This is a genomic window from Psychrobacillus sp. NEAU-3TGS, from assembly GCF_029955155.1.
Lineage (GTDB): Bacteria > Bacillota > Bacilli > Bacillales_A > Planococcaceae > Psychrobacillus.
On sequence record NZ_JAPNOZ010000010.1, the window covers coordinates 341,661 to 572,346 of the forward strand.

At 36.8% G+C, this 230,686-nt stretch carries 201 protein-coding genes and 4 pseudogenes (1 of these 205 running past the window's edge); 30 read left to right on the top strand and 175 right to left on the bottom strand.

Annotated features, from left to right (window positions below):
• Positions 1-458: 458 nt before the first annotated feature.
• From OR571_RS10280 to OR571_RS10290, 3 genes are read right to left on the bottom strand one after another with little or no spacing between them, the layout of a single operon-like run.
• Positions 459-1,535, bottom strand: a complete 1,077-nt coding sequence (locus tag OR571_RS10280; RefSeq protein ID WP_282242703.1) for a PepSY domain-containing protein — start codon at positions 1,533-1,535, stop codon at positions 459-461.
• A gap of 58 nt (positions 1,536-1,593) precedes the next feature.
• Positions 1,594-2,937 carry a sensor histidine kinase gene (locus tag OR571_RS10285; protein ID WP_282242704.1) on the bottom strand — a complete coding sequence of 448 codons (1,344 nt, stop codon included), beginning with the start codon at positions 2,935-2,937 and terminating at the stop codon, positions 1,594-1,596.
• Positions 2,927-3,637, bottom strand: a complete 711-nt coding sequence (locus OR571_RS10290; protein ID WP_282242705.1) for a response regulator transcription factor — start codon at positions 3,635-3,637, stop codon at positions 2,927-2,929. Before OR571_RS10290 ends, OR571_RS10285 begins: the two co-directional genes overlap by 11 nt.
• A 368-nt stretch (positions 3,638-4,005) precedes the next feature.
• On the opposite strand from OR571_RS10290, the gene OR571_RS10295 reads away from it, so the two are divergent.
• Entirely contained in the window at positions 4,006-4,596 is a 591-nt protein-coding gene (locus OR571_RS10295; protein WP_282242706.1) for a transposase, read from the top strand.
• 19 nt (positions 4,597-4,615) lie between these two features.
• Here OR571_RS10295 and OR571_RS10300 read toward each other — a convergent pair whose 3' ends face one another.
• The 3 genes from OR571_RS10300 to OR571_RS10310 all read right to left on the bottom strand — a co-directional run bounded on the left by OR571_RS10300 (position 4,616) and on the right by OR571_RS10310 (position 7,227).
• Positions 4,616-5,413: a gamma-glutamyl-gamma-aminobutyrate hydrolase family protein gene (locus OR571_RS10300; RefSeq protein WP_282242707.1), complete on the bottom strand. Its 798-nt coding sequence runs from the start codon at positions 5,411-5,413 to the stop codon at positions 4,616-4,618.
• A 90-nt stretch (positions 5,414-5,503) separates the two neighbouring features.
• Positions 5,504-6,577 carry a branched-chain amino acid aminotransferase gene (locus tag OR571_RS10305; protein WP_282242708.1) on the bottom strand — a complete coding sequence of 358 codons (1,074 nt, stop codon included), beginning with the start codon at positions 6,575-6,577 and terminating at the stop codon, positions 5,504-5,506.
• 152 nt (positions 6,578-6,729) lie between these two features.
• A complete protein-coding gene (locus tag OR571_RS10310) occupies positions 6,730-7,227 on the bottom strand; it encodes a GNAT family N-acetyltransferase (protein WP_282242709.1) in 498 nt (165 codons plus the stop codon).
• A gap of 204 nt (positions 7,228-7,431) precedes the next feature.
• Between OR571_RS10310 and OR571_RS10315 the strand changes: the two genes are divergently transcribed.
• Both OR571_RS10315 and OR571_RS10320 read left to right on the top strand, forming a co-directional pair.
• Positions 7,432-9,063 carry a hypothetical protein gene (locus OR571_RS10315; RefSeq protein ID WP_282242710.1) on the top strand — a complete coding sequence of 544 codons (1,632 nt, stop codon included), beginning with the start codon at positions 7,432-7,434 and terminating at the stop codon, positions 9,061-9,063.
• Between the two features lie 29 nt (positions 9,064-9,092).
• On the top strand, positions 9,093-10,442 hold the full coding sequence (locus OR571_RS10320) for an S-layer homology domain-containing protein (RefSeq protein WP_282242711.1): 1,350 nt from the start codon (positions 9,093-9,095) through the stop codon (positions 10,440-10,442).
• A gap of 146 nt (positions 10,443-10,588) precedes the next feature.
• Here the strand turns inward: OR571_RS10320 and OR571_RS10325 are convergent, their stop codons facing one another.
• Both OR571_RS10325 and OR571_RS10330 read right to left on the bottom strand, forming a co-directional pair.
• Complete coding sequence (locus OR571_RS10325; RefSeq protein WP_282242712.1) at positions 10,589-11,932, bottom strand: GntP family permease; 1,344 nt, start codon at positions 11,930-11,932, stop codon at positions 10,589-10,591.
• A 15-nt stretch (positions 11,933-11,947) separates the two neighbouring features.
• Complete coding sequence (locus tag OR571_RS10330; protein ID WP_282242713.1) at positions 11,948-13,072, bottom strand: glycerate kinase; 1,125 nt, start codon at positions 13,070-13,072, stop codon at positions 11,948-11,950.
• A 127-nt stretch (positions 13,073-13,199) separates the two neighbouring features.
• Between OR571_RS10330 and OR571_RS10335 the strand changes: the two genes are divergently transcribed.
• Positions 13,200-14,291 (top strand): CdaR family transcriptional regulator, encoded by a 1,092-nt coding sequence (locus OR571_RS10335; protein ID WP_282242714.1) that lies wholly within the window; start codon positions 13,200-13,202, stop codon positions 14,289-14,291.
• Positions 14,292-14,342: 51 nt separating this feature from the next.
• Here the strand turns inward: OR571_RS10335 and OR571_RS10340 are convergent, their stop codons facing one another.
• The gene (locus OR571_RS10340) at positions 14,343-14,828 is read right to left on the bottom strand and encodes a C40 family peptidase (RefSeq protein WP_282242715.1); all 486 of its coding nucleotides are present in this window, start codon (positions 14,826-14,828) and stop codon (positions 14,343-14,345) included.
• Positions 14,829-15,116: 288 nt separating this feature from the next.
• Between OR571_RS10340 and OR571_RS10345 the strand changes: the two genes are divergently transcribed.
• Entirely contained in the window at positions 15,117-16,817 is a 1,701-nt protein-coding gene (locus tag OR571_RS10345) for a methyl-accepting chemotaxis protein (protein WP_282242716.1), read from the top strand.
• A gap of 669 nt (positions 16,818-17,486) precedes the next feature.
• Here the strand turns inward: OR571_RS10345 and gdhA are convergent.
• Positions 17,487-18,863: an NADP-specific glutamate dehydrogenase gene (gene gdhA / locus OR571_RS10350; RefSeq protein WP_282242717.1), complete on the bottom strand. Its 1,377-nt coding sequence runs from the start codon at positions 18,861-18,863 to the stop codon at positions 17,487-17,489.
• A gap of 356 nt (positions 18,864-19,219) precedes the next feature.
• Between gdhA and OR571_RS10355 the strand changes: the two genes are divergently transcribed.
• Both OR571_RS10355 and OR571_RS10360 read left to right on the top strand, forming a co-directional pair.
• Positions 19,220-20,629: a YfcC family protein gene (locus OR571_RS10355; RefSeq protein WP_282242718.1), complete on the top strand. Its 1,410-nt coding sequence runs from the start codon at positions 19,220-19,222 to the stop codon at positions 20,627-20,629.
• A 55-nt stretch (positions 20,630-20,684) separates the two neighbouring features.
• A complete protein-coding gene (locus tag OR571_RS10360) occupies positions 20,685-21,854 on the top strand; it encodes a M20 metallopeptidase family protein (RefSeq protein WP_282242719.1) in 1,170 nt (389 codons plus the stop codon).
• 616 nt (positions 21,855-22,470) lie between these two features.
• Here OR571_RS10360 and OR571_RS10365 read toward each other — a convergent pair.
• The 4 genes from OR571_RS10365 to OR571_RS10380 form a co-directional block, all read right to left on the bottom strand.
• Complete coding sequence (locus OR571_RS10365) at positions 22,471-24,069, bottom strand: M20/M25/M40 family metallo-hydrolase (protein ID WP_282242720.1); 1,599 nt, start codon at positions 24,067-24,069, stop codon at positions 22,471-22,473.
• Positions 24,070-24,161: 92 nt separating this feature from the next.
• Complete coding sequence (locus OR571_RS10370) at positions 24,162-25,556, bottom strand: amino acid permease (protein WP_282242721.1); 1,395 nt, start codon at positions 25,554-25,556, stop codon at positions 24,162-24,164.
• Between the two features lie 84 nt (positions 25,557-25,640).
• Positions 25,641-26,408: a dimethylarginine dimethylaminohydrolase family protein gene (locus OR571_RS10375; RefSeq protein WP_142539535.1), complete on the bottom strand. Its 768-nt coding sequence runs from the start codon at positions 26,406-26,408 to the stop codon at positions 25,641-25,643.
• 13 nt (positions 26,409-26,421) lie between these two features.
• Positions 26,422-27,294: a dimethylarginine dimethylaminohydrolase family protein gene (locus OR571_RS10380; RefSeq protein WP_282242722.1), complete on the bottom strand. Its 873-nt coding sequence runs from the start codon at positions 27,292-27,294 to the stop codon at positions 26,422-26,424.
• Between the two features lie 149 nt (positions 27,295-27,443).
• On the opposite strand from OR571_RS10380, the gene OR571_RS10385 reads away from it, so the two are divergent.
• Positions 27,444-28,181 (top strand): IclR family transcriptional regulator, encoded by a 738-nt coding sequence (locus OR571_RS10385; RefSeq protein WP_282242723.1) that lies wholly within the window; start codon positions 27,444-27,446, stop codon positions 28,179-28,181.
• 903 nt (positions 28,182-29,084) lie between these two features.
• Here the strand turns inward: OR571_RS10385 and OR571_RS10390 are convergent.
• From OR571_RS10390 to ytxJ, 25 genes and pseudogenes are all read right to left on the bottom strand, one after another.
• Entirely contained in the window at positions 29,085-29,522 is a 438-nt protein-coding gene (locus OR571_RS10390; protein WP_282242724.1) for a HEAT repeat domain-containing protein, read from the bottom strand.
• A 312-nt stretch (positions 29,523-29,834) separates the two neighbouring features.
• Positions 29,835-30,629 (bottom strand): hypothetical protein, encoded by a 795-nt coding sequence (locus OR571_RS10395; protein WP_282242725.1) that lies wholly within the window; start codon positions 30,627-30,629, stop codon positions 29,835-29,837.
• A 1-nt stretch (position 30,630) separates the two neighbouring features.
• Positions 30,631-31,257, bottom strand: coding sequence for a hypothetical protein (locus OR571_RS10400; protein ID WP_282242726.1), 627 nt, complete (start codon positions 31,255-31,257; stop codon positions 30,631-30,633).
• Positions 31,258-31,391: 134 nt separating this feature from the next.
• Positions 31,392-32,843 carry a ribonuclease YeeF family protein gene (locus tag OR571_RS10405; RefSeq protein ID WP_282242727.1) on the bottom strand — a complete coding sequence of 484 codons (1,452 nt, stop codon included), beginning with the start codon at positions 32,841-32,843 and terminating at the stop codon, positions 31,392-31,394.
• 64 nt (positions 32,844-32,907) lie between these two features.
• Positions 32,908-33,354, bottom strand: coding sequence for a DUF5085 family protein (locus OR571_RS10410; RefSeq protein WP_282242728.1), 447 nt, complete (start codon positions 33,352-33,354; stop codon positions 32,908-32,910).
• Positions 33,351-33,809, bottom strand: a complete 459-nt coding sequence (locus OR571_RS10415; RefSeq protein ID WP_282242729.1) for a DUF5085 family protein — start codon at positions 33,807-33,809, stop codon at positions 33,351-33,353. The genes OR571_RS10410 and OR571_RS10415 overlap by 4 nt, the downstream gene beginning before the upstream one ends.
• Before the next feature lie 147 nt (positions 33,810-33,956).
• Entirely contained in the window at positions 33,957-34,721 is a 765-nt protein-coding gene (locus tag OR571_RS10420) for a hypothetical protein (RefSeq protein ID WP_282242730.1), read from the bottom strand.
• A 23-nt stretch (positions 34,722-34,744) separates the two neighbouring features.
• Positions 34,745-36,316 (bottom strand): ribonuclease YeeF family protein, encoded by a 1,572-nt coding sequence (locus OR571_RS10425; RefSeq protein ID WP_282242731.1) that lies wholly within the window; start codon positions 36,314-36,316, stop codon positions 34,745-34,747.
• On the bottom strand, positions 36,313-36,615 hold the full coding sequence (locus tag OR571_RS10430; RefSeq protein ID WP_282242732.1) for a YwqI/YxiC family protein: 303 nt from the start codon (positions 36,613-36,615) through the stop codon (positions 36,313-36,315). Before OR571_RS10430 ends, OR571_RS10425 begins: the two co-directional genes overlap by 4 nt.
• An 18-nt stretch (positions 36,616-36,633) precedes the next feature.
• Positions 36,634-36,969 carry a YwqH-like family protein gene (locus OR571_RS10435; protein ID WP_282242733.1) on the bottom strand — a complete coding sequence of 112 codons (336 nt, stop codon included), beginning with the start codon at positions 36,967-36,969 and terminating at the stop codon, positions 36,634-36,636.
• Positions 36,945-37,520, bottom strand: a complete 576-nt coding sequence (locus OR571_RS10440) for a type VII secretion EssA family protein (protein ID WP_282242734.1) — start codon at positions 37,518-37,520, stop codon at positions 36,945-36,947. The genes OR571_RS10435 and OR571_RS10440 overlap by 25 nt, the downstream gene beginning before the upstream one ends.
• On the bottom strand, positions 37,510-40,353 hold the full coding sequence (gene esaA / locus OR571_RS10445) for a type VII secretion protein EsaA (protein ID WP_282242735.1): 2,844 nt from the start codon (positions 40,351-40,353) through the stop codon (positions 37,510-37,512). The genes OR571_RS10440 and esaA overlap by 11 nt, the downstream gene beginning before the upstream one ends.
• Complete coding sequence (essC, locus tag OR571_RS10450) at positions 40,350-44,828, bottom strand: type VII secretion protein EssC (protein ID WP_282242736.1); 4,479 nt, start codon at positions 44,826-44,828, stop codon at positions 40,350-40,352. Before essC ends, esaA begins: the two co-directional genes overlap by 4 nt.
• A gap of 39 nt (positions 44,829-44,867) precedes the next feature.
• Positions 44,868-46,058 carry a type VII secretion protein EssB gene (gene essB, locus OR571_RS10455; protein ID WP_282242737.1) on the bottom strand — a complete coding sequence of 397 codons (1,191 nt, stop codon included), beginning with the start codon at positions 46,056-46,058 and terminating at the stop codon, positions 44,868-44,870.
• Positions 46,059-46,071: 13 nt separating this feature from the next.
• A pseudogene (gene yukD / locus OR571_RS10460) lies at positions 46,072-46,310 on the bottom strand (ESX secretion system protein YukD).
• A 79-nt stretch (positions 46,311-46,389) separates the two neighbouring features.
• Entirely contained in the window at positions 46,390-46,683 is a 294-nt protein-coding gene (locus OR571_RS10465) for a WXG100 family type VII secretion target (protein ID WP_093265042.1), read from the bottom strand.
• An 809-nt stretch (positions 46,684-47,492) separates the two neighbouring features.
• Positions 47,493-48,335: a 3-hydroxyacyl-CoA dehydrogenase NAD-binding domain-containing protein gene (locus OR571_RS10470; protein WP_282242738.1), complete on the bottom strand. Its 843-nt coding sequence runs from the start codon at positions 48,333-48,335 to the stop codon at positions 47,493-47,495.
• 136 nt (positions 48,336-48,471) lie between these two features.
• Positions 48,472-49,653, bottom strand: coding sequence for an acetyl-CoA C-acetyltransferase (locus OR571_RS10475; protein ID WP_282242739.1), 1,182 nt, complete (start codon positions 49,651-49,653; stop codon positions 48,472-48,474).
• 12 nt (positions 49,654-49,665) lie between these two features.
• Entirely contained in the window at positions 49,666-51,162 is a 1,497-nt protein-coding gene (locus OR571_RS10480) for a class I adenylate-forming enzyme family protein (RefSeq protein WP_282242740.1), read from the bottom strand.
• Positions 51,163-51,196: 34 nt separating this feature from the next.
• On the bottom strand, positions 51,197-51,514 hold the full coding sequence (locus tag OR571_RS10485) for a TetR-type transcription factor C-terminal domain-containing protein (RefSeq protein ID WP_282242741.1): 318 nt from the start codon (positions 51,512-51,514) through the stop codon (positions 51,197-51,199).
• Entirely contained in the window at positions 51,511-51,780 is a 270-nt protein-coding gene (locus tag OR571_RS10490) for a TetR/AcrR family transcriptional regulator (protein WP_282242742.1), read from the bottom strand. The genes OR571_RS10485 and OR571_RS10490 overlap by 4 nt, the downstream gene beginning before the upstream one ends.
• A gap of 17 nt (positions 51,781-51,797) precedes the next feature.
• A complete protein-coding gene (locus OR571_RS10495) occupies positions 51,798-52,946 on the bottom strand; it encodes an acyl-CoA dehydrogenase family protein (protein WP_282243146.1) in 1,149 nt (382 codons plus the stop codon).
• 251 nt (positions 52,947-53,197) lie between these two features.
• A complete protein-coding gene (locus OR571_RS10500; protein ID WP_282242743.1) occupies positions 53,198-54,889 on the bottom strand; it encodes a mechanosensitive ion channel in 1,692 nt (563 codons plus the stop codon).
• 1,002 nt (positions 54,890-55,891) lie between these two features.
• Positions 55,892-56,707 (bottom strand): STAS domain-containing protein, encoded by an 816-nt coding sequence (locus OR571_RS10505; protein WP_282242744.1) that lies wholly within the window; start codon positions 56,705-56,707, stop codon positions 55,892-55,894.
• Positions 56,708-56,723: 16 nt separating this feature from the next.
• The gene (gene ytxJ, locus OR571_RS10510; protein WP_282242745.1) at positions 56,724-57,056 is read right to left on the bottom strand and encodes a bacillithiol system redox-active protein YtxJ; all 333 of its coding nucleotides are present in this window, start codon (positions 57,054-57,056) and stop codon (positions 56,724-56,726) included.
• 190 nt (positions 57,057-57,246) lie between these two features.
• On the opposite strand from ytxJ, the gene OR571_RS10515 reads away from it, so the two are divergent.
• A complete protein-coding gene (locus tag OR571_RS10515) occupies positions 57,247-57,741 on the top strand; it encodes a YusW family protein (protein WP_282242746.1) in 495 nt (164 codons plus the stop codon).
• A gap of 167 nt (positions 57,742-57,908) precedes the next feature.
• Here the strand turns inward: OR571_RS10515 and OR571_RS10520 are convergent, their stop codons facing one another.
• Positions 57,909-58,373 (bottom strand): divergent PAP2 family protein, encoded by a 465-nt coding sequence (locus OR571_RS10520; RefSeq protein WP_282242747.1) that lies wholly within the window; start codon positions 58,371-58,373, stop codon positions 57,909-57,911.
• A 156-nt stretch (positions 58,374-58,529) separates the two neighbouring features.
• Here OR571_RS10520 and OR571_RS10525 point away from each other — a divergent pair, with 156 nt between their 5' ends.
• The gene (locus tag OR571_RS10525; RefSeq protein ID WP_282242748.1) at positions 58,530-58,862 is read left to right on the top strand and encodes a DUF5658 family protein; all 333 of its coding nucleotides are present in this window, start codon (positions 58,530-58,532) and stop codon (positions 58,860-58,862) included.
• A 33-nt stretch (positions 58,863-58,895) separates the two neighbouring features.
• Here OR571_RS10525 and OR571_RS10530 read toward each other — a convergent pair whose 3' ends face one another.
• The 17 genes from OR571_RS10530 to OR571_RS10610 form a co-directional block, all read right to left on the bottom strand.
• Positions 58,896-59,891, bottom strand: a complete 996-nt coding sequence (locus tag OR571_RS10530; RefSeq protein WP_481900380.1) for a M23 family metallopeptidase — start codon at positions 59,889-59,891, stop codon at positions 58,896-58,898.
• 557 nt (positions 59,892-60,448) lie between these two features.
• Positions 60,449-61,150, bottom strand: coding sequence for a gamma-glutamyl-gamma-aminobutyrate hydrolase family protein (locus OR571_RS10535; protein ID WP_282242749.1), 702 nt, complete (start codon positions 61,148-61,150; stop codon positions 60,449-60,451).
• Between the two features lie 24 nt (positions 61,151-61,174).
• Entirely contained in the window at positions 61,175-62,356 is a 1,182-nt protein-coding gene (locus tag OR571_RS10540; protein WP_282242750.1) for a CaiB/BaiF CoA transferase family protein, read from the bottom strand.
• Positions 62,357-62,375: 19 nt separating this feature from the next.
• Entirely contained in the window at positions 62,376-63,797 is a 1,422-nt protein-coding gene (locus tag OR571_RS10545; RefSeq protein ID WP_282242751.1) for an SLC13 family permease, read from the bottom strand.
• Positions 63,798-63,817: 20 nt separating this feature from the next.
• On the bottom strand, positions 63,818-64,510 hold the full coding sequence (locus OR571_RS10550; RefSeq protein WP_282242752.1) for a class I SAM-dependent methyltransferase: 693 nt from the start codon (positions 64,508-64,510) through the stop codon (positions 63,818-63,820).
• An 11-nt stretch (positions 64,511-64,521) separates the two neighbouring features.
• Positions 64,522-65,688, bottom strand: coding sequence for a mandelate racemase/muconate lactonizing enzyme family protein (locus tag OR571_RS10555; protein ID WP_282242753.1), 1,167 nt, complete (start codon positions 65,686-65,688; stop codon positions 64,522-64,524).
• 53 nt (positions 65,689-65,741) lie between these two features.
• Positions 65,742-66,614 (bottom strand): HpcH/HpaI aldolase/citrate lyase family protein, encoded by an 873-nt coding sequence (locus OR571_RS10560; protein WP_282242754.1) that lies wholly within the window; start codon positions 66,612-66,614, stop codon positions 65,742-65,744.
• Positions 66,615-66,653: 39 nt separating this feature from the next.
• Positions 66,654-67,745, bottom strand: coding sequence for a tartrate dehydrogenase (locus OR571_RS10565; RefSeq protein WP_282242755.1), 1,092 nt, complete (start codon positions 67,743-67,745; stop codon positions 66,654-66,656).
• Positions 67,746-67,778: 33 nt separating this feature from the next.
• Positions 67,779-68,444 (bottom strand): GntR family transcriptional regulator, encoded by a 666-nt coding sequence (locus OR571_RS10570; RefSeq protein ID WP_282242756.1) that lies wholly within the window; start codon positions 68,442-68,444, stop codon positions 67,779-67,781.
• 10 nt (positions 68,445-68,454) lie between these two features.
• Positions 68,455-69,363, bottom strand: coding sequence for an NAD(P)-dependent oxidoreductase (locus OR571_RS10575; RefSeq protein WP_282242757.1), 909 nt, complete (start codon positions 69,361-69,363; stop codon positions 68,455-68,457).
• A gap of 19 nt (positions 69,364-69,382) precedes the next feature.
• Positions 69,383-69,931: a Fe-S-containing hydro-lyase gene (locus tag OR571_RS10580; protein ID WP_282242758.1), complete on the bottom strand. Its 549-nt coding sequence runs from the start codon at positions 69,929-69,931 to the stop codon at positions 69,383-69,385.
• A 12-nt stretch (positions 69,932-69,943) separates the two neighbouring features.
• Complete coding sequence (locus tag OR571_RS10585; protein WP_282242759.1) at positions 69,944-70,789, bottom strand: fumarate hydratase; 846 nt, start codon at positions 70,787-70,789, stop codon at positions 69,944-69,946.
• Between the two features lie 188 nt (positions 70,790-70,977).
• Positions 70,978-71,499 (bottom strand): PaaI family thioesterase, encoded by a 522-nt coding sequence (locus tag OR571_RS10590; RefSeq protein WP_282242760.1) that lies wholly within the window; start codon positions 71,497-71,499, stop codon positions 70,978-70,980.
• 32 nt (positions 71,500-71,531) lie between these two features.
• A complete protein-coding gene (locus OR571_RS10595) occupies positions 71,532-72,872 on the bottom strand; it encodes an MmgE/PrpD family protein (protein ID WP_282242761.1) in 1,341 nt (446 codons plus the stop codon).
• Positions 72,873-73,216: 344 nt separating this feature from the next.
• Positions 73,217-73,603, bottom strand: a complete 387-nt coding sequence (pcaC, locus tag OR571_RS10600; protein ID WP_282242762.1) for a 4-carboxymuconolactone decarboxylase — start codon at positions 73,601-73,603, stop codon at positions 73,217-73,219.
• A 20-nt stretch (positions 73,604-73,623) separates the two neighbouring features.
• Positions 73,624-74,967 carry an MmgE/PrpD family protein gene (locus tag OR571_RS10605; protein ID WP_282242763.1) on the bottom strand — a complete coding sequence of 448 codons (1,344 nt, stop codon included), beginning with the start codon at positions 74,965-74,967 and terminating at the stop codon, positions 73,624-73,626.
• Positions 74,968-75,015: 48 nt separating this feature from the next.
• The gene (locus OR571_RS10610) at positions 75,016-76,044 is read right to left on the bottom strand and encodes a DctP family TRAP transporter solute-binding subunit (protein WP_282242764.1); all 1,029 of its coding nucleotides are present in this window, start codon (positions 76,042-76,044) and stop codon (positions 75,016-75,018) included.
• A 337-nt stretch (positions 76,045-76,381) separates the two neighbouring features.
• On the opposite strand from OR571_RS10610, the gene OR571_RS10615 reads away from it, so the two are divergent.
• Positions 76,382-76,879, top strand: coding sequence for a TRAP transporter small permease (locus OR571_RS10615; protein WP_282242765.1), 498 nt, complete (start codon positions 76,382-76,384; stop codon positions 76,877-76,879).
• A complete protein-coding gene (locus OR571_RS10620) occupies positions 76,867-78,132 on the top strand; it encodes a TRAP transporter large permease (RefSeq protein WP_282242766.1) in 1,266 nt (421 codons plus the stop codon). The genes OR571_RS10615 and OR571_RS10620 overlap by 13 nt, the downstream gene beginning before the upstream one ends.
• 173 nt (positions 78,133-78,305) lie before the next feature.
• Here the strand turns inward: OR571_RS10620 and OR571_RS10625 are convergent, their stop codons facing one another.
• Complete coding sequence (locus OR571_RS10625) at positions 78,306-80,018, bottom strand: GMC family oxidoreductase (protein WP_282242767.1); 1,713 nt, start codon at positions 80,016-80,018, stop codon at positions 78,306-78,308.
• Positions 80,019-80,039: 21 nt separating this feature from the next.
• Positions 80,040-80,789: a gluconate 2-dehydrogenase subunit 3 family protein gene (locus OR571_RS10630; protein WP_282242768.1), complete on the bottom strand. Its 750-nt coding sequence runs from the start codon at positions 80,787-80,789 to the stop codon at positions 80,040-80,042.
• 359 nt (positions 80,790-81,148) lie between these two features.
• Here OR571_RS10630 and OR571_RS10635 point away from each other — a divergent pair.
• Positions 81,149-81,957: pseudogene (locus OR571_RS10635) on the top strand (alpha/beta fold hydrolase).
• A gap of 87 nt (positions 81,958-82,044) precedes the next feature.
• Here OR571_RS10635 and OR571_RS10640 read toward each other — a convergent pair.
• From OR571_RS10640 to OR571_RS10660, 5 genes are all read right to left on the bottom strand, one after another.
• A complete protein-coding gene (locus tag OR571_RS10640; RefSeq protein WP_282242769.1) occupies positions 82,045-82,929 on the bottom strand; it encodes an NAD-dependent epimerase/dehydratase family protein in 885 nt (294 codons plus the stop codon).
• Between the two features lie 53 nt (positions 82,930-82,982).
• Entirely contained in the window at positions 82,983-83,450 is a 468-nt protein-coding gene (locus OR571_RS10645; protein WP_282242770.1) for a nucleoside deaminase, read from the bottom strand.
• 194 nt (positions 83,451-83,644) lie between these two features.
• A complete protein-coding gene (locus OR571_RS10650) occupies positions 83,645-88,243 on the bottom strand; it encodes an endonuclease (protein ID WP_282242771.1) in 4,599 nt (1,532 codons plus the stop codon).
• Positions 88,244-88,293: 50 nt separating this feature from the next.
• The gene (locus tag OR571_RS10655; RefSeq protein ID WP_282242772.1) at positions 88,294-91,005 is read right to left on the bottom strand and encodes a 5'-nucleotidase C-terminal domain-containing protein; all 2,712 of its coding nucleotides are present in this window, start codon (positions 91,003-91,005) and stop codon (positions 88,294-88,296) included.
• A 245-nt stretch (positions 91,006-91,250) separates the two neighbouring features.
• Complete coding sequence (locus OR571_RS10660) at positions 91,251-91,730, bottom strand: metal-dependent hydrolase (protein ID WP_282242773.1); 480 nt, start codon at positions 91,728-91,730, stop codon at positions 91,251-91,253.
• Between the two features lie 178 nt (positions 91,731-91,908).
• On the opposite strand from OR571_RS10660, the gene OR571_RS10665 reads away from it, so the two are divergent.
• Positions 91,909-92,316: a hypothetical protein gene (locus OR571_RS10665; RefSeq protein ID WP_282242774.1), complete on the top strand. Its 408-nt coding sequence runs from the start codon at positions 91,909-91,911 to the stop codon at positions 92,314-92,316.
• Positions 92,317-92,350: 34 nt separating this feature from the next.
• Here OR571_RS10665 and OR571_RS10670 read toward each other — a convergent pair whose 3' ends face one another.
• The 3 genes from OR571_RS10670 to OR571_RS10680 form a co-directional block, all read right to left on the bottom strand.
• Positions 92,351-93,379, bottom strand: coding sequence for an SGNH/GDSL hydrolase family protein (locus OR571_RS10670; RefSeq protein ID WP_282242775.1), 1,029 nt, complete (start codon positions 93,377-93,379; stop codon positions 92,351-92,353).
• Between the two features lie 217 nt (positions 93,380-93,596).
• The gene (locus OR571_RS10675) at positions 93,597-94,259 is read right to left on the bottom strand and encodes a ribonuclease H family protein (protein WP_282242776.1); all 663 of its coding nucleotides are present in this window, start codon (positions 94,257-94,259) and stop codon (positions 93,597-93,599) included.
• Positions 94,260-95,467: 1,208 nt separating this feature from the next.
• Positions 95,468-96,343: a helix-turn-helix domain-containing protein gene (locus tag OR571_RS10680; protein ID WP_282243148.1), complete on the bottom strand. Its 876-nt coding sequence runs from the start codon at positions 96,341-96,343 to the stop codon at positions 95,468-95,470.
• A gap of 44 nt (positions 96,344-96,387) precedes the next feature.
• Here OR571_RS10680 and OR571_RS10685 point away from each other — a divergent pair, with 44 nt between their 5' ends.
• Positions 96,388-96,513, top strand: coding sequence for a hypothetical protein (locus OR571_RS10685; protein ID WP_282242777.1), 126 nt, complete (start codon positions 96,388-96,390; stop codon positions 96,511-96,513).
• 329 nt (positions 96,514-96,842) lie between these two features.
• A complete protein-coding gene (locus tag OR571_RS10690) occupies positions 96,843-97,622 on the top strand; it encodes a putative bifunctional diguanylate cyclase/phosphodiesterase (protein WP_282242778.1) in 780 nt (259 codons plus the stop codon).
• Positions 97,623-97,698: 76 nt separating this feature from the next.
• Here the strand turns inward: OR571_RS10690 and OR571_RS10695 are convergent.
• Together OR571_RS10695 and tcuA are read right to left on the bottom strand one after the other, a co-directional pair.
• A pseudogene (locus OR571_RS10695) lies at positions 97,699-98,719 on the bottom strand (tripartite tricarboxylate transporter substrate binding protein).
• Between the two features lie 128 nt (positions 98,720-98,847).
• Complete coding sequence (gene tcuA / locus OR571_RS10700) at positions 98,848-100,356, bottom strand: FAD-dependent tricarballylate dehydrogenase TcuA (protein WP_282242779.1); 1,509 nt, start codon at positions 100,354-100,356, stop codon at positions 98,848-98,850.
• A 165-nt stretch (positions 100,357-100,521) separates the two neighbouring features.
• On the opposite strand from tcuA, the gene OR571_RS10705 reads away from it, so the two are divergent.
• The gene (locus OR571_RS10705; RefSeq protein ID WP_282242780.1) at positions 100,522-101,373 is read left to right on the top strand and encodes a LysR family transcriptional regulator; all 852 of its coding nucleotides are present in this window, start codon (positions 100,522-100,524) and stop codon (positions 101,371-101,373) included.
• A 72-nt stretch (positions 101,374-101,445) separates the two neighbouring features.
• Here the strand turns inward: OR571_RS10705 and OR571_RS10710 are convergent, their stop codons facing one another.
• The 10 genes from OR571_RS10710 to OR571_RS10755 all read right to left on the bottom strand — a co-directional run bounded on the left by OR571_RS10710 (position 101,446) and on the right by OR571_RS10755 (position 111,175).
• Positions 101,446-102,297, bottom strand: coding sequence for an STAS domain-containing protein (locus OR571_RS10710; RefSeq protein WP_282242781.1), 852 nt, complete (start codon positions 102,295-102,297; stop codon positions 101,446-101,448).
• A gap of 205 nt (positions 102,298-102,502) precedes the next feature.
• On the bottom strand, positions 102,503-103,669 hold the full coding sequence (locus OR571_RS10715) for an acyl-CoA dehydrogenase family protein (RefSeq protein WP_282242782.1): 1,167 nt from the start codon (positions 103,667-103,669) through the stop codon (positions 102,503-102,505).
• Positions 103,670-103,738: 69 nt separating this feature from the next.
• On the bottom strand, positions 103,739-104,668 hold the full coding sequence (locus OR571_RS10720; RefSeq protein ID WP_282242783.1) for a hydroxymethylglutaryl-CoA lyase: 930 nt from the start codon (positions 104,666-104,668) through the stop codon (positions 103,739-103,741).
• A 54-nt stretch (positions 104,669-104,722) separates the two neighbouring features.
• A complete protein-coding gene (locus tag OR571_RS10725) occupies positions 104,723-105,046 on the bottom strand; it encodes a CoA transferase (RefSeq protein ID WP_282242784.1) in 324 nt (107 codons plus the stop codon).
• 50 nt (positions 105,047-105,096) lie between these two features.
• Positions 105,097-105,876, bottom strand: coding sequence for a CaiB/BaiF CoA transferase family protein (locus OR571_RS10730; RefSeq protein ID WP_282242785.1), 780 nt, complete (start codon positions 105,874-105,876; stop codon positions 105,097-105,099).
• Between the two features lie 50 nt (positions 105,877-105,926).
• The gene (locus OR571_RS10735) at positions 105,927-106,721 is read right to left on the bottom strand and encodes an enoyl-CoA hydratase/isomerase family protein (RefSeq protein WP_282242786.1); all 795 of its coding nucleotides are present in this window, start codon (positions 106,719-106,721) and stop codon (positions 105,927-105,929) included.
• A 31-nt stretch (positions 106,722-106,752) separates the two neighbouring features.
• Entirely contained in the window at positions 106,753-108,051 is a 1,299-nt protein-coding gene (locus tag OR571_RS10740; protein ID WP_282242787.1) for a TRAP transporter large permease, read from the bottom strand.
• On the bottom strand, positions 108,044-108,562 hold the full coding sequence (locus OR571_RS10745; RefSeq protein ID WP_282242788.1) for a TRAP transporter small permease subunit: 519 nt from the start codon (positions 108,560-108,562) through the stop codon (positions 108,044-108,046). The genes OR571_RS10740 and OR571_RS10745 overlap by 8 nt, the downstream gene beginning before the upstream one ends.
• A gap of 84 nt (positions 108,563-108,646) precedes the next feature.
• Complete coding sequence (locus OR571_RS10750) at positions 108,647-109,684, bottom strand: TRAP transporter substrate-binding protein (protein ID WP_282242789.1); 1,038 nt, start codon at positions 109,682-109,684, stop codon at positions 108,647-108,649.
• A 54-nt stretch (positions 109,685-109,738) separates the two neighbouring features.
• Positions 109,739-111,175 (bottom strand): MmgE/PrpD family protein, encoded by a 1,437-nt coding sequence (locus tag OR571_RS10755; protein WP_282242790.1) that lies wholly within the window; start codon positions 111,173-111,175, stop codon positions 109,739-109,741.
• Positions 111,176-111,319: 144 nt separating this feature from the next.
• On the opposite strand from OR571_RS10755, the gene OR571_RS10760 reads away from it, so the two are divergent.
• Positions 111,320-112,207 carry a LysR family transcriptional regulator gene (locus OR571_RS10760; protein WP_282242791.1) on the top strand — a complete coding sequence of 296 codons (888 nt, stop codon included), beginning with the start codon at positions 111,320-111,322 and terminating at the stop codon, positions 112,205-112,207.
• 93 nt (positions 112,208-112,300) lie between these two features.
• Here the strand turns inward: OR571_RS10760 and OR571_RS10765 are convergent, their stop codons facing one another.
• From OR571_RS10765 to OR571_RS10815, 11 genes are all read right to left on the bottom strand, one after another.
• Positions 112,301-113,437, bottom strand: coding sequence for an ABC transporter ATP-binding protein (locus OR571_RS10765; protein ID WP_282242792.1), 1,137 nt, complete (start codon positions 113,435-113,437; stop codon positions 112,301-112,303).
• Positions 113,438-113,453: 16 nt separating this feature from the next.
• Positions 113,454-114,311: a carbohydrate ABC transporter permease gene (locus OR571_RS10770; protein ID WP_282242793.1), complete on the bottom strand. Its 858-nt coding sequence runs from the start codon at positions 114,309-114,311 to the stop codon at positions 113,454-113,456.
• Positions 114,308-115,219, bottom strand: a complete 912-nt coding sequence (locus tag OR571_RS10775) for a carbohydrate ABC transporter permease (RefSeq protein ID WP_282242794.1) — start codon at positions 115,217-115,219, stop codon at positions 114,308-114,310. The genes OR571_RS10770 and OR571_RS10775 overlap by 4 nt, the downstream gene beginning before the upstream one ends.
• A 57-nt stretch (positions 115,220-115,276) precedes the next feature.
• The gene (locus OR571_RS10780; RefSeq protein ID WP_282242795.1) at positions 115,277-115,579 is read right to left on the bottom strand and encodes a type 2 periplasmic-binding domain-containing protein; all 303 of its coding nucleotides are present in this window, start codon (positions 115,577-115,579) and stop codon (positions 115,277-115,279) included.
• A 72-nt stretch (positions 115,580-115,651) separates the two neighbouring features.
• Positions 115,652-116,596, bottom strand: coding sequence for an extracellular solute-binding protein (locus tag OR571_RS10785; RefSeq protein WP_282242796.1), 945 nt, complete (start codon positions 116,594-116,596; stop codon positions 115,652-115,654).
• Positions 116,597-116,837: 241 nt separating this feature from the next.
• Entirely contained in the window at positions 116,838-117,275 is a 438-nt protein-coding gene (locus OR571_RS10790; RefSeq protein WP_282242797.1) for a VanZ family protein, read from the bottom strand.
• 46 nt (positions 117,276-117,321) lie between these two features.
• On the bottom strand, positions 117,322-117,768 hold the full coding sequence (locus OR571_RS10795; protein ID WP_282242798.1) for a VanZ family protein: 447 nt from the start codon (positions 117,766-117,768) through the stop codon (positions 117,322-117,324).
• A gap of 215 nt (positions 117,769-117,983) precedes the next feature.
• The gene (locus OR571_RS10800; protein ID WP_282242799.1) at positions 117,984-119,306 is read right to left on the bottom strand and encodes an ABC transporter permease; all 1,323 of its coding nucleotides are present in this window, start codon (positions 119,304-119,306) and stop codon (positions 117,984-117,986) included.
• Positions 119,303-119,962, bottom strand: coding sequence for an ABC transporter ATP-binding protein (locus OR571_RS10805; protein ID WP_282242800.1), 660 nt, complete (start codon positions 119,960-119,962; stop codon positions 119,303-119,305). The genes OR571_RS10800 and OR571_RS10805 overlap by 4 nt, the downstream gene beginning before the upstream one ends.
• 185 nt (positions 119,963-120,147) lie before the next feature.
• Complete coding sequence (locus tag OR571_RS10810) at positions 120,148-121,287, bottom strand: hypothetical protein (RefSeq protein WP_282242801.1); 1,140 nt, start codon at positions 121,285-121,287, stop codon at positions 120,148-120,150.
• Positions 121,288-121,730: 443 nt separating this feature from the next.
• A complete protein-coding gene (locus OR571_RS10815; RefSeq protein ID WP_282242802.1) occupies positions 121,731-122,396 on the bottom strand; it encodes a CAP domain-containing protein in 666 nt (221 codons plus the stop codon).
• A gap of 513 nt (positions 122,397-122,909) precedes the next feature.
• Between OR571_RS10815 and OR571_RS10820 the strand changes: the two genes are divergently transcribed.
• Genes OR571_RS10820 through OR571_RS10830 form a run of 3 tightly spaced genes read left to right on the top strand, consistent with a single transcriptional unit; the run spans position 122,910 to position 127,182 of the window.
• Positions 122,910-125,135, top strand: coding sequence for an EAL domain-containing protein (locus OR571_RS10820; protein WP_282242803.1), 2,226 nt, complete (start codon positions 122,910-122,912; stop codon positions 125,133-125,135).
• 21 nt (positions 125,136-125,156) lie between these two features.
• Entirely contained in the window at positions 125,157-126,791 is a 1,635-nt protein-coding gene (locus OR571_RS10825; RefSeq protein WP_282242804.1) for a thiamine pyrophosphate-binding protein, read from the top strand.
• 1 nt (position 126,792) lies between these two features.
• Positions 126,793-127,182, top strand: coding sequence for a carboxymuconolactone decarboxylase family protein (locus OR571_RS10830; protein ID WP_282242805.1), 390 nt, complete (start codon positions 126,793-126,795; stop codon positions 127,180-127,182).
• A 73-nt stretch (positions 127,183-127,255) separates the two neighbouring features.
• Here the strand turns inward: OR571_RS10830 and OR571_RS10835 are convergent, their stop codons facing one another.
• The 9 genes and pseudogenes from OR571_RS10835 to OR571_RS10880 form a co-directional block, all read right to left on the bottom strand.
• Positions 127,256-127,405 (bottom strand): YwzD family small protein, encoded by a 150-nt coding sequence (locus tag OR571_RS10835; protein WP_282242806.1) that lies wholly within the window; start codon positions 127,403-127,405, stop codon positions 127,256-127,258.
• A 594-nt stretch (positions 127,406-127,999) separates the two neighbouring features.
• Positions 128,000-128,731 carry an acetoacetate decarboxylase family protein gene (locus OR571_RS10840; protein ID WP_282242807.1) on the bottom strand — a complete coding sequence of 244 codons (732 nt, stop codon included), beginning with the start codon at positions 128,729-128,731 and terminating at the stop codon, positions 128,000-128,002.
• Between the two features lie 13 nt (positions 128,732-128,744).
• Positions 128,745-130,163, bottom strand: coding sequence for a sodium/proline symporter (locus OR571_RS10845; RefSeq protein WP_282242808.1), 1,419 nt, complete (start codon positions 130,161-130,163; stop codon positions 128,745-128,747).
• Between the two features lie 132 nt (positions 130,164-130,295).
• A pseudogene (locus OR571_RS22945) lies at positions 130,296-131,140 on the bottom strand (acetoacetate decarboxylase family protein).
• The gene (locus OR571_RS10860) at positions 131,133-132,554 is read right to left on the bottom strand and encodes a sigma-54 interaction domain-containing protein (RefSeq protein WP_282242811.1); all 1,422 of its coding nucleotides are present in this window, start codon (positions 132,552-132,554) and stop codon (positions 131,133-131,135) included. The pseudogene OR571_RS22945 and the gene OR571_RS10860 overlap by 8 nt, the downstream one beginning before the upstream one ends.
• A gap of 209 nt (positions 132,555-132,763) precedes the next feature.
• Entirely contained in the window at positions 132,764-135,190 is a 2,427-nt protein-coding gene (locus OR571_RS10865; RefSeq protein ID WP_282242812.1) for a putative bifunctional diguanylate cyclase/phosphodiesterase, read from the bottom strand.
• A gap of 643 nt (positions 135,191-135,833) precedes the next feature.
• Positions 135,834-137,345 carry a CoA-acylating methylmalonate-semialdehyde dehydrogenase gene (locus tag OR571_RS10870; protein ID WP_282242813.1) on the bottom strand — a complete coding sequence of 504 codons (1,512 nt, stop codon included), beginning with the start codon at positions 137,343-137,345 and terminating at the stop codon, positions 135,834-135,836.
• Entirely contained in the window at positions 137,342-138,235 is an 894-nt protein-coding gene (locus OR571_RS10875; RefSeq protein ID WP_282242814.1) for an NAD(P)-dependent oxidoreductase, read from the bottom strand. Before OR571_RS10875 ends, OR571_RS10870 begins: the two co-directional genes overlap by 4 nt.
• A gap of 17 nt (positions 138,236-138,252) precedes the next feature.
• Positions 138,253-139,563: a GntP family permease gene (locus OR571_RS10880; RefSeq protein ID WP_282242815.1), complete on the bottom strand. Its 1,311-nt coding sequence runs from the start codon at positions 139,561-139,563 to the stop codon at positions 138,253-138,255.
• A gap of 212 nt (positions 139,564-139,775) precedes the next feature.
• Here OR571_RS10880 and OR571_RS10885 point away from each other — a divergent pair, with 212 nt between their 5' ends.
• Complete coding sequence (locus tag OR571_RS10885; protein ID WP_282242816.1) at positions 139,776-140,393, top strand: TetR/AcrR family transcriptional regulator; 618 nt, start codon at positions 139,776-139,778, stop codon at positions 140,391-140,393.
• 163 nt (positions 140,394-140,556) lie between these two features.
• Here OR571_RS10885 and OR571_RS10890 read toward each other — a convergent pair whose 3' ends face one another.
• The 25 genes from OR571_RS10890 to nikB all read right to left on the bottom strand — a co-directional run bounded on the left by OR571_RS10890 (position 140,557) and on the right by nikB (position 165,729).
• Positions 140,557-141,402: a M55 family metallopeptidase gene (locus OR571_RS10890; RefSeq protein WP_282242817.1), complete on the bottom strand. Its 846-nt coding sequence runs from the start codon at positions 141,400-141,402 to the stop codon at positions 140,557-140,559.
• A 72-nt stretch (positions 141,403-141,474) separates the two neighbouring features.
• Positions 141,475-142,653 carry a M24 family metallopeptidase gene (locus OR571_RS10895; protein ID WP_282242818.1) on the bottom strand — a complete coding sequence of 393 codons (1,179 nt, stop codon included), beginning with the start codon at positions 142,651-142,653 and terminating at the stop codon, positions 141,475-141,477.
• The gene (locus OR571_RS10900; RefSeq protein WP_282242819.1) at positions 142,634-143,641 is read right to left on the bottom strand and encodes an ABC transporter ATP-binding protein; all 1,008 of its coding nucleotides are present in this window, start codon (positions 143,639-143,641) and stop codon (positions 142,634-142,636) included. The genes OR571_RS10895 and OR571_RS10900 overlap by 20 nt, the downstream gene beginning before the upstream one ends.
• Positions 143,613-144,629, bottom strand: coding sequence for an ABC transporter ATP-binding protein (locus tag OR571_RS10905; protein WP_142539670.1), 1,017 nt, complete (start codon positions 144,627-144,629; stop codon positions 143,613-143,615). The genes OR571_RS10900 and OR571_RS10905 overlap by 29 nt, the downstream gene beginning before the upstream one ends.
• 15 nt (positions 144,630-144,644) lie before the next feature.
• On the bottom strand, positions 144,645-145,547 hold the full coding sequence (locus OR571_RS10910) for an ABC transporter permease (protein ID WP_282242820.1): 903 nt from the start codon (positions 145,545-145,547) through the stop codon (positions 144,645-144,647).
• A gap of 8 nt (positions 145,548-145,555) precedes the next feature.
• Positions 145,556-146,398 (bottom strand): ABC transporter permease, encoded by an 843-nt coding sequence (locus tag OR571_RS10915; protein ID WP_282242821.1) that lies wholly within the window; start codon positions 146,396-146,398, stop codon positions 145,556-145,558.
• 171 nt (positions 146,399-146,569) lie between these two features.
• A complete protein-coding gene (locus OR571_RS10920) occupies positions 146,570-148,120 on the bottom strand; it encodes an ABC transporter substrate-binding protein (RefSeq protein ID WP_282242822.1) in 1,551 nt (516 codons plus the stop codon).
• Between the two features lie 14 nt (positions 148,121-148,134).
• Positions 148,135-148,569 (bottom strand): MarR family winged helix-turn-helix transcriptional regulator, encoded by a 435-nt coding sequence (locus OR571_RS10925; protein ID WP_282242823.1) that lies wholly within the window; start codon positions 148,567-148,569, stop codon positions 148,135-148,137.
• Between the two features lie 354 nt (positions 148,570-148,923).
• The gene (locus tag OR571_RS10930; RefSeq protein ID WP_282242824.1) at positions 148,924-149,646 is read right to left on the bottom strand and encodes a sulfite exporter TauE/SafE family protein; all 723 of its coding nucleotides are present in this window, start codon (positions 149,644-149,646) and stop codon (positions 148,924-148,926) included.
• A 99-nt stretch (positions 149,647-149,745) separates the two neighbouring features.
• Positions 149,746-150,423 (bottom strand): FadR/GntR family transcriptional regulator, encoded by a 678-nt coding sequence (locus tag OR571_RS10935; RefSeq protein ID WP_282242825.1) that lies wholly within the window; start codon positions 150,421-150,423, stop codon positions 149,746-149,748.
• Between the two features lie 152 nt (positions 150,424-150,575).
• Positions 150,576-151,883 carry a TRAP transporter large permease gene (locus tag OR571_RS10940; protein ID WP_282242826.1) on the bottom strand — a complete coding sequence of 436 codons (1,308 nt, stop codon included), beginning with the start codon at positions 151,881-151,883 and terminating at the stop codon, positions 150,576-150,578.
• Positions 151,880-152,374, bottom strand: a complete 495-nt coding sequence (locus OR571_RS10945; protein ID WP_282242827.1) for a TRAP transporter small permease — start codon at positions 152,372-152,374, stop codon at positions 151,880-151,882. Before OR571_RS10945 ends, OR571_RS10940 begins: the two co-directional genes overlap by 4 nt.
• A 17-nt stretch (positions 152,375-152,391) precedes the next feature.
• Complete coding sequence (locus OR571_RS10950) at positions 152,392-153,402, bottom strand: TRAP transporter substrate-binding protein (protein ID WP_282242828.1); 1,011 nt, start codon at positions 153,400-153,402, stop codon at positions 152,392-152,394.
• Between the two features lie 155 nt (positions 153,403-153,557).
• Complete coding sequence (locus OR571_RS10955) at positions 153,558-154,529, bottom strand: aminopeptidase (protein WP_282242829.1); 972 nt, start codon at positions 154,527-154,529, stop codon at positions 153,558-153,560.
• A gap of 43 nt (positions 154,530-154,572) precedes the next feature.
• Entirely contained in the window at positions 154,573-155,025 is a 453-nt protein-coding gene (locus OR571_RS10960; protein ID WP_282242830.1) for a RidA family protein, read from the bottom strand.
• Positions 155,026-155,054: 29 nt separating this feature from the next.
• Positions 155,055-156,515, bottom strand: a complete 1,461-nt coding sequence (gucD, locus tag OR571_RS10965) for an alpha-ketoglutaric semialdehyde dehydrogenase GucD (protein ID WP_282242831.1) — start codon at positions 156,513-156,515, stop codon at positions 155,055-155,057.
• 16 nt (positions 156,516-156,531) lie between these two features.
• Positions 156,532-157,461 carry a 5-dehydro-4-deoxyglucarate dehydratase gene (gene kdgD, locus OR571_RS10970; protein WP_282242832.1) on the bottom strand — a complete coding sequence of 310 codons (930 nt, stop codon included), beginning with the start codon at positions 157,459-157,461 and terminating at the stop codon, positions 156,532-156,534.
• A gap of 350 nt (positions 157,462-157,811) precedes the next feature.
• Positions 157,812-158,717, bottom strand: coding sequence for an aminopeptidase (locus OR571_RS10975; protein WP_282242833.1), 906 nt, complete (start codon positions 158,715-158,717; stop codon positions 157,812-157,814).
• A gap of 19 nt (positions 158,718-158,736) precedes the next feature.
• A complete protein-coding gene (locus OR571_RS10980; RefSeq protein WP_282242834.1) occupies positions 158,737-159,498 on the bottom strand; it encodes an IclR family transcriptional regulator in 762 nt (253 codons plus the stop codon).
• An 84-nt stretch (positions 159,499-159,582) separates the two neighbouring features.
• Positions 159,583-160,857 (bottom strand): M20 family metallopeptidase, encoded by a 1,275-nt coding sequence (locus OR571_RS10985; RefSeq protein ID WP_282242835.1) that lies wholly within the window; start codon positions 160,855-160,857, stop codon positions 159,583-159,585.
• Positions 160,857-161,807 (bottom strand): DUF1177 domain-containing protein, encoded by a 951-nt coding sequence (locus OR571_RS10990; protein WP_282242836.1) that lies wholly within the window; start codon positions 161,805-161,807, stop codon positions 160,857-160,859. The genes OR571_RS10985 and OR571_RS10990 overlap by 1 nt, the downstream gene beginning before the upstream one ends.
• 19 nt (positions 161,808-161,826) lie before the next feature.
• Positions 161,827-162,798: an ABC transporter ATP-binding protein gene (locus tag OR571_RS10995; protein ID WP_282242837.1), complete on the bottom strand. Its 972-nt coding sequence runs from the start codon at positions 162,796-162,798 to the stop codon at positions 161,827-161,829.
• Positions 162,791-163,804: an ABC transporter ATP-binding protein gene (locus OR571_RS11000; protein ID WP_282242838.1), complete on the bottom strand. Its 1,014-nt coding sequence runs from the start codon at positions 163,802-163,804 to the stop codon at positions 162,791-162,793. Before OR571_RS11000 ends, OR571_RS10995 begins: the two co-directional genes overlap by 8 nt.
• A gap of 66 nt (positions 163,805-163,870) precedes the next feature.
• Positions 163,871-164,764, bottom strand: a complete 894-nt coding sequence (locus tag OR571_RS11005; RefSeq protein WP_282242839.1) for an ABC transporter permease — start codon at positions 164,762-164,764, stop codon at positions 163,871-163,873.
• Positions 164,761-165,729 carry a nickel ABC transporter permease gene (gene nikB, locus OR571_RS11010; RefSeq protein WP_282242840.1) on the bottom strand — a complete coding sequence of 323 codons (969 nt, stop codon included), beginning with the start codon at positions 165,727-165,729 and terminating at the stop codon, positions 164,761-164,763. Before nikB ends, OR571_RS11005 begins: the two co-directional genes overlap by 4 nt.
• A 220-nt stretch (positions 165,730-165,949) precedes the next feature.
• Here nikB and OR571_RS11015 point away from each other — a divergent pair, with 220 nt between their 5' ends.
• The 5 genes from OR571_RS11015 (at position 165,950) to OR571_RS11035 (ending at position 170,877) form a co-directional block, all read left to right on the top strand.
• Positions 165,950-167,560: an ABC transporter substrate-binding protein gene (locus tag OR571_RS11015; RefSeq protein WP_282242841.1), complete on the top strand. Its 1,611-nt coding sequence runs from the start codon at positions 165,950-165,952 to the stop codon at positions 167,558-167,560.
• Between the two features lie 83 nt (positions 167,561-167,643).
• Positions 167,644-168,744 carry an amidohydrolase family protein gene (locus OR571_RS11020; protein ID WP_282242842.1) on the top strand — a complete coding sequence of 367 codons (1,101 nt, stop codon included), beginning with the start codon at positions 167,644-167,646 and terminating at the stop codon, positions 168,742-168,744.
• Positions 168,741-169,892 carry an amidohydrolase family protein gene (locus OR571_RS11025; protein ID WP_282242843.1) on the top strand — a complete coding sequence of 384 codons (1,152 nt, stop codon included), beginning with the start codon at positions 168,741-168,743 and terminating at the stop codon, positions 169,890-169,892. Before OR571_RS11020 ends, OR571_RS11025 begins: the two co-directional genes overlap by 4 nt.
• A 7-nt stretch (positions 169,893-169,899) precedes the next feature.
• Positions 169,900-170,568, top strand: a complete 669-nt coding sequence (locus OR571_RS11030) for an AroM family protein (RefSeq protein WP_282242844.1) — start codon at positions 169,900-169,902, stop codon at positions 170,566-170,568.
• Positions 170,569-170,604: 36 nt separating this feature from the next.
• A complete protein-coding gene (locus tag OR571_RS11035; RefSeq protein WP_282242845.1) occupies positions 170,605-170,877 on the top strand; it encodes a helix-turn-helix domain-containing protein in 273 nt (90 codons plus the stop codon).
• Between the two features lie 1,097 nt (positions 170,878-171,974).
• Here OR571_RS11035 and OR571_RS11040 read toward each other — a convergent pair.
• The 8 genes from OR571_RS11040 to OR571_RS11075 form a co-directional block, all read right to left on the bottom strand.
• Positions 171,975-172,364: an SMI1/KNR4 family protein gene (locus tag OR571_RS11040; RefSeq protein WP_282242846.1), complete on the bottom strand. Its 390-nt coding sequence runs from the start codon at positions 172,362-172,364 to the stop codon at positions 171,975-171,977.
• Positions 172,364-172,900, bottom strand: a complete 537-nt coding sequence (locus OR571_RS11045) for an HNH/ENDO VII family nuclease (protein ID WP_282242847.1) — start codon at positions 172,898-172,900, stop codon at positions 172,364-172,366. The genes OR571_RS11040 and OR571_RS11045 overlap by 1 nt, the downstream gene beginning before the upstream one ends.
• Positions 172,897-173,202, bottom strand: a complete 306-nt coding sequence (locus tag OR571_RS11050; RefSeq protein ID WP_282242848.1) for a hypothetical protein — start codon at positions 173,200-173,202, stop codon at positions 172,897-172,899. Before OR571_RS11050 ends, OR571_RS11045 begins: the two co-directional genes overlap by 4 nt.
• Complete coding sequence (locus OR571_RS11055; RefSeq protein WP_282242849.1) at positions 173,172-176,162, bottom strand: ATP-binding protein; 2,991 nt, start codon at positions 176,160-176,162, stop codon at positions 173,172-173,174. Before OR571_RS11055 ends, OR571_RS11050 begins: the two co-directional genes overlap by 31 nt.
• Positions 176,163-176,188: 26 nt before the next feature.
• Positions 176,189-176,716 carry a hypothetical protein gene (locus tag OR571_RS11060; protein ID WP_282242850.1) on the bottom strand — a complete coding sequence of 176 codons (528 nt, stop codon included), beginning with the start codon at positions 176,714-176,716 and terminating at the stop codon, positions 176,189-176,191.
• Positions 176,713-179,010, bottom strand: a complete 2,298-nt coding sequence (locus OR571_RS11065; protein WP_282242851.1) for a dynamin family protein — start codon at positions 179,008-179,010, stop codon at positions 176,713-176,715. The genes OR571_RS11060 and OR571_RS11065 overlap by 4 nt, the downstream gene beginning before the upstream one ends.
• Positions 179,011-179,040: 30 nt before the next feature.
• Complete coding sequence (locus OR571_RS11070; RefSeq protein WP_282242852.1) at positions 179,041-180,021, bottom strand: dynamin family protein; 981 nt, start codon at positions 180,019-180,021, stop codon at positions 179,041-179,043.
• Between the two features lie 207 nt (positions 180,022-180,228).
• The gene (locus OR571_RS11075; RefSeq protein ID WP_282242853.1) at positions 180,229-181,203 is read right to left on the bottom strand and encodes a helix-turn-helix transcriptional regulator; all 975 of its coding nucleotides are present in this window, start codon (positions 181,201-181,203) and stop codon (positions 180,229-180,231) included.
• Positions 181,204-181,546: 343 nt separating this feature from the next.
• Here OR571_RS11075 and OR571_RS11080 point away from each other — a divergent pair, with 343 nt between their 5' ends.
• Both OR571_RS11080 and OR571_RS11085 read left to right on the top strand, forming a co-directional pair.
• Positions 181,547-181,825: a hypothetical protein gene (locus OR571_RS11080; protein ID WP_282242854.1), complete on the top strand. Its 279-nt coding sequence runs from the start codon at positions 181,547-181,549 to the stop codon at positions 181,823-181,825.
• Between the two features lie 161 nt (positions 181,826-181,986).
• Complete coding sequence (locus tag OR571_RS11085; protein WP_282242855.1) at positions 181,987-183,300, top strand: hypothetical protein; 1,314 nt, start codon at positions 181,987-181,989, stop codon at positions 183,298-183,300.
• A 185-nt stretch (positions 183,301-183,485) separates the two neighbouring features.
• Here OR571_RS11085 and OR571_RS11090 read toward each other — a convergent pair whose 3' ends face one another.
• The 19 genes from OR571_RS11090 to OR571_RS11180 all read right to left on the bottom strand — a co-directional run bounded on the left by OR571_RS11090 (position 183,486) and on the right by OR571_RS11180 (position 206,436).
• Entirely contained in the window at positions 183,486-183,947 is a 462-nt protein-coding gene (locus tag OR571_RS11090; protein ID WP_282242856.1) for a hypothetical protein, read from the bottom strand.
• A gap of 798 nt (positions 183,948-184,745) precedes the next feature.
• Positions 184,746-186,281: an APC family permease gene (locus tag OR571_RS11095; protein ID WP_282242857.1), complete on the bottom strand. Its 1,536-nt coding sequence runs from the start codon at positions 186,279-186,281 to the stop codon at positions 184,746-184,748.
• Positions 186,282-186,380: 99 nt separating this feature from the next.
• Positions 186,381-187,835, bottom strand: coding sequence for an NAD-dependent succinate-semialdehyde dehydrogenase (locus OR571_RS11100; protein ID WP_282242858.1), 1,455 nt, complete (start codon positions 187,833-187,835; stop codon positions 186,381-186,383).
• A 57-nt stretch (positions 187,836-187,892) separates the two neighbouring features.
• A complete protein-coding gene (locus tag OR571_RS11105) occupies positions 187,893-189,251 on the bottom strand; it encodes a glutamine synthetase family protein (RefSeq protein WP_282242859.1) in 1,359 nt (452 codons plus the stop codon).
• 23 nt (positions 189,252-189,274) lie between these two features.
• Positions 189,275-190,036: an SDR family NAD(P)-dependent oxidoreductase gene (locus OR571_RS11110; protein ID WP_282242860.1), complete on the bottom strand. Its 762-nt coding sequence runs from the start codon at positions 190,034-190,036 to the stop codon at positions 189,275-189,277.
• An 880-nt stretch (positions 190,037-190,916) separates the two neighbouring features.
• The gene (locus OR571_RS11115) at positions 190,917-191,867 is read right to left on the bottom strand and encodes an acetylxylan esterase (protein ID WP_282242861.1); all 951 of its coding nucleotides are present in this window, start codon (positions 191,865-191,867) and stop codon (positions 190,917-190,919) included.
• A gap of 80 nt (positions 191,868-191,947) precedes the next feature.
• Positions 191,948-193,003, bottom strand: a complete 1,056-nt coding sequence (locus tag OR571_RS11120) for an SGNH/GDSL hydrolase family protein (protein ID WP_282242862.1) — start codon at positions 193,001-193,003, stop codon at positions 191,948-191,950.
• Between the two features lie 195 nt (positions 193,004-193,198).
• On the bottom strand, positions 193,199-194,929 hold the full coding sequence (locus OR571_RS11125) for a beta-N-acetylhexosaminidase (RefSeq protein ID WP_282242863.1): 1,731 nt from the start codon (positions 194,927-194,929) through the stop codon (positions 193,199-193,201).
• Position 194,930: 1 nt separating this feature from the next.
• The gene (locus OR571_RS11130) at positions 194,931-195,644 is read right to left on the bottom strand and encodes an alpha/beta hydrolase (RefSeq protein ID WP_282242864.1); all 714 of its coding nucleotides are present in this window, start codon (positions 195,642-195,644) and stop codon (positions 194,931-194,933) included.
• A gap of 16 nt (positions 195,645-195,660) precedes the next feature.
• Complete coding sequence (locus OR571_RS11135) at positions 195,661-196,542, bottom strand: ROK family protein (protein WP_282242865.1); 882 nt, start codon at positions 196,540-196,542, stop codon at positions 195,661-195,663.
• 20 nt (positions 196,543-196,562) lie between these two features.
• Positions 196,563-197,255: an N-acetylmannosamine-6-phosphate 2-epimerase gene (locus OR571_RS11140; RefSeq protein ID WP_282242866.1), complete on the bottom strand. Its 693-nt coding sequence runs from the start codon at positions 197,253-197,255 to the stop codon at positions 196,563-196,565.
• 41 nt (positions 197,256-197,296) lie between these two features.
• Complete coding sequence (locus OR571_RS11145) at positions 197,297-198,445, bottom strand: alpha amylase family protein (protein ID WP_282242867.1); 1,149 nt, start codon at positions 198,443-198,445, stop codon at positions 197,297-197,299.
• A gap of 35 nt (positions 198,446-198,480) precedes the next feature.
• On the bottom strand, positions 198,481-200,058 hold the full coding sequence (locus OR571_RS11150; protein ID WP_282242869.1) for an FAD-dependent oxidoreductase: 1,578 nt from the start codon (positions 200,056-200,058) through the stop codon (positions 198,481-198,483).
• A 40-nt stretch (positions 200,059-200,098) separates the two neighbouring features.
• Positions 200,099-201,646, bottom strand: a complete 1,548-nt coding sequence (locus OR571_RS11155) for a DUF4127 family protein (RefSeq protein WP_282242870.1) — start codon at positions 201,644-201,646, stop codon at positions 200,099-200,101.
• 36 nt (positions 201,647-201,682) lie between these two features.
• Positions 201,683-202,516: a carbohydrate ABC transporter permease gene (locus tag OR571_RS11160; protein ID WP_282242871.1), complete on the bottom strand. Its 834-nt coding sequence runs from the start codon at positions 202,514-202,516 to the stop codon at positions 201,683-201,685.
• A 16-nt stretch (positions 202,517-202,532) separates the two neighbouring features.
• Positions 202,533-203,432, bottom strand: coding sequence for a carbohydrate ABC transporter permease (locus OR571_RS11165; RefSeq protein WP_282242872.1), 900 nt, complete (start codon positions 203,430-203,432; stop codon positions 202,533-202,535).
• A 59-nt stretch (positions 203,433-203,491) separates the two neighbouring features.
• Positions 203,492-204,769, bottom strand: coding sequence for an ABC transporter substrate-binding protein (locus tag OR571_RS11170; RefSeq protein WP_282242874.1), 1,278 nt, complete (start codon positions 204,767-204,769; stop codon positions 203,492-203,494).
• A 118-nt stretch (positions 204,770-204,887) separates the two neighbouring features.
• A complete protein-coding gene (locus OR571_RS11175; protein ID WP_282242876.1) occupies positions 204,888-205,550 on the bottom strand; it encodes a DUF624 domain-containing protein in 663 nt (220 codons plus the stop codon).
• A gap of 28 nt (positions 205,551-205,578) precedes the next feature.
• Positions 205,579-206,436, bottom strand: a complete 858-nt coding sequence (locus OR571_RS11180; protein WP_282242878.1) for a MurR/RpiR family transcriptional regulator — start codon at positions 206,434-206,436, stop codon at positions 205,579-205,581.
• A gap of 356 nt (positions 206,437-206,792) precedes the next feature.
• On the opposite strand from OR571_RS11180, the gene OR571_RS11185 reads away from it, so the two are divergent.
• Positions 206,793-207,863 carry a hypothetical protein gene (locus OR571_RS11185; protein WP_282242879.1) on the top strand — a complete coding sequence of 357 codons (1,071 nt, stop codon included), beginning with the start codon at positions 206,793-206,795 and terminating at the stop codon, positions 207,861-207,863.
• Between the two features lie 120 nt (positions 207,864-207,983).
• Here OR571_RS11185 and OR571_RS11190 read toward each other — a convergent pair whose 3' ends face one another.
• The 24 genes from OR571_RS11190 to OR571_RS11305 all read right to left on the bottom strand — a co-directional run.
• A complete protein-coding gene (locus OR571_RS11190; protein WP_282242880.1) occupies positions 207,984-210,863 on the bottom strand; it encodes a family 10 glycosylhydrolase in 2,880 nt (959 codons plus the stop codon).
• Between the two features lie 397 nt (positions 210,864-211,260).
• The gene (locus OR571_RS11195) at positions 211,261-211,674 is read right to left on the bottom strand and encodes a DegT/DnrJ/EryC1/StrS family aminotransferase (protein ID WP_481900386.1); all 414 of its coding nucleotides are present in this window, start codon (positions 211,672-211,674) and stop codon (positions 211,261-211,263) included.
• A 402-nt stretch (positions 211,675-212,076) separates the two neighbouring features.
• Positions 212,077-213,372: an O-antigen ligase family protein gene (locus OR571_RS11200; RefSeq protein ID WP_282242882.1), complete on the bottom strand. Its 1,296-nt coding sequence runs from the start codon at positions 213,370-213,372 to the stop codon at positions 212,077-212,079.
• A 252-nt stretch (positions 213,373-213,624) separates the two neighbouring features.
• Positions 213,625-214,971, bottom strand: coding sequence for a polysaccharide deacetylase family protein (locus OR571_RS11205; protein ID WP_282242883.1), 1,347 nt, complete (start codon positions 214,969-214,971; stop codon positions 213,625-213,627).
• On the bottom strand, positions 214,968-215,504 hold the full coding sequence (locus tag OR571_RS11210; protein WP_282242884.1) for a GNAT family N-acetyltransferase: 537 nt from the start codon (positions 215,502-215,504) through the stop codon (positions 214,968-214,970). Before OR571_RS11210 ends, OR571_RS11205 begins: the two co-directional genes overlap by 4 nt.
• 101 nt (positions 215,505-215,605) lie before the next feature.
• The gene (locus tag OR571_RS11215) at positions 215,606-215,920 is read right to left on the bottom strand and encodes a hypothetical protein (RefSeq protein WP_282242885.1); all 315 of its coding nucleotides are present in this window, start codon (positions 215,918-215,920) and stop codon (positions 215,606-215,608) included.
• A complete protein-coding gene (locus OR571_RS11220; RefSeq protein WP_282242886.1) occupies positions 215,913-216,488 on the bottom strand; it encodes a hypothetical protein in 576 nt (191 codons plus the stop codon). Before OR571_RS11220 ends, OR571_RS11215 begins: the two co-directional genes overlap by 8 nt.
• A 25-nt stretch (positions 216,489-216,513) precedes the next feature.
• Positions 216,514-217,275 carry a hypothetical protein gene (locus OR571_RS11225; RefSeq protein ID WP_282242888.1) on the bottom strand — a complete coding sequence of 254 codons (762 nt, stop codon included), beginning with the start codon at positions 217,273-217,275 and terminating at the stop codon, positions 216,514-216,516.
• On the bottom strand, positions 217,257-217,736 hold the full coding sequence (locus OR571_RS11230; protein ID WP_282242890.1) for an asparagine synthase-related protein: 480 nt from the start codon (positions 217,734-217,736) through the stop codon (positions 217,257-217,259). The genes OR571_RS11225 and OR571_RS11230 overlap by 19 nt, the downstream gene beginning before the upstream one ends.
• On the bottom strand, positions 217,730-218,071 hold the full coding sequence (locus tag OR571_RS11235; RefSeq protein WP_282242892.1) for a hypothetical protein: 342 nt from the start codon (positions 218,069-218,071) through the stop codon (positions 217,730-217,732). The genes OR571_RS11230 and OR571_RS11235 overlap by 7 nt, the downstream gene beginning before the upstream one ends.
• A gap of 16 nt (positions 218,072-218,087) precedes the next feature.
• Positions 218,088-218,561: an MATE family efflux transporter gene (locus OR571_RS11240; RefSeq protein WP_282242893.1), complete on the bottom strand. Its 474-nt coding sequence runs from the start codon at positions 218,559-218,561 to the stop codon at positions 218,088-218,090.
• A 22-nt stretch (positions 218,562-218,583) separates the two neighbouring features.
• Positions 218,584-219,456 (bottom strand): lipopolysaccharide biosynthesis protein, encoded by an 873-nt coding sequence (locus OR571_RS11245; RefSeq protein ID WP_282242894.1) that lies wholly within the window; start codon positions 219,454-219,456, stop codon positions 218,584-218,586.
• Between the two features lie 181 nt (positions 219,457-219,637).
• Positions 219,638-220,747 carry a glycosyltransferase gene (locus OR571_RS11250; protein ID WP_282242895.1) on the bottom strand — a complete coding sequence of 370 codons (1,110 nt, stop codon included), beginning with the start codon at positions 220,745-220,747 and terminating at the stop codon, positions 219,638-219,640.
• Positions 220,748-220,951: 204 nt separating this feature from the next.
• Positions 220,952-222,160 carry a glycosyltransferase family 4 protein gene (locus OR571_RS11255; protein WP_282242896.1) on the bottom strand — a complete coding sequence of 403 codons (1,209 nt, stop codon included), beginning with the start codon at positions 222,158-222,160 and terminating at the stop codon, positions 220,952-220,954.
• 27 nt (positions 222,161-222,187) lie between these two features.
• Positions 222,188-222,811, bottom strand: coding sequence for an acetyltransferase (locus OR571_RS11260; protein WP_282242897.1), 624 nt, complete (start codon positions 222,809-222,811; stop codon positions 222,188-222,190).
• Positions 222,808-223,452 carry a sugar transferase gene (locus OR571_RS11265; RefSeq protein ID WP_282242898.1) on the bottom strand — a complete coding sequence of 215 codons (645 nt, stop codon included), beginning with the start codon at positions 223,450-223,452 and terminating at the stop codon, positions 222,808-222,810. The genes OR571_RS11260 and OR571_RS11265 overlap by 4 nt, the downstream gene beginning before the upstream one ends.
• A gap of 6 nt (positions 223,453-223,458) precedes the next feature.
• Positions 223,459-224,568, bottom strand: coding sequence for a DegT/DnrJ/EryC1/StrS family aminotransferase (locus OR571_RS11270; RefSeq protein ID WP_282242899.1), 1,110 nt, complete (start codon positions 224,566-224,568; stop codon positions 223,459-223,461).
• A gap of 112 nt (positions 224,569-224,680) precedes the next feature.
• Positions 224,681-225,559 (bottom strand): UTP--glucose-1-phosphate uridylyltransferase GalU, encoded by an 879-nt coding sequence (gene galU, locus OR571_RS11275; protein WP_282242900.1) that lies wholly within the window; start codon positions 225,557-225,559, stop codon positions 224,681-224,683.
• A gap of 103 nt (positions 225,560-225,662) precedes the next feature.
• A complete protein-coding gene (locus tag OR571_RS11280; RefSeq protein WP_282242901.1) occupies positions 225,663-226,217 on the bottom strand; it encodes a glucose-6-phosphate isomerase in 555 nt (184 codons plus the stop codon).
• A 139-nt stretch (positions 226,218-226,356) separates the two neighbouring features.
• Entirely contained in the window at positions 226,357-226,527 is a 171-nt protein-coding gene (locus tag OR571_RS11285; protein WP_282242902.1) for a hypothetical protein, read from the bottom strand.
• 412 nt (positions 226,528-226,939) lie between these two features.
• Entirely contained in the window at positions 226,940-228,775 is a 1,836-nt protein-coding gene (locus tag OR571_RS11290; RefSeq protein WP_282242903.1) for a polysaccharide biosynthesis protein, read from the bottom strand.
• Between the two features lie 220 nt (positions 228,776-228,995).
• Positions 228,996-229,763 carry a tyrosine-protein phosphatase gene (locus OR571_RS11295; protein WP_282242904.1) on the bottom strand — a complete coding sequence of 256 codons (768 nt, stop codon included), beginning with the start codon at positions 229,761-229,763 and terminating at the stop codon, positions 228,996-228,998.
• Positions 229,764-229,940: 177 nt separating this feature from the next.
• The gene (locus OR571_RS11300) at positions 229,941-230,660 is read right to left on the bottom strand and encodes a CpsD/CapB family tyrosine-protein kinase (protein WP_282242905.1); all 720 of its coding nucleotides are present in this window, start codon (positions 230,658-230,660) and stop codon (positions 229,941-229,943) included.
• Positions 230,661-230,664: 4 nt separating this feature from the next.
• Positions 230,665-230,686, bottom strand: partial view of a YveK family protein gene (locus OR571_RS11305; RefSeq protein WP_282242906.1) — the 3' end only. Its footprint extends 704 nt past the window's final position; only the last 22 of its 726 coding nucleotides appear in the window; its start codon lies beyond the right edge, outside the window — the gene reads right to left on this strand; its stop codon occupies positions 230,665-230,667.

The window sequence follows — 230,686 nt, forward strand, 5'->3', positions numbered from 1 at the left end:
TGAAGTCGTGCCCGCGGAAAGCGTCCACCCTGTAGCGGAAATTCTAGTGGACACATCATTCAACTCACTACGTCGCAGTTTACCTATATGACGTATAAAATAAATACATGCCATTCCTTATGCTACTTGAAAAAAAGTTATCCCCATGTCTAAATCTTCTATAGGTTCCTAACCAATAAAAAAACACCTCTTTCTACGGGGAATGGTAGAAGAGGTGTTTTGCTCCTTGTTATCGCTCAAGGATTATATTTAAATCGCCGTAAACTTTGTGACTTCGTTTTTCGCTTCGTTTTATCGCTTTGTTGCTGACTTGAAAATTCCCCTATTATGCTTAGTTGGTTGAGCTTGCTTCCTTCAAACTCGCTCATCAACTTTAAATAATATTCATTTGTTACTTTCATATTAAACGAAGTAAATGAGAATACTCATAGAGTTTTATTAGAAATTGATGAGAATTTTCACTCCCAAGTAATAGAAAGTATTTTACCTGAAATTGCATGCACTTGAATCGTTGCTTTTGTTTTTCTTTCTTTAGCACTTTCTTTGTCACTCTCAGGGAAAGTTGCTTTCATCACAATTAAATAGTAGCCACCTTCATTCGTTTTTACAAACGAGCTACTTTCAACTGTTCCCTTTTGTTGCTGCTGCGCCTTTTTAATCGCCTGTTCTTCCGAAATTAATACAGTTGTAACAGTATCTGTTTTTCCTTCTGCTTCTGGCTTTTTAGACTCTGACTGTATTGTATTTGTTGGAGGAGTTTGTACTTGTCCTTGTGTTTGTGCTTGTGTTTCCTCCGACGTTGGTTCTTCTACCTTAGCAGATTCCGTCTTTTTTGGCGGCACAGGTTTTATTGAATCTACAATTTCTTCCGTTTTAGCACTCTCTTCTTTTGGCGTTTCAGCTTTTGTTTCTTCTTGTTTACTCGTTTCTACTTTCAACGAATCCTTGCTAATTTCTTTATTAGGCTTTTCTTCTACCTTTTCTTCGATTTTAGAAGTTGCAGATATGATAGGTTTAGCCGTATTATTTTCACTTGTTTTTGGAGTTTCTGCTATATCCACCGGCTTATTAGTAGTCGTCTTTTTCTCACTAATAATAATCTTGAGGGGTTCCTTAGCTTGTCCTGTTTCTGTTTTTCTTACTACTTGCTCTTCCATCTTTTTTTCTTGGTTTGGTTGTCCTTCCCTTTGAGAAGACTTCTCTGGGATCGATTCACTTGATCCTTCCGCAACTTCACTTTCTGTTTCAATGATGTATTTATCCGATTGTTTAAGTGAATTAACTTCACCTGTGAGTGCATCCATTTCTACTGAATATACAATTCCATTTTTAGCAATGAGTGCGTGGTAAACAGCTTCATTTTTCTCCACAATAGCTACATCTGCATCATATGTCTGCTCAAGTTGGGCGCGGACTTCATTTTCCGATATCGACTGTTGATTGGTCCGAGTAATGCTTAATACAAAAACAATCAAACAACCGGCTACAATCAATGTAATAATCGATAGAAATCTTTTTAGTTTGAAAAATTTCATTCACGCTTTCCCCTCCTCAATCTATCATAAAATACAAACATTAAAAATCGATGAGAATTTAAGATTTTGGGATAAAAATATGGATGATCGTACCAACTCCAACTGTGCTTTCAATCTTCAACTCTGCCGAAAGACGCATTGCAATATCTTTAGCTATAGCCATTCCAAGGCCAGTACCGCCTGTCTTACGATTTCGCGCTTCATCTACTCTATAAAAACGGTCAAATATATGTGGTAGATCTTTTTCAGGGATGCCGTTTCCATAATCTAAAATAGAAATTGTTATACCTTTTTCATTTTCTAAAATGGTCGCTATAATTTCTTTTTCACTATATTTCCTTGCATTATCTAAAATGATGAAGAGCAATTGTCTTAATTGCTCTAGATCTGTATTAGCATAAATAGGTCCTTGCCCTTTTAATATAAATTGGCGATTATATGCTGTACGCATTGATTGTAACGTTGTTTCTACTAAGCGAAATACATCTATTTTTTCGAAATGGCGCATGCTTTGTTCATTACTTTTTGCTAGCAGTAACATTTGTTCGATCATTTCTTTCATTCTGGCCGTTTCATTCACAATTGCCTGTACTGACTCTTCTGCTACTGCGGTATTACTAAAGCCATGTCTTGCCAACAATTTGGCATAGCTTTCAATGACCGTAAGAGGTGTTTTTAATTCGTGAGAGGCGTCAGATACAAATTGTTCCTGCTTTTTATAGTTCTGCTCTAGTCTCTCCATCATTTCGTTAAACGCAATGCCCATTTGTGCCATTTCATCTTTACCATTAGGAGGAACAACAATCTTTTCATAGGTTCCTGATAATCTACTTTGGGACATAGTGTTTATAAGCTTTTTGATAGGTCTCGTGATTATTTTTCCTAATGTTACACTTGAAACAGTCATGAGTAGGATGCCGACTATCATCACACTTAGTAGAATGAGACGAAGAAAGTCTAAATTCTTTTCTACATCTCCTAAAATTTTCATCACTTGAACTTCTGTTACTTCCCCATCTACCCAAATGACCGGTTTACTTATAGTTAAAATAGGTGTTCCTTGAAAAGCACCGATGGAATACCTTTCCCCTACATTGAACCTTGGATAATAGTCATCTACACCATCAATTGTTTGCACGAACAACTTCAATTCCTCATCATTATCAATAACCCGAATACCACCATTCGGAGGAATGTATGTACGCAAAATAGTTGCGGCATCTGCTTCTTTACTTATTTTACTTAAAGCAGCGATCAGCTCGTCCACTTCATTATTCAGCTGCTTATACTCTGTATCGAACGCCATTCTTTCAAATAATATGTAAATACCAATATTCATCATACTTAAAATAACTAATGTTAAAACGGTGGAAAAGAGATGTATCTTTGTTTTAAGATTCATCGCTTTTCTTCTCCTTCAGCACGTATCCGACACCTCGTACTGTTTGAATAAGAGAGGATTTTCCGTTCTCTTCTAACTTTTTACGTACATATCGTATATAAACGTCCACCACATTTGTATCTCCATAATAATCAAAACCCCAAACAGCATCTAATAATTGTTCTCTCGTCAACACCTGATTCGGATGTTTCATCAAATAGAGTAAAAGATCATATTCTCTTGGTGTTAAATTGATGGATTCTCCCTCATTAGTTATCTCACGAGTTTGCTCGTTTAAAAGAAGCGAGTGGAATCTATGCACATTATCATTATGTTGCAACTGAACTGTCGAAGATCTAGATACACGTATAGCAGTGCGTACACGTGCAAGAAGCTCCTCAATTTCAAAAGGCTTCGTCACATAATCATTTGCACCTAAATCTAAACCAGTTACTTTATCCTCTAAATCACTTTTAGCAGTTAATAAGATGACTGGAGTATCCGTTTTGGTAGCTCGAATACGTCGAAGTACATCTAATCCATTCAAACCAGGCAGCATTAAATCAAGCAATACAAGATCCCATACCTTCTCTCGATATTTAATCAATCCATCGGTTCCCGTATAGGCGATTTCGACAGCATACCCTTCGAATTCTAACTCTAGCTGAAGAACACGCGCGATATTTTCTTCATCTTCAATAATCAATACATGCTCCTTCATCTAAAACCCCCGCTTTCTTTCCCACTATTTTAGCACACAACAGGTCTGTTTTAGAACAGAAGCACATGGGTCGTTGCCTGCAACATAGATCCAAGGGTATTGCTGACTTATCAAGGGCTAATTTTACAATATATGGTTGAATGAGACAAAATCCAATGTGAACACAACAAACCAAGAAATCCTATCCAGATGCAATACTTTACTCATTACAAAATTTAATTTTGATAAGTTTTTTCGAAGTTAAATTTGATTAAGAAGCATTCTAGGGCTTAAAAATGAAATTATCAAGGAAAACGTTGAATTATGAAAATTGTTGTTTTAGTTATTATATTGTATGGTGGACTCAATAACATTGGGGGGGTAGTACTATGGGTAGCATGAGAAGAGTTTGGCAGCCGGAGATTTTTTATCATGTGACGGTGCGCGGAAACAACCGTCAAAATATCTTTTTAAATGAAGCGGACTTCGCCTTGTTTTTTCAGGCACTGCAATATACACATCAAAAGCATCCTTTTACGATAATTGCTTATTGCATGATGAATAATCACTATCACTTACTCATCCGTTCATCGAAAGTTCCGCTTTATAATGTAATGACCATTATTAACAAACGTTATTCTAACTATTTCAAACGAAAGTATCATTTCTTCGACCAGCTTTATGAAACACATTTTTTCGCAAATATGGTAACCCACCCAATTAACTTATTAAACGTGAGTAGCTATATTCACCAAAATCCTATAAGAACGACTAAAGTACATGTCGAGAGGATGGAACTCTATCCACATAGTTCTTACAAATATTATATTAAACAAACAAAGAGCCAGCCTAGTTTTATAAATACACAGTTATTGCCCTCTATCATCGATCAATATCCAGAAATAGTAGCAGAAAATTATAGCACTTATTGTGAAAACTTTCGTATGGAAGAAGAAAAATCCCTTCTTACTTTGACATAAGAAAGGATTCAATAGATTGTTAGGCAATAGTTTCATCACTACTAACAAGAGTCAGATTGTGACTTGCTAGTTTGCATTTTTCTACAAAAGCGTTGAAAAGCGGACGAATTGTGGAAACTTGAGCTTCCATCATTTCTGGGTGCCACTGAACAGCTACTACAAAACGGTCACCATTTTGCAGTTCCATTCCTTCCACAATACCGTCTGGAGCCAACATAGTCGCTTTAAAACCTTGTCCGATATCTTTCACCGCTTGATGATGGAAGCTATTAACACCAAGCTCAGTTGTTTCATAAATCTGATACAGAATTGAATCTTTTTCGATCTCAACCGGATGGAATGCATGATGTCGCAGTGCTTTTGGGACAGAGTGATTAATACCTGCTGGTTTTTGTGATTGAAGATCTTGGTATAACGTCCCTCCCGTTGCGACAGTAAGTAGCTGCATACCTCGACATATACCAAGCACCGGTACATTCATTTCAAATAAAACCTTTTGTGCAAGCTTTATTTCATGAGCATCGCGCTTTGGTTCAATAAATCCTAAACCAAATTTCGGATATTCACCGTAGTAATTGGGATCTATATCTGACCCACCAGAAAATAAAATACCATCTATTTTTTGCAAAAGAGGTGTCAACGTTTCAATATCCTCTGTAATTGGTAATATCACTGGTACACCGCCTGCTCGCTCAATCGCTACAATATAATCATCCGCAAGCATTTGCCATTCTTGATTTTTTGCCCCTATACCTGCTGCCATACCAGCAGCGTCGTTAGATAAATAATTTGCACAAATCCCGATAAGTGGTTTCACTTTATATCCCCCGTTCATCTTTTCTTAGCAAAAAATCGCCGCTCCACCAATTGGAAGAGCGACAATTTTTATGTTTTATTTAATGAAGATTTACTTTACTTCGACAACCCAGCCAAATGGATCTTCAATTGCACCTTTTTGAATTCCTGTTAGTGCATCATATAACTTTTGCGAAAGTTCACCAGTTTCACCGTTGTTCACATAAAACAGCTCGCCTTTCCAGCGAAGTTCACCGATTGGAGAAATAACTGCTGCTGTTCCTGTTCCGAAGGCTTCGTCTAACTTACCATTTAAATACGCCTCGCGAATTTCTTCCATCGAAACTTTACGCTCAGTTACCGGCACGTCCCAATGTTTTAACAAAGCAATAATGGATTTACGTGTAATACCATCTAAAATGCTACCATTTAAAGCTGGTGTTACGACCTCTCCATCAATTTTGAAAAATACGTTCATGCTGCCGACTTCTTCAATATATTTTCGTTCGATCCCATCTAACCAAAGCACTTGTGAATATCCTTCACGATCCGCAACTTCCTGTGCCTTTAAGCTAGATGCATAGTTTCCAGCTGTTTTCGCAGTACCTGTACCACCTGCAACTGCACGAACATATTCGTTCTCTACAAGAATTTTAACTGGATGAATACCTTCTTTATAATAAGAACCAACTGGTGACATGATAATGATAAAACTATATGTTTTAGAAGCAGAAACACCCAAATGAGCCTCTGTTGCAATCATAAACGGACGAATATAAAGGGATGTCCCTGGCTCTGCAGGAACCCATTCTTTGTCTAACTCAATTAGCTGTTTTAAAGCTTCTAACGCAAACTCTTCATCAATTTGTGGCATGCTAATACGGTCGCATGAATTATTCATACGTCTCATATTTTCTTCAGGGCGGAACAGGCGAACAATTCCATCTTCTGATAAGTAAGCTTTCATCCCTTCAAAAACGGTTTGTCCATAATGCAAAATACTAGCAGATGGATCTAAAGTAATCGGTTGATAAGGAACGATTCGATGATCATGCCAACCTTGCCCTTCCGTGTAATCAGCTATAAACATATGATCGGTAAATTTCGTACCGAAAACTAGTTGATTTGATGGAGTTTTTTCATTTTTGTTTTCGTTTACTGTAATTGGAATTTTTAGACTATTCACTATGTATTTCCCCTATCAATATAATTATTAGTAGATTGCCGCTCTCATTTGCGTACAATATATTATATGCAATTATACTACTTTTAAGAAAATTATAAATACCTTTTCCAAAAATAATTTTATAGGCTACTATTTGACTAGTATACTTTCGGTTAATTCTCCCCAGCTCTTAATTTGACTAAGTTGTACCAGCTTACTCCTCCATGCTTTGATTCAGACAGGCCGTGGTTTACAAAACCTAATTTTTCATAAAAAGAAACTAATTCCTCTTTACAGGTTAATGTGATTCCTTCTCTATTATTCTCTTCTCCAAGCTCTTCCATTTTCTCCATTAAAACCTTTGCAATTCCTTGACCTCTAGCTCTTCTGGATACTGCAAGACCTAAAATACTCTGATATCCTCCTCTTTTTGGATTCTCCTTGATTTCCTTAAAAAGATCGTCCGTTATATAAGGCTGATTAATAATAGGACCATTAATATAACCAAGTATCTCGCCTTCTCTTTCTGCGATAATAAACGTATCAGCTATTAACTGGATTCTCTCTATAAACGCTTCTTTTGTAGCAGCTTCTTCTATTGCAAAACCTTCATTTTCAATAAATAATAACTGCTCTAGATCTGTCGGCTGAACATTTCTTAAAGTAATCATCTTGTCTATACTCCCTTTCCGTAAAGCTGTTTGCATAGTGTTAATCCTTCCATTATAACATTCCTTGCAAATCTTTTAGCATTTCTCCTTAATGCCTTCCTAGTCTTTTTTCCTCAATAAAATTACAACTGTGTAACAATTTATTACCTTGAACCGATAAATAATATATAGGACAAAATACTAAATAGATAGGAGGCGTCATACTTGTTTAAATTTACTACATACATACTTATGCTTTCGATTTTATTTGTTAGCTTGTTCCCCTCTACTCTTCAAGTACAAGCATCCACATTAGTAAGCGGAATGTTTGTCGATGTTACATATGAAGAAGTCATGGTGGATAAAAAAACAACCGAAAAACAACTATCCAAAATCACTTTGATAAATGACAAAGGGAAAACAATTACATTGAATATTGATGCGTATGCTTCTCTATTCATTAATTCCACACCGACCTCCATCGGGGCATTTAAAGAAGGAATGTGGGTCGAAGCAACTGTTGGATTACGCAATGTAAACGAACTAAACGGCTTTGTCGATATAGCACAAGGTAGTGACTCGCAAGCCATTGGGGAAAGTTTAACCGGTACAGTTAACACAATCGACAAAAGTGGCAAATTTATCGCTATCAATACAAAAGAAAGAAATTCGGTCAATTATTATTTAGATGCACAGACCAAAGTTTTTAAAGACAATAAATTAGTCGATTTGAGCGTTTTATACGTAGGTGACCGTGTAAAGTTAATCCTTTCTGAAAATAGTCCTACTACACTTTCTACTATTGAAATAATTGCAGAAGGCATTAAAGTAGAACAGTTATATAAAGGGACAGTACAACAAATAGACGCTAAAAAGAAAAAACTAGTAGTAAAAGATGAAAAAGTGTTTCGTAACTGGGATTGGAGAAACGTTTCTGGAAATAAAGGAAGCATTAGCTCTAAAGCATTTACAGCAAAAACTCCAATTTATGTTGGCAATAAAAAAGTAGATTCCAGTCAGCTTCGAAACTACGTGAATAACGAAATTTACTATGTTACGATCGAGCAAATGGGCCAAGAAGTGATACAAAAAATGATTATTAAACAGTCAAACGAGCGAGACCTACATGAAAGTTTAAATTCGGTAGACACTTCCGCTCAAAAAATTCGATTATCAAGTACTGGTAATATGGCCTACCATAACGGAACGATCATTATTCGCAACGGCCGATTAGTGGATGCGACTGCACTTTCACAAAGCGGAGATGCTTATGTCATTACGAACGGTACGACAACCCATCAATATGCCAACGTCATTTATGTGACAAACGATGGCTTCCAAAGCGCTAATTTAACGAACCATGAAGTTTATTTTGGCCAAATAGGTAGTGTAGGATCATACCGACTTACTTTGACGAATGCAAATCGACTTTCTAATAATTATTGGTACGGGGTAGGCTATAGTAATTTAAGTTTTAGTGATGATACGGTTGTTGTAGAAGATGCTAATAGCTGGACGACAGATTTTACGAACAGTACTAGTAAATATGCATATTTCTATGTAAAAGATAATCATATAGTTGCTGCAAGAATTGTAGGATGGAGTAGCCCTGCATCGTTCATATCGGTCGGTCGATATAGCGGAAATTGGAATTGGAATTCGATTCAAGTAAAAGATGTCAGCCAGTGGCTTGCAGGAAACTGGATAGAGTCTAATCCAATCTATTACATGGATACAACTTGGACTACATTCATTAAAGAAGGAAACGTTATTTCCAAAAGTGATTTAGAAGAAAATGATCGACTATATATTATTCATGACACGTACTCACAAGCTCGAATTATTTTAGTTGATTAATCTATTGAAATGAGGTAAGGAAAATTCAAATGTCTAGCAAAACTATCCAAAAATTATTCGTTTTAATGTTGACGGTTGTATTAGGATTCACATTAGTGATCCCACCGGCAAGTGCAAAGGTTCCTGATTTCAACGGTGGCGTACTCGATGAATATGAGTATGAAGAAGTTTTTTTCTTAACAGGCTATCCTATTAAATTTACTGGAAAAGCAACTGTTACCGAAAAAGAGAACAAAAATCTGTTAACAACGACATATAAATTCACGTTAACAAGTGACTATGGAGATAAATTAACACGTAATGTGGTATATGTGTCGGACTTAAAAAACCATGAAACCAAAGGCCAAACAACGTCCAACACAACTGTAAAAAGCTACACAGAAAAAGTGACAATGGCTAACAAAACGACGTATACACTAGACGATTATCAATTTTCACAAGGGTCCGTCATTGATAACAGACCAGCTACTGACTATTACTCTGGAAATGTGATCGCTCGAAAAATTTATATTAGAAGTGCAAAATCCGGAAAAGCAACATTCAATGATAAAATTACTGTTTATATGGATGGACGCAATGTAGGATACAAAAATTTCTGGGGCTCTACTGACACACAGTTTATCGACTATGAAATCGAAGCTCCGGAAGGTACCTCCTTTGTAACCAGTAAAGTTTCGGATAGTAAATCTAGAGTATTAGAATATGAGCAACATACTCCTTCCCTTTCTAGCTTTGTAGGAGGACATGCAGTTATTAGCTCCTCTAATATAGTATCTGAATATGAGTATAATATTCCTTATTACGCAGGAACAGGAACGATCTATTTAAACAAAGAAAAAACACCGAAAGTGGAACGATTAATCGTTCCGAAATTCCGTGACATTGCAAAGCATTGGTCTAAACCAAACATCGAAAAACTCTATTCTTTAGGCATACTAGATGAATCTAGTAACTTCTTTTCACCGGATGCAGCTATGAAAAAAGATTTATTTACAGTCGGTGTTGCAAAAGCGGTAGATATACGTGTATTAGAAGAAAAACCGACAAAGAAAAATTCAACGAAAAAAGCTTTATTTGAAGACTTAGATGTAAAAAATCCTAACTATGCATATATCGAAAGTGCGTTAAATAAAGGTATCGTCAGCCCAGTCAATAAAGACAAGTTTGGTGCAAAAGATTCTATCACACGCGCACAAGCTGTTACCATTATTGTTCGTTCCCTTGGTTTAGAAGGCCGTGCTCCTACTCCAGGATATACAACAAAATTCGCTGACGATAACAAAATACCAAAAGAAGCAAAAGACAGTATTTATGTAGCAAGTGAATTAGGCTTAATCGATCCAGATAAAAAAATCGTATCAATCCTAACGAAGTACTGACACGAGGTAAAGCTTCCCAACTGTTAGTTCGCTATTTAAATTTCTTAGAATCCGATTTAAAACAAAACTATCGTGACGATATGCTATATTTCAACTAAGAAAATCCCCCACGAAAGCACCCATTGCTTTTGTGGGGGATTAATCTGTTAAACCAATATAAACCAGATAATCATTGTGACGATAATTGTCGTGACACCTTGTAGTAAAGTAGCCATTGTTTGAGCTTTATATGCATCCGTTACTTTCATACCGCTAAACTGTGTAACTACCCAGAAGAAACTATCGTTCACATGACTTACGGTCATTGCCCCTGCACCTACTGCCATTACAACCAATGCTAGTGGTAGTGCACCTTCAATACCTAATGTCGGAAGCATTGGAGCAATTAGTGAAGATGTAATTACGAGAGCAGCTGTAGAAGAACCTTGCGCTGTTTTCAGTGCTGCTGCGATTAAGAATGGCACCAATAAGAACCAAGCTCCATTTGCAAGTGCTCCTAAGTCCATTTGCTGCAATTGATCAGCAACGCCTGAGTTTTTAATGACTGTACCAAATGCTCCTCCAGCCCCTGTTATCAATAATATAGGTGCTGCTTCTTTTAACGCCTCACCGATCCACCCAGACAAAGTCGTTTCATTTATCTCAGGTAGTAACAAAAATGCTGCAAAAACACCGAATAATAATGCTACAGTTGGTGCTCCTAAAAATTGCAGGAATTGCGTAAGTCCGGAGTCACTTCCTGTTAACGCAGCTACAGAACCGATTCCGATTAACACAATCGGCAATACGATCGGTAGAAATGCTTTAAAGGTTGACGGCATTTTCCCAAAAGACTTGATGACTTCTTCATAATCAAGTGCTTCTTCATGATCCGCTTCTACGTCAATTTTCGTCCCTACTTTAACTGCCCAAATATAGCCGACGATAACAGCTGGTATTGCTACAAACAAACCAACTAAAATGATTGTACCCAAGTAGTCCGTTGCTCCAATATTACCAGCTGCTGCAATAGGACCTGGTGTTGGCGGAACTAATGTATGGGTTGCATATAATCCAGTAGATAACGCAACCGCCATAGAAGCTACTTTCACTTTTGCACGTTTTGCCAATGATTTTTTCAAGCTAGATAAAATAATAAATCCGGAATCACAAAAAACTGGAATAGATACGATATAGCCGATAATCGACATCGCTAGCTGCGGTCGTTTTTCTCCTAAAATACGAAGCACTACTTCTGCCATACGATAAGCAGCACCTGATTTTTCTAAAATAACTCCTATAATTGTACCAGCAACAATAACAATCCCGATGCTTGTCATCAAACCACCGAAGCCAGCATTCACATTTTCAACAACCGTAAGTAAAGGCATGCCAGATGCAATTCCTACAAAAAATGCACTTATTAAAAGAGCTAAAAATGGGTGCAATTTGAACACCGCTGTCAATAATACGACTAAAAGAACCCCTACTAAAATCACAAAAAACAACATTTAATACACCCCTGTTTATAAAATGGATTGCATAACTTCTTTCGTTCTTATACATAAATAGTAGCCTGCTTGTTCCAGAGACTGTTCTTTAGAAACGGTATCGCCCACAACACTTGCTAGCTTATAAAAGTAAGGGGATAGTTGTAATTTACTTTCCTCTTCTATAAATCCTGAAAGTAAAATGACCGGAACTCCCATTTCTTTACCTACATTTGCGATACCTATCGGTGCTTTACCGGAAAGAGTTTGAACATCCGATTTACCTTCCCCTGTAATAATGAAATCAGCATCCTCGACTTGCGCTTTAAAATCGATTGCTTCCATTACTACTTCGATCCCCGGTTTTAAAGTTACTGGGAAAAACGCAAGAAATGCACCACCTAATCCGCCGGCCGCGCCCGCACCTGGTTTCTCGTGGAGTGCAATACCAGTCACATCCTCAATTTTGTTCGCTAAATGGAATAGGTTTTGATCGAGTACTTCCACTAAATCAGCGGTAACCCCTTTTTGTGGTCCAAAAATAGCAGTCGCTCCCTTAGAACCTATAAATGGATTATCCACGTCGCAAGCAATGATAAAATGAGCTTCTCTTATTCTTTTATCAAAATTGGTATCATCTACTTTATGTAACTTAGCTAACGCCTCAGCGCCTTCTGCTATTTCATCCCCTGTTTTATCTAGAAATTTCATCCCTAGAGCCCGTAACATCCCTGTTCCACCATCATTCGTCGCACTACCTCCGATACCAACAACGAACTTTTTGTATCCTTGATCGAGTGCGTGCAATATTAACTCTCCAGTACCAAAAGTGGATGCAATGAGTGGATTTTTTTCATCATCCTTCAGTAAAGTTAATCCGGATGCTTTAGCCATCTCAATCACACACGTTTCCCCGTCTCCAAGGACACCGTATTCTACTGAAATTGGCCTGCCGATCGGATCGTGCACGTGGACTTGAACCGTATGTCCATTTGTCGCCATGATAAGCGGTTCCAATGTACCTTCTCCGCCATCTGCTACAGGTAGTAATACAGTTTGGATTGCCGCATCTACCTCCCTTATACCAGCAGCTATTTCACGTGCCGCTTCCATTGCAGTTAATGAACCTTTAAAAGAATCAGGACTAACAACGATTTTCATTCAATCACCTCTTATAGTTAAGCGCTTACACATTAGTATATTGATAGTTTTCATTTTTTGCATTATACTTAATGTACAATTTATCTGTATTATAACAGCGTGATTTTTATACGCGATGGAGGTTCTAATGATAACAAAACAGCTTGCCAATCAAATCGTTGAACAAACGATGCTAAGGCTACACCGAAATATTAACGTCATTCAAACAAATGGGATGATTTTAGCTTCAGGGGACCGCTTACGCGTTGATAGTATACATGAAGGGGCTGTTGTCGTTGCAGAAACGAGAGAGCCTTTACTAATAACAGATGAAAATAATCATTTATTTCCTAAGACGAAACCTGGTATTAATTTACCTATATTTTTTCAACAAGAATTAGTTGGCGTCATTGGAATTACAGGGAATCCATCAGAAATTGAAGAAATAGCAACACTCGTTCAACTAACAACGGAAATGATGGTTTACCAAGCATTGATCGCTTCGGAACGAGAATGGGAAAGAAAAATGCAGGAGATCGTTTTTAAAGAATTAATGAGTGGACAGCCATTACAAAAAGTTATTTTCGAACGAATAAATAAAATAGGGTTTCAAAACAAACCTCCCTTTCATACGATAATGATTGAACTTGATCCAGAATCTAAATCCTATCAGACGATTCTCCAAGGAATAGAACATTCCTTCCACCATGATTCTATTTTAGTAGGACATTATCAATTAAAAGAACATTTCATCCTTACTTCTGGTTTGAACGAAAAAGCATTTCAACGAAAAATAGTTCAACTAGCTAATATACTCAAGAAATACAACGCCTTGCCAATCTCCATAGGTAAAGTTGTCCATTCACTCGATCAGGTACACCATTCCTATCAAACTGCAAGAATCGCTCTAGAATATGGACAGCGAGATCGATCTATTCTTTATTTTGAAGAAGTTGAACTATATTCCCTATTAAAGAAACGAGACTCACAAGAAGCGAAGAATTTTACTAATCGAATAGTAGGTGCATTAGATGAAAAGCTTCTTTTCACTTTACATACATATTTTAAGTGCAATCAGCAGCTAGCAGTTTGTGCAAAAAACTTAGAAATTCATCGTCATACACTTACTTACCGTCTTAAAAAGATACATGAATTAACTGGATACAACCCAACCTTGTTTCAGGACGCTATTGTTTTACAAATTGCCTTATGGATGCTGGATGGATTTAAATTTTCCTGACAACTTAAAAACCGTTTCAGCTTATTGAGCTGAAACGGTTTATTCGTATGGTTATTTTTTAGCTAATGATACGTTAGCAACTTTTTTAGCGCCTACGTATTTTTTACCCCAGTAGTATGGGTCATTTACTTTATCGATTTTTACACCTTTAGATGTCGATGCATGAATGAATTTTCCACTACCTATGTACATTCCAACGTGAGAAACACCTTTACCTGATGTATTGAAGAAAACTAAGTCTCCCACAGCCAAGTTTGCTTTTTTCACTGATGTACCCGTGCTGTACATTCCTGCTGCCGTTCTCGGAAGGTTTACACCATTATTTTTGTAAATAAATCCGATAAAACCTGAACAATCAAATCCTGCTTTCGTTGTTCCACCATAACGATATTTAATTCCTATTAAATTTTTCGCACTTGATACTATTTCATTGGATGCTACAGTGCTTGCTGCTTCTGTATTCCCTGCAAATGTTCCCGCGGCTAAAACTACAGTTAAACTAAAGATTGTGATGATTTTTTTAAACAAAGAAGTCAAAACTTATGTTCCTCCAAAAGATGTTTATTGAAAAATTCTACTAAACTAGTAATTGCAAATTTCTCTATACCCATACTAACACGATATAAACATTAGTGAGTTTACAGTTGTGTAACAAAACTATTACAGTAATCTTCTAATAGTTTTCAAATCTTAATCTCTCCTTCATCTAGTCATTTATTCGTTATAAAACATTCAATTGATATATATCTTTTTTACCTGTTTCTATGGTATAAATAGTATAAAGAAATGATTAGGTATGGCCTATGAACAGGGGAGAATTGTATTATGAAAAACACACTAACAGTACATCTAGGATCGATTATTGTTGGAATAATCGTTGCGATGCTGTTAATCACTTCAATCGCCACTTATAAAACCGCATACGACGAGTTATATAAAGCGGCTGGCATTGAAGCTTATGGATGCGCCAATATTACCACGGGTTTGATAGATCCTTCTGATATGAAGAAACTATTAGCTGGGGATGCTACAGCAGTAGATAATGTTAGTAAGCAACTAAACTGGACAACTGCACATAAGGATATTTTTGAAACTCAGTATATTATTGATTTAGACGGAAAATTATTAGCAATGGACGATCATTTGAAAGCAAATGATTACAAGGCCGGCGATCAGTTTTATATAGATAAAGAAGCAACAGACATGCTAGTTGAAATGGGACATCCCACTTATTCGGAGGTATACGAATTCGGTGGTATGAAGCGTCTATCTGGATATGCCCCAATTTATGAAAACCACGATCCTGCTGGTAAAATCATTGCGATTAGTGTAATTGATTTCGACGCATCTATTGTAGGAGATCGCACATGGGATGTGGTGAGTAAAGGGATACTTACAAGTTTAATCCCTATGATTCTTGCTTCGATCTTTACATTATTTTTAATTAGAAGAAAAACAAAACCTCTTTCAGTACTTATTGCCCATGCAGGTGAAATTGCAAAAGGTAATCTATCTGTGAACGATACAAACTTTGCGAGCAAAGATGAAATTGGAGATTTAAGTAAGACACTTAACAGACTTGCTGGAAACTTCCGCGAGATTATTGGGACCGTTCAAACGACCTCTACCCAACTTACTAGAAATGCAGAGGAAACAGCGGCTTCTTTAAATGAAATGAAAGATGCTGTACATCAAGTTGCAACGAATATGAGCGAAACTGCTGCCTCCGTGTCAGACGGCACGTTGACAGCCGAAAAATCATCCACCATTTTACAGGCGCTTGCGGAAGATCTTCAAGACTCTAAAATGACGGCGGATACGAGTGTTCAAAATTCCAAAACGACGATGGCAACAGCAGAAGAAGGTTTAACGCGCGCAAGTGAAATTAGTAGCGATATGGACAAAATAAGAAAAGCTTCTATTGAAACAGGCGAAACAATTCAGCGTTTAAATGAAGCAACAAAGAAAATTCAACATATTACTGGCTCTATTGCTGCAATTGCTGCTCAAACGAATTTACTAGCACTAAACGCTTCAATTGAAGCGGCTCGCGCTGGGGAACATGGAAAAGGCTTTGCCGTTGTAGCAGAAGAAGTTCGAAAACTGGCCGAACAATCGAATAGCGAAGTAAACCAAGTAGAAATGATTGTGCAAGATATTACAGCAAGTATTTTATCCGTTGTAACTTCTACTGAAGAGAGTACAAAACTGATTGAAACAGGTTCTACTACTGTATTACAAACGTCTCAATCATTAAGTGATATTTCAACAGAAGTTGCGAAAACAGTAGAAGAAATTTCTACGATTTCTAGTAAAGCAACAAGCGAGGCGGAAGATTCTAAACAAGTTGTGAAGCTTATCCAGCAACTAACAGAATCTATTCGTGAAATAGAAGAAGTAACCACATCTATTTCTGCAGCGACCGAACAAACCACAGCTTCTATCGACGAAGTAGCAAGCCGCTCTAATGAAACAAGCCATATGGCACAAGAGCTTCAAGAAATTGTTGGTAAGTTTAAATTGTAAATACAAAATTGAATATGCCTATCTCTTTACCAATATGGCAAGTAGATGTTTTTAATCTGAGGGGAATGTCACACATAATAGGGAAACTGCGAGGTAAGATACTAAGATGTCCTCCCTGATTTCCGCTCCAGGCAGACGCTTTCCGTGGGGCGAGCGGTGAGCCTCCTCCTCCGCTAACGCTACGTGTGGGGTCTCACCTGTCTCGCTAATCCCACAGGAGTCGTTGCCTTGCACTCCAATCAATAGAACCTACTAATAATCACTATAAAGTAAGTCTTATTCAATAGATCATAGGTTTTTCCTATAGAAAAACAATATATTACTAGATTTAGTGCATCATTTCTTAGTAATTTACTGGATTGTAGCGAAAGGGTGGCGACTCCAGCCGGAATAGCTTGAGCTGAAGACCCTGGACTGAGCGTAGCGAAATTTACTTTTGCGACGAGCTTGCGCAGGAGCAAAGGAAGCGGCGGAAGCCAAGCCAGCGGAAAGCGCCCACCCTGCAGCGGAAATCATGAGGACACTTTATTCAACTCACTACCGCGCAGTATCTCCATACTCCATTCGACTTAAAAATGACATTACTTATCTTACTCCTATGAAAAATTGAACTTTACTCTAGCAAAATAAAAACTCGCTTCCTATATAGGAAAGCGAGTTTTTTATCTATTAATGAATACCATGTGCAACCATGGCATCTGCTACTTTTAAAAATCCTGCAATATTCGCACCCACTACGAAATTCCCTGGTGCTCCGTAAGCTGCAGCCGCATCAAAACAGCTTTTATAAATATCTTTCATGACTACTTGTAGCTTTTCATCCACTTCTTCCACAGTCCAAGACAAGCGCATGCTATTTTGTGACATTTCCATTGCGGAAACCGCCACCCCCCCAGCATTAGCTGCTTTCCCAGGTGCAAATAAAACACCATTTGTTTGGAAAGCATGAACGGCTTCTTCTGTACAAGGCATATTAGCGCCTTCTCCTACCGCCTTTACACCATTTGCAATAAGCAACACTGCATCTGTTTCTTCTAATTCATTTTGCGTCGCACAAGGTAAAGCGATATCGCAAGCGACCGTCCAAATATTGTTACATCCTTCATGATAGACCGCATGCTTATGAAACTTTATATATTCTTGTATTCTTTTATTGTCGAATTCTTTTAATTTCTTCACCGTTTCTACATCTATTCCTTTTGGATCATAAATGTAGCCACTAGAGTCACTGCACGCTAGTACAGTTGCACCTAGCTCAATTGCCTTCTCCATCGCATATGTTGCCACATTTCCCGAACCGGAAACAATTACTTTTTTTCCAGTGAAGCTTTCGCCTTTACCTTTTAACATCTCTTCTACAAAATAAACGCAGCCATAACCAGTCGCTTCTTTACGCCCTAAGCTACCGCCATGATTGGGATCTTTACCGGTGAAAACACCTGCTTCAAAACCACCTTTAATGCGATTATATTGCCCAAACATATAGCCAATTTCTCGCTTTCCAACGCCAATATCTCCCGCCGGTACGTCCATGTCCGCTCCAATATATTTGCTTAGCTCTGTTATAAAGCTTTGAGTAAATCGCATAATTTCACGCGATGACTTCCCTTTTGGATCAAAATCAGAACCACCCTTACCGCCACCAATCGGCATACCAGTCAATGCATTCTTGAATGTTTGTTCAAATGCTAAAAACTTCATAATACTGCTATTTACCGTCGGATGAAAACGAATTCCGCCTTTATAAGGACCAATACTATTATTAAATTGTACACGGAAACCACGGTTTACTTGCACCTTACCTGTATCATCCTCCCAAGCAACACGAAACGAAATTACGCGGTCAGGCTCTGTAATACGTTCTAAAATACCATTATGCATAAACTCAGGATGCTTTAAAAAAACAGGACGAAGCGAATCAAAAATTTCACGTGTTGCCTGCAAAAATTCTTTCTCACCTGGATTACGCTTCTTCACTAGCTCGTAAACCTCATGCACATAATCATTTGCTCTACTTTTTTGTTCCTGTTCTCTCAATAAATCCATATATTTTGCCCCTAACGTATTCATTCTTTTATCTATTATCTCGAATCTTCTAAAAACATTCAACACAAAGATAATAGTAGTATAATAATTATACATAAAACGTTACAATTATACGGCTAGAACACCCTAAAAAAAATTATTCTATTCCAAGATAACGCTTTTATTTACAAGCACTTGAAGTATCAATCAATTGATAAAATTATTAATTCTACTGATTACTCTATCATCTCACTTGTATACATTATACATTCCATTATGAATTAAAAATTTTCTGAAAAGTATCTGTCAGCTTTTTTGACTTTATAATAAATAAATTAATGACTATATAGCGAAAGTTAAGAAAAGAGGAATAAAACATGGAAACAGTAAACACGTCAACATCTAAAAGAAAGTGGAAACCATCTATTCCACATGTATATGTCATATTATTTTCACTCGTTATTGTAGCGGCAATTTCCACTTACATATTTCCGTCAGGCGAATATGAGCGGATGGTGGACGAAGCAGGTAGAACGATTGTTGTAGCGGATACATATAAAGAAACCGTTTCTACTCCTGCAAGCTTTTGGTCGATTTTCCAAGCGGTACATAAAGGAATGGTGAATTCAGCAGGTATCATTTTCTATATATTCATCGTTGGAGGTTCTTTTGGTATTTTGCAAGCAACTGGTGCCATTGAAGCAGCAGTTGGTTCGATCGCACAAAAAATGAAAGGGAAAGAAATTTTAATTATACCGATCCTTATGACTTTCTTCGGCCTATCTGGCGCAATGCTTGGTTTAGCAGAGGAGACAATTCCTTATATTACAATTTTAGTTCCTTTAATGCTTTTAATTGGATATGATTCTATGGTAGGGACGGCTGTAGTGCTTCTTGGAACTTCAGCAGGATTTACAGCAGCCTTTATGAATCCTTTCACGGTTGGAGTGGCTCAAGGGATCGCGGAAGTTCCTTTATTCTCCGGCCTTCATTTACGAATTGTATTTTTTGTTATATTTCTGGCAGTAAGTATTTGGTATGTTATGCGTTATGCACGTAAAATTAAAAAAGATCCAACTAAAAGTGCACTTTATAATGATACAGATAGTGATAGCTTCAAAATTCCTGATACTATCCTAACGCTAACGAATCGTCATAAAATAATTTTCGTTATTTTACTTGGAACACTTGTCACACTCGCATTTGGAGTTATAAAATTTGGATGGTATTTATCTGAAATTGCCGGGTTATTCTTATTAATGGGTATCCTAATGGGGCTAGTTGGAAAGATGAACTTCAGTCAAATTTCAGAGCAATTTATCGAAGGGTGTCGAGTGCTTGTAATGGGAGCACTAGTAGTTGGGGTTGCAAACGCAATATTAGTTGTTCTTCAAGACGGGAAAATTATGGACACCATTCTATACGGATTCTCTTCTGTTATCGGAGACATGCCTGCTGGTTTTGCAGCGTTTGGTATGTATATCGTTCAATGCTTACTGAATTATATTATTCCATCCGGTAGCGGACAGGCAGCATTAACAATGCCGATTATGGCTCCGCTTTCAGATTTAGTCGGGGTAACTCGCCAAACAGCTGTACTTGCCTTCCAGTTCGGGGACGGAATATCTAATATATTCACACCGACATCAGGATATTTCATGGCAGGACTTGCCCTTGCCAAAATTTCTTGGATTAAATGGGTTAAATGGATCTTCCCTCTTATTTTGATCCACTATGTGTTAGGGGCAATTTTCGTTACCCTTGCACATTATATAGGATTTTCTTAATAGCATATCCCCTCCATTCGCGGGGGGTTTTATTTAATAGAAAGGAACTAAAACAATGAAACCAGATATAAATTTAACAAAATGGGTTATTAAACAACGACGTTACTTACACACACATCCAGAAATTTCCCATGAAGAAGTTGCCACAAAAACATATATAACGGAACAATTACACGCTCTAGGAATCGAGACATATTCCATAACTGGTAAAGACGTCGTCGGAATTGTGCACGGAGAACATCCTGGAAAGACAGTTATTATTCGTTCCGATATGGATGCTTTACCTATACTAGAAGAAACGGGTCTTCCATTCGCTTCTGTCAACAAAGGTGTTATGCACGCTTGTGGACATGACGGGCATATGTCCATTTTACTCGGTATCGCTAAGCTACTAGTCAGCAATAAATCAGCTATTCATGGTACGATTCATCTTTTGTTTCAACATGCGGAGGAAGCAGTTCCAGGTGGAGCAGGTGAAATTGTGAAAACTGACTTTCTGGACAACAAAGATGCCATTTTCGGTTATCATTTATGGCAGCCTTTGAAATCTGGTTTAATCGGAGTTCGTCCAGGCCCTACAATGGCAGGTGCAGATCGTTTTTCCATAACTATTTATGGAAAAGGAGGTCATGGATCTATGCCAGAAGAAACGATTGATCCAACGCTTGTTATCTCACATATTATTACGCAGCTACATACCATTGTCAGCCGTAATGTTAAAGCGATTGATCAAGCTGTCCTCAGTATTGGCGAATTAAATTCAGGTACAACTTATAATGTAATACCGGATACAGCGTATGCCTCTGGTACTGTTCGCTATTTCAATATGGAAACATCTCTACTCATCCGAAAAAGAATGGAAGACATTGTGGACGGTGTATGTAAATCGTTTGGTGCAACATGTAAAGTAGAGTACTTTCACGGGGACCCACCTGTACTGAATAACAAAGCGTTAACCTCTTTTATTCAAAAAACGGCTGTTTCCCTTTTCAGTGAAGAAAAAGTTGTGGAGATCGATCCGATTTTAGGTGCGGAAGACTTCGCTTGTTACTCACATAAAATTCCGGCTTCGTTTACGTTTATTGGTGTCGGTAAAGAAGAGGCTCCATATGGTCATCACCATCCAAAGTTTGATATTGACGAGGATATGCTATCAGTAGGAGTTGAGCTGTTTACGACTGGAGTACTCGATTATTTAAAAGATAATTCCGTAGAGAACAATTAATTTTCTCCAATAAGTGGCTTAGAGCAACTAACCGGTCATAGAAAGCAACCAATTCTGTTTGCAAAGCGATCAAATCAATTCGAGAGCAAACAAATTGTTAGTGAAAGCAATCATTTGTTAAAATAACGGTTCAACCTCACTCGAATAACACACATTATAGAGATACTGCGCGGTAAGATACTAAGATGTCCGCCATGATTTCCGCTCCAGGCGGACGCTTTCTGTGGGGCGAGCGGTGAGCCTCCTCCTCCGCTAACGCTACGTGCGGGGTCTCACCTGTCTCGCTAATCCCACAGGAGTCGTCGCCTTGCACTTCAATCAATAGAATTAAGTGCATCATGTCTTAGTAATTAGCAAACTCTACTGGATTGTAGCGAAAGGGTGGCGACTCCAGCCGGAATAGCTTGAGCTGAAGACCCTGGACTGAGCGTAGCGAAGGAAGCGGCTGAAGCCAAGCCGGCGGAAAGCGCCCGCCCTACAGCGGAGATCCTGAGGACACTTTATTCAACTAACTACCGCGCAGTTTCCCTAAACTGATCGACATGCCATAGAACATATAATTTCCTAAACCATAAAAAAGTGGATCCATCAACATACGATGGAGCCACTTTTTCTATTAGTAAAGGCTTTTAATAAGTGTTTCTAGCATAACAGGCATTTCAACAAAGGCACTATCTACATGCAGTCTCTCTGTTCTTTGGTGTGCATCTTTACCAAATGGACCTACATTAAGCACTGGACCTTTTAGCTGTGCCATATCTTCAAACGGGATACTATATGTGTCTCCCCAGACTGGTGTGTTGCTTTCAAAGGCAGTCCAACCGTTGCCTGAATCATCATAATTTACATAGCTTAAATCACAAATTCCATTAAAGTAATGGATTTGATCAATTTTATTATTGAACGATTGTCCTGATTTCTTCAGTAGCTCTACCGCTTCTACAATTAACGGATCATTGGATGTATTGACCGCTGGGTAGTAAGGAGGTGTGAATAATATGACAGTCGCAGGTGCTAGTTCTTGGCACTGAATCATTAAATTATCAACGATACGCAAGGATTTTTCACGATCGTCCCAATCCTCCTGCATAAGCGCTTCCTGTTTCAAGCGCTCTACTTCCTCTGCTCCTAACTTATGAGTCGCATAGGCAAGCAGTTGTTCATAACGTAATACTTTGACTGTTCCTACGCCCTTTACTTCCTCACGCTGACAAATATTTTGATAATCGGTATTTAGCGCATCCATCGCCTCTGTTGCCACCTGTTCAAAAAGATCCATCACTTCCGCTGCCGTGCGTTTAAATAAAAACACATTATATAATGCTACTGCACGATATGGAGTCTGTGTAGAATAAGACATCTTCAAGTCTTTTTGCTGCAAGGAAACTGGTAATGGCGTACTTTCGCCTAAATCTGTTTCACGAAATAGAGAATTCCATTCCATACGTTGAGTCAAGTAAGATGCAATATAGTTCGCCGTCATCCCTTTCATCGGCTCTCCAACATGTGTCTCTTTTCCATAAAATAAAGCAGCGGGCATAATTTTACCGATTGTTCCAGAGTAAATATATTCTGCAATATCCGTTGGGTTTTGAGAAAACGATGGCTCACTATTTAAAAACAATTTATATGTTAACCCAAATTCCTCCCGAAGACGTACTAGCTGTGTTACCGCTGCGCGCATCCCAGCAGAATTCACTTCCTCATCTGGAACTGTAGTCAACACAAGATTGATCGGCCATTCTTCGACAGTTGCTTTTTCTATTAATTGCATATGCAGTGCAAGACCCATTTTCATATCCATCGTACCTCGACCAAATAAATACTTTCCAGTTTCTAAATCGATGCGGGCTGATTCTGGTAAATCGCTCGGATCCTCCATTAATTTCTTTGTTAGCTCCTCTGGAAAATATGCGAGTGGCTGTAAAGCACCATACTCCTCTGTTTGGACCGTATCAAAATGGCTGATTAAAACAACTGTTTCAACTGCTTCTGGGTGTTTATATAATGCAGTTACTGCATATCTTCCAAGTCCTGCATCAAGCAACTGTAGATGACTCGGATGATCTTGAAAATACTTTAATTCTCTTAACTTATCCAAAGCTTTAGGAGCAAAAGTAGTTTCCCCTTCTGTTAGCGTAATACTATCCCAACTAACAAGTTCACATAACAATTCTCGAAGTGTTTCTGGTGTACTCCATGATAATTGACTCATTCTCTATTTCTCCTTTGTTGCAAATGCCTAATGCAATAATTACTAATATTCAGAAAAAATACCTTAATTTTCTTGAACAGCTTTAGTATTTACTAAGGCTTTTTTTGGTGTTTTTTCTCTAATCTTAATTTATAGAATAGCATACAAGCGATGAAAAAACCTACCCCATAATATAAACCTACTCGCTGTGTAGGGTCAAATGCTAAAAATACTAATATCAATAAACAAAACGCTATACAAAATATTGGAACCAATGGATAAAATCGAACTTTATACCCTAAATCCTCGACTTTTCCACCATCCCTTATATAACGTCTTCGAAACATGAGCTGGGATGTAGCAATTCCCATCCACGAAATAGTGACTGAAATCCCCGCTATCGACATTAATAATACAAATACTGTATCTGCCTCCATTACACTTGTAAGTAAAGACAATAAGGAGAAAGCCATCGTAAATATTAAAGCAGTTAGTGGAACTTTTCGTTTAGATAAACGACTGAATACTTTTGGTGCCATTCCTTCTTTGGCCATTGACCATAATAGTCGAGTAGATGCATATAAGCAAGAATTTCCAACAGACAAGATAGCTGTCAAAATAACAAAGTTCATAATACTACCAGCGTATGGAATTCCAGCTAAATTCATTAAGGTTACAAATGGACTTTCAAGCAACCCAAGTTCAGAAGCTGGGAAGATAGCCGATAATACGATAATAGAAGCAATATAAAACACGACGATTCTAAAAAGAATTGTTCGAATAGCTTTCGGAATATTCTTTTCCGGGTTTTCCGTCTCACCCGCTGCAATACCTACTAATTCTGACCCTTGATAAGAGAAAATAACATTCATCATCGTCACGAAAACAATAGCAATCCCTGCTGGGAACAGTCCTGTAGGTGCTAAATTAGTAGCGAATGGTGTAGCTCTTTCTTCCAATGGAATAATCCCAAAAATTGCTGCAGCCCCAATAATGATAAACAGGATTACCGCAACAACTTTAATACCTGCAAACCAAAACTCTGCCTCCGCAAAAGCTCTTGTTGTAAGCGCATTCAAAGCAAATAATAAAACCATGAAAATGGCACACCATATCCAAATTGGTACATCAGGAAACCAATGCTGCATAAGTATCCCGGCTGCAGTAAATTCCACCCCAGCTGTAGCAGCGGATCCTACAAAATACATCCACCCAAGTGAAAATCCCGCAGAAGGACTTATAAACTTTGTCGCATATGTTTGGAAGGATCCCGTAACCGGCATATAAACAGCTAGCTCCCCTAGACAAACCATGACCATATATAAGATTAGACCACCAAATAAATAACCAAGAATAGCTCCCCCAGGACCAGCTTGGTTAATCGTATAGCCAGCATTTAAAAATAAACCCGTCCCAATTACCCCTCCAAGTGAAAGCATAAATAAATGACGGCTTTTCATCGAACGATTTAATACATCATGCTGTGATTGTTCCCCAATATTAGACATACTATTTCCCTCCCCTATTACGATTTAGTGGTTCTTACTGGTACGCTGGCACCAGTAAGAATCTTTTAATATATTTTCCCCAAATTAGAATCTCAAAGATAAACAGCTAAGACCCCCGTCTTGCTTTTGTACTTCAGACATATCAAGTTCAATTGTTTCGTAGCCTGCTTCGTTGATTTTACGTTTGGTTTCGCTGTATCCTTGTGGAATAATCACATAATCATTTACACGAATACAGTTTGCTGAGTATTCATCTTCATCGGAAATAACGATTTTATCGTATGCATCAAATGCTGGATGATCTACAAATTCACCTGCTACAACCATTTTATTATTTCCTAAATAAGCGATACCTGTTTTCAAATGAAAGAACTTTTGCAGAGGAATGATTGTTGCTTCAAATCCTTCGCTTTCTAAAATTTCTTTTAACTGACGTGCTCCTTCTTCATTCGTACGTTCTGAAATTCCGATATAGAATTTATTATCCGCTTGAAGAATATCCCCACCATCAAGAGTGCCAGGTGATTTAATATAATGAAACTTTTTATAAAAATCTTTTAAAACGCTTTCAATTTCTACGATTTCTCCATTACGAGAGTCCGCACCGGGATTCGTCACAACCGCAAAATCTGCAGTTAGTACAGCAGCATCTTCCACAAATGTTGAATCTGGAAATTCTTCACTCGCTGAAAGAAGTGTTACTTCTACTCCGCACTTTTTCAAAGCTTCTACATAAGCCTCATGCTGCACTAGTAATTTATCATAATCCGGTTTTCCAAGATCAGACGTAGTTAACCCTTCTACATAGCTTTTACCAGGTGTTTTTGCGATTACTTTTTGAAATTTACTCATTTTATTTTCCCCCTTAATTTCGTATAACTGGACTTGTCAGACATGTTGGACCACCAGTGCCTAACACACTGATTTCGCGTCCCTTGTATTCATATACCGTTGCTCCTGCATCTAGCAATTGTTGTTTCGTAGATTCATTGCCTTCGACTAATACACAAACACGTGGTGCAAGCGCCAGCACATTACAGCCGAGATTATCGTATTCTGCCTTTGGTACTTCTACTAGTTGAATACCACGCTCCATTAGTAGCTGGCGGAAAAATACTGGCATCAATGGTGAATGTACTACCGCCAAGTCTTCGTCGACCATGCTTATGAAAGACATCAAATGTAAGCATTCCGCCTCCCCTTGATCATGCGGAAGCTGTACAACGATGAATTCGTCTACGAATGGAGCCGTCATTTCCTTTAATTGGCGAATGGCTTCATCATTCGTACGGTATCCACGTCCTACTACTAATGTTTTGTCATCCAACCAAACAATATCTCCACCGTCAGACACTGCATCACCAGTTAACTCTCCGATAATAGGAATCTCTTTTTCTTGAAGAAATTCTTTATAAATAGCTGCTTCTGGCTGTCTTAACTTTTTCCCAGATTTTAAAATAATGGCACCTGCTGGCGTAAACTTTACGGGATCATGCGCATAAATAGAATCTAATCCCACTTTGTCTGTTGCTGGAAGATAGTCAATCTGAGGAACATGTTTTTCTAAAATGTCGATGAATGTTTGATATTCACGGACCGCTTCGTCAAAATCAGGTTCTTCTAGATAATTGAACGTTTTCCACTGATCGGATAGATGTTCTTGACCAATAAAAGCTTCGTTCGGATGTTTTACAATCACTCTTTCTAATTTTTTATACATAGATGAATTATAAGACATTTCTAATCCCCCTTTCCGCATATCGGAAAACGTTTCTGATTAACGGAAAGTTTATATTTAAAATATATGGTTTTTATGGTATGATGTCAATGTATTTCGAAAATTTAAAACGTATTATTTTAAGATAATAAACAGGTGGTGACTTACATATGCAATCCATTACACGTGCTATGACTGTTGCAAAGGTTTTAGCTTCGCATACCAATGAAAAAGGAGTAAGCATTTCTGTGCTATCCAAACAATGCGAGCTTCCACTCAGCACGATGCACAGATTGTTACAAGCAATGATTAAACAAGGCATGGTCGAGCAAGATGAACATTCCAAATTGTACCGTCTTGGCATCGTTTGGTTGGAATATGGTTTAAAAGTGTACGATACGATAGACTATGTTAGCAAAATCCGACCGGAGTTAGAAAAACTCTCGAAGGAATTAGAGGAAAGCGTTTATTTAAGTAAACCCGTTGGAACAGAAGCGATGATTGTCGAAAGAATCGATAGCGAAAACAATTCTATCCGAATTTACGATCAGCTCGGATTACGTATTCCTATGCATATCGGTGCTGCCAATAAATCAATGCTTGCAGCAATGCCTAGCACTCAATCTGAAAGTATTTTGTCAGAGCTTGTACTTGCCGACAAAATTCCTGATTTTCTACAAACACTTAACCAAATTACGAAACAGGGTTATGCAATAAGTCACTCTGAAAGAACGGAAGGTACCTCTTCTGTCGCAGTTTCTATTAAAGACAGCCTTGGTCAAATTATCGGGGCAGTAAGTGTTGGTGTTGTCAGCTTCAACCTAACAGAAGAACGTCTCGCATTCCTGATAAGTAAAGTAATGGAGACCGGCAATAATATATCTACAAAACTAAGATCTAATCACTAAGATAACCGCCAAAGGAAATGGATAGAGTATGCAATATAGGGATACTGCGAAGTAGTGAATGAAATGAAGAATTCGCTGAGATTTCCGCTGCAGGGCGTACGCTTTCCGCCGGCTTGGCTTCAGTCGCTTCCTTCGCTACGCTCTGTCCAGGGTCTTCAGCTCAAGCTATTCCGGCTGGAGTCGACGCCCTTTCGCTACAATCTATGGAGGATAACGCTATCTAATCAGTGTCACTGTTTAACAAATGAAACTTATTCAGATGTTCTCCAACTAATAAATGCCAATAAATGGTTTAACGCGACATAATGTGCTGCGAACGCGACAAAGCCGAGCAAGCGGAAGCTTTTTATAAAGTAATCCTAAATAACGTTCATCCATATCGGCGTCTCACTCAAAGTAAACTTGTTTTATGAAAATTGGTTGCTCTCAGAAGTGATTTGGTTGCTTTAGACTAGAAATAGTTGCTCTCAACAGTGATTTGGTTGCTCACAGACTAGAATTGGTTGGCTTCGACAGCTGTTTGGTTGCCCTTAGCCATTTATTGGATTTACCTAGTCAAAAAATTGTTGATGTTTTTGTTTTTAGCAAGTCGATCATTAATAAAAAAGATATTGCTATTGATTTTCGCTACAGGCGGCGACTCCTGTGGGACGAGTGGGCTAATGAGACATCCTAACGACGCCCAAAGCGGAGGGGATGGCTCATCGCTCACCCCACGGAAAGCGTCCGAATGTAGCGAAAATCACGGCAGATACCTAATAAAGCTTTACCGCAAGTTACCCTATACGGTGAAGTAGTATAACTACTCCAACACAACAATTTCCTAGAACCCAAAAAAGAGAGCAACCGTCTATTCGACAAGTTGCTCTCTTTCTATATATTATCCGAAACTGTTTCTTTATTTTATTTCAAGTTAGCCCATTCGTTTTCAAGCCAAGCTTTGAACTCAGAACCTTTTTCACCTTCGTATGCATCATACACGTCAATTCGCATTCTTTTTAACTTTGTTGCAAAGTCCTCAAAGGAATGATCTGCAGGTAAACTCTTTTTCACGCGAACGAAGACTTTATTAGCTCCTTTAATCACTTCAAACTTTTTACGAGCAGGCATTGCAGCTTCCTCTCCAAACTCAAGAAGAATACGATATGCCGCCTCCTGAATTTTATATACAGGGTCATTTGCTAGTCTAGATTTCATAATGTCGATTACTTGACTAGTATTGTATTTTCCCAATTCCTCCACTGCATCATAACGGGCTCTCCAATTGGAAGTTCGATTGGCCGCTTTCTTTAATTCCTCATAATTCTCCGGTAACTCATTATTCACGATCTTTTTACTCAACTATTCCAAACTCCTTCTTTTGCTCGTCTCTTCCTTACTGTCACGTCTCACTATTATATACTATGATCGAGCATTCTCCTATTTTTATCAGATCATCTTCTTTTGTCCCGCATTAACGGGCAGTAAGACTCCCAATTCAAGATTGAAGAATAGCGAAAAGATAAGCGGGAGATCAACTGCCCATAAAAGCCCGATTGGTTCAACTAACAATCAGTGGGGGATGACGGGGACTAAAAGCGCGACGTCCATTTCGCAACGTCCCCACTAGCACGTCTTGTGCGTCGAAAAACCCCCACTGATTGAAGTTTCACTTTATAGGATTTGTTCATGTTGGTTCTGGACTCTTCTAAGGACATCCAAAATCTCAGCCACAATTTCTATAGATGAGCTTTGTTTTCCTACTAGCAACTCTACATTGTTTTTGTTGATCATTTCAAACGTCCAATTGCTAGTTGTAGATGTGAGTACATGCAGGCCTTCAATCGCCCATTCATTATGTTCTTTATAAAAGATGATTAAGCGGTTATTATGTATTTTGTTTTTTATGGAATGGTTTAATAGCTTACTCATCTGTTTTAAATCTCCGTTTTTATTGAATTGCACTAGTTTTTGTTCATCTATTACAGAGCCTTTTCTTATCCATTTATTATAATAGCTAGTTGGAACAAACACTTTTTCTTGAGAATAGACTTTTTGTTTATCGACTCCTGCAAGCATTCTTGGATAGATGACATTATTCCATGTATCACTTGGAGCCCCGTGCATATATAATGTATACGTCTTATCTGCTTCTTGTGAGCATTCGACTACATTGTTTTTACTAAAATAAAATAAAGACTTCTTTTCTCCGTCTAATAATATTTCCACCGTTAAATTTGTTCTAGACATAATCCATAAAGCATTTGCAAATCCTTCTTCTAAATCAATTTCCCCGTTTGAAAAGCGCACAAGCTCTAACGCATGTAGCTTTTTATAGGTTTTTTCCCATTCTACCTCTATTTGTTCTTTTGAAAAACCTAAGAAGGGATCAGTAAATCCTATTAAGGCTTTCGTGTTCAACGTTTGCATCATGACAAAAATATCACTTACTGTAAAAGTAGGAACCATCTTACCTCTTCCCTTCCTTCTTTCGTTTTTTCTTATTTTTCCTCTTATATCGCTCACTCTTAGGCAAACCAAACTCCGGATAAAGCTGTTTTACAATATCTAAGTTTTTGCAAATAAATAAATAACGATGAATATAAATGGAAAAAAAAGCAGTTAGGAGCGATAAAAAAGAAATACATACAATAAGAAATATGGATAAAGTGGAATCTGTATGTATAAAAGACAAGACTATTTGCCCTAATACATAACTAGCTCCCCCAATAGCTATCCAACTAACAGGAATAGTCCTTTTTTGCTGTAATCTATGATAGGTTCCCGAATATAGAGATTTCCAATTCATCCAGTTCATACCTACTATCAAAAGAATAAACAACAATACGCCTGTTATGAAAGGCCATAAACCAGTTGCCCCCATGTTTACATAGAGCAACTTCTGAATAACTAAAAAATATACATAGGTGTTCACTACTCCATAAATCCCGAAAAACAAATAATAGGACTTCTCATTCTTGTACGGATCTATCAAATAAATGATAGCCCAAATTTGAATAATTGCTATCGGAACAATTGCAGCTATCAAAAAAGGAAGGGAAAAAGGTTCTCCAATGATTGGAATGATCCCAATCATGTATAAAAAAATTAAAAAGAATCCAATTATATTGGATCTATTCTCTTTCGGTGTTTGTAACCTTAAGTAAGACTTTGCAATCTTATCTATGTTATTCTTTTCTATTGTAACTCACCTCTATCTACCTACTAAATCTAACTAAACCAAGAGGACACCTTATCAATAACGCCTTTCGTTCCTATCTTAATAGCATCACCTATAGAATCCTTTTGGCCATCATTGTCGACATCCATAATATCAATTTCACTCAAAACAGTTGTTACAACTATCCCTGTAACAAGACCTGCCACTGCTCCAGCTGCAACTCCTACTGGTCCACCGAAAGAACCCATTAAAGCACCAGTTTGAGCACCTGCCCATGCGGAAGCTGCAATAGAAGCTCCAGCCACTGCTACATCCCCTGTAACATCTCCTGCAATTTTGCTACCTGACTCCTTATTTTGAATTCCATGTACAATATCTCCTCCAGCAGTGGCAATAACGCCTAAATAGCCGACTTTATTTCCCGCAAATTTAAGCGATTCCTTTACATTAGTCGCAGCGTCAACACGCTTAAATATCTTCGTATAATTGGTAGCATTCTTACCTGAATAGGTCTTCTTTTTAACACCAATCAATTCAGGCTTCGTCAATTTTAACACAACTCTTCTCTCACCTTGCGCAGTAATACGCTCTTCTCTTTTAATGCCAAAACCTTGGGCAGCAAGCCTTCCTTCTTTTCCAGCAACATAACCAGAGTAACCAAAGACCCCCAAGCTAGTAGCAGCATTGATCGGCTTGTCTTCCCAACCATTAATATTCATGCCGACTGTACTTAAAATTCCTTCCCATAGATTTTCTACCGTATAACTAGGTGAAGAAACTTCCACGTCGTTTTCTTTTACTCTAGGGTCCTCTTTGAGTAAATCCAATTGATGTTGCTCGTAAAACTTTCCAATAGGCGTATTCTCTTGTAACAAGTTCCAGTTCTCACTTGGAAAGTTTACATCAGTCAACCCTTCCTCTATAAGTAGCTCCATATCGCTTATCCAAGTCTCTATATGCAATAGAGCAGCCTCTATTACGCCAAGTGCATTTGTTTGAGTACTATCGAATTCTTCTAATGCTGTCACCGTGTCATCTCTTTTTTTCCGACTATTGATCACCCCGTCTTGAAGGCCACTGTCATCTAAATGAGGAAGTGCCACAATATCAGAAACCTGATCCGTAATGGCATTCGTTTCTTCCGTAAGATTACCGGTAATTTCTGAAATCTCTGTTAGTCCATTTTCTACATCTTCCTGTAAGAAGCTTTGACGTATAAAACCATTCGTATTTGATTCCAGAGAAGAAAGTGCGGCATCCATTTGCTTAAGAATACCATCAAACTCGTTTTTAAAAGTCATAAAGAAATGCAATAAAGGCAAATGACAATTATCATAAAATGATCGAATGGCTTGAGCCCCTTGTCCTTTAAAAGAGTCCTCCATCGCAACAAGTCCATCGACAGCCAGTTGAATCGCCTTCATTTCTTCTTCTATTCGACTAAGCATTTGAATGTTGCGCTGCAAGCCTTCATGAAAAGGGTTAACATCTAAAACCTTCACATAAACACCTTCCTTGTCTGAGCATTATATTAGTTTCCATGATTTTTATTAATCTCTTTATTTTTTACAATACTCCTAGACTCATTTCCGCATAGGTTCGATTAGATCTTGTTTTCTTGAACTGAACGAATACAGGCGTTTTTTGAGTCATATTATGTTCTTTTAAATAGGCGAACAGCTCCCAATACTTAACTTGCGATTGCACTTCATAATTTTCTGTTACTCTCGTCATAAGTAAATTATCAACGATAAAATAGCTACTGAAATTTATTTCTTCTTCCTTTGGAAAAGTAAAATGGCTTTCTGCAATTGGTAGAAATAATTGTGCTGTCATCACTTGTGCCGTCGGATCACTTATAATGGAAAAAAATATCGCTCCCGTTGGATGATACCCATACCCGGTTAAAATTTCATCGAAGTCATTTAACGCGATATCAATTTCCTCTGGCAAAAAATTATATAATTTCGATGCTACGTTTCGGTAAGCAATTTGATGGTTTTCTACAATCATCCTTCATCACCCTGCCCTACTACCGGCACGTATAAATCGATTATATAATCTCCGTACACTTCCAATAATACACAATAATACGTATCATCTAGCTTTATCCCTCTAGCATTCGCATACGATTTTACTTTTTCATACGCCGCATAAAAATCCACTTCTTGGTCCGCTTGTCGAAGTAACAAAGCCCTTTCTAACACTAAGACATCTTTAAAAGAAAGATCTCCCTCATCCGCCAGTACAACCGGACTACTGATCGGCAAGTAATATGTAAAACGACCTGATTTTTCATCTGTCGCACTTTGCTCAAATGAAAAACATATCGGTCCATTGCGATAAACATCCTTATTCAGCGTAAAGTCTTCCAACATATAAATACTTTCCTGCCAATCTGCTTTCTTCTGCTCCACTTTATATGTCAACACATTCTCAAAAACTAACGAACACATTTCAATTCCCATCCTCATTCACCCTTTCTCTAATTGTTTCCTAATAAACAATGCACTTATAAACAAAGAAAATGAAAACAAATCTTGTAACACTAAAATAGATTTCAAATATAGATAATATTAGGATTCCTCCCAAAGATCAGGGGTTTTGCTTCCACTTTAGTTGAATTGCCGCTTGTTAATAAAACCTCGCTCACTAAAATTAAAGCTTCTATATCGAAATTTACAATACAAAATAACAAGTTGCTCTGGAAGTATAAAAAGCATGACAAAAAATGCGAGAATACCTCCGACTATCAGAATAATCATATTCAAATCATCAATTGCAGATTTTCGGACAATGTATTGAATGATAAAAAGAATCCCTAATCCGGCAATAATAGAAGACGGAATATAAGAAGTTGTTTCAAATCTACCTCTCAATTCTCCTTTTTTCGAGCCTTTACGATAATGACCGTTCTTCAACAATATATAAAAACGGATAAACGTTGCTAAAAACACTAAGAACCCAATCAATAAAACAATATAGGTGAAATTAAGTAGGGAATCAGAAGTAGCAATCATTCCTTCCCCATCTTTTCCGATTAAGAATAATGCCATTATTAGAAATGGGATTGAAGACATATTTTGAGTAACAAGGATGGAAATAAAATACTGTACCTTCTCACTTCTTTTATAAACCGCTGGAATAGCATAGAGTAAAGACAATACAATCAATACAATGGTTAACCAAAAATGTGCTGTCAGTATTTCATCCTTGTATGGATAGATGGTAGAATCTGCGGCCATATAATACTCAAGTGCATAAAGTAATGCCTGTAAAAATACACCTAGAATTAAGACAAAAGCTAAATTCGCTGGGCTTTGTCTACCGGAATCTATAGGACCTCTTAGCACTTCAAAATCTGCTTCCTTAAATTTCATAAAAAACCACTCTTCTTTCTTTATTAATGGAACCATCCTTTTACATGATCCATTACCGATTTATCCTCTTCCCCAAACTTGGTATTTAACGCAACGTTTGCAAGTATTCCAAGTCCAACCCCTACCGCTGTTCCAACACCTGGTATAGGTATAGCCACTGTAAAGGCAGCAGTAAACCCTGCCTGAACTGCTCCTCCAACCGCCACATCAATTGCTGTATCAACTGTAGCACGTCCTGCAGCCTCTCCATCACTAAGACCTTCATCTTTTGCCGTTGTGTAGTTGCTATAATAACTTAGTCCTGCACCTATAGGGCCCAGTGCTTTTCCAGCGCCTTTGAAAACTCCACTTGTTGCTATACCTTTTACATCCACTAAATCCGTAAATGATTTTCCTGCACCTTTTAGCGCGGCACTTCCGACCGTTTTTGCTTTTTGCATATTGGTTGCTTGGTCATTAAAGTAAGCAAGAGAAGGATGCTTTTTCAATGCTTCATCCCCAGTCCCAGACCAACCGCTCTGTCCTGGTTTTTTCGTTCCATATTTAAGCGTAACTTTATTGTTCGCTGCAATTTCATAATGCTTTGGAGACCATTTTCTATTTCCTTTTGGCACATTTTTCATTAATTCTTTAAAAGCTTTAGAGTCTAGATCTACTCTCAAATTTTTTAAAGCATTGCCAGTTGCATTGATTCGATAAGAATATTGGCCGGTTTTTGGATTAAATACCCTGGAAGTAGTAATCCCTCCATCTTTCCCTGCCACATACATACCGAAAGCAGATATTCCGCCAGTAAGTCCTGTATTCAACCTTTTCGCGTGTCCTACTGCGTCCTTCAACATCATAACAGTCGGATTTGCGGAAGAAACATCCCCAGGATTTTCCTCTTCCCCATCAGCATCCACATTATCCGTTTTCCCTAAACGGGTATCTAGCTGTGTACGAAGCGGATGACTTTCCGTATACTCTCCCCATCGATCTGCGGGAAAGTCAATATCCGTCAAGCCGTCATTCATCATACCTTCTATTTCTAATAACCACAGTTCTAGCGTAAGTAAATCTGATTCATTTTGCGTTAATGCATTCGTTTGATTTGTGTCAAACTCATTCAAATCTATAACTGTATTATCTCGCTTTTTCTTCGCATTACTAACACCATCTTGCACACCACTATCATCTAAATGAGGAAGTGCAACGATATCAGCGACTTGATCCATAATGCCATTTGTCTCATCTGTGAGATTACTAGTTACTTGAGAAATTTCCGTTAGCCCTTCTTCTAGTTCTTCCTCTAAAAAACTTTGGCGAATAAAACCATTACGATCTGGCTCTAATGCATCGAGTGCAGCACCCATTTGGGTAAGGGTGCTATCGAATGCGGCTTTAAACGTAAAGAAAAATTGTAAGAATGGCAAATGACAATCATTGTAAAATGCTCGGATAGCATTTCCGCCTGTTCCTTTTAAAGAATCTTCCATTGAGACAAGACCTTCTATGGCAGTTTCGATTGCCTTCATTTCCCCTTCAATTCGGTTAAGCATATTTATATTTCGCTGTAAGCCATCGTGAAATGGACCGACATCTAATATTTTCATGGTGCCACCCTCTGCGGTCCGTCGATTGTACATTGCATAGCGGTCGAAATAGTTTGATCCGTTTCATTCATAAATTCAACAGAACTTGTAGTGGTCTGAATGTTTGTATTTAACACGGTTTGATATTTTGTCAATAATTGTTCCAGTTTTGTTGAAAGATCTGTCAATTTCGTCACAACATCCAGTGTATTTCCTGTAATTGGCGGTTCTGCTTTTGGATTAAGCGATTCATTCGCGTTTGTCATTTCCCCTAGCTGCATTTCCACATCGGCATATACGATTTTCACTTCAGTTGACATATTGATTCACCTCCCACATTATTTAGAAGCCGCTGCTCTTTCTCTAGCTTCTTCTGCCTCTAAATTCGCAATTGTTTGTTTGATTGATTCAATTTCTGCTTGCAATGACGCAATTTTAGCTGATATAGCACTAAATACAGCAGAGAATTGAGCGCCCGTTATCTCTAAATAAGAAGCATGAATTCCTGCTTCCCGAATGTCATCAAAACTAGTTGCAAGTGTTCCAAACCATGTCGTAGTTGTAAGTTCAGGTTCTAAACACTTATGTTCATTTTCATTGAATTGTCCTTGTTTTTCTGAGAGTGATCCTTGGCATTCGATTAGTCGTCTTAGTTCTTCTTGCTTCTTGTGCAACAGTGCATAATAATATCCAAGCAAATGTATTCTCCTCTCTTATCCTTGTTAATGGAAGTTCCAGATGGTTGAACCAATTTCGGTAACACGACGATAAATAAAGCCAAAAGACCGATAGCAATGATCGCTAGGAATATCAATGTGCGCGTATTGTTAGTAGCCGTCTCTCGATCATCCATGAAGCTATCCGGCAACTGCATGTCATTCTGACTTTCAGCCATAAAAAGGTTTAGTTCAGAAGATTTCGCAGCGACCGTGCTCTTTTCGCCTCTAACGGAAGTTTGAAACAGAAATGAAGTGTCGCTTCTATTGGGTAGCTGTTTTCTTCCATCAAAATAAATATTAAACTGCTTATCCGGAATCGTATTCTTCATCTCTGTTTTTTTTCCATCATGCAAGTAATCGGTATTTTTCTTAAACTGGAGCTTTTCATAAATTACTGGCTCAAGCTCCTCGATTGTTTTATCTTCCTCAGCCGAAACAACCTGTAAGTCTACAAATAGAACTACAAACGCTAGTAAAACTAGCAACAACAATATCTTAGTTTTCATACGCTTCCTCTGCCTGCATGACTGGTTTGTTCGTTTGTTTAAAATACGAAACGATTAGCATAATAATCGCGATTACCCCAGTAATGATTGTTCCCCATAAGAAACTCGTTTCCGGTTCATATTTAATAGACATATAGACATTTGATAATACATCTGGAAGTGGGATATCTGGTACCGCCAGTATTAATAGCGGAATAATATACACACACATGAGTACAACACTTGCGATCCATCCAGCTGATTGCCCAAACTCGAGCGCGGTACGAATAATCGCAGCACTCGCAAGCAATAAAAGAATTGTAAATATCGTCCATTCAACTGCTCGTTCATCGTTCAATATATACATATTAATACTGTATAAACTAATAACGAGTCCAACGAGTAAGGATAATATTGCTGTAAGACCTAAACGTATTCCGATTGGGCCTTCTTTCATTTGATAGGTGAAGTATCCGATCAACAGACTACTAATAAGTAAAATGATAAATAGAATGACTGGAGGTACTTTTTGCGCTTCTTCCGAAAGAGCGGCTTCTCCTTTCACATCTAATGGATTGACAAAGTGGTTAAATGCATATCCATTTTCTTGCCCATCTACATATGTGTTTGCAAGGAATCCTTTTATATCCTCATCAAATGCTGTCATCGCATCCACATTAGTTTCCCATTTCTCACTAAATTCACTTGATGTATTTCGGATGTCTCCAGCTTTAGCAGATAAATCATTCGCATAATTTACCAAACTATTCTGTTTTTGAGATAAGGATTGGATCATTCCGCTCAGTGAAACAAGCTGATTGCTTACATTTTGTTGACCGGAAATGACCTCCCCTTCCGTAGCTGCTGCCACAGGTTCACTCGATCCGATCATCATAGAAGGTGTTTGAATTTGTTGAAGTAGCATATTAGCTTGTTCATCAATGGCATTTAAATCTGTCAGTAAAGCTGAATGCTGTTCCTCAACCGTTTCTTTGTAGCCCGACATAATGGCTGCAAATGTCGTATTCAAATCCGTTAGACCAAGCTCCGTTTCTGGAATGCTCTCGTTTACAGAAGTCCAGCCTGCAAGCTCCTCCTCATTTAAATCCACCACATTTTTCAATAATGCTGTTAAAATTTCATCCTCTAACATAGCGTCCTTATTTGCAGTTTGCCCTCCCTCGCTAAGCGTAAATTCAAATTGCTCTAGCGTTGCATAATAGGAAAGAAGAGAACTAGTATCTGTACTAGTTGCACCTTTAGCAAATAGCTTTTCTAATCTTGTTCGTTGATCGGTTGATAATTGCGGATGCTTTAATAACGATTCTTCTTTTTGCTTGATTTCCGCACCAATTCTTGCTGTATCAACCGGATAGGAGTTTAATATTTGTTGCACCGATTCATATTCTCTATAAATAGAATTGTAATTTTCTAGGAGACTCGTATAATTAGTTGCTGCTTGTTTGTAATCACTTTTTCCTTCTTCATTTGTTTGATTCCAAATGCTTTCTTTGGAAGAGATGCCTGTATTGAGCGTTGCTAGCTCTCCTTCGAGTTGCTCGAGTTCACCGATAAATCCAGATTCCGGATCTGCTGCTGCCACTCTTTCTTTCATAGCAGCAAGCGCAGTTAAAATTTCCGCCACTTTTGCTCGCTCTTCTTCTAATGCAGGAAGGATTATTGTTTCTTTACTAGCAGCTTTACGATCCATTTCTTCCTTCGTGGACATTAGCTGTTGTTGGTCTGTTCCAATATTCGTGACACCTAATACAGCGGAACCATTCTTTCCTGTTTCAATCCCTTTTTCCAAGTTAGATAAAATAGTGTTATTGTATCGATCGATTGCAGTTCCTTGTACGATCAGTAGGTCGGACATTTGACGATCTACTTCATTTTTACGTAATTCGGATAAGGAGTTCAGTTTTTCTTTGTTTGTATCAATTATTTCGTTTACTTTTTGAATTTCTTCGTTTAATGTTTCTTGGCTATCCTCTAACATTTGAACCGATTCATTATACTTTTCGGCTTGCATCGCTGCAGCTGCTTGAATTTTAGCTAAACTACTATCTTGTACTTGTTGTAGAATCTGTTTTTGTGTATTTTGAAATTCTCTGTATTGCTGAACATATGTGATAAATCCGTTCATTTGTTGACCAAATGTTTCTGCATTTTCAATGCGAGAACTATGTGCATCACTTGCTGAACCTATTGTGGAAAGTAAAGAATCCATCTGCTCTTTCTGTCTTTTCATTTGATCTGCAAGCGTTTCGGATTCGGGCTTATAGTAAGCCGACATGGCACTGAGAAATTCTGTTTCCTTCCCTAAAATGTTCGCAAATTCTTTTTTAATATGATTCATTTCCTGGGCAATATAAGTCCAGTAAAGCGTCGAAACCTTATCATTTACTCGATTTGTAGCTAATTCAATCTCATTAAGCACGCGCTCTTTTTTGATACCCGTTTTTTGACGCTGCACTTGATAAGAAAAAGTCGCTTTTTTCGGATTTTGCTGATCATATGACATAATATTTTCAGAGAAGTTGGATGGAATATATACGATTGCCTCGTATTGATGGGATTTTAATCCATTCTCTGCAGCTCCACGCCCCATTACTTTCCATTCATACGGAGAATTCTCTGCTAAAATGGAAACGACTTCTCTTCCCATCTCCACGTTTTCTTCTTCCTTGGATAGCCCTCTATCTTCATTTACAATGGCAATCACTCGTTTGTTTGTTTTGTTCAAATCTAGTAAGTTAACCCCCATCAGTTGAAAAAACAAAATGGGGACTGCTAATATAACTAAAATTCCAGCGGTTAATTTCAACCATTTCATATGCTTCTCTGATTTCATTGCAAAATCTTCCTCTCCATCTTGCATAATGGGAGTTGGACTTTCGTCGTATTCCCATTCAACATATAGTGCGCAAACCCAAGTGGTAATTCCGCTTCTTTTCGCTCATAGGCTAATGTGTACAATGTTTGTTCTGACTTCTTCGTATAAAGGATTGCTTGACGAACAAGTTTTAGTTCATTTGTAAATGCATCGTAGCCCTTAGCGATTTCTGCATTGTTTCCAGAAACAATGACATTGAATCCTAAATGAGCATAATTTTTCATCATTTTCGAAAGACGATCTTGGATGCCGATATCTGCAACTTGTAAAAATCTTGTATATCCATCAATTACAAAATAGGAAAGAACTACTTCTACAGCATTTCCTTGTTGCAGTTTTTCCACATACGTTTTTTCTACTTCTGCATAATATTGCTCCGCACGGGAAATCCATTCGACTAAGCTTTCTTTTGTTTCTAAATAATCGATAGCCGAGTTATTCGAGAATGTGGATAAACCTCGGTCAAAGGAGTCAAAGATACCGATAAATCCTGTTTGCTGTTCCATTAACGTAGTAAGCATCCACTTTAACGTATTCGTTTTTCCACGCTGCACTTGCCCAACTAGTAAGCAATGACGATTCTTCTTGAAGTCGATTGAAATTGGACGGACAGTTTCTTCATCTAATCCGATTGGAACGAGCCCATCTTTTTGTTTAGGCTCTAAATAATCCGCAAAATGGATAGAAGTTAACTCAAGCGGCAACATCGCAATTGGACTTGGAAGTACTTCACCACGATACTTATCCTGCAGTGATTGGATATTCCTTTTCATCGATTCTAATACTTCGAAATCATCTGCTCCTTTACTAGGAAGGTAAACTTGCGTGAAATAGGCATCTTCTTTTTTCAATATCGCTCGCCCCGGAAATGGTTCTAAGTTAAAAGGAACTCGACCAATAACTGTAAATGCTTCCGTTGCATCCAATAAATAATGAACAACCTTCGTCTTTAAGTTATTCATAAGTGACTGTCTAACAGCCTGAACCCTTGTTGCTGCTATGAACAAGTAAATACCAAGTGATTGACCATCTCTTCCGAATTGAATAAGTTGGGATTCTAATTCTTCCATTTCTTCACGGACAATATCATAGTTATCTACTACCAAATAGATAAATGGTAATTTCTGTTCAGATAGTTTGTTATACATATGGATATTGCTCACTTCTCTTTGTTGGAAGGCGATCTTTCTTTTCGCAATTTCATCCTTTACTCGTTTGATGAGTTTTTCACGTTTCAATTCTTCATCGATCGTGAAATAATCAGCTGTTTGTGGAAGTTGCTTTAATGGAAGTAACGATCCATTGCCATAATCCAAAATATAGAAGTTCGCTTCACTTGGTGTTAATTGCTCAGCTATCCCAAGAAGGGCAGTAAGTAATGTATAGGATTTACCATATCCAGAAGAACCGAAGACCCCTAGATTTCCATCTTTTGTCCAATCGTAGTTCACTTGCGTTTGACTTTGTTTCTCAGGTTCATCTATCACACCAATCGGCACCCCTTTTTGTAATGGAACAGTTGTTACTTGTTTTTCCATTCGAAGCGCGAGCGGCGGCAACCACGGACTAGCTAGTTTTTGAATATTTAACTCTACTGTTGTTTCTGCGATTTTCGCTGTGACAGCTTCAATTTCCGTTATACCACTTGATTTCTTCTTCCCATTTGTTGCAATACCAGAAAGCGGATAGAGACCGAGATCAGTGACGATTGCCACATCGTCTTCTCCTTCCAATACTTCCTCCATATAAGCAGCACCACTCCATGCAGACTGGAATAATTCATACACTTCGTTGTTGCCAACTTGTAAGTATCCTCGACCAGTTACCGTAATGGACGCTGCATCACTATTTTTTAATATTTCTTTACTATCCGATGCATCTTGCACCTTCAATGCCACGCGGAAACGAGCATTACTCCAGATTTGGTCGTCGATAATGCCCCCTGGTTTTTGCGTTGCTAAAATCAGATGCACACCTAAGCTTCGACCGATTCGTGCGGTACTTACTAGCTCACGAATAAATTCCGGTTCCTCGCTCTTCAATTCCGCAAATTCATCAGAAATGAGGAATAAATGTGGTAATGGCTCCGCTGCCTTACCTGCTTTATACAAGGTTGTATAGTCATCAATATGTGTGACCGTATACTTATCAAACAGACGCTGCCTTCTTTTTAACTCACTATTAATAGAAGCAAGGGCACGCATACTAAAATTTTTACTTCCTTCAATATTCGTGATAGTGCCAAGAAGATGTGGGATTTGTCTAAAAGGCTGTGCCATTCCCCCGCCCTTATAATCGATTAAAAGAAAAGCTACTTCATGCGGATGAAAATGAACTGCTAGCGATAAAATATATGTCTGCAAAAACTCACTTTTACCGGAACCCGTCGTACCAGCAAGTAATCCATGAGGACCATGTGCTTTCTCATGTAAATTCAACTGCACGAGCTCATCTTTTCCTTTAAAGCCGATTGGTACAGCCAATGATTTTGCTGATTCATTCATCATCCAATTGCGACCAATCGGAACATCTGCTACATCTCTGACTCCGAACATTTCTAGAAAACTAACGGAATTAGGAATCGAATTTTTGATACCGATTTGATGATTCAGCGTTCTTAACATCCGAGCAAAGCGTTCATTTGTCGATTGATCGTATGCATCTAAGCGAAATGGAATATCTACTGCTTTTCCAGCTTCGATTAGAATATCTCCTTCTTGTTCGTTTACGTAACGCACAAGTGTATGAACATTTTCCGTCATACGCTCTTGTGCTGACTCTGCAAAAATAACAGAAATGCCAAGTTCCTTCGTATTTTTACTTTCTAAGTACTCTAAAATTACATGCTCAGCAAGTAAGGAGTAATCAGAAATGATAAATATGAGATGAGGGGCAAACTTCACTTTCCCTTTCATTTCATCTGCATCTCGCTCACGAATAAGTTCATATAACGAAGAAAGTAACTGATCTCGCGTTTCTTCGTTATGGATTAACCCTCTTGCATGCATATGGGGAAGCTTGAAATGTGGCAACCACTTCATCCATTCAATATCTGCATATTCCTCATGATTAAAAATGTATATAAATCTCGTATCATGATAACTATGGGAGAACGCTAATTGACCAATTAGTTGATGCAATTCTCGTTTAATAACCGATTCTTTTCCTATAAGACCTAATATCCCTTCCGAGAGATTAGTTGTGATCGGTGCTTTTGGAATTTCTTTGTATACTGTTTCCATTCGCTGCGCTTGTTCTAACATTTCATCTATTTCTCGATTTGCTAAATCGCCCGATGATAGTTTAACCTCGTAGCTGGAGGGAATTGTACCTGTACCTAGTCGAAACTGTAAGAAGTCATGACTTTCTAGTGTTCGCTCCCAAATTCTTCTAGAAAGGGATTTCGTCATTTGTTTCATTTCCTCGAAAGGAGGGAAATGATAGGCTAAGACCCTTTTCTGTTTTTCCGATAGCTCATGTAATTCCTGTCGAATGTTTTCTAAATAAGCTGTATATACGCGAAGTCTTTTTTCTGCATTTAACTTCCGCTTTTTACGATCTTTGAAAAATTGGACAGTAGACATTACTAAAACAGCTACGAACATCGCCATCGAAATGATGATGAAGCTTCCTCTTGGTATGAAGTAAGCGACGAGTCCTAGAACAATAAGCATGACAAGTGGAAGTGCAATCGTTAATAATAATCCGCGTCCGTTATCATCACTTTCCTGAGTAGGAAACGAAATCGATACCTTGTCTTCAGGCAAGTCATAAATCATACGAGGCGTACGTCTATAATCCGGATACATATGGAATATCTCCGATTTTGGCACTTCAATTTCAGATAAGCTCGTTTTGTATTGGCTAGACGTTATCACTTCTAACCGATCACGTTCAATTAGTTTCATTTCCATAAAAGCCCACTGGATAATATCGCCGGTTTTCAGTATGGTGTTCGATTCACACCGCTTTCCATTCACATACAATGGACAGCCGAATGCTTTTTTAATAATCCATCCATCGTTTATCTTGTTCAAGGAGAAATGACCTGACTCCACATGTTGGAATTGCACATTCTCCCGCTTAAATGTCGCTGTCTCTAGTTGACAGTCAAAGGATATTTCCTCTTCGTAGTCTATAAAGTAGGTCTTTGATGTGAGGGATGCCGAAGAAGCATATAGATGCAGTACTTTATCTTCTTGATCAATTCTTAAACCTTCTTCGTCTGTTAATTTCCCCACATATTCATTCCCACTGTAAACGGATAGATTCTTGTCTTCTTTTTTTACAGTTATATTTCCATTTATAAATGGGTACGTTTGGATGGTTACGTCATTCTCTACTTTTGAACCTATTGTAAGAGGAACAGCATCATTTTCATTCATACTAATACGCTGATAATATTCACCGTAAAACAGCCATAGTTGCAGCAATGCAATACACCTACCTTCTATTTGCTCAAGTTTTGTTGCTTATCTTTCTGCTTTTTCTTTCTCTTCCTCTTCTTGCTGCTCCATCAGTTTTTCATATTCTTCTACTTCTCTATCTATTTCATCTAAAAGTGTTTGCATCTCTTCACCCGATAATTTCTGGTCTGCCTTCACTTCTTCACGTCTTTTCAATAAACCATACGTAATAAGCTCGCCGTCTTCCATCGATCTAGCTAGATCCACAGCATTTTCTGCTTCTCCTCGATTAATATAAATCCAATACATTAAATAATCGGCATCCGTCTGCAACGTAATATTAGACAAGACATTTTTTTTCTGTTCTTCGTCTAATCGTTCATTCGTTACAGAAGAATAAGCTAGTTCGTATAACACTACATAAGGCATAGCCTTCACACTATACGGACTTAATCGGGTAACAACCTCACTGTAATTTTGTCCCAAAAAGTATTCATGGCTGAGGGTATATGCTTCATTTTTTGGCTTTTCGTGTATGAAATAAATAATAGTTAATATGATTGCAGGAATAATTAGCACACCAAGCCCTATAGAAAGCCATTTCGTTATCTTCCATTTTTTTCTTGGGAGTTTTACATTCGCTTGTTCCCTTATTTCCAATTGCTCCAATTGCTGACCGATAAAATCGAGTAAGGATTCGCTATCAGTCATCGACATTAATTTTGCGCCAATTTCTTTTAACTCGAGAATCTCCGAGTATTTCAAGTACTCCTCGAACGTAAAAGATGGGTCTATGCTAGCCGCTACAACAGCTTTCGTTTCTAACCAAACTTGCTCATCATTTGTCTCATATGGTGGCAGGCTTCCCATTACGCCATAATACAAAAAGGAGGGCTCCATTCCTCTGCTATATACAATGTTTTCCGGACAAACGATTAAATTTAAGCGAGGATAAGGGTGAGCATAAACCTTTTCTACCAGTTGATTGGCGAACATCCATCTTGATTTTTCATCTTCTAAACGCATGTAACTAAATCGTTTGAGGGAAGATGGAATCATTGCTTGAATGATTAGTTCATCATCTGTTATCGTAATGTCCTTCGAGATTTTCGGGCTTACTTCTTTTAGAAAAATGATTTCTTCCGTTCTTTTAAAGCCGACCCGTTCTTTTTGAAAGACGAACGTTGTTTTACTTTCTTCTTCATTTATTTCTGCACCTATCCGATTTTTTAAATATGTATGTGAATTAGTGGCCATCTTCATAACTCCTTCAAATAATTTCGATTCGATCACCAGTCGTAATTCCGCAATGCGCAAGCGTTAGATGACCTGGAAATAATTTATCTTTGTTTACTACACGCACCCAATGACCTTCCCGTGGAGTTTTGGAAATTGCATTTGCTTGCCACGCTATATCAATCATTTTTTCATCGTATAATAATCGGATAATCTAAGATCCATCACATCACCTTCGTAATTGGACAAATCTACCGTAATTTCTATATACATAATTTCACCTCTATGAAGGAAAAAGCGCCTTCCTCTTTGGAACGACGCTCTACTTTTTTCTTCTTCCTAGTTGGAAGTGTTATCCGCGGATTTGACTCGCGATTTGTTGGTCTGCATCTTGTAATGCTTGACCTGCACGGCTTAATTGAATTCCTACTTCACTTAAAAGTTCACGCATTTCGTTAAAATGAGGTTTAAGTCTTTCGTATTGCTCAGCGAATGCTGCACTTGAAGACCCTTCCCACATGGATTGCAACTCACCAATCATTCCATCTAAACGACCGATTTGGGATCCAACCTCCCCTGACTCATGGTTGTAGCGAGAAGCCATTGCATCTAGTTCTGCTGGTGTTACGCGAATAATTCCTGACATTCCATACATCTCCCTTATCTTTTAATGTTTTGTCATTTATAAAATAACTGTTTTGGGAAGAAATGAAGATTTTAAAATTGAACCTTTAGTACTTCACCAACACAGATACTTCCGCTGTTTTAGTAAATACGAATTAATTTCTGCTCTAATCCAAGGATTCTATTCCCAACTTAATAGAGTGTTAAACCTAAATATTCATTAAAAACAAAATAATTTTTATTTTCAACTTAGGATGCGAGACGTTGGTTATATTTGGAGAAATAAATACCTAACTTTTCCTTAATATAATAAATAACATTACAAGTTGCGTACGTCAAAGTTACAAAATTTACATAAAAGTTTACTTAGTACCATGAACTCAAGGACTTATGTCACAACATTTTAATATGCAAAACTATTTGGCACTTTTTTTATATCGATTTCCGTAATATTTAGCTAAAAAGCAAAAAATCATAAATCAAAAATAAAACTAGTGCTTTTTAATCATTTTCTATCTGAATAGTCTAAAAATATCTCGATATAAAAATACTCAATACTATGTGTTTAAGTAATAGGATTTTTGCCGAAACATTGGAACAGTGAAAATGTACTTTCTTAGGTGAGAAATCATTCACTATAGGTCTTAAATCGTTTCAAACTAATTTATTATCAGCATGATTGCTTTTGTATTCTAATAGGTAATAGGTTGCTCTTGATAAAGAATTGGTTGCTTTCAATGCTAAGTACGTTGCTCTATGCCATTTACTGGTTATATCACTTCATCCTCCAAACATAAAAAAGCAAGGAGAATTACTTCTCTCCTTGCTTTTTTATCCATAGTCGTAAAATCCTCGTCCACTTTTTCTGCCTAAATGGCCTGCGCGAACTTTTTTACGCAATAATGGTGGCACTCGATATTTGGAGTCGCCTGTTTCTTCTAATAAGGTTTCTGCAACAAACAGCATCGTATCTAGTCCGATTAAATCAGCAAGCGCGAGTGGTCCAATTGGATGATTTGCACCGAGCATCATTCCTTTATCAATATCCTCTGCTGAAGCAATCCCTTCGCCAAGCACAAAAATGGCTTCATTGATCAATGGGACTAAGATTCGGTTCACCACAAATAATGGTGCATCTACAATGGATATACTCTCTTTCCCAATTGATTCTACTAAACTAGCTACAGATTCGTATGTTTCGTTGGAAGTATCCGATCCTCGTACAATTTCGACAAGCTTCATAACTGGTACTGGATTGAAGAAATGCATTCCAATTACTTTTGATGGTCGTCTAGCTGCAGTAGCTAATTCTGTTATGCTTAGTCCCGATGTATTCGATGCTATAATTGCTTTTTCATTCAACAATGCACCTAACTCTGCAAATACCTTTTTCTTTATTTCCATATTTTCAATGATAGCCTCGATCACAATATCTGAATCCTTTAAAAGTGGAAGCTCCTTTGTAAATGTAATTCTCTCAAACACTTTATCTATTTCGCGTACATTCTTGCCTTGCTTTTTGTACACTCTTTCTAAATTTGTATGCATTATTTTCTCTGCTCGAACAAGCGCTTCCTCATTTACATCACATAAGATTACTGTATGTCCGGCATCTGCCATCACTTGCGCAATTCCGTTTCCCATCGTACCGGATCCTAACACGCCTATGTTCATCTACTCATCTCCCTAGAACTTAAACTTTCTAAAAATATATAGCAACGTCTGCAGGTTTATTTCGCTATTTCCCGGGAAATTTCGACAGCTTTCGCCCATGAAACCTCTACCACATTAATAACTACTGTTACTAGGACTACATACTCTCTATTACAACCGCGATTCCTTGTCCTCCACCAATACATAAACTAGCAACTCCGTATTTTAATCCTCTATTTTTCAACTCATATGCTAATGACAGAAGAACCCTCGTTCCGCTAGCCCCAACAGGATGGCCTAAAGCAATGGCACCGCCGTTGACATTTGTTTTGGCACGATCAAGTCCTAACTCTTTTTCCACGGATAAATATTGAGCAGCAAATGCTTCATTTACTTCTATTAAATCCATATCCTCTAATCGGAGTTTTGCTTTTTCCAAAGCTTTTCTGATTGCAGGTACAGGACCGATTCCCATAATCGCAGGGTCGACTCCTGCTACACCCCAGGAAACGATTTTAGCAATCGGCTTCAGTCCGTTTTCCGTTACTGCTTTTTCACTCGCTACAATAACAGACGCGGCACCATCGTTAATACCACTAGCGTTACCTGGTGTCACTGTTCCATCTTTTTTAAAGGAAGGTCTTAAAGTGGCCAACTTTTCTGCTGTAACATCTGCTTTTATATGTTCATCTGTTGATACAAGTATTGTCCCTTTTCGAGTCGGTACTTCTACTGACACAATTTCATTTGCAAAGACACCATTGTCACGAGCTTCCCCTGCACGTTTTTGGCTTTGTAATGCAAATTCATCTTGCTCTTCACGCGTTATTTCATATTGCTCCGCCAGTTTTTCTGCCGTCATTCCCATTCCACTACCTACATATTCATCTGTAAGTGTTGAGAGCACCATGTCTTCATAAACGACAGGGCCCATTTTAGAAGCATTAAAACGCGCATTGAAATTGGAGTACGGAGCTAGCGACATATTTTCTGCTCCTCCGGCTAAAACAATTTCAGCTTCGTTCAATAAAATCAATTGTGCAGCAGAAACAACAGACTGCGCTCCAGAACCACATAACCGGTTCACATTATAAGCAGGAACTTCTACAGGTACTCCTGCTTTCAAGGCGATATGTCTGGATAAAAACGAAGCATTCGTGCTAGAGTGAATAACATTTCCATAAATAACATGATCCACTTGAGTAGCATCCACTTTCGATCGTTTTAATGCCTCTACTGCTGTCGCAGCACCTAAATCATCTGCTTTCACTTGTGCAAAGGAGCCTCCAAAACTAGTAAAAGCCGTTCTAGCACCATCTACAATATATACTGAACACATTTCTTTTCCCCCTTATTCTTTTCGAAGAGCCGTTTTCAACACTTTTCCGCTTGCATTTCTAGGAAGAGTATCGATAAAAACAATTTCTTCTGGTATTTTATAGTTTGCCAATCGTTTCGAACAGAAAGAAATAATAGCTTCTTCTGTCAAAGTTTGACCTTCTTTTAATACAATAAAAGCTTTTGGAACTTCCCCATAAACGGTATGTGGAATACCTACAACCGCTGCTTCAAAAAGCTCTGGAATTTGATATAATACCTCTTCAACTTCTACAGGGTATACATTTTCCCCAGCTCGAATAATCATGTCTTTCTTCCGATCTACAATATAAAGCAGTCCATCCTCATCGAATCGGCCTAGGTCCCCTGTATATAACCAACCGTTTTGAATTGATCTACTCGTTGCTTCCTCATTTTTTAAATAGCCTTTCATGACTTGAGGGCCTTTCGTAACTATTTCCCCGACTTGCCCGACTGGTAGTGGTTCTCCAAATTCATCCACAACTTGTACTTGTGTTTGTGGAAGCGGTTCTCCTACAGAGCCAATCTTGTCTAATGCATGATGATCCTTTAGCGTCGTAGCGGCCGGAGAATTTTCTGTTTGTCCGTATAAGTTTTGTACTTTCACATCTGGATATAATGCTTTCACTTTTCGAACCAATTCGTATGGCATCGGTGCCGCTCCATAAGTAAACAGTCGGAGATTAGGTAACTGTAAGCCTTGCATTTTTGGCGTATTCAATAAAATACTGTACATCGCAGGTACCCCAAAGAATATCGTGATATCCTCTTGCTCCATCGTATTTAAAGCGCGTTCAGGGGAAAATCCTTCTTCAATCACAATCGTTCCACCCGCATAAATGACGGGAATACTAAAAACATGACTCGCCGCACAGTGAAATAATGGAGCGACAATTTGCATTCGATCTTTGGAGTTAAGCTCCATTGCCTTTCCCCATATCTCCGCAACCGCTCTCACATTACTCGCTGTCAACATAACGCCTTTTGGCTTACCAGTCGTACCAGAAGTATAAAAAACGACGCTCGTCCGTTCTTCATGCTCGCTTACTTCCTTGTAAGTAATAGTTTCATCTTCTAACACTTCTATTAAGCCTTCGTTTTCTCCTACTACTAGCGTATTTTGAAATTTTGCAAATGTTTCAGGGATTTCTTTTAAAATTGGCTCCATATCCGCACCATAAATAAGCGCTTTTGCTTCAGAATGCGCAAATATGTAATCCACTTCAGGAGCAGCAAGCTTTGTATTGACAGGCATTACGCTAAATCCACCAAGCTGACATGCATAATAACAAATTAAGAAATAATCGGAGTTATTCAAGTAAACTGCAATAATATCTTCTTGCTCGTAGCCTTTTGCTTGAAAATAACCAGCTAATCTTTTAGCCTGCTCGTAAAACGCTGAATAGGTTGTATTTCTTCCCTTAAACTGCGTGATTAAATGATGGGCTTGCTCTTTTGCATGGAGTGCCAATTTTTCCGTAACGAACATATATCAGATCCCCTTTTGTTTTAAATGATGATATTCATTTCACAACTTTTAACAAATAATCTGCATAAATTGTTTGTAGCTCTTCTATTGTCTTATCCCCATCAAGTCTGTACCATTGCTGAATCCAGTTCATAGAACCGAGTAATATCATTCTTGCCATTTTTGGTTCTTGTACCGAGAACTCTCCCTCCTTCACTCCTTTTTGAATTACTTCGTCAAACCACTCCGCATATTCATTTCGCTTACGCAAGATAGGATGTAGATAATCCTTGGAAAAGGTTTGGTCGGGCTTAATGATCATATTAAACGTTTCTTTTTCTTCAATCATATAACGTATATGATTGGCAATCATCTTGCGTAGTTTTTGTTCATTAGATAGATCTTCATAAAAAAATCGTGTAACTCACTAATTGCCTGCCCCAACACCATTTCGTGGCATTGAAAAAGGAGATCTTCTTTATTTTTAAAATAGTAATAGAGAGAACCTTTCGTCATAAGAAGCTCTGCAGCAATCTCTTCCATCGTTGCACCTTGATATCCTTTTTGGTTGACGATTTTGACAGCAGATAAAATAATTTCTTGCTTTTTCTTCTGCAGTTTTTTCTCTGAGAGCTTCATCCGGATTCCTCCCTTCTCTATAAATCTAGCTTCTTCGCTATAATGGTTTTCATAATTTCCGTTGTGCCCGCATAAATACTCGCAACTGGAATATCTCGGTATCTTCTTGCAATCTCGTATTCTTCCATATATCCGTATCCACCGTGAAGCTGCAAGCACTCAGCTGCCACCCGTTTTGCCATTTCACTAATCCACCATTTTGCCATAGACACTTCTTTTACAATGTCTTCATTTGCAATATGACGAGCTGTCAATTGATTCACATATGTTCTACCTATATCTATTTCCGTTGCCATTTCCGCAATTTTGAATTGCGTATTTTGAAATTTACTAATCGATTGACCAAATGCTTTTCTATTTTTTACATAGTCAATCGTTATTCGCAGCATTTCTTCTGCTTCTATTTGACATTGAAGCGCAACGACTAAACGCTCCTGCTGCAAGTTCTGCATAAGATAATAAAACCCTTTACCCTCTTCACCAAGTAAGTTTTCTGCAGGCACTTTTACATCTTCGAATATTAACTCCCCAGTATCTCCGCTATGCATGCCGATTTTATCGAGCTTCTTCCCACGCTTAAAGCCTTCCATCCCGTTCTCCACAACGAGTAAACTAATTCCTCTATAAGCAGGGGTGGCATCTGGATCCGTTTTACAAACAATGACAGCAATATCCGCTGTCAAAGCATTTGTGATAAATGTCTTTTCGCCATTTAAAATGTAAGTATCTCCCTCTTTTCGAGCAGTCGTTTTCACTCCCGCTAAATCGGATCCAACACCAGGCTCCGTCATACCAATTGCAGTAATTAGTTGCCCACTTATACAACCGGGAAGCCACTTTTCTTTTTGTTTTTCCGTTCCAAGACTCTCGATGTAAGGGCTTACAATATCAGAGTGCAGACACATTCCACTTGCTAAACCTTGACCTACACGTTCAAGTTCCTCAATTAAAATCATCGAATAGGAAAAATCTAGCCCAAGTCCCCCATATTCCTCACTAACCCATGGACATAAAAAACCATTCTCCCCCATCTTTAGCCAAAAATCTCTTGGTATAGCTCGTTTTGCTTCCCATTCATCATAGAATGGGTACGCTTCCTTCTCTAACATTTTTTTCAAAGCTTTGCAAAATAACTCATGCTCATCCGTTATAAAAGAAGCTTTCACCAAAATAATTTAACCTCCTCTATAATTTAGTCTGAAAATTCAATCTAAACTTATTATACTTCTTCCGTTCTAAAAGTATATATTTTTTTGAACGTCGTTTAATTTTTGAATAAATACATTCATTTTTCATTTTATGTTGGAAAAGCTCCAAATATATATCCATCTTGTGTTTTATTCTGTCACATACCTTTTATATACTCACCACAGTAAAAACGCCCTGGCATTATTACACCAGGGCATTCTGATACAAATTATTTATCAAACTTTTCGTCATTTGGCGGTATATCTTCATAGGGATGTAAATCATCAGTAGATGGAATATTATACCCTGTATCAGGAGATTCATTTAAAAAGCCATTTGTCTCCCTTGTATTTTGCTCCGTTTTTTTAGTTGCTTGAACGTCCTTCTTCATCGATTGTTTCATCGACTCTTTTTGAGCTTGAAAGTTTTCCTTTGATACTTCTGCATCCTCTAAGCTTTTTTCCATTTTACTTAAATAACGAGCTGCGTGTTCTCTTCCACCCAATCCGAATGCCAAGCCAAACGCCAATGCTAATCCGCCTAGTATTAGGATAAAGGCTGAGTTAATGATGGAAGCAGCTATTCCTAACTGGTCTAATGCCATGAAGAATGCGAAAGCCAAAATCGCATATTTCGCCACATAACGTAAGAAATGTGGTGTTCCGGAAGAATGCTTCATCAAACTTCCGACCAATTTTTCTACCAAGTTCGCTAACCAAAATCCTACTGCTAAAATAACAATTGCGGCAAACACAGATGGTAAATAAGCAAAAATTCCAGTTGCCAATGTCACCATGAATTCTAGCTCCAACAATTGCAAAGCTTCTACAACAAACAGTAAGATAATCACAACTTGAACGATTGTACCTAGCAATGTTGAAAAAGTTGGTGTCGAATCATTACCAGATTTGAATCCCATTTTACCAAATACTGAATTCACACCACTTTTTTCAAGAAGCGATACAACGACATCCTTTACCCATTTCGCGACAACGATTCCCACTAACACTAATAGGATTGCCACAAAAATCTTCGGTAGCATGGCAAGAACATTGTTTAACATAGCAATAGCAGGTGATGAAATACCTTCTAAATCTAAAATTTCTAATGTCGTAATAGATACTGGAATCATGATTAATACAAAAGTCACAACTCCAACAACTTTTGATACACTAGTTCCTTCTATAAAGGAAGAAATCTTCAGCTTATCTGCTAATCGGTCTGCACCAGCAGATTGCAAAAACTTCTCTATTAAATTACGAGCTAGTTTCGCAACAAACCAACCAATAGTAAACACAATAGCTGCCGATACTAGTTTAGGAATAAAATTAAAGAAACTAGCAAGCATCCCCTCGAATGGTCCGCTTAATCCATCAATTCCTAATGCATTCAATACTGCTGGAATAAACAATAAAAAGATTAAATAGTACGCAACGTTTGCTGCTGTATCCGTCCATTTTGTCTGATCCACTTTTTCCGGATCAACGCCCGTTTTTCCAACGTATTTATTTAAAGGAAGCTTTGAACCTGCCATTTGAATCACTTTTTTGATAACAGTTGCTAAAATCCAAGCAAATAATAAAATCAAAGCAGCTTTTAAAATATTTAAGAAAGCACCCGTTAATCCAGAATACATGGAAATAAACGGAGTGGCCATTGTATTCAGGTTCAGTATATTAAAGAATAAAACAAATGCAAAAATCAACACAATAGCAAAGACTACTTTGCTTATGATTTTCTCGACTGACCATTTAGACTTTGTATTTCCTAAACGCTCATTCACATGAAATTTCCTAAGTATTTTATACGTCGTGTTTTCTAATATCTTCGCAATAAAAAATCCTATTAATAATACCAATAAACCTATTAATATCTCGGGTAAAAAAGAGAGTGTATCTCTCCAATAATACTGATCTAACATTGCTTCTCCTCCTTATATAATAACTTTTCTATAAGCTTTCATATTTACTCTGTTACCCACCTAACCTTCTTCTCAAACTAAAGTAAACACAAGGAGACAATTTACTAAATAAAATAAAGTATGGAAAAGCCCATTACTCTATGTACTTGCCATCTGTCCATTTAGTTCATAGAAAACATAATAAGAATAACTCACATTATAGGTAAGCTGCGACGTAGTGAGTTGAATGAAGTTTCCGCTAAGATTTCCGCTGCAGGACGTACGCTTTCCGCCGGCTTGGCTTCAGCCGCTTCCTTCGCTATGCTCAGTCCAGGGTCTTCAGCTCAAGCTATTCCGGCTGGAGTCGACGACCTTCCGCTACAATCTATGAAGGAAACCGCTATCTAAAAGGCGTCACTGTTTAACAAATGAAACTTCTTCAAAGGTTTGCCAACTATTTAATGCTAATAAATGGTGTATCGCGACAAAGCCAAGCAAGCGGAAACTTTTTGTAAAGTAATCCCAAATAACATTCATCCATATCGGTGTCTCATTCCAAGTAAACTTGTGTGATGAAAAATTGGTTGCTCTCAGGTGCAATTTGATTGCTGTTAAGTGCAACTAGTTGCTCACAACAGTCGTTTAGTTGCTTTCGACAACTGTTTGGTCGCCCTTATCCATTTTCTGGATCTACAGAGTGGCAAACTGTTGATAATTTTATTTTTAGTAAGCCGATGATAAATAAAAAAGAATTTACCATTGATTTTCGCTACAGTCGTCGACTCCTGCCGGATGAGTGGGCTAATGAGACATTCCAACGACGCCCTCAGCGTCGGAAATGGCTCATCGCTCACCCGGCGGAAAGCGTACGACTGCAGCGAAAATCATAGCGGTCACCTTTATAAAACTTTTTCTTCGCAGTTTCCCTATACTGATCGACTAGCTATAGAACTTATAATTTTCCAAGCTATAAAAAAAACGACTTCTCATTACGAGAAATCGTTTTTATCTTCTATAGGATTCCTATTTCAAACTATCAATCGCTTGTTTAACACTGCCAAATGTCTGAAATGAGCTAAAATCAATACCTGCTCGGACAACCTCCATGGAAAGATTGGGACGAATGCCAGAAAATAATACATGGATGCCAAGTAATTGAAGTACACTGTGAAGGATAAAGATCTGCTCCGCCACTTCAGAATCAATCGTCAAAATACCACTAAAATCAATAATCAAATGGTCAATCGAACGACTCGGGATCAAGGGCACTAAATGATTAATGACGTATTGAAAACGATAGGAATCAATCATACCGATTAAAGGCAATACCGCTACTCCTGTTTGGATGGGTACAATAGGAGCCGATAATTCGTTTATCTCTTTTTGACGTTCTTCCATTAATGAATCACGATAAACTTCATATGCGGAAATAGTCTCCATAAGGCTTACATCCATCAAATAATTAATTCGATTATTTATTTTCACTACATTTTCAACTGATAATCCGTGATCTATCGATATCTGGGTGATGCACTCTAAATACAATAAGCGGTTTTTAGCAAATGGTTTAAGAATCGTTGAAAATTGGGAAAAAAGAGCCGCTTGCTGTTCACCGACTTGTTTACTCCATTTGATTAGTTCTGCTTCTGCAGTTTCCTCTGATTCTTCAAAAGATTGAGCTATAAGCACTAAAAACTCCACATTCTGTTGAATTGAATGCTCTAACATCTCTTCTGTAACTGGTATATCAACGTTTATTATTGCTTTTTTTGTTATATCTCTTATAACTATTTCGGCATTATCGATTAAATACCGTCCTACTTTCCTTACTTCTTCCATACAATCTCTCCGTCCCCTATAATGTTCCCGTTGCCTTTGTTAATTCTTTATTTGTAATCTTCCTATGAGAAGCATTCCAAACAGCTCGTCCATCTACTATTAAAAACGCTTGTGGTGATTCATGACGTACACCTAAATCATTTTCTATCTCATTAGACACCGCTCGATGTTCAATCACTTTAACTAAGTACGTTTCTACTGGTGAATCAAACGACGTAAACTCTCCATATGCATATGCGCTAATCGGGCAAGTCGTACTATGCTTAAACACAATGACCGCTTTCTCTTTTGATTGCTCCAAAACATCTTTCCATTGATCTACCGTAATAATTTCTGTATACTTTGCCATTTGAACCATCCTCCCTAAATTTTCTCCTTTATATCTTATATACCATTATACAAGACTTCCCCTTCAAAACACCTATACTTTTCATACTACCCTCTTTTTAAAAAATCTATCATTCTTGTATTTGTTTAATAGGCTCGTTTTTAGGTTATTTATAATATGTAGATCCAATCATCATGAGAGGAGAATGTACATGAGAGCAAAGAAACCTACCATACTTGCAACAATACTGCTATCATCATCGATGCTTGTTGCTGCTTGTGGGAATAATGATGAGCCAGAGGAAAACGTACCTGATGGAACAGCATTTGAGGAGGAACAAAATGAGAAAGTCGATGATTCTCAAACAAAAGAAGATCCAGAGAGCGAATTCGGCTTCCGTTTTTTAAATTTACACATCAGTACACCCGACAATAAAGATGCAATAATAGCAGAATACTATGGAAACTCATCACGATCGGAAGCAGTTTACAAAAATATGCATGCTGCCGCGGATGTGCAAGGAGATGCTGCATATACGTTACTCGAGCAAGTTTTTACAGATCTTCAGATAACCCAAGACATGAGTAAGGAAGAAGTAATCGAAAGGGTAACGAGGGCTTTTGATGCAGGTGATTATACAAACTTTGACCTTGAAGTTGAATACGAAGATGGAGAAACGAAAACATACACGGATAGCAAAGAATAATAAAAACCAAGCCGGGATCTTAGCCGGCTTGGTTTTCATTTATGCTATTTTGTTTTATCTTCTCTTATTTTAGAGAGTATGATACAGTAAGACTAAAGCAACAAAACAAGAAAAACTCCCCAAGTTTTCCAACTTAGTTTTTCTAATTTCTTATTATGTTCTGCTCTTCAATCTTCCAATTTCGCACATATAACGCCAAAAATAGTTCCCAATAGTGCACCTGCTACTACTTCCACTGGCTGATGTCCAAGTAACTCATTTAATTCTTCCTCTCTTTGAACATACTCAAAACTCGGAAAATTACCCGATAAGGTGGCTATATTGTCTTCCAAATCATTTACAAGCTGTGCAATCTCGCCTGTATGTCTCCTGATTCCCTGTGCATCATACATTACGATTACACCAAACACAACAGCAAGCGCTGTCTCCGTATGACGAGTTCCTTTATTAGCCGCTACGTAAGATGCAAGTGCTGCTACTCCTGCAGAATGCGAGCTTGGCATTCCTCCCGTTGTAAATGCTTGTTTAATATCCCATTTTCCCGTTAACTTTTTATGCGTTAATATTTTTAAACCTTGCGCTAGCCCAATTGCAGATAAAGCTGTAACAATTCCTCGATTCATTTTCGTCATTTTGTCCTCCAACTAGCAAGTTTTATATGTATTTACATTTCCCTATCTAACATTAAATAATCCTGAAAATTATATTTTCTTATTTTTTATGAATAATCATTGAAAAACTTCAACATAATAGCACAAGCCAAATAAATCGAAGGGAGGACAATCCATGTGAATCGGAGGATTTTAGCCCCTACTCAAATAAATTCTTTTACACTAGCAATATTCCTATTAATACTAGCCATTTTCGATTCTATATTTACCGATTTCGGCATCCGATACGGTCATATCTCGGAGGCTAATCCATTTATGCGCTTCGTGTATGAAAACAATATTGCCATTTTTTATTCCATCAAAATTATCCTTCCACTTCTTTTTATGTATATCATCACAAAATTTCAAACGAGAAAGTATATGCAGCTTTTAATTGGGTTTACGCTTTTACTCTATACACTTGTTCTATTCCAACACTTTTTTTGGATTTCCTTATTGTTTATTTTGTAAAAGATCCAGCAACTCAAGAGCTGCTGGATTTTTTTACTTATTTTTCTTACTTTTTTCTTCTCGTTCCCATCTCTTTAAAGAAGGGAAAGGGTCGTATGCCCATTCGACTCGGCCGTTGTATTTGTACATGCCATAATGCAAGTGAGGTGGGAATTTTCCAGATGTCCCTTCTTTTCCATAACCTGAGCTTCCAACATACCCAATTATTGTTCCTGGCTCGAGTATATCTCCTTCTTTTAAACCTTTTGTATACCCTGATAAATGAGCATAATAATGGTACGTGTTATTTACATCTCTAATACCGATTCTCCAGCCACCGTAATCGTTCCATCCCATTATTTCCACTTTGCCAAAAGTAGTGGATTTCACGGGAACACTATAAGAAGCAAACAAATCAGTACCTTCATGCATTCGTTTACCACCCCAGCCTCTCGAGTCACCCCAAGTACTGCGATAGCTATAATTGTGATTGATAGCAAGTGGAAATGCACGCGCATCTAAATTTAATGATTCAAACTCCTTATAAATTTCTGCGTTTGTCATAATTTGTTTAACTGTTTCATCGCGTTTATAATACTCCTTTAGCGCTTTTTCAAAGTCTTTTTCCGTCACTCCAAACTGTATTAAATATTCAGTTAAAGTGTACATCACATCATCATCATTTCCGCGATCTGCCTTACCGTCCTGATTGCCATCTAAGCCATGCCCATTGAAAAAAGCGATCGAATTCAGGTTTGTATCATCTAGCAACGGATTTAGCACGCCTGTCCAATAATCATCGGAAAATTGGATAGCAACAACGCCATCTCGCTTCGGGATATCATTTCTAACTTCCTGGATATTCCGTTCAAACTGATCGATAGCAGCTAGATAATACCAAGGCAAAACATCACTCGAATATTTTATATAGTACTCCATGCGCTTTTCTAAAATTTGCTCTCTCGATAGTTCTTCAGCAGCAGAAACAGCAGTGGAAAGAAGAAAGACAAAAACACATGTAGAAAACGTCAGTCTAATCCAGCTAATCAAACAAAATACCTCCTTTTTCTATATAGTAGCTTTCCCTCCTGACATCATTTCATGAATAAATAAAACGTGTATTTATAACCAATTAAAGGTTACATTAAGCAGATTAGGAGCAGCTTTTCTTACGTCAGAAATAATGAAGGAAATGTTCCGCATTAGGGGGATTTGAATGAAGTGAACGCTGGAATTTAACACGGCGGCGCTTCGCTTTCCATAGGCGAGCGACAATCCGCCGCACCAAATTTCTGAATTAGGTATTTGCAGAAAAAATACTTCCAAGAAACGGCAAAGGAGAACCAAACAGCTGTTGAAAGCAACCTGTTCTACTCTGAAAGCAATCAAACGACACTTGAGAGCAATTAATAGCAGGCAAAAAGCAACCAAATTACCCTGGAGAGCAATCAATTTGAAAGTCAGGAGATATTTGCAACCGATAAATTCTAGTAAGTGATATAACGCGACAAAGCCAACCACCAATATCAATCACCATAGATCTTAATTATTCCTAAACCAAAAAAACGACTGCTCTTAAACAGTCGTTTCCCTTAATACGCTAAAATTTACTTCACGCAAGCCTCTATAAAACGTTCAAAAATCGTAGCAGAAATCAGATCATCTTTCATCAATAAACTTTCAGGATGCCATTGGATTCCCATAACAAACGGGTGGTCTTTACTTTCAAAAGCTTCAATAATTCCATCGCTCGCAATCCCGCTCACCAAAAATCCATCTGGAATATTGCGAACAGCTTGATGATGAAAACTATTCACTTTAAACTTTTCTACCTGAGCCACCTTACTTAAAATGGTGCCTTCTGTTACATGTACAAAGTGAGAAGCATACCAATTTGGCGCTTGTTGGTCGTGCTGTAGAAGTTGCTCGGTTGACTGCGCATATATATCCTGATACATATCTCCGCCAGCGGCAATACTTAAAATTTGAGCTCCCCTACAAATTCCTAAAATAGGCTTATTCTTTTCTAACATTTTTTGAACTAACTGTATTTCAAATACATCTCGCTCTGGTACAATACTTCCTAAACGCGGATGAGGCTCTTCTCCAAACAAAGTCGGATCAATATCGCCCCCGCCAGTCAACAGAAGCCCATCTATCCTATCGATGATTAGGTCCACTGCTGCATCCTGCAAATTTGGCAGCACAATGGGAACCCCACCAAAACGAGCGATTGCATGAACATTAGCAGTAGGAACGGAAAGAGCGTCGTCCTTTAAATTCGATGAAACACCAATAATTGGATTCAAATGGATTCTCCTAAACAATTTATTTTATACGGAAATACTGTTTTTCGTAGCTTTTTCCATTACTTTATAGTCAAAACCTAACTCCTTTAAAATAGCTTCTGTATGTTCTCCCACCGCAGGAATGGGGTTCATAACAGTTTCTATTTCATCAAATGTGGCAGGTGGAAGTAATGCCTTTAAATTGCCAACCGGAGACGCAACTTCTCTCCAGCGATTTCGAGCCTGTAGCTGAGGATGGGCCATTAATTCGCTCACTGTATTAAGTCGTGCATTTGCTATTTTTGCATCCTCAAGTAGTTCAATAATTTGAGTAGAATCCATCTTTTCAAAAGCATGGTCAATAATAGCCTTTAACGCATTTTTGTTAGATACTCGATTAGAATTATTACTAAAACGAGCATCCTGCGCTAGCTCGCTATCTTTTAGTACATTTTCACAAAAACGAACCCATTCGCGTTCATTTTGAATGCCCATAAAAACTTGTTTTTGATCTCCAGCCGTAAATGGTCCATATGGATAAATGGTAGCATGACTAGCTCCCGTTCTTTTTGGTTCTATCTCACCGTAGCCGGCATAATACAGTGGATAGCCCATCCATTCTGCCAGCGCCTCAAGCATCGATACTTCTAAAATAGCACCTTTACCAGTTTTGCTTCGAGCAATGATTGCAGTTAAAATTCCCGTATACGCATACATACCCGCAGCAATATCTGCAATCGATATACCCGATTTAGATGGTGTGTCTTCCGTTCCAGTAACCGAAACTAAACCAGCCTCACACTGGATTAGTAAATCATATGCTTTCTTCTCCATATAAGGACCTGAAGAACCATATCCTGAAATTCCACAAATGATGAGCTGCGGATATTTTTCTTTTAACTCCGTCGCACTGAAACCAAGTCGATCTACAGCACCTGGCGCCAAATTTTGAATAAACACATCTGCATTTGCTAATAATTTATCTAAAACTTCTTTTGCTTCCTCTTGTTTTAAATCGAGTGTAATAGACTCTTTGGAACGATTAATCCAGACGAAATGACTAGCCATTCCTTTGACCGTTTTATCATAATTTCGAGCGAAGTCACCAGTTTCTGGTCTTTCCACTTTAATAACACGCGCTCCTAAGTCTGCAAGCTGCCTTGTAGCAAAAGGTGCTGCCACAGCCTGCTCCAACGATACTATAGTTATCCCTTCTAAAGGTAACATACGATCTCCTCCTTACTTACTAGATTAATCCAATCCATCTCCACCACGTAGCTGCAACAACTACTGTTGCAATTATCGTGATGATTGTTGCATATAAGCCCGGCTTTAAAAAGTCTCTCTGCTCAATCATTCCAGTACTATGGACAAGCAGATTGGACATAGATTCCACGACAAACATAAATCCAAAAACACATGTTAGCCCTGTTGCAAAACCAATAGCTAATGGATCTACCCCTGCATTCTGCGCAACACTTATAATGATAGGAACCAGTACAACTACTGCCGTGGAAACGTTCGAAATCATTTTATGAAAGAGCTGAGCCATCAAAATAACGATGAATACAGCTAATAATGGATTTTGAATAAGCTCCATAAACGAAGGTACACTTAAATAATCACTGATTGTATCCGCCGCACCAGAATCGACAAATGTATACCCCATCGACAAAGTCACACTTAATAATAAAATCGTATTGTAATTGATTTTAATAACCGATTCCCAATCAGCAATTCCGATTTTCGGCAATGTCATCAGTACAACTCCTATTAACGCTGGGATGCTTGGATGCATTCCATGAACTGGCTCTGTTAACCAAAGCACAACGATAAAAAATAGAATGATCATACAAATGATTTCTTGTCTGTTCACTGGACCTAGTTCTTCTAATTTAATTTGCATCTGCTCTTCAATCTTTGGAAAGTATTGTTGCTCTTTCGGCAATGGGAATACTTTCAACAAGAGAATCCATATAGCAGGTATTAATATAAACCATAATGGAAAAGTATAAAAAAACCATTGAAAATACGTTATGCTAACCCCAGCAAAGCGATTAAGAATTTCCACTGTTAATATATTTCCAATTGCCGCAGTCATTACTGCTGATCCACTTATGACCCCACCGAACGCAACGCCTAGCATAATCATTTTCCTAAAGTTACTTCCTGGTTTTGCCCCTACCGTCGAGATAATCATTGTGGAAACCGGTACTACTAAAGCGGTACGGACAGCAGTGGATGGTATAAAGAAAGATTGAATTTGTTGGATAATAATAACACTGCCTAACAACCCTTTTGCACTGCTTCCCCACTTTTTCAAAATCATGTACGTCATACGCTTGATCAAAGAAGTATCATTTACAGCGGTTGCAAGCATCATCCCAGCGACAATCAAATAAGTAGCCGGTGAAGCAAATCCACTGAAAATAACGGACGAATCTGCAATATTAAAAACAAGCATAAGCAATAAAATGATCAATCCAGTAAGTCCTATAGGAATAGGCTCCAACGACCATAAAATAATTCCAAACGTGATAATACTTGTCATCAGTTTGGCAGAGGTTGAAAATGTATCAGGTAACAAAAAAAACATGATTAGGAATCCGGCAATAGCCAAAGAAATATATGCATAGATTTTAAGATCTTCATTTTTAACTATTTTCATGCCACCATATCATTCCTTTTTTATAAAGCATGACAGATCCAACCGCCAAAATGATTCGTTTTAAAAAAGTTTGCAATTCTGTGAAAACCCGCTTCTACTAACAATTCCCTCAGTTTTTCCTCAGAAATAGAAAACTCCGTTAATGTACCCTTCATTAATTCTTCCACTTTTTCAACTGGCAGTTTGGTCGTATCGAGCCAATAATTTTTCCAAAGAGTGACAAGTTCTTTAAACTCTGGGCTAGCTGGGTCACCAAACTTACTGACAAGCACAAACGGAGCACCTGTTTTGAGATGAGATCTCACCTTCTTTAACAGTGCCAGCTTATCCTCTACATTAGGTATAAAGTGAAGAACGAGAATGCAAGTTGCTGCATCAAATGCTTGGTCAATTGGAACATCTTCTATTGTCCCATTGATCAGTTCTACCCGATTATCCATTTCCATTTGCTCGGCTTTCTTTTTAGCAACTTCTAGCATATCCTTTGATGGATCAACTGCCGTAAAGTTCCATCCAGTATTTGTAGGGCCGAATGCTTTTAGTTCATTTCCTCCTCCACCACCAAGTATAAGAAGGGAAGCATTTTCTTCTAGGTTAGCGCGTAGAAATGTCTGCGAAAGCCGGAGCATCGGATCGTAGGTTGGAAGTGTCCGTCTTACTCCCTTGTCATACTCAGTTGCAATGTCACTATCGAACTCCATTTTCTTAGCCATAATTGAACCTCCTACTTCCCAATACTTAATAGTAGATTGTATAAATCAGACTTTTCTTCAAAGCCGATACCTGGAGCATCTGGTAGCCTGACATAACCGTTTTCCACGGTGAAATTATCTGCAAACCCTCCAAATGGCTCAAATACACCTGGATAGGATTCATTCCCGTGAAGCGCTAATCCGGCTGCAATATTTAAAGACATTTGATGCCCTCCGTGAGGGATACAGCGTCTAGAAGACCAACCATGCTCTTTCAGCATATCGAGAATTCGTAAATACTCCACTAACCCATAGCTAAGGGCACAGTCAAATTGAAGGAAGTCTTTTTCTGGATTCATCCCGGCATACCGGATTAAATTCGTTGCATCTTGTAGAGAGAATATGTTTTCCCCTGTTGCAATTGCATGTGGATAACGCTTAGAAAGCTCCGCTTGCAAATGAAAATCCAGTGGATCACCAGCTTCTTCATACCAAATAAGTTCATAGTCTTTGATCTTTTCTCCAAATTCGATTGCGTATTCCAAGTCAAAGCGGCCATTTGCATCTACCATCAACCCGCTTCCTTGCGGTAAAATATCTAGTACAGCTTCTATACGTTTTAAATCCTCCTTTAAAGAAGCGCCGCCAACTTTCATTTTCACATCTTTATAGCCTAATGCTAAATAACCTTTCATCTCGTCTTGTAGTTCCTTCAATCCTTTATCAGGGAAATAGTAACCACCCGCTGCGTAAATGTATACTTGCTCATCCACTTCCCCATTACCATACTTTTGCGCGAGTAGTTGGTACAAAGGTTTTCCTTCTATTTTGGCTACCGCATCCCAAATAGCCATATCGATCACACCAACAGCAACCGTGCGTTCCCCGTGACCACCCGGTTTTTCATTGGCCATAATAATGGCATGTATTTTATGTGGATCGAAATTAGTTCCATCATCGGTGACTATATCTTTTGCATCTGCTTCTAGTAATCTAGGAATAAATCGTTCATTCAGTAATGCTGTAGGAGCATACCTTCCGTTTGAGTTAAATCCATAACCGACAACCGGCTTTCCATCTTTGATAACGTCTGTTGTTATCGCTATGGCAGATGCGGTCATTTTACTAAAATCAATATAAGCATTTCTTATTGGACTACTAATTGGTACTGTCTTTACATCTACTTTCGTTATTTTCAACATATTCACTCCTATTGTTTTTCAAAATTCAGACTCATATATGCGTAAAAGAATTAAGATATGGGAGACTCTTCTTCCTGCTTAAAATAAAATAGTAGACGCTTTGCTTTTTTGTAGACAGGATAATCTACCATTTGGTTATTTACTGATATAGATGCCACTCCATTTTCTTCTGCCTCTTCAAATGCTTTCACAATGGCCTTTGCATTCGAAATCTCTTGTTCTGACGGTGAAAAGAGTTGGTTGGTTATTTGTATTTGCTTCGGATGAATGATTAACTTTGCTTTGAAACCAAGCTGTCTAGCATTTTTCGCTTCATTTTCAAAACCTGCTACATCATTGAAATTCGCAAAGACAGTATCGATAGGTGCCCCAATACCGGCTGCTCTGGAAGCTATGACAATTTGAGAACGGGCAAATAAAAGCTCCATTCCACTTGCTGAGAGCTCGCAACCAATGTCTAACGAAAAATCGATCGAACCAAAAGCCATTTTGGCAATCATCTCATCCGCAGCTGCAATAGCGTACGCAAATTGGACTCCTTTTGCTGTTTCGATTAAAGGAATTACTTGAAAAGTAGAAGAGGATTCTGTGGTAGCTTCTCGGACTTTCTGACAAACAAGTCTTATATTCTGCTCGCTTTCCGATTTAGGAACGACTACTCCTGCTGCACCATTTGCTACCGCACAAATCAAATCTTCTTCCCAAAAAGAAGTTTCACAATCGTTAATTCTTACAAAGATCTCTTTTTCCTTGCTAAACCTTATTAAGGATTCTTTTACTGCTACTCTTGCTTTTTCTTTTTCAGCTAATGCGATTGCATCCTCTAAATCGAGGATGATACAGTCTGCATCAGATGCAATCGCTTTTTTAATCATGTCCTTGTTAGCCCCAGGTACAAATAAATAGGATCTTGCTAGACTCATTATTGTTCCCCTCATTTACTCGATTGGTTATTGGATACATTAATTCGTTACACTATTAAGTACGCCACTTTTAGCTTTTTCTTCTATATTAGCGATAATGGCATCCGTTACTTCTGTTATAGTAGATTTACCACCAATATCAGGAGTTTTAATACCTGCATGCAATGTATCTTCAATTGCCTCTAACACGAGTGCTCCCAGCTCTTCTTCTCCTAAATGATCCAACATCATTTTCGCCGTCCAAATTTGACCAATTGGATTGGCTATTCCTTTACCGTAAATATCTGGAGCAGAGCCGTGGACCGGTTCAAACATAGAAGGATATTTGCCATTTAGATTTATATTAGCAGCAGGTGCAATTCCGATACTGCCCATAATTGCCCCACCTATATCACTTAAAATATCTCCAAAAAGATTACTAGCTACTACTACATCCATAGTCTGTGGTTTGGTGATGAAAAACGCAGATAATGCATCGATATGGATGTTTTGCAGCTGAACGTCCGAGTATTTTTGAGCTATTTCTGACAACACCTCATCCCAAAATGGCATGGAATGGATAATTCCATTCGATTTTGTAGCACTAGTTAAGTGTCCACTTCTTTTTCGAGCTAGCTCAAATGCATATTCCATCACGCGAGAAACACCTTTTTTCGTAAAAACAGCATTTTGCACAACGATCTCATCGATGCCATTATGGACTCTACCACCACTACTACTGTATTCACCCTCACTATTCTCCCTAACTATTATCATGTCAAAGTCCTGTGGATTGGACAAAGGAGATACCATTCCTTTTAATAGTTTTGCAGGTCGTACATTTATCACCTGTTCAAATTCTCTACGAATTTTTAATAATAATCCTCCTAATGAAATATGATCTTTTACGAGAGCCGGGTCTCCGATCGCTCCTAAAAAGATTGCATCGCTTTGACTTAGTAAATCTAAAGCATTATCTGGCATCATTTTTCCGTGCTCCACATAATACTGAGAGCTCCATGGATACTCGGTATAATTGAATTTTAATCCTCCGTGAATATTTACCACTGTATCTAATACACGTAACGCTTCTGGTACAACCTCTTTTCCAATCCCATCTCCAGGAATGACGGATAACTCAATTTTTTTCATCGTAAAACTCCTCCCTCTTTTTGTTTGATTACTTCAGTTTTTATTGATCATTTTTATTAAATTTTCTTTTGTCCGATTAATATGCTTTTCCATCACTTCTCTTAATCTAACTGCATCTTTTTCTTTAATATATTTCACCATCAGTCGGTGCTCCTCGTGGGAATCCGAAAGATGTTTTGCAAGTAAACTTGGTGTATACTGCGGAACACCCTGCCACAATGTATGGATAAATCCTTTGATTCTTCTTCCTGGAGAAGCCTCTATAATAATTTGATGAAATTCTTTATTTAGCTGCATATATAATTCCATTTCACTTTCTGTATGCTTTAAGTTCAGCATTTTTTCGTATAGGTATTCTAATTCCTTTATATCTTCTTCCTCTAAAAATGGAAGAGATTGAACTGCCACTTCCCCTTCTAGCATCTGTCTAAGGCGATAAATTTCTTCGATGTCTTCGATTGAGATAGGGGTAACGATAGCACCTCGTCTTGGCTCAATACGAACTAACCCTTCCACTTCTAACTGTCTTAACGCTTCGCGAAGAGGCATTCTGCTGACCCCAAGTTTTTGGGCCCATTCTTCTTGCATAAGCCGGTCACCCATCTTGAATTCACCTTTTAGTATTAAATCTCTTAGTTTGGTTGTTACTTTGGATTGTAAAGTGGCTCTATCTTGTTCTGTTAATTTGAAATTTTCCATAGTACACTCCCTATCTAGTTGCAGATATACTCTTTTCTCTTATTTCCACATCGAACATTTCTTCAATTAGTTTGACAATGGCTGTATGATCTTCATTTCCTTTTCCGTTTGCCCACGCTTGTTTCCATAATTGAAAAGAGGCACTTGATATAAACAGAGGTACTTTTTCTTCTTCAGCCATGCTCATAGCAATTCTTAAATCTTTTACCATTAAATCAAGTGTAAACCCTACCTCGAAATTTCTTGTTAACACTTGGGTCGGGAATTTAAAATCACTGGAAAAGCTTCGCCCTGTACTCGAATTAATAACATCCAACATTTTCGCTGGGTCCAATCCTAGTTTTACTCCAAGAGCTATCGCTTCTCCAGTTGCTGCTAAAGTCGTTGCCGAAATCATATTGTTTAATGCTTTAATCGTATGACCCGCCCCAATTTCTCCTACATGAATAATATTCTGTCCAATATGGCTTAAGAGCGGTTTAACTTCTTCAAAATGGGCCGCTTCTCCTCCAACCATTATGGACAATGTTCCATCTTCCGCTTTCTTCACCCCTCCACTTACAGGAGCATCGATCATTCGCAATCCTTCCGCTGATAACATGGCATGTAATTCCTTCGTGACAGAAGGGATGGAGGTGGTCATATCTATTAATAGACTGTTCGGTCGCAGGCCTTTCATCAAGCCTTCTTGTCCCGTCAAAATTTCCTTAACGATGAATACATTGGGTAGAACCGTGATCACATATGGAAACTTCGATGCTAAATCTGCTGGACTATCTGCTTCTGTTGCACCTAAACCGACTAAAACTTGGACAAAATCTTTATTTACATCGAAAACACCGACTTCCACCCCTTGCTTTAATAGCCTTGTTGCTATTCTGCCTCCCATATTACCTAAACCAATAATCCCTACTCTCATAGTTTCAATCCCTTCTATTTTATGATTTATATTTTGCTACACCCTCTTGGTAAACATCTCCCCCGTGTGCATCATTAAGGACAAACACAGGAAAATTCACAATCGTTAACTTCCTAATTGCTTCTGTCCCTAAATCTTCATATGCAATTACTTCGGAGGATTTAATCGAACGAGCAATTAATGCTGCGGCTCCACCGACTGCACCAAAATAGACCGCCTTATGCTTAATCATTGCTTGCTTCACTTCTTCACTCCGATATCCCTTCCCAATCATTCCCTTTAAACCAGCTTCGAGTAGTCTTGGTGTATACAAATCCATTCTTCCGCTAGTCGTTGGTCCGGCTGAACCGATAACCATTCCAGGCTTTGCTGGAGTCGGACCTACATAATAAATAACTTGATTGGACAGATCGATAGGAAAAGGAATTCCTTCTTTTTCTTGTTCAATCATTCGCTTGTGCGCCGCATCTCTAGCTGTATAAACTACACCAGATAACAGGACACGGTCACCTGCTTTTAAGGCAATAAGATCAGCCTCTTGTAATGGTAGATTTATCTTTTTTTGCACTGTTTGATCTCCTTAAGTTAAAGTAATGGTTTGATGTCGGCTGGCGTGACAGTTCAGATTAACTGCAACTGGCAATGCGGCGATATGACAGGATTCAACCTCCACTTTCACATCAAGTGCTGTTGTACTTCCTCCCATCCCTTGGGGACCGATACCTAATCGATTGATCTCCGACATCAATTCTTCTTCTAGTTCGGCGACAACAGGGTCTTCATGTCGAACCCCTAAAGGTCGAAACAATGATTTTTTCGCCAAGTAAGCACAGCGCTCAAAGTTACCCCCGATCCCAACGCCTACTACTAGAGGAGGGCATGCATTGGGTCCAGCTTCTTTTACGATTGAAAGAATATACTTTTTCACTCCTTCTATCCCATCTGAAGGTTTTAACATTTTCAGATCACTCATATTTTCTGCACCTCCACCTTTTGCAGTCATATGGATCGTTATACTGTCTCCCTCCACTAAGTCGATATGAACGATGGCTGGTGTATTATCCCCTGTATTTTTGCGATTCAATGGATTATAAATAATAGAATTTCGTAGATAACCTTCTCCGTATCCCTTTTTGACTCCTTCATTGATCGCATCGACCAAGCTTCCTCCCACAATATGACAGTCTTGACCTACTTCCACGATAAAGACAGCTGTTCCGGTATCTTGACACATAGGAACTTGTTCGGCTTTGGCAATATCCGCATTTTCGATTAACTGAGAAATTACTTCTTTTCCTATTTCTGATTGTTCGGTTTGTAGCGCTAGTTTAAAAGCAGAATAAACATCTTCCCCCAAATTGTAATTCGATTTCTTGCATATCTCTGCAACTTGTTCCACGATATTTTCATAATGGATTTTTTTCATCTACCATCCTACTTTCTCCTTTTTTCTAACGCACAAAATCAATTACGCCTCGGCGTAATTGCGTCCAGATTTTGAATCGAGCAAGCTCGATTAACTCCTTTCAAAATCTGTGACATCCGCCGGAGGCTTTATCTTCGTTCAGCATGCTTTTGAACACCCGCTGAACAGTAAACAAAATCCCCTTCATCTCACGACCTATTGATGTGAGAAGCTTTCGCTGATTGAAGATAAAAGGTGCCAAGTGCCTTTGCGATTAGATTTCCTGCATCATCTTTAACATCACATTCAGAGACTACTGTTGTCTTTCCTTGATAAAGGATAGAGGGAATTGCGATCAAACGAGCTCCTTGCCCTTTTTTGATAAAATTCACCTTTAATTCTAATGTGAAAACCTTTTCTCCTTCTTCTAACGTTTTTAAAATTTGAAAGCCAATGGCAACGTCAGCTAATGTGTAAATGGAACCTCCCTGTGCAACTCCATATGTATTCTCATTTTGAATTCCTAAATTCATTTCAGTTGTTCCATCTTCCTTTTGCTCAATGCCTAGAAATCTTCCTAAAAAATGCATAGGAGTTTTTGTTTCTTGCTGTTCAGTAGAGGAAGCTTGATAAAGAGACAGCAAATAGGAAATCTGATTTAGTTCATCATCATTTAAATTTTTTAGTTGGTTTTGTATCAAATGGATTTGTTCGATTTTATTAGATTCCATCCTATTTCTCCCTCTTTATCTAGCATCTTTTATTAGAATTGAGCCATTAAAGTTTCCGTATTCTCTATTAACTCTAGTGCTAGAATATCTCGTATAATCTGTTCTTTTTTTGTAGCAGAAATGTCGTTCGTCATATTTGTAAACTTCTCGACCAATTCTTCTGAAGTTACTGCGTTTTCTGGGTCGCCTTTTGGAAAATCGGATTGTTTATGAATCGTTTCTCCGTTTGCTAAAGTCACTTCCACTGTAGCACCCCATTGTTCCGGATAATTTGCATTAATATCTGGATCAATACATACCTTGATCTTTTTCAATAATTGTCGGATTTGATCGTCCCATAAATTTGATTCATTAAAATCAACCAATCCTGCACTACCTGTTAAAATAGCTAATGCCGAACAAAACTGCAGACTAAATTTAGCTGCATACTCCGTAGTCGGGTCATCATTATCGGTTATATCAATCGCTGCTTTATAGGATTGAACCGTTATAGACTCTAATTCTTCTAAGCTAGGTTTGCGTTCCTTAAAGACCTCGATCAATAAATCAATTGCATGATGTGTATGGCGACAGGATGCATGAATCTTAAAGGAATTCTCTAGAATTTTGAATTCTTTACCTAAGCCTTCTGTTATTTTGGAGGCATCATATTGCTCACTCATCGCCTTGAAGAAACCACGGTCGCCTTCTAAGATTTTCGTTGGGCCAGTAAAACCTTTTTGTGCTAAAAGTGCGGCTAGAAGTCCATTCATCGCTGCTTTTCCAGAATGTAATTGCTTGGTCATTGCCCCATCAACTATAAATTCCCATAACCCAGCCGCTTGTGTACCTGCATTTCCTAACGCGAAAACCATTTCTTCTTCCGTTAAGTTCAGTAATTTGGCAGCTGCAATAGCAGCACCAAATGTTCCACATGTCGCAGTGTTATGCCAATAATAGTAGTGAGACGGGGAAACTGCTTCACCAATTCTAAAGCAAACTTCATAACCAATAACGACTGCAGTTATTAAGTCTTTACCAGACAGTTTCTTCCATTGTGCTACCGCAAGAGCAGCCGGAATAACAACGGTAGCTGCATGGATAATAGACCCTTTGTGAATATCATCTAGCTCTACTATATGACTTGCAGCTCCATTCAAAAGTGCTGCGTTGACAGCTGATGATTTCCCTCCAGTAAAAAGAGTCGCTTGTTCCGAACCACCCATCTCTTCCACTAGTTCGCTGATCATCTTAATCGGCACTTTATTAGAACCAGCGATAGCTGAACCAAAATAATCTAAAATACAAAGCTTAGTAAACTCTACAACCTCGGGTGACAGTTCTTCATAGGTTAATGCTTGACTGTATTTAGCTAACTCTCTACTCAAATCCATGTATCAAGTCTCCTTTACGGAATATAAGAAAAGCATAAGGTACATCTTGAGGGTCCGCTCTATTGTGTTTCGATGCTTTCCCTCAAGATTTCCTGACATGTTTAATGCAATTTACAATGGGTTTCAATCAAAAAATATGGAATTAAAAGATACATTGCTAGATTCACAAGGTAAAATTTACAAATCGCAAGATGCATAGCTGGAATCGCAAGGTATGCTCTACTAATCGCAAGATGTATCACTAGAATCGCAAGGTCCCTTTTACCATGATCTATGTTTGTTCTACTCTCACTGAGTAGCGTGAAGTCTTGTATTTTGTATCCAAAAGAAAACTTCAAATTTTTTTAGTTTTCTTCTTTATCCATTTCATCAAAAACTTCTTTTGCTGTTCTGAAACTATCAATCGCTGCCGGAACTCCGCAGTAAATCGCTGTCTGTAAAAATACTTCTTGAATTTCTTCTTTTGTTAGACCATTATTGATAGCCCCTCGTACATGAAGCTTTAATTCATGCGGTCTATTTAATGCAGTGATCATAGCAAGATTTAACATACTTCTAGTTTTCTTTGGTAGGCCAGGTCTTGCCCAGATTTCTCCCCAGCAGTACTCTGTTACCAATTCTTGCATCGGCATATTAAACGCTGTTGCATTTTGAATTGAACTGTCTACGTACTCGGCTCCGAGTACACTTCTTCGGATTTCTAAGCCTATATCAAATTTTTCTTTGTTCATGAACCATTCTCCTCACCTTATTATTTGGATAACACTTCGCTCTTTTTATTGGAATGAATCAACTCATCAATGGAAGGGTACTCATCTAAATGTAATAGAATCTCCGCCATCTGAGCTGTGCTAGATTTCCCTAGGATGTCTTCTACGAGACTATTAAATTTTGTTAAGAGTTCCTCTTCTAACATAGGGTTTTGAATACTTCCCTTTGCATGCTCTACTTTATGTGTTAGTTCAGATCCATCTTTTAAGATGGCCTTCACTTCAACCTCTTCTTCTTTTATCGCTTCATCGACTGTTATGCTTATTTTCTTTTGCATTGCGATGATTTTTTCATCTTTTACTTTCTCATCTGTATATTGCTTCTCACTTGCATCACCATCTAAAAAGGCAATAGCTGCTGTGAAATATACACTGAACTTTCCTTCTAAACCTGTCTGTGGAGTTTCTTTTCCAGTCAGTTCAAGTACATAAGGATTAACTTTTAGCTCGATAGATTTCAGGTCTTCCAGTGACACGTTCTTATGCAAGTAAATACATGCATCAATCGAAGGATGTAGAACAATGCCGCAAGCGTATGGTTTAAAACTATTTTTCAATAGCTCCCAGTCCTTGCCCCAATTGACATTTACTTTTTCTAAATCATGCTCAGGAGCTAGTACATTTGCAAAGCCTCGTTTTGCTTCTAAAATTTTTTCAGAGCTTGTAAAACCTTTTTTAGCTAGCAATGCAGCAAGCAATCCATTTTGTGCAGCCTTTCCTGGATGGAATGGTTTTGTCATAGTACCGAAGACTTCTCTTAAACCTGAGGCTTGCGTCCCTGCAATACCTAATGCCCAAAGCATTTGTTCCTGATCCAGCTTTAGTAGAATTCCCGCTGCAATCGCTGCGCCAAAAACACCAGTTGAACTTGTAATATGCCAGCCTAGCTGATAATGGCTTGGATAAACAGCATTTGCAATTCTTAGTTCTGCTTCGCACCCTAGAATAAAAGCGTGTAATATCTCTTTTCCACTTAAACCCAAATGCTCTCCTAAAGCTAAAACTACTGGAGCAATTGGACCACTTGGATGGTGGATCGTATCTAAGTGGGTGTCGTCGTAGTCGAAAATATGAGATGAGGTTCCATTTATTAATGCAGCCATTAATAAATCAACCTTTTCTTCCCTACCGAAAATGGAAACTTGTTCTGCAGTTTTTAACTCGTTGGTTAACTCTAGTAATATATCAATAGAGGGATGGGCAGAAGCCCCAGCTGCTACACCCATCCAATTTAACAAGCTTCTTTTCCCATGAAGTATTACTTCTTGTGGAATTTGATCATAGGAAGTGGACAAACAATGATTAACTAATGTTTTCGTTACCATCTTATTCCGCCTTTTTACACGGCCCTATTGTCAGGTCGATTTGATTTTTTATTTCCCAGCATTTCTTGCTGCTTCAATTACATCCGCACCGATTTCATCCTCATATTCTTCATAAATAGGCTCTAGCACTTTTCTGAATTCTTCAATTTGCTCTGGTGTTAATTCAACAATTTCTACATTGCCTCTTTCTTTAATCGTTTCTAGTGCTTTTTCATTTAGACTTTTTGCTTCTGCTCGTGCCACTTCCGTACCTGCTGCCAATCCACCTTCTACTATTGCTTTTGTAGCGTCATTCATGCTGTCCCAGAATTTTGTGTTGGTAAATACAGCATAGTCCACGCGTGTATGGTTCATAACTGTCATATATTTTTGAACTTCGTCGAATTTTTTCGATTCAATATTACTAAATGTGTTTTCTTGTCCGTCTACTACCCCTTGGTCAAGAGCAGTGTATAATTCTCCAAAAGGAATCGACTCAGAACCTGCTCCAAGTGCCGTGTACATAGATTCTAATACTTGCCCACCTTGCGTACGGAATTTTAAACCTTTTAAATCCGCAGGTGAACTAATTGCGTGTTTACCGTTCGTTAAATGTTTTCCACCATTTGGCCACATAGATAACCCAAGAACACCATCATCTTTAAGACTTCCTAAAACTTCCTGTCCTTTTTCTCCATCCCAGAATGCAATCGCTTCGTCATCATCAGCAAATGCAAATGGAAGTGCAGGAACATTGAATTGTGGATTGTTTCCAACGAATTTTGTTAAGTCAGGTGCGATAAATTGAATATTATTTGCTACTAAGTTTTGGTATTCATCTTGATCTCCGAATAGGGAGCTATTTGGATAGATTTCTACTTTAATCTTGCCATCAGATTCTTTTTCAATATATTCTTTCATAGCTAGAGCACCCTGGTGCTTTGGCGTATTTTCTGCAACAACGTGAGAGAATTTAATCTTTAGTTCTTGGACCCCATCTCCACTTGCACCAGACACAGCAACTTTTTCATCACTTTGGCAAGCTGCTAATACGAATATAGATAGAACAAATAATAAAAATATAGATAACCTTTTCACAAAAATCCCCCTAATTTTTTTAGTGTTAAGACAATAATTCCGAGTATTGCATCTTAGTTGAAAGGGCTTTCAAACAAGCAATTTCATTTTACTTCTGCACACCACGCTTTCTTATTAACTTTTGTAAAGATTTAATAAGAGTTGTCTTACATGTTATGAATCTTGTTTATTGGATACAACTCAAGTAACAAATTATCACAACAAAAAACCAATGTAAAGAAAAATTAAAATATTTAGTATATTCTGCATTATAGTATTGTTTTTTGAATATTCCTATATTATCATTGTTGTGTAATCCTGTATCCGAAATACAAAATGACTAAAGGGAGGAAGTTTATTGAGAATTTTAAATTTCATTGAAAGCGCTTTATCGGGATTTTTTTTCCTTGTAGGTATTGGTATAAGTCTCTACTCCGTCTTCATGAGGTATGTAGTTGGGGCTTCCCAAAGCTGGGCAACAGAAGTTTATACAATGTTACTTGTATGGGCTATTTTCATCGGCTTTTCTACTGCTTTAAAAGAGGATAGACATATTGCCATTGAATTTCTTTATGACAAAGCGGGTCCGAAGATGAAAAATTTCTGTCAAGTTATTACTTTTGTTATCGGGATTGGTTTTAGTGTTTTTATCTTTTGGACAGGTTTAGAGATGGTATTAGTAGCGCACGAACAAGCTATTAAAACGATTGATCTTGGTTTCCCTATTTGGATCAACTACTTAATCATGCCAATCGCGGGTGCATTGTTATTTATACGCTTCTGTGAAAAAGCCTATAGATTTTTCGTTAAAAAAGAAGACGTTACGGGAGGAAGTGATTTAGAGTGGCAGCAATAATTGTTATTGTTTTATTGTTTGTATTAGCCTTTTTAAGAGTTCCTATCGCTATAAGCTTAGTAGTCTCGAGTATTACTGGTTTATTTTTGGTAGACTTCTCGCTTAACACAGTAATCCAAAAAATGTTTACGGGCGTAAATAGTACTACGTTAATGGCCATCCCTGGTTTCGTTTTCGCAGGATTAATAATGGCTAAGGGTGGAATTTCCAAATATTTGATCGAATGTATTAAAACTTGGGTAGGACATACAAAGGGTGGCTTATCTGTTGTTGCTGTTTTAGCGTGTATGGTTTTTGCTGCGATTTCTGGATCTAGCCCCGCTACAGCGGCAGCTATTGGAGCAATTATGATTCCAATGATGGTAAAAGCAGGATATGAAAAAGATTATGCAATGGGATTAGTGGCTGCAGCTGGGACACTAGGAATTCTAATTCCACCTTCTATCCCGCTTATTCTTTATAGCTCAGTTTCAGAAGAATCTACTGGGAAATTATTTTCAGCAGGTATTTTACCAGGAATATTGCTCGGCCTCGCACTAATGGTGTATGCAGTAATCGTGGCACATAAAAAAGGCTATGGTGGATTGGAAAAAGTGCCTTTAAATGAGCGATGGAAACCTACTATAAAAGCGATATGGGGATTAGTAATGCCTATCCTTATATTAGGGGCAATTTATAGTGGAGTTGTTACACCGACAGAAGCATCATTTCTAGCTTGTCTATATTCAATTATCGTTTCCATTTTTATCTACCGAGAATTAGATTGGGCTAAATTTAAACAGATATTATCAGAATCTGTTACTACTACATCGATGATCTTTTTAATTATTGCTTCTGCGCTGATACTAGGAATGTTTTTAACAACGGAACAAATTCCTCAAGAGTTTGCTACTTGGGTAAGTGATAGTGGATTTAACAAATGGACGTTTTTAATCATTATTAGTATTGTATTTTTTATACTTGGAATGTTCCTGGAGCCAACTGCAATCATCCTAATTACACTTCCAATTTTATTGCCAATTATTACAGCTTTGGATATCAACGTGATCCATTTCGCAATCATTATGGTAGTGAATATGGAGCTTGGTATGATTACACCACCAGTTGGACTCAACTTGTTCGTCGTCAGCGCCATAGCCGAGGAAAAAGTTGATCGTGTAATCAAAGGTGTAATACCATTTTTCGCCATCTTTGCGATTGTACTAGCGCTTATTATTATATTCCCTGAAATCTCATTATTACTTGCAAAATGATAGTAAGCCAAGAACCATTGGACTTCTAAAATCCTAGGTTCTTGGCTTTGTTTTGTTATTATGTCAAAACAACCAGCTAGTTGTCAGGTATTTAACGAAATGAAAAGAAAGATGCTATTCCCGATAAAATATCGTGAGATAGCATCTATTATTTAACACTGATTCATGTTCTATTAAACGAGTGATCCACCCGATTTACTGTATTTAATAATACCTTCTGCGCTCTTGTATGCTAATGCCCCTACAGTTCCAGTCGGATTGTATCCACCGTTATGTGGGAAATTACCAGCTCCAACAACAAATAGATTCTCAGCATCCCAATGCTGTAAGTAAGTATTAACTACGCTATTATCAGGACTTGCTCCCATAATCGTACCACCCGTATTATGTGTTGTCTGATAACCGACAATATCATAGTCAGTAATAGGATTTTTACCTTCGACTGTTTTTGCACCCATTTCTTTCATGATATTCTGCGTAACTTCGGTGATATACTTATGCAAAGCACGGTCTTGTTCGGTAAAGTTATAAGTCATTTGAAGAAGTGGTAATCCATAAGCATCTTTATAGGTACTATCTAAAGAAAGGAAGTTTTCTTTATGTGGCATGGATGCACCTTGGGTTCCAATTCCTAATGTACGAGTAAAGTTATGAATAGAGTTCTTTTTGAATTCTGCTCCCCATGTAGGCGTATCACGTGGGATTGGATTGGTTTCAATCGGTCTAGAACCTGTTTGAGTAATGGAAATACTACCACCATGAATAAAATTCAAATCACTATGGTCGAAATTATCGCCATTAAAATCATCAATCGTCATACCAAGAGCTCCCGCACCCATAAATGTATTCATTTGCTCATCAAAATAACCTGTGGCACCAGGAAGAATTTGATAGCAATAATTCTTACCTAGTGTACCTCTTCCTGTGTCCGGATTATATTGTTCACCTATGTTAGATACCATTAAAAGTTTTGCATTATTCATCACATAACTTGATAGGACAACTACTTCTGCTTCTTGGATAAATTCCTCACCAGAAAGTGTGTCTAAGTATTTAACGCCGGATACTTTATTGCCGTTTTTAATCACTTCCACGACATTTGATCGGAATCGCATTTCAAAGTTATTCGTTTTCTCTGCCGTCGGTATTACAGTTATTTCCGGAGAACTCTTTGCACCATATTCACAGCCGAAACGCTCACAGAAACCACAATATTGGCAACTATTAATCGCTGCTCCATCTGGATTCGTATAAGGCTCAGACAAATTGGCTGAAGGCAGCATAAACGGATTATAACCCATTTTCTTTGTAGCGCTTTCAAACTTCTTTAAGATTGGTGTCTTTTTCATCGGTGGTGTTGGGAATGGTTGAGCACGTTTCCCCCAAAAAGGATTTGTATCTTCCCCAGAAATTCCAAGCGTTTGTTCATATTTATAAAAATAAGGTTCTAACTCATCATAAGTAACTCCCCAATCTTGCAGCAAATAATCTTTCGATAATTTATTGGGTCCATACTTTTCATCCGTCATCGTTTTAATTTGAAAATCATAGGGTAAGAATCTCCATGAATGTCCATTCCAATGCGTCCCGGAACCTCCAAGTCCCTCACCAAGTAAAAAAGAGCTTAATTGACGCATTGGGAGCGCTGGCATTTTACGGTGATTTCGAATAGTAATCGTTTCTTTTGAAAGGTTTTGCATCAACTCATATCGAACCGCATAACGATATTCGTCATGAACCTTCAAATAATCTTCCGTGTTTCGCGCTTCTCCTCTCTCTAAACCAAGAACTTTTAAACCCGCTTTCGCACATTCAGCAGCAATTATACCACCTGTCCATCCTAATCCAACAACAACAACATCTACTTTTGGTAATGTAGTAGCCATTCGTAATACCCCTCTCTATTCTTACATGCTGCCAAGTGACTTTGGCTCGATTTTTTGGAATTCTTCTTTTTCAATTACAGCAATATAGGACATTTGGTGTCCTGGAAACCCTTTCATTCTCCATCCGTCCATATTATTGTTTCCGCTATACATCGGATCAGAATAAGCACCTTCTAAAGTTGCAGATCGAAGCATTCGGAAGAAAAATGCGGCTGTCGTTCCGGACATTTTCACTTCATCCTTTGAAAAAGCAGTTAAAATTTCATCCATTTGCTCCGGCTCAAGACTTGAGAATCCGTTATCAAATCTTTTATTAGCCTCTTCTTCCAGTTTCTCAATACCTTGCTTAAACACATCAGCGCGCGTTAAACGGCTTTGGTATCCTTGTGTTGGAGCACCTACCGCAAATGGCCCGTGCATATACTCTTTCGAGTTGCTTCCATACTGACCAGCTAATTGACGATCAATAAAATAAGGGACTCCTAACTCAATTGCACCTGGTCCTAAATCGTCTTTAGGAAAAATACGTTCTGTCGCATTCGAAAGCACTTCAAAATCTCGGTTGTTCTTAAAAAATTGGAACCCAGCATTCGCGTGTTGAGTATGATCACTTGGACTAGTTCCTTTCGGTGTAGTAGCTGATTTGTTGTCATTGACGTTATAACCAACCAATCCACCGATTAATCCCCCACCAATTAAAGCTCCAGCGGCAACTCCCGACGTTTTTAAAAAGTCTCTTCTCGTTGAAAGATTTTTCTTTTCTTCTGGCATACTCATAGTCTCCTTAAAAATAGTGATTTCAAAAAATACCTACTCCCTAAAAGCATAGACAAATATAACCAAACTCAATCACTATTGATAATATTTTTTCTATAATTGCAATTTTACAACCGCTAATCTTTACCCTAAACTTTTTACGTTAAACATAAAAAGTCACATTTTACTTCCTCACTAACATCTCGAACTAGGTCTGATAGCCTTTCATTTCTGTTTTTACAATATGAACCTAACTTCCTAACACTTTTAGTGCCAAGTAAATGTAGCGCAACATCACTTACTAGTGCATATCCCATTTTAATCGTTCATACATTAGTAAAGTCGGTATAAAGCTGCTCATTGGAGGAATACGAATGGGTTATTACGTGAAAGTGGAAAAAGGCGTTAATATTTTTGTGGAGGATATTAACACAACTTCGAATAAGACGATTTTGTTTGTTCACGGTTGGCCCGCGAATCATCGAATGTTTGAGTATCAATTCAATCAGCTTCCAGCGATGGGCTATCGCTGTATTGGAATTGATATTCGGGTTTTGGGAAATCGAGTAAACCGTGGAGCGGCTATTCCTATGATCGATTGGCAGACGATATCCGTATCATTATTGATACACTAGGTCTGGAAGATATAACACTAGCTGGGCACTCAATGGGAGGAGCTATTTCCATTCGATACATGGCTAGATATAGTGGTTATAAAGTGGCAAAACTTGCGTTAATAGGCGCTGCTGCTCCAGCTTTTACAAGACGACAAAATTTTCCTTACGGAAAAACAGTGGAGGAAGTAGATAAACTAATAGAAGAAACTTACACAGATCGCCCTAAAATGCTAAGTAATTTTGGAGATATCTTTTTTGCACGCTACTTATCAAAAGATTTTATTGATTGGTTTCACGATCTTGGATTAGCTGCATCTGGAAACGCTACGGCGAAATGTTTGGTTTCCCTTCGAGATGAGGATCTTCGTAATGACCTACGACATATAAATGTTCCGACGGCTATTTTGCATGGAAAACAAGATAAAGTATGCCCCTATGATTTTGCCGAATTAATGCATCGTAGTATTAAAGGCTCTATATTAATACCGTTTGAATTCAGTGGACATGGTTTATTTTATTGTGAGATGGATAAATTCAACGAGGAACTTGCGAAGTTTATAGGTTGAAAAAAGCTATTTCACAAAGAGGTTTCTATTTGTGAAATAGCTTTTGTTTGTTAGAATAAATGCTAATTTGAGTAAGGTCGATTATCTTTAATTAGACTCCAAAATTTCTTCGATGAGCACTGGCAGCCATTCTTCCAAATCTCTAAACTGAAAGCCCAAGTTTCTAGCCTTTTCATTGTCCATTAACCAAGACGCTGAAATATTAAACGGCGAAACATTGGTTTCATTTGGTATAGAAGTAATGATCGCAGAAGTTTGTGTCTTTTCTTCTATAGTAGTGATTAGGTCGCTTAACTTAACTTTCCCGTTAGATAAGGCATTAATTGGACCAGTAAATTCTGAAAGACCAATCCATGCTAAGAATTTCCCTGCTTCTTCTTCCGTAATAAAATCAATGCTGGCTTCTGGATTTACTAAGTGGATCTCCTCATGATTGCGAATTTTTTCAATATGAAAATGAAGGCGTTTTGTATAATCATTCAAACCCAACACGATAGGAAATCTCACCGCTACCACAGGAAATGGTGCTTTTTGAAAAAATACAGCTTCCGCTTGCCTTTTTCCTTCATTATAGGAAAAATCCTCTTTTGGCCCTTGAATGATAGTATGTTTCCATGGATCGAAATCCTCTTCAACATAACCTACTTCTCCGTTCCCCGCATCGTAAACTGACTTAGAAGAAGTGAACACATACTTTTTCGTCTTATCTTGAAACACTCCTATCGCATCCATTGCTTCTTGAGAAGAATAACAAATTTGATCAAAAATAATATCCCATGTTTCATTGCCGCACTGCTTCTTAAGTTCCACCACATTCAATCGATCGACTATGATTCTATTCACACGTGTTGAAAAAGGATCCTGCGTATTACCTCTTGTCGCGATCGTCACCTCAAAACCTTTCGCTAACAATGCTTCTACTAAATGCACTCCGAAAAACCTTGTGCCCCCTAATACTAGTGCTTTCCTCATTTGCTTATCCCCTTTGTTTTATTTATTGCTCTAATATCAACCTATTAAAGCACTTAAGACAGATTCGTTTTATTAAAATCTCCCCATAAGATCATTGGATTCTCCATTTCTTCTTCAAGCTCCATACTAACCATCGGCAACATTCTATCTTCTGGTTCCTTTTGTAAGTCTTCATAAATAACTGCCGATTTCCCAAGACCCACACTTTTTGCCTCTTCCAAACTTGCACAATAATAAACTCTCTCTACTCCAGCAAAATGCATTGCTGCAAAACACATCGGACATGGAAATCCACTTGCATACATTGTAGTGCCAGATAAATCATTCGTTTGTAAGTACTGTTGTGCACGACGAATAGCCAGCAACTCAGCGTGCCCACTGATATCGTACTTCATATGAAGCTCATTTACCCCATCACCAAGCACCTCTCCATTCTTAACAAGAACTGCACCAAAAGGCTGTCCCCCATCTCGAACATTTTCGATAGCCAATTTAACCGCACGCTTCATAAAGTTTTCCATGATAAAGTCTCCTCCCTTTGAAAATATCATATCATTCTATTAAGGATTCCCGGCAATTTTAATATAGTTTTTAATTCTTGTACTTCACAATGCTTTTTGTTCTTTGCCTTCGACTTTTCTATTGCTGCTTTTGCTTAATGTAAAAAAGAAGTGTTACTGGCGCCAAGCTCCATAACACTTCTTTATTCTTTAATTTATGAAGCCTTTTGATTAGTGGATGAGCTTGTTTGCCCCCAAATTAATTGCACCCATTCCGGATGATCGATAAATGGATTTCGATTTCCTTGCCATTTTTGAATGATATTATTTCTATTTCTTTCAACTTCATCAACCGGATCTTGAAGATGCCATTGTAAAAGAACTGAAAGTTTCCCGTGATAAGGATTTTTTCCGTTATTAAGCTTTTCGTTTAATTCTAAATCTACTTTATCTCCTTTTTCATAGCGAGTAGCCATGTAGAAGAGAATTCTTGCAACATCACCTTTTACGCGATTAGGTGGCTCAAATGAATTTGAAGTTTTTAAACATCCATTACATCCGTTAACTGGGCTTCCCCCATTATCAAAATCTAAATTTCCTCTAGCGCTATTCACTTGTACATCCGTAGCACGTAGGTGATGGATATCAGTACCGGGTCCTTTACTTGTCCCAAAGTCTCCGTGTGATTTAGCCCATGTATGTTCACGATTCCATTGTCCTACATTACCACCGTTACTATTTTTTGAACGGGATACTCCTGAGTAAAATAAAATAACGTTATTCTTATTGTTCGGATCTTCATCCGTCTCTTTTAAAGCTTCCCATACTTGATCATAAGATAGTTGTGTATGATCATCGATAATTTCATGTAGCGCAGCTTTCAAGGCTTGTCCTTCTTTGCCAAAAGCATCTTTGTAATAGTCATCCACAGGGGAACCAGCAGTAGTCACATTTACGCTAAAATTCGTAGTTACACTTTTTTCACCATCTGTTGCAGTAACCCCAACAATATGAGTACCTAATTCAAGCTTTAATGTTAATGTGTCTGCTTCAACAGTCCCTTTTGTTGATGTAAAAGTTAGTTTATCATTGTCTGGATCAGAAAAATGATCTGTCAATAAGATGGATGCTGTTTCTCCAACTCTAACGTCTAGGTTAGATATAGCTTTTTTTACAATCGGTGCTTTATTTTCACCAGGTAAAGAAGGAACCTCAATGGGTTCCCCTTTAACATTTGTAAATTTAATTGTTTCTGCATTTGCACCGTTAATAAATTCAATTTCTTGAATGTTTTCGGCTCCGCGGATTTCTTTTACATTAGTACCATCAATGATTAACTTTTGCACATTTGTTCCTTTGAAATCAATAATCGCACCAGCATTTACAGGTTTGATCGTTACAGAATGCTCCGCAAAACCTTCACCTTGAAATTCTGCGTACGCTCCTTTGAAAAGGATTCCTTCTGTAATAACTGACTTGTCATCGAGTTTAACAGATACGCTTGGTTGCCCAATCGTCAATTTCTTAGTTTTAAGATTTTTGAAGTCATATTCTTTTTCTGCTTTAATCGGTTCTTCTACATCTTCAGCTAGTAAATCAATTTGAACCATTACTGGATCATGATCGCTTGCGCGTCCAGCCATATCCGTAAAGTCTGCGTTTATATGAAGAATATCAATTTTAGTTTTTGATTCTAAGTTCTTAGTAACTAAAATATGATCTAAAACTTGTGAATTACCTTGATACAAATATGTGTAACGATCAGCAGTTTCTACTTTGTTAATCATATTTGTCATTAAGCTGCCCTCATGGATTTTTAATGATTGAGAGAATTGATAATCATTAAAGTCTCCTAAAGAAACAACATTTGCATCTGGATTTTTTGTTTTAATATCTTCTACAAAGTTATATACGATATTCGCAATTTTATGGCGTTGCGTTTCACTATCATATTTCGGAGGTTGAATAGATCCAAATAAAGGAGTATCTCCAGACTTCGAATTCCAGTGATTCGCTATTACAATAACACTTTCACCTTTAAAATCAAACTGTGCTGCTAATGGTTTGCGGCTGCTATTAAATGCACTATTTGTAGGGTCAATGCGTCCTGGATTAAGTGTTAACTTTCCATCTTGGTAACCTACAGCTGTAGTCGCATTTCCAGAAGAGATACCTTCTGTTAATTTCACACGTTCCGGATTATAAAGGAACCCGACACGGATATTAGCATTTGGCGCACCACCATCTTGATTGTTCACAGGGTCAATATTTACATACTTATATTGAGCTCCGCCTGCAGCTTTTATTGCCGCAATCAATCTTGCATAGCTTTGGTCTGCTTTTGAGTCTCCAGAATCTTCCCCATTATTATCTTGAACTTCCGTGACACCAACAATATCAGGACTTTGCATATCATTAGCGATTGCTCTTGCTAATTTACTAGCTTTATCATTGGAAGTAGATTTTGTATTATTTGAGAAGTTTTCTAAGTTATAAGATGCAATCGTTAATTTATCTTCTGATTTAGCAATTGTTGTCTTCTCAGGTTTTGCAGTTCCTTTTGTATGAGCAGCTTTCATTTCATCTAAAGAAACATAGATTTTAAAGTTTTGGAATGAATAGCCCACTACTCCAGTAATCGGACCATTAAACTTATCCCCCGTTGCAACTTCAAAATCACGACCAGGACCATTAGGTTCTAAACGGAATTGTATACGATTTGGATTTTGGTTACCCTCTTCATATAATACACCGCCATGAAGAGAATTCGTTGGCGCGTTTTCTAGAAGTGTAACAAGGTCTCCATGCTCTTGCGGTGCTACTGCTTTCACATTTCCAACTTCCACTCGCATTCCTTCAATGCTTTCCCAGAAATCAATTGCATCTACAGTCGGATTGAAAACAGTTAGATTATCACTATCAATTTTTGCTAATGCCATTTTTGTTTCATCGATGATGATTGGCGCTGGTAAAGTAACACCATTTTTTATAACTTCAACTTTTCCACCTTGATCATTTCTAACGTTGATTTGTGTGGTTTTCAAGTCAGTTTGGTTAGCATCAGAATATCCATCATATGCATATTCGCTCACTTTCCCAGTGACAGATACTAGATCACCTACTTTAATCGGCCATTTGTTTTTACCACTATAAAGTAAAATTGCTTCCGAGGTATTTGGATCATTATCCGCTAACTCATCTGGTGTTTGGATATGATAATAAGTTGAACCACTTAATTCAAATGAGTAAGTAACAACCCCTTGAATCCCTTCTACTGTTTTTCCATCGAATGAAGTAGCGTGTCCTGCTCCTTGTATATCGTGAATTTGAAGACTATCTGTAATCTTATATTCAAAAGACTTCACTTCAGAAGATCCTTCAGCAGTTATTACTACGGCTTTAATTGTTGTATCTTTTTTAATCTCGATAGGTGCAGTATATTTGGTGCTTTCTTTCGTTGGTTCAGTTCCATCTTCTGTGTAATAAATCTCTGCACCTACAGTTGTAGTGGACAGTGTAACTGTTGTACCACCGACAAATGTTCCACTACCTGGATTTGCTATAACCGGTTGCAAAATGGAACTATCAGAAACGATATCTTGCACTGACCGAGGGATGATTTGATAATCTGAATCAAACTGTTGAACAATACCAGTAATAGATTCATATGTGTTACCTACAATCAAACCTAAAGAACCATTTTCATCACGGACGATGAATTCAGTTACTCCATCAGTTGCTGTATAGTTTCCTGCATTTACTGATTTTAATGTAATATTTTTTGCTTGCACTAGAAGTGATTCATTGTTTTCAGATACCTCTGCACCTGTAACTATTTTTGGTGATGGCGCTCCTACATTTCCTGACTTATTCACAATAGTTGCTCCATCTAATTGAAGAAGTCCACGATAATCTGCTAATTTACCAGTGAGGACCACTTCATCCCCTACAGTTAAAGGCAGGCTAGTAGGGCGTACGGCAATACCACCTGTAGAATCTTGAATCGAAATAGTATTCTTTAAGTTTGCAGCTACTATTCCTTTAACAGTTACTGTTTGGCCAAGGGCTGTAGCACGTGCCTCTGCAATTGATACTGTCCCTTCTTCACTTAATACTGTATAACTAAACTCAGCAACCACACTGTTTTCAAGTCCCTCTTTTATAGCGATAGCTTTAATCGTCATATCTTTGTCAATGACGATCGGAGCTTCGTATTTAGTACTGGAAACTGTTGGTTCTGATTCATTAGTTGTATAGTAAATTGATGCTCCTTCTGTTTTCGTTGATAGAATAATTTCAGTGTTTTTTGGAACGCTTGAAGACGGTATAGACACTGTAACAGCTTCTACTTTGTTTTCTACTGGTGGTTCTCCGCCATCATCCACAAAAGAAATTGCAGTCGGTGATTTTAACCCTGCATGATTGCCAAAGTATTTTTCAAGAGAACCAGAAATCTGTACTTTCTTTCCTAGGTTTCCTGGCTTAGCTTTAAGTCCAAATTCTGCTCTATATGCAGCAGTCAACTGAACGTAAAGCATTTTTGATACATCTGTTTCGTTTGCAGAACTTGCTATAGCAAAGTTAACATCATCATTAGCGGTCGGCGTTACGGATGTTTCACTTCTAATATAGCCAACAATGTACCCTACTACCGAAACATTTTTCTTACCTGCTACATCAAATTGAGCAATTGCCTCATCTACTGTTAACTCTCCAGCGGCTATTGCTTGTTGAGAAGTAAACGGAGTAATTAAACTGATAATCAAAAGAAATATTAAACCAATATTTATGGTTTTCCTCTTATACTGTTTCATTATTTGGCTCCTATCATTTTCTATTTTTGATAATTACCTCAACTATTAAATTAAAGAATCATTTCACCATCAATCGTTATTCCGTCGAAGTTCACAATTTTCCCACCTAGTCCAGTAAAGTCTGCATCCCCTTCAACTGTTATATTAGAAAAAGAAATACTTCCACTTGGATTACCGGTAAGGATTAAGTCACCTTTGATTACTGCATTTTCAAGTTTAGCAACATTTGTCACGGATACGGTAACGTCGCCATTGTACACTTTTGGTGCTTCAGGTGTACCGGAGAAATCTTCTGGTGCAATATCTCCCCCTGGAAGTTCAGTCCCAGGTTCATTACTTGCAACGTCAACAATACGTCCCTCTACTTTTGGATCAACATTTACCAAGCTTGCAATATGGTCACGTAAATTTTCCCAGTCAGATAGCCCTAAATCTGTAACTCTTCCCTCTTCATATGCTTTTTTCAGCACATCGTAGCCATCTCCACCTTTTGCTGTAAAGGCATTGGTTGCAACTACATATTTTTCGTCATCTTTAATTTCTACATAGCTATCATTTGCCGCTTTATATTTAATAGAAACTACACGCTTTCCTACCGGCTTAGATGAATCGAATTCTACTTTTGCACCTGATACATGAAGAAAACCACCATTTTCTTTTGGAAATTCTTTGAAACTAGTTTCAAATGTTGCTTTTAGTTCTGCACCAGTAAGCTCCACTGTCGCTAATGTATTTCCAAATGGAAGTACTGTAATAACTTCACCTACTGTTATCGGACCTTGGTTAATCCCCGCTCTTATCCCTCCACCATTTTGGAATGCCATAACGACATCTTCGTTATACACTTTGGCTTTTTTTAGCATGCCATCTGTAATCAGATTTCCAAGTGGAGTTTCATTACTTCTTACACTTATATTACTTTCTGCGCTTGATCTAGGATTTTCTAACGCTTTTACAGCAGTTGCACCAGTAGGCTGTTCTTTCAACTCTTTAATTTTATCCGAGTATTTTTTCAACAATTGAGCTGCTTCTGCATCCTCTTGTTTAGCGTTGACACTTATTAACTCGCCTGCATGTTTTACTACTCTTCCATATTTATCAAACTCTACATCTAATGTCCCTAGAAATTCACTGTATTGATAAGCTTGCACGATAACGGTCGGATCTTTTGCTTTTCCATTTAGATCTTTATTTACTACTACCGGTTTTTCTAGTTTTGTATGACTATGACCTCCTACAATAACATCGATACCTGCAACTTTTGCAGCCAATTGCAAGTCATTGTCATAAGCTGGATTATCATCATATCCTAGGTGAGTCACCGCAATAACTTTGTTAACTCCTTGCTTTTGGAACTCATCAACCATTGTTTGAGCTGCTTTTACATAGTCTGTAAAAGTTACCTTTTCTGGGCTAGAGATATCTTTTGTCTCTGCAGTTGTTAATCCGAACAAACCTACTTTTTGACCGTTTACAACTTTAATAATGCCACTATAAATTTGACTATTTTTTGCATCACTTGATATCTTCACATTGAATAAGCCTTTTAAATCGTCATCCTGTGAAAAATCAACATTGGAGCTGACAATTGGGAAATTAGCTTTTTTTATAAACTCTGCTAAAGCTTTGTGACCTTCCGCTCCTGAACCAAGATCGAACTCGTGGTTTCCAAGTGTCATCACATCATATTTCATCAGATTCATAAACTCTAGATCAGCTTGTCCCTTAAATTCATTAAAATATAAAGTTCCTGAGAATACATCCCCTGCATCTATTAATAGGGCAGATGGTTTTGCTTTACGAACATCCTTGACTGCTGTAACTCGTTTTGCCACATTATCCAAGTTAGCGTGTGTATCGTTCGTATGCATTAATGATAAATTGAAGTTAGAGCCAGTATTACCGCCACCGCCTCCACTGTTCCCACCTCCGCTATTACCTCCACCATTGTTTCCGCCACCAGTAGTAGGTGGAGTAGTAGGTGGAGTAGTAGGTGTGATTATGACAACTCCTGCTTTTTTACTTACCGCTTCTATTTTTTCTAATAATTCTTTCATCATTGGAAGGTGCTCAGTTGGTGGCAACCTATAAAGTAAAGGTTTAATTGTCTCTAAAACTCTTATAGCTTCAGCAGATTTTCCCGCAGCTAACAATTTATCTGCTTCTTGTACTTTCATATAAACTGTCACAGGCACCATTAGCTGATCACGCTTAAGGTTCGCTGGGTCTTTATATTGTTTTAACAATAAATCCCTTGCAGCTTTACCTGTAAAACGATAAAGTATCGCTGTACGGCTTTTTAATTGAACGGATAGCTTGTGATATAAATTTTCTACTTTCGCCCAGTCTCTTTCAGCCTCTGCCTTCTTGATATCTGCCATAATCGGCGTTAGATATTTGTCTGCATAATTGTAAGCGTCAATATAAGGTATAATTCCTTTTGTAATACGTTCTTCATATAAAGCGTCTAAATCTTTTAACAAAGTATCTTTATTTTTTGCATCTGATTTCAAGATTGCTTTTCTAGCTTTTTGGTAATTTGCTTTTGCCAAATTCAATGCTGGGTACAAATCTAAACTTGTTGCGAGTTTTCCATTTTGTGAAGGCACTACATAAGCATAAGCCGCCTCCTTCATATCTATTCTCGCCTGGTCGACAATTTCTTGCAATGAACTATTAGCGAAACTAACACTTGTTGAAGTTAATAAGGATGTTGCAAGAACTGTTGCAATTACAGACTTTTTTACCGTATTCCTATTCATAATTTCCCTCCTAGTATTATTTCTGCTAGGCGTATTCTATTTAATAACTTCCAATTGTAGTTAATAAATAGAATAATCAAGCAACTACTCTATTATAATTAAAATAGAACTTTAATACAAACAGAATATTGTGAAATATTTGTAAAGTTAAATTAACAATACGTTTACATAAATTAAAAAAGCTATTCCACATAGACCCCCTAAGTGAAATAGCTTTTTTCTTTTATAAACATTCTGCTTCGGAACTAAAAATAACTACTAAAAACCCCATATCCAAAATAAACCGTAAGTAGCGATAATGCAGCAAACACTACATCTTCCACTGCTCCTCCAGTTTTCGTTGTAATCGGGAAACGCACCGTTACTTTAATCGGATACAATAATTTGATCCCGTTTTTCGTAGCCATATCCAAAATATAATGGCTCACCATTCCTACTAAGATTCCCGCTATGATAGATTCATTTGTTACGAATGAATTTAAAAGTATCCCAATAAGAAACAAAAACAATAAACTATGCGTAAAGGAACGGTGACCAAAAAGGGTGCTAATAATTTTAGAGAGTAAAGGCAATTTCCGCCCGATTTTACTACCTCCATGGCATATATCTGGTATCAAAGCACCAACAACCCCAGCGCCAACTAAAAGGACAGTTTCATAATTTGAAGTTTGGGCAAAAGCAAGACTTGCTGTAATTCCGCCAATGATGTGAGTCTTTCCTGTCATGCTTCTTTTTTCTCCTTTTATACATAAACTAAATTACTATTTTACACTATTTTTCCAACAGACTAAATAGGCTATCAGTAATCATTAATTTAGAAATTGCCACTCATGAAAATGTTTGGCGGCTATTTGAAATGGGTATCATATAAAAACAATACATTACATTTAGGGAGTGACGAAGATGAATAAAACTAGATGTGCCTTATTAATTGGAGGAATTGCTGCACTATCATATGCCTATTTCACTAAAATTGAAAATAGAGACCAAGCAATAACAACTTTGAAAAATACAAAAACAAAAATCAATTCTTATACGGATACAAAAAAACATAAGCCAACACAAATGACGAAAGCTGGTTTCTCAGATCCTAAAGACCCAGACGACAATCGTATGGTGGAAGAAGGAGCCATGACAAGTGTTCAGTATTACAATGAAAAAGTACAAGAGCCCGATTCTAAATCAGCAGCAAAAAATGCTTTTCCAAAATCTCAACAAAAAAAACTTCCTAAAAATGAAGAATCTTTACCAGAAGCTAATAACCAATCACCTGCAAAACAACAAAATACCAACCATAATGCAAAAGACTAAAAAAGCGGCTGAAGTTTCAGTCGCTTTTTTCTAGTCAGTTCTTCTTTTGTAATAACGCTAGCTTCGCTTTAGAAGGAGTTTCGTAACGAATTGCGGGGTTCTTTTGAACAAAACTACTTCCCCCTAAACCGTAAAGACCATTCTGTTGCCCTTTATAGCTGTATACACGGTACTCTTCTCCCTTTTTCAATGTTCGAATAGTAGATAAGGAGCTGTCGTTTTCAATTTTCATCAGATAAGTATCTTGAAGTATCGTCACTTTACCAATTTGACCAATTTTGAGCTCTGTTTTCCCCCACATTACTTTCGGGCTGTCTTTTGGGGCCTGTACAGGCATCAAATAATTTTGGAGAAATTGGTCAGCTAATACTTGATATCCAGCTTCATTTGGATGAATGTCCTTTGGATTTTCCAAGTAGGTAGTGCCATTTACATCAAATGCAGTTGCTATTTCTACAAAGTGTACATTTTCTCTTTTCGCGATTTCAGCCATTCTACTATTTACAAAACTAAAAGCGAGTTTCAACTGTTGTTTGACCCCATTATCCGCTATATGTGGTAACGGAAAATAATAACCAAATAAATAAATATCCGCTTCCGGATTGAGTGTTTTCACTTGTTGAATAGCAGCAGTCAGATTACTAGCTACTTTATTTAACAATACCGTCGCTGTCGCAAGGTCTGTATTAATACTTTCATCCTCTGGATTGTACATTTCATCTATAAAATCGTTAGCACCGCTAATAATTGTAACAAGCTCCGCCTCTTGTAAAGCTTGCTGCACCTCAGCACGATTTAATGTTTCCAACAAGCCAACGCTCGTTTCTCCCGTCATTGCAAAGTTTTTGTTAAAGGACGCTAACATATCTTTCTTAGCGAGCTCTTCACTAATAATATCTGTGAAGCCCCTGCCAACCTTAATCCCATACGGGGTATGACCGGCTGCTAGTGAATCACCTAATGCTACATAATCGACTTTCTTACTCTCTGCCTGTGCTGTAGGAGTCCACACACTAGAAAGAGCAAGTGCCCCGACTAACACAAACGATAAAATTTTCTTCACTATTAATACCTCCTTCACCCATTCTATAGTATGCATAAGTGCCTATATCAATGTTATTAGAATAGAACTACAACTGCTTTAATAATAGCTTTTCTCCTTCAGAGACACAACTTTATTATTGAAATAAATGTAGTGAGATATAGAAAGGAGATAAAGCAAAAAAATCCTTCCACAGTCTTTGTGTAACTGCGAAAGAATTTTTTAGTTTCTCCAATAGCTAGTTCTTATCCATCTCACTAGTCCCAGTGATTTCAATTCCATTCAGAGCCTGTGTAGCTAATCGATCCGCTTCCGCATTTGCCTTTCTTGGTACCAATTCGTATTCTGGCTGAATACCTAAGTCTTTCATGTTAGCTTCAATACGGTCGGCCCAACTAGATAGATCCTTTTCTATCACTGGCCATTCTTCACTCAAATGATTAATCACAACCTGTGAATCTCCAATGAAGCGTACTGATAAATGATGAACCCCTAGAATTTCCAGCTCTTGCAGGCTTAGATAAAACGCTGCATATTCAGCCTCATTATTGGATACAAGCTCGGTAGCAAACGAGTTTCTCCTCAATCGGTACGACTTTCCACTTTGCTCATAATAAATAACACACCCCAAACCAGAGCTGCTAGTCGCTCGATCGAAACCGCCGTCAAAATAAACGGTCACATTATGTGGTTCCGTTTCGATTCCTTTCAAATAGCCTTTCAGCTCTTTTATCGTCCAGGAACTATCAAAACGATCAATGAAAATCACATTCTTCGCACGACCTATTTTCTCCAAATCCTCTGCCACAAGTAGGGCTTGAGTTGCCGGCATCTCTTCCGAGCGGAAGGTAGTTTCCACACCTTTAGGAGTCCTATAAATACATTCAATTAAAACAATCATCACCAATCCTCCAAACTATTAAATCCACATAACTATAGATTACCCAATACAGTACATTTTTACATATGGAAAGAAAAAAGCGTAATCCTAATTGGACTACGCTTTTTTCTTTCCCCTTAATGGGGATACACTCGGAAAATTCGCTATTGTTGCTTTGTTAAACCGTTACTGACAATATTAACTTAACTTTCATCTCGTCAGTGCAGTTCACTTTGTCTGAAAAACCATCAGACGTCAAGGTGCACTTCCACAAAAAACTTTTCTTTCACTTGCTAATCATACTCTTTGGATCAGAACCTAAATATATCGGTTCCCGACGAGAGTGCCTTTCGCCAGTAAAGCAAATTTTCCGCCAAGGCTGTGCAAATCATCCTTTGGAGTCTCTTGTAAACGCATCGTTTACCAGTCCCTTCCTACGGTAGTTCCGCCTTGTACTATTTATATACCCCGCCTCATAGTAGTTAAACATCTTTTTTTAAAAAAGTTCTATACACGCTATAAATTAATATCTTCAGATGTACCACAAAAGAAAAGCGTAATCCTAATTGGACTACGCTTACTTCTTTCCCCTAAATGGGGATACACTCGGAAAATTCGCTAATGTTGCTCTGTTAAATCGTTACTGACAATGTTAACTTTCATCTCGTCAGTGCAGTTCACTTCGTCTGAAAATTTATCAGACATCAAGGTGCACTTCCACAAAAAACTTTCTTTCACTTGTCGATCATACTCTTTGGATCAGAACCTAAATATATCGGTTCCCGACGAGAGTGCCTTTCGCCAGTAAAGCAAATTTTCCGCCAAGGCTGTGCAAATCATCCTTTGGAGTCTCTTGTAAACACATCGTTTACCAGTCCCTTCCTACGGTAGTTCCGCCTTGTATTATTTAAATACCCCGCTAAAACTCAATTAAACATCTTTTTTAAAATATTTAAATATATACAGGGACAAAGTTCGACATATATTGCACGTTCAAGAAGGAAAATATCCATTTATGCATATTCTAGAGATTTTTCTTATCAAATTTAGTATATTTGAAATGCAAAAGATATTTTATACAGAAATTATTAAGTATTTTGTACCTCTTGTAAACACTCATTTATTCTTATTGCAATTATTAGGGAGGACAATATCTTAATTTTGTTTGGAGAAACCATTTATCCTTTAAGCAAAAAGAGTATTAATAATCGTAATCATATGAGAACTTCTTAATCTAGGTATTGTTGTTTATTTTGTTTTATGGCACTTATATAAAAAGGAAGTTCTAGAAATTCAAAGAAAAACAATGCTTGATTATATACTTCTTTGATTTCTATAAAGGAAGTTCCTTTTTTCTCTAAGCATTGTGCCTTATAGTATAAGAACTTTCCTACTAGAAAGACATAAGATGTTTCTTTCGATTTCTGTATGCCTTGATTGGCAGTTTCTAGTGCGGCATCGAAGTCCTGAAGATCATAAAGTACTTTACATTTGTTAAATAAAACGGTAATAAGTGTTTCATAAACTTTATGGTCTGTATAGTTTTTATGCATATGCTCTTTTAGGATTTTATTATAATAATACAAACTTTTTTTTCCTTCTCCGGTTTCAGAATAGACATTGGCAATCGTATTGTAAATTTTAATATGTAAAAAACGGAATTGAATAGTTGTTTGGTTTGAAAAGTTTAAAATGTTCTTGAGTTCTAATATGCATTCTTCAGGACCGATAATTTTTAATTTGTAACGAGCAGTATGTAAAATGTGCTCCAAGTATAAATTCAACCAAATATTATCAGAAACTGTTTTGTTCTGCTTTATTATCGAAATAACTTTTTTATAATTATGCTCTTTTAAGTGATATTCAATTTCTTTTATTAGTTGTTCACTTTCTAAGACATTTTTATGAAATAACATTTCGATAAAATATTCAACTGGCACTTGTAGCTTTAACGCGATTTTTAATAAAGTATCTATTGCCGGATACACTTCTCCTGCTTCAATTCGACTAATTGTCGACTGTGTACAAATATTATTTGCAAGCTCCTTTTGGGACATGCCTAATTCAGCTCTAAGTTTACTAATCTCTAAGCCTAAGTATTTCATTTCCAAAAATATCACCTCATAATATCAAAAAGGACGGTAAATATATGAAAAAACTAACTATTATTTTATTAATCGTATTAGCAGTAGCACTATATCCAAACGCAAGCAACGAAAGCGCGAAATTTATTGATAAACCTATCACTACTTTAGATTTGCCTCATACTTATTAAATTTGTTAAATCCAATAAAGTTATTATTCTTAATTTTATTGGATTTTTCAAAAAATACAATGTAAATAATTTACAACACTCTCTCCTAATACCCATCTAAACATGCATCTCAATCTGGAGAGTGCTCTAAAACTAAAATATACAAGGAGAACGACTATGCAACTAAAAGCAAATAGTGTTGAATATTACCCTTTACACGTAGAAAGTAGCTCAGACAATGTAAGTGATCATTTAAAAATACTAGTTCTGAATTAAATAATATAGTTAAGCCTGGGCAACAACTATTTGCATTATCAGCGAATGATGAGAAAGAATCACATTCACTGGAGTTGGACCTTGGATATGCTATAGAGCGAAACCAATTGGAGTTGTATTATCAGCCTAAAGTTTTTGCAAAGACCAAGCAAATAATTGGGGCAGAAGCGCTGATCAGATGGAATCATCCGGTCCACGGCATGATATCCCCAGCCGAATTCATACCTTTGGCAGAACAAACAGGATTAATAAAAGAAATTGGAAAATGGGTTACAAGAACAGCTTGTATTCAGAATAAAATATGGCAAAATGCCAAGCTACCGATGATTCCAATTTCTATTAATTTATCTGCTACCCACTTTTTAGAAAAAGATTTAATCAGCAACATAGTGCAAACATTGAAAGAAACTAGTTTAGAACCTAAATACTTAGAAATTGAAATAACCGAAACATCCCTATTGGAAGAGGAAGAGATTGTTTTCTCGATTTTAGAAGAACTAAGAAATTTAGGTATCAAAATTTCTTTAGACGATTTTGGGACAGGTTACTCTTCCCTTTCCTATCTTAATCGTTTCAAAGGAAAACTAGATATCCTTAAAATTGACCGTTCTTTTATTCGTGATTTAAGTAGTTCACATGAAGAAGATTCCAATTTTATTGTGAATATGATTATCCAACTGTCGCACCAACTAAAGATGGAAGTAATCGCTGAAGGTGTTGAAACGAATGAACAGCTGCAAGTATTACAAAAATACAATTGCAATATTATTCAAGGCTACTTGTTCTCTAAACCAATAACTGCATCCAAATTTGCCGACTTACTAAAAACGTCCCTATGTGAGAAACAAGACTAAATTGTTTCTTACATAAGGACATTTTTTAATAAGAACAGTTTTGCTTGACTCGTACGCTTAGATCAAAAGAAGAAAACTATTTGGCCATATCTAGTGCGTTAAGCAGTTCCGCAATTTGATCATTCTGCTGATCTAAAAATTGTTTAAAGTCTTCTGAGTTTTTATAGTCACTTTCCCAACCAGCACTTGTCATTGCTGTTTTCCATTCTTCTGTTTCTACCATTTGTTGAATCTTCTCATTCCAGTAGCTAAGCGCATCCTCACTCATTTCTTTTGGCCCAAAGATTCCTCGCCAAATCATAAATTCCGCATCGATTCCTAGTTCATTCATAGTTGGGACATCTTTTAGTTCTCCTCCCATCCGCTCTGGAGAAGCGACCGCAAGCACTTTTACTTCACCAGCTTTTACATACTGAGTTACAGATGAAGCATCTGTTGCAAGTACATCCGCATTACCACCTAGTAAAGCAGTCATGGCTTCGCTGGTGCCATCATACGAGACGTATTTGATTGATTTATGATCTATTCCCGTCTTATATGCAGGTAAAATGGAAACTAAATGATACATCGAGCCGGGGCCTGATCCTCCAGCAAATGAAAGAGAGGTAGGATCCTTTTTTAAATCAACTAATAACGATTGGAGATCATTATACTTTGAATCTGCTCTAACAACAATGGAGCCATAATCTTTCGTTAATTGGGCAAGAGGTGTCGTATCATTATGTCCAAATGGGCTATTCCCTTCTTTTTCAATGATTGATCAAAACTGGAGGTGAACCTGTGAATAATTTGTAATCATTTTTAGCATCTTGCGTAACATAGCTAGCAAGAAACACAGTTCCGCCACCGCCCGGGTTATTTTCGACCATCATACTTCCATCCACAAGCTTGGCATCTGTCATCACTTTCGTAAATGTACGAGCTGTTCTATCCCAGCCTCCCCCTGGTCCAGAAGGTGCTACGACAACAATTGCTTTATCTGGGTACGTATTTTTATTAGCTCCACTAGCGGTATTACTTCCTGCTCCGCTACAGCCAGCTAACCCTAACGCCATAACCGTTCCTAGTAGAATACCTTTCCATTTTGCCGTTTTCATAATTACTACTTCACCCCTTCAGATAGTATGAATCTCCCTCTTTATAACAAACCTTGAAAGCGTATACATTCTTATTTAAACGAATACTCCCCGACACTATAATCAGGGAGAATTCTATTCATATAAAATTAGTTCACCAGCTCCGCATTTTTACCTAGGATATACTGTGCAGCAGATGTACCGGCTAATTTTCCATAAACGGCACCGGACATCAGACCAGATCCGCCTGGATAGTTTTCGTAAAAGATTCCACCAATCATTTCACCGGCCGCAAACAATCCTTTAATCGGTAGTTCTTCTTTATTTAACACTTCTCCCGAGGTATTTACATGTAATCCACCAAACGAGAAGGTGATACCACATGTTACAGGAAAAGCGTAGAATGGCGATTTCTCATTTCGGAGTGCCCAGTTCGTTTTTGGTGGAGTAATTCCTTTCGTTCCTTTTCCATCTTTCTCTGCCGGCTTGTAATCGCCTTCCTGCACTGCTTTGTTATACTCTTCAATCGTTTTTAGAAATTGTTTTTGAGCTACTGGCAATAAATTTGCAAGTTCTTCTAGCGTATCGGCTTGATAGAAAGTTGCTTCTTCCAAGTCATATTCTTTCCGCAGCATCGGGCGAACTTGAGCATCATAGATTTGGTAAGCTACATGACCGGGTTGTTTTAATACTTCGCGACCATATTTGGCATACGTATAATTTCGTAAATCTGCTCCTTCATCTACAAAACGTTTTCCTTCATTATTCAGCATAATGCTGTAAGGATACGAATGCTTTTTAAAAATATCACCCGGTTTTGTAAAGTCTCCCACAATCGGTGCGTTAGAATCTGTTCCAATCGAATGGCAGCCGGACCATTCTCCAAATTTTTGAGCTCCAACTTCTAAAGCCATGAAAATACCATCACCTGTATTAAATTCAGTTCCACGGACAATGGCAGCTTCCCATTCTTCACCGATATGTTCGCTTCTCAATTTCTTATTTGCCTCGAAACTACCGCAAGCTAAAATGACACCGACTGTATTTACTGTAATTGTCTCATTATCTTTTTCAACAACAATCCCCGTAATTTGATCGTTCTCTTGTACTAGTTTCACTGCGCGTGATCCATACCAAATGTCGATTCCAAGCTCTTTCACTCTTGTGAAAAGCTGCTTCATTAGTCCAACGCCTTTGTCTTCTGTTTTAATAGGCAGACCGCCCCAAAAGTGGCGTTTACCATCTTGTATAAAGGATTGATTTTCATAGTTCAACTCAAATTTGATTCCTTGATCTCGCATCCATGCAATCGTTTCATAAGATTTAGAAACTAACTGTTTCGCAAGTCCAGGATTACTTTTTCCACCTGTAACGCGCATCAAATCATCATAATAATCACTTTCACCGTATTCGGGCATCATGATTAAATCTGCTTCTTCATCTGTCAGTTCTGGTATAATTTTTCGAATAGCTTCTAAATTATTATAAGCAACACGAATTGCCCCATCTGTAAAAAAGGAGTTCCCTCCACGTTTTTCCTCAGGTCCCCTTTCCAAGACAAGAACATTCGCTCCACCCTCTTTTGCTGCAATCGCCGAACATAAAGCTGCATTCCCTGCTCCAACTACCACTACATCATAACTTTGTGTATGTGACATTTCGACCCCTCCTTCATAACTCTTAACGTTATAGTAGAGTAAAATGAGAGATAAATATAATATCGTTTTTTATTTTCATCCATAAAAAAATTTTATTAATAAGTTATCAAGTGATATGATGAAATTAATTGATTGAATATTCGGCATTAGTGAGGAGGATACCTTTTGGATGAAAAAGATTGGCATATAATAACGACACTTTATGAAGAGAAAAATATAACAAAAGCAGCTGGGCGGCTTTATATTTCACAGCCAGCATTAACCTATCGAATACAGCAGATGGAAAAAGAGTTTGATTCAAAGATCGTTTCGAGAGGAAAAAAAGGAGTCGAGTTTACGGTAAAAGGGGAATTTCTTGTCCAATACGCTCAGGACATGATTGATCAATTACGCAAAACAAAAGAACAGATTTTAAACATGGATAACACCGTAAAAGGTACGCTAAGATTGGCTGTGTCAGGTCTATTTGCTCGTTATGAGCTACCTTCTTTATTGAAAGAATTTTTGTCCATATACCCTGAAGTTGAGGTAAATTTAAAAACAGGTTGGAGCTCCGACATTCATCAAATGCTTCAAAAAGAAGAATCGCATCTTGGAATTGTGAGAGGAGATTATAGCTGGAAGGAAAATAAAATCTTATTACGGGAAGAAAAGATATGCATCGCTTCTAGTAAAAAAATAGCATTCGACGAACTTCCATACCTACCAAGAGTGAATTACCAAACGGACCACTCGTTAAAAAATACAATTGAAAACTGGTGGCAAGAAACGTATTCGGTCCCTCCAATGATATCGATGGAAGTAGACCGGCTTGATACATGCAAGGAACTTGTTCTAAATGGTCTAGGATACGCAATTCTACCAGAGATTTGTATTAAGAATGATGAGGATTTGTATATTGCACCTATTCTTTTACAAGAAAATAAGTATTTACTTAGAAATACGTGGATATTTTATCGAGATGCTGCGCTAGAGTTAGCTCAAGTTAAAGCTTTTATTGATTTTTTGAATGATTAATGTTTCTTACTAAATCAAAAAACGCCCCCATCTATTAGACAAGCTAACAAATGAGGGCTGTTTCTGATTCAACTAAATATTTTTATAAACACCAGTCATGAATAAAGCTTGTTTTAATGAACTGAATGTAGGTATACTGCTAAAATCGAGTCCTAACTGGATGGAAGTTTGGGCTATTTCTGGACGAATCCCAGACATAAAAGTTTGTATGCCGAGTAAGTTAAGGATATCCATCAATTGAAACATTTCATTGGCTACCATCGTGTCCATTATCGGGACAGCAGAAATATCAATAAAAAGCTGTTCGATTCCAAGAGCAGAACACTTTTGTGGCACTTCTTGTAGTAATGCTTTTGCTCGGCTCGTATCAATATCACCTACAATCGGTAACACAGCTACCCTTTCTAAAATTGGAATAACCGGAGTACCCAATTCATTTATCAATGTTTGTTGGGCAGTCAAACGATTATTCGACAACTTATAGTATTTTTCTGAAAACAGATAGATAAGGTGATCAAAAGAGGTATTATATATTACACTCCATTTTATAATATCTGTTTTGGTCACTACCTCATCATGTTCTTTTGCAAAAAGATCAATATACCCCCATATAGTTTCACGAGTTTTGTTCAATGCCTCAATGACTTCATGTATAGGTGTATTATTTTCAATTCTACTTTTTGCCACTGTCTCGGCCCATAACAATTGTTGTTCTTCTAAAGAACCCTTTTCCTCTAAAAATGCAGAGACAACAGTTTTGATCGTCAAAGCATGTTGTTCTAGTAGTATGTCATCTATTTGTGGATTCGAATTGTTGGAGTAAAAGGCCCCAGTAAAATTGTCTTTCTCAGCGAACCATCGTTCTGTAATATTTCTAGAATTGTTAATTAGGTATTCATAAAGTTGTTCATTAATTGATTTCAATTTACTTCCTTCTTTCTTAATTAACACATTGCTTCTTTAAGTATAAATGTTTCGAAGGAAAAATGGTAGTTTGCTGACAAAGCGGGAGTTTCGATAGTTTATATTCTCTCCTTTCTATTCAAAGTTCCTCGCAAATATATAAAAGCCCATTTGTCTGTAAATGGGCTTTTAATTATATAGAGTTTTTTTCTAACTTAGCGGATAGCTAAAATGATCTTGGTAAACCTAATACATGCTGTCCAACAAAACTAACAACTAAATTGTTGGAAATTGGTGCTATTTTGAATAACCGTGCCTCTCTAAATTTCCTTTCAATATGATACTCTGCGGCAAATCCATATCCGCCATAAGTATCCATAGCAGCATTTGCAGCTTCCCATGCCGCTTCAGAAGCCAAGTATTTGGACATGTTCGCCTCTGCTCCGCCTTTTTCATTGGCGTCAAACAGAGCTGCAGCTTTATCCCTCATAAGCTTTGCTGCTTCAATATTCATATAAGCTTTCGATATCGGAAATTGAATTCCTTGATTTTGACCGATTGGGCGACTAAAAACGACTCGCTCATTTGCATATTGAACCGCTTTATCTACAAAGTAATAACCATCACCAATACTTTCGGATGCTACTAAAATTCGCTCAGCATTCATACCGCTAAGTACATAGCGAAACCCTTTACCTTCTTCTCCAATCAAGTTTTCTGCGGGAATCTCTACATTTTCGAAAAACACTTCAGTCGTGGCGTGGTTAACCATCGTCTCGATTGGGCGAATCGTAATTTTGTCCTTTTGATCATTCATATCCAGAATAAATAAGCTTAATCCATCTGTCTTCTTGGCGACTTGTTCTTTCGGAGTTGTTCTTGCTAACAAAAGCATTAAATCTGAATACTTAGTGCGAGAAATCCAGATTTTCTGTCCGTTCACTATATACTTGTCTCCTTGACGGACAGCAGTTGTGATTATATTAGTCGTATCACTGCCAGCAGTTGGTTCCGTTACTCCAAATGCTTGCAGTCGCAATTCACCTGTTGCAATTTTCGGTAGATAACGTTGTTTCTGCTCTTCGCTCCCATGATTCAGCAATGCACCCATTGTATACATTTGAGCATGACCTGCTGCTCCATTCCCACCCGAACGATTAATTTCTTCTAAAATAACGCTAGCTTCAGCTATACCAAGTCCGGCACCTCCGTATTCTTCGGGTATCAGCACGGAAAGCCATCCTTCCTCCGTCAGTGCTTTAATAAATTCTTCTGGATATTCTTTTTTTTCATCGAGTTTTTTCCAATAACCTTCCGGGAACTTTCCACATAATGTGCGGATACTTTTTCTAATTAGCTCGATTTCCTCACGTGAACTTTTTGCAGTTACCAAATGAACCATTCCTCCTTACAATTTATGAATCATAACAGAATTTTAAAGATGACGACTCGCTTAATTTCCTCATGAAGAGATAGGGACTGGATACTTTTTATCATATGGGCCAGCTTTGAATACATAGCTGGGAGTTTGATGTCCCACTATTTCTTCTAATAGAAGGGAAGCTTTCAATAATTCTTCCAAATCTATATTCGTCTGTATATTCATGCTATGAAGCATATGAACAACGTCTTCCGTACAAACATTACCAGTAGCTCCTGGTGCAAACGGACAACCACCCAACCCTCCAAGTGCTGTATCAAAATGAATAACACCTGCATTCATACCTGCTAGTATATTGGAAAGACCCATACCTCTTGTATTATGAAAATGAAGTCGAAGTTTCTGTTTTGGAAACTCGGAACGTACTAATGAAACCAACTGAAAAACCCCTTTTGGATTCGCCATTCCTGTCGTATCGGCTAATGTCAGCGTGTTAATAATTAATTCAGTAACTTGTTGCACGATTGAAAGAACATGATCTGTGGGCATTTCGCCTTCAAAAGGACAGCCAAAGCTTGTAGCCAGTGACACATCCAGGGAAATTTTATTTTCAATACAAAAATTATTAATTTCTTGTAACTCTTCTAAGGATTCTAAAGTTGTTTTTTGCACATTTTGTAGATTATGAGTTTCACTCACCGAAAAGACGTAGTTTATATTGCTGACGCCCAGGTGAGTCGCTCTTTCCGCTCCCTTTAAATTAGGAACTAAAGCAATCAAATTAGCAGTACCAGCTGCTTGCTGTATTTTCGAATACAATTCCCCGCTATTAGCCATTTGCGGGACTCTTACAGGATGAACAAATGATCCAAATTCAAATGATTGGACCCCAGCCCTTGTCAACCGTTTAAATAAAAGTTCTTTTTCCTCCACATTGACTAATTTTTTTTCCAGTTGAAGTCCATCGCGTAAAACTACTTCATTGATATATACTTTTTCCGGAAAATTCATACAGAATTCTTTCCTCCTTAATTTCATTTCCACTCGATAATAAAAAGTGGAGGATTACTTTTCAATCAGTTGTTGTTGGAAACCAAATTCTTTTAATATCGCTTCTGTATGTTCACCAGCTTCGGGCACCGGATTCATTACAATATCAAATTCTTTCGATGTAACAGGGGGAATAAGTGCTTTTACTACCCCACCTGGAGAATGTACCTCTTTCCAACGTTCTCTGTATTTTAGTTGAGGATGGTTAATTACTTCTTTTAATGTATTTAACTGGGCATTGGCAATATTAGACTCTTCCAGCTTAGCGATTATTTCTTTAGCACTTGAACTTTTGAATGTATCTTCAATTATTTCCTTTAATGGTATTTTATGTTGCACACGACTGCTGTTTTTATCAAAGCGAGAATCATTAATTAAAGATGGATTCTTTAATAATTTTCACAAAACTGTTTCCATTCTCTTTCATTTTGGATGGCCAAAAATACTTGTTCCTCATCCTTTACCTTAAATGGACCATAAGGATAAATTGCTGCGTGGCTTGCGCCAGTTCTTTTTGGATCAGAGCCTCCATATTCAGAGTAAAGAAGCGGATATCCCATCCATTCACTTAACGCTTCTAGCATGGATATTTCAATCACAGCTCCTTTATTTGTTTCTTTTCTAGCAAACAGTGCAGTTAAAATACCTGTATAAGCATACATTCCTGCCGCGATATCTGCTATAGAAATCCCAGCCCTTGAAGGAGTTTCCTCTGTTCCTGTGATAGACATCAATCCAGCCTCGCATTGTATAAGTAAATCGTATGCTTTTTTATCTTTGTATGGACCATCCGTCCCATATCCAGAAATACTACAAATGATGAGCTGAGGATATTTCTTCTTTAATTCCTCAGGACTGAAACCAAGTCGATTTATCGCCCCAGGAGCCAAGTTTTGTATAAATACGTCTGCTTCGGAAAGAATCTTATCCAAAACTTTTTTTCCTTCCGAGTCCTTTAAATCAAGTGTTAACGACTCTTTAGAACGATTTAACCAAACAAATATACTAGACATTCCGTGGACCGTTTCATCATATTTTCTAGCAAAATCCCCCCCAGGTCTTTCGACTTTAATGACACGTGCTCCTAAATCTGCTAATTGTCTAGTCGTATAAGGTGCTGCTACTGCTTGTTCTAATGAAACAACGCTAATCCCTTTTAGCGGTAACATCGAACTCCCCCTTAATATTTTTTATGGAATAGGTTGGAGATGCGAATCACCTAAACACCTTGCCAAACTGGCTCTCTTTTTTCATTAAAAGCCATTATCCCTTCTTCTCGGTCTTGCGAATTAGCACATTTATAATATTCTTCTAATTCGATTGATAATGCCTTTTCAATATCTGTTTGAATCCCTTTATCTATTGATTGTTTAAGTGCTTTTAATGAAAGAGGGGCATTTTTTGCGATCCCTTTCACAGCTTTCAACGTTTCCTCGAGTAAACTCTCACTTGGAAATACCCCATTAGCCAGACCAAATTCTCGTGATTCGGTTGAAGTCATATGTTTCCCTGAATATAAAAATTCCTTCGCCACCTTTATAGGGATAGCTCTTGGCAAAAGCTGTGTCCCACCTGCCCCTGGAATAATTCCAATCTTTACTTCAGGCAATCCCATCTTAGCATGCTCTGCAACATAACAAAGATCACAGCTAAGAGCCATCTCCAACCCACCGCCTAGCGCAAACCCATTCACAGCTGCAACAGTCGGAAACGAAAAATTCCTGATTGCTTCATATGCTTCTTCAAAAATATCATGCTGAAGCTTCCAATCCTTTTGAGACATTCCCTTCCTTTCTTTTAAATCTCCTCCTACACAAAAACTCTTTTCACCAGACCCTGTTAAAATTAAAACTCGTAGATCTGTTAGCGTCTCTAAATATTGAAAGCACTCTATTAACTCTTTTCCCATTTGAGTATTCAATGCATTCATCGTTTCAGGTCGATTAAGTTGTAAAATATAAATATTGTCCTTTTTATGATCATCGATAAGCTTTATCGTGTCCCAGTTTTTCATAAATTTCCCTCCGATTTTTAAATATTATCCTTTAACCTAATATGAAAAGTGCAATCTCTGGGAATATCCATACTAAAGCTAATACTAAAATGATAATTAAACCAAACGGCAACACGCTTTTTATAATGGTTCCCATCGATTCTTTCGGCACTAATGTTTTAATTGCAAACAAATTCATCCCTACTGGTGGTGTAATTACTGCAAGTTCCATATTAATCACCATGATGATTCCAAACCAAATTGGATCAAATCCTAGACTCATTGCAATCGGGAAGAAGATTGGTGTAGTGATTAAAAGTATGGAAACAACTTCCAAGAAAAAGCCCATAATGAGCCAAATAATACTCATGATTAATATAACTATCCAAGGGGCAACAGAAAGTTCAGAGATAAAATTAGAGAGATATTGTGGCATTCCTAGAAGAGTTAGTGCAGATCCAAAAACCACTGCACCAACTACAACAGTAAGCAACATCGCACTTGTCTTTACTGATTCAATAAAGACGGTAGGAATCAACCGAGTAGGTAACGTCCGATGTATAATTGACGAAACAATGAATGCGTAAATTACTCCAACTGCTGCTGCTTCCGTAGGGGTGAATATACCTGCATATATTCCGCCCAATATAAATACAGGCAATAAGAGATCAGGAATTGCTTTAATAAAAATATTTTTGTTTTCTTTTTCAGGAATAGTGCTTTTTTCTAATTCCTGGGTCGAAAGCTTAAGACTAGGAGCTTTAATAACAGTATATATAGATAGTAAAATGGCTATCATCAATCCTGGAATAATCCCTGCCATGAACAAATGACCAGGGGAAGATCCACTTAAAGATGCATACAAGATTAAAGGAATACTTGGAGGAATAAGGATACCTAGAGACCCGCCCAGCGCTGAAAGTCCATAAGTTAGGTTTTTTGTATAATTTTGTTTCAACATTTCAGGAATAGCAATCCGGCCAATTGTTAACACGGATGTCATACTGGAACCGACAATGGCAGCAAAAAGAGTGTAAGCCGCAACACTTGCCACTCCGGCTCCTCCTCTTACTCTTCTAAGTAAATGATGAGCTACCGCAAAAATTCGTTCCCCACTTTTGCCGTGATACATTAGATTTCCCATAATGATGTACAAGGGAATCGCCACAAAAACAAATTCAGATAAAGTATTTTTCAATGTGATTGGTACCTGTATCAAATATTGTGTATCAGCAGAAAATAGGATTGTAATTACACCCGACAAACCAAGTGCGAAACCAATCGGAACACCTAAAAATAATGCGATAAAAAGGACTGCTAATAGAATCAATATGGCGCTCGTACTAATCAATTAATTTCGCCTCCTTTACTGTTGCATCGTTTGGTTCAGTAACAATCTTCAATACATTACCTATTCCAGCCAATATTAGAAGTCCACCACCTATACAAATAAAAGAATAAGGAATCCACAAAGGAACAGAAAGTAACGTTGGGGAAACTGATCCTCGCTCGAAGGAACTAGCTGTGATATTCCATCCGTATATGAGTAATATAGCTGCATACGGTATTACTAATAACACATTTATTATTCGTAATACTTTATTCGCCTTACCTTTTAATTTATCGAGAAAGAAAGTTACCTTAAGATGTTCGTCCTCAATAAGTAAATATCCCATGGAAAAGAAAACGATAAATTGTAAAATATACGATGATATTTCATTTGTCCAGATGGTTGGAGATCTAAATCCATATCTTGAAACTACTTCATAAAAAACAATAATAGCAAGCAATGCTATTAAAATAGCTAATAAGTAAACAATCGTTTTTTGTACGTATTCGATGCCTTTCAATACACCTCTCATGACGAATCACCGACTCTCTTCAGATTTATCAAAGGACATAAGGCACCCAAGATTATGATGATTCCTATGTCCTTGAGATTCAGATTATTGTTCGTTTGCTTTCTCTACTAATCCCAATAAATGCTCGCCTATTTCACCTGAAGATTCGACATAGGCCTTATAACGATTAGAAGCTGCTTCTTTCCATAATTCCATTTCGCTCTCAGTAGGTGTATATAGTTCTATCCCATGTTCTGACAATTGTTTTTTATAGATTAAATCTTTTTCCTTTGCTTCTTTTCTTGACTGCTCTTGGGCAATTTCAGAAGCCTCTTCTATTGCTTGTTGAACATCTTCTGGTAACGATTCCCACCAAGTAAGATTTGTAGCTCCTTGAAAGGAAAGACTCAATAAGGTCATATCTGTCCCATATTTAGTTACTTCATATAAGCTCCGATCAATTACCGAGGAAGGTCCTGTAGTATAGCCATCTATCGCTCCATGCTCAAGCGCTTGATATATTTCCTGTGAACTCATACTGACTGGTGAAGCTCCTAGTTCTTCCAACATTAAGGATGCACCTTGACCAAAGCCTCTCATAATCTGTCCTGAAACATCCTTTGGTACTTTGATTGGTTTACTTCCATAGAGTTCCACTGTCCCATAAGAAGGCCATCCAATCAATTTCATCCCCAGCTTCTCAAATTGAGTATTAAATATGTCACCAAACTCTCCATCCTCAGCTGCCCACATGGACTCCCATGAATTAAACAGTAATGGTAAATCCGTAACTTGTAACGGTTTTGCCTCTCCTCCAGCTAGGAAACCTGTTGTAATCTGTCCTATTTGAACACCTCCCGTTGCAAGAGCATCTGGCAATTGTGTGTCGTTGTAAAGCTGTCCATTCGAGAATGTACTCGGAATTAAGTGAATGGAAGTATCTTTTGTTTTCTTATCAATTTCTTCCGCCAGCACTTCGAAATAAACACCAGTCGCATGCTCTTTCGGCAAGTTATAAGCAATTTTGATTGTTTGTGTTTTTTGATTTTTGTTATCTCCTGCTTTAGCGACAGAATCATTATCCTTACTGCAGCCAGCTAAAATCATTAATAAAATTAAACATAAGAATACAAGCTTCTTCATAAACGTTTTACCTCCTCATTTGTGGTAACGCTTTCATTTATTTCCATAGATAATTTACACAACGTGCTCTTCCTTACTTTCATTCATAAAACCTTTAATGTTTTCAATCCACTCTCTGACGGAATGTAATTTTTCCATTTCTAGCCCTTGTTGAAAAAGATGTTCCATTTTACTTTTTTGTTTACTATCTACCTCATCTCCATAAGCAAAAGTTAGGCAGTCAAACCATTTAGCTTCATATTCTTCTAAATTCATAGGCTTTCCTTTTGAACCAGGTGCATGCTTAACTTCTTTTTCTATCACTTCGCCTTCTTTTGTTTTTACAGACACATACACTGGTAACTTTTCGATTTCCTCGGAATCTGTGATTTCCCCTTCATATTCTGATAGCTGGACGATACCAAATAGTTTTTGAATTTTGTCTCTTTGCACCATGGAATCTGTAAATGAGTTCAATTGAATTTCTCCATCTTCCAAAGCAGCTAAACAAGTATATTCAGCACTAAATTTTCCTTGTAAACCGGTTATTGGCTGATGATGAATAAGTGCAGTTAGTCCATTTGGCGGAACCGATACATTTATCTCAACTACATCACTAAGCGTTAAATTATTTTCCTTTCTTATTTCCAACATCCCATCAATAAAACGGTGGGTCAAATAACAACAAGGGAATTTTTTTACACTTAATCCATTAACCTCGTAGTCATGTTGCCCACCAAATGTTGTGCCTTGTATGTTTTTGGATAAATGTACAAATGAATCACTACCTGTATATGCTTGAAAAAAACCTCTTTCCTCAAAAATTTCTTTATTAGCGGTTAATCCTTCTTCAGCCAATAAAACAGCCTGTATTGCATGTTGAGCAGCTAAACCTACGTGGAGAGGCTTGGTCATCGTTCCAAAATTCTTTTGAAGTCCGCCTGCCATCGATGCGGAAATGGCAATGGCATTTTGCAATGTTTCTTTATTGAATCCCATTAGAAGTCCGGAAGCTGCTGTTGCTCCAATCGTTCCAAGTGTACTTGTAGAGTGCCATCCAAGATCATAATGTTTGAATCCCATCACTTTACCTAGCGTTATCATGACTTCTGTTCCTACCACATAAGCAGCTAGTATATCCTTCATAGATTTCTCCAAATATTCACCTAGTGTAAAAATGGAAGCCACTAATGGTGCACTTGGATGTGCCAATATGGTTGGCGTTACATCATCAAAATCTAACGCATGCGTCGCTGTCCCATTAATAAGAGCCGCATATTCTAATGGAACTTTTTCTAACTCTCCCCAAATAGAGGCCATTACATTAGTTGTAGACTTTTTCATATAAGTTTTTTTGATAACTTCCACACTCGGCTCGTTCCATCCCGCAAGCGCGACCGCTATTGTATCAATAATTGCAAGTTTAGAAATCTCAATAATTTCAGAACCTAACCTTTCATAGCTAACAGATTCTATATAATCAGCCATTTGTTCCAAAAATTTTTTTTGCATTATTCTCCCCCCATTATTGATCTCAATTAAACTTTAATTAAAAACAGAATTATTAGTATATTTATAACATTGAAAATTTAATCGGTCTAATATATAGTTTGAATAATACTTATAGAAAAAAACTATAGCTAAGGGGAGGTTAGGATGGAGCCTAAAATTCTTAACTACGTGATAACACTGGCCAATGAAAAAAATTTTACGAAGGCAGCACGCAAACTTCATTTGGCACAGCCCTCTTTAAGTTACCAGATAAGTAAACTAGAAAAAGAATTGGGAATACTGTTATTCAATAGAGAAAATGAGGTATCTCTCACTTATGCAGGGAAAGTGTTCATCTCCCATGCAAGGCAGATTATCAATCAGTTTCAACAACTGAACTCTGAAATAATTGACGTGGCAGAGATGAAAAAAGGCCAACTGCTTGTTGGAAGCTTAGCCCACACAGGTGCGTATATGCTTCCTAAAACAATTTCAAGGTTTAAGGATAAATTTCCAGGTATTGACCTTGTACTAATCGAGGATACAAGTGTTAATTTACAATTACTGATTTCGAGTGGTCAGCTTGAAATAGGGCTCATGTCAATGCCAATCACAAATAGTGAGCTCGAGAAAGAAACTATTTTAGAAGAGGATATTTTACTTGCTATTCCAACCCATCATTGGTTAGCAAGTTATGAGGAAGTCGATTTGAAGGATTGTAAAGATGAACATTTCATACTAATTAAAGAAGGAAATCATTTTCGAAAAAACACATACGATTTATGTGTTCAATCCGGCTTCGAACCTAAGATTGTTTTTGAAAGTATCAATATAAATACATGCCAATCCCTTGTCACCGCTGGAGTAGGGATTTCATTTGTTCCTAGAATGGTTGTGAACGAAATTCAACTAACAAATAAACCTATCTATCTGCCTATCAAAACAGATAAGATTAATCCAAAGAGAGAAATTGTAATAGCGTATAAAAATAATCGATATCTCTCCAAAGCTGCACGAGCTTTTATAAATACGATGAGTGAGTTATATAATTAAGAGTGGATTAAATTTCCTAAACTATTAAAGCCCACCTGTTCAGGTGGGCTTTTTTGGATACTTGCTTATAAAAAAAATTATAAGAACCACTTCTTACACCGACACTTTTTCCAGTAGTCTCTCTTCCGCCTTAATTCGTTGACCGGTTCCCTCATCGAAAAAGTGGGCACAGTCCATCTCAAAGCCAAGCATGACTTCCTCTCCTGGCGAAACAATCGTACGTGATTCCACCTGAGCGATAAATTCTTGTGTACCAATAGATGAATAGAGGAGCATATCCGAACCGGTCAATTCCGAAACCACAATTTTAGCAAGTAAATGCTCAAATCGCGGATCACCCTTCAGCCCAGTTTGCATTTTAATATGCTCTGGACGGATTCCCATCACAATCGTTTCTCGATCATAGCCTTGTCCTTTTAAAACCGCTAGCTTATCTTGTGGCACCCTCAGGTCGATACCTTCTGAAACAAAGCGGTTTCCTACTATTTTTCCTGAAAAGAAATTCATAGCGGGTGATCCGATAAAGCTTCCGACGAATACATTTTCCGGATAGTCATACACAGTTTTTGGAGTTCCAACCTGTTGGATAATACCGTCTTTCATAATGACAATTCGAGTGGCCATCGTCATTGCTTCTGTTTGGTCATGCGTAACGTAAATAGAAGTTGTTTTCAGACGTTGATGAAGCTTGGCGATTTCTGCCCGCATTTGGAATCGTAATTTCGCATCTAGATTCGATAGTGGTTCATCCATTAGAAACAGTTTAGCCTCTCGAACGATTGCCCGTCCTAGTGCGACACGTTGCTTTTGACCACCGGAAAGTGCACTAGGTTTTCGTTTCAACAAATCTTGCAAACCTAAAATTTCTGCCGCTTCTCTCACTCGTCGGTCGATTTCTTTTTTATTGGTCTTCCGTATTTTTAGTCCAAATGCGATATTGTCATAAACAGTCATATGAGGATAGAGCGCGTAGTTTTGAAAAACCATTGAAATGCCGCGATTTGCAGGAGGAACATCGTTCATCAGCTTTTCGTCTAGAAAAAACTCTCCGTCTGTAATCTCTTCAAGCCCAGCAATCATCCGTAGCATTGTCGATTTCCCGCAGCCTGATGGTCCTACAAGTACGATAAACTCCCCATCCTTCACATGTAAGTTAAAATCAGTTACCGCATTACCTTTTATCGCTTTATCGTATTGTTTGTTAATATTTTTCAACAACAACTCAGCCATTTTACTTCCCCCATTCTTATGATTTTCCGCCTGATTGTAAATTGATACCTTGTATAAAATACTTTTGGAAGAAGAAGAACAGGATGACGACTGGTAAAAGTACAAACAATGACCCTGCCATCAAGTAATTCCACTGCGTATTCATCTCACCCTTAAACACTTGAAGCCCTAATTGAAGCGTATATAAATTCTCATTATTCACATAGAGGAGTGGTCCTAAAAAATCATTCCAAGCTCCGTTGAATGAAAAAATCGCAACTGTTGCCATCGCTGGCTTGGTCAATGGAATGCCAATCTTTCTCCAAATATAGAAATGACTTGCCCCTTCCATCTTAGCCGCTTCAATCATTTCATTCGGAATCGTCATATAGAACTGGCGAAGCAAAAATATATTGAATGCACTGCCGAAAAAAGCGGGTACGACAAGTGGCAAGTACGTATTAACCCAGCCAAGCTTTGAAAATAGAACGTACTGGGGAATAAGTGTCACGAAACCAGGTATCATCATCGTCGATAGGACGATGGCGAACAAAACGTTTCTTCCTTTAAACGGTATCTTTGCAAATCCATATGCAACAAAAGAGTTGACAATCACTTGCCCGATTACAACCAATATAGTAATGGTCAACGTATTGATCGTGTACAAATCAAATGGCGCAGCTTCCCAAGTTTTTAAGTAATTCTCCCATTTCCAATCGGTAGGGAAGAAAGTCGGTGGGAAACTCATCACTTCCTTCATCGTTTTCAGTGAAGTGGAAATCATCCACCAAAGCGGAGAAAGGAATAATAAACTACCAATGCACAACAAGATAAAGTTCGCAATCTTCAGTACCTTCTTCCGATTAGTCATACTTGCAAAATAAGCATCCTTCATTTTTTCGCCTCCCCTTCATAATGCACCCAACGAGGAGCGAGTTTTAGATTGATCATCGTTAGTACAAAGACGATGAGGAACAGTACCCATGACATAGCCATTGCGTAGCCCATATCAAATACTTTGAACGCTTTATTCCACATATAGTAATTATAGAATAGTAGCGAGTTGACCGGACCTCCACCACCATTGGTCATAACATATGCCTCCTGGAAAATCTGGAATCCGCCGATGAGACTCGTCACTACATCAAAAAAAATAACCGGTGTAATCATCGGTAATGTAATGTAACGGAATTGCTGAAACGTGCTTGCTCCGTCTATTTCTGCTGCTTCATAAAGCGACTTCGGCACGCCTTGTAGACTTGCCAAATACAAGAGCATTCCACCGCCGACACTCCAAAGCTTCATTAAAATAAGCGAAGGCTTCGTCCATTCGGGATCAAACAACCAATTCGGACCATCAATGCCGATCCAACCGAGCATCATATTGATTAACCCTGTGCCTGGGTCGAGTAATTGCATCCAAAGAAGATAAACACCTACGCCCGATAAGACGGCAGGTAAGTAATAGATGGTACGGAAAAAGCGAAGTCCTGGTACATCTTGATTGAGTAGAACAGAAAGGAAAATAGCTCCGATCGTTGTAAGAGGAACAGAGAAGGCAACGTAATACAACGTATTGTAGAGGGATGTCCAGAACAATTGGTCATCCACAAGTAACTTCTCGTAATTTCGTATTCCGATGAAATCCATCTGGGATGTAATATTATAATTGGTAAAACTGGCACCTAATGAAAATAACAGAGGTCCTGCTGTAAAGATAAGAAAACCGATGATCCAAGGAAGGATAAATATGTATCCAACAAGACCTTCCTGCCGTTTAAAATGTAACTTTCTCTTTTTCATTGAACTATCCCCTTATGTATAGAAAAGGAGGAGAGCATTTCTGCTCCCCTTTTATCTTTATTGATTTTCTTTCACTAATCGTTCGACTGCCGCTTGGGCATCCTGCAATGCTTTTGTAGGAGTTTTCTTTCCTAGCATGACATTATCTATTTCCGGATTGATAAGAGTCGGAAAATCCGGTGCTTGAAGAGGTGTCGGTGTTAACAAAGTGTTTGGCATGTTATCGACAGCCATCTGATAAACAATTCTGTCCTTCTCTGACATCTTTGCATTCTTTGCAGTTGCCTCTGCAGCTTTGATGTTCGCTACATTGTCATAGTTTTTGACAGCCCAGTATTCTTGCGCATCTTGATCCGTCAAATATTTGATAAACTCCCAAGCTTCCTCTGGATGGCTTGAACCTTCTGGGATTTCAGCTACAAAACCGCCTCCCTAGCTTGTATGACCATTGCCAGGCTCACTTTCTGGAAGCATTGCTACGCCGAAGTCTAGTTCAGGAGCATAATCACGAATTTGCGTATTGAATGTTGGAGTGTTGACAAACATCGCCAATTTACCTGTAAAGAAAGGATTTGACTGCTGACTGTCTATTTGCGATTTATACGAGTTAATAACGTTATCGCCGTAACGCTCCTTCCACCCTAATAACCAATCCAACGTTTTACGATTTATATCTGTGTCCACTTCGACATTTCCTTTATGATCAACAACGTTTTTGCCGGCAGCGTTCAACATCCATACGTCATAGTTAATACCAAATAGCGGATAGAAACCCAAACGGTCATATGTATCGCCGTTCTTTTTATCTAATTTTGCTGCGTATTCTTCTAGTTCAGCCCATGTTGTCGGTGGCTTTTCTGGATCTAGTCCAACTTCTTTAAAAGCCTCTTTGTTGTAATAGAGAATACGAGTATCTGTATTGAATGGAATTCCATACGAATCTCCTTCATATAAAGTAGCTTCCCATAGTTCAGGATAGAATCGCTCAGAAATATCATCCTTCTCTAGAAATTGCGATAAATTCATTGCTTGTTTCTTCTGTCCGCGAAGTGCTGTCGCATTTATATCATTAATGACAACATCTGGCGGATCACCGGCTGCTATGGACGCAAGCTCTTTCGTCCAAATATCTCCCCATGGTACGAAAGTATGTTTTACAACAATCTCATCTTGTGAGTTATTAAAGTCCTCGATAATCTTTTCAATGACAGGTCTTCTAATCTCAGACCCCCAGAAACTCCAAAAATCGACGACCACCTTACCCTCTGCTTCTGCCTCCAGAGCAGCGCCCTTATCGCCTCCAACCTGGAAGCCAGCGCAACCTGAAAGAAGCAGCATCACTGCAACTAGTGAAAACAACATTCCCTTTTTAAACAACTCTTTCTCCTCCTTCAGGATATATAACAAAATACATACGACTTCCTTTTCCCTCTTAATCTGACAAATAAACTTATTTTTCTTAAAATAGTTTATTAGGCTTTCTTTGATTTCTTTCTATCTATATTAAAAGAACTAAATATTAATATTCTTACAGGTCTTTATAAACAATTAATTAAAAAGTAAAAAAAGCCCATTCATCGATTTCTCGATAAATGGACGTTGAATTTTATATACAAAGCTATTCTCTTCTCAAATACATTTTCCTACTTCGCCCACTTCGCTTCACAGCCAAAACACTAACAAAATAAGCAACCAGAATCCCAACGAAGTCTATTCCAACATCAACCAATCTACCGTTTCGATTAAAATAGAGCTGAAGAATCTCCGTAAAAACTGCGAATGTGGCAGTTACTAAAAGAGCAAGGCCCACCCGCTTCCACCAGCGAAAATATAAAGTATACAATAAAGCAAACGTCATCATATGACCTGTTTTTTGTATGATATAAAATTGGCTTGATAGCTCAATATCACTCGTAATGAATAGATCCAGATAATTGGGAGAAGGTTCAAAGCTAAATTGAACAACTTGGTCATACAAAAAGATATAGGCATCTGAAGTAGTTGTCGCAATTAGAATCCAAGCACTCCACAAAATAGTAAGTAAAGGGTATATCATGTGGAATCATCCTTTCTTCGCATATGCTTCCCTCTCTGTTCATAGCCTACCCATCTACGCGATTTCGAAACAAAACCACGACATAAACCAAAATTCCAACGAATGCACCCGCACTATCTATTAGCACATCCCTCACTTGTGCCCCTCTTCCAGGAACAAAAAGCTGATGCAATTCATCCGAGATGGCATACAATATGCAAATGAATAATGCCAGTCCCCCCGCTTTATATCTATCTATTCCACTTAAGCGCAAAGAACGTATTACAAGTACGCCTAGCACTAAAAAGATAAAAAAATGAGCATTCTTACGGACGAAATGATTTAAGTTTCCAACAATAAAATCCGAATGAGGAGCTACTTTTTCAACCGCCGAAACTATAACTTCGGTAACTCCTATGCTCAGCTCATTCGACTCATTGGCCGGTTGGTGTGAAAAATAAAAAATTAATGCCATCCATAATAAGACTGCTGTATAAGAAATTAATTTATTCATATTTTAGTCTCTCTTCTATAATTAACCGTATACTAACTCTACTTTTACTATATCAGATAACTTTCTTTCCTATCTATAAAGATTTATTATTCTGTAAAATAAATTCTAATAAAATGAATATATTATCCTTAACGAGAGAGAAAACCACACTAACACGACAAAAAAAGATGATGCCTCTATGCCCGGCATCATCTTTTTTAAGAAACACACGCCCTTCACTCAAACCGCAAAGCATTACTAGGTTTCATCCTTGCCGCTTTCAAAGCAGGATAAATCCCAAACAAACTGCCAATTCCAAACGTTGTATATAATGCAAGCTTCACAGCCCACATCGGTAGCACTAAAGCAAATATCTCGATATTATTATTCCATACCTCAATAAATGCATATCCGAGCCCGATGCCGACTGCTCCCCCTATGCAACAAAGAAGTAACGTCTCAAAGAAAAATTGTCCCATTATTTCCGACGTTGTGGCACCAAGTGCTTTACGAATGCCAATTTCACGCGTCCGCTCTCGCACCGACATCACCATAACGTTCATAATTCCAGTTCCGCTGATCAATAAGGCGGTTACGGTTATTCCGAACAGCATTACCTGTAAGATAGAAGTCACCTTGCCTAATGCACCAAGCATTTGATCTTGCTTCACAACGCTGAAATCTATTTCAGAATGCTGAGCTTTTATAGCGTTAAACACTGCTCCATCCACTTCATCTACCGCTTGAACACTTGCAGATTCCACAATCATTTTCGTTAAATTTTTCATATCTGTCGTTGCTAGTGCTGTTTCAATTGGCAGCATAATATTATTGTCCGTACTAGACCCGAGTGTCGCATTTGGTGCAAGCACACCTATTACTTCATACGATTCTTCATTAATCGTTACGTGTTTTCCAACTAATGACGTCTCTTCGGCTGAGGCACTTTGCCCTAGGAGTTTGTCCAATACTTTTTTCCAGATTGGTTTCGTTTGTTGTGCTTCGCCGGAGCTCCCTTCATCCTCCACCGGTACCTCATGTTTACCAAGTAATGCCTCGTGAATATTATTACCAAGGACAATTACTCTTGCTTCTTCTGCCTGTTCTTCCTTCGTAAAAAAACGACCTTCAGAAAGATCCGCATGCTGAATGCGGCTATACTGATCGCTCGTTCCGACCAAAACAGACTGCACATTTCTTTCATCGTATTGAGCAATAGTGATCGTCTCTAGTTGAGGTGTCACTGATTTTACATTCGGCACACCTTCAATTGCTTTCGCATCATCATACGTCAGTGTACTCGGAACATTTGTCAGCCCACTCAATAAATCCTTTTGTCCATTAGCCGTATCCAAGACCCTTCCAGGTAATACTAGAATCTGCTCAGCTCCAAGACTGCCCATTTGCTTCATTAATGTATCTTTTACACCTATCGCAATTGCTGTCAATACAATGACCGCAAACATGCCAATCACTACGCCCATCATGGCAGATAATACACGAAAACGATTCGACCACAATCCATAGCAAGCAAGTTTAAATGCAGTAAACAATTTCATACAAGCACTCCATTCTGCAAGTGTAGAATGCGGTCCGCCCGCTCTGCTACTTCGATGTCATGCGTTATAACAATAATTGTTGCACCATTTTTATGTACACGGTCAAACAAATTTAATATGCTTTCCGTCGTTTCCTCGTCCAAACTTCCGGTCGGTTCGTCAGCGAGTATTAGCCCTGGCTCATTTACGAGTGCCCTTGCAATAGCCACTCGCTGTTTTTCCCCTCCCGACAAGCGATCCGGTTTTTGATTTTTTTTATCGGAAATTCCCATTTCATCCAATAGTGCTAGTACAAGAGCCTTCTTTCTTCTTAAACGTTTTCGGCCGTACGTTAAAGGAAGCAATACATTCTGATAGACCGATAAATTGGGTATCAATTGAAAGTGCTGAAAAACAAAACCGATTTCTTCATTGCGCAAGTGTGCAAGTCGCCCTCGACTCATCTTATGTACCGATTTCCCTGCCAACTCATATGTACCTGAATCCAACAAGTCCAGTGTCCCAAGTAGGTTCAACATCGTGCTTTTACCGGACCCAGACTTCCCCATAATCGCCACGTACTCTCCAGGTTCTACACGCAAATTCACACCACGTAAGATCTCCGCCTTTCCACTTCCCGAACGATAATACTTCCTAACATCACGAAGTTCAATCATCCAATAACCTCCATTCCCATAAAAACAGGTCTATCTTTGTAAATTTCACTATCTTCCATGATTCGACAAACCTTTTCATAACCCTTGTAAAAATGAAAAAACGGCACTATAAGACCATTTAAAAAACAGCCGAATATGTCATTCGACTGCTTTATTGATTAATTCGTTTTTAGCTTACCTATTAATTATTGAAATAAGATCGTGAAATCCACTGTTAAATCAGAACCATTATTCACGGTAATTGGAAGAGTAATAGTTTGACCCTTCAAGTCTTCCAGTGAATCCGTTCCCGTAGGAAATTTAGAGGCAATAAAATCAGCCGCTTCTTTAGACGTTGGATCAAATCCATTCACCTTCGTTAATCCTAGTTCTTTTATAAATGATTGGTAGAATCCTTTTCCTAAGAAATCTACAACTCCCACATCTTTCTTAACTACGATGATTAAAGAATTGGAAGCACCTGTTGCAGCTGTAATATTATCAAACTGGCTAGCATTTAATGCCTTTACTAAAGTACCGACCTTCTCATCTAATTTTTGTTGAGGAGTAGCTGTAGCTTCACCAACGGCTACTTTCACTTTCGCCACCTCATCTAATAAGGCCTTAATAAATGTATTAGATGCAGCATTTGGTAAACGATCCAATAAAGCTTCTACTTCCCCAAATTCTTTTTTCGCTTCCGCTTTCTTACCAGCATCTAATAAGTCATTAATTTTTACAAGTGACATGTGAATGGTTACAGGTACCATCATTTCATCTCGTTTTGCATCAGCTGGTTTTTTATATCGTTCTAATAGAAGGTCACGTGCTGCTTTACCCGAGAAACGGTATAAAATCGCTGTTCTTCCTTTTAGTTGATAGGAAAGCTTATGATACGCTGTATCCACTGCCGCAAAGTCATTTCTTGCTTGAGCAGCTTCTAACTCTTTCATAATTGGTACTAAGTATTCAGTTGCATAGTTATAGGCATCAATATAAGGAACCAATCCTCCCGAAACCTTTTCGCTATACAAACCATCGATTTCTTTTAGCTTTGCTTCCTTTGCAGAAGTTGATAGCTTGGAAGTGACAACTGATTTCCTCGCAGCTTGATAGTTTTTCTTTGCACTATTTAATGCAGGGTATAATGCACTACTTGACACAAGCTTCTCTTCTAATGAAGGATAAACATAATGTGTCGTTGCTTTGTTCAATTCTGCCTTTGTTTTATTTACCGCTTGATCCACTGCTGAATTGGATGCCCCTAATGCAGCTGATGAAAATGATAATACCGATGTTGTTAATAATACAGCCGCTGTTGTTTGCTTGATAAAACGTTTACTCATGTTTCTCCTCCTCTTTTTGGGTGAAAATCTTCGCACAATTAACATTGTATTCTAGCCAGTTCATATTGATACTAATTTAAGGGACTTTTCACGTATCCAATATACGGGAGTACATCCACTCCTATGTAGCCAACTCTTTTGATCTGCCAGAACTTTTGAAACCCCTACAACATCTCAAAGCAATTCCTCTTTTTTCGATAAACTTCCCCCACTTCTCTTTTTGCCATAGATAGGATGAATTATTTCATTTTTCCTATTATTTAACCCTATTACCCTACTTATCTATTCATTAAACCTCTTTTATAAAAATAAATTTATTTTTAGCCATAATGCTTGATTCACAAAGGATTAGCACACTATTAAACACGTGATAACATTTAATGTAAAAGTAAAAAAGTCACAAAAAAAGTTCCCGTCAAAGACGGAAACTTTTTTGCTTCTATTTATTTCCCAATAAACTGCTGTGTCCAGTAGTAACCGCTATCAGATAATCCTACTCCGATATGTGTGAACGATGGATTCAGGATATTTGCTTTGTGTCCTGGAGACTTCATCCACGCATCCATTACTTCTGTTGCGCTTTGTTGACCCATCGCAATATTTTCCCCTGCTGATTTATATGAAATGCCTAGAGATTTCATTTGGTCAAATGGTGAGCCGTATGTCGGACTAGTATGAGAAAAATAATTTTTGTTTTTCATATCTTGTGATTTTGCTTGCGCTGATTCCGTAAGTTTTGCATCTATTTGCAATGCTTGAAGTCCTGCTTTTGCACGTTCACTATTTACTAAATCGACCACTTGCTGAATTTCAGAAGAAACTTGTACATTTTCATTGTTTGGTTCTGCTGGTTGCTGTTGCTCTGAAGCAAATGGTTGCTCAGCAGCTGGCGCTTTTTCAGCTTCTACATTTTTCGGTGCTGCATTATTGCTGTCATTCTTAAAGTTATATTTATATTGATATGGAGATTTCCATGTTTGTGTGTCATAAGATTTTGCTGTTGAAGTGGTATTTGCATTTCCAGTAGTCATAGATGCCTCCGCAGCGTGTGTGGAAAATAGAATGCTTCCTGCAAGTACTCCAACTAGTAATGAATAACTTTTTTTCATTATTTTTTCCTCCTTCTTGTGCTCCACTAGTATAAACATAGAATAGGAGAATTTTTTACTACAAAATATACCAAGGAAACCAGTAAGAAAGAAAAAACTATTTATAACAACTGTTCTATAACAAAAAAGATGGATATATTATCCTCCAAGTTTAATTATTTCATCTCAAATACTGTTGACAGTTTTGAATATGTAACAAAATAGTTCGTCGAACAGCAACTAATCATAGCCATTTCTCTTCTTTTTTCTCACTGAAACTCTTTTTAATGCTTGCCAACCCAATAAAAAATTATCAGAAATGCTCCTACTAAAGCCATATTTACAATCCACTTCCATTGAATTTAACAATATTTTGAGGTAAAATTAGTACAATTGGGAATTCTTTCTATTGGTCAGATTCTAGTATTTTGCACCTGGCAGAAAAGAGTTCCTTTTTACTATGGTATGAGAAAATTTATACTCTTTTAAATAGGGGTATGTATATATATATATAAAAAGCTTAAGGAGGAAAACATGAATACTACAGAACCTTACTACATTACAGAGTCTAATAGAATGTGTATAGAAGCTGGGATGGATCCGTATGAGGTATCGAGACCAAAGACCTTTTTAAGCAAGTCGGAGTTTGAAAAGAAGCGAAAATCATATAGCGAAATATTATCAGTAGTGAGTTTTTTCTCAAATAAGTTACTAGATTCCTTAAAAGGAACCCCGATACTTGTTGTAGTTTCAGATGCAGCTGGTTATCTTCTTGAAATCGAGGGAGATGAGACTATTAAGTCTACTATCGAACAGTTCGGGATTGTCCTAGGCAGCTTATTCATCCAAGAGGATACAGGAACGAATGTTATTAGCCTTTCGTTGCAGCAAAAGCATCCAATCAGTCTAATTGGTGAACAGCATTATCATACGTTTCTTCATGGTATCGCTTGTTATGGAACCGCATTTCACTATACGGATGATAATGACTTGCTTGGCAGTGTGTCCATTATGATGCCTATCGAGTTTCAAAATCCACTTTTCTTGACGATGCTATCCCAAGCAGTGGATTCGATTGAAAGAGAGTTATTATTAAGAAAACAAAATAAGAAGCTTAATATTATGAATCAAATTATGCTAAGTAGAACAAGAAACGGTATTGTAATTACCGATGAGAATGGAATTACTACAGAGTTTAATAGCTTTGCTGAAAAAATTTCTAATAATAGTAGAGATTCGGTTATGGGAAGAAATATTCAGGAGTCCCATCTTACGGGAAACTATTTCAAAGAAGTACTGGAACAAGAAAAAATAATTGAAAATGAAGAATTAAAATTTAGAGATAAAGAAGGTAACCTTATTGTTTGCCTTTTCGATGCACAGCCAATTTATGAAGAGGACAAAATGATTGGGGCCTTTGGTCAGTTTAGAGATATTTCGGATCGTTATTTGTTGCAAGAAAAATATAACTATTTAGCTTTTCATGATGATTTAACAAATCTCCCAAACAGACGATATATAAATAAGGAAATAGAAACCATTATTCAAGCACTAAACGCCGGAGAGGGCAGGACTTTAGCTCTGTTATTTATAGATCTAGATCGATTTAAAATTATTAATGATAATTTTAACCATTCTTTTGGAGATAAGTTTCTGATTGAGGTAAGTAAACGTTTAAGCAGCTGTCTTGGAGAAAAGGATATACTTGCTCGAATGGGTGGAGATGAATTTGTTTTCCTGCTGAAAGATTTTGTTGCACGGGATTATGTTACGAAAAAAGCAGAAGAGATACTTCAACTTTTTCAACAACCTTTTTATGTCGGCATGAAAGAACTACACACGACTGCAAGTATTGGAGTTGCAATTTATCCCGAATATCCTATTTCAAAGGAGCAACTGATGGTCTATGCCGATAATGCGATGTATCAAGCAAAGTCTCAAGGTAAAAATCGTTATGTCGTTCATACTGCTGAATTATTAAATGTCATGATGGATGATTACAAGCTAGAAGTCGATTTAAGAAAAGCACTGGATAAAAATGAGTTTGTCCTCCATTATCAACCTCAGATTAATAACTATACGGGTGAATTGGTTGGATTTGAAGCGCTCATTCGCTGGCAGCATCCGACATTAGGTTTAATACATCCTGGAAAATTTATTAAGCTGGCAGAAGAAAATGGGTTGATCACACAAATTGGCGAATGGGTTATCGAGGAGGCCTGTTCCCAAATCAAAAAATGGCAAGATGCTGGCATGATACCAGTAAAAATGTCCGTTAATCTATCTACTCAACAATTTCTAACAAGAAATCTTATTTCATTCATGGAAAATGTGCTCGAACGTACAGCTATTGATCCGGCATATCTTGTTGTGGAGATTACCGAATATATGGCAATGGAAGGCGAATACTCCATTCACGTATTAAAACAGCTAAAAGCGCTTGGTATTGGTATCAGTATTGATGATTTTGGGACAGGTTACAGCTCCCTTAATTATCTAAAGAACTTTCCGATTGATTATATTAAGATCGACAAATCCTTTGTAAGTGAATTAATGAACAACGAGAAAGACACGATCATTGTAAAAGCAATCATCACATTGGCTCATAACCTTCATAAGGAGGTAATAGCGGAGGGAGTGGAAACAAAGGAACAGCTTGATTTTTTGAAAGATCACCAATGTGACATCTCACAAGGCTATTACTTTAATAAACCACTTCCCGTAGATGAAATTGAAACCATCTATTTAGCACAACTTTGACCATAAGGGGACTCTTACAACATGACAACGACTTCATCTGTATTAGTATCGAATTTTAAGCATTGGGGAATTCACCATATATTTGGTATTCCAGGAAAGGCGATATCCCCAATACTATTCGAGGTATTACACCATGAAATGGAATTTGTATTAAGTAAACATGAAGCAGCTGCTGGATTTGAGGCTACTGGTTATGCCCAGATGAATCGGAAAATCGGAATCGCAGTTGGAACATCTGGACCTGGTGGTACTAACCTGCTTACAGCCGCTGGTCAGGCGAAAGCTTCGAATCTACCTTTATTAATCATCACTGGACATCCTTCTATGAAAGACACTGGAAAAGCAATGGGACAGGACTCAAGTCTTTTTGGCGCTGATCTTGTAGATATGTTCAGATCTGTCACGAAATTTAGTGCACGGGTAGAGCGGGGAGATATGTTAAAACCTTTCCTAGAGCATGCCCTGGAAAAAGCGCTATCCGGTGTAAAAGGTCCTGTGCATCTTTCTATCGCTTTCGATATTTTATTGGAGGAAATTGAACCATTTCAGCTAGATCTACCAGTACCCTATGAAATGATTTCACCTAAAACAAGTGAAGTGATTGAAAAACTGAATATGGCTAAACGTCCACTTCTGTTCTTGGGAAAAGGCGTACACTCTAGTCGCGCTTACGAAGAAGTTCAGCAGCTTGCGGAGAATTGGAACATTCCTGTCATCACAACTCCAGGAGGAAAAGGAACATTCCCTTCTAATCATACGCAGTCTCTTGGCGCATTTGGTCTCGGTGGTACTCCTGAAGCAACAGCATACTTACAAGAAAAGGTCGACTTATTAATAGTCATCGGTTCTAAACTAAGTGATATGTCTACAGCCGGTTTATCGGAAGCGATGTATCCCGAACATGTCATTCACTTCGATTATGACCCAACATTTATGGGGAAATCGATTCAAGTACCGACTACTCCAGTGCTAGGAGATATAAAGTCAAATTTGACAGCTATCTTAAAAGATATGCCAAAAACAGATAGTGAAGCATTTTTAACACCAATCGAGAAGATTCAACTCCAGGAAAATAATCCAGGAGAGCGAATGTCAGCAGTCCAAGTTTTACGGGCAATGCGTCACGCACTTCCAGATGATGCGATTGTTTTTGGAGATGATGGAAGTCATTCTTTTTATGGTATTAAATACTTTGATATCTATAAGCCAGGTACTTTCTTCTTTGATGATATATTCGGAGCAATGGGGAACGGAATTGGCTACTCCATTGGCGCAAAACTAGCAGCTCCTGAAGAAACCATTGTGTGCTTAGTTGGGGATGGATGCATGTTCATGCACGGTACCGAACTTTCAACGGCTTACAATTATAACTCCCCTGTTCTGTTCGTCGTTTTAAATAATGGACGACTAGACATGGTGGAAAAAGGAATGCAAAAAATGATTGGCACGTCTATCGGTGGTGTGTATGAGACTCCACTCAATGTAAAAGGGTTTGCTGAATCTATGGGATTGGAAGCATTTACTTGTCATGACCCTTATGATTTAGCCAATAAAATAAAAGAGTCGTTACTGAAGATGGAAGAAACAAATAAACCAATTGTAATTGAAGCATTGGTGGATGAACACGAAATACCACCAACTATGGGGAGGCAATAACATGGAAACTAACAAGCGGTATGAGTCCGGAAAACAAGCAATGGAACAATTATTTTCCCAAGAAGTACGAAACGGTATGGAGGAAATAAAAAAAATTTCCCCTGACCTATGGGAAATGATCGTATCCTTTGGCTTTGGAGACCTCTATACTCGAAAAACGCTTTCTTATGCACAACGGGAAATCATTACACTTACTTCGCTTATCACACAGGGAGCTTTCGATCAGCTTAGAGTTCACTTACAAGCAGCTCTAAATGTAGGGCTTTCCAAAGAAGAAATAATGGAGATTATTATCCACTGTGCTGGATACGTTGGTTTTCCAAAAGCTGTTCACGCCATGGGAATCGCTGGTGAGATTTTTAAAGAATCCGAGGAAACACAGAATAAATAAACCGAATGCCCGCCTAAAAAATAGGTGGGCATTTGGTTTGGTTACGTGAAAAAATCACCCTTATTTCATTCTTTTAAACTTTACTTTTATCCAATAAGCTTCTCAGTTGCTCCGATAACTCTTTAATAATATCATCCGTTTTAATCGACTCATTCTCATTTCCTCTATTATATCCATATTCTAAAATACGCTTGAATTCTTCTTGTAATTCTGCCGTTGTCATACGACAATACCTCCTATATTTTTCACTATATTGTATCTATTAATAATTAATTAACTTTTCGTATATTGTAATACAATGTCATTACAGCATGATGTCAAAACTACTCATAATCTATTAAATTACGATTAAATTCGATGCAAAAGTTTTTGAATGATTAACTCACCTCTAAAATATCAGATAACTTTCAGAATAATAATACAGAAATGCCTTATCAAAGCAAGGGCTTTTTAGCTTTTATTGTAAATTACCCTCATTTACATTGTATCAAACTTCATAATTATAGAATAGTCTGAATAAAAGAGAGATTTTTGTCTTCAAATCCGAACAAGATTTGTCAAAAGTGAACATTAAATAACACCCACCTTTTGTCAGGTGAGTGTTAGCTTGAGATTACATATTAAATAGAGAGTTAAAGTCATTTGTCAGAATAGCAAGTGTTATTTCTCACACTCAGATTTTCAACATGTTTCATTGAAATATTATTATTGGTCTATAATAGACATATAAAGTTTTTCCGAAAGAAAAATGTACTTGTTTCGAACAAAAACGTACTCTTATTCAAAAGTGATACTGCTTGTGGAGAAATGTCTTTACTTACTTATATTCAACAATAATCTCTCCCCACCCATTTTCTTCAGTTGCATAGAAGTCACCCTTTATAACCCCACCACCTATAATTTTCATAGGCTTTAATAAATCTAGCGGTTCTCTTTCAGTCGATTGGATATTCACTTGTGTAACAACTGTAAACTTCTCCTTCAGTACAAAGTCGGGATTTGTATCTCTTTCGATAATTTGTTTAGTGGAAGGTTCTCCGCCCGGGTGTGGGATAGTTTTTAAAAGCAAGTGTGGTGTCGTTTTTGGTTCCTCAAATAATGAAAGGTCGGCAGCTTTCTCACCAATGATTTCTAAAAATATTTGACCATTTTTTTCGACTTTCCCAATAAATCTACCATCATTCGTTGTCATAGTAATCTTTGCATACTTTTTCGGATATCCCCAAAGTTCTCTACCTGCAGCTATTGCTGCGTCATTATTTTCATATTCATAAATATAATACCCACCAGATTTTCCTTCAAAGGTAACCGGAATGACAATGGCAGCATCCATATAGGACACCTTATTGCATTTGCTAAAGTCTGTAATCGAGATTACTGCTTTATTGCTCACATACTCATATGGTGTAAACGAAAGAATTCGACGGACCTCTTCTTCGTTCACTTCTGCAACAGCGTATAATGACAAATAATCTTTACTTTCATAAGGTACAAAAGGATCTGGAAACATTGGTGCATGTGCTGGTGTATTATACGTTTTTACTGACACTGTATTAACCCCTTCATATCAATTCTTTTTCTTTTGTAAATTTGCTCACAACTAAAATGACAATAACAGATATTATTGCTGCCGGGATAAGTTCGTACATATAAGCGACCCAAGGTGTATTAATCCACACCATTGTAACCACAGTACCTGTGATCATCCCCCAAACAGCTCCCCACTTCGTTACCAAATTTGTATATAAAACTAATAGCAATACCGTTCCAAAGCTCGCAGCGAGTCCTGCCCAAGCATAAAGTACCAATTCAAATACCGCTTGTATATCCATTAATGCAATTCCTGTTGCAATAATACCGAAAACTAACATAGTGATTCGACTAATTTTAATCATTTGTTCATTTGTATATGTTTTCTTTGTTATTACTTTTAATAAATCACTAGCAAAAGATTGTGTGACGGTCATTAATTGAGAAGAAAAAGTGGATTGAATAGCTGCAAAAATAGCTCCTATAACAACCCCAGCAATAATGGGATGCATTGTATCCCCTACCAATGTTGGAAATACATATTCTGGATCTGTTAAATCAGGTATTAATATTCTTCCAATAAGACCAAGTAAATTTGATCCCATCATTACAACAACTACCCAAAACATTGCGATTAAAGAAGCCTGTCTAACTGTTTTATCATCTTTTGCAGATAAAAACCGTTGAACAATATGCGGTTGTCCGGGTTCTCCTAAACCAAAGCCGACTAACCCTACAATAATTCCAAAAGCAGCAGCGCCTGTTGCCCCACCTGCATATGACAGTAAAACTGGATCAAGTGTATAGAGAATATGAAAGAACTCCACTGGACCGCCAAATTCAAAGAAAATCATATAAGCTGGGAATAATAATAGTACAGCTAGCATGAGTAATCCTTGAAATAGATCCGTCAATACTGCAGAATTATAGCCGCCAAAAACTGAATAACCTAATACAAATACAGCCGATAAAACTAATCCCCAGCTATAATCAAAATCAACAATAGAATTCAGTGCTTTCCCTGCTGCTGTCAATTGAGATGCTAAATAAGCAGTAAAGAAAATGATTACAATAATACTAGCTACAATTTTAATCATATTCTTACGATCTTTTAGCTTTAAACTGAAGTAATCTACTAAACTTAATGCACCCAGTTCTTCACCTTCTTTACGAAGACGGGGAGCTACAGCAAACCAGTTGATTAAATAACCAACAATAAACCCTGGTAACATCCACATCGTTGATATCCCAGCAGTATATGCATACCCAGCTGCTCCTATAAAGATCCACCCACTAGTATCTGTAGCACCCGCACTAATCGCTGTCGCCCATGGTCCAAAATTTCGATCTCCTAGAAAATAACCTTCCTCACTCTTACTCATACGTCTTTCAGCCATAATTCCGATGACAAAAACAACAACCAAGTAAACACAAAAAACAGTAAGCATCATTTTACATCACCTTTTTTCTGAGCACGACTTGCAAGTAAAAATGTAGAAATAAATCCTATGGCAGGAACGATAACATACAAAAACCAAACTAAACCTGCATTCTCCATTTACTTTCCCCCTGTAATTTATTCTTTAAAGTTCATCAATTACTTTTCCATAAGAAAGTGTATAGCTCCCAACAAAGTAAATAGCGCCCACTACCTCTACATCCCCCAATAATGCTAATGGATCGTCCAGTGACTCTTCCCAGTTTAATGTTGCCTTTCCTGTAACTTGCTTTTTCGTTACTGCATCATAAAATTCATTTTTCAAAATGGTATTCAAATGTGTTCCTTCATGTTCTACATGTGGAAATCTTTTCACTTGAAGTCTTGGGAATAGATTTGGTTGTTCAAATGCTTCTCCAGTTTCTTCAAATGTTACATCAATTATTTTCTTACCTTTACGGCTCACACTACCTGAAACTTTGCCTCCCTCCACATTAAATTCTATTTCTCCTATTTTTTTGGATAACCCCAAATCTCTCTTCCTGCACATAAAGCATCGTCCGTGTCTACATATTCAAAAGACATACAAGCTCCGTTTATGTCTTTGTATGAACATGGAATGATTAATCCTCCTTCGTTGTAATTATCCAATCCTTCTATTTTGTTATTTCTTAATAGAAAAACTTCAAATACATCATCTGTAACAGTAAACTCTTTAGGTAAAAGTTTCTGCATTTTTTCTTTATCCCCTCGACAATACACACTCACTTTCTCATATTCCTCATAGCGATATGGTAGCTTTGGATATAGTGGAGCATATTCTGGTAAGATTGAGTATTCGTATTTTTTCATTGTCATTCTCTCCTTTTCTGTTTGTTTAAATATATTGCAAGAAGCGTGCCAAAAATAAAAACACTGATAATGAGTGCTCATCAGTGTTAGTAAATCAGGTTTACTCAATTTTTTATTAAATATTGAGTAATTACTCATATTTGAGTAATTTTGTTTTATAGATATACGATTCCAATTGGTATCGTTTTACTTTATTGCTTAATGTTTGTTGTGGTATATCTAAATTTCTAGCAGCTTGCGATATATTCCCGGCCGATTGTTGCAATGCTTCCATAATAAGCTGTCTTTCTTTTTTCTCTATTTCTTCTTTAAAGCTTACTTTATGAAAAGTCTCTCGTACATTATTGTTATCTCCATTTGTTGATAACAATTGAAGATAGTCAGTCAGCTGTATATCCTTTCTTTCAATATTATCTGTTTGTACAATATTGAGTAATCGCTCTATCATATTTTTTAATTCTCTAATATTCCCTGGCCATGAATAATTCATTAAATATTCAATTGCTTCATTAGACATACCTTGTATACGTTTTCCAAATTTTTCATTAAAGTGAGCGATGAAATGATTAATCAGAAGAGGAATATCACTTTTTCTATTTCTCAATGGAGGAAGTTCGATATTCAATACACATAGCCGATAATACAAATCATCTCGAAATTCCTTATTGGCCAGCAATTCTCTTGGATGAACGTTGGTCGCTGCAATGATGCGAACATTTACTGGAATTTCTTTTGTTCCTCCTACTCTTCTTACCTTTTGATCTTGAATAACACGAAGCAATTTCGCTTGTAAACTTTTTGACAATGAATTTATTTCATCTAAAAACAAAATTCCGCCATTCGCTATTTCAAATAGTCCTTCTTTATCTAATGCTCCTGTATATGCTCCCTTTACTGTACCGAAAAGATAGGATTCCAATAAATTATCAGGAATTGCAGCACAGTTTTGTGTGATTAAAGGGATATTTTTCGAGCTAGCATGATGGATGTTTTGAACGATTACCTCTTTGCCTGTCCCCGTTTCACCATATATAAAAATCGGGGATGGAGAGTTTGCAAGCAGTTTTATTTGGTTTTTTAGTTTTAAAATGGATTCCTCTTCCCCAATAAAATCATGGAAATTTTCCTCAAAATTATTAATTTTGTTATCTACTTTATTTTGATAATCTGTCCTAGTTTTTTGTAAGTCTATTAATTGTTCCTTCAAATTTTGAAGGGCAGAAAAGTCTTGAAATACTTCATAGGCACCAATAATAACTCCATCTTTCATGATAGGATAGGTAGATGTCAAAGTCGTTTTTCGTTCTCCCCTATAAGTTAAAAATGTTACCTGATTACTACTAATTTCTTTTCCCGTATTAATTACTTCTTGAAAAGTACTTTTGCTTTCTATTAAATTAGGAAAAACATCAAACACACTTTTCCCGATTATTTTTTCATGATTTAACCCAATGGAATCGACTGCTCTATTGGCAAAAGTAATGGTCAAATCTGTGTCAACAACCATTACTCCTTCATTAATCGAATTAATCACATTTTGCTCCCAGTTCATCGACTCTCCCCCTTTATAGCTCCTATTTACAAGAAAATTCATTTAATAATAGAATACACTAAGTTACTTTATATCTGTCTATCTAAATAGAAATTTATCGACTTTGCCACATCCACAAAAAAATGACCATATACACTTTTGCCCCTTTCTAAGTAAATTTCTATCAAAAAAATCCAGGACACATAGATGTCCTGGATCCTATAAATCAATTACTTGGAAATGAGAAAGAAGCTTGCTCCAATTTCACTCATCTTAAGCCATTTATCTTCAAAATCGATTGCAGGTAGTGGACGGCTGATGCCATAGCCCTGTGCATAATCACAGCAATTCGCAGCCAAGAAATTATATTCATCTGCTCCTTCTACTCCTTCGGCAATGACTTTTAAATCTAGTTGCTTAGCTATCGCTATTATTGTTTTTACAATGGCTTTATTCTCAGCGTCTTGACTCATACTAATCACAAATGAATTATCGATTTTTAATGAGTCAAGTGGATATTTGGTCAGATAGCTAAACGATGAGTATCCTGTTCCAAAGTCATCCATGGATAGACTTATACCTAGCGCTTTTAATTCATCTAACTTTTCAATCATGACCTCTGCATACATCGCAATACTCTCTGTAATCTCTAACACAATATAGGATGCATGAAGCCCAGATTTCTCGATAGCGTTTTTCACTTTCACTAAAAAAGTTGGATCGAGTAACTGTCTTACAGATACATTAACGCTTATGGTTAAAGGCTTGTAACCTGCCTGTTGCCAACGAGCATTTTGTTCTATTGCAGTATTCAGTACCCAGTGGCCTATTGGAATAATCATTCCTGTCTCTTCCGCAATTGAGATAAATTCATCTGGAGGAACTTGTCCCAGTGTTTCATTATTCCAGCGTATTAGAGATTCCATCCCTACTATTTCATTGTTTTTTAAATCTATAATAGGCTGATAATAAAGTTCGAATTCTTCATTATCTAAAGCGCTTCGTAATTGTTTTTCAATCATCATTTTCCTGTAAAGTTCCTGATGCATTTCTTGTGTAAACAATTGAAAATCATTCTTTCCTCTTTCTTTTACATGGTACATTGCGATATCTGCATGTTTTATCAGTGTATTAGCGTCATCTCCGTCAGTTGGAAAGATGCTAATCCCAATGCTTGGTGTAATAATGTAATCACTGCCGTCAAGCCAAAAGCCATTCTTAAATTGTTCCAACAACTCTTTTGCAAAAGTTTCACTAGCTTCCTCATTATGATGCGGAAGTATAATGGTAAACTCATCGCCTCCAAGTCGATAAACTTTGGCACCAGCATGTCTTTTTTTCAGTATGTTTTCTAAACGTTTTGTAACTTCGATTAATAGCAGATCACCTACATCATGTCCGAGTGTATCATTTATATATTTAAAGCGATCTAAATCAATAAACATAATCGCATTCTTGCTATTCTCCAATTTAGCTTTTTCAAGAAAGTTAGTTAAATCCTCATTGAACATTCTTCTATTCGGTAAACCTGTCAGGATATCATGATTGGCTTGGAACATGATTTCATTTTCATATTGTTTTCGTTCCGTAATATCCATTGATACAGCAAGTGATCCTGAGCTGTCATTAATATTGATCGGTACTTGAACAGTTTGTAGCCATATGGCATCTCTTGATTTGGCTGTTACGATTTCCTCTTTTATAAAGAGTTTTTCTGTGTGCTTGAGCATAATCTTCTTTTGATCAACGTTTTGTCTTATTACACAAGTATCTAGCTGAATATCATCGTCCGTTTTCCCAATCATATCTCGAATTCTCATGCCCATTAACTGCGCGTATGATTGATTGACTAGAGTATATCGACCATTTTCATCCTGAGCATAAATGAAGTTTGGATTCAAATCGATCACTTGAAAAAGAAAATTCTTTTGCTCAGACAGCTTCTTATTCATCTTGTTTACTATTTCTAGATACATTCTGCTCGAAAGTATCAATAACGAAATTGCAAAGAGTAAGATTGCAATAGAACTTGGGTATAATCTTGTCGCTGGGAACATATTTAAGGTTCCTATTGCGTATGCAGTGAAAGCAAAGGTATTAAAATAAACTAAAAAAGAACGCATACTCTTGTCTTTTACTTGCAAACTTATTAAAAAACAGAGAATCATACTAAGTACAAATAAAAGAATATTAAAATGAAACAACCATGATAACTCTCCATAAATAGGAAAGTAATATATAGTGGAACCATTATGTATTGCTTCTAATCCACTAACCCCCTTATTACTCCATCCGCTTATATAAACAACCAAAGCCATCACATAGAATAATAGAACAGTAGTATGATTTATCAAAAAACGCCACTTCTTTTTTAAGTCATTTGCCAGCATCTCATGAACAATTATATACGCCACATAAAAAATCGTGGGCGGTACCATAATAGAGCCAAATCGAAAAAGTTTAAAAAAGATCTCAATGGTCCCTTCTTTAAAAAAAGTAGACGAATACAAAAAGGCAACATCTAATTGCCAGACTGAGGATAACAAAAGGAACAAAAAGATAATTTTGGATAGATTATTTTTTTTGAATAAAACAAGTATCGTAATTCCAATACATAAGGGAATACAGGATAACAAAATTAAAAATAGAAAAAACATATAATGAACCTCCTATGCAAGTGACAATAATAGACAAGCATTATTCCCACTACTCCCTCTAGTAATAATGCGCACGTACTGTACTGCTTGATGTCTAGTTTTATATACAATCGATCGTAGAGTAATAAATCCATATTCCAGAGAAAGCAGAGTTATTATGATATGATTTGCATCGCTCCCATTGAGCCAATCATGTCTCATAATCTCTAATATAGAAGTGAATGGAATGATTGAAATCCAAAGCTTTCATAATATGCCATTTCAAATATAACTTGTTATATAAAGTACTAAATCCTTTAATGCCTCACCCTTTTATTACGATATTTGCCAATTATTCCATCTTTCAATTCTAACTTTATTCTATTATATACGACATAATAATAGGAAGTCTATGTACTCAGACCTTAAGACCTACAAACGGATATAGTCAATCATTTAATGAATTAAAATCTAGTATAATGGCATGGATAAACAAATTTAAGTTATATAGGATTACTCTTAAATAGTGGAAATTACCTAGTCAAAGTGGTGGCATATTAGTAGTGTTAAAGTAGAAAGGATAAGAGACTTCAGAAGATCATTTTGCACGGAGACACAATCTACAAAAAAATCCAGGACAACAAAATGTCCTGGATTCTCTATATTAATTACTCGGGAACGAGAAAGATGCTTGCTCCAACTGGTCTTCTGGCCAGCGTTCCGAAATAGTTTTGTTTTTCGTGAAGAATCGAACTGTATCTGGACCAAACATATGGCCTTCTCCAAACTTCGAACGTTTCCAACCGCCAAAATTATAATAGCCAACCGGGATTGGGATTGGTACGTTGACACCGACCATGCCCACTTCGATTTCGCTAGTAAACTTGCGGGATGCAGCTCCGCTGTTTGTATAGATCGTCACTCCATTACCTAATTCGTGCTTGTTGACCAAATCGATGGCATCTTCAAGGGACGGTACACGTACGACGATGCGTGCTGGGCCAAAAACTTCATCTTTGTAGATTTTCATGTCTGGTGTAACGTTATCTAGCAAGGTTGGTCCAAGATAATAGCCTTCTGAGCTTTCACAGATTTCCGGATTGCGTCCGTCAATAACTAGTGATGCGCCTTCTTCAATACTATTATTTATTTCGGACAACACGTTTTGTTTCGCTTCTTTTGAAATGACTGGTCCAAAATCGACTTGTTCGTCTGTGTATGGTCCGACTTTTAACGCTCTGACTTTTTCATTTAAGATGGAGACGAATTTCTCTGCTGTTTCCTCCCCTACTGGCATTGCAGTGGATATTGCCATGCAGCGCTGGGAAGCAGCTCCATAAGCCGCTCCTAAGAATGCAGTGGCAGCCTGCTCAAGATCTGCATCTGGCATGATGATCATATGGTTCTTCCCGCCTCCAAATGCGGCAACTCGCTTGCCATGCTGAGTTCCTGTTTGATATACATATTCGGCAATTCGAGTAGATCCTACGAAAGAAATCGCCTGGACATCTTCATTCTTCAGCAACTCATCCACAACTTCCTTATCTCCATTGACTACGCTCCAGACGCCTTCTGGAAGCCCAGCTTCTGCCCATAATTCACTGATAAACAGTGCAGAATGCGGCACTTTTTCAGATGGCTTCAAGATAACGGAGTTTCCTACTGCCACTGCCATAGAGGTCATTGCAACAGGAACCATTACAGGGAAGTTAAAAGGAGCTATTGCTGCTACGACTCCCAAAGGTGACTTGGTTGAAAAAGCATTAATATTCCCGCCTACGTTAACAGAGTACTCGCCTTTCATTAAATGAGGTGCGCTTAACGCCAAATCCACGGATTCCAATCCACGAGTAATTTCCCCTAGCGCATCTGCTTTCGTTTTACCACTTTCTAGGCAAACAATATCGACCAATTCATCTTGTCGAGAAGACAGCAAGTTGCGGAAATTTAATACGACTTCCATCTTTTTAGCGAGTGATTTCGCCTGCCATTCTACTTGACCTTTTTTCGCAAGCTCGATTGCTTGTCTTGTTTCTTCAGCTGATGCAAGTGGCACCCCTGCGATTACTTCTCCAGTAGATGGATTGAAAACTTCGCCAAAACGGCCGCTTGTCCCTTCGACTTTTTTTCCTCCGATAAAGTGGGATAGTTTTTGAACTTCTTGTATAGTTGTCATAGTACTTCCTCCTTCTTATTTGTTTTTACTTCTGATAAATAAGCTGCTGAAATATCTAGATGTCCGAACCCTTCCTGAGACATTTGTTCATATTCCTCTATCAATTGATTGGTCACCGGCAGATTCACTTCTCCTTGAACAGCCATTTGCTGTGCAAGGCGCATATCTTTTAATAATAGATCGATGGAGAAGCCTGGTTGGTAATCTTCATTTTTCATATACTCCGCATAATTGCGTGTGTAGATTTTGCTTTGTCCATAGCTCACATTTAAGATTTCATACACTTTATCCAGTGATAACCCAGCGCTTTCTGCCAGCACTAGCATTTCTGCGACCCCCTTTGTATAAAAGCCGATCATCAAGTTGTTCAACAATTTGATGCGGGTGCCGACACTCGGTGAATCGCCAAGCAAGAAAATATTCTTACCCAATACATTTAGTAGCGGAAGTGCTTTTTCATAATTTTCTTTTGTTCCACCAACCATAATAGTCAAGGTAGCTTGAACTGCTCCGATAACCCCACCACTTACTGGTGCCCCTAAATAATGCAGGCCGTGTTTACTAGCAAGAGTCGCAATATCGTCGTTTAGCTTCGGATCCACTGTACTGAAATCTATCAATAACGTGCCCGGTGCAGCAGTCTCGATTAAACCGCCTGGATTTGTATAAATCGCTTCCACCACTTGAGGTGTCGGAAGACTGGTCATAATCACTTTCGTCTGTGCGGCAAGTTCAGCGTTCGTCTTCGCAACTTTACCTCCAAGTTCCGTAAACTTTTGCAGTATCTCTGCTTTGACATCCATTCCGTAAACAGTGTAGCCAGCCTTAATCAAATTAGTTGTCATTGGCAATCCCATGTTGCCTAGTCCAATAAAACCGATTGTATCCATTATTTATTCCACTCCTTTTAAAAGATTGAATATAAGATAATTGCTAATGCGAGTGCTATCATAGAGACGACAACACTAATGACAAATACTGGCTTATAAGCCCGATCATGAGTTTCATTACTAACTGCTCGAATTGTTGTTACGATATATCCGTTATGAGGCAATGAGTCCAGACCTCCGGAGGCAAGTGCTGAGATTCGGTGCATTGCGTTTGGATCCAAGCCTTGTAAATTGTAGATTGGAGCCAAAATCGGAAGCGCAATTCCAAGTCCGCCTGAAGCAGATCCTGTGATTCCTGCAATCACCGTGACCGCAAGCGCTAACCCAATGTATTCCATGCCTGGAAGTCCAACAAGGACGTCAACAATCATTTGAAAAGATGCCGTTTGCTGGGCTACTGCACCGAAACCGACCACCGCACAAATATTGACGGTAGCAATGACGGCATTTTCAGCACCTTTTGTGAACATCGCTCGGTATTGATCGGTGTATTTATACATCGTAGCTAGCCCAGCTGCGCAGCCGACAAATAATCCTAAAAGGGCCGCACCCACAGAGGATATGAACTGCGCGCTAATGTTTAGCGTAATGACCACAAGTGCAAGCGGTAAGATGGAGAAGAATACAGGCGGCAATTTACGCTCAACTGACTCGAGCTTGCTCAAGTTCTCCATGACAGCTTTCGGTGCATCAAATTGCTCACCGTTTTTGATAGCTCTGTCCACCATAAACTTCATTGCATAACTTCCTATCACGATAATGAAAATTGCGACAACTACCGCAATCCACCCTCCAGCAGTCGGCTTCGTGCCGAAAAACTCCATCGGTATCAAGTTCTGCACTTCCGGCGACCCTGGAGAGGTCATTGTAAATGAGATCGATCCGAAGATAATCGATGCGGGGATAAACCTATGCGGAATATTCCCTTCTCGGAACAACGATAAGGCAATCGGATAAGCAGCAAATGCGACAATTGCCACACTCACTCCGCCATATGCCATAACCGAGCAAGCAACCACCACTGCAAAAACAGCATGCTTTGCGCCAATTTTCCGTTTCACCCAATTGGCAATAGAATTGGCCGCACCGGTTTCTTCCATAATCTTTCCAAATACTGCCCCAAGTAGATATACAAGGAACCAACTAGCAAAGTAGCCTGTAAATCCCGCCATATAATTTTCTGTAAGCGCTTTCTCTAAAGACAAATGATTTGTCAAAGCGACTACAATGGAAGCAATCAATGCTGCAAAGATAATATTCATCCCTCGCATAGTGAAAAACATAAGTAACCCTAACCCCAGAAAAAAACCGATAAACGCAATAACCATCTTCTTCCCCCTGCTCCCCTTTAAGCATTCAAACATTTGAGATACCAAAGTCAGATACTTTAGTATCTTAAATGATAATAGATAGAATTTTATTTGTAAACAGTAAATTTAATATTTTCTGATTTTTATATTTTTAGTTATGTAATTCCAAAAATTGTCCTTGTATTATTTAGAAAATATGTTAGTTTCAATTAATAAAGGAGTGTAGACAGATGAAACCATCTTCCCAACGGGCGATCAAAGCACAGCAGACACGCCAGCTATTATTAGATACAGCCCTTGAATTATTTGATAAAAAAGGGTTTGATAATGTGACCATTGATGAAATTGCCGAAAAATGCGATGTCTCAAAAGGCGCATTTTACAGACATTTCAATTCCAAATATGATGTCTTCGCAGTTAAGTTTAAAGACATCGATAACTTTTATGAAAGCTTCTATGAAAAAATTCATCCAGCCTGTACAGTAAAAGAAAAAATCATCCTTGCTTATCAAGAGCAGATGAAATATTTACGCGATGAGCTAGGAGTAGATTTTGTTCGGACCGTCTATACCAGTGCACTGTCACGTACAATGGATGAAAAGCATTATTTAGTGGACCCCGAGCGCCGCATTTATAAATTGATAGAAACCTACCTAGATGAAGGCCTTGAAAAAGGAGAATTTAATTCTGCATGGGAAAAAGAGCAATTGCTCCATAACTTGACTCGATGCATGAGGGCCACCGTCTTTGACTGGATTATCTTCCAAAATAAATTAGATATTGTCGAAGAAATTAAAGTACTCGTTACGATGATATTTGAGGGGATTGGGAAACGGGAGAATGATTAGTTTAAACTTCCCTGTGTAAGAAACAATTTTGAATTGTTTCTTACACAGGGAAGAGATACAAATAACACCCACCTTTCATTAGGTGAGTGTTATTTGGTATTTGGCTATTTAATAAAGATAAAAGTCTATGGACAGAATTTTTTCTTACGTGGGACATTTTTTATCAGGCATTTACGCTTCCTAGCACTCCATTAGTAGATGCAATTGCTATAATCACACATCCCCACATATGCTTATAAGCGGTAACCATGTCTTCACACGTAAACTTAATGCTTGTTGGACTGATCATTTGAACCGTTGGTAGTGTAGTTGTCATTTTTGCTTGTTGGGGGCCCTTAAATTCAATCTCATAAGTTATCGGACCTTCTATTTTTAATGGTTTAATATTATTAATCTTCGTAAGAGAAAAAGCAATCTTTTGCTCGATTTCTTTTTGTACCACTTCAGGATGAATTAATTCTGCTGCTAATCGATCACGTGCAAATTTGACTATCACTGATTCTATGTCTGGCAATGTCTCTTTCACTTCGGCCACATATTGATCATCCCCACTGATGAAGATGGCAGGTATATCTAAACTACCAGCAACCAAGGCATTCATTTCGGTTTCTCCAACAATCTGATTGTTGATTTTCATTTCCTTAACGCATATTCCAGCAAGTGTATGGCTTATTACTGCATGTGAAGCACTTTCTCTTCCATGATGCCCAATAAAAATGATTCCATCAAATGTACTGTCGAGCCCCTCTAATTGGCACATGACACGATTATTACCTGAAACTAATCGAGCTCTTGGATCCAACTCTTCTATTAGAATGTTAGACATATTTCCGTGACCATCCGCCACGACAACTTCCTTCGCTCCACCTTTATAGGCACCTCTTACAGCAGCATTTACCTCCGCTGTCATTAACTTACGAAACCGCTGATACTCAGCATTTGTTGTAAGCTGCTGAATAGTCGCAACGCCAGCGATTCCTTCGATATCTGCAGAAATAAATAATTTCAATCAATTAACCTCATTTCACTTAACTTTTATGGATGATCGAAAAACAGTTAGCCATGTCAGGTTCTTACTTGATTAACAAATGAGAGAATTTAAATCTCTTGGATAATAAGTTAGCATTTCTATACCACTATCTGTAACGAGGACTGTATCCGAATGTCTGAAACCACCAATTCCCTTCACATAAATTCCAGGTTCTACTGTAACTACCATGCCTGGTTTTATTTCTGTATGATCTCCTAAGTCAAAGAATGGTGCCTCGTGACCAAGCAACCCAATATTATGACCTGTATGGTGACTTGTTAATTCTGTGATGCCTGCCTCTTTAAAGTACTTTTGGACTGTAGCTTCTACTGCAGAATATGGAATGCCTGGTTTAATCGCTGAAAGTGCAACATCCTGCGCTTCATACATGTGTTGGAAATACTTTTCTTGTTCCTTAGAAACCTCTTCAACAAACATGGTACGTTCCAACTCACTTTTATAGCCAAAAACATCGGCCGCGGCACCAGTAACCAATGTATCTCCTTTTCGAAGGACAAGGTTTTGAGTTACGGCATGTGGGAACGCTGACTCAGGTCCAATTTGTCCTCTAAAAATTGCATATGCTGTTTGGCCATGTGGCTTGTATTCAGAACCTAACGTTTCAATCATTGCCATCGTCGCTTCCATAGATGCTTTACTAGTAATCTCAATTTCACTTAACCCAGCCTTCGTATATTTTTGCAGTAAGCGATGAGCTAAATTTCCCCAACGACATGACTCTTTGATTAACTCGATTTCCTTGTCAGATTTGACATAGCGCATTTCCTCTATAACCCATTTTAAAGATACAAACTCTTTAACTGTAATCATTTGATCAATCGATTGTCCTCGATACCCCATGGAAGAACCGTAACCGAGAGAGTCATAACCAACCGTTTTGTTTTCAAATCCATATTGAAGTAATAATTCTTTTAGATACTCCATCGGGTGCTTGATTCCTGGATATTCTGGATAAGAGTGAACATGATCAACTATACCGTATTCCTCTGCATGCTCATGCTCTAATGCTGGTAAGAATAAGTGAACCTTTTGACTTGGATCAATGAACAATCCTATTGGTCGTTCCGTCGGATGAAAGTGAAACCCTGTTAAATAAAAGATATCCGTTACTGAAAAAATAACTGCTGCATCACAATTTTTCTCCGTTAATTTATGAAAGAATTTTTGCTGACGTTCTTGAAACTCACCTTTAGGAATAGCTAGTAACATACTCAATTTCCTCCTCGTTTTTTATATATAAATGGCAATTTGCCGTGTGACCTTTTTCGAATGTTGTTGGTTCTGGCATTTTAGTTTTACAAATTTCTAGAGCAAATGGGCATCTTGGATGGAATGCACAGCCAGATGGCGGATTCGCCGGGCTAGGAACATCCCCTTTTAGTATAATTCGTTTTTTTTCTTCTTTAGGATGTGCCACTGGAACAGCGGATAACAGGGCTTGTGTATATGGGTGTTTTGGATTTCGGAACAAATCTTCTGTATCAGCAACTTCAACGATTTTTCCTAAGTACATGACAGCTACACGGTCAGTCATATGTTGAATCACGCTTAAGTCATGAGAGATAAATAAATAGGTCAATCCAAATTCCTTTTGTAGCTCAAGCATCAAGTTGATAACTTGAGACTGTACAGAAACATCCAGCGCTGAAACAGGTTCATCTGCAATGATAAAATCGGGCTGAAGGATGACCGCACGTGCAATCCCAATCCGCTGTCTTTGCCCTCCCGAGAATTCATGTGGGTATCTATCTAGATGATATTCGGAAAGTCCGACGATTTTTAACATTGCTATGATTTTGCGCAGTCTTTCTTTTTTATCAAATTTGTTATGAACCTTTAGTGGTTCCATCAATATTTGCAAAATCGTTTTTTTCGGATTCAGGGAAGCATATGGATCCTGGAATACCATCTGCATCTGTTTTCGAAGCGACCGCATTTGCTCATATGGTAGTGACGCCAAATTTGTACCTTTAAAAATTACTTCCCCAGCTGTAGGTTCGACCAACCTTAAAATTGTTCGGCCTGTAGTTGATTTACCACAGCCAGATTCTCCTACCAATGCAAAAGTTTCTCCTCGCATAACGGTAAAGTTCACATCATCTACAGCCCTTACAACGATTTTCTCCTTAAACATTCCTTGAGATATCTCATAATACTTTTTCAAGTTTTTAACTGTTAACAATACTTCGTTCTTCATTCTGCATGACCTCCTTAACTGCCGGGTCCTGTAGCCAACACTTGCTAATATGTTTTCCCCGATTGAACGCAGGTGGTGTTTCCGCAAAACATTTTTCAAAGGCAAATGGACATCTATTTGCAAATACACAGCCTTCCCCTATCTCAGAGGGCTTTGGTACTTGACCATCGATTGAAAATAATTTGCTCTTTCGTTCATTGTTAGAGGGTAGGGATTTCATAAGTCCTTGCGTATAAGGATGTAAAGGTCTATCAAATAATTCATTTACCTCTGCCTCTTCCACTACCTCTCCAGCGTACATGACTACTACGCGATCACACATTTCAGCAACCACACTTAAATCATGGGTGATTAGCATTAAACTCATCTCATTTTTTACTTTAATCTCTTTTAATAGTTCTAGAATCTGAGCTTGAATTGTTACATCCAAGGCTGTGGTAGGTTCATCAGCAATCATAAGCTTTGGATGGCATAAGAGAGCAAGAGATATCATAACCCTTTGTCTCATTCCACCGGATAGTTGATGAGGGTATTCGTCAATTATTTGTTCTGCTCTTGGTAAACCAACCTGTTTTAGTACAGCAATAATATTGTTACGGATTTCTGACTTTGACATTTTTTTATGTTGTCTTAATGGTTCACTCAATTGTTCACCAATTGTAAATACAGGATTCAGAGATGTCATTGGCTCCTGAAAAATCATCGAAATTTCGTTGCCACGAAGTTTACGATATTCTTTCTCCTTCAATCTAGAGATATCTCTATTATTGAATAGGATTTCGCCAGAGACAATTTCACTTGTCTTTATCGGTAGAAGTCCCATAACCGAAAGAGAAGTCACACTTTTTCCACACCCCGACTCACCAACAATTCCCAATGTTTCTCCTTTTTTCACATGAAAGTTGACTCCTCGTATAGGTTGAGATGTCTCCTTACCATTTCTAAAACGAATTCGTAGGTCGTTCACTTGTAGAACCTTATCTGACATAATCATCCCCCCTTGTTATTCACCTTTCAATTCCGGATCCAATGTATCACGAAGCCAATCTCCAAAAAGGTTAACACCGAGAGCCGTAATCATAATAGCGATTCCTGGGAATGTGATTAACCACCATGAACTGAATATATAATCTTTTCCTTCATTTAGCATGTTTCCCCATGCGGGTTCAGGTGGTTGTACTCCAAACCCCAAGAAGCTTACAGATGCCTCGGCAATAATATAAGTACCAATTTGCAGGGAGGACAGAATGATAATAGGAGTAAACAAGTTTGGCAGAATATGTTTAAACAATATTCCAATTCTCGTTACGCCTGTCGCTACGCAAGCAGTGATAAATTCCTTTTCACGAAGTGCAAGAACCTCACTCCTAATGACGCGAGCAAATATAACCCATCCCCCTATTGCTAGTGAAATGATGATATTACGAAGGCCTGATCCAATAATCGCATTGATGACCAATACCAACAGAATGAATGGAAAACTTAATTGAACATCCACAATCCGCATTAAAATTACATCAACCCAACCTCTGAAATAACCAGAAATAATTCCGACAATTGTTCCGAAAGTACCAGCGATTAGCACAGTTGTTAGACCGATAATGACGGACACTCTGGCACCAAGAATAATTCTAGAAAAAATATCTCGTCCTAGCTGATCTGTCCCTAAAAGATGTCCATCCGTCATAGGGGGTAATAATTTCTTACCGAAATCCGCAAGAAGAGGATCATAAGGTACAATCCATTGACCAAAAATACTGATAAATAGCAAGAGTATCATGATAAGAAATCCGACCATTCCTGTCCAACTTCTTAGTAAATTAGAGAAAAACGTAACTACAGCTGATTGTTTCTTGGCCTTTATTGATTGTGTTGTATGAGTTACCTTTGGAATATTAACAGTCATAATCTCACCTACTTCACTCGAATTTGCGGATTAACATATGCATACAAAACATCTGCAATAAAATTAATCACTGCATAAATTAGGGCTATGATAAATACTCCAGCCAGAACTATTGGAAAGTCTCGATTCATAAGCGACTGCATTAACAATCTTCCAATTCCAGGCCAAGCAAATACAACCTCGGTTATCACGGCTCCTCCAAGTAATGTTCCTAGATCAAGAGCTACTAATGTAATTATTGGAATGAGAGAGTTTTTAAGCGCATAACGCCCTATTAATCTAAGAGTTGGCACTCCAGATGCCTTAGCTGTCCTAATGTAATCTTTTCTAAGTACATCCAGCATGGTAGACCTCGTGAAGCGTGTAAATCTTGCCACGCTATAAGCAGCTAGAGTCACCATCGGCAGTATTAAGTGAGTGATAGAACCCGCCCCACCAGATGGAAGCATGTTCAATTGAGCCGCAAAAAAGTATATAAGCAAAAGACCCAACCAAAAGCTTGGTACCGCTTGTCCGAGTACGGTAAAGGCGACAGCAATTCGATCAAAAATTGAATTTCTTCTAAATGCCGATAGAACACCAAGTGGTATGGAAATCAGTAAGGATAAAACTAATGCAGATATGGCTAATTGGAAAGTAGCCGGCAAACGATCTAATACTAAAGGCAATGCATCCTCTCTACTTCGTAAAGATTGACCGAAGTCTCCTTGAACAGCATTTACCATGAAATCTCCATACTGAACATAGATAGGACGATTAAATCCTAATTTTTCCCTATATTCTTCTATTTGTTCCCTCGGTGCATCAGGAGGTAAGAACAGCGCAGTCGGATCTCCAGATAGTCTTATCAAAAAAAAATACAACTGTAAGTGCTAATAAAACAACAACTCCAACTTGAATTAGCCTTTTAATCACAAAATCAAGCATACGTTACCTCCCTCTCGTAACCTATATTTCTTGTATTCTTAAGGAGAAAAGGAGGATCGAAACCCTCCTTACCTATTAGCCGCTATTATAGTTCTTTAATTCCATGACATTTCAAAGGCTTGTATTTTTTCATCTACACGAGGCTTAAAGTTCAAATCTTTTCTTACAGCATATAAATCCGCCTGTTGCCATAATGGAACCCATGCAGCTTTTTCCACTAGAGCATTTTGAAGCTCAGCATATCCATTGAATCTTTTTTCTTCATCAAATAATGCATTTGTTTCATAAATTTTCGCTTCGATATCTTCATCATAAAAACCACTATATGGTGCTACTTCTGTAAAGAGATTTTCAATTGTGGATTGTGGATCAAATGCAGGACCCCATCCTAGTATGAACATATCCTTCATTTCTCTATTTCTGATTTTCTCTAAATGAGCACCCCATTCATTTACTTGAACATTGACTTTCACACCGATTCGCTGTAATTGAGCCGCAATGGCTTGAGCTACTTGAGTATCCATCGGATAACGACCATTCGGTGTATCCAACGTCAATGTTAAAGACTCAGGCTCATATCCAGCCTCCTTTAGTAAACTTTTCGCTTTTTCAGGATCGAATTCGTAGCCCTTTGTTTCAATGTAACCAGTATTGATAACTGCAAGAGGACCTGTCATTTTTGTACCATTTCCATTTAACACCGCTTCGATTAGTTCATCGACATCCACAGCATGATTCAATGCTTGACGAACCTTTTCATCTTTCAATGGACCGTCATAAAATGTATTTAAGGCAAGGTAGTTTATACGAGCTGATGGAACCTTTTCAACTTTCGAGTCATCGTCACTTTCAATTTTTCCAACGGAATCCACTGGTATATTTTTGAACATATCCACTTCGTTACTTAAAAAGGCGGAAAGACGAGAGCTGAACTCTGGAATATAACGGAACTCTAATTTTTTTATCTCAGGAGTTCCTTTCCAATAATCTTCATTGGCTTCTAATTTCAAGTAATTATCCCGAGACCATTCTACAAATTTATAAGCTCCAGTTCCTATAGGTTTCTTAGCCGCTTCATCCGTTCCTACCTCTTCCACATATCCAGGTTCCATAATCAGTAAATCTTCCGTAATACGTTGGATTAAGCTTGGAAACGGTTTAGATGTTTTGATTTCTACTTCAAAAGGTGAAACTACCTTTACTTCTTCCACATCTACCCATCTGGATTTATAAAATGATTGATTTGCATCATCTAAAATATAATCAATACTATACTTAACCGAATTTGCATCAAAGTCTGCTCCATTGTGGAATTTAACTCCTTCTTTTAATGTTAAATGCCAAGTCAGCTCATCTACATTTTTCCATTCTTCAGCAAGTACAGGAACGAATTCACCGCTTTGCCCATCTCGATCAATTAGAGGGTCGTAAATATTGCGAATTTGTGTATCTGTCACATAGTTCACATCTGAGTTAGCAATGAGGGTTCCAGCATCAGCCTCAAAGGCAATAACAAGACTATCTTTAGTGGAGGTAGAAGAATCCCCATCTCCATCTGAATTACTAGTACCTGCTGTTCCTTCAGTACAACCTGATAAAATTAACAAAAGACTTAAAACTAGCAAAACCAATGAATTTTTTCTCATATTTTAGTTCCCCCTTATCGAATTTTTGGATATAAAATTTCCTCTATTTTTTGCATTGACTCAATTAAAACCTCGATTTCTTTTTCAGCTATGCCGTCTATCATACCCTCAACATTAAGACTTGCTTTATCAGCAAGTGTTTTAAGTGCCTCTCCCCCTAAGTCTGTTAGTTTTATATGTTGAATCCGTCGATCCTCTTCCGAAAAACTTTTAATTATCAGCCCATCTCGTTCAAAATGCTTAAGGATTCTACTCATATAGCTTTTATCTAATAGAAAATAATTCGATAAATAGGCAGCTGTACAGTCATTACGAGTAGAAATTTCAAACAATATTAAAGCCTCTGTAGCTGAATAAGGACTCTCATCTGTGTATAAATTAAAAAGCCCCATTGTGCGAGTGTAAAATCGGTTAAATCTTTTAATTTTTTGTACATTATTTTCTGACATATTTAAATATTCACTATCCTTCGAATTTTAAGTTTACTTTATATTAGAAAGTGGCTTTAGTCAACTATTTTTTTAGGAATTTATTGATAGTGCTACTCCCCCTCTTTTGTAGAGGGTAATCTTTAGGGGAAACTGCTTTTCACAATTCCACTTTTAGGCAACGAATTATGTAAACGCAAAATAACGCCCACCTATTCGTTAAGTGGACGTTACTTCATATTTACCTATGTTAATTGAACTGAATAGTATTAATTGTAGGAATTCCTAACATCGGGGAGGGTTTGAATTGCACTTAAGACTTAATTTGATTTGAAGTATGAACAATTTAGAGTGGACACCACTACTTACAAATCATCAAGACAAAATACTATCAATTAAGAGGTAAATCCCAGTACCTCCTAAAAGGATGTATGTAAAAATCTTAAATACTTGTTGATTTAAATATTTGAATAGAATTTGCCCTATGATCAATCCTATAAATACAGCAGGAATGGCATACAAACTAGAACGCCAGATAAGCATATCTGTACCGGTTAAAAATAGCTGTGATAACAAACTAATGAGATAGATAAATAAGAAAAACGCTAAAGTGGTGGCTCTAGTTTTTTCTTTTCCGGTGTTTGTGCCTGCAAAGTATATCAACAACGGGGGTCCTGGCATACCTATGCTTATGGTTAAAACCCCAGATATTCCACCTACTATATAATCTCTAGCCGTAGTCGATTTGAATCTAACGTTAACAATTAACATTAAAGTTAGCAACAATAAAATGATACTAATCAGCAGTTTAAACGTCTTAATATCAACCGTTATATAAATTAGACCACCTAATGGAAGTCCCATAATGCTACCTAAAACTAATTTTTTCAACAAATATGTATCAATATTCTTTTTGACTTTCATGATTAATGATAAGGAGATGATCAAGGAAAGGATAATATTTATTTGAATGGCTTCTGAAGGTGCAAATAGCAACAATAAAAAAGGTGTCGCCATAATCGAAAATCCAAAGCCAGTGCTTGTTTGTAAAATCGATGCCACGAGAATAATACAAATATATATAAAGAAGTTTTCCAAGCTTATACCTCCTATAAATAACATAAGAGCAGATATTTTTACAAAATAAAGTGGCTGAAGATGAAAATATCAGCCACTTTATTATGTCTCTTATAGCATTCAGTCACCTAATATTTTCTTCCGTACATATCTTAAATGATTATACATTTGATTGAACGATTCATAGGGATCTCTTTTCTTTAATGCTTCATATATTGCTACATGATGCTCGATTGTAATAGAAGGTTCTCGGTAAGTAATCAAGCTATCCGTCTTTTCATGTGTGATAAGAAGGGAATCTATCATTCCTTCGACTACTGGATTATTTGCACTTTGGGCAATTAGCCGATGAAATTCCTTATCTAATTTTCCGTAATCACTATTTGGGTTTTCTTGAATTCTATCAATCGTTTCTTTTATTTTTTCTAGTTGATCATCGGATATTTTTTCAGCTGCAATTGTAACAAGTCCCAATTCTAAAGTCATTCGTGCTTCAATAACGGCAGGAATATTATTAATCGACAATGCAAGCATCGCTTTGAATGGACTGCTTCCCACCTTATCATTGACAAAAGTACCGCTTCGAGGTCTTCTGTTTATAATTTCTAACGTTTCCAGTGAGCCTAGTGCCTCTCGTAATACTGGGCGGCTTACATCAAGCTGCTCCATCAATGACATTTCAGAAGGCAATTTATCGCCCGGCTTCAATTGACCGCTCGTTATCATATAAATAACCTGTTCTATCACCTGCTGGGATAAAGTACTCCTACGGATAGTGTCCATTGTATGCTCCTTCATTAAATCCCTCCTTTCCATAAAAATAATCGAGAATTTCTTTATAACAATTATACACTAAAATCTCTTCGGAATTTCATAATACTATGTAAAAAGAGAATGAAGTCGTATTCCACTGCATTCTCCCTCTTCGTTCATTTAATCCTCAAAATACTTTAACTAAGTCCAGCTAAAGACGGTAAGAATGTGGAAAACCATGGAAAATACGTTACAAGTAAAAGAACAACAACAATAGCAACATAAAATTTAAGAATTTGTGGCATAACCTTTTCCAATTTTACATTCGATACTTTAATACCAGCAAAAAGAATATTGCCAACCGGCGGTGTAATAGTACCAATACAAAGATTAAACGTAAGCATAATACCGAAATGTAAAGGGGTCATTCCTAATGCTAAACAAACAGGAAGTAAAATTGGTGTGAAAATTAAAATTGCTGGTGTTAGATCCATAAATGTGCCAACGAACAACAACAGAATATTAATTGCTAGTAAAATAATTATGGGATTATCGGAAATGCCTAATATCAAGTTGGCCATCATATCTGGAATCCCAGTAAACGACATAACCCATGCCATTATATTAGATGATCCGATTAAAAACATAATTATAGCTGACAACTTCGCACTATCTATCAAAATAGCATATAATTCTTTGAAATTAATTGTTTTATAAAAAATTGTAGATAATAACAAACTATAGACAACTGCAATTGCGGATCCTTCTGTAGCAGTAAAAATACCTCCAACAATTCCAAAAACGACAATAATAATTAGTAATAAACTTGGAATTGCATCGAGTGCAACTTTTAAGAATTCATTTAACGTTATTTGCTTTTTACCGACATAGCCTTTCTTTTTTGCATAAAAGAACGCAACGACCATGCAACTTATCCCCCACAAAATACCGGGAATGACTCCACCAAGAAAAAGAGCGGCTACTGAAGTACCTCCGCTAACTAAAGCATAGGTGATTAATGCAGTACTCGGTGGTATCAATAATCCCGTAGGAGCTGTTGCTATATTTATTGCCGCTGTGAAATTCTCGTCATAGCCTTCTTTTTTTTGAATTGGTCCCATAATAGATCCCATTGCAGAAACCGCTGCTGTTCCAGAACCAGAAACAGAGCCAAAAAGCATATTAGCAACCACATTCGTCTGAGCAAGTGAACCTGGTATCCTTCCTGTCAATGCAGTTGCTAAGTTAATCAACCGGACTGCTATACCACCTTTATTCATAATATTACCTGCAAGTATAAAGAAAGGAATAGCCAATAAAGTAAATATATTTATACCTTGAAACATTTTCAAAGCGGATGATGGAACTGCCGCCGAAAAACCTAATACTTGGGTGATTGCTAGTATTGATGCAACAATGAGTCCTATACCAATTGGAATACCGAGAAGTAATAGAATGACAATCGTAAAAAAAATCAACAAACCTGCTGTTACTGCTACACTCATAGAATCCCCTCCTTTTTACTTTCATTAAATTGTTGGATTAATTGGATTATATTAATGCAGTTATAGATAATGATAAATACACCACTTATTGGAAGTACTATATAAATCCAATCCATAGAGATATTCAGTGTAGGAGAAATTTGTATAGCACCTACGCCTACAACCTGCGTTCCGCCAAACAGAAAGACAATTATTGCGATAAACATGATGAGTAGCTCTGTAAAAATCGATAACACAAACTTATTCACCCCTACTAATCTGTCCGAAAATATTGATAAACTCATATGATCTTTTTGACCAAATACTAGTGCAGTACCAAGCAATGATACCCAAACAAAAGAATAACTCAGCAAATCTTCAGACATCGTACTCGGACTACTAAAAACATATCGTGAAATTACTTGATAAGTTGCTAGTAGAGTCATAAAAGACAACAAAGCGGCACAAGCAGCAGATAACACTTTATCCATTATTTTCTTTACTTTTCCCACAAGATACACCTCTTTATTTAGTTCTGGATTTGTTGAATCTTCTCATAAAGTGACTGCAATTCTGGATTGGAGACCAATAATGCCTCTTTTACTGGTTTTTGCATTTCTTCGAATAATTGCTTATCGACTGTGATGAATTCTACTCCCATCTCCGTTGCTTCCTTTGTAACCTCAGAAATACGTTTGTCCCATTCTTCATTTGAGACTTGACTGCTCAATTTAAACCCTTCTTGGAAAATCTGTCTTTCTTCTACTGTAAGTGAATCTAAAAAGTCTGTATTTGCAACTAGCATGTCAGTAAATATCTGATGCTCTGTTCGTGAATAGTATTTTGCAACTTCCCCGTGCTTCATATCAATGAGCGCCATCTCCGGGTTAGTTCCAGCGTCAATTACACCGTTCTGTAACGCTGTATAAACTTCACCATAAGCCATGACAACAGCTGCCGCGTCAAATCCTTGTACAAGTTTGACATTCGCTTCACTCGACTGAACACGAATCTTCAATCCCTTCAAGTCTTCGGGAGTTTCAATTTTCTTTGAAGCATAAAAATTATTCACTCCATTAGAAAACCAAGCCACACCTTGAATTCCTTTGTCAGCTGTCGAATTATAAATCACATCCGTAAATTCTTCGTCGTTCATTACTTTACGAAAGCTAGCTTCATCGTTGAATAAATATGGCAAACCAAAAATTTTATACTCATTTGCAAAAGCTTCCATGTTACTTCCGCTCGTAGCAACCAAATCGAGTGATCCCATTTGTAACAATTCAAGTGCTTCCGAATTTCCACCAATTACACCGTTAGTAAAAAGTCTAATTTCGAATTTATCTCCCATTTCTTCTTCTACATAATCTTTAAATGCTTTTAATCCAAGATAGATTGCATGACTCTCAGGCTGCACTGTTGCAACACTGATAATTCGCTTACTACTTATCTCTCCATTTGCCGAAGCCGAACATCCAGCTATCACCATTATCAATGTAATACATAGTAAAATAGCTGTAATTTTATTTTTCTTTTTCATTTAATCACCTCGTTCTTTATATTCTAAATAAACAAATACTTGAAAGCGCTTACCTCTATTGGTAAATATATTTCTCTAAAAGCAGACTCTTGGTATACCTAATTAACATTTTGCAATGTAAGTAGAATACCAAGAGTTCTTTGCTCATCCCTATCTTAAACTAGCAATTCTCCATCTTTCATAATATCTCGTCCATCAATATTACATGTAACCGTTTTGATAATCATATCTAAATGTAAAGGTGAATCGACATGTCCACCAAAGTTTAAATTCTTTCCAATACCAATATGAATATTTCCAAATGACCCTTCATCCGGTGCCATATGCCCGCACAAGAAGTTTTCTTTATTAAGCCCAAGTCCAAGTTCTGCAATATTATAAACAGTTGGATCGTTAAAGTCAGCCAGCATCTTACGTAAAATATCAGCCTCTCGTCCACCGGTTATCTCCGTGATGAACCCCTCCTTCACTGTGCATGTAATAGGTTCTTCTATTAGATTCAACAATGGGTGTGGGATACTTCCGTCAAAAACTAATACACCATTTGCAGTTCCTTCGACTGGCCCCAGTGCAACCTCTGCGTTTGGAGGAAATGAAGCAGATCCAGGCACAGTTGCTGTTCCGTGATCCAGCACAGGTTCTCTTCCTTCAATGCTACATACCATATGAGTCCCACCTGGAGCGGTAAGTGTAAATGTATTACCTTTGTAAAAAGGAGCAACTCGATTAACAACTCGTGTAACTTCATCAAAATCTGCAGTTAACCCACCTTCTTCAAACATATGAAGAGCATAATCTTGAAGTCCTATCCAACGCAATCTTCCATTTTTACTTGCATTTAAACGCGCTTTTGTATGGTATAAGGAATAAGTAGTGGCACCAAATGCAACATCACAATTATTCAATGCTGCAGTAACAGCTTCTGTTGGCTCCGCACCATGTCCTTCCGTTGGAGGCATGACAATCATGGAAGTTTCAAAAAATTGTTTGGCATACTTATAAACAAATTCACCGATTTCTCTTTTATCATCGTCCGTAATGACCAGTACTCTTTCTCCTTCTTTCAAATGAGTAATACTCGTAAATAATTGTTTGATACCTAATGGTAGTTCGTTCATATCTTTCATCAACCAACTCTCCTATTCTAGTAATTTATATTTTTATCAATCATTAAACTTCCACAATAATTTCCACTTCTACCGGTGTTCCTTCTGGAAGAGAAGATGCTCCAAGTGAAACCCTACTATGTTTTCCTACTTCACCGAATACTTCTATTGCCAATGCAGATACAACATCCATCACTTTTGGTTGGTCAGTGAAGTCGGAGGTACTTGCCACATAACCCTTAATATTAACAATTCTCTTCATAGAGTCCAGACTACCTATCATATTTCGAACTGTTGCTAAACAATTCACGAAAGCAATTTTAGCGGCATCCTGTGCCTGCTCTAAGGAAACTGTATCACCTACGATTCCTTTATATTTTAATACACCTTCTACTTTCGCTGCATTACCACTCACAAATATCAAATTTCCAGTTCTTACTCCTGCTTCGAATATCCGCTTATTTGCTTGTGTAGAAAGTTTATACCCATTACTTTCTAACTTTTCTTCATAATTCATTATTATACCTCCATTGTAGCGCTTACATTTTATTTAACAAACACTGTCTTAATAGCTGTGTAAAACTCTTTTGCAGCTTGGCCTTGTTCACGCGAATGAGAACTGGACTGTTTCATGCCACCAAATGGAGCTTGCAATTCAACACCAGCACTTTCTGCGTTGATACGCACTAATCCTGCATCCATTTCATTAATAAATGAAAGCATATTACTAATTTTTGTTGTAAAAATAGAAGCACTTAAACCATATTCCGAGTCGTTTGCCATTTCTAATGCTTCTTCAATCGTCTTAACTTTCATAAGTGCAAGAACTGGTCCAAAGATTTCTTCCCGTGCAAGTGTCATAGTGGATGATACATTTTCGAACACAGTCGGTTCAACGTAATACCCATTCAATCCTTCTTTTTCTACTTTTTCTCCACCAAAAAGTAGGCTAGCCCCTTCTGATTTACCTTTTGCAATAGCTGAAAGTACAGTATTCAACTGATTTTCACTTGCGGATGGCCCCATCCAAGTTCCTTCTTCCATACCATCACCAACTGTAATAGCTGCCACTTTTTCTAATAGCTTTTCTTTAAACTGGTCATAAACATCTTGTTGTACAATAACCCTGCTCGTAGCTGTACATTTTTGACCTGATGATTTTAATCCACCACTAATCGTTGCTTCAACAGCCAAATCCAGATCTGCATCATTCGCAACGATCACTGGATTTTTTCCTCCCATTTCAAGTTGATATTTGATGCCTCTCGAAATAGCTGTTTGTGCGAGCTGTTTCCCTACAGTGTTAGAGCCTGTGAATGTAATCGCATCTATTTCAGGATGATTGACCATTTCCGTACCAATTAGAGAACCTGATCCGGTCACCATGTTTATAACACCCGCTGGTATTCCTGCATCATGCAAACACTCAATCACTTTTGCACAAGTAATAGCTGTCTCACTAGCTGGTTTAATAACAACTGTATTACCATAAATAAGTGCGGGTGCCATCTTCCACATCGGAATAGCTACTGGAAAGTTCCAAGGTGTAATAACACCAACAACACCAAGTGGTACCCTAGTTGTGAACATAAGTGCATCGCTATCAGTAGAGGGAATTACATCACCAACTGGTCGCATACCTTCTCCTGCAAAGTAACGTAAAATTGCAACACCACGTGCAGTTTCTCCTTTTGCCTCTGCAAATGTCTTACCCATTTCTTTCGTCATGGCAGTTGCAACGTCTTCTATCCGTTCTTCCAAGATAGCGGCAGCTTTTAGTAAATAATCACCTCTAACATTTCCAGCAAGTTTACGCCATGTTTTTTGCGCTTTTCTTGCGGAAGTTGCCGCTTGGTTAAAGTCGTTATTTGAAGATAATTGATAAAGGCCAACAACTTCATCCTTGTTTGCAGGATTTCTACTTTCAGCTGTTTCACCAGATTCTGACACAATCCATTCACCATTTATATAATTTAGGTATGTTTTTGTTTTAGTTATGGTTGTCATTAAAATGAACCTCCTATTATATTACTCTTGATGGAACTGGGTATTTTTCCAATGCATGGTCAATAATTTTCTTCAATTGGTCATAATGTTCTTTTTCAACAGGAGCAATTGGTGCCCTAACATTCGTTGTCACTGGCAGACCAACAATTTGCATACCCGCTTTTATAAGCGAAACTGCATAACCCTTTTTCTGTTTACGAATTCGATGTATAGGCAAAATAACGTCTTCATGCAATTCATGTGCAACTTCTTTATCCCCATTTAACAACGCTTCATAATACATAGCAGAAATATGTGGTATGTAGTTGGAAATGGCAGATGAATACGATGTGTAACCTAAATTCACATAAGCAGCCATTGTCACTTCTGCTAATGGCATTCCGTTCACCCACTCTAAACGATCTCCGATTAGATGAGTAAATTCCGTATTATTCTCCATATTTCCAACCCCATCTTTGAACCCTACAAGTTGTGGAAATTCACATAGTTTAATCAGTGTCTTCGAATCTAGAATACAATTATCTCTTTGGTAGACGATTGCATTCAAATCCGTGCTTTGGATAATAGTTTTTAAATAATCGTAAATCCCGTCCTGTGAAGGATCTATTAAATATGGTGGTAATATTAAGTAACCTTCTGCTCCTAGCTCTTCCGAAATTTTAGCTTGTTCTAAAGCATTGGAAATATTGCCACCTACTCCCGTATAAAGCGGTACTTTCCCTTGCGTCTTTTTTACGGCAACTTCAACCATAGACCTATATTCTTCATTGCTAATTGCATGCAACTCACCTGCTCCACATGCTACGAATATAGAACTTAGCCCTCCTTCTAATAAAAATTCAATATTCTTCTCCAATGCATTTAAATCTAGTTGACCTTTCTCATCCATCGGTGCAACTGGAAATCCTAAAATTCCTTTCGGTGCCTGTCTCTGTTTCATTATCATAAAAATTCCACTCCTCTAGTAAATTTAATAGTTACAATTTTCTATAAATTTTATTGTAAGACAATTATATTGTAGTGTCAAATTGTTTTTCGAAAAATTAAATAATCAAAATACCATTTCCTATTTTTTTATACGAAAAATACCACTTCTCAAATTGAGAGAAGTGGCAATAACTTTTCTATTAAACTAGCGTTCTAACAAAGGGTTGTTCTTCAATATATAAAAATAGGGAAACTGATAATAATATATATAGAAATATTCATTTCATTATATTGAAGTAGAATATTTAAAAGAAATTGAAACCTTGTCATAGTGTTGTAGAACCGTATCTATCCTGGACGCTTAATTCATCAATTGATAGTTATAATCGGATCTTTAATAAGGCAATCGATATGAACGCCAGCTTCATTTTCACCACCGAACGATTTATTACTCCCAAAAGCAATATGTACAGTTCCGAAAACTTTTTCATCCTCTAGTATATTTCCTGTAAGTCGTGCTTTTTTGTTAGTCCCTATACCAAATTCTGCGATAATCCGACCATTATCCTCTCCTAAAATTTCTAATAACTGTTTACCTTGGCTACCAGTTGCATTTACTAAACGACCATCCTTAATCTCTAGAATAATCGGTTCTTGAACCAGACCAATCCCTGCTATGGAACCGTCAATTATTACTTTGCCATTCGCTGAGTTCTCAATAGGTGCTATATAGCTCTCACCAGAGGGAATATTACCCGATTGACCTTTTTCCTTAAATACTCCCGTGCTGGCAATACTTTGTCTCTTTTCTATGGAGAAGGACAAACTCATTCCATCTTTTTCAATTGTAACGGTTGAACCTTCATCTAACATTCTACAATACTCTGCGGTTAACTCTTCTATTTCTTCTGCATTTGCAGAAATCGCACCTTCTTCTAACATATCTAAAGTTACTCCAGGCATTGTTGCTACACGCGCACCCTTTTTGGAAGCATTTTTTCGTGCCACTGTATGAGTAAGGGAATGTTCTGTTATACACAACACTACATCTGCATATAGCATTGCCTGTGAAACCAGATGGGGAGGCTCTTCTCCAGATTTACTTCGAGTAGACATTTGCATAGAAATAGTTTCATTACCTAATTCCCGCCCTGCCTCTACAAAATATTGGGCAATATCCGATAGCGCAGTATCTGTTAGTACAAGAAGTGTTTCGTCCTTTTTTATGTGTAGATTATTAATCAATACATTTTTTGCTTTTTCTATGGTAGACAAAACCTATCACTCCTTTCTATTAAGATTTAAGCTTAATATTGTAACGCTTAATAATTACTTCGATCTCATCACGTGCCTTCATTAATAAAGGAAGACATGCCTTTTTATGTTCCTCTGTCATCCGATAAATAGGACCTGAAACAGTTATAGATCCAATAACGCCAAAGTCATCGTTTAATGGAACGGCTATAGCGAGCACTTCAGGAGTAAATTCTCCCTGACTTTCTCCCCAACCATTTTTCCTTATTCGTGCAAGTTCTTCCTTCAATTTCTCTCCACTATCCACTGTATATTTCGTATACTTGATAAATCCTTCACTGATAACTTTTTCAACTACTTCTTCCGGAAGAAATGCCAGTATAGATCGGTAAGACGCCCCGACATATAATGGCGAGCGACTTCCTGCTGAAACGGTAAACCTTACTTTATTTTCAGGTTCTACCGCTGCTAAAGTAACCGCTTCATCTCGGTCCAGAATAGTTAAGAAAACAGATTCTCCCGTCTCCTCACACAGCTTATCTAAAGATGGCTTGATGAGGGTATCTACATTAAGAGATTCATACATAATTTTTCCTAGTTCCCAAGTGGCATAGCCTAGGGAATACTTTTTGGTTACTGGATCTTTGGTTACAAATCTATTTTTTTCTAACGTTTCTAAAATACGATATATATTCGTATGATTGATATTCATTTCATTGGCGAGTTCTCGCCCACCCCAAACTGGCATTTCACGAGTGAACATTCTTAATACTTTTAGAGATAAATCTAGTGTCTTTAACAAGTAAAAATCCCCCATATCTTTCCTAATTGTATATTATCTTACCTAAATTAGAATAAAACACAAGTAAATTTCACACTGATTCTTCTAATCATTGGAATTTTCATATAAAAAATCCACCACTGCGGCAACGTATACTTTTGCACATCTGACTATGTCTTCTACTAAAACTTTCTCGTTATAGCCATGAATGCTAGGTAAATAAGCAGGACCATATTGTAACACTGGAATATGATAATCTCTAAAATGTCTAGCGTCACTACTAGCCCATTGCATTACTCCGTAAGCTTCCTCTTTTGTGACAAATTCAATATTTTCAACTATCGCTTTACAAACTGGATCTTGCGCAGAGGTATAATTTGCAACACTTTTAAAACCAAATAACCGTATAGAGTATCGGATACCTAGACTATCTAACTCTTTCTTTAAGTAATCTGATACTTCTTCATGGGTAATACCAAACGGCAAACGACAATCTACTTGAACTTTACAGCTTTCTGGAATAACATTTGACTTTGTTCCTCCATTAATCGTCCCAATATTCACCGTAATTCTTTCTAAAACTGGTTGAAAAATTTCTCTTTCTTCTTCCACTTCACGTAAATAACGTTTGGAGATTTCCACTAATTCTCTTACTTCTTCTGGCATGTGAATTTCCAAATCCCAAAGTGTACGAATCTTTTCAATCGCTGCGATTGCATCTACAATAGCATTGTTTCCAGCTACCGGTGATAGACTGCCATGACCCGGCTCACCAAATACCTCTAGCTCGAACCAATAGGACCCCTTTTGGCCAATTGTTGGATTTAACGGAGAGGAAGGTTCTGCTATCAAACATCCATCACCATCGATCAATTTATTCTCAAGTAACCACGGGACACCATATTCTCCGCCTGTCTCTTCATCTGGAACTATTGCTAAAGTAAGTTGTCCAGGTAATTCAATTCCTAGTCGTTTAAACAAAGTAAATGCAAAAATTATACCGGCAAGTCCGCCTTTCATATCGCTTGCACCACGTCCTAACATCCAACCATCTACTACTTCTCCAGAAAAAGGATCGAAATCCCATTTAGATAAGTCACCAGCGGGAACTACATCAGTATGACCACAATAAATCAGTTTTTTTCCTGATTCATCTCCAAAAGAACTGACGAGATTATACATTTTTTCGGATGCTTCATGCCAGTCGACCTCTAGTCCAAACTGTTTTAAATAGTCGGATACAAATTCACTCGCTTCTGTTGAGTCACCGGGTGGATTTTCACTAGGAATTCGTATTAATGAACTACATAATTCGATTAATTCGTCTTTTCGCTTTTCGACTTCATCCACTAATTGCTGTTTCAATTGTGCATTATCCATTATCTAGCTACCTCCTGCTTTCCAAAAGTTTGTAAATGTTCCATCTTGCCATAAAGCTTTTCTAATAATACAAACTCTTCCTCGTTAAAGAATGAACATTTACCTTCACCATAAACTTTTGCAACTTCAAGAGCAAAACGTACAACTTGTTCAATATCCACTAAATGACTAGCTCCTGTACCACAACCCGCGACAGCTGTTTCTGTTGTAATTGCAACACCAACCACTGGACTTGATGTTGCCACTGCTGGTTGTAAAATACTATTTACATGGTATACTCCATTACCATAAGGAGTAATATCCTGAGTCGTGATAGGTAAAGTTACTGGTAAAATACCAGCAGATTGCGTGTAAATATGAAGTAGATCGTCACTCATTTTTAAAATATACCCTTGTTTTACAGTTGGAGTAATTGCAAAACCTTTGTGGTTTGTAATCATATTCCCTTTAGTGGTATCTATAGAAAGAATTGCATCCATTTCATCCGTTACTTCATACTGATTCATTGTTAAAATATCAACCGGAGAGTCCATAAATGGTACAGGGTCATGCGGTAAAGTTGGGGCAGTTGGACAAATATGTGTTGTTAAAATTACGTCTCCCTCCAGCTGATCTCCCTTAGCTTGCATATCCAATAACTTAGCAGCTGTTGCCATTGCAGATAATGCCCCATCTCCATCAGACACAAATCCTTTTACTTCAGGACGAGCTCCGATTCCACCAAGTCTTCCAACTATGCCTAGTGTTGGAGCTGTACCTCCCATTCGTTTTCCATTCGTGCCTGGGATGAAAACTTTAACGAAATCTGTAGATCCAGCTTTTCCTTCAACTGTTTGAACACTAATCTCACCTTTATCTGAGATTTTCTCTAAATACGATTTAATTACTTCTCCAGTTACATGAATACTATCCATTTCTTCAAATAATTCCATTACGTGTTTTAATGACATGATTTGTTCCTCCTAGTTTTTATGAATATAAGTGACAAGCTACTTTTTGAGTCTTACCCAAGTCTACAAATGCTGGTACATCCTTTTTACAATGTTCCATTGCATGAGGACATCTTTTATGAAAACTACAACCAGATGGTGGATTCACAGGACTTGGTACATCCCCCTCCAAAAGAATTCTCTCTTTTTTATCAAACGGATTTTCTTTTGGAATTGCCGATAATAATGCTTTTGTATAAGGATGTTTTGGATTTTCGTATAACTCCTCATATGTACCAATTTCCACGATTTTTCCTAAATACATTACCGCAATTCGATCGCATATATAGCGAACAACATTTAAATCATGAGAAATGAAAATATAAGTAAGATCAAACTTTCGCTGTAAATCTTTTAATAAATTTATAACTTGTGCTTGCACAGATACATCCAAAGCGGAAACCGGTTCATCGCATATAATAATATCTGGGTTTAATGCAAGTGCACGAGCGATATTTATACGCTGTCTTTGTCCACCAGAAAATTCATGAACATATCTTTCTGCATGATAACCACTTAAACCAACAACTTCTAATAATTCTATGACTCTCTTTTTTCTAGATTTAGCGTCACCAATCTGATGTATAACTAAAGGCTCCGCAATTAAATACTCAATTGTTTTACGAGGGTCCAAAGAAGCATATGGATTTTGAAAAACCATTTGGATGGATTTTCGAATGGAACGTATCTCCTTTGAACCAAGTGTTGCTAAATTCTTTCCCTTAAATTCAACAACCCCCTCTGTAGGACGGATTAGTTGGTTAATCAGCCTTGCCATCGTTGATTTTCCACAACCAGATTCTCCAACAATCCCAAGTGTTTCACCTTTAAAGACTTCAAAACTAACTCCATCCACTGCTTTTACACTTTGTGTAGATTTTTTGAAAGGTAGTGCTTCATTAATAGGAAAATGTTTTTTTAAATTTTCTACTTTAATCACAACTTCACTCAATGTAAACGAGCTCCTTTCTTTCAAGACGGTTAGATTTGGTTTGGAAATGGCATGACACTATATGACCTTCTTCCACCTCAATCGGCTCTGGTTTTGTTGTTTTACAAATTTCTTTTGCATAGGGACAACGATCGGCAAAATTACATCCCAGAATTGGGTTGCGTAAATCAGGAGGACTCCCCGGGATTGCAGGTAATTTATTGCCATTCAATGTATTTTTAGTTATTTGGGACTCTAACAACCCCCAGGTATATGGATGTAGAGGATTATCATAAATAGTTTTTACTTTGCCAGATTCTACTGTGTTTCCTGCATACATCACAATTACTTTATCGCACATCTCCCATACAACTCCTAAATCATGCGTGATCATAATAATCGATGTATCATTCTTTTCCTGCAACGATTTCATAAGTTCCAATATTTGTGCCTGCACTGTAACGTCTAATGCAGTGGTTGGTTCATCAGCAATTAGTAACTTTGGATTGCACGATAGTGCTATAGCGATCATAACTCGTTGTCTCATCCCCCCTGAAAACTCATGAGGATACATTTTCACCCTTTTTTCCGGCTCTGGAATTCCGACAACTTTCAACATTTCAATTGCTTTTAACTTCGCTTCTTTTTTGGATATCTGTTGATGAGTACGAACTGCTTCCTCGATTTGGTCTCCCACAGTAAACACTGGATTTAAACTGGTCATTGGATCTTGAAATATCATAGCAATGTCATTACCACGAACATCTCTCATTTCTTTATCAGAAAGGGATAATATATCTTTTCCATTAAAGGTAATTTTCCCATTTGGAATACTGCCAATTCCCTTCGGTAGTAATCTCATCAGTGCTGTTGCAGTAACACTTTTACCCGATCCAGACTCTCCAACAATCCCTAAAGTTTCTTTCTTCTTCAATGATATGTTTACACCATTAACTGCTTTTACAATGGATGCTGAAGAACGAAAGTGGACATCTAAATTTTCGACTTTTAGTATTTCATCTGACATCTTTCCACCTCCATTAATAGTATTTAATCAGATACGCATTAGCGTACTTGCTTCCACTAAATATAGTTAAACTTTCATTTTAGGATCCAATGCATCTCTTAGCCCGTCACCGAATAAATTTATCCCTAAGACCGTTATAAGAATAGCTAGTCCAGAAAAAGTGGCCATTTGTGGATTAAGTACTAAAAAGTCCTTGCCATCTTTCAAAATACTCCCCCATGAAGCTGTTGGTGGCTGAACTCCTAATCCTAAGAAACTTAATGCGGCTTCAGAGATAATAGCTCCCGCAATACTCATCGTTCCATATACAATTAATGGAGCTAAACAGTTAGGTAGCACATGTTGAAATAAGATTCTTCCGTGGGTTGCACCCAAAGAACGAGTAACTTCTATAAATTCTTCCTCTTTTACGCTTAATACTTGCCCTCGTACTATTCGTGCAAACCCTGGTATATTAGCTACGCCAATCGCAATAATTACATTAACTAACCCTTGACCCAAAACCGTCATTAAAGTTATTGCAAGTAGGATGAAAGGAAAAGCAAATAATCCATCCATTGTACGCATAATAAGAGAATCTAATTTCCCGCCAAAGTATCCAGCTATTAAGCCTAAAAACGTACCAAATACTGCCCCAAATACAACGGCAGATACTCCTACAATCAGAGAAATTCTGGCTCCATAAACAATACGGCTAAATAAATCACGCCCATAATTATCTGTCCCAAGTAAGTGTCCATCCACTCCAGCCCCTAGTAGACTATGTGTAATATCCATCTCATTCGGTGAATGTGTAGCAATTAGTGGTGCGAGTATTGCAATAATTGTCATGAAAATAGTAACGAACAAACCGAATGCAGCTATTCGATTTTTCAACAACTTACGTATAAAACTTCGCTCATTTATTTCCTTTTTCTTCACTTCTCTTGTTTCTATAGATGAAGGTTGAGTAGATGTCATTTTCCTGTTCCTCCTTTTCCAGAAGAATAGTTTACACGCGGATTCACAATTTTATATAAAACATCGATCAATAGATTGACTAGTACAAAAATTATAGCGATGAATAGAACTGTTCCTTGCACTACTACAAAATCTCGTTTATCTATTGCATCCACTATTAACCGGCCCATCCCAGGCCAACTAAAAATTGTTTCTGTTAAAACTGCTCCTCCTAATAAGGCAGACACTTGCATACCGAGTACAGTTAAAATAGGTGTTAATGCATTTTTAAATGCATGTTTCCCTATAACAAAAAACTCTTTTATCCCTTTTGCTCGGGCTGTTTTAATATAGTCTTGAGAAATTACTTCCAACATACTAGAACGTGTAATTCTTGCGAAAGTAGCCATGGGAATCGTTGCAAGTGTAATACTCGGTAACACTAAATGCTTAATGTATGTGATAAACCCTTCATCCATCGTTCCCATTCCGGTAGCAGGAAACCAACCTAAATTCACGCTAAAATACAGTACAAGCATGACTCCTAGCCAAAAGATAGGAATAGAGACTCCTATTAACGAAATAACCATAACCGTATAGTCCATTACTGAATTTTGCTTTGACGCTGAAATAATACCTGCTGGAATTCCTATTAATAACGCTATTACTAATGCTGAAATGGCTAAAATAAGTGTATTAGGAAATCTATCCATAATTAACGAAATCACTGGTTGATTATAAGTTAGTGAAACTCCGAAATCTCCTTGGACTAAGTCCCCAATATACTGAAAGAATTGTGTATGCAATGGTTCATTTAATCCTAAATCATCCCTTAACTCTTGTATGTCTTCTACACTTGCTTGTGGTCCTAACATAACTGCAGCCGGATCACCAGGTATTAAACGTGTTATGACAAATACAATAATAGCTACGACAAATATAGTTGGTAGCAAGTCTACTAAACGTTTAAGTATATATTTACCCATAAAACCCCTCCTTTTTTCACTATATGAATCACCGTTTCACAATGTGAATTAAAAAAAGTTTATCACCCTGAAAATTATTTGTAAATATAAAATTAAAAATTATCTAAACATTTTTAAAAAACCATTTACACTTCTTTTCTCATGTGATAAATTAGTTAACAATTCATCATGTGATACAGCGTTTCACAATGTGAATCAATTAAAAGGAGTGATTATAAATATGTTGAAGAAGAAATACTTATCACTACTAATACTTGTTTTATGTTCGGTGTTAGTACTTGCAGCCTGTTCTGGAAAAACATCTTCTAATGAAGAATCTTCTTCTAATGGAAATGGGGATACCACTGGAGAACCTCAAGATGGAGGTACACTTCGTCTAGGCTTATCAGCAAACCCTAAAACGCTTGATCCTATTAAATATACTGGGGTATATGAATCTCAAATAATGAGAATGGTTTCCGATACTTTAGTTGTTTACAGTAAAGATTTAAGTGAGATTCAACCTTCCCTAGCAACGAGCTGGGAAGTATCAGAAGATATGAAAGAATACACCTTCACATTAAGAGATGATGTATTTTTCCAACCTGGCGAATATCAAGATGGGCGTCAAATGACAGCAGAGGACGTAAAATATAGCTTAGAACGTTCTGCTAAAGAATCTGCGATGAATCGCCTTAGAGGGGTAACAAGCGTTGAGGTGACCGGAGAATTCGAGGTCAAACTTCACTTAGAATCACCAAATGCCGCACTATTAGCAATGCTTACAGACGCTGGAAATATGATTATAGCTAAAGAAGAAGTAGAAGGCTGGGGAGACAACTTCGGTTCAAACGTTGTAGGAACAGGACCTTTTCAGATTAAAAACTGGCAACAAGATCAACAAGTTGAGCTTGTACGTCATGATAAGTATTGGGGAGAAAAGCCTCATTTAGATGGGGTAACGGTTAAAATTATTTCTGATCCTAATATGATGACAAATGCACTTCGCTCTGGTGACATCGACATCGCTACGGATGTCAAAGGACAAAACCGAGAATTAATTAAGCAAGATACTAATTTAGAGTTAATTTCAAAATCAGCACTTGCTACAGTTTATCTAGACTTAAATAACAAAGTTGGACCTACTGCGGATCCTAAAGTCCGAGAAGCAATTTATAAAGCTACAAATGTAGAAGAAATTGTCCAAGGTGTAAACCAATGGGGTGGAGCAGTCCCTTCCCTTCTACCTATTCCTAAAGATTCATGGGGATATGATGAAAGTTTAGAAGCGCTTGTCCCAACATTTGACCCGGAAGCAGCAAAAGCCTTACTTTCAGAAGCAGGTTATCCAGATGGTTTCAAAACTGAAATTTATGTAGCGGAAGCTCGAGTTCCATATGCGACAATCTTCCAAAATCAAATGAAGAAAAACCTTAATATTGATGTAGAGATTAAAACTGTGGAATGGGGAACATATAGCGATACTGTTTCTAAAGGAAATGCTCCGATGTCTATTGGAGGATGGACATGGTATCCAGACCCTTACTTCTACTTATACCAATTATTCCACACTGATCAGCTTGGAGCATTAGGTAATGGAAAAGGATATGAAAATGCAGAAGTTGATGAGTTATTGAATCGTGCAGTATCAGAAACAGTTGACCAAGCTGAACGTGCAACACTTTATCAAGAAGCACTTAAACTAATCTTAAAGGATGTTCCTCGTATTGAGTTAGAAAATACAGAAGCAGCAGCAGGAATTACGAAAAAAGTAAAAGGCTTTGATGTTTCTCCTGACTTCTCTATTTCAATCGTCAATCCAAATGGTACAAACGTATGGTTAGAGAAATAACAAATAATTACATCTAAATATATCCGAGAAAAGTAGAGATTAATATATTCTCTGCTTTTCTTTTAAATGAAAGGAAGAGCAAAATGATTATATTTAACCATGCATACGTTCTAAATCCCACTTCCAATGAATTCGAGAAGAAGAAATTAGTGATGAAAAATCAATATATACATGCCATTTTAGACTGTAATACTACCATCGAACAAGAGAACCTTTATCAAAATATAGATGCATCCACTTTATATATTACACCCGGTTTAATAGATGCTTGCTCTCAAATTGGTTTGAAAGAAACTGGTATCCGTTGGGAAGGCAATGATTCATATGAGCCTACTCAAGAGACAAATACTATTTTATCTGTTGTAGACGGTATATATCCATTTGATCCTTCCTTTAAACTAGCCATTTCTACTGGAGTTACTAGCGCACATATTATGTCCACTGCTGAAAACGTAGTTGGTGCATACTCTGCAATTATCCATATGGACGGTGCAACCGTAGATGAAATGCTTATAACAAATAATGTAGGACTCTCTTTTTCTATGGGTGACGTTCCCAAAAAAGCATTCTTTGACTTTACTAAAAAGCCATTAACACGTATGGGTATTGCAAATATTATTAGACAAACAATACAAAAGCTAAGAGTGGATGGATTACCACTTGATTTTCCTTTTTTTATACGTTGCCATCGTGCCGATGATATAGAAACAGCACTCCGAATTCAAAAAGAGCTTCAAGCAAATTTCACACTTGTCCATGCGACAGAGTTTGCACTTATAGACACGGATGCAAAAAAAGAAATTAGCCAGGTAATTGCCGGCCCAGTTTTTCAAGCAATCGAAAGATTTGAACTAAAAAATTTGCATCCCTCCCTCTTTAATCAATTACAAACGACAGATACTTTATCATGTAACGCAACAGACCACCCTATTAGCTCAGTATCTCATTTAAAACTAGAGAGTTCGTTAGCCATTCGTGAAGGTGTTTCAAGAAATAACGCCCTGCGATCTTTAACAACAGACGCTGCAAAAATTCTTCAAATAGATCATTTAACTGGTTCTATAACCACTGGTCTATATGCAGATATTGTCGTATGGGACCAACACCCTCTTAATTTAACAGCTAAAGTATTGAGTACGTTTATTAAAGGAAAAGAAGTTTATAAAGGGAGTGATTGGAAATGACGACAATTTATAAAAATTGCACGATAGTTACAATGGATGAACAAAATTCATACTATGAAAACGCAGAAATTTGGGTGGAAAATGGCAAGATTTTATATGTAGGAAGTGATAAAACTCCACCAGAGAATGCAATAATTGAAGATAAAAATGGCTGTATCATTACCCCTGGTTTGATAGATATACATACGCATGTCGGTTTATGGAGTGAAATCAATGAACAGATTAATGATGCAAATGAATACTCTTCTCCATTCACACCACTAATGAACGCAATAGATGGAATAGATATACGGCATTTTTCTTTTGACTTAGCTGTTCAAGGCGGGGTAACAACTATACAAACAGGAGCAGGTAGTGCCAATCCCATCGGTGGAGTTTGGACGATATTAAAAACTAGCGGACGCTCTTTAAAAGAAAGAATAATTATCGAGCGAAGCGGACTAAAAGGAGCATTGGGAGAAAACCCAAAAAATGTGTTTGGTAATAGTAAGGAAAAACCAATGACTCGAATGGCAGTTGCAGAAATCATACGGAAAGGTTTTCAAGAAGCCCTCGCACTATCAGAGACAGAAAAAGAAGCCGTACTAAAAAACAGATCTAATCTATATCCATTCATCGAAGTATTGGAACATAAAATGCCGCTCCATCTTCACTGTCACCGTGCAGATGATATTGCAACTGCTATTCGTATTGCGAAAGAGTTCGATATAGAACTTTCCTTAGAACACTGTACGGAAGGACATTTAATGTTAGATGCTATTAAAGACAGTAAAGCACACGTAACATTGGGACCATTTATGCTTCCTCCTAGTAAGTATGAAACTAGAAATTCAACTCCTGCAGGACCTATGCATTTTGAACAAGCAGGTATTCCATTTGCAATTATGACAGATCATCCTTTTATTCCTATCCAGTATTTATATTATTGTGCTGCTGAAGCAGTCAAATATGGTCTAAGTAAAACAACCGCATTGCGAAGCATAACGATAGAAGCTGCAAAATTAACAAAGATTGATAACAGAGTAGGTTCACTAGAAATTGGAAAAGACGCAGATTTTGTTATTTGGTCCCATCCGCCTTTTGAAACAGAAGCAAATATAGTAGAAACGTATATTAATGGAGAACAAGTATACAAAAGAGGAGATTGAAATGCTCATGAAAACAATATGTGTCATCACAATCGGCCAAACTCCTCGTACTGATATGATTCCTCCACTCCGATCATATTTACCGAATGATACTAGAATTATTGAAAAAGGAGTTTTAGATTCATTATCAATAGAGGAAATTCAAAGTCTATGTGTGGAAGATGGCCAAACAACATTAGTTTCACGATTAAAAAATGGAAAAAGCGTAGTAGTGAGCAAAGAAAAAGTAATCCCAATCATTCAAAAACTCATTGATGATTGTCAAAAAACAGAGATAGATTTGATATTACTTGCTTGTACAGGGAAATTTCCTTTTTTCTTATCGGAAATCCCTGTTATCTATCCCGACTTTCTATTAAATTATGCAGTAAAGGGTTTACTTCGAGAGGGTGAACTAGGGGTTATCGTACCTTTAATCGAACAATCGGAAATGATTTCGGATAAATGGAATGAAGTGAATTTCAAAACGTATATTACTTCCACTTCACCATATGGTGGGTCACACGAAGAATTTGTTCAAGCAACCAAAAGAATAAATGAGTCACAAGTACAAGCAATTCTCTTAGACTGTATGGGATATTCCAATGAAATGAAAAACATAATAAAGGAGCATACAAACAAACCAGTAATTATCGCACGTAATATTATCTATGCCAATTTAGCAGAATTGCTGTAATCCATTAATATTAATAAGAGTTAGGTGGGATAATCCATGCATGGTCTCCGTAGAAAAAGACATATCCAAGCGTCTTGTGAGCAAAAACTTTATGCAGTTCAGGAAGTTCTATTAGAAAAACGATCCCGAAAAGACATTGCTACAGAATTAAATGTGAGCGTTAATTCCATTACCACATGGATAAAAATATATAAAGAATATGGGGAAAATGGATTCACTTCAGTTGCACAATACGAAATCAAGCGATTAAAAGAAATTGAAAAGAATTATTACAAGCTTATAAACATCAATACACAAGATGTCACCTAAACTGATAGAAGACCCCATTGTTTTCAGATCCCTTTGATGGGGGTGGGTATGTAAGGAATTTCTGTGATTGGTACTTCTTTTTTCCCCTGAAAACAATGGTCATTTACTTGTTGTTTATCTATTTAACATTGTAGAGATGAATGAATACGTACAAGTCACAGAGATAAAATACTATCAATTAATAGATAAATCCCGGTACCGCCTAAAAGGATATATGTAAAAGTCTTAAATACTTTTCTATTTATATATTTTAATAGCATTTGCCCTAGAATCAAACCAATAATACTGCAGGAATGGCATACAAACTAGAACGCCAAACAAGCATAGCTGTACCAGTTAAGAATAGCTGTGATAACAACCCCTGTTGTTGATATACTTTGCAGGGACAAACACCGGAAAAGAAAAAACTAGAGCCACCACATTAGAATTCTTTTTGCACACCTAGTAGTTTAGGGTGCATTATTTGATGCTTATTGAGACATCATGAATTTAAAATTAAAAGCTAATATCATAAAAAGACTCTATAATGTTAGAAGCTATCTAATAGAATCATATATAATATAAAATATATGGGGTATAGGCTTGGAACACTTCTTTATATGATTATGGCCACACCTTTTTTATTGCTGCTATTTGCGCCTTCAGAAGCTATTCAAATAAATATTATCCTTTCCTTAATTAACTCCCTTGCATTAATAATGACAGTCAAAAAAAATATTGATACATATTAAACTAATGTGATAGATAAATCTTATTTGATGCGTTTAAACGGTTAAGAATACGTTCAACTAAATATTTCTGTTTCATACTCATCTGAAATTCATTGAATATCATCTACTTTATAATTCCCGTTTTCTTCTCTAAAAATAATATAAAGCACGTAAGGAACGTATGCATCACTTTCCGGAGTTGAGTGTGCACTTATTTCCACATATTTAAGATTATTCTTTTCAAAACGAATTACTTTCGTGTGTCTCTCCCAGGCAGTAGGAACCAATGTTTGGGGAAAAGTTCAGTCAAAAAAACACTCTCCGTAGAGAGTATTTTGATTCTTATTTAATTTCTTTGATGTCGATGACTATACCACCTTTTGGATTTCAAAGTAACTGACTTTCTATATACTCTGCAGTAGAACTAAGTAAATTTTTAAAGTTACCATTCGCATATTCATATACATTATCATTTTCATCAACAACAATTAATAAACCATCAATTGCTAAGTTTTGAATTACTATATATTTATCTAACTCGCCTTTAGCTAATTTACGTTCTTCTAATGTCGTTTCAACAACATTTAGGTACCCTTCAACACCTAATCCAAAAATTTCTTCAGATCCGATTTCTAATGAACCAAATTCAGCTAAAATTTCACGGTATGTTTTAGGAAATTTAATACCTAATTGTTGCTCGGCAGCCAAGATTTCTTCTTCATTCACACCATCAAAAACTTCTGAATCACTATTTCTAATCTTTTCGATAAATGACATTACTTTTCCCCTCTTTCAGTTATAATTTCCTCTGCTCTAGCCTTCCAATGTTGCTCTCGTTCCTTTTTAAATTCATTACGATCAATTTCAGATACATTTGTTTTATCATGTAAAATACCATCATTTCCTGGACCACGATGCTCTGTCTGAGTTAATTCAGCTAAAGGTGCATCTTGCTTTTGACCAATATGATGAAGTTCGACTGGTTTGCCATCAATTAGAGGTGGTTTACCATCTGACATTCTTTCTAGATTTGTTCTCCCACGTCCATCTACAGCTTCATAGTCTATGTCTGTTCGAGTTAAACACTCTCTATCATTTACTTCATTTGCCTCAACGTTTGCATCATCATAGATTTTTCTCTCTTCATCTGATATTTCATCAAAACTTTCCTCTAAAGAAAGATATTTCTTTTTTTCACCTTCTATAGGTACCTCATGTAAAGAGAAATCTAAATCAATCCTTGTATCTTTCTCAAATGTTACTTCGACTTTTTCCTTTATGGGGGTTTCGATAGCTTTTATCGTTTCGATCATCGAATTTTCCCTCCTCTTACTGCCTCTATCCAGGTCTTATACAGTTCAAAATTCTTGTTATTTTCAGTAGAAAATTCTTTCAATATACATTGTGAAATTGCAAGTTTAATTTCATTATTTAAATTGCTTGTTTGCTTAGAGATATGCTCAGCCAACAGTTTATTTATAATTTCAATATCATTTGATTTAGACGACCATTGAGTGAATAAACTCTTAACCTCCAATAGTTCTGTTACAATATGAGCAATCGTATCAAAGTGATCTTTATCTACTAATTTATAAGCATATTCCTTATTTTGCAATAATGATCAACTTGTAAATTTACTTTGGTTGGTAAAACTAATCCTTCCAATGCTGCCTTTACATCTACATTATCGACCTCTTCAACAGTTCTAATTCTGCCTTGTAACAGATACTTACACAATATTGAAATGTTTGTCTTTTTATCAGACAAAGCCAAATTCAAGTCATTGTATTCATATATTTTTGGTTTTTTATCAAAATGATTAATTTGACATAAGACAGGTTCTAACCAATCATTTTGATAAATGGCTGCTACCCCTTTTGGTAACTTTATAATTTCATCTACTTGCTCATCTTTTAAGCCGGCTGCTTTACCCACAAGGCGACGATCTGCCTCATCTGGCAACCGCATTATAATTTTAGTATTTGTATTTCGAATCGCAGACAAATCTAACATACTTGGTGATTGATCAACAATAATGAATCCTTCCCCATACGTACGCATCTCTGCTATTGCATTTGATAGCATCTCAACAGATTTCCCAGCCATATTAGCACCTTCTGAAGACTGCTCCGTAGATGTCCTTTTTAATATATTATGTGCCTCTTCTAGGACAGTAACATGCTTTAAAGGGGAATTTAGTCCTTCTGCGTTAGCCATTCTATATTCGTTCAAACGCATCACTAAAATACCCATAATAAGTGATTTTGTTTCTGAAGACCCTATGCGACTTAAATCTACAATAACATTAGAATCGAATAGCAATTTGTTATCTAGTTCAGTATCACAAAAGATTTGTCCATTAATACCATTCGTTAGTGATTTTACTCTTGTAACAAGTGAACCGATATAATTCCCCTTAGTTTCAGCATCATACGCTGTATGATTAATGACAACTTCCAAACTATTTAATAAGTCCTTGAATGTCGGGTAATAAACATTTTCACCATTCGCATTAATAGAATTGTCCAAGTCCCAGCCGCATTCACCATAACTATGGATAATGGCCTCTTTTAAAATGGCCGGCATGGCTGCATACATTGGCCAGCATACATTGAAAATTTCTACTAATCGATCGATATGCTCTAAAACATGTGTATCTTCTGGAAATTTAAACGGATTAATTTTAAGTAGCTGATTTTTTTTGGAATTTGTACCTAATACCGTTACTTTACTATCCGAGCCAAAAATATGCTTATATTCACCTTTAGCAGGTTCAATTATCAAGAAATTAATACCCTGCATCTCTAATTGACTTAATAATTCATAGATAGTATTGGATTTCCCCGAGCCAGTCGAACCGGTGATTAATGTGTGCATACTTAAACTTTGCAAGTCTAACTTCACACGATTTTTTAATATACTTCCCATATTAAATATCGCACCTAAATTAACAAAACGATTACTTTCTTTTTCATAACTAATCACTTCTTGCGCAAATTCAACGTGTTCAATCACTGGGAATCCACTAACAGATTTTCTCGGTAAACTCATATGGATAGCCAATTCTTTACCACTCACTAAAGATGTTGGTATTATAGGCAAATTTATACCATTATTTTCATAAGTAAAGGTTGGATGTATAAAGTTTTGAATATACTTATTGATTTCTTTTACATCGCTATCTGTATTTGACCAACTTGAAATATTCGAAATCTCAACGCCTGTATTCTCACCTTGCATTAATGATTTATAGGTTGCAGCCGCAATATCAGCTGCATACGGTGTATCTGACATAAAGTAAGCTGCACATTCCCACATCCCTAAATTTTCGCACTCTTGTAGACGAATTAATTGCTGATCAATTCGTTGCAAATAATTTTGGATGGTTTTGTTTTGACTGGTCAGTTGAATTGTTTCAGAGTTACCTCTTGTAAATCCTTTTGCATCAGATTCACTATCTGTAACTGTTTTTGTTTTAGATGTAGAATTGCCCGTTGTAGTTGCCTCACTTGTAGTTGTTCCCGTAGATACACCTGCTGTATCAGAAACAGTTTTATGCGTAACCGCAGCTACAGCTCCTCCTAAAGCGCCACCTATTGCTCCACCTATAGCCATTCCAGCTACTGTACCTGCACCAGGTGCTACTACAGTTCCTAATATAGCACCAGCAGCGGCTAGCCCCCCTGCTGCAACTTTACCAGCACTACTTCCAGCAGTATTTTTAGAAGTAGCACTAGAAGTATTCTTTGTGTGAGATTCCCCACTTGTTTTTGTAGAAGAAGTGTTTAGTGTATCTGTTTCTCCAATACTATTTCCTACAGTATAAGTTTTCATCTCATTAATAGAGTCATTAATCCCATATGATATTTGCGTAGATGCTAATGGAGCAAGCATCGAATAAATATTTTCATATTGCTTTCTAACTTCAGTCAATTGCTGTGCATTCGCTGGATTAGCTAAAATCACACCAGTAAATACTTCTCCCTGCATACTAAGAGCAAGTTTCTCAAGACCTTGAATAAACGATTTGTTGTCCTTCAAATCTGAATCCTTATAATTCGCAACACCTGTCACAATCGATATGGAACTTGATTCATTACTATTTAATAATTCCTCGATATCATCCTTTAACATGTTTTCTGTTTTAATTCCTGGAAAATGCCCATTCATTGCATTTTTCAAAGTATCATAGGATGTCTTAGTACTATTAGATTCATTTAAAGAACGAATACCCATGTAAAAGTCAACACTTGTACCGTCACTATCAACCATGATAAATACAGAGCTATCTGTTACAGCTACCGCATTTAAAACGCTAGATAATTTATAAGTAGCATCTTCATCTTGGGAGTAGACAATTTCATTGATCTTAAACATTCGAACATTCTTTGCTAAATTCTTTTCGACCATTTGATTATTTAACGGGATAACATTCATATCTTCTAACTTGGTAATGTAATTTTTAAGTACCACATCATCAACCACTTCGAAAGCAGTTTCAAACTGTTGTTCGAAGCTTTTGTAATGAGGAATAGCTATACTTTGTTCTTTTTTCTGAACCTGTAAATTTACCACTAGAACACCTCTTTAGTTATGTATATTCAATTACGATTCTTTACTAAATAATAGGTAACTCCACCAACTACACATGAAGCAATAACTGATGTTGTGGCAATTGTAATAATACTCAATCCCTTAATAACACCAAACAAAATTGAAGCAGCTCCTACACCTAATATTGCAATTAGTGTCGCCATAGATTTACTATCTATATTTGTAGCCGATTCTGGGCGATGCTGAGGTTTAGTTGTTGGTATTTTTTGTTTAGAAATTTCATCAGCATATACGTATGTTTGTACCTCTTTAATATGTGCAATACGTTCTGCTGAAAAATTGTCTACTAAATCATTCTTTAGAGAACTTGCATATTGTTTTGTCCAGTTAGATTTAGACTCAAATGTTTCTCTATCATGCTCTTCGATAATATTTGGTAAGAACTTTAACGTATAATCTAGCATTGCTTTGAACTGATTGAATGTTAAATCTTGCGTTAAGCTATTTTTTAACATGATCTTTACCCGTTCTATATCTTTTGATTGGACAGCAGTTTTATATTGTTCGGTTATCATGAATAAACAACCTCCTCTATTTCTATAATATTATTTACTTTTTGTTCAATACGTTCTAACCAAGCAAGTTTCTCTTTAGATTCTTGAATAAGCTGTTGAATGGACTCTGCATCAGCAGTATAGATTCCAAGTTCATTTAATTTGTCACGTAATATCTGATCGACTTGTTCAAATTTACGGTGATAATCAAACTTTAGTAATTTCATTTTTTCTTTCGCTTCATTTTCTGTTTCTTTAACTAACTTTCTAGTATGCTCTTCTAAAAGTGTTACAAATTCATCTGCAATAACTTGAGCCTTAATTTTTTCTATTTCTTCATAAACATCTCTTGTTAGTTCTTTTTTCTTCCAAAATTTCAATTTACCAAAGAATCCCTCACGTTCAGGGTTTCGGTAAGTTTCTGTCCCTACTTTTACACGTTCAGTAAATGTTGCTGTATCAATGATCCGATTACGTTCGCTATTCAAATCAATTTCTGCTGCAATTAATTCAAATGGCTCAAAAATTAAATCCTCACGGTTCATCCCATCTATAAGTTTCACAATTTTATCTTTGTATTCATTTAATAATTTCATTGCTGTTTCTACAAGTTGCTCATTAATAATCTTCTCTAAACCAGCGCTTAGTTTTGCATTTGCTTGCTTTGAATAGTTTGTCAGATTATTAATGAATGTATCTGCTTCAGCATGCGTAAACTCTTCATTAATAGTTCCTGTTAAAAATTCATCAATTGATTGTTGTTGTTCGTTTAACAATTTTTTCGACTCTTTTTTTACTTGTGGTAAGACATCCAGAGCATCTATTTTCTTTTTAAATTGCTCTGCCTCTTCTCCGGAGTTCAACTTTTCTTTTATTTGTTTTATTTGATTCTTAATTTGTTCATGACGCTCGGTACTTTCAGCAATTAAATTTTTAGTTACCTCAAATGCTTTAGAACTTTCAAGTTTCTTTTGGAATGTATCTACTACATTTTTAATTTTGGCAGTTCGAGCATATTTTTCTACATATAATTTAATAGTCTCTTCAACCGCTGGAATCCCACTATGGATTAAAGCTGTGGAGAGATTTCCAATATCGCCGTCATCCACTTGGTTATAAAGTTCTTGAAGCTTACGTTTAATACTCGGTGTCAACGTAGCATATTTCTCCAAATGAAGCTGATTATTTCTGTTTAACTTACGAGCAGTCATTAAAATTTCATCTTCTAAATCTTCATCAATGTCACTTGGATTATTTAGTAATCCCCGAATATCGAGTGCAGATAAAGCTGCCGTCGGGAATAAATTAGGTTCATGGATACCTCGATCAGCCAAATATTTTCGTACCTTTGCTAATGATACCTCTACATTATCGTCTCCCTTACGGAATTGATCTAATTTATTTACGACAAATAAATAGCGATCTTTCGACTGCTTGCCTCCCACTTTCATACTGTTAGCTACTGCATCTAATAGTTTCGAATCGTCATTAACCCCTAATTGTGTAGCATTTAATATATATAATACTAATGCTTTAGAAGATTCATCTAAGTTTTTAAAGGTAGTTTTTAAATGACTCTCGTCTCGTGAGTTATTTGGTCCGGGCGTATCAATCAGCACTAAAGACATTTCATCAGATGATGTAAATGGAATATTACCTTCTAAACAAATGGTGGAAACAGTTTCATCTGCATTTAATTTTGCCATACTCTCCAATTGTACGTCTGTTACACTTGTTATTTTATTACCTTGGTCATCATAAGCTATTGCAAAGAATTCTTCGTCATCAGTATCTTTAATACGAGAAATTGTTGCAGTGCATGCCTCTTGACTAGATGGCATAATTTTGCGTTGTAAAAGCGAGTTAATTAACGTTGACTTTCCTGCACTCATAGTAGCCACAACTGTAATTTCAAATTCATCATTTAATGCTTTATTAAAGGCATCTTGTAAATCTTTTGTTTTAAGTTCTTCAATTGGTCCATTAATAATTTCATTAAATACTTCTTCAATGGCAAATTCCATATGTGCTACTTCTTTAATTGGTAAGTGTATTGGGTCTATCTGAATACCTGTTTCACTAGCTTTCTTCACTGCTTCTTGAATATCTTCAAAATCCATCAAAGTTCCTACAAAAGTAAGTTCAAAATTTTCTTCATTACATTCTTCTTGTAAAAAGACAGGCAATTGCTCTACCCATTCTTGTAATCTCTTCGAACCTACATTCAAAATACTGTTCTCTGCAACTTTATTATCATCAATTAATATTAATGTTTCTAATTTATAAGGATTATATTTAATAAATACTTTAGCCAATTGTAACTTCCTTCCCAACAATTAATTTTTCTACAGCAAGCATTCCGCATTTTTCCAATAATCTTTTTTAGTATCATTCGACTTTTCAACGGAAAGTCCCTGATACCATGAAAGATCATACTGTTCACGATTAAACTTTCTTTTAAAATGTAAGATTTCTTCTTCTTCATCCTCATTTAATTCTTTACTTAATAATTCTTTTTTTAGTAAAAATGCTGCATATGCAGAAATTGGTTGAATTGTAGGAGTAGTAAATCCTAGTTCGTTTAGATAAAGTTCACATTTACTATAACTTTCCTCAATAGAATCTTCCGACTTCCTATACTGATCAACTTTATTAATAACAAAAATAATTTTTTTGCTATCCACATGCTCTTTTATAAATTTCAAATGTTGCAAATCATCATGCGTTCCCAAATGATTTCCATTCATTACATACAATAAAACGTCGAAATTATTCGTTTTGATAAGCGATTCTGTTAATTTCTTATGGTCTGGATCTGCTGATGAGTTAACTCCAGGTGTATCGACTATTTCCCATAAATATTTATCATCCATATGAAACATTTTTGTATGCATATTTATTTCATTACCTTTAAATTTATGTAATATATTATGTACGTCATTTTTAACTCTTACTCTAGTATTTTCGTAATGATAAATTACTTGATTACCTATAGTAGGATCTTCCGTAATAGTAAATCGTTTAGCTGTACAGGATTCATTACTAGTTGCCATAATTTTATTTCCTATTAACGCATTCACAAGAGTTGATTTTCCTGCGCTCATTGTTGCTGTCACTAAAATTCGCTTATTCACTCTGTTCAAGAATATTTTTTCAACCTCCTCCTTGTCTATATTTAACCGAGTACTTAATTCGTTAACAATATCGTTTTGTTTTTTTGTCTTTATAATAATTTTGCTTAGAATACTAATTAATTCAAAAGCATATTCTCTATAACGTTTTAAATAGAGATTATTTTTTTTAAAAATACGTAGATTTTGATCCATGTAAAAATTTTCTTCTATTTCTTTATCAAATAACTCAGTTGCATAATGCTGTAGTTTAATTTTTGAATCCTCTAATTCCGTTGAGTATTTTTTGGTAAAGTAATAGATAATGGTTAACCAATTTTTTTATAGACTGTAGATTCATTCTTCAAATAAACACCTTCTTTAAAATTCTATATCCAATAAAAAAATTTATTCAAGCTAAATTCAACTTTCATAAGTACTCTTCATTTTAGTAATTTCTTCATGTAGCTCTGTTCTTAACTTTTGCGGTTCCAAAACTTCAATATGACGTCCTTGACTTAATAACCACATTTTTATACCTTCTCCATATACCTCGGCCATAAATTCTGTACAATTATTTACTTCCTTTACAATTCGGGCTGTTGGTAGTCTATCAAGTACAGATTGAGGCGATGAACCCGTAAATTTAAATTTAATCGTCATTAGTTCACCTGAATACATGAACTGAACTCGTTTTCGAAACTCTCCTTCTTGGAAGCGATTAGCATAAGGCATTTCAAATCTTCTATCTAAGACATTCAAACTCTTAACCCTGTCAATACGATATATGGTTGGAAAATCAAAATCATATTCTATTTGATAAGCAATCAAGTAGAAGTAATACTCGGAAAAAACAATACCTACTGGTTTTAATAATCGTTCTTTTCCAATTTGATCAAATTCTTTTTTATATTGGATTTCAATTATTCTCTTAGAATAAATAGCCTGCGCTAAACTCCATAATAGAGAAGTTACAGATTTTTTATGAGCCAATTCTACATATAAATGCTTTTCATTTAATATCATTTGTTTCATAAAACGCTGATTATTTGGCTCTACTAGGTGAGTCAACTTTTCCGTAACACTTTGCATCTCCCACTTAGGAAATGCGCGAGATTCTATTAAGATTTTTACAATAGCAAAAATCTCATCATTTTTTAAAAATGAGGTTTTACTTGTATGTAGTAGATATTCTTTAGAAATTCGATTATATTCTAAAAACTCATTTTGTTTTTGTGTTTCCAAGTAATCTCGAAGATGTTTAATATCTCTTTGAATAGTCTTCTCATCTACCTGAAAACGCTGAGACTCTATTTTTTTATTAATCCCCCTCCCTTTACGTAAGTTTTCATACATAGATAAAATTCTACTAATTTGACTATGACTTTGATTAGACATTTTACCTCTCCAAACAGTACTTTATAAGTATTATACAAAATCAAAAGGACATATAATGTCCTTTTAAAGACCTTCTTGCAATGTAAAGAATCTAGATACAATGGAATAATAGAGAATATGTAAATTATACCATGACAAATATACTAAAATACAAATTTCTCTTAATAAAATAGGCATTTGATTTCAGCAAATGTGTAACCGCAGACGTATTTGGAGATAATCTTATTAATATTGTCTCAATTTGAAGCGTTTGTTTGCTAATTGTCGAGACAAGTTTAAACACGTAAAAAATAAGGTACATATATATTAGTACAATACTAGATTATTTAAGGAGGAAGTTATAATGATGAAAAGAAATAGAGTTGCTCTACCTTTAGCATTATCGTCTTTATTTATATTAGGTGCATGTGGTGACGACGATACAGATGTGGATGAAATTGAAGTGAATGAACCAGTGATAGAAGAGGATGGAGAAAACGATGCAGGTGTTGAGAACGAAGTAGAAGTAAATGAAGAAAACGAAGCAAATGAAGAAAATGTGGAAGAAGTTGAAGAAAACGAGGAACCAGAAATGCAAGAAGAGGGTACCATAAACGATTCAACGGAAGACACCAACGATTAAACGAAATCACTTTTCACTTTTATTAGTGAAGAGTGATTTTTTTATTCGTTGAGGAGATTGTTTAAAACAGGTAAATGAAAATAGATAATTTGAAAAAAGCTAGGACAAAAGTCTAATTCTCTTGCTATAATTAAATAAAAATTTATAAAGGAAGATTTTACTTGAGAAAACTTAAGCTTATACATGTTTATCCCGTATTAGTATTGGCACTAATCACATGTGTTTTCGTTTCTATCAAAGTCTCTAAATTTAAAAATACAGTGGATCGCGTCGACTTTTCCATTACAGCAGTTTCAATTGTCATAGCTATTGTTGCATTTGATATTGCAATGCGGACCTATGTATCCATCGATAGTGTAAATGCTGTTAACAAAATGCAAGGTAACGTTTTAGAGAACACTGATTATGTAACTTCTATTCCTCTACTTCTAAAGAAGTATAATATGGAGGATGATCATAAAGTTTCCGAAAGATTGTACAGGGATTTAGAGATACTTTTTAAGAAAAATTCTAATACAGCAATTGAATTTGCAGATAATTTACAGTACTTCATGGATTTAATTGCATTTTTCCCGTCTTTATTAACCACCTCCAATAACAATCAACCAAAAAACATAAAAAAAATGAATGATATATTAACCATTGTGGATAAAAGGCTTAAGACTTTAATGGCAGTCAGTACTGGAAATTTACTGCTGATTGAAGAAACAGTTAAACTATTAAAACATGTCTTGAACCATCAAAAATTAGTAAATGCAGACAATAATAATATTCCTTCTTCCATTTTAGAAGTACGCGGAAATATACTTAAAAATCCTATATCTAAAACTGTTTACTATAATTATCTAGGCTTATACTATCGACAAAAAGCGCTTGATCTTATAATAAATCGCTTACGCCTTCAAGAAAGAGATTTATATGAAATAAACATAGCAAAAGGCATTATTAATAATATTCATATCCTTGATTACACTTCAAGAAATACTGTCATTATGTATTTAGAAGAAGCACAAAATGCCTTTCTAAAAGCTGCTATTTACTCAAAAGATGATATTATGTGGACTGGATTTATTTCATTTAACCATGCAAGAGCAATGTTTTTTCTACAGCTATTTCAAGATGTCGATCAACAAGCGAATTGGATGGACCTCATGAATACATCTATTCATGCTCGCGAAAAATTAAACATCATTATAAACGACCTCTTAAAGGATAAACCAACAACGTTTTTTCAAAAAGCGTTCTATTTTGAGGAGTATTTTGCAAAATTAATAAATGTCAATCTATGTATCGCTAGCAAAAAAGATATAGAAGCTACTTTAAAAGAAAAACAGTACCATTATCCACATTATGAAGGAATATTGCATGACCTTGAGCTAATGAATCCAACTGCAAGTATCTCCGATCGAATTCATAAATATCAACAACAGCTTTATCAGCACTTACAAGAGAATATGGAAAGTGAGACTATATAGAAATAGTAAACGGTAAATAGCATCCACCTATCTCTAGGTGAGTGTTATTTACCGTTTATTTAGCTCTTAGCTAAATCCCCACTTGTGTTTTCACCTGAAAACTTTTTTTGCGTTGATAATAATACTAAAGTAAATTGAAAGAGCGGTATAGAACTTTTTAATTACAAGATATTTTTTCTAATCGGTTAATTATAATCCCACAATATCCTCCACTCTTCTTCCTCTTTAACGACATATACTTCTTGTAGGAAGCTGAACTTTCCGTATTTTCCTTCATAGGTTTGAATAACATTAAATTTGTAGGCTACATCAAATGGTTGTAATTCTTCTGCCATTTTCCAATCCTTAACTTCACTGTTTTCCTCTATTGTAAATTGGAAAGTATCGGTACCAAAATGACCAATAAAAACATGGTAACGATCAGCCATAAACTGTTCTTTACTCCATCTGTCTTTCATATAAGGGTGAAGTAACTCCCATGATTCAGCAAAGTGGCCAATTTGTTCATGAGTATAAAACGCTTCTACTACTTTTTTAGATTGATAGCTCGGGGAAAACAGATAATTAACGGCACTTATCAACACAATTAATGAACAGAAGGATAGGATAATAAATATTAAGAGGATGCTTCTTTGCCTTTTTCTCATCATGCATATCCCCTTTGTTAAAATAATTTATATGAAGAGGATATGATTTTGACAAGTTAATTATCCAACGAACAATATTTATAAATAATTTTATTTTTAAAATCTTTTCGTTGAGGAAAGCACATTTGTCATCGATATAGTTTCGAGTGATTTCTAATAAAGGAACAACTCAGCATTCGTAGCCTCTATCAGTTTTCTTAGCAGAAATTGAAATAGATGAAGAACTTGAAAAAGTATCTGCCGCATTCTTGAAGCAATATATGCAGACGGAGAATAGGAAATTATCATATAGCTATATGAAATTTAGAAATGGAGTTATTTGACGTTAATTGTTTCTAACAGAGGAACGCCATTTTATTTATTTTTTGCATACTTTTGCTTCCATACCCTCTTCTCACTGAGGACTTTATCAACATCTACTTCTATCAAAACAAAGATATCCATAATAGACAATTTCAATGTTGTTGCAATTGCATACTTATAAATTAGCTTCCAAGTAGACTTGTTTTGCAACAGGTTCATAAATCCTTTATAGGAAATATCTAATCCATAAGTATCAATAATTTGGGTATAAAGATTAATTTCAACGTCTGTAGAGGGAAGAACAAATAATCTAATACAAGGTTCGGTGCTAGTTCACCGACTACCACATAAATAAATTATAATAATGTTTTTTCTTTTTACATATATGTCCTGTTCAAAATCGTTCTAAGCAGCTGTAGCAAACAAAAAAATTAGCCGTATATTCAATTAAAAAATTGCTACTGTTGAAAAGGATGCATTCTTATTGCTCAATGTTCATCTCCCCATTAAATAGGTAACTAAATAGAACAAAACACAAGCTATTAGAACAATGCCTAGTCTAATCGAGAATCGTTTAAACTCTTTATCAAGCATAATTTTTTCTTCTGGTGTAGGTAGATGTATTTCTTTTGCTTTATGTTTAAAGAAATCGGATTTTTGTCGTTCTTCTTTACCATAAGGAAGACGAGTCCATATTAAATAGAATACCGCCGCTACAGCAAGCCAGACAATACCTCCAATAATGACTTCTTTTGGTAAGCTTGTCATCATCCAAATTACGAACCCTAGTACTAATAAAGGAATGATTGGGAATAGAGGAGTTTTGAATGGACGTGCTATATCTTTACGTGTATAACGTGCTACCATATGAGTAATCGCGATAAATCCATATAGAAATAAAAACATAAATGCTGTGTACTGTGCGATCAATAATAAATTATTTGTTATTAATAGAACAATAGCACTAAGACCTGCAATCCATACTGCAAGTGCTGGTGTATTACGTTTTGATAGTTTTCCAAGCGCCTTTGGTAGATATCCGTTCTTTCCAAGTGCATAATATATACGAGAAGATCCAGTTAATAATGGATTAACCGTAGAAAAATTACCCATAAACTCCGCTAGCATAAATAACAAGAATGTTACGGTTCCTACCCCAGCTATTTCTAGCGCTAATGCAAATGGGGCACTTGCATTTTGAAGAACGGTTATATCGGGAATAATTCCAATAATTACCCATTGTAAAGTAGTGGTTACTGCAAAAATAACAAATGGAACTAAGATTAATGCTCTTGGAATTGTTATGGTTGGAAATCGAATTTCTTCTGCCATAGTACCGATTACTTCTTGTCCAGCATATGCCCACCAAATTAATGTAAGTGCCATGATAAATGTGCTAGCATCTAATTCTTTTGGAAAAAAGTCTTGATAATTTTTCACGTCAAGTGATGTGAAGGTTACTATTAAAATTGAAATAAATGCTGCTCCCCACATACACAACATAATCACTTTTTGAGACAAAGCTACATTTGAAGTTTTATGCCAGTTAATGATGGTGTATAATAAGATTAAGATAGATGCAATTGCAGCTGCTACCGTATATGGAGCTTCTCCGTCAATCATAATATTCCAAATACCGATATAGTCTATTGTACTAAGAAAATAGTTCGCAAATGCTAGAGCTTCTGCCCCTACTGCAAAATAGCCTCCAATTACAGTACATGCAATAAGAAATCCGAAAAACGGACCTAGCTTTCCCCAAGTCTCATATGCATAAACATAACTTCCACCTGTAAATGGATACATCGCTGCTAATTCCGCATAAACTAATGAAGTTAAGAGTGCAATGACTAGTGCGACAAAGTTTCCGAGTAAAAGGGAAGGTCCTAAGTATCCTGCTGCATTAGTTGAAACAGTAAATAACCCAACACCAATTACAAGTCCAGCACTCATCATAATAGCAGATGATAAATCAAAATTTCTTTCTAGCTTTCCCGTACTGTTTGAATTTCGCATTCCATCTTTCTTCAAATTTCTCACTCCCATCCAGAAGTTTTCTATATAGCACTAACAATCAGTGGTATTACAAAAGAGTGATTCCACCTAAGAAATTGAGTATCGGTTATAACATTAATAGTTCAAGACTACGTATTTTAATTCACAATACTCTTCCAATCCTTGTTTCCCACCTTCACGACCCATTCCACTTTCTTTAACCCCACCAAACGGTGCTTGTACATAAGCCAAAGAGGTTCCGTTAACTGCAATATTGCCCGCTTCTATTCCATCTACTGCTATTAAGCGATTAATTCGAGCTAAATCATTGGTAAAAATATATGCTGCTAAACCGTAAGGTGTAGCATTTGCAACTTTTATTACTTCTTCTTCATCAGTGAAAGAAAGAATTGTTGCAACTGGCCCAAATATTTCTTCTTGGGAAATTTTCATTTCATTTGTTACACTGGTCACTATAGTTGGGGCATAGAAATTCCCATTCTTAAATTGCTCATCTATTAATTGTTTTCCCCCTATTAATACTTCAGCACCCATCTCTTGTGCATCGACAACAAGAGCATGCACTTTATCCAATGCTCCTCGATCGATTAATGGACCAATATCACAATCCTCTTCAGTACCTACATTCACTCTAATCGTACTTACTTTTTCAACAAGCTTCTCAGTAAATTCCTCTAGAATGTCTTTGTGCACATATATTAAATTAATACCATTACATACTTGTCCACAGTTTTCGAATTTATTTGCAACTACTAATTCAACTGCTTTATCTAAGTCTGCATCTGGGAAAATAATCGCAGGTGAATTTCCTCCAAGCTCTAAAGAAAGTTGCTTTACATTACGAGAAGCTTGATCCATTAACTTTTTCCCGATTATGGTAGACCCTGTGAACGAGACTTTTCTTACGCGAGAATCTTCCATTAATTCCGTGCCAATTTCATTTGAATTCCCAGTGACAAAATTGGCGACACCTTTTGGAATACCAGTATCTATTAATAATTCAAATAATGCCGATGCGATTAAAGGAGTTTGACCTGACGGCTTTAAAATGATTGTACATCCTGCAGCAAGAGAAGATCCCACTTTTCTCATCACCGTGGCTGCGGGGAAGTTCATTGGGGTTATCAGACCAACTACGCCAAGAGGTTCTTTATATACAAATAGTTTTTGATTTGGATTAGAAGCAGGAATAATTTCTCCATAAATTCTTCGTCCTTCTTCTGTAAACCACTGCAATAATTTCCTGCATCCTTCAATTTCACCTCGAGCCTCATTTATTGATTTCCCTTGTTCTGTTGTTAATAATAGAGCAAGTTTTTCTTTATTCTTCTCTATATTTTCTGACCACTTTAGTAAATATTCGTTTCTTGCTTCTGCCGTTAATTTCGCCCACTGAGGAAAAGCTACAGAAGCAGCTTCAATTGCAAGTGAAGTTTCTTTTCGACCCCCATCAGAAAATTCCCCGACCTTTTCACCATTTGCAGGATTTTTAACACTTCTTTTCGCTTCGACTTCTAGTTTTTCACCATTAATCCAAAGTGTGTTTAACGTTTTTATATCAATTCCCATCACTTTCCTCCTGAATGTTATCATTTATTATAGACTGCTATTTTGAATCTTATTTTCTTAGATAAACTCAAAGTATTTTTTCTTCTCCCAATCTGTTACATAGTTTAAAAACTCCGTAATCTCAAATTTAGCCATGGTTAAATAGTGTTTCACCACATCTTCTCCAAAAAACTCTTTTGCCACATCACTATTCTCAAATTTCTCTACAGCTTCCATTAAATTTTTAGGAAGTTTATTTAAATCTTCTTGAATACTTGCATTTCCTGTTACTTTTTCTGGAATATCAATCTTATTTTTTATGCCATGCATACCTGATGCAAGCATAGCGGAAAACACGAGATAATGATTAACATCGGATCCAGGGATGCGATTCTCGATACGACATGATTTTCCCTCTCCATCTAATCGGAAAGATGTGCTTCGATTATCTAGACCCCAACTTTGCGTATTTGGAGCCCCTTCGGTTGAAGTTAATCGCTTATAAGAGTTGATATAGGGAGCATAAAATAACATCATTTCCGGAGCTAATGCAATCATACCTCCTAAGAAATACCTTCCTGTCTCGGTTAGTTGAAATTCTTTACTTGCATCATAAAAAAGATTTCTCTTTCCATCTTTATCCCAAAGACTAATATGCGTATGTCCACTGCTTCCATTTGTATCCGAACTTGGCTTAGCCATAAATGTAACCATCAAATCATTTAAGGCCGCAATCTCTTTCACTCCTGTTTTATAAATGGCGCTTCTATCTGCCATTTCAAGTATTTCTGAGTATTTGACGTTCAATTCAATTTGACCGTTACCCCATTCCCCTTTTAAGCTTTCAATTTCAATTCCTGCTTCTTCTAGATAATTAGTTATTTTTGATAAGAACCAATCATCTAATGTTAAGCGGTACAAAGAATAATCGATTGGGTAATTGGAAAGAGGAACTAGATTTTTGTAATCTTTCTCTTTTGCACTTTCGGATGACTCTTTGTATACATAAAATTCATATTCCGATGCAGCAAATGCTGTCATCCCCATATTTTCTAACTTTTCAATTTGCTTACGCAACATATTTCTCGGAGATATCGTCACTTCCGAACCATCTTTGTTATAACTATAAGTAAGTACCAAGGCCGTTTTAGGTGACCAGGGATATAAACGTAAAGTAGATAAGTCTGGTTCGATTCGAATATCGTGCATTCCTGTATTCCAATTACAAAAATCGATATCTACAAACTCTAAACTGATATCCCAAGAATAATTGAGCGCACAAGTATGAATTCCACTTTCTGCAAAATTCAAAAATTGTTTAGCAGGTACTCTTTTCCCAAACAGTCTTCCTTGCATATCTACACCTGCAATAATAACGGTTTCAATCTGTCCGTTATCGACAAGCTCTATCAGATTTTCTAACTTCATTTTCCCCATTCTTTTCCTCTCCTTTTATAGTTTCAATGTACAGTCCAACCACCATCTACGAAAATAGTAGTTCCAGTTATATATCCTGAGTCGTCTGAAGCTAAAAATAATGTAGCATTTGCAATATCTTCTGGTTGTGCAACTCTTCCAATGGGTACTCGATCTAAAATCCATTTCTTTATTTCTGGTTTTTTTAAATTTTCTTGGGTAAAAGGAGTATCGACTACCCCAGGCGCTACATTATTTACAGTGATTTTGTGTTTCGCTAATTCTGATGCCATAGCTTTTGATAGCATTAGCAAGCCGCCTTTAGAGGAATTATAATGCGGTTGACATTCCCCACTGCTAGAAACCACTCTGTGCGCTTCTACAGAAGTAATGTTCACAATACGTCCGGCATTTCCCTGTTCAATCATGACTTTACTTACTGCCTGAGAGCATAAAAAAGGACCTTTCAAATTAACATTATGCACTTTGTCCCATTCATCCTCGGATATTTCTAAAAAGCTTGAAAAAGCTACAATTCCTGCATTATTGACTAGGATATTTATTTCACCAAACTCTTCTACTGTTTTTTTCACCATATTTTCGACGTCATGTTTATTCGTTACATCTACTTTTATTGCAATCGATTCACTGTTTTCTGTGGCCATTTTACGTGTAGCTTCTGCCCCATCCAAATTGATATCTGCTATCACAACTTTCGCACCTTCTTGTAAATAACGCAGAGCTATTGCTCGACCATTTCCAGAACCTGCACCCGTCACAATTGCAACTTTATTTTCTAATTTCATTCTTTAACACTCCTTTTGCATTTTATAATCTCAACAATAGGAGAGGTACAATTTACTTTCTGTAATTTGTAATTCTCCATTACTAATATTGACTATCCAATACGATTAAGATATGTGCTTTAAATGTAAAATAGACCAACGAAACGATATATGAATCTTATTTTATTTGCTGATGAGATTATGTGGATTTGATAATTTTGTGGAAGTTTTAGGAGTACTTGAGGGGAGTGAATCATCTTAATACGAATACTTGATGAGCTGTAAATTGTTCTCGTATAAGGAGCGGATTCTACCATAAAGTATAATTTAAAATAATAAAAAGCAGCCGAGAAATTGACTGCTTTAGTGAATTGAAATTTAAGGTCAGAATAGTTTCTATTCTTCCCACGATTTTAATTGAATCACTTTGTTTGCTCATTTCCATAGTAATTAAAGAAATTAAATCTTCAAATGACTGGTAATGATTTCTTTAACAAACTTATTAATACCTTCAGAACTACCATACATTTGGTTAACATATATTATAAAATTTAAATTAAATCTTTTAATGGTAGTATATATTATAATCTTCGCTTGTTATAATTTCTTCTGGAGTAGTGAAATCAAAGTAAACAGTTTCCCCATCTTTCTTCCATATTCCATTCCTTTTGCATTCGTTCCTCTGCTGATAAGGAAAAATAATCCCCTAATATTTTCAAATATACTTTAATTGAATGGGGAATTATGAAAGAACGTCCACCTGCTCGTCAAGAGGACGTTTATTCATCAGTAACTATTTCAGTGAGTTGTTGCGATTTGTCAGAATAGTTTAGAATTGTTTCTAACACAGGGACACTTTTTTGAAGGGAAGCTTTTTTGGACGAAACATATCCAGAACCAATTATAAATTCCGGTTAACATACGAGAGTGTATCATCCAGATGTGAGCTGATGCCACCGACATGGTGTCCTGTGAATGGGTATACTACTACACTCTTTTCTGCTTGGATGTGGTTATAGACGCCAAAAATTGTTTGGGGTGGGCAAACGATATCTTTCAGAGCGACCGTTATTCTGATTTTACTTTTTATATTAGATGCAAAATTAAGATTATCAAAGTAAGTGAGATTCTCGAAAATTTGCTGTACTCTATCAGGAAATTTGGCAAAATAGCTTTCCAGACTTAGTAGTGACCCTCCTAATTTAAGCTGAATGGCTAATTCAATATTACACATATTCGGCACGTCAGCTATGACTAATTTAGGACGTTTGTCTAAGGCAGCCACTGCTAGTGCAATTCCACCACCCATGCTACCACCGCAAATACAAATTCGACTTTTATCAATTTCCGGTCTTGTGAAAAGAAAGTCAATCGCACGTTTACTATCTATATATACTTTACGATAATAATATTCATCTTTGTCTAAAATACCGTTTAATACCCATGTTCCATTTGTTCCAGTCATATAACCAGAGTCATCGCCACTGTCTCCATGTCCTCTGTTATCGATTGCTAAAACGGCAATTCCCTGTATGACCCATTTCATATAATCTGAAATAGATCCTTTATCCATGCCATAGCCATGATACATTACTATACAAGGCAGGTTTTCCATTGAGGATCTCGGTAAAATATAAAACCCTCTTATAGGTGTTCCACCAAATCCTTGGTAGGTAACACGATAGACGTCGACCTGTTTAATCGGATATCCTTCTCTTTCCAGTGTTTCTTGCAAAGGTAGTCGATCAGACTCCTCTAATGTCTTTTCCCAAAAGGTGTGAAAGTCCTCCGTCTTTGTTAAAAGAGGTTTATATGTTTCGTATTCTTTGATTTGTTCTTCAAAATATAACAAAATAACCCTCCACGTTGTGATTAATTTTCCCAAAAGCAGTCAAATCTGGCTCCGTGTCCCGTTGGCTCAACTATAAATGCTTAGAGCTCGTCTTTCCTTAAAAACAAAAACGCACTCTCCAGACGATTCGCCATTTCCATAAATCCTAAGTCATTCGGATGGACTCCATCGACTGTGCAATCATGCCAAAATTCGCCTAACAAAGTAGAACCATCTATAAATGAAATATGCTTATCGCCATGTTGCTTCAATTTTTCCACAGTGAATTTTGCGTATTCTCGACGGTTTTGATAATCCTCGTACTCACCTATTGCTTCATCACGTACAAACGGAATTCTTGATAGGATGATAATAGGAACATGCGGATGATATTCTCTATAGGTTTCGATAAAAGGAATTAGTGTATCTTGATATTCCTTGTATGAAACATTGGCCTCATAATCAAGAACAAAGCAGGCTGGTCGTTCGATTTCTCTGATGGTTAATGCCACTCCATGTTCACCTTTCCCACTTCCAGAGAATCCTAAATTAATAAATTCTAAATGAAATCTTCGGCTGAGGATATTTGTGTACGACATACCAGGTCTACTTGCACAGGCGCCCTGTGTAATAGAAGTACCATAGAAAATCACTCGTTTATCTAAAAAATAGGGAGTAGGCTGTTCTATGATTGCATCTGGGTTTGTTCCTATCAGTACCTCCTCTACCCCCTGATACAGAGGGAAATTTAATGTCACTTCTCTTAGTAGTTCTGTATTTTGTTGACTACTACTGTTAAAATCCCAAATCGTTTTCTCATACGATTGATCCAGAAGAGACGGAAAAGCAGTTGCATAATACATTTGCTGTCCAGGCTCCCCCACGTATACATCAAATCCACATTGACCAGAAGCAGCCATATGGCCCAAACTTGCCGCATTAGTTAACTTTACTTTTAATGCAAGCTTGGAAGCATTTGTCCGAAAACTAATTTGTCCACCGGAAGTATTAGTCGCTAATTCATCCACGCGTACGGGTATTTTATAATCAGATTGAGCCGGAAGTCGTAGGTACCGTTTCTCCTTGCCAAACCAAGCAAAGCCACTTATACGAAATGGTTTTTCCTTTGGGTCGTACCACCGTATCTCTTCTTTCACTTTTCATCCCTCTTTCTAGGTCAGGGTACCTGCCTCTCTGCATCTCTAAATGCTTCCCGCTGTAACGATTCGATTGTATGTTTCGCCTCTCCCCAATGTTACGTTATCAGGAAATTGTTCGGGGCCATCATAACGAAGACGCCCTTCTTCTAGTTCCTCAAGTTTTGTTACTTTTCCGTCTACCCAAGCATGTAGTCAGTACTCTGCCGTTTCGATTCTGGTCAATAAGCCACCATATCGAATATCTTGGACTTCCCAGCCGAACGCTTTATTGACGGAAAACCAGACATCTCTATGTGCCTTTCGTAAAGAATCAACCTCTACTTTAAGATTTTTAAGCTTTTTTAGGCAAACCTTCACTTCTACTTTATTTCCCTCATCATAAGCTGACTTCAAATCAATACCAAGCTCCGCCTTCATGCTTAACACCCTTGCTAGTTGCTCATAAAAGCTAAACAACAAATCTATGCCCTGATTACGCACTTTAGCCTCCCCTAGCTGCTCCGTTAAGCTACTGTAATGCTCAGCAATCGGAAGTCCTTTTATATTTTCATCAAACAGCCCTACTAAAACGTCTTGCCAAAGTAAAAATTTTGAAGGGTTTGAAGAATATAAGTTATCCTTCATGACACCAGGGATTTCATCCAATTGATTCAATAAAAGGAAATCTTGTAGCATGTAACCTGTACAATAGGTAAACCTTTCTTCCAAATGCTCTCTACTCACTTCTGGATGATACGTATGTTCAGCAAATAGTTGTAATCCTGGAAGAGCGGTTTGAATTGGAGTTTCGGCTCCATTATCCCCCCACATTGTCGCAAAGACCTCTTTCACTCCTGTTTTTTTGCAAGCACTTAAAGCCGCCTCAGAGTTCTTAAATGCCCTTGCGTAATTTGGAGAGATTCCATTCCAGGTCCACAGTCCTCCGGCAAAAATTGGGTCTGCTACAATCTGTTTGTGCGTATTCAGCATTCCCTCATAAAAGCTTTCACCTGCATGATAGTAATCCCAGTACACCATTTTTACATTTGGTATGGATTGTTTAACTTGATCCAATAACGATGGATTAAAATCGTAATAGTTTCCATTACGAGAAGCCAATCTGAAATACATATCACTCCAGATCATTGGCTCTAAGCCGTATTCCTCTGTAATGGATACTACTTCCTGAAGATGCTGATTCATGATTTCAAATCGATTTTGATATCCGTTTTTTTCCATGTACTTGCCACGGCCTAACTGCAGGGCTTCATCCATTCCGATATGAATCCTCTTCGTACGATATGGCCTCGCTGCCGCCTCTATCATTCGCTTTAACAATTCATAGGTTTTTGGTTCGCCGACGAGTAAAATATCTTCTGTATCTTTTATATCATTCGCATAGCCCCATTTTAAGGCTTCCTTTAAATGAGCCAATGTTTGAATACATGGTATCATTTCAATTCCTAAGTGAAATGCATAGTCGTCACATTCTAGCATTTCATCCTCAGTGTATCTTCCACGCATATACCCAAAGTAAGGTATTCCTGGAACTTCATACGTTTCCTCTGTATAAACCATTACCATGTTTAAGCCCATCACGGCCATTTTACGCAAGAGCATTTTTATACCATCGACCGTTAATACTGCGTTTCTAGAAACATCCACCATCGCACCACTTGTTTCAAATTGAGGTTCTTCCGTTAGATGGAATTCTTTTCTTTTTTCAACGTGTTGAAGCCATAGTCCTAACCCTCTAAAAAAATGAATCTTGTTTTCAAAGATGATCTGCCCTTTACCATCTCGATTTTGTACCACTAATGGTCCTTGACGATTGATCACTTCAATCGGATATCCGTCTTCTGCACTTTGTATCCCTAAATCATCACCAAGGATGGTAATCCCTTCTATGACCTCTGTTAGATCACCTCTAAAATGTATTTTCATATTAAACCTCCTTCACAAAAAAATGCAGTGCGGCTGGTAAATCCCTTTCCCAAACTTTCCATAGATGATCGTCCTCCGATTCTACATAATGTACATTTACATTTTTTGAAAGAAAGCTTTTATACAATTGACGGTTCCTTGTCAAAATATATAATTTTTCCTTAGATATCGCGGATACAAACTCATCCTCATAGATTCCCACGGTTTGATAGACATTCCATGTAGGTAAATCCAATGCCTCCAACCGTTTAATATCTCCATCAGAAATAGCCGGAGACTGAAGCAATATATGCGTCCATATTTCCGGCTTTTCTAATGCGATATTTAAGCTAATATTACCTGCTAAAGAATCTCCCAGAAGGCCTCTTTTACTAATTTTTGCAACTCCTAGATTACGTTCAATTTCAGGAATAAATTCATCACTCATAAAACGCAGGTAATCGTGAAAGGAAGCTCCTTTTCTACTAAACGATTCCCATCTTTCCATCGAATCGCCAGGATGAATCAGAACGAATACGAGATGGTTAGCCAGTTCAGGATATAGATGCACTACATCCTGAATAGCTTTCTCTAGCCCACCCAGTTCTAAATAATCCTTGCCATCCTGAACATATAAGACATAAGCATCTTCCATATTCTCGCTAGTCGTTACAACCATGTAATCTAATGTTTTCTTCAAATAAGCACTATAAAATGTACGATTACATTTATTCAATGTATTTAGCCCCTTTTTAGCTAAATTTATGCAATGAAATTGCCCCATACAGTCCAGCTTTATTACCAAATTGTGATCTCAAAATTTTCACATCTGAATAGCTATCCATTATGTGTTGTTGAACTTTTTCAGAAACGAGTTTGATAGATATATCCTGTTCCATAATTCCCCCACCTAAAATGATACAAGGAGGGTTGAAGATATGAATTAAACTGGCAATACCAATTGCCACTTCATTTGTCCAAGCATCAAATACCTCAAACAACCGCTTGTCGCCAGCCTGTATCATTTCACACAGCTGTCTACCATTTGTGCAGTGTGGATTTACTTTTTTTACTTCTCTAAGCAAGGCTTTTGTAGAACCATATTGCTCATAGCATCCTCGTTTTCCACAACCACAATGGATACCGTTAGGGTAGTGGTTCATATGACCAAATTCTCCTGCACTCCCAGTAACACCTCGATGCAGTTTTGAGTCGATCATAATAGCGCCGCCGATTCCTGTTCCGAAAGTTAAAAAGAGAAAATCGAGATACTCCTTACCAGCTCCATAAAATTTTTCACCAAGAGCTGCTGCATTCACATCGTTTTCTACCTTAACTGGCACATTAAATTTCGATTCTAAAAGATCCTTTATTCTTGTACCAGTGTAGTTTGGTAGATTGTCATTTGCATAGATAATATAACCTTCCTCAATGTTTACCTGTCCAGCAGTACTAATACCGATTGCATCTATACCAGGGTACTTGGAGATTATATCCTCCAATTTTTGCATGAGAGAAGGCCCACCCTTTTTACTTTCCGTTTCAACTTCGTTAAAGAGCACTATATTTCCGTTCTCATCGGTTACGCACATTTTGATCGATGTTCCACCTATATCCGCAGCAAATATTTTCATTTCTCTCACCTCAATGAAGCTTAGTCCTCTATGACTTGTAAAAATCGTTTTGTAATTTCTTGAGGACGTGTAATGGCGGACCCTACTACAGCTGAGTGAACCCCAGTTGCAAAGACTTCCTTTAATTCCTCTGGTGACGAGATTCCACCCTCGGCTATTACCGGTATCGTTAAATGATTAATAAATTGCTTAATCAAATCTATGTTAGGTAATTTTACGCCCTTTGTATAATCTGTATAGCCGCATAATGTGGTTCCTGCAGCATCAAAACCCAACTTTTCTGCTTGAATGCCTTCTTCTAGTGACGAGCAGTCCGCCATAAATAGTTGTAGAGGATATTTCCTTCTGATTTCTGGAAAAATCTCTGTAATTGTATAACCATCTGGTCGCACTCGAATGGTGGCATCCAATGCAATCATATCTACCCCTTCTCTTACAAGAAGATCAATCTCCCTCATGGTTGGTGTGATAAAAACATCCGAATTGTCATAGTCCTGCTTAATAATCCCGATAATTGGTAAGTCAGTTACTTTTTTAATTTCATGAATATCTTCTACACTGTTAGCCCGTATGCCGCTTGCACCCGCCTGGGTTGCAGCCAACGCCATTTTGCTCATGATGTACGAGCTATGAAGGGGCTCATGAGGTAAGGCTTGACAAGACACGACTAGTTTTTTATAAATTTTGTCAAAAAACGCTTGTTTGTTATCCATTTCATACACTCCAGTTACCTACTACTCCCTAGGATTATTATTTAAAGGTCTAGTTCGTTCCACCAATTGTAACTCTCTAAATACACCGTATCGAAAAGCATTACACCGTTGGACCGTTCTTTACATAGCTGAACAGCCTTCTTAAATTGTTCCACATTATTGGTATAATCCTTCAAATATAAACTAGCAATAACCGGAATTGTCCCATTAATAGCTTCCTTGTTCATCTCAATCGCACCTTCGACACTATACCAACTCGCAGGTCTTCCGTTTCTCTCTGCTTCTTCCATCGTAACCTCTTTGTAGTAGCAGCCTGTCATGATAAAATCAAATTCCTCTGCATAGCCAGATGTATGATACGTGTCAGAAGCCCATTCTAAAGAAGTGTGAAAGGTTTCACTTCCCCAGTTGACCCCTTCGTTATAATATAGCGGATACCATGAACCCACATATATCGTAAAAAGTAAATCTGGATTCTTTGTTTTAACCACACTTTTTGCTTTTTGAACAAAGTTCTTAATGTTTTTAGCACGAAACTCTGCCCATTTGGGAAAAAGCGAACCAAAAGCAGGTTTCTTATCCTCAACAGTCATAATATCCTCTGGCCAGTTTTTCAGTTCTTGGCCGATATAAGCTTCAAATTTCTCTCTACTTAAATTGCTAAAATCTCCATAGATGTTTGGATATCGACATCTATCTAAGACAACACCATCTATATCATAGCTACGTACAATTTCTTGAATAATATTTAGTTCATATGCTTCAACCTCTGGGTGAATCGGGTTAACAAAAACGGTTGGATCATGGTGATTTTCCGCAGCCGTTGGCATATTAGAAAGTGCCTGGTTGTAATGAACAACTTGCCACTCGGGCTTGTCATAGACCATTCCTTCTTTTTCTATTCCATTTCCTTCAGCAAATACATCTACATTTGCGATAATCTTCAGACCAGAGCCTTTTGCATGATGGATCATTTCTTGAAGAAAATCCCGACCATTCCAGGCATGATACTGTTCGTCCTTCATTTCACTAACATGATAAGCGAATTCACTTGGAAAGGTTGTAAACCCATAAGGGATTTTTGCATCAATGACAAGATGCGTAATCTTACTTTTAAGGGCATGTTGAATGAGCTCTTTCATTTTTTCCGGCTCTAACAATCGAGTACCATTGCTAAAAAATCTACCCATAATATGTTTGATTGGTCCACTTTTTTCACCCTTTCTTATAGATCCATACCTTCTGGCCAATGAAGCTGAACGCCATTATTCACTAGAAGTTTTTGATAATCCTTTAAGTGCTTCTCCTCTTGTCGTACTTGATGAGGAATGACATTGTTTAATAACGAATAGGCCACTAAATAGCCTGCTGCTTCTCCAATATTCCATTCTGTCGGGTGCAGTCTGTAACAGCCATTTGTAATTTGAGTAGTCCCGATATTTTTACAAGCAGGGATCAGATTCTTTACACGAATAGGTAATAAAGCACCTAGTGGAATTTCATATGGATAATTTGGGATATAGAAGCTTCTTTTGGAAACTGTTGTATGATGCAAATCCAAATGATAGCTTCCAACACCTACGCTATCAAAATACACACATATCCCTTGGTCTCCTCTTATTTCTTTACTTACATCCTTTTCGGTGATGGTATATACGGCCTTAATTCTTCTGGATTCTCGTATATATGGATATTTGGCAAGTCCGTCCTCCGTATCTAATACATCTTTCCGGAGTCTTAAGCCAGGGTATCCTTTTCCACCATCCAGTCTTGGGGCTTCTGTTTGCAGCCAGTACAAGAGAGACAAGCTTTGTTGTTTCGCATTCAAGAGGTTCTTTTCCACTTCCTCTTCTGATACGCCATAGATCGGACCAAGAGAATAATCATTCTGCGCCCAGTTAATGAGGGAAATATCTCCTTGATATAAATCCCCTTGAATATTATCTGTATCTAGTATTCTTCGATACGTAAATAATGACGGAATCCCTTCATTATTTGGAAATAACGTAAATTGTTTTAACTTAGAAGTATCATCAGCATCTGTTGCATACCAACTAAAAAGAGGTAGATGGGAGAAACTCGGCATATATTCGGACCAAAAATCATATTGCTCGGGTTTATCGATGGTAAAATTGCCACCTTCCACATAATCCACTGCAAAAACAAACGTAAAAGATTGCATATCGATTGGATTCGCTTCTTCAAGTGCATGTGGTTCCCCAGTTTCGTTTTTGGACTCGGCACCTGACACATATTCAACCCCAGCAATTGGGAGAACATCCCCACATTCTGTTGCATCTAAAAAGTATTGACCGATTAATTCAATGGTTTGAGATGCTTGGGTGTGGATCACGGTGACAGATTTTACGACATCGTCTTCTGTTTTCGCATCTAAAGGCTTATAGTTGTATAGAACTTTTATTTTCCCGCTGTTTAGGTATGGGGCAAGCATATCTTCCAATACCTTTAAGGCAACCCTTGGTTCATGGGCTAAACGACTTACCCAGCCATTTCCTGGATTTAATATGTCGTTTTCTCTTGCTTCCTTTGTCAGTGGATAGTTATCCCGATAATACTGACGCACTCTATTTCGAAATTCTCGATATGTGTCGGTACTTCCGTATTTTTCAATCCATTTATGCTCATCGGGAGGTACAGCCTGACTTGTTAGCTGTCCACCGAGCCAATCTGTTTCTTCTGTCATAATGACTTGTAAACCCATTTTGGCAATAGCTAATGCGGCCATACAACCACCTAAACCTCCACCTATCACCACAACATCTGTAGATTCTTGCTTCCCCATTAACAACAACTCCTTTTTGCGACAAGAAATCTGTCCCAAATTATGTACCTCTACGAATATGCTCCACTTCCAGACCGACTTCAAACATACGATTCCAAGGCATATAACACGCTTGGATCAGTATCTCGTTATGTTCATCTAGGAGATTTTCCTGAATAAACGTATTTAATTGTTCCTGAACAGCTTTAGAAACACTTCCACTTTTTCCGTCAACCAAGAAATAGTCATAACCTAATGCAGGCAAGATAGTATTCGTCACATTTTTTCTTACAGCACTACAATATCCTGCATCTTCTACATAACGCAGTGCTAGAAAATTAGTATGGGTTTGCGTGCTACCATATAGATGGTGTAGCATTCCTTGTGAAATACATGTTCCTAGCGTATTAGAACTCGTATTCCATCCTGCGTAACCAGCTAATTTAAATAGCAAATTTTTTCTTTTCATTAGTTTCATTAACGTCAAATCCGAACCATTCGCAAATGCCACATCCCCCACTACACAAGGGATGTTTCTTTCATTTACTGTAAACTCAAGCTGTTCCACAAAATCGAGTAGATTTCGATTCACCTGATATTTTGTACTAAGATTATCTTGGTAGGCCGCTTCCATCATCGGTTCTACTGGAGAATTCACGAATAATGCAAAGTCCGCTTCTGCAAGACTTGTGGTGATAAGTCCTCCTGCAGCTAAAATTTGATATTTAAGCGTTTCCATTAAAGGACGATCCTCATACAACGGTGTGACAGATGGACCTTGTGTACTTGAGAACACTGGATATACCAATGGTCTCTTCCCCTTAAAGCTGTTGATCATTCTAGCCAACAACGTACAGCCGACTTCATCTGCACCGGGATACATATATACATCTAGCTCAAGATTATGGGAGGCGATCGCTCTTCTAACCTCCTGTTGATCCATCGCAGTCCACCCGTAAGGTGCGGAATCATCCTGAGGAATGATCAAGAAATCAATCAAGCCATGGTTTACAAACTCAAGGACAAGCTTATTGACCTCCACATTGATCTTCCTTCTGGACAAATAGTCATCCACGACTTCTTTTGGTAGTTGTTGCTTTAGGTTGTCATACTGCTTATGATCTTCTTCCGATGCTAGACCGGCTGTCATTAGGTGATGCACCCTGCCGTATTGAAAAATTTCACTTCCCCAATCCGCATAATAATCTGGTTCTTCGTCACTGCCTGAATACTTGGGACATCTCATGATTAAGTTAAATGCGTATATCTTAACTCCTGGATTTAGCTCCCTAATTCGAATAAGTCTTGCTAATGCTTTGCTGCATTCATCCAAGGTTAGATGGTGCAATCGGGAAGGAACAATTCCCCCATATAACAATGTATCTATTGATAGAATTAGTCCGTCTGAATCTACTGATTCCTCATATAGCCATTCCCATAGTTTTTCCATGCTTCCTGGCACTTTTTTATTTCCCATCAGGCTCAAATCCGGTCTTACGATATTTACTTCTCCTTGGGATGAGGAACCTGTCACTTTGTCACTAAGGAGGCTCGGGAAGGAGTAGTTGCATGGGCGTTCGTCTAGTGGGATATAAGCAATTTTGTACATTTGAAATCTCCCTTTTTTGTTTTCATTTCAGATGCATTAACCTTTTACTGCTCCTGAAATTCCTTCCATATAATATTTTTGAGTGAAAATAAAAACAATGATAATTGGTAGTACGGAAATAACCGTACCAGCAGCAATCCACCCAAAATTATAGGAAAACTGACCATTTAAAAAGCTCAACGCAGATGCCAGTGGATATTTTTCCGTATCTAACACAATGATCGGCCATAGGAACATATTCCAGTTCTGCATGAATTCAAAAAGTGCCACTACTGCGATTGCTGGTTTTATCATGGGCATCATTAATTGGCACCAGATACGAAATTCGGAAGCACCGTCCATTTTCCCCGAATCTCTTATGTCTACTGGAATTCCCATGAATGCCTGTCTGAACAGGAATACATTAAACACGGAAACAAGCGTCGGCAGTATAACGCCTGTAAAGGTATTGATCAGCCCCAACTTATTAATCGTTAAATAATTTACAACAAGTCCCGCAGCTGCAGGAATAATCATCGTCGAAACGAGCAGCAAGAAGACAAAATTTCTTCCTTTAAATTTAAAAACGGCTAAAGGATATGCAGTGATAGCACTAAATAAAATACTAAGTGTCACACCTAAGAAGGTAATAATAACTGTATTCCAAATATATTTAAGGAAGTCCATATACTCCCAAACTTCTATGTAGTTCTTGAAGTCAATGAAGGTTGGCAATATCGCAGGTGGAAATGCAAAAATGTTCTTCCCAGGCATAAGAGATACACTTACCAACCAAAGAAATGGACCCATCATTAAAAGGGCAAAAAGACTTAACAACACATAAACGATCGTTTTATGGATAATCTTTTTTAATAGATTGTTATTTTTCATAGGCTCATCATCCATATCAATATGGATTGACACCACCCTTCTTGTTAAACACGAAGACGAAAATACTAAAGACCATAATGATACAACTAACAATTAAACCTAATGCAGAGGAAAATCCAAATTCAAATTTTTCGAATCCTTGCTGGTAAATATACACACTGCTTGTTAAGGTTGCATTACCGGGACCACCAGAAGTTAAAACGAATACCTCATCAAATACACGAATCGCTCCCATTAAGGAAATTAATGTACAGAAGAAGATATATGGCTTTAATAAAGGAATCGTGATTTTTCTAATAACTTGAAAGTTACTAGCACCATCGATTTTGGCAGCCTCTATACAATCTGTTGGAACAGCTTGCAAACCAGCAAGATAAATCATCATATAATAACCTAAGCCCTTCCATAAGGTGATAAACATTAATGCCCAAAGCGCTGTATCTTTATCTGATAACCAATTCACTTTTTCACTTATTAATCCAGTGGCCATTAATAGATAGTTTAAAACCCCGTTTGAGCTCATCAGCCAACCCCAGATAATTGCAACAGCTACCATAGAAGTAACAACTGGAATATAATAGGCAGTTCGAAAAAATTTAATACCTGCGATATTTCGATTCACTAAGATAGCCATGAAAATGGATATAATTTGGATAAAAGGCACAACAATCATATAGAACAAGGAATTTTTAATAGATGCGATAAAATCCACGTCAGCAAATGCACGCTTAAAGTTTTCAAGTCCTACGAATGAGGTTTCTCCTATTACCGAATAGTTCGTGAATGCTAAAGGTAAGCTGAAAATAATCGGCCAAAAGGTAAAAAGAGCAAGTAATATTAACCCAGGCGCCATAAAAAGCCATGCAGTTTGAACCTCGGAAAACCTGCTAAAACCGATAGTTCTTTTCTTTCCCATAGGTTTTTTCCTCCTAATCGAAAATGGGCAGAAATGCTTCTGCCCATCGTTTTCATATTTTAACGAGCTAATATATCATTAACCTCTTTCTCAGCTGCTTCCAGCTCCGCATTAAGATCCATTTCGTTACTGTAAATGTTCTGTAGATGTTTATTTATCGCGCTATCCACATCGCTAGCAGCTTCCACACCAAGATAAAAATCCGTTGCTTTATCTAAGCTTTCAACCGATGCAGTAAGAGCTTGCGATTCTAACGTGCCATCATTTTTATAGAAGAATTCATCCTTTGCAGCTTCCTTAGTGGAAGGAAGGGTGTTCGCTGTTTTCGCGAATGCTAGTTGATTTGCATCGTTCGTTACAAAATGTGCAAATTCAGTTGCAGCATCCACATTCTTAGAATCCTTTGGAACTACTAGATTCATAGTGTTTGTAAAACGTATTCCCGCTTTTCCTGTTGGAGCTGGAACCGCAATCGTATTTTCATATACATCCTGTGAAGCTGTTTTTAACTGATTGATAAATGAAGAGCTAGAGATAATCATTGCAACTTGTTCACTACCAAAAAGTTCAACTTGCTTACCAAACGATGGAATATCTTTTGGTATAACGCCATTCTCAATTAAATCAAGATTACTTTGTATATATTCTTTTATTTCGTCATTATTGAATATCGCTTTGTCATCTTTAATAATCTCGTAGCCCTCTTCCAGAATGGAGCGTGTTCCCAACGAGAAAACGTACCCAAAAGAATCCGTTTTGTCTGCAATTTGTTTACCCCAGTCTGCCAACTCTTCTTTCGTTTGTGGAGGATTATTTATATCCAGACCTGCTTTTTCTGCTAAATTCTTATTAATATAAAGAACCGGTATGCCCGTATACCATGGAAGTGCATATGCACCATCTCCCTGAACAGTGGAGCTATAGATCCCATCAAAATAAATTCCTTTTTGTTCATCCGTTAATTGTTCGTTAAAATCAACTAACGCCCCTTTGGAAGCCATCTGATTTGCAAATATAGTATTTAAGTTAACTACGTCAGGAGCTTGTTTGCTCGCAATACTTGTCAGTAATTTGTTTTGAACTGCATCAAACGGGAAGTCCTTCCATTCAATCGTTACATTAGGATGTTCTTCTTCATAAGTTGCAATTAAGTCATTGAAATAATCATTGAATGTTGGTTGTAGCGCAATTGTCCAAAATTCTACCGTTGATTTTTCATTTTCTTTCGAATCAGAATCTTTCTCCCCTGTTTCCTCAGAACTACAAGCACCTAAAACACCTAAAACAAGTAATAATATCATAGCTACTGGTAATAATTTTTTGTAAACCTTACTCACTGCAATTCCCCCCAATAATGTTTGTTTTTGTTTATATATTTTTCCAAACTCCCCAATAAAGTTGAAACCGTTTTCACAAATGACTTTTCTACAGAATTATCTGTCTATTAGAAATGTATCATTTTATGGAGATTAAATCCACCTTTTTTTCAAAAAGAAATAAATTCTCCGTTTTTAGTGTTAGTCTGATGATCATTAAACTCTTATCCTTCCCAAACATGAGAAAATAGTGGGCATATGCAAGAAGGCTGAAAGAAAAAATAATAGGTATAAACCTTAGATAGACTGAAAGTATGAGAATAATTGAGTTGATAAGAATCAGAAGTAAGGTCTTTAGTGGTTGCCGAAACAGCAGATAAAAACTACTAATAAATAATGGTTTCAAATGATGTTCACCCAAAATAAATAACTTTATAAGATTGCTAGATATCCCTAAAAACAAAATAGATACAATTATATTAAAGGGTAGAAAAAAATTCTGTAACGCATTTGGCATATAATTTACAGCTAGAAGGTTACCTATCAGGATGACTGAAACAAATAGAAGAACCAGCCATACTTTAATTCCTTTGATGAGGTAATCGTAAAATAACTTTAAAAATTGTTTCCAAGCTGGGATTGGCTTATCTTCTGACAAATCTTTCATAACTTCCACCAATGCTATAAAAGCAGGGTAAGCAGTGACTATGGGAAGCGAGCATAGGATGAACAAAAAGTTTAAAAGAACAAAATCTACTATATATTCAAGTACTCTCACTAGTTTGTTATGTGAAGAAATCATGATTTTCACCTTTTTCTATACGTGTTTGTCAGTACAATTTATCGAGGACTGATTCTGCTGTATTTTTTATCGCTTTGGACGCTTGTTCTTTATTGCAAAGCGCAGCATTCGTTGCAAGAACATCTAATAATAAAAGCTGAGCGATTTTAGAAGAGAATATTCCACCTTCAAATGGAGATTCCTTATTTGCAGCCAGAAGAATTAAATCTGCATATTTGGTAATAGGTGATCTTGCTTGATTTGTAATACAAATGACAGATGTATTGTTTTTCTTCGCAATTTCTATGGCATCCACCACATCCTTTGTACTCCCTGATGAGGAGATTGCAATAATTAAATCCTCTTCCCCTAATAAGGAAGCGGTCATTGCCATCATATGTGAATCCGAAACATGTTCCGTATTATAGCCCAGCCGCATTAATCTGTGTTTACCATCCAATGCAGTAACTCCAGATGAACCTACCCCAAAGAAATAGATCTTCTTTGCACTGTTAATACAATCTACCGCTGCCTGCAAAGTGCTCTCTTGGAGTAATGCGACCGTATCATTTAAAGCACTTACATTTTGAGTTGTAATTTTTTTTGCAACTATCTCAACCGAATCATGTTCATCAATTTTCCCATAAACCTGTTCGTCCACTTCCATCAGATTTTGTGCAACTGCTAACTTAAATTCTTGAAATCCTCTATATCCTAATTTCCTACAAAAACGCAATACTGTTGTTTCGCCAACCCCCACCACTTCCGCTAAATCAGTTACAGTGGAATATACTGCTTCCGCATGATTATCCATTATATAATCCGCTACCTTCTGCTCTGTTTTCGTCAGCGAGTTATATACGGATTGAATAATGATAAGGGGGTTCACTTTCTCGGTAATCGGCATAAAAATTCTCCTTTATAGTTAATATAGAATCTAAATGAAGAAATATTCCTCCAAGTAATTAAAAAAAGGATTTATCATCCAACTACAGAATACAAAATTGCTTTTGTTTCGTCAATGGTTTGAGGAAGTTTGTGGTGGGTCACGAGAAGAGTATTTGACTTATTATTTTTCTTTTCGCGCACGTGCATCTTCTACCACTTCCTAGAGAAAGAAAATCCATCCACTTTTTTTCAATAAAAAGGAGGATAAATTCAATATATATAGAATTTTTTTAATATTGAGCCTCCATATCAACCTCTTAAGGTAGTTTGACAATCAATATGGGGATTTCAATAAAATCGAGAGGAGGAAAAGGAATGAAAAGGAAGTCTACTTTAATTTTAGGTACTGTTCTATTAGCATTACTTCTGCCTAACCAGTCATTTGCCAATGAGAATTATGTACCAATTGAAACACTTAAGCCTGCGGTTCATCTAGAAAAACCAGAATTAAAACAAACGGGAGGAAAACTGATACTAAGTGATTCACCAGAAACGTACTCCGACAATGGTGCTTTTTATCGAGACACCGCTACAGGTGAATTCCGTGTATTTTGGCATCATCAAAATGTTAGTGGAGAAAATCGAAACGTCAGCCTAGCCCTAACGAATACTTCGGATGAACCAGTGGTGCTGTATTCTAAAGGAGTAGGAGCTTCAGTTAGTATTTATCCTGACGTCGCTGGAAAAGAAGCGTTAGTACAATTTCTAGAAGAAAAGGCTGAAAAAAAATACATTAAAACCTTGCAGCCTGGTGAAAGCTATTACCTGGAAACAAAGGCAGGCGATGGAGACACGGTTAGCGGGATTGCCCAATATGATGTCTATACGAAACACGGACATCAGCAGGCCACTGTCACCGCAACCACACTTAACTATACAGAACGTCCAGCTGACCCACTTTCTGTTGAAATCTTACCGCCTGACTCACATGTTCGTGGAAGTTTTCCACATTTTGATCGTGAGGGTATACTTACTTATGATACCGCATTAGGAAATGCCTATATTCGACTTTCATCTGCAGCTTCTGGTCAATGGAGCGATAAATTACCGGGAGAATATGAAGAAGGGATTAGTGTAGTCGATGGAAACAAACCGGTCATCAACAATGGGAACTACGGTGTTTTATATAATTTAGACGTTAACGTGGAAAATAGTTTACAAAGTCCACAGCAACTCTCTATCTATGATAACCCTGCGGGTGGATTTGGTCATTTTGCTATGCAATGGAACGGTAAACTTAACACTACCGGGTTTCTAAGTTATGTAAATGCATGGAAGTTTGCGTCTGAAAAAATCGGAGCCAACGGGAATCAATACGATTTTGTCACGAGTCTTCCAGGCGGCGCATCTGGTCCTTCCGTAATATACTTTGTGCCAGAAAATTAAGTAAAACCAATAGTAAAGTGGGTCGCAGGGAAAGGTTCTCTGTCCACCCAAAAAAGTGGGATGGAGCTACCCTCCATCCCACTTTTTATGTTTTCTCATGTTGCAGTTTTAGAATCTACCCTAGGCTTCGGTAAATATTTCAATATACGAGACTAGCTCTTCGGCCACTTCAACCGGGATATGCTTGCCTGCATGTTTTTGAACAAAACTTTGAAGTTCTTCTAGTTTTTGAATACCTGTCAACCTTGCTTCTTCTGCTTGTTCAACTAGTCCTTTTTCGTTAAGCTCTTCTGCTGAAGCAAAATCTCTTTGTGCACCTGCTAATCTGGCAAGCACAGCTTGTTGAATACCCTCATTATTGAAAGAAGTTTTTTCGACAAACTCAATAACTTGACCTAGAGTTGGTTCTTCAGCAAAAATAGTTACCACTAGTTGGTGTGTTTTAAAACCATCGACAGAAACGATGATTTCAATCTGATTTTCACCAGGCTGAAGTGAAAGCTGTGCGGAGAATTCACCATTTGATTGTACAGGTGCTGCTAAACCATTCACAGATACCTCAGCATTACCTGGTCCCACTACTTGTACTATACCTTGATATTCGAAGCCAACAGTAGAGAATGTTTTCCCATCATAGTTCAAGGAACCTTTTACAATAGCGGATCGTACCTTATCCCCTATATCAAAGTTAGTACCAACAAGAACTCTTCTTTCACGAATGCCGGAACTATCAAGTGCTGAAATGACGAAGCCACCCTCTGGAATTAGGCTATTGTTATCTTCTACCACGTTCCAGTTCCAGTTCATCGCTTGTTTCTTATTCACCATCTTAACGACTTCACCGTTGGCATCTACAACTGCTTCTACTCCCCATTTATTGGTAGCCGTAGAAAGTCCAAATGTGTCAGAGTACACATTTAAATTATCTTCATTACGATTAATATTTAAGAAATCTCCAACAAATGGATTTTCTGGTTCAGCTGGATTACTGATTCCTATTACATAATCCTTCACATATTCATCGTCCGCAATAGAAGCCTTAATGACAGGGAAGTTTGCTTGCGAATAGTCAAACAGCATGAGTCCACTTGTATTATTAAGCCCAGCTTGGAAGGCTTCTCTTTGTAAGGATGGGTCTTGTAAATTTGCTAAAGCCATACTTGCATAGAGAGGTAATTGTCCATCTGTTAAAATATTTCCTAGTGTAATATATTTATTGATTTCCTTTGCTGTTGTTTGATACGTACCAATCATTAGGAAATCTAACTTATCAGAATAAGCTGCTTGCTGGTAATCTTCCCCGTATAAATTTTCTTGCGGGAATTGTAATCGTGAATCATAAGTAAAGGTTGGACTAGACCAGTTTACACCGTTTAAATAATAAGATTCAAACCAAGAGCCAACATATGCAGATAACTCAATATCACGATTATCACTTACATTATATTGGTCAACTAATTCCCTTGATTCTTCTACAAAACTATTAATTACGCTAGATCTAAATGTAAACCATTCATTAATAAGTGGGCCATCTACACGATTACTGCCTTCATAATAAAAGACATCCTGTGGCCAATTCGTTAATGTTTTTCCTCTTTCAGCAAGAAAACCTTCAAATTGCGTTCTAGATTGCTCACTAAAATCAGCGAAATAGTTATCATATCTACCACGGTCCAATGAGATCCCGTCAACATCATAGTTTTTCATTACTTCTTCAAACGTTTTTAATTGATAGTCTCGAACCTCAGGGTTAGAAGGGTTAACAAAAGCTACTAAAGCACCTTTTTTACCATATGCACTTTCTCTTAATGGTAAAATTTCTCCGTTATCCTCAGATCGATAAACCTTCTCTTCCCACTCTGGATGGTCATTTAATACTGCAAATTCATTAAAGGCAATAGAGCCTTCCGCAAATACGTTAAAAGCAGCATGAACCTCTATACCTAATTGATGACCATGTTCGATAAATTCTTCTAATAAATCTAAATCTGGGTTTGAACCACTTCTACTATCTGCTGTCATTTCACTTACATATGGACGATTTGTTAGGTCGTTCTTTTGATAGGATACGAAACCTTCAACGCCCTTCACATCAAACATCACAGCTGTAACACCTGCATCTTTGGCTTCAATGAGCATGTTACGAACATCCTCACTGGATTGGAATCTTCTTGCGTTTGATGCTTGATCAACCCAGAGAAAGACTTCTTTTTTTACAGATGGGGAGTCTTGATAGTAAACAATTAACGATTTTTTATCATGTAAAATCTCATTCTTGTAAATTTCTACATCAATGTAATTGGTCCTTGATGTTAGCTCGTATACATATTGGAAGGAACCATCTTCTTGAAGCTCTACCTCCTGTTCATTTACTAGCAATTTATAGTTTTGATCACTTTCAAAGTTTTGGATAGAACCAGAGATATTAGCTTGCGGTTCTGTAAGCGTATACATTAACTCGTTTTGTAAATTGATTCTTGCGTTCAATCCATTACCTGTCATAAATTCTGTAATTGGAACTACATTCCCATTTTTTCTTAACTTAATAACATCGCCTTCCTTAAAGTTGGTAGCTAAGAATTTACGGAAGTCTTTCGTAGCCCAAGAGTCGTCTTGTGCTAGAAGCACATATCCGCCTGCTGGTATTGCTAAAGATTGTTCATCCTCCCAAACAGGTGGCGCACCATTTACTGATTGACTGACTACCTTTGTAACTGTATTGTTTGCATCGACTTGAACGGCTACCCAGAACTTTTTCACTAAAACCTCACTTGCATACTCAGATGTATAAAGCATCATAAAATCTGCTTTTCCATCAATGCTTTCATCTATATAATTTATCTTATGCATTTCCCCCACTGGACTCATGGAAGGGTCTAATGGAGCAGCCTCCACCTCAATCAAATCTTCATTGTTTGTTTCAGCAAATGAAGAGATTGGGAACAAAGAAACAATTAATAGTAAAGCTAGAAAAACACTAAAAAACTTTCTGATTTTCAAAACTTTCACTCCCTTATTATAGTGTTGTGACTTTGGTCAACCTACAAAGATCATTTCCACCTCCGTTATATAGTAAATTTCATAAAGACAAAGATTTTGAAGGTAATAACCTCCGGAATGTTATTAAATTCCGGAATAATCCTCCTTTAAATAACATAACTAAGCGCAAATGCCAGGTCAACGAAAAATTTGAATTATCAAATAATTAAGAAAAAAGTAGTAGAACTAAAGGCTAATGTACAAATCTCTGAGTAGTAGCAGTACCTATCACCTTAATTTTAACGTCCCTGTGTAAGAAACAATTCTGAATTGTTTCTTATGCAGGGATGATTTTAACCATAAGAAAGCCACTAGAAGTGACTCTCCCCCTTCCAACGGCCTGTTGCTTACTCTGAAGTTAAATGATAAATTCTTTAATCACCTTACAAACTTTATCAACATCCTCTTCACTCAAGTAAGGATGCATTGGTAAAGAAAGCACTAAATCACAAAGGTTATTAGTAATTTCAAATTCTCGATCATTAATATTCAAATATGTAAAAGCATCTTGCTTATGCATTGGCTTAACATAATAAATCATACTGGGAATGTCATGCTCCTTTAGTTTCACTTGTAAACCATCCCGCTGTTCATTGTTCTTTAGCTTAATAGTATACTGGGCAAAACTTGAATAAAACCCATCTGGTATTAATGGAGTTTCGACAATTCCTTTCAATCTTTCATCATATAAGTTATACACTCGGTTTACATCTTCCACTTCGTGATCAATAAATGCTTTTAGTTTTACTTTTAATATAGCAGCTTGAATAATATTTGAAGCCCATCACTTCCCCTACTGTTATCATGACTTCTGTTCATAGGCGGTCAGTATTCTTTCATAGATTTCCCCAAATATTCCCCCAGTGTAAAATAGAAGCCACTACTGGTGCACTTGGATGTACCAAAGTGGTTGGCTTACATCATCGAAGTCCAAAATATGTGTTGCTGTCACATTAATGAGGGCAGCATATTCAAGTGAAACTTACTCCTCCCTATAGCGAAGCCATTGCATTTTGTTAGGAGAAAAGAAGGGACTTAAAAGTCAATAAGCAGATAGTGCATTTAAGAACTCCCTAATTAGGACTATTTTTTTCAGTTAATTATATATTGAATCCAAAAAGGATAATTGCTCTTAAAGTAACAATTTATTCTTAATCTACTATTATAAAACGCTTTAAACGTTAGAGCGTGGTTGTATCTTGTTTGAATTACTTGGTTCTTGAACTCTGTTCTGATGGTTTTCAACTATGTGAAAATCTTGCTTTTGTGTGATAAAAGGTGTTACACACATTATGCCTAAAAATGCCCAAAAAAACTTGCTATTATTGATACTAGCTGAAATAAATAGATTGATAAACCCGAATAAGTTTAATAAAAATATTGAAATCTGATTATGGTCAAAGTTCTCATACATCTTAGAATATACAAGAAACCCACGATAATAAGCTAGAAAAACTAATGCTATACAAGCCAAAGTAGGTATTAATCCCAACTCACTCCAAATTTCAAGGAATAAATTATGAGGATAATCCTCGCCATCCGTTCCTGAGTAATATATAGGAAAACTACCCAATCCTTTACCGAAGATTATATTATCTTTTATCATTTCAAACGCAACGTTGAATCTATCACTTCTACCTTCATCTAAGAACTGCGCATTAGATAACAAAGCGAACCTATAGATAAAAGTGTCTAACCACCCATTTCTAATTGCTACAATTCCGCCTGTGATAATCAGAATTATTAAGATAAATATTTTTTTAAATGATTTAGATAAACATATACTAGCTTTTGTTATCTTTATCATAAAAAGTGGTAGGAAGAGTATAGTTATCGCAAACGCAAGAAGAGGTAATCTCCCCCCAGATACAACAAGAGGGAACAATGTTATCATTATTAAAAGCACGATTAATATTTTCAAAAAAAACGTAGAAGTTTTGAAGAAATAATAGGAAATTAGAATTATTAAACCGAATGCGCTAGCTCTCCCTAACATAATGTAATTAGATCCTAACACTGACACAAAACCGAGTTCAATTAGCTGATTTGTGAAAAAAGTATAAAATGTAGAAAACGCCATAAAAATGGAAACTGTTAAGATTCCTAAGAGAAAATTTGATAATTCACCTTTTGAACTTATAGTTACGATTCCACCTATAAAACACCATATTGTACTCACAAAAAATAATATTAGTTTTTGTTCAGAATAAATTACGCTACTTGTATAGCTATAACCAATAAGCACAAATAGAACAAGTACTGAAAAAAGTATCAATGGAGTTAAGACAAACTTCGGAAGCTTAAATCCTGTTCTTATCAGTCTATTTAAATACAGAGTAACAGAAAATAATAATAACAATAAAGTTATATCTATCGGGCTATTTTCAACACTTGCTTTAAAATATCCTGCTAAAATAAAAAGTGCAAAAATAAATCCTTCGCTAAACATAGTTTTCAATATTATCTTCAATTTATTAACAACCTCCCAGGAGAAAGTAATACATGAAAATTATTGTACCATATACACATGAAAGATTTTATGTTGTTGATGATAATTTATATTGTACCTAGTCAATAACTATCTATTACATATCCACAGGTTACACCAGTTTTATCAAAGTTTTCTGTCTTATCTCTACCTTTTGACACTTAGAAAAACTTTTCACTTATTTTGAGAGTTACTGTGTTAGAGATAATGATTCTTGCAATTAAAGTGTTACATTTACTTCATTTGCAACTTTAAAACATTTTCATAAACTGGTTGATACAACTTCCATCCTGATTCTTTGAAATTCGAATTATGCCATAAAAAAACAAAATTCCCATTGTATTTTTTTGTTTTCTCAAGCAATATTTTCATTTTCTCTTCCATATAATGAGGTGAAACTGTTTGATAGGTACTAAAACTAATTTCCATAGCAATAAGTGGAAACTCTTTTAATTTCAGCTGTTTTCGATTAATAAAATCAAAAATAGGAAACTCATAGCATGTTCCACAGCGAAACCCTTCTCGGTCAGCGTAACAGAGCGTACAGTCCATTTCCATACCATTATCATCCCATATATTCCAGGTGACAGGTGTTTCAAAACGTAGATAATGTTGACGGCCTTCCTTTACTCTAAAGCCTAAAACTTCTTCTAATCGATCTTTTTCTTTCTTCCATTGCAATGGGTCATTATAGGTATTAAAGCTTGGATGAAAACCAATAACATGACCTCTTTGTTTTACTCTTTGTATAATGTCCAATGAGTCCAACTCGTCAATTCTATAGTCATTATCAAATTTAGTAAGCCCACCACTCATAAAATAAAAACGTGACTTGATATTCGCTGCTTCCGATAAATCCATAATATAATCAAATGTATCAAATGGATCCTTTCTCTTTCCTAATTTAACTTGTGGCAGTTCAATTAAATGTTTAAAAAATGTAGGTATACTTTTTCGTTTAATAAGGTCCCCGCCAAATATACGTGCAATCTTATTAATATCTTTCCAGTATTTAATACTATCTACGTCATGAGTCATTATAAACTCAAATTTATGCTCTTTTCGTTTTTGTTCAATTCCTAAAAGAGTGAGCATATTCCATAGCATTTCAACATACTCGTTTACAATTGGGCGATCTAGAAAATCATTTTTGAATGCCACACAGAAAATTCCTGAAAAACGATTATACATATCTCGTGCTTTATTTACATACTCCTCCCATCGTGTAAGCATAAAAAAGGAAGCCGCAAAAATATCAATACCGCATACAATTTGATTAGCGGTAACTTCTAGATGATTAGTTCCATATACAATAGGTATGTCTTTTTCAACAATAAATCTATTATTTCCGTATCCAACTGTTGAGGGTATATTTTCAACTTTCAAATAGTCATCTTCCTTTTGATAACTAAAAAAGGAGTCTTGAATAAACAAAACAGATTTATTTGCTAGAACAATTTTATAATCCTGACCTTCATAATCCTGTATTTCATAATCTAATCCCAAAAACTCTCCGAACAATACATTAATTATATAAGAACGCTCTAAGTCAAATTTTCTTGGTTGATAAATTGTTATCATTTCAAAACCTCGCTTATGGAGTTACGGATTTTTAATAATTTCGAATTATTTTTCGAAATATTAAAATAATTCTTCTGAACAGCACCGAAGGCACTAAAAAAACGTTCAATTGGCTGAATCATACTACCTTCGAAATCAAAACTATTTGTAACTGTTGCTGAAAATTTAATTGCTTCCCAGATTAATAATGATGTTGCACCACTGTTTCTTAACGCTGGATCTCCCCCCCCCATTAGATAATAAGCACTTTGCTCATCCCAAATAATATAAATAGCACTGTGTATACGGTTTTGCTCATCACTAGCAAAAAAAATTTTACGACATTTTTCTTTACTACATGCTTCATCAATTTTTTTCAAAAATTCAAAATTATAAGGAATTTGTTGACCCTGTCTTTCAAATGTCAATTTATTGATATTATAGAATTCTTCAATTGAATCTCCTATATACACATGAACATTTTTTTCTGCTTTTCTTATTTCTCTTCGAATATTTTCTTTAAATGCAGAGAATATTTTATTTTCATCTGTCAAGTCCTCTAATATATATGTATAACGTGTTGTTTGTTTATAATCTTCCCAATAAAAAGGTAGCCAATTAGTAAATGAGTGATGAAAATTTTGAGAGAAAGAATCTACAGTTGGAATTTTTCTGATAATTTCTTTACAAACTTCTCTTTCAAAAGATATTTTTTTACATACTTTTGCCCTTCAGGATATTTTATCCAGATACCTGCGGTTTGTGTCAACATTGGCATTGTAATATAGTTAAAACTGAATTTCTTCTTTATTACATAAGGAAGACTTGCAACAATTTCGTCCCCTTTTTCTACTAAAATAACATCCCATTTTCCTTCCCCAGCAACTGCATCTAGCCACCAATCTTTCGAAAAAATAGGGATGTTTTTTTCTTTTTTACATAACTCTCTATACTTTTCTCTATTATTCAAAAATCTCAGCACCTTTAAAGTCTTTTTTAAATCTAATCACGAGCCCTAAAAATACGATAATAATAATAGTTTGGATAGGTTTAAAACCCGCTTTTTTTACTCCTTTAAGAGAAGCAGCGTTTTTTTTATTCACACATATTAAAACTTCTTTATCAGGATTATCTTTTGCAATTTCACTAATAACAAATGGATAAACATTGTTACCTCTAGCAGATGTTGCGGTTTCACAATAATGTATAAATATCTCATTCTTTTTCAACTTTTTCTTTACAAATGGGTGTAAATGAACCACCGAACTCTCTTTATTTACTACCCAAGAACGGTGAATACATTGGCCATTCAAATATCCTAAATAACCTATATCACCTTTCTTTAGAAAATCTTTAAATATTGATAGATATTTTGCCTCTTGAAAATTCATAATATCATTTAAATTCTCTAAATTAGCTATTTTTATTATTGCAGAGGAGTTAATATTCTTAACTTGTTCCATTTTAAAAAGAATAACCGTATCTCTTACAAAAAGTCTTGCTTGCATAAATCTTGCAATTTTTTTTACTAAGTTCATTTTTTCCCCCGTTTTTTAAAAATACTTAGATTTCTAGTTCATTTTCAATTTCTAATATTGTGTTTAACACAAATAATGTATTTATGTCAGTTTTCCATAAAGGCTTATTCCATTTACTAATTTCAACTTTTATATCTTGATCAATGAGAGCTGAAACTTTTGTAGTCAAAAGTTTTATTTTAGTTGGTTTATATAATACAAAACTATAAAAATAATTATCAAGCTTATTATTAATTTTATTAAATAATGAAAGTTTTGGATTTGCTGGAACCCTAATGTGAGATTGTTTACTCTCCACAAATTGAAAATACAAATTCCTATCTACCCTATATTGAATAGAAATATTTGACCAAAACTTTATTATTTCCCTGTCCCAAAGTGGTAGTCTCCACTCATAATTATAGAATTCGTATACTCTTACAGAATTACAGATGTATTTAGCCTGTCTTTCTCGCCAATCCCACTCTTCGAAAATATCTGCTGCCACTTCATTTTTTAAATCATCCCCATCAACTAGTAATTCGATAGTCTTCTTTAGAAATACTTGATATTTTTCGTTTGAAAACCATAAGTTATAATGCTTATGTAACATAGATTCAATTAAATCATTTTTAGTAACAGTATTGGATTTAAGAAAATATTTAGGTATGTGACTGCCAGCAACAAAATCTCCTGAATGCCCTGGAATAAACACACTATTCTTAGGAATAAGGCTTTGTTTTTTTAATTTTGATACAGCTAGTAGGTCCTGAATATGAGGCATTGATGTTAGTCCATCAGCAAACATCGAGTATACTCTTCTCTCCTTACTATGGAAATAAGAATACATTTCTTTTTTTCATATGGAACAAAAATCCATTTAAAGCCTAATTGTTCCGCTACCATTTTTGATATCTTGACTTCCCAATTTGAACATAATCCATACGTAAAACAAATAACATTCTCATACCCTAAACGTTTTAACATAACTGCAATGAGACGGGAATCATATCCACCACTTAGTGGTAAAATTGCTGGTCGCCCTTCTAAGGAATCTATTAATCTTTGAAAAACTCTTACGTGTACTTGATCCAACTCTTCTACTAACTCATCTTGATTCTTTTTAGAATATTCTCCATGGTGAAATTTAAAATAGTGACTAGTTCTAAGTTCTTTATTTTTTTTATCAAAAACAAGATATTCACCGGCCTGAATTTGTTTAACATTTGTATACAGAGTATTCTTACCTGTTACATATCCCGTCAACAAGAATTCTGTTTAGACAGATCATCAATTTCACTATAACCAACCTGAGACCTGATCCATCGTGCATCATCGCTTAGATAAAATTCTCTATCTTTTACACCATAATATAATGGAATGCTTCTAACACAATCTACAGCAGCAAATATTATATCCTCATTTTCATAAACTATAGAAAAAAATCCTTTTGCACTTTTCATTTTTTCTATTAAAAAAGGAATACCATTAAAAGTGAAATTACACGGTTCATTATTACTATTTATATCTTCTTGATATCCTTTAAAATAGAATCCAGAATTCTCTATCCACTTAAAACCACTATTATTTTTCAAATATATCAACTAGTACACCCCATTATCACCAAATATTATGCATTATTAAAAAACGAATCATTAGCGAAATACTTAATGCTATTATGATTACTGACAAAGTACCTAAGAGCGATTTCCAATATGATATTCCTACTAACTTTAAGATATAGACACAGTTCCATAACCAAAAAACAATTCCACTAACAGCAAAGAGTATAATTGTTATTAACGCACTTTTGAAAAACATTGCTCCAATTAAGAGAGATACTATTCTACTTATGAAGATTGCTAAATTGAATAATAAACCGACTCCTTCTTTTTCCATGACAGTAAACAATAAAGATAAAGGAGAAGCTATAAAGACTAAAAGTAACCAAATACTTAAAACACGTGCATAGTCACCTGCTATAGCCCATGCATCTCCAAAAACAAAAGAGAAAAGTATGTCTCCGAAAGAAAATACTATTGATATTGGTACAAGACCTATAAATAACATATTTCTATAAGAACTGTATGTCATGTTTTTAAGTTTAATAGGATTTTCATATTTTAAATTTGAAGATGCTTGAAAAAAAAACTTGACCAACAGCATTTCCTAATATTGACATCGGCATATTCAATACACGATTAGATAAAGAATAAAAGCCAACTATAGTACTAGAAAAAAAAGCAGATATTATAAATACTGGCAACTGCACAGAAACCGTGTTTAATAAACCAGACCATACAGAAACTTTTGGAAATTGATCGTATCTTTTTGCTAGATATATCATTTCTTTCTTTGACACACTTGATATTTTCAATTTATCCTTCTTTATACTTCTTAGTACCAAACTTGCTGTAGCAATAAATTGCGATATAATATTACCCGCTATTAATCCAATAGCACCTTCTTTTTCGCTCCCAACAGCTAAATTAATACTCGCATTAGTAGTTGACTGAGCAACCCTATTCACAGCTAATCTCTGATATTGCTGTTTTCTATTTGACCAATAGTTGAAAGCTTGATATAAACCAGATAAAAACAGTGAAAGTGGCATGAAATAAAGCCAAGGATAAATATCATCATTTCCTAACATGCTAGCTATATTACTTCCCCATAATATAACGATTAATAGTATAACGATACTAATTCCAGTCGCAATAATAATAGAAAGTACAACAAGATTAACAGCTTCCTTATCTTCTTTAGGAAGCATAATTGCCAGTTCATATCTAGCTGTTATTGAAACTACGAATATTGAAAAAATAGATAGATATAGCGCTAATAAACCAAAATCCTCTGGCGTGTATATTCTTGTTAAGATGGGTGAAATTGCTATCGGAATCGCTTGAGCAATTGTTGTTCCAGTCAATAACGTTAAAATACTTTTAAGAAAAGGCTTTCTATCTTTTGTATTATAATTTCCGACCAATAAAAAAACGACCTCTCTTATTATGTAACTTTTTAATGAGAAATGCTGAATTGAATCTACTTTAGTGATTTCATAGGACGTATTATCTATATATTATTTTTTTTTGCAATCGCCACTAAAGGAAATATTTATATATCATTAATAGTTATAGACCATCTTTTATATAGAAAATACTTCGTTACTAAATTTCAATTAATTTTTGATAAAATTTTATAAGATTATTACTGTGCTCATCCCACTTAAATTTTTCTTTAATCTTAGTTAAATTTTCGCTCTTTATTTTCAATAATTCTTTGTTGTCACTTATTTTTTTTATAAGCTCCTCTAATTCTAGTTCATTATATTCATCTACTGTAAAACCGATATCATTAATACTAACAAAATCACCAAAGGAAGTATTTTTGTTAGTGATAATTGGAGTTCCAGATGCAATAGCTTCTAATCCTTTTACCGGAAATGCATATTTTACATTTATTAATTTGCTGTCATAAACCGCAAAAATAATATCCGTATTTTCATAATACTTTTTAATGTCTTTATAATGAAATTTGCCTGTTATATTTGTGTTTCTATATAAAGGTTGAAGTGCCTTTAATTCTTTATAGGCAACTCCAGCTCCATTCAGATTAATAGTAATATCTTTATATTTTTCGCCTATATCCATCAATTTTTTTAAAGTATCAAATTCTCTTAAACTACCTATAAAAGATATTCGTAATTTATCTGAGGAAGTTCTTCTAAATCCATTAAATAAAACTCCTTCAGGTGCATTCATTACAATAACATCTGGAGTATTTCTCACCTTTTTGACCTCGTACCTTTCTTTTTGAGAATCAGAAACATATATTATTCCATCAGATTTTCTAAAACATTCTTTTGCGATCTTTTCTAAAAAAAATTTTCTTATACCACTACTATTAAACCCGTCATAAAATTCGTGCATATCCCAAACTAGCTTTGCAGTTTTCTTAACAAATAAGCCTATAATGACACCATCAATATCATGGGCATGTATAACATCATAAGTATGCTTTTTTAAATAACGCTTAATTTGAGTAATAAACTGCCAATAACTATAAAGTTGCTTATAACCACTACCATAAGCACTTTTGGGAAAAAATCTTGTTATCTTAATACCATCATATTGCTCAGACTGTTTGTCGATATACCTATTATCTCTATCCCAACAAAGGATTTCTACGTCATAACCATTTCCTAATAATGCTTTCGCTTCCTTATATACTCTTGGATCAGGGTCAAATCCATTTGTTAATATCATTTTTATTTCCATCGATTCACTCCTAATAAGGTCAACATACTATATTTTTACAGATAAGTTCAATTTTTTATTCAGCTTATCATTTCGTAAAAATACGCACACAAAGTGATATTCAATTAATAATATTTATAAAATAATTACACTCTACTTATAAAATTCTTTAAATCAACTAATAGTATATATGCTATTAGCTGTCACCCAAACACATCAAGCAATCTATCGGAAAATATTGATTACTACAACTTCAACTATATTTTTATATGTTTGTTCTCTATCAAATTTGTCCTCAGCTAATTTTCTGCTGTTAATCCCTAGATTCCTGCTTAAGGTTCTGTCTTTATAAAGTTTTAATAACTTAACTGATAAATCTTTTGGATTATTATTTTCACAGTTTAACCCCATCTGATATTCATCTACTAAATTTTTGTACTCAACAGATTCTTGTGTATTTAGTACTGGTAAGCCAGCAGCAGCATAGTCAGCATGCTTATTAATAATACTTTGTGCAGCGCCACGACTTATTGGGTTTACAGCTATGTCACATGACTTTAAAATACCTACCATTTTTCCGTAATCTAATCTACCAGTAAACTCAGCGTTAATTTCTTGCTCTTTAGCATAGCTTTCAAACTTTTTTTTAAGGGGGCCATCACCCATGACAATAAACTTTATATTATTGATTCCTTGGTCTTTAAGAATTCTTAGAGCATCTATCACACTGGAAATATCATAACTATGGCCCAATGTACCTATGTACGCTACCCATAATTCATTTTTAGGCTTCATACTAAATTGATTCTCTAGAACTAATTTGTCAAAGTATTCTAAATCTGTACCTAAAAAAATACTATTTGTTTCTGTACATTTCTTGTTAACCTTTAATGCTCTTTTTGCATAAGTATTTGAAACAGCGATAATTTCATCAGCTGCAGCATATACGTAATCTGCTTGCCTTTTCATCGGATAAAACAAAAGATTGCTAATGAGAGGAACATTAAAAACCATTTTAAACGCCTCTGGCCACAAGTCTTGAATATCAATAATAAACCGTATGTTATTATTTTTAGCATATTCCGCTGCAACTCTTGCTAAATCCAGTGATGGGACAGCGCAATAGATCACATCTGGTTTTTTTCTATTATGTAGATATTTCTTTAAATTTCGGCCCATTAAATAATGACTATAAAAACGCTTAAGTGATACATTTTTAGAATACGCTGGCTCTAAAATAAAAGTTACTTTATAATTATACTGTTCTACTAACTTACTTCTCTTAATCTTTTTATTATGCGAAAAATCCGATGTCACCAACTCTACATCAAAGTTGTTATTAGCAAGCAAGTGTGCAAGGTAATTAAATCTATTATTCCCATTCCCATCGAAATCGCTACAAAAATGAGCTATTAAAAGAATATCTCTTTTCATTTTAAACTCCCTAAACATCTAATTTTCTTAGTCTATCTTCAACGCAGGAACTCCTATATACGTCCCCAATTCAGTTATATCCTTAACCACCACAGAACCAGCACCAAGTTTACACCCACTGGTAATATTCACGTTATTAATTACTATACTTCCAATACCTAACCACGATCCTCTTCCAACTTTCACCGTACCAGCTAAATGCACTCCAGGTGAAATATGAACATAATCTTCAATTATATTGTCATGATCTATCGTTGCACTTGTATTAATAATGCATCCTTTTCCAATTTTGGTACAACTGTTAATAACAACTCCGGCCATAATTACTGTTCCAGATGCCAACTCAACTTGCTCCCCTATAACACTTTTAGGATGAATTAAAGTAGGTATACTTGCACCTTCTGCCTCAAGTTGCTCTTGAATCTTTTCTCTTGTAACGCTATTACCAATACCTACAAATATGTCCCAATCTTTCAGATGTTTATTTACATCAATTGATTTACCAACTACTTTTATCCCCATTGATGTAATAATGTTATCATCATCATCATCTAAAAAAGCAATGCTCTTCCATTTATTCATTTTCAATGCGATGTCGGCAACTACTTTCCCGTGACCACTAGCACCTATTATGAGTAGTTTATTTTTCATATCTCTATTCTTTCCTTTTTAGTTCCCTTGAAAGGTTCTATCGTTGCGGAAGTCTCTGAATTAATACCTTCTCTTACAAACACCTTTTTTAGAGTTAGAAATATTATCTTCCAATCCACGATGAAACTTACATTGTCTACATACTTTACATCTAGATTAAATTTATCTTCCCAACTGATTGCATTCCTTCCATTTATCTGAGCCAAACCAGATAAGCCAGGTCTAACATTATGGCGTCGTTTTTGATGTTCATTATATAGAGGTAAATATTGCACTAATAACGGCCTAGGTCCAATAATTGACATATTCCCTTTTAAAATATTAAAAAGTCCAGGTAACTCATCAAGGGAAGTTGAACGCAAGAGTATTCCAAATTTAGTAAGCCTTATACTATCAGGAAGTAAATCTCCATTCTTATCTGTTTTATCTGTCATTGTCCTAAATTTATACATAATAAAAATCTTTTCATTCAATCCAGGCCGTTCTTGCTTAAACAACACCGGGCTACCTAATTTAGTTCTAACTAAAATAGCAACTATCATTAGAACCGGACTTAAAACTATAATAGCAATCAATGATAATATAAAATCCATCGGTCTTTTTATAAATTTACAATAAATACCGCCTCTAGAACGTTTCATTTATATTCACCACAATTTCTTAATAATCTTTATAACTCTTTCCAAATCCGCATCAGTCATCTTCGTATCACTCGGCAAACAAACACCGTTCTCAAACAACTTCTCCGATACATCCGTGCCAACAAAATCATACTTCTCAAAGTATGGCTGCATATGCATCGGCTTCCATATCAGTCTTGACTCAATATTCTCCTTTTCAAGAGCATCTATAACATCTATCGGTCTAACCTTGCCATATAAAGTCATGCTACTTAACCAGTAGTTAGGTTCATTCCACTCATTACTAGGCATAAACTCAACACCATAAAGTCCACCAAGTTCTCTTTTATAAAAGTTAAAAACATAATTTTTCTTTGCAACTCTATCCTCCAATACCTTAAGCTGCCCTCTACCAATCCCCGCAACGACATTGCTCATACGATAATTAAATCCTAATTCGCTATGTTGATAATGCCTCGCCTGATCCCTTGATTGAGTAGCCCAAAATCTCGCTTTGGCAATTCTTTCATCATTATCAGAAACGAGCATTCCTCCACCAGAAGTTGTGATGATTTTGTTTCCATTAAAAGAAAAAACGCCATAATCACCGAAAGTCCCGGTATGTTTTCCTTTATAGTAAGTTCCTAGAGATTCTGCAGCATCTTCTATTAAAACAACATTATGCTTTTTACAAAGTTCTACTATTTTATCCATATCAGCAGATAAACCATAAAGATGAACAACTATTACTGCTTTTACATCAGGATACTTTTCAAAAGCCTCTTCCAACGCTTTAGGACTCATATTCCAAGTTTCATAATCACTATCTATAAATACAGGTATGGCATTTTGATAAATAATAGGATTAGCTGTAGCAGAGAACGTTAAGGTTGAACTAAAAACTATATCCCCTTCATCTACTCCCGCCGCCTTAAGTGCAAGATGAATTGCTCCAGTTCCAGAACTCAATGCTGCTGCACCTTTGGAACCAACTTTCGTAGCCAGTTCATTTTCAAATTCATTTACGTTTTCGCCAAGAGGAGCAATCCAGTTTGTATCAAAAGCTTCTTTTACATATTGCATTTCATAACCTTCATCACTCATATGTGGGGATGAAAGAAAAATTCTATCTTGCATTTTTCAAGACTTCCTTCCTATTAAAGCTTCTTTTTATAGTCAATGAAATTATGTATTTATTTCTTTATCTTAAAAACACAAAGCCCACCAAAATGGGCTTCGTACTTATTTCCTACTTCACCAATCGACTAGTCATCAACTCATCAAGATAAACCAGTAAATCTTCCCGCAACCCTTCGTCTTGTAAAGCCATCTCAATAGTAGTCTGGATAAACCCTAACTTCTCCCCAACATCATACCGCTTACCTTCAAAGTCATAAGCAAATACATCCTGGTCTTGGTTAAGCTGTTGAATCGCATCCGTCAACTGAATCTCCCCACAAGCCCCAGTTTCCTGCCTTTCCAAGAAACCGAAGATTTCCGGAGTCAAAACATAACGCCCCATAATAGCCAAATTAGAAGGAGCCGTACCCTGTGCCGGTTTCTCCACAAAATTACTAACTTGATAACGTCTTCCTACTTGTGCCAATGGATCAATTATCCCATATCGATGTGTATTTTCATCCGCAACTGTCTGCACACCAATCACAGAAGACCCAATATCATCATACTGTTCAATCAATTGTTTCAAACAAGGCTTCTCAGCTTGAACGATATCATCACCAAGCAACACAGCAAATGGCTCATCACCGATAAAATTGCGTGCACACCATACGGCATGTCCTAATCCTTTAGGTTCTTTTTGTCGTATGTAATGGATTTCAACCTTTGAAGATTGATTCACTTTCTCCAGTAGATCGAACTTCCCTTTTCCCATCAAGTTTTCTTCAAGCTCTAAATTTCGATCAAAATGATCTTCTATTGCACGTTTTCCTTTACCCGTAACAATAATAATATCTTCTATGCCAGATTCGATTGCTTCCTCCACAATATATTCTATAGTAGGTCTATCGACAATCGGCAACATTTCTTTTGGCATTGCTTTAGTTGCGGGCAGAAAACGTGTTCCTAATCCCGCCGCCGGTATAATTGCTTTTCTCACTTTTTTCATTTCTCATCACCTATACCTTATTTATTTAGCTATCTCAATATTCTTCCCAAGTAAATCAAACATCTTCTGTTTATATGCTTCCACACCAGGATGATCTAAAGGATTAACTCCTTGTATATAAGCACTCATTGCAAAATGCTTTCATAAAAAAGTACATTAAGTAACCCAAATGGGACTCGTCTAACCGTTCAACCTCAATGCTAATTACAGGAACACCGCCCTCTACATGGGCCATCGCTGTTCCTTGGGTAGCGATATCATTGATGGTATTTAATGTTTTATCGCTTAAATAGTTCAACTGATCTTTGTTTTGAACCTCATATGGGACTTCACAATCTTCCCCTACTTCGTGGAAGTGCAATAACGTTTCAAATAAAAATCTTTTCCCATCTTGAATATATTGTCCTATGGAGTGAAGATCTGTTGAAAAGGAAACTGCTGCTGGGAATATCCCGTCATGCCCTTTCCCTTCACTTTTCCCAAATAATTGTTTCCACCACTCAAGAAGATTTTTTAAAGCAGGTTCAAATGATGTTAATACTTCCACTTCATATCCTTGTGACAGCAATAATTGACGAGTTACTGCATATTGATATGCTGGATTTGAGAAAATATCATTTGCTTGTAGTTCTATCGCTGCTTTTTTTGCGCCATTCATTAACGTTTGGATATTGTATCCTTGAACTGCAAGTGGTAATAATCCAACTGGAGTAAAGACGGAATAGCGACCTCTGATATCATTTTCTATGATAAAGGAGCGATAGCCTTATTCATTCGCTGCTCTCGAAGAGCTCCTTTTAGCTATCTGTTGTGACGATTATTCGTTCATTTGCTTTTTCAACGTATTTTTCTTCCATGTATTTTTGTAAAATACGAAAAGCAATTGCCGTTTCTGTTGTTGTTCCTGACTTGGAAATAACATTTATATATACATCCTTGTACTTTAAATACTGTAATAATTGATTCATATAGCGACCGCTTAGATTTTGTCCTGCATAAATTACTTCAGGGAACGACTCATCTACTCGAAAGCAGGGCTAAGTGCGTCTTGTATTGCTTTTGACCCTAAATAGGATCCACCAATTCCAATGACTACAAATACTTTAGCATCCTGACGCACTTGCTTAGCAATTTCCAACATGTCCTCTATTTGAGCATCATGATTTTCAAGCGGATACTCTAACCACCCTAAAAATTCGCTTCCTACTAAAGTTCTAGAGTGTATCCCTTTATTAATATTCTTACCAGACTCATTTATATAGAAGTAATTCTTCCTGTTGAATATAAGACTCTAAATAGTTTGTTTGTAACTTTAGTGTCATCTTTATCTCCAATTGAAAAATTCAAATTTTTAGTATCGAATCAACATGAAATCACATGTTACATACTCACTATCTTTTGCTCTACTTCAACATTTTTTTGATTAGCTACTCCTACTAATGTATCTTTTAATACATCCATAGAAAGTTCAGGTATCTTTTCAAGTAGGTAATCTAATTCACTACCTGTAATCGGTGTAGCCTTCCCAATATAAATCTTTGGAAATACTACTTCGCTCTGTCTTTCATTTTCATTCATCAATTCTTCATATAGTTTTTCTCCAGGTCTAATTCCTGTTTCTTTCACTTCAATCTCGCCTTTTGAATATCCTGATAATCGAATGAGATTATTAGCTAAATCCACAATTTTCACTGGTTCTCCCATATCGAGGACGAATACTTCGCCACCACTCGCAAGTGTACCTGCTTGAATTACTAGTCTGGAAGCTTCTGGAATGGTCATAAAGTATCTCGTCATACGTTCATCAGTGATTGTCACTGGTCCTCCAGCCATTATTTGTTTCTTAAATAATGGTACGACACTACCTCTTGAACCAAGTACGTTTCCAAATCGTACAGCCGCAAACTTTGTCTCACTTTTTCTCGCAAGATTCTGAACAATCATTTCAGCAAAACGCTTCGTTGCACCCATTATGTTCGGTGGGTTAACTGCTTTGTCAGTGGAGATCATAACGAAGTATCCTACACCGAACATGTCCGCAGCCTCTGCAACGTTTTTCGTACCAAAGATGTTATTTTTCACTGCTTCCATTGGATTGTATTCCATTAATGGCACGTGTTTATGAGCCGCAGCGTGATAAATTACATCTGGTTTGTATTCCGATACGATATCGAAGATGCGATTGCGATCTTGGATATCGGCGATTATTGGAATTATTTCTGTATTTGGTGAAACTTTTTTACGTAATTCCATGTCTATAGTATAGATAGAATTCTCGCCGTGACCGAGTAAGATGAGTTGTTTTGGATCGAATCTTGCTACTTGACGACAAATCTCAGAACCTATTGAGCCGCCCGCTCCAGTGATGAGAATTTTTTTGTTTGTCAGTTTCGTAGAGATCGATTCTAGATCTAGTTCTACTTCGTCACGGCCGAGTAAATCTTCTATTTTCACATCTCTTATTTCATTAATAGAAACTTTACCAGTTAGTAAATCTTCTATAAGTGGCATGATCTGTGTATGAATACCGGTATCAAGACATTTTTGCATAAGCATCGAACTCGTTGGTTTATCGAGTGATGGAATAGCTATAATAATATGTTCGATATCTAAGTCTTGCACTGCATCTGCAATGGTGTCTGTTCCACCTAATACACGTATATTAAAGATCTCTAATCCTTTTTTCGTGGAATCGTCATCTAAAAAAGCTATCGGTTCTAATTCAGCTTCGCTATTACGTAATAACTGCCTTGCGATCATCGTCCCCGCGGAACCCGCTCCTATTATAAGGGTTCGTTTCTTTTTACTAGTGAACTTTTCACCTGATATATAAGTGTCTCGAATGATTCTCCAGGAAAGCCTAGAGCCTCCGATTAGTAGAATATGAAGCATCCATGTAATGGATAATGCGCGATACAGGATGTCCCCTTTTACGATAGATTGAATAATTGCTACAGCTATGATTGAAAATGTTACTGCTTTAAAAATCGACACTAACTCTCTTACTGATGCGTATTCCCATACCTTTCGATAAAGTCCATAAAACATCGCAAAACCATGATGTGCTACAAAAATTGTAAGTGAACTTATTAACAAAAAAGTGTCAGTAAAAGGGTTGTTTATCGGATGCAATAAAAAATAGCCAATATAAATTGAAAACAACACGATGCAAGAATCCACCACTACTAACATCGACATTCTTTTTCTCAACGACATCCAGCACCCACCATTCTTTATACATTTTTGTATATTCTTTTCCATAAATGATTATAGCACTTTTGTATCATGCTTACTTGACTTTCTTTCCTGCACTTATTGCTTTTTACAGTTAAATGGATTAAAAGAACTATTATATATATATCTTTTATCTATTAACCTGATTCAATTTTATCATTCGATAATTAATTATCAGACAAATCTATTAATTAACACTGAATCATGCAAATATTTTCCACCACTTAGACTTTTGTAGTTCTTTTGGCTCTAATATAATTACTTCAATATTTTCTACTATTCTTGCATTATTCTCTAGAAAAATATCGACTGCATCTAATCTTTTATGCTTTTCCAAGTAACGTAGACCAGCATCAAAAAGAAACGGGCGTGTTTTTGCGTGATGAACATCTGATCCGTATGTATGGACTAAGTTAGCATCCACCAATTCAAGCGATTGCTTTTGAATATTTCTACCGAAATGACCAGCAAGACTCCCTGCCGTAATTTGAGCTAATGCCCCGTGATTGATCAGTTTTAGTAATCTACTTGGTTTTTCTGCAATTGCTCGATTTCTTTCTGGGTGTGCAATAATTGGTACTTTGTCTAAATTTAAAATCCCTTGAATTATTTGAATAGTGTAAGCAGGTATTCCCCCAGTCGGCAACTCAATCAATACATACTTGGAATCTGCCAGTGTTAGGAGCTCTCCATTTGTTAATCTCTCAATAGTAGATTGTCCTATCCTTATTTCTTGGCCAGGATGAATATTCATCGATAAATTGTTTTTTCTCATCTCTGCATTTAGCAGTTCTATTTTTTCGAGTACTTCTATTTTGGAGACATCATAATGCGGATTGTCTGCATGCGATGTCGCAATAATATCTGTGATACCCTCCTTTACCGCTTGTTCTATTAACTCCATCGATTCTGCTACCGTTTGTGGTCCGTCATCTACTCCTGGAAGAATATGCGCATGTATGTCAATCATCTTTCATTACCCCTTTTTTCTATTTACTGCTTGTTCTATTAACTTAACGAGATAGATAACGGTTGTGGCTTGTTATCCACGCTAAGGAAAATATGCGCATGCATAACACTCACTTTTCATTACCCCTTTTTCCTATACGTTAAACGAAAAAAAGAATGATTAGGTAAAATTACCTACTCATTCAGCGTTTCCATAATACTGATAGTAATAATGGTCCTTCTGTAATTGGAAGTTGTTCAGGACTACTCCAATAATGTTCGCTTGAGAGGAGACAAGTGCTTCTTTTGCTTTTAGCACATTATCTTTTTCCGTTTCTCCAGCACTCATTATTAAGATGGAGCCTTCACACTTGTTGGCCAGTATTTGAGCATCTGCTACTGATAAAATAGGCGGAGCATCAAAAATAATAATGTCATAGATTCCCTTCATCTCTTCCATTACTTTATCCATTGTTTGAGAGCTTAAAAGCTCCGCAGGATTTGGCGGAATAGGACCGCATGTAATAATATCCAAGTTTTCTATTTCACTTGGTTTTACTACTTCCTCTACAGTAGCTTGTCGAGTTAATAGATTGGATGTACCAGTTGTGTTTGTTAGATGAAACGTATAGTGCACGGTAGGTTTCCGCATATCTGCGTCGACTAACAATACTTTTTTCCCTTCTTGTGCAAAGACAACCGCTGTGTTGGCTGCGACGGTCGATTTCCCTTCTCCCGGAGCTGAAGAGGTAATTAGAAAGGTTTTCAATTCTTTGTCTGGCATAGAAAAGTTAATATTTGTACGAAGCGTACGGAATTGTTCCGACACAATGGATCTTGTGTTCACACTCGTGATAAGCTTTCGCGCTACGGTTTGAAGAGCGCGTTTTTTTGTATTTTTCGCTTTTGCTCTAGCCATTTAACTACCTCTTTCTTCTCTGTGGC

Bases quoted from the DNA above. Each gene is read 5' to 3' on its own strand.
- OR571_RS10280 (WP_282242703.1), bottom strand. From the start codon at position 1,535: ATGAAATTTTTCAAACTAAAAAGATTTCTATCGATTATTACATTGATT.
- OR571_RS10285 (WP_282242704.1), bottom strand. From the start codon at position 2,937: ATGAATCTTAAAACAAAGATACATCTCTTTTCCACCGTTTTAACATTA.
- OR571_RS10290 (WP_282242705.1), bottom strand. From the start codon at position 3,637: ATGAAGGAGCATGTATTGATTATTGAAGATGAAGAAAATATCGCGCGT.
- OR571_RS10295 (WP_282242706.1), top strand. From the start codon at position 4,006: ATGGGTAGCATGAGAAGAGTTTGGCAGCCGGAGATTTTTTATCATGTG.
- OR571_RS10310 (WP_282242709.1), bottom strand. From the start codon at position 7,227: ATGATTACTTTAAGAAATGTTCAGCCGACAGATCTAGAGCAGTTATTA.
- OR571_RS10320 (WP_282242711.1), top strand. From the start codon at position 9,093: ATGTCTAGCAAAACTATCCAAAAATTATTCGTTTTAATGTTGACGGTT.
- OR571_RS10325 (WP_282242712.1), bottom strand. From the start codon at position 11,932: ATGTTGTTTTTTGTGATTTTAGTAGGGGTTCTTTTAGTCGTATTATTG.
- OR571_RS10330 (WP_282242713.1), bottom strand. From the start codon at position 13,072: ATGAAAATCGTTGTTAGTCCTGATTCTTTTAAAGGTTCATTAACTGCA.
- OR571_RS10335 (WP_282242714.1), top strand. From the start codon at position 13,200: ATGATAACAAAACAGCTTGCCAATCAAATCGTTGAACAAACGATGCTA.
- OR571_RS10345 (WP_282242716.1), top strand. From the start codon at position 15,117: ATGAAAAACACACTAACAGTACATCTAGGATCGATTATTGTTGGAATA.
- gdhA (WP_282242717.1), bottom strand. From the start codon at position 18,863: ATGGATTTATTGAGAGAACAGGAACAAAAAAGTAGAGCAAATGATTAT.
- OR571_RS10355 (WP_282242718.1), top strand. From the start codon at position 19,220: ATGGAAACAGTAAACACGTCAACATCTAAAAGAAAGTGGAAACCATCT.
- OR571_RS10360 (WP_282242719.1), top strand. From the start codon at position 20,685: ATGAAACCAGATATAAATTTAACAAAATGGGTTATTAAACAACGACGT.
- OR571_RS10365 (WP_282242720.1), bottom strand. From the start codon at position 24,069: ATGAGTCAATTATCATGGAGTACACCAGAAACACTTCGAGAATTGTTA.
- OR571_RS10370 (WP_282242721.1), bottom strand. From the start codon at position 25,556: ATGTCTAATATTGGGGAACAATCACAGCATGATGTATTAAATCGTTCG.
- OR571_RS10375 (WP_142539535.1), bottom strand. From the start codon at position 26,408: ATGAGTAAATTTCAAAAAGTAATCGCAAAAACACCTGGTAAAAGCTAT.
- OR571_RS10380 (WP_282242722.1), bottom strand. From the start codon at position 27,294: ATGTCTTATAATTCATCTATGTATAAAAAATTAGAAAGAGTGATTGTA.
- OR571_RS10385 (WP_282242723.1), top strand. From the start codon at position 27,444: ATGCAATCCATTACACGTGCTATGACTGTTGCAAAGGTTTTAGCTTCG.
- OR571_RS10395 (WP_282242725.1), bottom strand. From the start codon at position 30,629: ATGGTTCCTACTTTTACAGTAAGTGATATTTTTGTCATGATGCAAACG.
- OR571_RS10400 (WP_282242726.1), bottom strand. From the start codon at position 31,257: ATGATTGGGATCATTCCAATCATTGGAGAACCTTTTTCCCTTCCTTTT.
- OR571_RS10410 (WP_282242728.1), bottom strand. From the start codon at position 33,354: ATGATTGTAGAAAACCATCAAATTGCTTACCGAAACGTAGCATCGAAA.
- OR571_RS10415 (WP_282242729.1), bottom strand. From the start codon at position 33,809: ATGGGAATTGAAATGTGTTCGTTAGTTTTTGAGAATGTGTTGACATAT.
- OR571_RS10420 (WP_282242730.1), bottom strand. From the start codon at position 34,721: ATGAAATTTAAGGAAGCAGATTTTGAAGTGCTAAGAGGTCCTATAGAT.
- OR571_RS10425 (WP_282242731.1), bottom strand. From the start codon at position 36,316: ATGAAAATATTAGATGTCGGTCCATTTCACGATGGCTTACAGCGAAAT.
- OR571_RS10430 (WP_282242732.1), bottom strand. From the start codon at position 36,615: ATGTCAACTGAAGTGAAAATCGTATATGCCGATGTGGAAATGCAGCTA.
- OR571_RS10440 (WP_282242734.1), bottom strand. From the start codon at position 37,520: ATGAAAACTAAGATATTGTTGTTGCTAGTTTTACTAGCGTTTGTAGTT.
- esaA (WP_282242735.1), bottom strand. From the start codon at position 40,353: ATGAAATCAGAGAAGCATATGAAATGGTTGAAATTAACCGCTGGAATT.
- essB (WP_282242737.1), bottom strand. From the start codon at position 46,058: ATGGCCACTAATTCACATACATATTTAAAAAATCGGATAGGTGCAGAA.
- OR571_RS10465 (WP_093265042.1), bottom strand. From the start codon at position 46,683: ATGTCAGGAATTATTCGCGTAACACCAGCAGAACTAGATGCAATGGCT.
- OR571_RS10470 (WP_282242738.1), bottom strand. From the start codon at position 48,335: ATGAACATAGGCGTGTTAGGATCCGGTACGATGGGAAACGGAATTGCG.
- OR571_RS10475 (WP_282242739.1), bottom strand. From the start codon at position 49,653: ATGTGTTCAGTATATATTGTAGATGGTGCTAGAACGGCTTTTACTAGT.
- OR571_RS10480 (WP_282242740.1), bottom strand. From the start codon at position 51,162: ATGTTCGTTACGGAAAAATTGGCACTCCATGCAAAAGAGCAAGCCCAT.
- OR571_RS10485 (WP_282242741.1), bottom strand. From the start codon at position 51,514: ATGATTGCCAATCATATACGTTATATGATTGAAGAAAAAGAAACGTTT.
- OR571_RS10490 (WP_282242742.1), bottom strand. From the start codon at position 51,780: ATGAAGCTCTCAGAGAAAAAACTGCAGAAGAAAAAGCAAGAAATTATT.
- OR571_RS10500 (WP_282242743.1), bottom strand. From the start codon at position 54,889: ATGTTAGATCAGTATTATTGGAGAGATACACTCTCTTTTTTACCCGAG.
- OR571_RS10505 (WP_282242744.1), bottom strand. From the start codon at position 56,707: ATGGAAGAAGTAAGGAAAGTAGGACGGTATTTAATCGATAATGCCGAA.
- ytxJ (WP_282242745.1), bottom strand. From the start codon at position 57,056: ATGGCAAAGTATACAGAAATTATTACGGTAGATCAATGGAAAGATGTT.
- OR571_RS10515 (WP_282242746.1), top strand. From the start codon at position 57,247: ATGAGAGCAAAGAAACCTACCATACTTGCAACAATACTGCTATCATCA.
- OR571_RS10520 (WP_282242747.1), bottom strand. From the start codon at position 58,373: ATGACGAAAATGAATCGAGGAATTGTTACAGCTTTATCTGCAATTGGG.
- OR571_RS10540 (WP_282242750.1), bottom strand. From the start codon at position 62,356: ATGTTACCTTTAGAAGGGATAACTATAGTATCGTTGGAGCAGGCTGTG.
- OR571_RS10545 (WP_282242751.1), bottom strand. From the start codon at position 63,797: ATGAAAATAGTTAAAAATGAAGATCTTAAAATCTATGCATATATTTCT.
- OR571_RS10550 (WP_282242752.1), bottom strand. From the start codon at position 64,510: ATGGCTAAGAAAATGGAGTTCGATAGTGACATTGCAACTGAGTATGAC.
- OR571_RS10560 (WP_282242754.1), bottom strand. From the start codon at position 66,614: ATGAGTCTAGCAAGATCCTATTTATTTGTACCTGGGGCTAACAAGGAC.
- OR571_RS10565 (WP_282242755.1), bottom strand. From the start codon at position 67,745: ATGAAAAAAATTGAGTTATCCGTCATTCCTGGAGATGGGATTGGAAAA.
- OR571_RS10570 (WP_282242756.1), bottom strand. From the start codon at position 68,444: ATGGAAAATTTCAAATTAACAGAACAAGATAGAGCCACTTTACAATCC.
- OR571_RS10575 (WP_282242757.1), bottom strand. From the start codon at position 69,363: ATGAGAGTAGGGATTATTGGTTTAGGTAATATGGGAGGCAGAATAGCA.
- OR571_RS10585 (WP_282242759.1), bottom strand. From the start codon at position 70,789: ATGAAAAAAATCCATTATGAAAATATCGTGGAACAAGTTGCAGAGATA.
- OR571_RS10590 (WP_282242760.1), bottom strand. From the start codon at position 71,499: ATGGAATCTAATAAAATCGAACAAATCCATTTGATACAAAACCAACTA.
- OR571_RS10595 (WP_282242761.1), bottom strand. From the start codon at position 72,872: ATGGATTTGAGTAGAGAGTTAGCTAAATACAGTCAAGCATTAACCTAT.
- pcaC (WP_282242762.1), bottom strand. From the start codon at position 73,603: ATGAACAAAGAAAAATTTGATATAGGCTTAGAAATCCGAAGAAGTGTA.
- OR571_RS10605 (WP_282242763.1), bottom strand. From the start codon at position 74,967: ATGGTAACGAAAACATTAGTTAATCATTGTTTGTCCACTTCCTATGAT.
- OR571_RS10625 (WP_282242767.1), bottom strand. From the start codon at position 80,018: ATGGCTACTACATTACCAAAAGTAGATGTTGTTGTTGTTGGATTAGGA.
- OR571_RS10630 (WP_282242768.1), bottom strand. From the start codon at position 80,789: ATGCCAGAAGAAAAGAAAAATCTTTCAACGAGAAGAGACTTTTTAAAA.
- OR571_RS10640 (WP_282242769.1), bottom strand. From the start codon at position 82,929: ATGAGGAAAGCACTAGTATTAGGGGGCACAAGGTTTTTCGGAGTGCAT.
- OR571_RS10645 (WP_282242770.1), bottom strand. From the start codon at position 83,450: ATGGAAAACTTTATGAAGCGTGCGGTTAAATTGGCTATCGAAAATGTT.
- OR571_RS10650 (WP_282242771.1), bottom strand. From the start codon at position 88,243: ATGAAACAGTATAAGAGGAAAACCATAAATATTGGTTTAATATTTCTT.
- OR571_RS10655 (WP_282242772.1), bottom strand. From the start codon at position 91,005: ATGAATAGGAATACGGTAAAAAAGTCTGTAATTGCAACAGTTCTTGCA.
- OR571_RS10660 (WP_282242773.1), bottom strand. From the start codon at position 91,730: ATGACAGGAAAGACTCACATCATTGGCGGAATTACAGCAAGTCTTGCT.
- OR571_RS10665 (WP_282242774.1), top strand. From the start codon at position 91,909: ATGAATAAAACTAGATGTGCCTTATTAATTGGAGGAATTGCTGCACTA.
- OR571_RS10675 (WP_282242776.1), bottom strand. From the start codon at position 94,259: ATGATTGTTTTAATTGAATGTATTTATAGGACTCCTAAAGGTGTGGAA.
- OR571_RS10680 (WP_282243148.1), bottom strand. From the start codon at position 96,343: ATGAAATACTTAGGCTTAGAGATTAGTAAACTTAGAGCTGAATTAGGC.
- OR571_RS10685 (WP_282242777.1), top strand. From the start codon at position 96,388: ATGAAAAAACTAACTATTATTTTATTAATCGTATTAGCAGTAGCACTA.
- tcuA (WP_282242779.1), bottom strand. From the start codon at position 100,356: ATGTCACATACACAAAGTTATGATGTAGTGGTAGTTGGAGCAGGGAAT.
- OR571_RS10720 (WP_282242783.1), bottom strand. From the start codon at position 104,668: ATGAATTTTCCGGAAAAAGTATATATCAATGAAGTAGTTTTACGCGAT.
- OR571_RS10730 (WP_282242785.1), bottom strand. From the start codon at position 105,876: ATGTTACCGCTAAAAGGGATTAGCGTTGTTTCATTAGAACAAGCAGTA.
- OR571_RS10735 (WP_282242786.1), bottom strand. From the start codon at position 106,721: ATGAAAAACTGGGACACGATAAAGCTTATCGATGATCATAAAAAGGAC.
- OR571_RS10745 (WP_282242788.1), bottom strand. From the start codon at position 108,562: ATGAGAGGTGTATTGAAAGGCATCGAATACGTACAAAAAACGATTGTT.
- OR571_RS10750 (WP_282242789.1), bottom strand. From the start codon at position 109,684: ATGAAGAAGCTTGTATTCTTATGTTTAATTTTATTAATGATTTTAGCT.
- OR571_RS10755 (WP_282242790.1), bottom strand. From the start codon at position 111,175: ATGCAAAAAAAATTTTTGGAACAAATGGCTGATTATATAGAATCTGTT.
- OR571_RS10760 (WP_282242791.1), top strand. From the start codon at position 111,320: ATGGAGCCTAAAATTCTTAACTACGTGATAACACTGGCCAATGAAAAA.
- OR571_RS10765 (WP_282242792.1), bottom strand. From the start codon at position 113,437: ATGGCTGAGTTGTTGTTGAAAAATATTAACAAACAATACGATAAAGCG.
- OR571_RS10770 (WP_282242793.1), bottom strand. From the start codon at position 114,311: ATGAAGGATGCTTATTTTGCAAGTATGACTAATCGGAAGAAGGTACTG.
- OR571_RS10775 (WP_282242794.1), bottom strand. From the start codon at position 115,219: ATGAAAAAGAGAAAGTTACATTTTAAACGGCAGGAAGGTCTTGTTGGA.
- OR571_RS10790 (WP_282242797.1), bottom strand. From the start codon at position 117,275: ATGATATACCCTTTACTTACTATTTTGTGGAGTGCTTGGATTCTAATT.
- OR571_RS10795 (WP_282242798.1), bottom strand. From the start codon at position 117,768: ATGAATAAATTAATTTCTTATACAGCAGTCTTATTATGGATGGCATTA.
- OR571_RS10800 (WP_282242799.1), bottom strand. From the start codon at position 119,306: ATGAAATTGTTTACTGCATTTAAACTTGCTTGCTATGGATTGTGGTCG.
- OR571_RS10805 (WP_282242800.1), bottom strand. From the start codon at position 119,962: ATGATTGAACTTCGTGATGTTAGGAAGTATTATCGTTCGGGAAGTGGA.
- OR571_RS10810 (WP_282242801.1), bottom strand. From the start codon at position 121,287: ATGAGTAAACGTTTTATCAAGCAAACAACAGCGGCTGTATTATTAACA.
- OR571_RS10815 (WP_282242802.1), bottom strand. From the start codon at position 122,396: ATGAAAAAAAGTTATTCATTACTAGTTGGAGTACTTGCAGGAAGCATT.
- OR571_RS10820 (WP_282242803.1), top strand. From the start codon at position 122,910: ATGAATACTACAGAACCTTACTACATTACAGAGTCTAATAGAATGTGT.
- OR571_RS10825 (WP_282242804.1), top strand. From the start codon at position 125,157: ATGACAACGACTTCATCTGTATTAGTATCGAATTTTAAGCATTGGGGA.
- OR571_RS10830 (WP_282242805.1), top strand. From the start codon at position 126,793: ATGGAAACTAACAAGCGGTATGAGTCCGGAAAACAAGCAATGGAACAA.
- OR571_RS10835 (WP_282242806.1), bottom strand. From the start codon at position 127,405: ATGACAACGGCAGAATTACAAGAAGAATTCAAGCGTATTTTAGAATAT.
- OR571_RS10845 (WP_282242808.1), bottom strand. From the start codon at position 130,163: ATGATGCTTACTGTTTTTTGTGTTTACTTGGTTGTTGTTTTTGTCATC.
- OR571_RS10860 (WP_282242811.1), bottom strand. From the start codon at position 132,554: ATGAACTGGGAGCAAAATGTGATTAATTCGATTAATGAAGGAGTAATG.
- OR571_RS10865 (WP_282242812.1), bottom strand. From the start codon at position 135,190: ATGTTTTTTCTATTTTTAATTTTGTTATCCTGTATTCCCTTATGTATT.
- OR571_RS10870 (WP_282242813.1), bottom strand. From the start codon at position 137,345: ATGACAACTATACAAGAAGTTCAAAAACTATCCCACTTTATCGGAGGA.
- OR571_RS10875 (WP_282242814.1), bottom strand. From the start codon at position 138,235: ATGGATACAATCGGTTTTATTGGACTAGGCAACATGGGATTGCCAATG.
- OR571_RS10880 (WP_282242815.1), bottom strand. From the start codon at position 139,563: ATGGTTATTGCGTTTATCGGTTTTTTTCTGGGGTTAGGGTTACTTATG.
- OR571_RS10885 (WP_282242816.1), top strand. From the start codon at position 139,776: ATGAAACCATCTTCCCAACGGGCGATCAAAGCACAGCAGACACGCCAG.
- OR571_RS10895 (WP_282242818.1), bottom strand. From the start codon at position 142,653: ATGTTACTAGCTATTCCTAAAGGTGAGTTTCAAGAACGTCAGCAAAAA.
- OR571_RS10900 (WP_282242819.1), bottom strand. From the start codon at position 143,641: ATGAAGAACGAAGTATTGTTAACAGTTAAAAACTTGAAAAAGTATTAT.
- OR571_RS10905 (WP_142539670.1), bottom strand. From the start codon at position 144,629: ATGTCAGATAAGGTTCTACAAGTGAACGACCTACGAATTCGTTTTAGA.
- OR571_RS10910 (WP_282242820.1), bottom strand. From the start codon at position 145,547: ATGACTGTTAATATTCCAAAGGTAACTCATACAACACAATCAATAAAG.
- OR571_RS10920 (WP_282242822.1), bottom strand. From the start codon at position 148,120: ATGAGAAAAAATTCATTGGTTTTGCTAGTTTTAAGTCTTTTGTTAATT.
- OR571_RS10925 (WP_282242823.1), bottom strand. From the start codon at position 148,569: ATGTCAGAAAATAATGTACAAAAAATTAAAAGATTTAACCGATTTTAC.
- OR571_RS10935 (WP_282242825.1), bottom strand. From the start codon at position 150,423: ATGAAGGAGCATACAATGGACACTATCCGTAGGAGTACTTTATCCCAG.
- OR571_RS10940 (WP_282242826.1), bottom strand. From the start codon at position 151,883: ATGAGTGTAGCAGTAACAGCAGGTTTGTTGATTTTTTTTACGATTGTC.
- OR571_RS10950 (WP_282242828.1), bottom strand. From the start codon at position 153,402: ATGAAAAAGAAAAATAAAATTACAGCTATTTTACTATGTATTACATTG.
- OR571_RS10955 (WP_282242829.1), bottom strand. From the start codon at position 154,529: ATGAAAGATATGAACGAACTACCATTAGGTATCAAACAATTATTTACG.
- OR571_RS10960 (WP_282242830.1), bottom strand. From the start codon at position 155,025: ATGAATTATGAAGAAAAGTTAGAAAGTAATGGGTATAAACTTTCTACA.
- gucD (WP_282242831.1), bottom strand. From the start codon at position 156,515: ATGACAACCATAACTAAAACAAAAACATACCTAAATTATATAAATGGT.
- kdgD (WP_282242832.1), bottom strand. From the start codon at position 157,461: ATGATAATGAAACAGAGACAGGCACCGAAAGGAATTTTAGGATTTCCA.
- OR571_RS10985 (WP_282242835.1), bottom strand. From the start codon at position 160,857: ATGGATAATGCACAATTGAAACAGCAATTAGTGGATGAAGTCGAAAAG.
- OR571_RS10990 (WP_282242836.1), bottom strand. From the start codon at position 161,807: ATGTCATTAAAACACGTAATGGAATTATTTGAAGAAATGGATAGTATT.
- OR571_RS11000 (WP_282242838.1), bottom strand. From the start codon at position 163,804: ATGTCAGATGAAATACTAAAAGTCGAAAATTTAGATGTCCACTTTCGT.
- OR571_RS11005 (WP_282242839.1), bottom strand. From the start codon at position 164,764: ATGACATCTACTCAACCTTCATCTATAGAAACAAGAGAAGTGAAGAAA.
- nikB (WP_282242840.1), bottom strand. From the start codon at position 165,729: ATGGGTAAATATATACTTAAACGTTTAGTAGACTTGCTACCAACTATA.
- OR571_RS11015 (WP_282242841.1), top strand. From the start codon at position 165,950: ATGTTGAAGAAGAAATACTTATCACTACTAATACTTGTTTTATGTTCG.
- OR571_RS11020 (WP_282242842.1), top strand. From the start codon at position 167,644: ATGATTATATTTAACCATGCATACGTTCTAAATCCCACTTCCAATGAA.
- OR571_RS11025 (WP_282242843.1), top strand. From the start codon at position 168,741: ATGACGACAATTTATAAAAATTGCACGATAGTTACAATGGATGAACAA.
- OR571_RS11030 (WP_282242844.1), top strand. From the start codon at position 169,900: ATGAAAACAATATGTGTCATCACAATCGGCCAAACTCCTCGTACTGAT.
- OR571_RS11035 (WP_282242845.1), top strand. From the start codon at position 170,605: ATGCATGGTCTCCGTAGAAAAAGACATATCCAAGCGTCTTGTGAGCAA.
- OR571_RS11040 (WP_282242846.1), bottom strand. From the start codon at position 172,364: ATGTCATTTATCGAAAAGATTAGAAATAGTGATTCAGAAGTTTTTGAT.
- OR571_RS11045 (WP_282242847.1), bottom strand. From the start codon at position 172,900: ATGATCGAAACGATAAAAGCTATCGAAACCCCCATAAAGGAAAAAGTC.
- OR571_RS11060 (WP_282242850.1), bottom strand. From the start codon at position 176,716: ATGATAACCGAACAATATAAAACTGCTGTCCAATCAAAAGATATAGAA.
- OR571_RS11070 (WP_282242852.1), bottom strand. From the start codon at position 180,021: ATGGATCAAAATCTACGTATTTTTAAAAAAAATAATCTCTATTTAAAA.
- OR571_RS11075 (WP_282242853.1), bottom strand. From the start codon at position 181,203: ATGTCTAATCAAAGTCATAGTCAAATTAGTAGAATTTTATCTATGTAT.
- OR571_RS11080 (WP_282242854.1), top strand. From the start codon at position 181,547: ATGATGAAAAGAAATAGAGTTGCTCTACCTTTAGCATTATCGTCTTTA.
- OR571_RS11090 (WP_282242856.1), bottom strand. From the start codon at position 183,947: ATGAGAAAAAGGCAAAGAAGCATCCTCTTAATATTTATTATCCTATCC.
- OR571_RS11100 (WP_282242858.1), bottom strand. From the start codon at position 187,835: ATGGGAATTGATATAAAAACGTTAAACACACTTTGGATTAATGGTGAA.
- OR571_RS11105 (WP_282242859.1), bottom strand. From the start codon at position 189,251: ATGGGGAAAATGAAGTTAGAAAATCTGATAGAGCTTGTCGATAACGGA.
- OR571_RS11110 (WP_282242860.1), bottom strand. From the start codon at position 190,036: ATGAAATTAGAAAATAAAGTTGCAATTGTGACGGGTGCAGGTTCTGGA.
- OR571_RS11125 (WP_282242863.1), bottom strand. From the start codon at position 194,929: ATGAAAATACATTTTAGAGGTGATCTAACAGAGGTCATAGAAGGGATT.
- OR571_RS11135 (WP_282242865.1), bottom strand. From the start codon at position 196,542: ATGAAAATATTTGCTGCGGATATAGGTGGAACATCGATCAAAATGTGC.
- OR571_RS11140 (WP_282242866.1), bottom strand. From the start codon at position 197,255: ATGGATAACAAACAAGCGTTTTTTGACAAAATTTATAAAAAACTAGTC.
- OR571_RS11145 (WP_282242867.1), bottom strand. From the start codon at position 198,445: ATGGGTAGATTTTTTAGCAATGGTACTCGATTGTTAGAGCCGGAAAAA.
- OR571_RS11150 (WP_282242869.1), bottom strand. From the start codon at position 200,058: ATGGGGAAGCAAGAATCTACAGATGTTGTGGTGATAGGTGGAGGTTTA.
- OR571_RS11155 (WP_282242870.1), bottom strand. From the start codon at position 201,646: ATGTACAAAATTGCTTATATCCCACTAGACGAACGCCCATGCAACTAC.
- OR571_RS11160 (WP_282242871.1), bottom strand. From the start codon at position 202,516: ATGAAAAATAACAATCTATTAAAAAAGATTATCCATAAAACGATCGTT.
- OR571_RS11165 (WP_282242872.1), bottom strand. From the start codon at position 203,432: ATGGGAAAGAAAAGAACTATCGGTTTTAGCAGGTTTTCCGAGGTTCAA.
- OR571_RS11175 (WP_282242876.1), bottom strand. From the start codon at position 205,550: ATGATTTCTTCACATAACAAACTAGTGAGAGTACTTGAATATATAGTA.
- OR571_RS11180 (WP_282242878.1), bottom strand. From the start codon at position 206,436: ATGCCGATTACCGAGAAAGTGAACCCCCTTATCATTATTCAATCCGTA.
- OR571_RS11185 (WP_282242879.1), top strand. From the start codon at position 206,793: ATGAAAAGGAAGTCTACTTTAATTTTAGGTACTGTTCTATTAGCATTA.
- OR571_RS11205 (WP_282242883.1), bottom strand. From the start codon at position 214,971: ATGATAACAATTTATCAACCAAGAAAATTTGACTTAGAGCGTTCTTAT.
- OR571_RS11220 (WP_282242886.1), bottom strand. From the start codon at position 216,488: ATGAACTTAGTAAAAAAAATTGCAAGATTTATGCAAGCAAGACTTTTT.
- OR571_RS11225 (WP_282242888.1), bottom strand. From the start codon at position 217,275: ATGTTTGCTGATGGACTAACATCAATGCCTCATATTCAGGACCTACTA.
- OR571_RS11240 (WP_282242893.1), bottom strand. From the start codon at position 218,561: ATGACATACAGTTCTTATAGAAATATGTTATTTATAGGTCTTGTACCA.
- OR571_RS11250 (WP_282242895.1), bottom strand. From the start codon at position 220,747: ATGGAAATAAAAATGATATTAACAAATGGATTTGACCCTGATCCAAGA.
- OR571_RS11255 (WP_282242896.1), bottom strand. From the start codon at position 222,160: ATGAAAAGAGATATTCTTTTAATAGCTCATTTTTGTAGCGATTTCGAT.
- OR571_RS11260 (WP_282242897.1), bottom strand. From the start codon at position 222,811: ATGAAAAATAAACTACTCATAATAGGTGCTAGTGGTCACGGGAAAGTA.
- OR571_RS11265 (WP_282242898.1), bottom strand. From the start codon at position 223,452: ATGAAACGTTCTAGAGGCGGTATTTATTGTAAATTTATAAAAAGACCG.
- OR571_RS11270 (WP_282242899.1), bottom strand. From the start codon at position 224,568: ATGCAAGATAGAATTTTTCTTTCATCCCCACATATGAGTGATGAAGGT.
- galU (WP_282242900.1), bottom strand. From the start codon at position 225,559: ATGAAAAAAGTGAGAAAAGCAATTATACCGGCGGCGGGATTAGGAACA.
- OR571_RS11280 (WP_282242901.1), bottom strand. From the start codon at position 226,217: ATGAATGGCGCAAAAAAAGCAGCGATAGAACTACAAGCAAATGATATT.
- OR571_RS11285 (WP_282242902.1), bottom strand. From the start codon at position 226,527: ATGAATCAATTATTACAGTATTTAAAGTACAAGGATGTATATATAAAT.
- OR571_RS11290 (WP_282242903.1), bottom strand. From the start codon at position 228,775: ATGTCGTTGAGAAAAAGAATGTCGATGTTAGTAGTGGTGGATTCTTGC.
- OR571_RS11295 (WP_282242904.1), bottom strand. From the start codon at position 229,763: ATGATTGACATACATGCGCATATTCTTCCAGGAGTAGATGACGGACCA.
- OR571_RS11300 (WP_282242905.1), bottom strand. From the start codon at position 230,660: ATGGCTAGAGCAAAAGCGAAAAATACAAAAAAACGCGCTCTTCAAACC.